The 230,176-nt window shown below is 65.2% G+C and carries 204 protein-coding genes, 6 tRNA genes, 3 rRNA genes, 2 pseudogenes and 1 riboswitch (2 of these 216 running past the window's edge); of the genes and pseudogenes, 54 read left to right on the forward strand and 161 right to left on the reverse strand.

Going from position 1 to position 230,176, the window contains the following annotated elements; all coding sequences use genetic code 11:
• From iolD to iolC, 3 genes are all read right to left on the reverse strand, one after another.
• On the reverse strand, window positions 1-1,154 hold the 5' portion of the coding sequence (iolD, locus tag FOC40_RS08755) for a 3D-(3,5/4)-trihydroxycyclohexane-1,2-dione acylhydrolase (decyclizing) (RefSeq protein WP_003794174.1). Its footprint begins 754 nt before the window's first position; 1,154 of the gene's 1,908 nt are visible here — the first part of the coding sequence; its start codon is at window positions 1,152-1,154; its stop codon lies beyond the left edge, outside the window.
• Between the two features lie 22 nt (window positions 1,155-1,176).
• Window positions 1,177-2,049 (reverse strand): 5-deoxy-glucuronate isomerase, encoded by an 873-nt coding sequence (gene iolB, locus FOC40_RS08760; protein ID WP_039929208.1) that lies wholly within the window; start codon window positions 2,047-2,049, stop codon window positions 1,177-1,179.
• Window positions 2,050-2,122: 73 nt separating this feature from the next.
• The gene (iolC, locus tag FOC40_RS08765; RefSeq protein WP_003794171.1) at window positions 2,123-3,088 is read right to left on the reverse strand and encodes a 5-dehydro-2-deoxygluconokinase; all 966 of its coding nucleotides are present in this window, start codon (window positions 3,086-3,088) and stop codon (window positions 2,123-2,125) included.
• A 190-nt stretch (window positions 3,089-3,278) separates the two neighbouring features.
• Here iolC and FOC40_RS08770 point away from each other — a divergent pair, with 190 nt between their 5' ends.
• From FOC40_RS08770 to iolE, 4 genes are all read left to right on the forward strand, one after another.
• On the forward strand, window positions 3,279-4,046 hold the full coding sequence (locus FOC40_RS08770; RefSeq protein ID WP_003794168.1) for a GntR family transcriptional regulator: 768 nt from the start codon (window positions 3,279-3,281) through the stop codon (window positions 4,044-4,046).
• A 110-nt stretch (window positions 4,047-4,156) separates the two neighbouring features.
• Complete coding sequence (locus FOC40_RS08775) at window positions 4,157-5,233, forward strand: transaldolase family protein (RefSeq protein ID WP_003794167.1); 1,077 nt, start codon at window positions 4,157-4,159, stop codon at window positions 5,231-5,233.
• A gap of 95 nt (window positions 5,234-5,328) precedes the next feature.
• A complete protein-coding gene (gene iolG, locus FOC40_RS08780; RefSeq protein ID WP_003794166.1) occupies window positions 5,329-6,321 on the forward strand; it encodes an inositol 2-dehydrogenase in 993 nt (330 codons plus the stop codon).
• A 131-nt stretch (window positions 6,322-6,452) separates the two neighbouring features.
• A complete protein-coding gene (iolE, locus tag FOC40_RS08785) occupies window positions 6,453-7,379 on the forward strand; it encodes a myo-inosose-2 dehydratase (protein ID WP_003794164.1) in 927 nt (308 codons plus the stop codon).
• Window positions 7,380-7,657: 278 nt separating this feature from the next.
• On the opposite strand, the gene FOC40_RS08790 is transcribed toward iolE, so the two are convergent.
• From FOC40_RS08790 to FOC40_RS08815, 6 genes are all read right to left on the reverse strand, one after another.
• Window positions 7,658-9,046, reverse strand: a complete 1,389-nt coding sequence (locus tag FOC40_RS08790; protein ID WP_003794161.1) for an alpha-L-fucosidase — start codon at window positions 9,044-9,046, stop codon at window positions 7,658-7,660.
• On the reverse strand, window positions 9,043-9,864 hold the full coding sequence (locus FOC40_RS08795) for a carbohydrate ABC transporter permease (protein WP_003794159.1): 822 nt from the start codon (window positions 9,862-9,864) through the stop codon (window positions 9,043-9,045). Before FOC40_RS08795 ends, FOC40_RS08790 begins: the two co-directional genes overlap by 4 nt.
• Window positions 9,857-10,840 carry a carbohydrate ABC transporter permease gene (locus FOC40_RS08800; RefSeq protein WP_003794156.1) on the reverse strand — a complete coding sequence of 328 codons (984 nt, stop codon included), beginning with the start codon at window positions 10,838-10,840 and terminating at the stop codon, window positions 9,857-9,859. Before FOC40_RS08800 ends, FOC40_RS08795 begins: the two co-directional genes overlap by 8 nt.
• A gap of 142 nt (window positions 10,841-10,982) precedes the next feature.
• Entirely contained in the window at window positions 10,983-12,236 is a 1,254-nt protein-coding gene (locus FOC40_RS08805) for an ABC transporter substrate-binding protein (protein ID WP_039929204.1), read from the reverse strand.
• 292 nt (window positions 12,237-12,528) lie between these two features.
• On the reverse strand, window positions 12,529-15,957 hold the full coding sequence (locus FOC40_RS08810) for an ATP-dependent DNA helicase (protein WP_003794151.1): 3,429 nt from the start codon (window positions 15,955-15,957) through the stop codon (window positions 12,529-12,531).
• A 19-nt stretch (window positions 15,958-15,976) separates the two neighbouring features.
• Window positions 15,977-19,162 (reverse strand): UrvD/REP family ATP-dependent DNA helicase, encoded by a 3,186-nt coding sequence (locus tag FOC40_RS08815; RefSeq protein WP_039929201.1) that lies wholly within the window; start codon window positions 19,160-19,162, stop codon window positions 15,977-15,979.
• Window positions 19,163-19,240: 78 nt separating this feature from the next.
• On the opposite strand from FOC40_RS08815, the gene FOC40_RS08820 reads away from it, so the two are divergent.
• Window positions 19,241-19,468 carry a DUF3107 domain-containing protein gene (locus tag FOC40_RS08820; protein WP_003793395.1) on the forward strand — a complete coding sequence of 76 codons (228 nt, stop codon included), beginning with the start codon at window positions 19,241-19,243 and terminating at the stop codon, window positions 19,466-19,468.
• Between the two features lie 85 nt (window positions 19,469-19,553).
• Here the strand turns inward: FOC40_RS08820 and FOC40_RS08825 are convergent, their stop codons facing one another.
• On the reverse strand, window positions 19,554-20,183 hold the full coding sequence (locus FOC40_RS08825) for a ferritin-like fold-containing protein (protein WP_039929199.1): 630 nt from the start codon (window positions 20,181-20,183) through the stop codon (window positions 19,554-19,556).
• 253 nt (window positions 20,184-20,436) lie between these two features.
• On the opposite strand from FOC40_RS08825, the gene FOC40_RS08830 reads away from it, so the two are divergent.
• Complete coding sequence (locus tag FOC40_RS08830) at window positions 20,437-22,182, forward strand: DEAD/DEAH box helicase (RefSeq protein ID WP_155844137.1); 1,746 nt, start codon at window positions 20,437-20,439, stop codon at window positions 22,180-22,182.
• 523 nt (window positions 22,183-22,705) lie between these two features.
• Here the strand turns inward: FOC40_RS08830 and FOC40_RS08835 are convergent.
• The 11 genes and pseudogenes from FOC40_RS08835 to FOC40_RS08885 all read right to left on the reverse strand — a co-directional run bounded on the left by FOC40_RS08835 (window position 22,706) and on the right by FOC40_RS08885 (window position 33,995).
• Entirely contained in the window at window positions 22,706-23,620 is a 915-nt protein-coding gene (locus FOC40_RS08835) for a hypothetical protein (RefSeq protein WP_131240486.1), read from the reverse strand.
• Window positions 23,621-23,660: 40 nt separating this feature from the next.
• Window positions 23,661-24,752, reverse strand: a complete 1,092-nt coding sequence (locus FOC40_RS08840; protein WP_003794137.1) for an ankyrin repeat domain-containing protein — start codon at window positions 24,750-24,752, stop codon at window positions 23,661-23,663.
• A 79-nt stretch (window positions 24,753-24,831) separates the two neighbouring features.
• Window positions 24,832-25,758 carry a helix-turn-helix domain-containing protein gene (locus FOC40_RS08845; protein WP_003794135.1) on the reverse strand — a complete coding sequence of 309 codons (927 nt, stop codon included), beginning with the start codon at window positions 25,756-25,758 and terminating at the stop codon, window positions 24,832-24,834.
• Between the two features lie 202 nt (window positions 25,759-25,960).
• A complete protein-coding gene (locus FOC40_RS08850; RefSeq protein WP_003794133.1) occupies window positions 25,961-26,569 on the reverse strand; it encodes a CPBP family intramembrane glutamic endopeptidase in 609 nt (202 codons plus the stop codon).
• A 43-nt stretch (window positions 26,570-26,612) separates the two neighbouring features.
• The gene (locus FOC40_RS08855; RefSeq protein WP_039929193.1) at window positions 26,613-27,425 is read right to left on the reverse strand and encodes a hypothetical protein; all 813 of its coding nucleotides are present in this window, start codon (window positions 27,423-27,425) and stop codon (window positions 26,613-26,615) included.
• Window positions 27,425-28,152, reverse strand: a pseudogene (locus FOC40_RS08860) (ATP-binding cassette domain-containing protein). Before FOC40_RS08860 ends, FOC40_RS08855 begins: the two are co-directional and overlap by 1 nt.
• On the reverse strand, window positions 28,149-28,535 hold the full coding sequence (locus FOC40_RS08865; protein ID WP_003794129.1) for a GntR family transcriptional regulator: 387 nt from the start codon (window positions 28,533-28,535) through the stop codon (window positions 28,149-28,151). Before FOC40_RS08865 ends, FOC40_RS08860 begins: the two are co-directional and overlap by 4 nt.
• Window positions 28,536-28,706: 171 nt before the next feature.
• Window positions 28,707-31,073 (reverse strand): glycogen/starch/alpha-glucan phosphorylase, encoded by a 2,367-nt coding sequence (locus tag FOC40_RS08870; protein WP_003794127.1) that lies wholly within the window; start codon window positions 31,071-31,073, stop codon window positions 28,707-28,709.
• Window positions 31,074-31,742: 669 nt separating this feature from the next.
• Window positions 31,743-32,318, reverse strand: coding sequence for an LPXTG cell wall anchor domain-containing protein (locus FOC40_RS10800; RefSeq protein ID WP_003794120.1), 576 nt, complete (start codon window positions 32,316-32,318; stop codon window positions 31,743-31,745).
• 202 nt (window positions 32,319-32,520) lie between these two features.
• On the reverse strand, window positions 32,521-33,150 hold the full coding sequence (locus FOC40_RS08880; RefSeq protein WP_003793419.1) for a MarC family protein: 630 nt from the start codon (window positions 33,148-33,150) through the stop codon (window positions 32,521-32,523).
• Window positions 33,147-33,995, reverse strand: a complete 849-nt coding sequence (locus tag FOC40_RS08885; RefSeq protein WP_003794118.1) for a PHP domain-containing protein — start codon at window positions 33,993-33,995, stop codon at window positions 33,147-33,149. The genes FOC40_RS08880 and FOC40_RS08885 overlap by 4 nt, the downstream gene beginning before the upstream one ends.
• Window positions 33,996-34,232: 237 nt before the next feature.
• Here FOC40_RS08885 and FOC40_RS08890 point away from each other — a divergent pair, with 237 nt between their 5' ends.
• From FOC40_RS08890 to FOC40_RS08900, 3 genes are all read left to right on the forward strand, one after another.
• Window positions 34,233-35,693: an amino acid permease gene (locus FOC40_RS08890; RefSeq protein ID WP_003794116.1), complete on the forward strand. Its 1,461-nt coding sequence runs from the start codon at window positions 34,233-34,235 to the stop codon at window positions 35,691-35,693.
• A 13-nt stretch (window positions 35,694-35,706) separates the two neighbouring features.
• Window positions 35,707-36,705, forward strand: coding sequence for an asparaginase (locus FOC40_RS08895; protein ID WP_039929192.1), 999 nt, complete (start codon window positions 35,707-35,709; stop codon window positions 36,703-36,705).
• A gap of 126 nt (window positions 36,706-36,831) precedes the next feature.
• The gene (locus tag FOC40_RS08900; protein WP_003794112.1) at window positions 36,832-38,340 is read left to right on the forward strand and encodes an aminopeptidase P family protein; all 1,509 of its coding nucleotides are present in this window, start codon (window positions 36,832-36,834) and stop codon (window positions 38,338-38,340) included.
• 21 nt (window positions 38,341-38,361) lie between these two features.
• Here the strand turns inward: FOC40_RS08900 and FOC40_RS08905 are convergent, their stop codons facing one another.
• Entirely contained in the window at window positions 38,362-39,102 is a 741-nt protein-coding gene (locus FOC40_RS08905; RefSeq protein WP_003794111.1) for a general stress protein, read from the reverse strand.
• A 100-nt stretch (window positions 39,103-39,202) separates the two neighbouring features.
• Between FOC40_RS08905 and FOC40_RS08910 the strand changes: the two genes are divergently transcribed.
• From FOC40_RS08910 to FOC40_RS08925, 4 genes are all read left to right on the forward strand, one after another.
• Window positions 39,203-40,507, forward strand: a complete 1,305-nt coding sequence (locus FOC40_RS08910) for a magnesium transporter MgtE N-terminal domain-containing protein (protein WP_003794108.1) — start codon at window positions 39,203-39,205, stop codon at window positions 40,505-40,507.
• The gene (locus tag FOC40_RS08915; RefSeq protein WP_003794106.1) at window positions 40,500-41,075 is read left to right on the forward strand and encodes a DUF1003 domain-containing protein; all 576 of its coding nucleotides are present in this window, start codon (window positions 40,500-40,502) and stop codon (window positions 41,073-41,075) included. Before FOC40_RS08910 ends, FOC40_RS08915 begins: the two co-directional genes overlap by 8 nt.
• Window positions 41,076-41,085: 10 nt before the next feature.
• Window positions 41,086-42,216: an Mrp/NBP35 family ATP-binding protein gene (locus FOC40_RS08920; RefSeq protein ID WP_039929190.1), complete on the forward strand. Its 1,131-nt coding sequence runs from the start codon at window positions 41,086-41,088 to the stop codon at window positions 42,214-42,216.
• Between the two features lie 194 nt (window positions 42,217-42,410).
• Entirely contained in the window at window positions 42,411-43,040 is a 630-nt protein-coding gene (locus tag FOC40_RS08925) for an O-methyltransferase (RefSeq protein WP_003793441.1), read from the forward strand.
• 64 nt (window positions 43,041-43,104) lie between these two features.
• Here FOC40_RS08925 and FOC40_RS08930 read toward each other — a convergent pair whose 3' ends face one another.
• From FOC40_RS08930 to dapE, 3 genes are all read right to left on the reverse strand, one after another.
• Entirely contained in the window at window positions 43,105-43,269 is a 165-nt protein-coding gene (locus FOC40_RS08930; RefSeq protein WP_065424519.1) for a DUF3117 domain-containing protein, read from the reverse strand.
• A 191-nt stretch (window positions 43,270-43,460) separates the two neighbouring features.
• The gene (locus FOC40_RS08935; protein WP_034512470.1) at window positions 43,461-44,186 is read right to left on the reverse strand and encodes a TIGR00730 family Rossman fold protein; all 726 of its coding nucleotides are present in this window, start codon (window positions 44,184-44,186) and stop codon (window positions 43,461-43,463) included.
• Between the two features lie 2 nt (window positions 44,187-44,188).
• Window positions 44,189-45,370: a succinyl-diaminopimelate desuccinylase gene (dapE, locus tag FOC40_RS08940; RefSeq protein ID WP_003794101.1), complete on the reverse strand. Its 1,182-nt coding sequence runs from the start codon at window positions 45,368-45,370 to the stop codon at window positions 44,189-44,191.
• A gap of 140 nt (window positions 45,371-45,510) precedes the next feature.
• Between dapE and FOC40_RS08945 the strand changes: the two genes are divergently transcribed.
• Entirely contained in the window at window positions 45,511-46,284 is a 774-nt protein-coding gene (locus FOC40_RS08945) for a hypothetical protein (protein ID WP_003794100.1), read from the forward strand.
• Between the two features lie 59 nt (window positions 46,285-46,343).
• Here FOC40_RS08945 and FOC40_RS08950 read toward each other — a convergent pair whose 3' ends face one another.
• The 6 genes from FOC40_RS08950 to FOC40_RS08975 form a co-directional block, all read right to left on the reverse strand.
• A complete protein-coding gene (locus tag FOC40_RS08950) occupies window positions 46,344-47,525 on the reverse strand; it encodes a BMP family ABC transporter substrate-binding protein (RefSeq protein WP_003794098.1) in 1,182 nt (393 codons plus the stop codon).
• 172 nt (window positions 47,526-47,697) lie between these two features.
• Window positions 47,698-48,816, reverse strand: a complete 1,119-nt coding sequence (locus FOC40_RS08955) for a mannose-1-phosphate guanylyltransferase (protein ID WP_003794096.1) — start codon at window positions 48,814-48,816, stop codon at window positions 47,698-47,700.
• A 79-nt stretch (window positions 48,817-48,895) separates the two neighbouring features.
• Window positions 48,896-49,504, reverse strand: coding sequence for a 50S ribosomal protein L25/general stress protein Ctc (locus FOC40_RS08960; protein ID WP_003794094.1), 609 nt, complete (start codon window positions 49,502-49,504; stop codon window positions 48,896-48,898).
• 167 nt (window positions 49,505-49,671) lie between these two features.
• Complete coding sequence (locus FOC40_RS08965) at window positions 49,672-50,643, reverse strand: ribose-phosphate diphosphokinase (RefSeq protein ID WP_003793457.1); 972 nt, start codon at window positions 50,641-50,643, stop codon at window positions 49,672-49,674.
• A gap of 24 nt (window positions 50,644-50,667) precedes the next feature.
• Window positions 50,668-51,717 carry a bifunctional N-acetylglucosamine-1-phosphate uridyltransferase/glucosamine-1-phosphate acetyltransferase gene (locus FOC40_RS08970; RefSeq protein WP_003794092.1) on the reverse strand — a complete coding sequence of 350 codons (1,050 nt, stop codon included), beginning with the start codon at window positions 51,715-51,717 and terminating at the stop codon, window positions 50,668-50,670.
• Window positions 51,718-51,757: 40 nt separating this feature from the next.
• Window positions 51,758-51,828 (reverse strand) — tRNA-Gln (locus FOC40_RS08975).
• A 111-nt stretch (window positions 51,829-51,939) separates the two neighbouring features.
• On the opposite strand from FOC40_RS08975, the gene FOC40_RS08980 reads away from it, so the two are divergent.
• Window positions 51,940-52,572 (forward strand): TetR/AcrR family transcriptional regulator, encoded by a 633-nt coding sequence (locus FOC40_RS08980; protein WP_003793460.1) that lies wholly within the window; start codon window positions 51,940-51,942, stop codon window positions 52,570-52,572.
• 70 nt (window positions 52,573-52,642) lie between these two features.
• Here FOC40_RS08980 and FOC40_RS08985 read toward each other — a convergent pair whose 3' ends face one another.
• From FOC40_RS08985 to FOC40_RS09065, 18 genes are all read right to left on the reverse strand, one after another.
• Window positions 52,643-52,918: a DUF1540 domain-containing protein gene (locus FOC40_RS08985; protein WP_003793462.1), complete on the reverse strand. Its 276-nt coding sequence runs from the start codon at window positions 52,916-52,918 to the stop codon at window positions 52,643-52,645.
• Between the two features lie 409 nt (window positions 52,919-53,327).
• Window positions 53,328-53,855 (reverse strand): hypothetical protein, encoded by a 528-nt coding sequence (locus tag FOC40_RS08990; protein ID WP_003794089.1) that lies wholly within the window; start codon window positions 53,853-53,855, stop codon window positions 53,328-53,330.
• Window positions 53,856-53,982: 127 nt separating this feature from the next.
• The gene (locus tag FOC40_RS08995) at window positions 53,983-54,501 is read right to left on the reverse strand and encodes a hypothetical protein (protein ID WP_039929183.1); all 519 of its coding nucleotides are present in this window, start codon (window positions 54,499-54,501) and stop codon (window positions 53,983-53,985) included.
• Window positions 54,501-54,953 (reverse strand): glycohydrolase toxin TNT-related protein, encoded by a 453-nt coding sequence (locus FOC40_RS09000; RefSeq protein ID WP_039929182.1) that lies wholly within the window; start codon window positions 54,951-54,953, stop codon window positions 54,501-54,503. The genes FOC40_RS08995 and FOC40_RS09000 overlap by 1 nt, the downstream gene beginning before the upstream one ends.
• A gap of 66 nt (window positions 54,954-55,019) precedes the next feature.
• On the reverse strand, window positions 55,020-55,415 hold the full coding sequence (locus FOC40_RS10740; protein ID WP_231126001.1) for a TNT domain-containing protein: 396 nt from the start codon (window positions 55,413-55,415) through the stop codon (window positions 55,020-55,022).
• Complete coding sequence (locus tag FOC40_RS09005; protein WP_231126002.1) at window positions 55,298-56,806, reverse strand: putative T7SS-secreted protein; 1,509 nt, start codon at window positions 56,804-56,806, stop codon at window positions 55,298-55,300. Before FOC40_RS09005 ends, FOC40_RS10740 begins: the two co-directional genes overlap by 118 nt.
• 1 nt (window position 56,807) lies before the next feature.
• The gene (locus FOC40_RS09010) at window positions 56,808-57,149 is read right to left on the reverse strand and encodes a hypothetical protein (protein ID WP_003794075.1); all 342 of its coding nucleotides are present in this window, start codon (window positions 57,147-57,149) and stop codon (window positions 56,808-56,810) included.
• A gap of 9 nt (window positions 57,150-57,158) precedes the next feature.
• The gene (locus FOC40_RS09015) at window positions 57,159-57,458 is read right to left on the reverse strand and encodes a hypothetical protein (RefSeq protein ID WP_003794073.1); all 300 of its coding nucleotides are present in this window, start codon (window positions 57,456-57,458) and stop codon (window positions 57,159-57,161) included.
• On the reverse strand, window positions 57,455-57,829 hold the full coding sequence (locus FOC40_RS09020) for a hypothetical protein (protein ID WP_231126003.1): 375 nt from the start codon (window positions 57,827-57,829) through the stop codon (window positions 57,455-57,457). The genes FOC40_RS09015 and FOC40_RS09020 overlap by 4 nt, the downstream gene beginning before the upstream one ends.
• Before the next feature lie 37 nt (window positions 57,830-57,866).
• Entirely contained in the window at window positions 57,867-59,801 is a 1,935-nt protein-coding gene (locus tag FOC40_RS09025; protein ID WP_003794070.1) for an ABC-F family ATP-binding cassette domain-containing protein, read from the reverse strand.
• A complete protein-coding gene (locus FOC40_RS09030; RefSeq protein WP_155844138.1) occupies window positions 59,801-60,775 on the reverse strand; it encodes a 4-(cytidine 5'-diphospho)-2-C-methyl-D-erythritol kinase in 975 nt (324 codons plus the stop codon). Before FOC40_RS09030 ends, FOC40_RS09025 begins: the two co-directional genes overlap by 1 nt.
• Before the next feature lie 39 nt (window positions 60,776-60,814).
• Window positions 60,815-61,801, reverse strand: a complete 987-nt coding sequence (rsmA, locus tag FOC40_RS09035) for a 16S rRNA (adenine(1518)-N(6)/adenine(1519)-N(6))-dimethyltransferase RsmA (RefSeq protein ID WP_003794063.1) — start codon at window positions 61,799-61,801, stop codon at window positions 60,815-60,817.
• 64 nt (window positions 61,802-61,865) lie between these two features.
• Window positions 61,866-62,483, reverse strand: a complete 618-nt coding sequence (locus FOC40_RS09040; RefSeq protein ID WP_231126004.1) for a DUF4230 domain-containing protein — start codon at window positions 62,481-62,483, stop codon at window positions 61,866-61,868.
• A gap of 390 nt (window positions 62,484-62,873) precedes the next feature.
• A complete protein-coding gene (locus tag FOC40_RS09045; protein WP_003794059.1) occupies window positions 62,874-64,313 on the reverse strand; it encodes a ubiquitin-like domain-containing protein in 1,440 nt (479 codons plus the stop codon).
• Between the two features lie 96 nt (window positions 64,314-64,409).
• Window positions 64,410-65,570, reverse strand: a complete 1,161-nt coding sequence (locus FOC40_RS09050) for a resuscitation-promoting factor (protein WP_003794057.1) — start codon at window positions 65,568-65,570, stop codon at window positions 64,410-64,412.
• 218 nt (window positions 65,571-65,788) lie between these two features.
• The gene (locus FOC40_RS09055) at window positions 65,789-66,700 is read right to left on the reverse strand and encodes a TatD family hydrolase (RefSeq protein WP_003794055.1); all 912 of its coding nucleotides are present in this window, start codon (window positions 66,698-66,700) and stop codon (window positions 65,789-65,791) included.
• Between the two features lie 39 nt (window positions 66,701-66,739).
• On the reverse strand, window positions 66,740-67,324 hold the full coding sequence (locus FOC40_RS09060; RefSeq protein ID WP_003794053.1) for a DJ-1 family glyoxalase III: 585 nt from the start codon (window positions 67,322-67,324) through the stop codon (window positions 66,740-66,742).
• A 111-nt stretch (window positions 67,325-67,435) separates the two neighbouring features.
• Window positions 67,436-70,834 carry an ATP-binding cassette domain-containing protein gene (locus FOC40_RS09065; RefSeq protein ID WP_003794051.1) on the reverse strand — a complete coding sequence of 1,133 codons (3,399 nt, stop codon included), beginning with the start codon at window positions 70,832-70,834 and terminating at the stop codon, window positions 67,436-67,438.
• 218 nt (window positions 70,835-71,052) lie between these two features.
• Here FOC40_RS09065 and FOC40_RS09070 point away from each other — a divergent pair, with 218 nt between their 5' ends.
• Entirely contained in the window at window positions 71,053-71,625 is a 573-nt protein-coding gene (locus tag FOC40_RS09070) for an N-acetyltransferase (RefSeq protein WP_003794047.1), read from the forward strand.
• Between the two features lie 36 nt (window positions 71,626-71,661).
• Here the strand turns inward: FOC40_RS09070 and FOC40_RS09075 are convergent, their stop codons facing one another.
• Window positions 71,662-73,620 carry a cation:proton antiporter gene (locus FOC40_RS09075; protein WP_003794045.1) on the reverse strand — a complete coding sequence of 653 codons (1,959 nt, stop codon included), beginning with the start codon at window positions 73,618-73,620 and terminating at the stop codon, window positions 71,662-71,664.
• 226 nt (window positions 73,621-73,846) lie between these two features.
• Here FOC40_RS09075 and FOC40_RS09080 point away from each other — a divergent pair, with 226 nt between their 5' ends.
• The gene (locus tag FOC40_RS09080; protein WP_003794043.1) at window positions 73,847-74,440 is read left to right on the forward strand and encodes a protoglobin domain-containing protein; all 594 of its coding nucleotides are present in this window, start codon (window positions 73,847-73,849) and stop codon (window positions 74,438-74,440) included.
• Complete coding sequence (locus FOC40_RS09085) at window positions 74,409-75,014, forward strand: methylated-DNA--[protein]-cysteine S-methyltransferase (RefSeq protein WP_003794042.1); 606 nt, start codon at window positions 74,409-74,411, stop codon at window positions 75,012-75,014. The genes FOC40_RS09080 and FOC40_RS09085 overlap by 32 nt, the downstream gene beginning before the upstream one ends.
• Before the next feature lies 1 nt (window position 75,015).
• Here FOC40_RS09085 and FOC40_RS09090 read toward each other — a convergent pair whose 3' ends face one another.
• Entirely contained in the window at window positions 75,016-76,338 is a 1,323-nt protein-coding gene (locus FOC40_RS09090) for a membrane protein (RefSeq protein ID WP_003794041.1), read from the reverse strand.
• Window positions 76,339-76,491: 153 nt separating this feature from the next.
• Between FOC40_RS09090 and FOC40_RS09095 the strand changes: the two genes are divergently transcribed.
• Window positions 76,492-76,755, forward strand: a complete 264-nt coding sequence (locus tag FOC40_RS09095) for a type II toxin-antitoxin system Phd/YefM family antitoxin (RefSeq protein ID WP_003794039.1) — start codon at window positions 76,492-76,494, stop codon at window positions 76,753-76,755.
• 2 nt (window positions 76,756-76,757) lie between these two features.
• Window positions 76,758-77,015, forward strand: coding sequence for a type II toxin-antitoxin system RelE family toxin (locus FOC40_RS09100; protein ID WP_003794036.1), 258 nt, complete (start codon window positions 76,758-76,760; stop codon window positions 77,013-77,015).
• Window positions 77,016-77,017: 2 nt separating this feature from the next.
• On the opposite strand, the gene FOC40_RS09105 is transcribed toward FOC40_RS09100, so the two are convergent.
• On the reverse strand, window positions 77,018-77,740 hold the full coding sequence (locus tag FOC40_RS09105; RefSeq protein WP_003794033.1) for a nitroreductase: 723 nt from the start codon (window positions 77,738-77,740) through the stop codon (window positions 77,018-77,020).
• Between the two features lie 281 nt (window positions 77,741-78,021).
• On the opposite strand from FOC40_RS09105, the gene FOC40_RS09110 reads away from it, so the two are divergent.
• The 8 genes from FOC40_RS09110 to FOC40_RS09145 all read left to right on the forward strand — a co-directional run bounded on the left by FOC40_RS09110 (window position 78,022) and on the right by FOC40_RS09145 (window position 82,402).
• On the forward strand, window positions 78,022-78,279 hold the full coding sequence (locus tag FOC40_RS09110) for a GlsB/YeaQ/YmgE family stress response membrane protein (protein ID WP_003794029.1): 258 nt from the start codon (window positions 78,022-78,024) through the stop codon (window positions 78,277-78,279).
• Between the two features lie 250 nt (window positions 78,280-78,529).
• A complete protein-coding gene (locus tag FOC40_RS09115) occupies window positions 78,530-79,006 on the forward strand; it encodes an Asp23/Gls24 family envelope stress response protein (RefSeq protein WP_003794027.1) in 477 nt (158 codons plus the stop codon).
• A gap of 212 nt (window positions 79,007-79,218) precedes the next feature.
• Entirely contained in the window at window positions 79,219-79,635 is a 417-nt protein-coding gene (locus FOC40_RS09120; RefSeq protein ID WP_003794025.1) for an Asp23/Gls24 family envelope stress response protein, read from the forward strand.
• Window positions 79,632-80,180: a DUF6286 domain-containing protein gene (locus tag FOC40_RS09125; RefSeq protein ID WP_003794022.1), complete on the forward strand. Its 549-nt coding sequence runs from the start codon at window positions 79,632-79,634 to the stop codon at window positions 80,178-80,180. The genes FOC40_RS09120 and FOC40_RS09125 overlap by 4 nt, the downstream gene beginning before the upstream one ends.
• A gap of 13 nt (window positions 80,181-80,193) precedes the next feature.
• Entirely contained in the window at window positions 80,194-80,847 is a 654-nt protein-coding gene (locus tag FOC40_RS09130) for a hypothetical protein (RefSeq protein WP_003794021.1), read from the forward strand.
• Window positions 80,848-80,911: 64 nt separating this feature from the next.
• Window positions 80,912-81,499 (forward strand): RNA polymerase sigma factor, encoded by a 588-nt coding sequence (locus tag FOC40_RS09135; protein ID WP_003794019.1) that lies wholly within the window; start codon window positions 80,912-80,914, stop codon window positions 81,497-81,499.
• A complete protein-coding gene (locus tag FOC40_RS09140; RefSeq protein WP_003794017.1) occupies window positions 81,499-82,047 on the forward strand; it encodes a hypothetical protein in 549 nt (182 codons plus the stop codon). The genes FOC40_RS09135 and FOC40_RS09140 overlap by 1 nt, the downstream gene beginning before the upstream one ends.
• Complete coding sequence (locus tag FOC40_RS09145; protein WP_003794015.1) at window positions 82,037-82,402, forward strand: hypothetical protein; 366 nt, start codon at window positions 82,037-82,039, stop codon at window positions 82,400-82,402. Before FOC40_RS09140 ends, FOC40_RS09145 begins: the two co-directional genes overlap by 11 nt.
• Before the next feature lie 62 nt (window positions 82,403-82,464).
• Here FOC40_RS09145 and FOC40_RS09150 read toward each other — a convergent pair whose 3' ends face one another.
• Window positions 82,465-83,544, reverse strand: coding sequence for a threonine aldolase family protein (locus FOC40_RS09150; protein WP_003794013.1), 1,080 nt, complete (start codon window positions 83,542-83,544; stop codon window positions 82,465-82,467).
• A gap of 108 nt (window positions 83,545-83,652) precedes the next feature.
• Here FOC40_RS09150 and FOC40_RS09155 point away from each other — a divergent pair, with 108 nt between their 5' ends.
• Window positions 83,653-84,486 (forward strand): class I SAM-dependent methyltransferase, encoded by an 834-nt coding sequence (locus FOC40_RS09155; protein WP_003794011.1) that lies wholly within the window; start codon window positions 83,653-83,655, stop codon window positions 84,484-84,486.
• Window positions 84,487-84,507: 21 nt separating this feature from the next.
• Here the strand turns inward: FOC40_RS09155 and arfB are convergent, their stop codons facing one another.
• The 3 genes from arfB to FOC40_RS09170 are packed head-to-tail and all read right to left on the reverse strand — an operon-like array spanning window position 84,508 to window position 88,010.
• Window positions 84,508-84,948, reverse strand: a complete 441-nt coding sequence (arfB, locus tag FOC40_RS09160) for an alternative ribosome rescue aminoacyl-tRNA hydrolase ArfB (protein WP_003794009.1) — start codon at window positions 84,946-84,948, stop codon at window positions 84,508-84,510.
• Between the two features lie 38 nt (window positions 84,949-84,986).
• Window positions 84,987-85,586 (reverse strand): uracil-DNA glycosylase family protein, encoded by a 600-nt coding sequence (locus FOC40_RS09165; RefSeq protein ID WP_003794008.1) that lies wholly within the window; start codon window positions 85,584-85,586, stop codon window positions 84,987-84,989.
• A gap of 57 nt (window positions 85,587-85,643) precedes the next feature.
• Entirely contained in the window at window positions 85,644-88,010 is a 2,367-nt protein-coding gene (locus tag FOC40_RS09170; RefSeq protein WP_003794006.1) for a hypothetical protein, read from the reverse strand.
• A gap of 384 nt (window positions 88,011-88,394) precedes the next feature.
• Here FOC40_RS09170 and FOC40_RS09175 point away from each other — a divergent pair, with 384 nt between their 5' ends.
• On the forward strand, window positions 88,395-89,375 hold the full coding sequence (locus FOC40_RS09175; RefSeq protein WP_003794003.1) for an alpha/beta hydrolase: 981 nt from the start codon (window positions 88,395-88,397) through the stop codon (window positions 89,373-89,375).
• Between the two features lie 92 nt (window positions 89,376-89,467).
• Here the strand turns inward: FOC40_RS09175 and hemQ are convergent, their stop codons facing one another.
• Window positions 89,468-91,672 (reverse strand): hydrogen peroxide-dependent heme synthase, encoded by a 2,205-nt coding sequence (hemQ, locus tag FOC40_RS09180; RefSeq protein ID WP_003793998.1) that lies wholly within the window; start codon window positions 91,670-91,672, stop codon window positions 89,468-89,470.
• A 203-nt stretch (window positions 91,673-91,875) separates the two neighbouring features.
• On the opposite strand from hemQ, the gene FOC40_RS09185 reads away from it, so the two are divergent.
• Genes FOC40_RS09185 through FOC40_RS09195 form a run of 3 tightly spaced genes read left to right on the forward strand, consistent with a single transcriptional unit; the run spans window position 91,876 to window position 94,286 of the window.
• Window positions 91,876-92,799, forward strand: coding sequence for an ABC transporter ATP-binding protein (locus FOC40_RS09185; protein WP_003793993.1), 924 nt, complete (start codon window positions 91,876-91,878; stop codon window positions 92,797-92,799).
• On the forward strand, window positions 92,786-93,547 hold the full coding sequence (locus FOC40_RS09190; protein ID WP_003793988.1) for an ABC transporter permease: 762 nt from the start codon (window positions 92,786-92,788) through the stop codon (window positions 93,545-93,547). Before FOC40_RS09185 ends, FOC40_RS09190 begins: the two co-directional genes overlap by 14 nt.
• 22 nt (window positions 93,548-93,569) lie before the next feature.
• Window positions 93,570-94,286, forward strand: a complete 717-nt coding sequence (locus tag FOC40_RS09195) for a TetR/AcrR family transcriptional regulator (RefSeq protein WP_003793986.1) — start codon at window positions 93,570-93,572, stop codon at window positions 94,284-94,286.
• On the opposite strand, the gene FOC40_RS09200 is transcribed toward FOC40_RS09195, so the two are convergent.
• Window positions 94,283-95,416, reverse strand: a complete 1,134-nt coding sequence (locus FOC40_RS09200) for a glycosyltransferase (protein WP_003793985.1) — start codon at window positions 95,414-95,416, stop codon at window positions 94,283-94,285. The genes FOC40_RS09195 and FOC40_RS09200 overlap by 4 nt on opposite strands.
• Before the next feature lie 193 nt (window positions 95,417-95,609).
• On the opposite strand from FOC40_RS09200, the gene FOC40_RS09205 reads away from it, so the two are divergent.
• The gene (locus tag FOC40_RS09205) at window positions 95,610-95,771 is read left to right on the forward strand and encodes a hypothetical protein (protein WP_003793983.1); all 162 of its coding nucleotides are present in this window, start codon (window positions 95,610-95,612) and stop codon (window positions 95,769-95,771) included.
• Window positions 95,772-95,972: 201 nt separating this feature from the next.
• Here FOC40_RS09205 and FOC40_RS09210 read toward each other — a convergent pair whose 3' ends face one another.
• On the reverse strand, window positions 95,973-96,959 hold the full coding sequence (locus FOC40_RS09210; RefSeq protein WP_131240481.1) for a hypothetical protein: 987 nt from the start codon (window positions 96,957-96,959) through the stop codon (window positions 95,973-95,975).
• Window positions 96,960-97,083: 124 nt separating this feature from the next.
• Entirely contained in the window at window positions 97,084-98,040 is a 957-nt protein-coding gene (locus FOC40_RS09215; RefSeq protein ID WP_003793979.1) for a Fic family protein, read from the reverse strand.
• Window positions 98,041-98,198: 158 nt separating this feature from the next.
• Between FOC40_RS09215 and relB the strand changes: the two genes are divergently transcribed.
• Both relB and FOC40_RS09225 read left to right on the forward strand, forming a co-directional pair.
• On the forward strand, window positions 98,199-98,405 hold the full coding sequence (gene relB, locus FOC40_RS09220) for a type II toxin-antitoxin system RelB family antitoxin (RefSeq protein ID WP_231126006.1): 207 nt from the start codon (window positions 98,199-98,201) through the stop codon (window positions 98,403-98,405).
• Window positions 98,406-98,672 (forward strand): type II toxin-antitoxin system RelE family toxin, encoded by a 267-nt coding sequence (locus FOC40_RS09225; RefSeq protein ID WP_003793974.1) that lies wholly within the window; start codon window positions 98,406-98,408, stop codon window positions 98,670-98,672. It begins immediately after the preceding gene.
• Window positions 98,673-98,709: 37 nt separating this feature from the next.
• Here FOC40_RS09225 and FOC40_RS09230 read toward each other — a convergent pair whose 3' ends face one another.
• From FOC40_RS09230 to FOC40_RS09245, 4 genes are all read right to left on the reverse strand, one after another.
• Window positions 98,710-99,369: a DUF421 domain-containing protein gene (locus tag FOC40_RS09230; RefSeq protein ID WP_003793972.1), complete on the reverse strand. Its 660-nt coding sequence runs from the start codon at window positions 99,367-99,369 to the stop codon at window positions 98,710-98,712.
• 1 nt (window position 99,370) lies between these two features.
• Window positions 99,371-99,694 carry a DUF3290 family protein gene (locus tag FOC40_RS09235; protein ID WP_003793969.1) on the reverse strand — a complete coding sequence of 108 codons (324 nt, stop codon included), beginning with the start codon at window positions 99,692-99,694 and terminating at the stop codon, window positions 99,371-99,373.
• A 283-nt stretch (window positions 99,695-99,977) separates the two neighbouring features.
• Complete coding sequence (locus FOC40_RS09240) at window positions 99,978-100,433, reverse strand: hypothetical protein (RefSeq protein WP_003793966.1); 456 nt, start codon at window positions 100,431-100,433, stop codon at window positions 99,978-99,980.
• Entirely contained in the window at window positions 100,430-101,020 is a 591-nt protein-coding gene (locus FOC40_RS09245; RefSeq protein WP_039929167.1) for a TetR/AcrR family transcriptional regulator, read from the reverse strand. The genes FOC40_RS09240 and FOC40_RS09245 overlap by 4 nt, the downstream gene beginning before the upstream one ends.
• Before the next feature lie 260 nt (window positions 101,021-101,280).
• On the opposite strand from FOC40_RS09245, the gene FOC40_RS09250 reads away from it, so the two are divergent.
• Window positions 101,281-102,129 (forward strand): aldo/keto reductase, encoded by an 849-nt coding sequence (locus FOC40_RS09250; protein WP_003793962.1) that lies wholly within the window; start codon window positions 101,281-101,283, stop codon window positions 102,127-102,129.
• Window positions 102,130-102,296: 167 nt separating this feature from the next.
• Entirely contained in the window at window positions 102,297-102,842 is a 546-nt protein-coding gene (locus FOC40_RS09255; RefSeq protein ID WP_003793960.1) for a hypothetical protein, read from the forward strand.
• Here FOC40_RS09255 and FOC40_RS09260 read toward each other — a convergent pair.
• Together FOC40_RS09260 and FOC40_RS09265 are read right to left on the reverse strand one after the other, a co-directional pair.
• Window positions 102,839-103,708: a DUF2262 domain-containing protein gene (locus tag FOC40_RS09260; protein WP_003793958.1), complete on the reverse strand. Its 870-nt coding sequence runs from the start codon at window positions 103,706-103,708 to the stop codon at window positions 102,839-102,841. The two genes, FOC40_RS09255 and FOC40_RS09260, sit on opposite strands and share 4 nt — an antisense overlap.
• Before the next feature lie 122 nt (window positions 103,709-103,830).
• Window positions 103,831-104,043, reverse strand: coding sequence for a type II toxin-antitoxin system Phd/YefM family antitoxin (locus FOC40_RS09265; protein ID WP_003793956.1), 213 nt, complete (start codon window positions 104,041-104,043; stop codon window positions 103,831-103,833).
• Between the two features lie 28 nt (window positions 104,044-104,071).
• Here FOC40_RS09265 and FOC40_RS09270 point away from each other — a divergent pair, with 28 nt between their 5' ends.
• Window positions 104,072-104,311 (forward strand): type II toxin-antitoxin system RelB/DinJ family antitoxin, encoded by a 240-nt coding sequence (locus tag FOC40_RS09270; protein WP_003793952.1) that lies wholly within the window; start codon window positions 104,072-104,074, stop codon window positions 104,309-104,311.
• Window positions 104,312-104,344: 33 nt separating this feature from the next.
• Here FOC40_RS09270 and FOC40_RS09275 read toward each other — a convergent pair whose 3' ends face one another.
• The 12 genes from FOC40_RS09275 to FOC40_RS09330 form a co-directional block, all read right to left on the reverse strand.
• The gene (locus FOC40_RS09275) at window positions 104,345-104,998 is read right to left on the reverse strand and encodes an EcsC family protein (RefSeq protein WP_039929503.1); all 654 of its coding nucleotides are present in this window, start codon (window positions 104,996-104,998) and stop codon (window positions 104,345-104,347) included.
• A 218-nt stretch (window positions 104,999-105,216) separates the two neighbouring features.
• Window positions 105,217-106,773 carry a glutamine-hydrolyzing GMP synthase gene (guaA, locus tag FOC40_RS09280; protein ID WP_003793947.1) on the reverse strand — a complete coding sequence of 519 codons (1,557 nt, stop codon included), beginning with the start codon at window positions 106,771-106,773 and terminating at the stop codon, window positions 105,217-105,219.
• Between the two features lie 151 nt (window positions 106,774-106,924).
• Window positions 106,925-107,509 (reverse strand): biotin transporter BioY, encoded by a 585-nt coding sequence (locus tag FOC40_RS09285; protein ID WP_003793946.1) that lies wholly within the window; start codon window positions 107,507-107,509, stop codon window positions 106,925-106,927.
• Between the two features lie 148 nt (window positions 107,510-107,657).
• Window positions 107,658-109,499, reverse strand: coding sequence for a bifunctional phosphoribosylaminoimidazolecarboxamide formyltransferase/IMP cyclohydrolase (gene purH / locus FOC40_RS09290; protein ID WP_003793943.1), 1,842 nt, complete (start codon window positions 109,497-109,499; stop codon window positions 107,658-107,660).
• A 23-nt stretch (window positions 109,500-109,522) separates the two neighbouring features.
• Window positions 109,523-109,607, reverse strand: a riboswitch (ZMP/ZTP riboswitch).
• Between the two features lie 3 nt (window positions 109,608-109,610).
• The gene (locus tag FOC40_RS10805; RefSeq protein WP_003793941.1) at window positions 109,611-109,739 is read right to left on the reverse strand and encodes a hypothetical protein; all 129 of its coding nucleotides are present in this window, start codon (window positions 109,737-109,739) and stop codon (window positions 109,611-109,613) included.
• On the reverse strand, window positions 109,714-111,129 hold the full coding sequence (locus FOC40_RS09300; protein WP_231126007.1) for a DUF6350 family protein: 1,416 nt from the start codon (window positions 111,127-111,129) through the stop codon (window positions 109,714-109,716). Before FOC40_RS09300 ends, FOC40_RS10805 begins: the two co-directional genes overlap by 26 nt.
• 73 nt (window positions 111,130-111,202) lie before the next feature.
• Window positions 111,203-112,123, reverse strand: coding sequence for a succinate--CoA ligase subunit alpha (sucD, locus tag FOC40_RS09305; protein ID WP_003793935.1), 921 nt, complete (start codon window positions 112,121-112,123; stop codon window positions 111,203-111,205).
• A 26-nt stretch (window positions 112,124-112,149) separates the two neighbouring features.
• Entirely contained in the window at window positions 112,150-113,337 is a 1,188-nt protein-coding gene (gene sucC, locus FOC40_RS09310; protein ID WP_003793933.1) for an ADP-forming succinate--CoA ligase subunit beta, read from the reverse strand.
• A gap of 1,353 nt (window positions 113,338-114,690) precedes the next feature.
• Window positions 114,691-117,525: a UvrD-helicase domain-containing protein gene (locus FOC40_RS09315; RefSeq protein ID WP_003793929.1), complete on the reverse strand. Its 2,835-nt coding sequence runs from the start codon at window positions 117,523-117,525 to the stop codon at window positions 114,691-114,693.
• Window positions 117,526-117,662: 137 nt separating this feature from the next.
• Complete coding sequence (locus FOC40_RS09320) at window positions 117,663-119,153, reverse strand: DUF1846 domain-containing protein (RefSeq protein WP_003793928.1); 1,491 nt, start codon at window positions 119,151-119,153, stop codon at window positions 117,663-117,665.
• 132 nt (window positions 119,154-119,285) lie between these two features.
• Window positions 119,286-119,936, reverse strand: coding sequence for a LuxR C-terminal-related transcriptional regulator (locus FOC40_RS09325; protein ID WP_003793926.1), 651 nt, complete (start codon window positions 119,934-119,936; stop codon window positions 119,286-119,288).
• Entirely contained in the window at window positions 119,933-121,123 is a 1,191-nt protein-coding gene (locus tag FOC40_RS09330) for an ATP-binding protein (protein ID WP_003793925.1), read from the reverse strand. Before FOC40_RS09330 ends, FOC40_RS09325 begins: the two co-directional genes overlap by 4 nt.
• Before the next feature lie 256 nt (window positions 121,124-121,379).
• On the opposite strand from FOC40_RS09330, the gene FOC40_RS09335 reads away from it, so the two are divergent.
• Together FOC40_RS09335 and FOC40_RS09340 are read left to right on the forward strand one after the other, a co-directional pair.
• Entirely contained in the window at window positions 121,380-123,086 is a 1,707-nt protein-coding gene (locus FOC40_RS09335) for a PspC domain-containing protein (RefSeq protein ID WP_196773350.1), read from the forward strand.
• Between the two features lie 15 nt (window positions 123,087-123,101).
• Window positions 123,102-123,809, forward strand: coding sequence for a hypothetical protein (locus FOC40_RS09340; protein WP_003793919.1), 708 nt, complete (start codon window positions 123,102-123,104; stop codon window positions 123,807-123,809).
• A gap of 89 nt (window positions 123,810-123,898) precedes the next feature.
• Here the strand turns inward: FOC40_RS09340 and ptsP are convergent, their stop codons facing one another.
• Both ptsP and FOC40_RS09350 read right to left on the reverse strand, forming a co-directional pair.
• Window positions 123,899-125,581, reverse strand: a complete 1,683-nt coding sequence (ptsP, locus tag FOC40_RS09345) for a phosphoenolpyruvate--protein phosphotransferase (RefSeq protein ID WP_003793917.1) — start codon at window positions 125,579-125,581, stop codon at window positions 123,899-123,901.
• Between the two features lie 4 nt (window positions 125,582-125,585).
• Window positions 125,586-125,852: an HPr family phosphocarrier protein gene (locus FOC40_RS09350; RefSeq protein ID WP_003793915.1), complete on the reverse strand. Its 267-nt coding sequence runs from the start codon at window positions 125,850-125,852 to the stop codon at window positions 125,586-125,588.
• A gap of 285 nt (window positions 125,853-126,137) precedes the next feature.
• On the opposite strand from FOC40_RS09350, the gene FOC40_RS09355 reads away from it, so the two are divergent.
• Window positions 126,138-127,163, forward strand: coding sequence for a LacI family DNA-binding transcriptional regulator (locus FOC40_RS09355; RefSeq protein ID WP_196773351.1), 1,026 nt, complete (start codon window positions 126,138-126,140; stop codon window positions 127,161-127,163).
• 519 nt (window positions 127,164-127,682) lie between these two features.
• Here FOC40_RS09355 and FOC40_RS09360 read toward each other — a convergent pair.
• The 3 genes from FOC40_RS09360 to metG all read right to left on the reverse strand — a co-directional run bounded on the left by FOC40_RS09360 (window position 127,683) and on the right by metG (window position 133,335).
• Window positions 127,683-129,692: a sucrose-specific PTS transporter subunit IIBC gene (locus FOC40_RS09360; RefSeq protein WP_155844141.1), complete on the reverse strand. Its 2,010-nt coding sequence runs from the start codon at window positions 129,690-129,692 to the stop codon at window positions 127,683-127,685.
• A gap of 212 nt (window positions 129,693-129,904) precedes the next feature.
• Window positions 129,905-131,371 (reverse strand): glycoside hydrolase family 32 protein, encoded by a 1,467-nt coding sequence (locus tag FOC40_RS09365; protein WP_003793906.1) that lies wholly within the window; start codon window positions 131,369-131,371, stop codon window positions 129,905-129,907.
• Between the two features lie 122 nt (window positions 131,372-131,493).
• Complete coding sequence (metG, locus tag FOC40_RS09370) at window positions 131,494-133,335, reverse strand: methionine--tRNA ligase (RefSeq protein WP_039929156.1); 1,842 nt, start codon at window positions 133,333-133,335, stop codon at window positions 131,494-131,496.
• A 131-nt stretch (window positions 133,336-133,466) separates the two neighbouring features.
• Here metG and FOC40_RS09375 point away from each other — a divergent pair, with 131 nt between their 5' ends.
• Window positions 133,467-134,024 (forward strand): isochorismatase family protein, encoded by a 558-nt coding sequence (locus FOC40_RS09375; protein WP_003793899.1) that lies wholly within the window; start codon window positions 133,467-133,469, stop codon window positions 134,022-134,024.
• 18 nt (window positions 134,025-134,042) lie between these two features.
• Here FOC40_RS09375 and rsmI read toward each other — a convergent pair whose 3' ends face one another.
• The 5 genes from rsmI to FOC40_RS09400 are packed head-to-tail and all read right to left on the reverse strand — an operon-like array spanning window position 134,043 to window position 138,554.
• A complete protein-coding gene (gene rsmI / locus FOC40_RS09380) occupies window positions 134,043-134,954 on the reverse strand; it encodes a 16S rRNA (cytidine(1402)-2'-O)-methyltransferase (protein WP_003793898.1) in 912 nt (303 codons plus the stop codon).
• A 12-nt stretch (window positions 134,955-134,966) separates the two neighbouring features.
• A complete protein-coding gene (locus tag FOC40_RS09385; protein ID WP_003793896.1) occupies window positions 134,967-135,824 on the reverse strand; it encodes a metal ABC transporter permease in 858 nt (285 codons plus the stop codon).
• The gene (locus FOC40_RS09390) at window positions 135,821-136,699 is read right to left on the reverse strand and encodes a metal ABC transporter permease (RefSeq protein ID WP_003793894.1); all 879 of its coding nucleotides are present in this window, start codon (window positions 136,697-136,699) and stop codon (window positions 135,821-135,823) included. The genes FOC40_RS09385 and FOC40_RS09390 overlap by 4 nt, the downstream gene beginning before the upstream one ends.
• Window positions 136,696-137,412 (reverse strand): metal ABC transporter ATP-binding protein, encoded by a 717-nt coding sequence (locus FOC40_RS09395; protein WP_003793891.1) that lies wholly within the window; start codon window positions 137,410-137,412, stop codon window positions 136,696-136,698. Before FOC40_RS09395 ends, FOC40_RS09390 begins: the two co-directional genes overlap by 4 nt.
• Window positions 137,412-138,554, reverse strand: a complete 1,143-nt coding sequence (locus FOC40_RS09400) for a metal ABC transporter substrate-binding protein (protein WP_039929151.1) — start codon at window positions 138,552-138,554, stop codon at window positions 137,412-137,414. The genes FOC40_RS09395 and FOC40_RS09400 overlap by 1 nt, the downstream gene beginning before the upstream one ends.
• A 152-nt stretch (window positions 138,555-138,706) precedes the next feature.
• Here FOC40_RS09400 and FOC40_RS09405 point away from each other — a divergent pair, with 152 nt between their 5' ends.
• Complete coding sequence (locus FOC40_RS09405) at window positions 138,707-140,452, forward strand: dolichyl-phosphate-mannose--protein mannosyltransferase (RefSeq protein WP_003793887.1); 1,746 nt, start codon at window positions 138,707-138,709, stop codon at window positions 140,450-140,452.
• A gap of 175 nt (window positions 140,453-140,627) precedes the next feature.
• Here the strand turns inward: FOC40_RS09405 and FOC40_RS09410 are convergent, their stop codons facing one another.
• From FOC40_RS09410 to FOC40_RS09425, 4 genes are all read right to left on the reverse strand, one after another.
• A complete protein-coding gene (locus FOC40_RS09410) occupies window positions 140,628-141,152 on the reverse strand; it encodes an NADPH-dependent FMN reductase (RefSeq protein ID WP_003793884.1) in 525 nt (174 codons plus the stop codon).
• A gap of 222 nt (window positions 141,153-141,374) precedes the next feature.
• A 5S ribosomal RNA gene (gene rrf, locus FOC40_RS09415) occupies window positions 141,375-141,492 on the reverse strand.
• 124 nt (window positions 141,493-141,616) lie between these two features.
• Window positions 141,617-144,740 (reverse strand): 23S ribosomal RNA (locus tag FOC40_RS09420).
• Between the two features lie 326 nt (window positions 144,741-145,066).
• A 16S ribosomal RNA gene (locus FOC40_RS09425) occupies window positions 145,067-146,605 on the reverse strand.
• Together the 16S, 23S and 5S rRNA genes form the textbook arrangement of a ribosomal RNA operon.
• 593 nt (window positions 146,606-147,198) lie before the next feature.
• Between FOC40_RS09425 and FOC40_RS09430 the strand changes: the two genes are divergently transcribed.
• The gene (locus tag FOC40_RS09430; protein ID WP_039929147.1) at window positions 147,199-148,665 is read left to right on the forward strand and encodes an alanine/glycine:cation symporter family protein; all 1,467 of its coding nucleotides are present in this window, start codon (window positions 147,199-147,201) and stop codon (window positions 148,663-148,665) included.
• A 95-nt stretch (window positions 148,666-148,760) separates the two neighbouring features.
• Here the strand turns inward: FOC40_RS09430 and FOC40_RS09435 are convergent, their stop codons facing one another.
• From FOC40_RS09435 to FOC40_RS09585, 31 genes are all read right to left on the reverse strand, one after another.
• A complete protein-coding gene (locus FOC40_RS09435) occupies window positions 148,761-149,573 on the reverse strand; it encodes a hypothetical protein (protein ID WP_003793877.1) in 813 nt (270 codons plus the stop codon).
• Between the two features lie 182 nt (window positions 149,574-149,755).
• The gene (locus tag FOC40_RS09440) at window positions 149,756-151,357 is read right to left on the reverse strand and encodes an alcohol dehydrogenase catalytic domain-containing protein (protein ID WP_003793875.1); all 1,602 of its coding nucleotides are present in this window, start codon (window positions 151,355-151,357) and stop codon (window positions 149,756-149,758) included.
• 99 nt (window positions 151,358-151,456) lie between these two features.
• Window positions 151,457-152,479: an SDR family NAD(P)-dependent oxidoreductase gene (locus tag FOC40_RS09445; RefSeq protein ID WP_003793873.1), complete on the reverse strand. Its 1,023-nt coding sequence runs from the start codon at window positions 152,477-152,479 to the stop codon at window positions 151,457-151,459.
• A gap of 27 nt (window positions 152,480-152,506) precedes the next feature.
• Window positions 152,507-153,826: a PHP domain-containing protein gene (locus FOC40_RS09450; protein WP_003793871.1), complete on the reverse strand. Its 1,320-nt coding sequence runs from the start codon at window positions 153,824-153,826 to the stop codon at window positions 152,507-152,509.
• Between the two features lie 159 nt (window positions 153,827-153,985).
• Window positions 153,986-156,439 (reverse strand): alpha-ketoacid dehydrogenase subunit alpha/beta, encoded by a 2,454-nt coding sequence (locus tag FOC40_RS09455; RefSeq protein WP_003793869.1) that lies wholly within the window; start codon window positions 156,437-156,439, stop codon window positions 153,986-153,988.
• Window positions 156,440-156,472: 33 nt separating this feature from the next.
• Complete coding sequence (gene lpdA, locus FOC40_RS09460; protein WP_003793867.1) at window positions 156,473-157,840, reverse strand: dihydrolipoyl dehydrogenase; 1,368 nt, start codon at window positions 157,838-157,840, stop codon at window positions 156,473-156,475.
• A 16-nt stretch (window positions 157,841-157,856) separates the two neighbouring features.
• Window positions 157,857-159,203, reverse strand: coding sequence for a dihydrolipoamide acetyltransferase family protein (locus FOC40_RS09465; protein WP_155844142.1), 1,347 nt, complete (start codon window positions 159,201-159,203; stop codon window positions 157,857-157,859).
• A 10-nt stretch (window positions 159,204-159,213) separates the two neighbouring features.
• Complete coding sequence (locus FOC40_RS09470; RefSeq protein WP_039929145.1) at window positions 159,214-159,963, reverse strand: DeoR/GlpR family DNA-binding transcription regulator; 750 nt, start codon at window positions 159,961-159,963, stop codon at window positions 159,214-159,216.
• Window positions 159,964-160,295: 332 nt separating this feature from the next.
• Window positions 160,296-160,727, reverse strand: a complete 432-nt coding sequence (locus FOC40_RS09475) for an RbsD/FucU family protein (protein ID WP_034467793.1) — start codon at window positions 160,725-160,727, stop codon at window positions 160,296-160,298.
• A gap of 13 nt (window positions 160,728-160,740) precedes the next feature.
• Window positions 160,741-161,736 carry a LacI family DNA-binding transcriptional regulator gene (locus FOC40_RS09480; RefSeq protein WP_003793859.1) on the reverse strand — a complete coding sequence of 332 codons (996 nt, stop codon included), beginning with the start codon at window positions 161,734-161,736 and terminating at the stop codon, window positions 160,741-160,743.
• Window positions 161,711-163,120 carry a rhamnulokinase gene (locus tag FOC40_RS09485; protein WP_003793858.1) on the reverse strand — a complete coding sequence of 470 codons (1,410 nt, stop codon included), beginning with the start codon at window positions 163,118-163,120 and terminating at the stop codon, window positions 161,711-161,713. The genes FOC40_RS09480 and FOC40_RS09485 overlap by 26 nt, the downstream gene beginning before the upstream one ends.
• A gap of 170 nt (window positions 163,121-163,290) precedes the next feature.
• Entirely contained in the window at window positions 163,291-165,054 is a 1,764-nt protein-coding gene (locus tag FOC40_RS09490; protein ID WP_003793852.1) for an L-fucose isomerase, read from the reverse strand.
• Between the two features lie 189 nt (window positions 165,055-165,243).
• Window positions 165,244-166,302, reverse strand: coding sequence for an ABC transporter substrate-binding protein (locus tag FOC40_RS09495; RefSeq protein ID WP_003793851.1), 1,059 nt, complete (start codon window positions 166,300-166,302; stop codon window positions 165,244-165,246).
• A 93-nt stretch (window positions 166,303-166,395) separates the two neighbouring features.
• On the reverse strand, window positions 166,396-167,409 hold the full coding sequence (locus tag FOC40_RS09500) for an ABC transporter permease (protein ID WP_003792298.1): 1,014 nt from the start codon (window positions 167,407-167,409) through the stop codon (window positions 166,396-166,398).
• Window positions 167,406-168,923, reverse strand: coding sequence for a sugar ABC transporter ATP-binding protein (locus FOC40_RS09505; RefSeq protein WP_003793848.1), 1,518 nt, complete (start codon window positions 168,921-168,923; stop codon window positions 167,406-167,408). The genes FOC40_RS09500 and FOC40_RS09505 overlap by 4 nt, the downstream gene beginning before the upstream one ends.
• Before the next feature lie 189 nt (window positions 168,924-169,112).
• Window positions 169,113-169,469 carry an MGMT family protein gene (locus tag FOC40_RS09510; RefSeq protein WP_039929143.1) on the reverse strand — a complete coding sequence of 119 codons (357 nt, stop codon included), beginning with the start codon at window positions 169,467-169,469 and terminating at the stop codon, window positions 169,113-169,115.
• Between the two features lie 37 nt (window positions 169,470-169,506).
• A complete protein-coding gene (locus FOC40_RS09515; RefSeq protein WP_003793844.1) occupies window positions 169,507-170,688 on the reverse strand; it encodes a hypothetical protein in 1,182 nt (393 codons plus the stop codon).
• 58 nt (window positions 170,689-170,746) lie between these two features.
• Window positions 170,747-170,818 (reverse strand) — tRNA-Asn (locus FOC40_RS09520).
• 222 nt (window positions 170,819-171,040) lie between these two features.
• Window positions 171,041-171,835, reverse strand: a complete 795-nt coding sequence (locus tag FOC40_RS09525; RefSeq protein ID WP_003793841.1) for a MerR family transcriptional regulator — start codon at window positions 171,833-171,835, stop codon at window positions 171,041-171,043.
• Between the two features lie 142 nt (window positions 171,836-171,977).
• Complete coding sequence (gene rplL, locus FOC40_RS09530; protein ID WP_003792291.1) at window positions 171,978-172,358, reverse strand: 50S ribosomal protein L7/L12; 381 nt, start codon at window positions 172,356-172,358, stop codon at window positions 171,978-171,980.
• Window positions 172,359-172,450: 92 nt separating this feature from the next.
• A complete protein-coding gene (gene rplJ, locus FOC40_RS09535; RefSeq protein WP_039929141.1) occupies window positions 172,451-172,972 on the reverse strand; it encodes a 50S ribosomal protein L10 in 522 nt (173 codons plus the stop codon).
• Window positions 172,973-173,244: 272 nt separating this feature from the next.
• Window positions 173,245-175,008, reverse strand: a complete 1,764-nt coding sequence (locus FOC40_RS09540) for an ABC transporter ATP-binding protein (RefSeq protein ID WP_003793838.1) — start codon at window positions 175,006-175,008, stop codon at window positions 173,245-173,247.
• Window position 175,009: 1 nt separating this feature from the next.
• Window positions 175,010-176,830 (reverse strand): ABC transporter ATP-binding protein, encoded by a 1,821-nt coding sequence (locus tag FOC40_RS09545; protein WP_003793836.1) that lies wholly within the window; start codon window positions 176,828-176,830, stop codon window positions 175,010-175,012.
• Window positions 176,827-178,284 (reverse strand): ABC transporter ATP-binding protein, encoded by a 1,458-nt coding sequence (locus FOC40_RS09550; protein WP_003793832.1) that lies wholly within the window; start codon window positions 178,282-178,284, stop codon window positions 176,827-176,829. The genes FOC40_RS09545 and FOC40_RS09550 overlap by 4 nt, the downstream gene beginning before the upstream one ends.
• On the reverse strand, window positions 178,281-179,057 hold the full coding sequence (locus FOC40_RS09555; RefSeq protein ID WP_003793830.1) for an energy-coupling factor transporter transmembrane component T: 777 nt from the start codon (window positions 179,055-179,057) through the stop codon (window positions 178,281-178,283). The genes FOC40_RS09550 and FOC40_RS09555 overlap by 4 nt, the downstream gene beginning before the upstream one ends.
• Window positions 179,050-179,649 carry an MptD family putative ECF transporter S component gene (locus tag FOC40_RS09560; protein WP_003793827.1) on the reverse strand — a complete coding sequence of 200 codons (600 nt, stop codon included), beginning with the start codon at window positions 179,647-179,649 and terminating at the stop codon, window positions 179,050-179,052. The genes FOC40_RS09555 and FOC40_RS09560 overlap by 8 nt, the downstream gene beginning before the upstream one ends.
• A gap of 194 nt (window positions 179,650-179,843) precedes the next feature.
• Window positions 179,844-180,551 carry a 50S ribosomal protein L1 gene (gene rplA, locus FOC40_RS09565; RefSeq protein ID WP_003792282.1) on the reverse strand — a complete coding sequence of 236 codons (708 nt, stop codon included), beginning with the start codon at window positions 180,549-180,551 and terminating at the stop codon, window positions 179,844-179,846.
• 69 nt (window positions 180,552-180,620) lie between these two features.
• A complete protein-coding gene (gene rplK / locus FOC40_RS09570) occupies window positions 180,621-181,052 on the reverse strand; it encodes a 50S ribosomal protein L11 (RefSeq protein ID WP_003792281.1) in 432 nt (143 codons plus the stop codon).
• A 161-nt stretch (window positions 181,053-181,213) separates the two neighbouring features.
• Window positions 181,214-181,984 (reverse strand): transcription termination/antitermination protein NusG, encoded by a 771-nt coding sequence (gene nusG, locus FOC40_RS09575; RefSeq protein WP_003793825.1) that lies wholly within the window; start codon window positions 181,982-181,984, stop codon window positions 181,214-181,216.
• A gap of 77 nt (window positions 181,985-182,061) precedes the next feature.
• Complete coding sequence (gene secE / locus FOC40_RS09580; protein ID WP_003793823.1) at window positions 182,062-182,358, reverse strand: preprotein translocase subunit SecE; 297 nt, start codon at window positions 182,356-182,358, stop codon at window positions 182,062-182,064.
• Window positions 182,359-182,393: 35 nt separating this feature from the next.
• Window positions 182,394-182,466: transfer RNA gene (locus FOC40_RS09585), tRNA-Trp, on the reverse strand.
• 181 nt (window positions 182,467-182,647) lie between these two features.
• Here FOC40_RS09585 and FOC40_RS09590 point away from each other — a divergent pair.
• From FOC40_RS09590 to FOC40_RS09600, 3 genes are read left to right on the forward strand one after another with little or no spacing between them, the layout of a single operon-like run.
• Window positions 182,648-183,853 carry a pyridoxal phosphate-dependent aminotransferase gene (locus tag FOC40_RS09590; RefSeq protein WP_039929138.1) on the forward strand — a complete coding sequence of 402 codons (1,206 nt, stop codon included), beginning with the start codon at window positions 182,648-182,650 and terminating at the stop codon, window positions 183,851-183,853.
• Complete coding sequence (locus FOC40_RS09595) at window positions 183,853-184,662, forward strand: alpha/beta hydrolase (RefSeq protein WP_003793819.1); 810 nt, start codon at window positions 183,853-183,855, stop codon at window positions 184,660-184,662. Before FOC40_RS09590 ends, FOC40_RS09595 begins: the two co-directional genes overlap by 1 nt.
• Window positions 184,663-184,665: 3 nt before the next feature.
• The gene (locus FOC40_RS09600) at window positions 184,666-185,748 is read left to right on the forward strand and encodes an adenosine deaminase (RefSeq protein ID WP_003793817.1); all 1,083 of its coding nucleotides are present in this window, start codon (window positions 184,666-184,668) and stop codon (window positions 185,746-185,748) included.
• 264 nt (window positions 185,749-186,012) lie between these two features.
• Here the strand turns inward: FOC40_RS09600 and FOC40_RS09605 are convergent.
• A pseudogene (locus tag FOC40_RS09605) lies at window positions 186,013-186,192 on the reverse strand (UDP-N-acetylmuramate dehydrogenase); the annotation flags it as partial.
• Window positions 186,193-186,255: 63 nt separating this feature from the next.
• Here FOC40_RS09605 and FOC40_RS09610 point away from each other — a divergent pair.
• Window positions 186,256-186,726: a helix-turn-helix domain-containing protein gene (locus FOC40_RS09610; RefSeq protein ID WP_003793814.1), complete on the forward strand. Its 471-nt coding sequence runs from the start codon at window positions 186,256-186,258 to the stop codon at window positions 186,724-186,726.
• Entirely contained in the window at window positions 186,723-187,118 is a 396-nt protein-coding gene (locus FOC40_RS09615) for a hypothetical protein (protein WP_003793812.1), read from the forward strand. The genes FOC40_RS09610 and FOC40_RS09615 overlap by 4 nt, the downstream gene beginning before the upstream one ends.
• A gap of 234 nt (window positions 187,119-187,352) precedes the next feature.
• Here FOC40_RS09615 and FOC40_RS09620 read toward each other — a convergent pair whose 3' ends face one another.
• The 11 genes from FOC40_RS09620 to FOC40_RS09670 all read right to left on the reverse strand — a co-directional run bounded on the left by FOC40_RS09620 (window position 187,353) and on the right by FOC40_RS09670 (window position 200,328).
• Complete coding sequence (locus FOC40_RS09620; protein WP_003793811.1) at window positions 187,353-188,588, reverse strand: hypothetical protein; 1,236 nt, start codon at window positions 188,586-188,588, stop codon at window positions 187,353-187,355.
• Window positions 188,589-188,599: 11 nt separating this feature from the next.
• Window positions 188,600-189,688, reverse strand: coding sequence for a UDP-N-acetylmuramate dehydrogenase (locus FOC40_RS09625; RefSeq protein ID WP_003793809.1), 1,089 nt, complete (start codon window positions 189,686-189,688; stop codon window positions 188,600-188,602).
• Between the two features lie 56 nt (window positions 189,689-189,744).
• Entirely contained in the window at window positions 189,745-190,734 is a 990-nt protein-coding gene (locus FOC40_RS09630; RefSeq protein ID WP_003793806.1) for an NADP-dependent oxidoreductase, read from the reverse strand.
• 119 nt (window positions 190,735-190,853) lie between these two features.
• A complete protein-coding gene (locus tag FOC40_RS09635) occupies window positions 190,854-192,095 on the reverse strand; it encodes an MFS transporter (protein WP_003793804.1) in 1,242 nt (413 codons plus the stop codon).
• A gap of 92 nt (window positions 192,096-192,187) precedes the next feature.
• Complete coding sequence (locus FOC40_RS09640; protein WP_003792266.1) at window positions 192,188-192,862, reverse strand: N-acetylmannosamine-6-phosphate 2-epimerase; 675 nt, start codon at window positions 192,860-192,862, stop codon at window positions 192,188-192,190.
• A gap of 9 nt (window positions 192,863-192,871) precedes the next feature.
• On the reverse strand, window positions 192,872-193,792 hold the full coding sequence (locus FOC40_RS09645; protein ID WP_003793801.1) for an ROK family protein: 921 nt from the start codon (window positions 193,790-193,792) through the stop codon (window positions 192,872-192,874).
• 107 nt (window positions 193,793-193,899) lie between these two features.
• A complete protein-coding gene (locus FOC40_RS09650) occupies window positions 193,900-194,817 on the reverse strand; it encodes a dihydrodipicolinate synthase family protein (protein ID WP_003793799.1) in 918 nt (305 codons plus the stop codon).
• Window positions 194,818-194,819: 2 nt separating this feature from the next.
• Complete coding sequence (locus tag FOC40_RS09655) at window positions 194,820-195,638, reverse strand: ABC transporter ATP-binding protein (protein ID WP_003793796.1); 819 nt, start codon at window positions 195,636-195,638, stop codon at window positions 194,820-194,822.
• Entirely contained in the window at window positions 195,635-197,683 is a 2,049-nt protein-coding gene (locus FOC40_RS09660; protein ID WP_003793794.1) for a dipeptide/oligopeptide/nickel ABC transporter permease/ATP-binding protein, read from the reverse strand. The genes FOC40_RS09655 and FOC40_RS09660 overlap by 4 nt, the downstream gene beginning before the upstream one ends.
• A 3-nt stretch (window positions 197,684-197,686) precedes the next feature.
• Window positions 197,687-198,640 (reverse strand): ABC transporter permease, encoded by a 954-nt coding sequence (locus tag FOC40_RS09665; RefSeq protein WP_034464742.1) that lies wholly within the window; start codon window positions 198,638-198,640, stop codon window positions 197,687-197,689.
• 116 nt (window positions 198,641-198,756) lie between these two features.
• Window positions 198,757-200,328, reverse strand: coding sequence for an ABC transporter substrate-binding protein (locus tag FOC40_RS09670; RefSeq protein WP_039929130.1), 1,572 nt, complete (start codon window positions 200,326-200,328; stop codon window positions 198,757-198,759).
• A 172-nt stretch (window positions 200,329-200,500) separates the two neighbouring features.
• Here FOC40_RS09670 and FOC40_RS09675 point away from each other — a divergent pair, with 172 nt between their 5' ends.
• From FOC40_RS09675 to FOC40_RS09685, 3 genes are all read left to right on the forward strand, one after another.
• On the forward strand, window positions 200,501-201,160 hold the full coding sequence (locus FOC40_RS09675; protein WP_081445499.1) for a FadR/GntR family transcriptional regulator: 660 nt from the start codon (window positions 200,501-200,503) through the stop codon (window positions 201,158-201,160).
• Window positions 201,161-201,251: 91 nt separating this feature from the next.
• On the forward strand, window positions 201,252-201,764 hold the full coding sequence (locus FOC40_RS09680) for a helix-turn-helix domain-containing protein (protein ID WP_003793785.1): 513 nt from the start codon (window positions 201,252-201,254) through the stop codon (window positions 201,762-201,764).
• 32 nt (window positions 201,765-201,796) lie between these two features.
• On the forward strand, window positions 201,797-202,624 hold the full coding sequence (locus FOC40_RS09685; protein WP_231125988.1) for an IS3 family transposase: 828 nt from the start codon (window positions 201,797-201,799) through the stop codon (window positions 202,622-202,624).
• A 71-nt stretch (window positions 202,625-202,695) separates the two neighbouring features.
• Here FOC40_RS09685 and FOC40_RS09690 read toward each other — a convergent pair whose 3' ends face one another.
• From FOC40_RS09690 to FOC40_RS09710, 5 genes are all read right to left on the reverse strand, one after another.
• Window positions 202,696-203,712, reverse strand: a complete 1,017-nt coding sequence (locus FOC40_RS09690) for a sialidase family protein (RefSeq protein WP_004565607.1) — start codon at window positions 203,710-203,712, stop codon at window positions 202,696-202,698.
• 83 nt (window positions 203,713-203,795) lie between these two features.
• A complete protein-coding gene (gene rpmG / locus FOC40_RS09695; RefSeq protein ID WP_003792256.1) occupies window positions 203,796-203,966 on the reverse strand; it encodes a 50S ribosomal protein L33 in 171 nt (56 codons plus the stop codon).
• A 54-nt stretch (window positions 203,967-204,020) separates the two neighbouring features.
• A tRNA-Met gene (locus FOC40_RS09700) sits at window positions 204,021-204,097 on the reverse strand.
• 27 nt (window positions 204,098-204,124) lie between these two features.
• A tRNA-Thr gene (locus FOC40_RS09705) sits at window positions 204,125-204,197 on the reverse strand.
• A 91-nt stretch (window positions 204,198-204,288) separates the two neighbouring features.
• Window positions 204,289-204,373: transfer RNA gene (locus FOC40_RS09710), tRNA-Tyr, on the reverse strand.
• Between the two features lie 98 nt (window positions 204,374-204,471).
• Between FOC40_RS09710 and FOC40_RS09715 the strand changes: the two genes are divergently transcribed.
• The gene (locus FOC40_RS09715) at window positions 204,472-204,975 is read left to right on the forward strand and encodes a YajQ family cyclic di-GMP-binding protein (protein ID WP_004565606.1); all 504 of its coding nucleotides are present in this window, start codon (window positions 204,472-204,474) and stop codon (window positions 204,973-204,975) included.
• Between the two features lie 65 nt (window positions 204,976-205,040).
• On the opposite strand, the gene htpX is transcribed toward FOC40_RS09715, so the two are convergent.
• From htpX to FOC40_RS09820, 21 genes are all read right to left on the reverse strand, one after another.
• Window positions 205,041-205,919: a zinc metalloprotease HtpX gene (htpX, locus tag FOC40_RS09720; RefSeq protein ID WP_004565605.1), complete on the reverse strand. Its 879-nt coding sequence runs from the start codon at window positions 205,917-205,919 to the stop codon at window positions 205,041-205,043.
• Window positions 205,920-206,099: 180 nt separating this feature from the next.
• On the reverse strand, window positions 206,100-207,611 hold the full coding sequence (locus tag FOC40_RS09725) for an FAD-dependent oxidoreductase (protein WP_004565603.1): 1,512 nt from the start codon (window positions 207,609-207,611) through the stop codon (window positions 206,100-206,102).
• Window positions 207,612-207,793: 182 nt separating this feature from the next.
• Window positions 207,794-208,807 carry a polyprenyl synthetase family protein gene (locus FOC40_RS09730; protein WP_004565602.1) on the reverse strand — a complete coding sequence of 338 codons (1,014 nt, stop codon included), beginning with the start codon at window positions 208,805-208,807 and terminating at the stop codon, window positions 207,794-207,796.
• Window positions 208,804-210,357 carry an NADH-quinone oxidoreductase subunit NuoN gene (gene nuoN, locus FOC40_RS09735; RefSeq protein WP_004565601.1) on the reverse strand — a complete coding sequence of 518 codons (1,554 nt, stop codon included), beginning with the start codon at window positions 210,355-210,357 and terminating at the stop codon, window positions 208,804-208,806. Before nuoN ends, FOC40_RS09730 begins: the two co-directional genes overlap by 4 nt.
• An 11-nt stretch (window positions 210,358-210,368) precedes the next feature.
• On the reverse strand, window positions 210,369-211,916 hold the full coding sequence (locus FOC40_RS09740) for a complex I subunit 4 family protein (protein ID WP_004565600.1): 1,548 nt from the start codon (window positions 211,914-211,916) through the stop codon (window positions 210,369-210,371).
• Window positions 211,917-211,941: 25 nt separating this feature from the next.
• Complete coding sequence (gene nuoL, locus FOC40_RS09745; RefSeq protein WP_004565599.1) at window positions 211,942-213,918, reverse strand: NADH-quinone oxidoreductase subunit L; 1,977 nt, start codon at window positions 213,916-213,918, stop codon at window positions 211,942-211,944.
• Between the two features lie 15 nt (window positions 213,919-213,933).
• Window positions 213,934-214,233 (reverse strand): NADH-quinone oxidoreductase subunit NuoK, encoded by a 300-nt coding sequence (nuoK, locus tag FOC40_RS09750; protein ID WP_003792247.1) that lies wholly within the window; start codon window positions 214,231-214,233, stop codon window positions 213,934-213,936.
• Window positions 214,230-215,207, reverse strand: a complete 978-nt coding sequence (locus FOC40_RS09755) for an NADH-quinone oxidoreductase subunit J (RefSeq protein WP_004565598.1) — start codon at window positions 215,205-215,207, stop codon at window positions 214,230-214,232. Before FOC40_RS09755 ends, nuoK begins: the two co-directional genes overlap by 4 nt.
• A complete protein-coding gene (gene nuoI / locus FOC40_RS09760) occupies window positions 215,207-215,857 on the reverse strand; it encodes an NADH-quinone oxidoreductase subunit NuoI (protein ID WP_004565597.1) in 651 nt (216 codons plus the stop codon). The genes FOC40_RS09755 and nuoI overlap by 1 nt, the downstream gene beginning before the upstream one ends.
• Entirely contained in the window at window positions 215,850-217,178 is a 1,329-nt protein-coding gene (nuoH, locus tag FOC40_RS09765) for an NADH-quinone oxidoreductase subunit NuoH (RefSeq protein ID WP_004565596.1), read from the reverse strand. The genes nuoI and nuoH overlap by 8 nt, the downstream gene beginning before the upstream one ends.
• Window positions 217,175-219,736: an NADH-quinone oxidoreductase subunit G gene (locus FOC40_RS09770; RefSeq protein WP_155844143.1), complete on the reverse strand. Its 2,562-nt coding sequence runs from the start codon at window positions 219,734-219,736 to the stop codon at window positions 217,175-217,177. The genes nuoH and FOC40_RS09770 overlap by 4 nt, the downstream gene beginning before the upstream one ends.
• Window positions 219,733-221,037, reverse strand: coding sequence for an NADH-quinone oxidoreductase subunit NuoF (gene nuoF, locus FOC40_RS09775; protein ID WP_004565593.1), 1,305 nt, complete (start codon window positions 221,035-221,037; stop codon window positions 219,733-219,735). The genes FOC40_RS09770 and nuoF overlap by 4 nt, the downstream gene beginning before the upstream one ends.
• A complete protein-coding gene (nuoE, locus tag FOC40_RS09780; protein ID WP_004565592.1) occupies window positions 221,034-221,744 on the reverse strand; it encodes an NADH-quinone oxidoreductase subunit NuoE in 711 nt (236 codons plus the stop codon). Before nuoE ends, nuoF begins: the two co-directional genes overlap by 4 nt.
• Window positions 221,741-223,087 carry an NADH-quinone oxidoreductase subunit D gene (locus tag FOC40_RS09785; RefSeq protein WP_004565591.1) on the reverse strand — a complete coding sequence of 449 codons (1,347 nt, stop codon included), beginning with the start codon at window positions 223,085-223,087 and terminating at the stop codon, window positions 221,741-221,743. Before FOC40_RS09785 ends, nuoE begins: the two co-directional genes overlap by 4 nt.
• Window positions 223,087-223,824: an NADH-quinone oxidoreductase subunit C gene (locus FOC40_RS09790; protein WP_004565590.1), complete on the reverse strand. Its 738-nt coding sequence runs from the start codon at window positions 223,822-223,824 to the stop codon at window positions 223,087-223,089. Before FOC40_RS09790 ends, FOC40_RS09785 begins: the two co-directional genes overlap by 1 nt.
• Window positions 223,821-224,375 (reverse strand): NADH-quinone oxidoreductase subunit B, encoded by a 555-nt coding sequence (locus FOC40_RS09795; protein ID WP_003792236.1) that lies wholly within the window; start codon window positions 224,373-224,375, stop codon window positions 223,821-223,823. The genes FOC40_RS09790 and FOC40_RS09795 overlap by 4 nt, the downstream gene beginning before the upstream one ends.
• Window positions 224,376-224,397: 22 nt before the next feature.
• Entirely contained in the window at window positions 224,398-224,757 is a 360-nt protein-coding gene (locus FOC40_RS09800) for an NADH-quinone oxidoreductase subunit A (RefSeq protein WP_003792234.1), read from the reverse strand.
• A gap of 28 nt (window positions 224,758-224,785) precedes the next feature.
• Window positions 224,786-226,054, reverse strand: a complete 1,269-nt coding sequence (locus tag FOC40_RS09805) for a geranylgeranyl reductase family protein (protein WP_004565589.1) — start codon at window positions 226,052-226,054, stop codon at window positions 224,786-224,788.
• Between the two features lie 317 nt (window positions 226,055-226,371).
• On the reverse strand, window positions 226,372-227,868 hold the full coding sequence (locus FOC40_RS09810) for a glycoside hydrolase family 36 protein (protein WP_004565587.1): 1,497 nt from the start codon (window positions 227,866-227,868) through the stop codon (window positions 226,372-226,374).
• 109 nt (window positions 227,869-227,977) lie between these two features.
• Window positions 227,978-229,336 (reverse strand): ABC transporter substrate-binding protein, encoded by a 1,359-nt coding sequence (locus FOC40_RS09815; RefSeq protein ID WP_003792229.1) that lies wholly within the window; start codon window positions 229,334-229,336, stop codon window positions 227,978-227,980.
• Window positions 229,337-229,369: 33 nt separating this feature from the next.
• On the reverse strand, window positions 229,370-230,176 hold the 3' portion of the coding sequence (locus tag FOC40_RS09820; protein ID WP_003792228.1) for a carbohydrate ABC transporter permease. It continues 72 nt past the right edge of the window; the window shows 807 of its 879 coding nt (coding positions 73-879); the start codon falls outside the window, past its right edge; the stop codon is at window positions 229,370-229,372.

Genomic DNA, 230,176 nt, shown 5'->3' on the forward strand with positions numbered 1-230,176 from the left:
GCGGCGATCTCGGCGGTGTAGGACTCGTCGACGCGGTAGTCGGCCAGGTCCTCGGTCAGAGCGACGAGGGCCTCGCGGGCGTCGGCCACGACCATCTCGGCGCTCTGCTTGGCGGCGTCGAAAGGCGTGATGTTGATGTTGACGAAGGAGACGTCGGGGTTCTTGAACTGCGTCTTCGAGGCCGTCGTGAAGTCGGAGTAGCGCGTGCCCACGCCGATGATCAGGTCGGCCTTGTCTGCGAGGTGGTTGCCCGAGTCGCCGCCGGTTGAACCGACGCCACCCACGGAGCACGGGTGATCGCAGTTGATGGCGCCCTTACCGGCCTGCGTATCCGCCACCGGGATACCGGTCGCAGCAGCGAACGTGCGCAGCTCCTCCGAGGCCTCGGAGTAGATGGTGCCGCCGCCGGCGATGATGAGGGGACGCTTGGCGGCGCGAATCTTGGCGACCGCGCGCTCGAGGGCGGCGCGCTCGACGGGAGGACGGCGCACGTGCCACACGCGCTTGGCGAAGAACTCGACCGGCCAGTCGTAGGCCTCGGCCTGAACGTCCTGAGGCAGGGCGATCGTGACGGCGCCGGTCTCGGACGGGTCGGTCAGGACGCGCATGCCGGCCAGCAGCGAGGGAATCAGCTGCTCGGGGCGGTTGATACGGTCGAAGAAGCGCGACACGGGACGGAACGCGTCGTTGACGGTGACGTCCAGCGAGGTCGGGTCTTCGAGCTGCTGGAGGACCGGGTCCGGGATGCGGGTCGCGAACTGGTCGGAGGGGAAGATGAGGACGGGCAGGCGGTTGGTCGTCGCCAGGGCTGCACCCGTGACCATGTTGAGCGAGCCGGGGCCGATCGACGCGGTCGTCATCCAGGTCTGCAGACGGTTCGTGGTCTTGGCGAAGGCCGCGGCGGCGTGGATCGCGCCCTGCTCGTTGCGAGGCATGATGTAGGGCATCGGATTCTCGCCCTCGGCCGGCGCGATCTCGTTCTGCAGGATGGCCTGACCGATGCCGGCGACGTTACCGTGTCCGAAGATACCGAAGGCGCCCGCGATGAGGCGGCGCTCGACGCCGTCGCGCTCGGTGTACTGATTGGACAGGAAGCGAATGATTGCCTGTGCAACCGTCAGGCGCACGGTTCCCTTGTAGGCTTCGTTGCTCATGGGTGATCCTTTCGGGGCTGTCTTACTTGTTCATCGGGAGACGGGGGTCCACTTCCTGGTTTTCCCAGGTCGCGCGGATCCAGTGGTGGGCCGGGTCGTCGGGGGCAAGCCACACAAGGTCCTCGTTCGGGCCGGCCATGACGTTCAGGTAGTACATGTCGTAGCCGGGGGCTGCGACGCAGGGGCCGTGGTAGCCGTGGGGCACGAGGGCGACGTCACCGTCGTGGACCTCGCAGCACAGGTCGATCGGGCGGCCGGGGCTGCCGTAGGTGCGGTGCAGGCCGAATCCCTTGGAGCCCTCGGGTCCGTCCTCGATCTCGAAGTAGTAGATCTCTTCGAGCTCGCGCTCGTCCTCGGAGTCCTGCTCGTGCTTGTGGGCCGGGTAGGAGGACCAGTTACCGCCGGGAGTGATGACCTCGCAGGCCAGCAGGTGCGAGGTGGTGACACCTTCGACGGCAAGGGAGTAGTTGTTGACCTGGCGCGAGCAGTCGCCGGCGCCGCGCAGGTCGACGCGGACCTGGCTCTTGGGGTAGTAGGCGGCGGGGATGTCGCGGCTGGCGATCGCGGAGGGGAACGCGAAGCGTCCACCGTCGGCCGAGGTGATGGTCAGGCTCTTGCCTCGCCCCACGTACAGGTAGTCGGTGACGCCGGAGAAGACACCGCGACGGCCCTCGAGCTCATAGGTCTGCCCGTCGACCTCGACGGTCGCGCCGCCGGCGAGGGGCAGGACGAGGAGCTCGGCCTCACCGGTCTCGACGACCTGGGAGGCGCCGGCCTCAAGGACCAGGACGCGCAGGCCCGAGAAGGCCCAACCGGCGCGCTGGGGGTCAATGTCGACGGTGAAATTGCCGTGGCCGGAGGAACCGGCGGGAACGTAGATATCGGGAAGAGTCATCGTAGTCTCCTGAACGTTGGGCATCGGTGCCGCTGGATGAAAAGGGGGACGAGGCTGGGGCGGGTCGGGTGGGTTACGGGAGGACCCCCGTTTCGACGAAGGTGCTCAACTGCTCGAGGGTGGGCATGGCGGTCGAGCATTCGATGTGCAAGCACACGTAGGCTCCCGCGGCCGAGGCGTAACGGATCGTGCGCTCGAGGTCCCACCCTTCGACGAGGCCGTGAATGAGCGCGCCTCCGAAGGCATCGCCCGCGCCGAGCCCGTTGACGACGTCCACGTCCCAGGCATCGACCCACACGCGCTCATCGGCGGTCTTGGCGAGGGTACCCTTGGGCCCCTGCTTGACGATCGCGAGTCGAACGCCGCGCTCGAGGAGGGCGTCAGCAGCACCTTCAGGATCGGAGACGCCGACGGCCATCTCGCATTCCTGACGGTTGCCGACGGCGACGTCCACGCGGGACAGGACGGCTGCGACGCGCGAACGCGCCTGGGCCATACCGCTCCAGAGGTTGGAGCGGTAGTCGAGGTCGAGGATCGTCACGCCACTGGAGCGGTCGCGGTGATCGAGGGCGCGTAGGTGCAGGCCGAAGGACGAGTCGCGCGACAGGCCGGTCACGGTAAACCAGAAGATTCCGGCGCGCTCGACGGCGTCCCAATCCACCTGGTCCTCCCCCAGCTCCAGGTCCGGGGCGCTGGGTTCACGGTAAAAGTAGAGCGGGAAGGAGTCCGGCGGGAAAAGCTCGGCAAAGGTCACGGGCGTGTGGAAGTCGCGCACGGTGACGACATGATCGGAGGAGACGCCGAGGCGCTCCAGCTCCCGGGTCACGAAACGGCCGAAGGGGTCATCCCCCACGCCGGTGATGACGCCGGCACGGTGTCCGAGTCGGGCGGCGGCGACGGCGACGTTCGTCGGGCTGCCGCCGAGGAACTTTCCAAAGGTCTCGACATCTTCGAGGTGGGCGCCAACTTGGAGAGGAAAAATGTCAATGCCGGAACGACCCATTGTTAGAATGTCGACATAGCGGCGCTCGAGAGACATGGCGTCTCCTTCCTCTCCATTGGGGTGGCCCGTAAACCTTTCGTTCCAAGGATGCACTATCAACAGGCAATCGTCAAACTTTGTCTATACAATATGCAACAGCGCGTCACTCTCACCCTTTACATCAACGCTGATACTATGTAACCCTAAATATTTTGCACAACTGTCGCGCCACACACGAAGGTTTGACATGTCCAAAGCATCGCCCACCTCGGGGAACACCCCCTACGTTCCAGACATCACGCTGGATCGCTCCTCCCCCGTGCCGCTGTACTTCCAGATTTCAGAACCCATCGCACAGCTCATCAACTCCGGCGCCCTGCCTGCGGACACGCGCCTGGAGGATGAACTGTCGATGGCTGCGCGACTGCACGTCTCCCGCCCCACGGCACGACAGGCGCTCCAGCGCCTCGTTGACCGCGGCCTCCTGACGCGCCGCCGCGGCGTCGGTACGATCGTGTCCCCGCGCCACGTTCACCGCCCCATGGAGCTCACCTCCCTCATGCGCGACCTCGTCAACGCCGGCCACAAGGTCCACACGACGATCCAGCGCTACGAGGCACGCCCGGCCAACGCTCAGGAAGCCGACGTCCTCAAGATCACCGAGGGAACACTCATCGTCCACATTGAGCGCACGCGTTTTGCCAACGACGAGCCAATCGCCGTGCTTACCAACTTCATCCCGACGGACATCGCGCCGACCATGCAGGAGCTCGAGTCCGCCTCCCTCTACGACCTGATGCGCGAGCGCGGGGTCACCCTGGCCTCGGCCCGCCAGGTGATCGGCGCTCGCAGCGCGACAACAAAGGAAGCCAAGCTCCTGTCCGAGCACCGCGGCGCCGCGCTGCTGACGACGCAGCGCACGACATACGACCCCTCGGGACGCATTGTCGAGTACGGCAACCATATCTACCGCGCATCGCGATACTCCTTCGAGACTAGCCTTTTCGCTCAGTGACAAGATATTGACACTTTGTCCTAACAAACTGTTGACAGGCGTAGGCGCTTGCCGTAGACTTATCCCCGACGGAGAAAGTCGAAAGCAATCACAAAGGAGTGCTTCCCGCCATGTCCATCGAGTACACCCCCGGCCCCCTTCTGGACGCCGCGCGTAACACCCCCACCGCCCTGTGGAACGATTCGTCGGATCCCAGCGAGCTAGCGCAGTCGCTCTCCTTCGGCGGCGTTGGTGCTACCTGCAACCCGACCATCGCCTACACCTGCATCAACCAGCGTCGCGACGTGTGGCTGCCCCGCATCGCGGAGCTCGCCAAGGAAATGCCCGACGCCACCGAGTCTGAGATCGGCTGGCAGGTCGTGCGCGAGCTGTCCCTCGAGGCCGCCAAGCTCCTCGAGCCCATTTTCGAGGCCGAGAACGGCCGCAACGGTCGTCTCTCGATGCAGACGGACCCGCGCCTGGCTCGCTCCGCCAAGGCCCTGGCCGACCAGGCCGAGGAGTTCCACAACCTCGCTAAGAACATCATCGTGAAGATCCCCGCCACCTCGGTGGGTGTCGAGGCCATCGAAGAGGCCACCTACCGCGGCGTCTCCGTCAACGTGACGGTCTCCTTCTCCGTCGCACAGGCCGTCACCACGGGCGAGGCCATCGAGCGCGGCCTCAAGCGCCGCGAGGCCGAGGGCAAGGACACCTCCCAGATGGGCCCGGTCGTCACCCTCATGGTGGGCCGCCTCGACGACTGGATCAAGGAGGTCGCCAAGCGCGATCGCCTGTTCATCGATCCGGGCCACCTCGAGTGGTGCGGCGTGGCCGCCTTCAAGCGCGCCTACCAGGAGTTCCAGAAGCGCGGCCTGCGCGCCCGCATGCTCTCCGCCGCGTTCCGTAACGTCATGCACTGGTCCGAGTTCGTCGGTGGCGACGTCGTCGTCTCCCCGCCGTTCCAGTGGGCCAAGCTCATCAACGACTCGGACTACAAGGTGGAAGAGCGCATGGACATCCCCGTGCGCGAGGACATCATGAAGACCCTGCTCTCGATCCCCGAGTTCGTCCGTGCCTACGAGCCCGACGGCATGACCCCGGAGGAGTTCGACACCTTCGGTGGCACCGTGCAGACGCTGCGCGGCTTCCTGCAGGCAGACGCTGACCTCGACGCACTGGTGCGCGACGTCATTATGCCCGCTCCGTGATCCCTCTGGCTGGCCCCGCACACCACGTGCGGGGTCACCAAACGTCACGGTTTTCTGCTGTTTAGCACACCCCTCTCACCTAGAAAGAAGCAAAGATGCTCAACATTGCCGTTATCGGCGCCGGCCGCATCGGCCACGTCCACGCCAAGACCATCGCCGCCCACCCCGGCGCCACCCTCGCCCTCGTTGCCGATCCTTTCGGTGACGCCGCGCAGAAGCTGGCCGAGGTCTACGGCGCCCGCCACACGACCGACGTGGACTCCGTCTTCACCGACGAAGGCGTCGACGCCGTCGTCATCGGCTCGCCCACGCCGCTGCATATCCCCCACCTGCTCGCCGTCGCCAAGGCCGGCAAGGCCGTGCTGTGCGAGAAGCCGATCGCGCTGGACATGAAGGACGTCGAGGCCGCTCGCGACGAGCTGGGCGCTGTGTCCGTGCCCGTCATGTTCGGCTTCAACCGCCGCTTCGATCCCTCCTTTGCCGCGGTTCACGCTCAGCTCGAAGAGGGCACAATCGGCGACCTGGAGAACCTGCTCATCATCTCGCGCGACCCCTCCGCTCCCCCGGCTGAGTACGTGAAGGTCTCCGGCGGCATCTTCCGCGACATGACCATCCACGACTTCGACATGGCCCGCTTCTTCCTGGGCGACATCATCGAGGTGCACGCCTTCGGCCAGAACTTCAACGAGGAGATCAGGGAAGCCGGCGACTTCGACGCCGCCGTGGTCACCCTGAAGAACGCCGCCGGCGTCGTCGCCACCATCGTCAACAACCGCAAGTGCTCGGCCGGCTACGACCAGCGCCTGGAAGCCCAGGGTTCGACGGGCACGCTCAACGCGGACAACATCCGCGCCACCACCGTGCGCCTGTCCAACGCCGAGGTCACGGATGCGGCCGAGCCGTACCTGGACTTCTTCCTGCAGCGCTACGCGGACGCCTACCGCCTTGAGCTGACCGCCTTTATCGACGCGGTTGTCACGGGTACCAAGCCCACGCCGTCCATCGACGATGCGATCGAGGCTCTGCGCCTGGCCGAGGCCGCCACGGAGTCGGCAAAGACCGGCAAGCCCGTGTCGCTCGCCTGGTAGCGTCTCGAAAGTCCCGGCGGGGTTCCCCCGCCGGGAGTCGCTTTGTCTAGACAATTCAACGGGATTGAGTAGAATAGTGACACCGGCATAACTCGCCGTTGCTTACAACCGCGACTCATAGGAGAGCTGCAATGACTCACGTCTACGATCCCGCAACCGCGATCAACGACCCCAATGGCATCACCTGGGGCATGCACCCGATTGCGTGGCGTAACGACGACATTCCCGAGGTCGGCGAATGGAACACCATTGACATCATGTTCGACGACCTGGCCGAGGCCGGCTTTGCTGGCACCGAGGTCGCCGGCTGGTACCCCTCGAAGGAAGAGACGAAGGAAAAGGCCGACGCCGCTGGCCTGAAGATCGTTGCCCAGTGGTTCTCCAGCTTCATCGTCCGCGACGGCGTCGAGGCCGTCATCCCAGACTTCCGCACCACCTGCGAGTACCTGCAGTTCCTCGGCGCCACCCGCGTCGTCGTCTCCGAGCAGACCGGCTCGGTGCAGGGCATCCGCGACATCTGCATCTTCGAGAACAAGCCCGTTCTCAAGAACGAGGAGTGGCCGGTCCTGGCCGAGGGCCTGAACAAGCTCGGCGAGATCGCCCACGAGTACGGCCTTGACCTGGTCTACCACCACCACCTGGGCACCGTCGTCCAGACCAAGGATGAGACGCTGCGCATGCTCGAACTGACCGATCCGGAGAAGGTCTCCCTGCTCTTCGACACGGGCCACGCGTTCGTGGGCGACGGCGACGTCATGGGCCTGCTGCGTGGCGCAATCGACCGCATCAAGCACGTGCACTTCAAGGACGTGCGCCCCGCCAAGATGGAAGAGTCTCGCCAGGCCAAGCGCTCTTTCCTCGACTCCTTCCTCGCCGGCATGTTCACGGTTCCCGGCGACGGCGCCATCGATTTCACCGAGCCCTACGCCTTCCTCGTTGAGCACGGCTACAAGGGCTGGATCCTCGTTGAAGCCGAGCAGGATCCGAAGATCGCCCCTCCGCTCGAGTACGCGCACATCGCGCGTGACTACGTGTTGGGCACGCTGCTGGGTCAGTGAGCAGCTTCGCGCGGTTCCTCAACTTCCCGCGCGAATCATATGGGGGTGGAAGCGACTCGTTCGCTTCCACCCCCATTGCTCTCCAGCGCCGTGGCACGCAACATTCTGCGTGTGACGTGATCCTTGCGTGCGCGTGGGCGGGGCGCCGCCTGGCCGCCCACATTCCGCTGCGTGTCTTCGAACCCCTCGTCGTCGCGACGACAATCGTTGCGACGGTGCCGCTGCTCGTATAAAAAGTTGTCGGCGCGAGCCTGAAGGCCCGCGCCGACAACCTCGTCTCACGCCCGTGGGGCTGTGATGACCAGCGGCAAAGCATCGCCGCGGGCATCGGTCGGAGGCTGTTCCCCCGCCTGCAAGGTCAGACTCTGCCCATCCCACGAGCACGCCGCGCCCGGCGTCAGAATCGTGGAACGCGAGTAGTCGAATCCGCTCGGCAGACCCGACACCTGCGTGACGGATGCATTCGCCACCACTGCGACGTGGTCCTCGTGAACGAGGAGGCGGACCCAGGCCTCGTCTCCTGCAGACTGCGCGGTCACGGCCTCGAAGTCCTTGGCCGACAGCGCACGCACGCCGCGCAGCTCCTCCCCATACAGGTCATTCCAGGCGCCCATGCCCTCGAGGCACTCACGCTGCTCGCGCGGGATCGTGCCGTCGGCACGCGGACCCACGTTGAGCAGGAGGCGCCCGCCGCGCGCAACCACATCCACCAGGTGACGGACGGCCGCCGCACCACTGAGGTACTGATGCTCGCCCTCTGCTCGGTTGTAGCCGAAGGATAGGCCGACACCTCGGCAGTTCTCCCACGGCTTGCCGCTCGTCTCGGAGTCGCCCATGTGCTGGTATTCGCTGGTCAGGTAATCCGCGTGAACACCGCCGTAGCGGTCATTCGTCACGCCCTCGGGGCGCGCCGCGTAGAAGTACTCGAAGAGCGTCCCCAGGCCATAGGGGCCGAAGTTCTTGCCCTCGTCCGGCCAGTCGATGTCATTCCAGATGACGTCGGGTGCGTAGCGGTCGATCAGGTCGCGCACGTGCACGAAGCAGTAGCGCGCGTAGTCGGCGTCCTTCGGGCGGCACAGGTCCTTGCAGTCGTCCTCAGAGAGGATGGGACGCGCGGGCCGGTAGTGCCAGTCCAGACCACCGGAGTAGTACAGGCCGACCCGCAGGCCCTCGTCGCGCGCGGCGTCCGCGAAGCCGGCCACGAGGTCGGTGCACGGGCCTCGGCGCACGGTGTTACGCGTGCCCGTCTCAGGGGCATCCCACAGGGTGACGCCGTCATGGTGCTTGGTCGTGAGCACCGCGTAGCCGGCACCCGCACGGTGGAAGAGGCGCATCCACTCAGCCGGATCCCACGCGTCGGGATCCCACGCATCCAAGAACACGTCGTACGAGGCCGACCCGTACAGGTCCTTGTGGCGCTGGGCGGCAGGCGAACCCGGAATACGAATCGTATTGAAGTACCACTCCGCGTAGGAGTTGTGGGTGAACCATGCCTCCCAGTCCTCCTCAACGCCCAGCTCCCCGTGATCCTCGGCCCACGCTGGGACCGAGTAGGGGCCCCAGTGGACGAAGATGCCCAGCGGGGCGTCCTCGAACCACTGCGGGGTCGGGCGTGCCAGGGAACTCCAGCGCTCGGTGTCCGTCATCGTTTCGCTCATGTTCGTCATCGTCCTCCGAAGGCGCCCAGGGTAACGCCCTTTTCCAGCTGCTTCTGCAGGAACACGACCAGCAGGATCGACGGGATCGTCGTCATCGTCACCGCGGCCATCAGCGGGCCCCAGTCGGTGCCACGCTCACCCGAGAACATCTGCAGGCCCAGCGGGATCGTTGCCAGCGACGAATCGTTGACCACGATGAGGGGCCACAGGAACGCGGACCAGTAGTCGATAAACGCGAACACGCCAACCACCGTGATCGGAGCCTTGAGCAAGGGCAGCAGGATCTTCGTCAGGATCTTCCAGTCGCTGCAGCCGTCAATACGAGCCGCCTCCTCGAACTCGAGGGGCAGGGACATGAGGAACTGACGGATCAGGAACGCGCCGAAAGCGCCGAACGCGAAGGGCACGATAAGGGCAAAGTAGGAGTTCACCAGGCCCATGCGCTGCATACCGATGTACAGCGGGATCACGAGGACTTCCTGGGGCAGGACGAGCGTCCCCAGGAACAGCATGAACAGGTGATCGCGACCCTTGAAGCGCAGACGCGCGAACGCGTAGGCGGACAGAACCGACACGACGACCACGAGGGCGGCGCCTGCCAGCGAAACGATGAAGGAGTTGAGGACAACTCGGCCAAACGGAATAGAGTTAAGAGCAGACGGATAGTTATCCCAGGCGATTCGACTGCCCGTCGGACTCAGGCTAAAGACCTCTGTCGTGGGCTTGAGCGAGGTCGCGACCATCCACGCGAAGGGGAAGAGGAAAGCGACCGCGATCAGGCCCAGGAGGACGACCGAAATCGTCGTTGATACGCGCTTGTTATGCATCGTAATTCACCCACTTCTTCTGGCCAGCGAACTGCAGGGCCGTCACCGTCATGACAATCACGAAGAGCACCCACGCCATCGCGGACGCGTACCCGAGCTTGTCGAAAGAGAAACCGTTGCGGTACAGGGCCAGCACGATCGTGTTGGTCGCCTCACCTGGGCCGCCCAGCGTCAGGAAGTAGGGCTGAGCGAAGACCTTGAAGGCGCCGATGATCGTCATGACCGTGCAGAAGAAGACAGTCGGGGAGATCATCGGGAAGACGACCTTGAAGAAGCGCTGAACGCCGTTGCAGCCGTCGATCGTCGCGGCCTCGAGCACCGAGGTGTTCAGGCCATTGAGGCCTGCCGTGAGCACGACGATGTTGTAGCCCAGCCCCTGCCACAGGCTCATCATGAGCAGCGAGCCCATCGCGAGAGCCGGGTGGTTCAGGAAGGGGATGTGCTCGATCCCGAAGACGGCCAGGGCCGAGTTGACCACGCCGTTGTCGGAGAGCATGAGGCGCCAGATCAGCGCGTTACCGACCATCGGCGTGACAACCGGGATGAAGAAGATGACGCGCAGGACGCGGCTGAGCCACTCGGGAACGCGCTGGAGCCAGTAGCTCAGGCCGATCGAGATCACCAGGTTCAGCGCCGTGTAGCAGGCGGCGAACACGACGGTGTTGCGCATGACCGTCCAGAACGCCGGGTCCTCGCCGCTGAGCATGCGCCGGTAGTTTTCCACTCCGATGAAGCGGCCGCCTCCGAAGATCGACCAGTCATAGAAGGAGATCACGAGCGACGCGATCAGGGGCAGGACGATGAAGAGAAGGAAGCCCATCATTCCGGGCGACAAGTAGACGAGGGCGCGCAGGCCATCGCCCCGCCGGCCCTCAGCGCGCGCGGAGTTTTTGCCGCGCTTGGAGGTCTTCGCCTCCCCCGCACCCGCCGCGCCCGAGGGCGCCTCGCGGCCGGGTTTCACAGTGTCAACGCTCATAAGCTATGCACACCTTTCCGTCGAATGTCAGTGGGTTCCACAGTCCCGCTCACACCATCGTTAGCGCTAACGGAAAGAAACCCACGAAACGAGGCCGGGGAACCGAGAAGGTCGCCCCGGCCTCGTTCATGGTGAGCTGGGATCAGCCAGCGGAGTTCTGCAGATCGGAGAGGATATCCTGAGCGGTCTTGGTGCCGCGGAAGCCCTCAGGCGAGTACTGCTGGAAGGACGTGTTGATCTGGTTCCACGTCGTGGTCGTCACCAGCGGGGTGCCATTCTCGAGGAGAACGCGAACAGCCTCGGCGCTATCCGCGGGCTTGTTGGCAGCCCACTTGTCCATCGCGGACTCGACGGAGGGGACGGTGCCCTGCTTGTCGGCGACCGTGCCGATGACCTCGGGAGTCACGAGCTCCTTCAGAACGTTGAAGGCCGCCTGCTTGTCCGGGCAGGACTTCGCAATGCCGAAGCCGGAACCCTGGATGACCGCACGGGGCTGCCCCGTGGGGGTCGGGATAACGGCGACGCCGAGCTTATCGCCCAGCTCCTTCTCGAAGGAGCCGTACATCCACGGGCCATCCACGATCATCGCGGCGGTACCGGAGGTGAAGGCTGTCTGGGCCGGGCCGTCGTTGTCGGCGGCGTTCGGGGCAACTGCGACCTGCTCCTTGTGGACCAGGTCGAAGGCGAACTGGACGCCCTCGACGAACTTGGGATCCGTCAGGGTGTTCTTGCCGTCCGCTGAAACCTGGCCGCCAAAGGCGATGCCGAAGTCGCCGGGGGCGTTGCCCAGGAGGAGCGGCTTAACGGCGATGCCGTACTTGCCGTCACCCGTGAGAGCCTTGGCGTCCTTGAGGAACTGCTCGGTCGTGTAGGAGGTTGAAGGGGCCTCAAGGCCGGCCTTCTCGAACATCTCACGGTTGTAGTACAGGACGTCGGGCTCGGCGTCGTAGGGCAGAGCCAGAACCTTGCCGTCAACCGTCATGCCCTGCATCATCGCAGCGTTGTAGTCGGAGGCCTTGATGCCGGCGGCTTCCATGTAAGAGTCGAGAGGCTCAAGCAGGCCGGACAGCTCCTGCGCACGGGCGGCCTGCGTGGTGAGGATGCAGGGCGCGTCCGAGGCGACCATGCGGGTCTTGACCTTGGTCCAGTAGTCGTTGAAGGCCGGGCCGTCGAAGGTCAGGGTGAAGTTGGGGTCCTTCTCCTTGGCCGCGTCAACGAAGGACTGCCACTGGGCGCGGTCGTTGTCGGTGGAGACCCAGGTGTACATCTGGTGGACCTGGTCCGAGCTAGCACCACCGCCAGAGCTGGTGCTTCCCGAGCCGCACGCACCTGCGAGCAGGGCGAAGGCCGAGGCGGTCGCACCGAGTGCGAGGTACTTGGAGATAGTGGGGCGCACGCTGCGCTCCTTCCTTGTCAGGGGCACCGGGGTTCCAGTCAACGCATTGCCTCTCTGTAACGCGTGTCCGGGAACGTTCCCGAAAGTGCCGTCTCTCGTCATTGAAATTGACAGGACAACTGTACCAGCCTCTGAGCAGGGCACACAAGGGAGAATTTTGCATTCGTCACATCCAGCGATTAATTCTGACGACCCTGTGAAGGCTTTTAATGACGTGGGCGACAGGCTTTTCAACCGTTTTCATCAAACTCTTGTCAGCCTGTCACCCATCCAGTTTGATTAAAGAGGGATTTTAAAGATCCAAAACATCACGCAGCGCCTCGTCCAGGGATGCGGTGCCCTCCCCCAGCATGGCCTCGAGGCTCTCGAGCGTGTGGTGCGAGGGGCCCGCCAGGAATGCGACCATCGCCCCCACCTTGGAGGCGTCCACGCCCATACGGGCCGCCCACGCGCGCTGGTACAGGCGCAGCTGAGTCACGAAGTACGCGACCTTATCCGGCTTGGTCGCGGCGCTCACCGGGCGTCCACTCTTCCAGTCGACGACCAGGTAGCGGGGACCATCGCCGCGCACGCGCTCGAACACGGCATCGATACGGCCCTGGACGGACACGCCGCCCACCTGAACTGAGAAGGCCTCCTCGATCGCGACGGCCCGGTAGTCCGACAGCTCGTTCGCGACAAAGGCACGGAAGTTGGTGCGCAGCCGCTCCAGGCGCTCGCGCTCACCGTCCGTCAATAGGGCCTCGTCCGCCGCGTCGTCACCGCCTGCCAGCGTAGCGTCCTCACCCGCGCTCACCTCGTTGCCCGCGGTGATCTCCGAAGCCGGATCCGCGCTCGCGAGGTGAAGCTCGCGCTCCACCCACGCGTGAAACACCGTGCCCAGCGCGGAGAACGAGCTGGGGCGAGCAGGCATGGGTCGGCGCATATCTCGCGCGAACTCATCCGCGTCCTGCAGGAGCGCCGACACGGACGTCGCGGGTACGCGCTCGGCCCACAGGTCCACGACCGGCGTCTCAAGCCCCAGGTGATACTCCTCGATGAGTGCGACCGTATCGCGCACCGCTGGGTCATCCCCCAACTGCGCCAAGGCCTCGTACACATCCTGATCCTGCGCCAGGTCGCGAATCTGCGCCCCGACGGCCTGCGCGGCCGCGGCGACCCTCTGGCGCGAGGGGCCGGGTTCCTCCGGGAAGGACACCGACGCCGTACCGGCCGCGCTGTCGACGATGTCCTCGTCGCCGGGCTCCGGCGCGATCAGGCATACTCCGGCACCGGACACCGATTCGATCCCCAGGCTGCGCCAATCGCCCCTGGCCCACACGCCGCGGTCTCCCACGCGCACGAGCGTGTCGTCGACCAGGTCCGGCGCATCACCGAACAGCTGCGCGCGCGCCTCCATCAGGTAGCGGGAGGGCTGCCTCGTGGTCGAACCCGTCCGATAGATCCACGAGCCCACGAGGAGCTGGATGCTCCGAGCGCGCGTCATCGCCACGTATGCCAGGCGGCGCTCCTCGCGCTCTGCGTGCACTCCCAGGGAGCGCCCGTAGTGCCCCTTCACCCACTTCGAGTACGCGGCCGAGGGCTTGGCCTCGCCCTCTACGTCCAGCAAGAACGGCGGCAGATCCGCGCGGTCCCCGCGCAGCGGGTGCGGCAACGCGCTGGCATCCGTCAACCAGGCAGTAGCGATCGGCGGCTCATCCAGCCACGACACAGTCTTGCGCTTGTCGTGCGACGGGAAGATGCCGTCACTCAACCCGAAGACGACGACGCAATCCCACTCGAGGCCCTTGGAGGCGTGGACCGTCATGATCAGCACGGCGCGCGGGTCGGGCTCCCCCAGGGGTGCCTCGAGCCCGTCCTCGCGCTCGTCGGCCATGCGCAGGTATGCCAGGAACGAGCCGAGGGAGGCCCCCGGCGTATCCTTCTCGTAGGCCGCCGTCACCGCGATGAACTCGTCGAGGGCCGCGCGCCCGCCCATCGACAGCGGATCGGCGATCACGTCGTCCAACGTGCCCATGATGAGGATCGCCCGCTCGACTTGCTCGGTGACCGAGCGCCCCACGCCCTCGCGAACCTGCCGCAGGCGCTCGCCCAGCAGCCGCACGCGGCGCACCGCCTCCTCGCTGATCGCCGGCCGCCCCTCGGCCGCCCACCCCGGCTCCGGCGGAGAATCCACCGCATCCACAAGGACCGCCTGGTGGGGGTTTGTCCCCTCCGAGCGGGCGAGGACACGCGACCAGTCGCCCAGCGCCATCAGGTCGGTGGCCCCCAGGTCGATACCAGCCAGCAGGCGCGCCAGCCACGGGGAGGCCTCGACGTCATAAGCCAGTTCCAGCGCGGCGCGCACGTCCTGCACGGCGGGCTGGTCGAGCAGACCGCCGAGCCCCACGATCTCCGTCGGGATACCCGCGTCACGCAGGGCAGCATCCACGTACGCGAAGTCCTTGCGGCGCCTGCACAGCACCGCGACCGTGCGCCGCTTGCCGCCCTCGCTCGCCTGGGAGCGCACGCTGCGGGCGAAGTCGACCACGGTACCCAGCGCGGCCTCGTAGTCGGGGGCGTAGGCGACGTCGACATGCCCGGGCCCCGCTCCGTCTCGCGCGACCAGGACGGGCGACTGGGCCTTGAGGTGCTCTTTGCCCTCCTGGTACGCGGCGACCTCGCGCAGGGGCGCGGCCACGCGATTCGCTGCGTCCAGGATCGCCTGGTCGTTGCGCCAGGCGGTGGACAGGGTGAGCGTCTGGCTCTCCTGTGCCTCCCCCGTCTGGAATCGATCCAGGAAGGACTCCAGCGACGAGGCCGAGGCTCCCCTCCAGCCGTAAATGGCCTGATTCGGGTCGCCCACCGCGGTGACAGCGTGGTCGCCGAACAGCATGGACAGCATGTCCATCTGGATCACCGACGTGTCCTGAAACTCGTCGAGGAGGACCGCGCGGAACTCCTCGCGCAGCGACTCGCGAACCGCCGGGGCCTCGCGCACGATGCGCGTGGCCAGGACGAGCTGGTCGGAAAAGTCCAGCACGCCCATGTCGCGCTTGCGCTTCTGATACTCCGCGATGGGGTCGAGGAAGGCGATGCGGCGGCGGTTCGCCCGCAGCAGGCGCCGTGCGTCGTCGTTCGTCTCGCCGACCTGTTCGAGCTCGCGCCCAAAGCTCACGAGGGCCTCGCGGGCGCTCTCCACCGTGTAGCCGTGCTCGGCGATCTCGCCTGCCAGGTGCAGGATCTGTCCGACTGCACCCAGGGGCGTGAGATCCTCGTCGAGGTCGGTGGGCCACGCCTCGACAATCTGCAGCATGAGGTCCAGAGCCCCGGCCTCGGAGAGCATCGAGAAATCGGGGTCGATGCCGATACGCATCCCGTGCTCGGACACGATGCGTTCGGCGAAGGAGTTGTAGGTGAGGGACACGGGGTCCTCGTCGAGGCGCTCGCGCAGCTGCGGCATCTCGCGTGAGAGAAGCCGGATGCGTTCGCGCAGGCGCTCCCCCAGCTCGCCAGCTGCCTTGCGCGTGAAGGTGAGGCCCAGGATCGAGGACGGGCTCAGGTCGGGGTGGTTGGCGAGGAGCCACAGCACACGCATCGACATGGTCTCGGTCTTACCCGACCCCGCGCCTGCCACGACGAGGAGCGGGCGTCGCGGGGCCTCGATGACGCGCACCTGCTCGGGCGTCGGGGTCTTCGTCGCGTCGACGATCGCCTGAATCTGCAGGGCACTCAGAGCCATTGCACTGTCCTTTCCCACGTCACTCCACCACCTTGCGGCCGCGCTCGCGCGCCGGGCACAGCCGGTCGAATGAGCAGTATCGGCAGACCTCCTGCGAGGGCCTCGCCTCGAAGTACGGGCCACGGGCACTGAGTGCCACCTCGCGCACCGACTCGCGCCACCGCTCCAGCTCCTCGCCCTGGAGCGCAGGCTGATCGTAGATCTGCGGCTTGGAGCCGCCCAGCAGCGCGATGCGAGCCCCCGCGACCTTTTCGCCCGAGGCGAGCATGGCCATCTGGTAGGCGGCCAGCTGCGGGTTTTCTGCGACGCTGGCCTTCGTGTAACCGCTCTTACCGGTCTTCAGGTCAGTGACGCGAACGCCCTCGTCGACCTGCTCGAGTCGGTCCATCCGGCCCCGGATGGTCACGCCCTCGACCTCGGCCGATACCGTCTGTTCCACCGTTACCTCACCGGGTACGCCGACGACGTAGGAGGCCAGGTTGTTCACGATCTCGCGCGCGTGGCGGTCGGCGACGCGACCAGCCCACGTGTCCAGGTTGTAGCCCAGCTCCTCGATACGCGCCTCCAGTGCCTCGGTGAGCTCCTCGGGGGTTCCGTGCGGATGCTCCTCGGCGACCGCGTGGACGAGGGTGCCGAGGCTGGCGGCCGCGTTCGACGGTGCATCGGCTCCGATCGTGGTGAGGAACCACCGCAGCGGGCATGCCAGCGCGCGTTCGAATTGCGACGGCGACAGGACGATCTGCCCGCGGTAGTCCTGCGCGCTGGTCGGCGTACCACCCGCGCCCAGCCACCGGTGCGGCTGCGCGGAAGCAATCCCCTCGCGAGCCATGAGGGCCAGGAGGGTGGCCGCGAGCTGGGCGTCAGCCGGCTCGTCGGAGTTGGCCGCACGCGCCCGCAGGTCCGCGATGTGCCCGGACAGGGACAGCGGCGCCTCGACCGGATCCACCGGGACGATGTCGTTCTCTCGATGGGTGCCAGCCAGGTACGCCACCAGGTCGAAAAACACTGAGGGCGCCGCGTCCTCCGAGCGCACCGCGCCGGCGTGCACGATGCTGCGAGAGCGCGTCACAGCCGCGACGAAGAGGCGATACTCATCATCCAGCACCGCGCGACGCGCTGCTCTCGTCGAGTCGATGAGCTCCTCGCGCCCATCCTCTCCCACAGCGACACGGCCCGCGCCCACGTCCGCGAGGAGGTCAGCGCGCAGAATCCGGTCGCGCAGGCGCAGGTTCGGCCAGGCCCCGTCCTGCAGGCCCGCGAGGACGACGACCTGCCAGTGGCGACCCATCGCCTGCGCGGGGGTGAGGACCTCGACGCCGCCCGGGCGCACGCCCACGCGCGAAATCGTGTCGATGGGGACCGAGCCGGCCAGCAGCTCCGATGCGAAGCCCACGGCGGAGCCGGCGGGGTTGCGCTGCTCCCACACGTCGGCCACGCGCAGGAGTGCCACGACGGCGTCCAGCTGATCGTCGTACCAGCCCGACGAGTCATCCGACGCGATGGCCCGCGAGCGCCACTCGCTGGCCACCCCGGATGCCTCCCAGAGGGACCACAGGCGTTCCTGTGGGCGCACACTGCCGCTCATCCCCAGCTCCCACAGGCGCGCGGCGGTCTCGAGGGGCCGCGCGAGCATTGCAGCTGCTCGGGCGCGCTTGCCGCCCGCCTGCTCAGCCTGCTCGATGGCAGGCCGCCACGTCTGCGGGTCACTGACGAGGTCGGCAGCCGTCAGCGGGATCGGCGCGGATTCGCCGCCCGCTTCCTCGGCGGCCTGGGCGCGCGCGGCGTTCAGGCGACGCAGCAGACGGTGGATGGCGAGGGCATCGGCGCGCACGAGGGGCGAGGGCAGGAGGCGCTCGGCGAGTTCGCGGCGCTGGGCCACGTCCGTGTCGCTCGTCCCCGTCGGCATGGTCACCAGGTCCAGGAGCAGGCGCGTCGTCGGCTGGGTCGCGAAGTCGAAGGCACGTCCGCCGCCCGCGACGGGCACGCCTCCGCGCGCGAGGTAGCGGCTGGTTTCGGCAACCATCGAGGAGCTGCGCACGATAACGACCTGATCCGAAAAGTCGATGCCGTCGTGCAGGTGGTGGGACCTGAGGGCTCGCGCGATGAGGGCCCCCATCTGCGAGGGCGTGGCGCCCAAGTGGGTGACCAAAGCGCCCTTCGGAGCGTCGTCCGCGACGCCGGCCTCGCGCCGGGCGGGCGAGCCGGACTGTGCGATGCGCGCGCATGCCTGGCGCGCCAGCTCACGCACGGCACGGGACATGTCGTAGACCTGGCCGAGCTCCGCGATCTCGACACCAAGAGCACTGGCAAGCCTGCGGTCCAGGTGCGGCTCGCCGCCGCGATACCCAGCCACGGCCACGTCGGAATCCGAGAAGGCAACGATCCGGGCACCCGCGTCGCGACAGGCTCGCAGCAGCCTCAGCGTCGAGGGCGTGCAATCCTGCAGGTCATCAACGATCACCACATCGGGCACGGGACACGGCGCCTGTACACCGCGCTTCGGCGCATCCTGCTCCCACGCGGCTATCAGATCGGCCGCGAGCGCCTGGATACGCGACAGGTCCACGCGCAGCGTGCGCGGATACTCCGGGGAACGCTCGGGCCCCTCCTCCAGCGCAGCAACAATCGCGCCCGCGCCCTGCCACTCCGGACGACCGAACCGGGCCCCGGCCTCGGACAGGGAGGACGCGTCCATCCCGGCCTCGCCCGCGCGGGCCACCAGGTTGCGCAACTCCCCGCGGAAGGCCGGCATCGCGCGCATCTGCGGTCCAATGTCCTCGGGCCACGGTGCATCCACCGACTCCAGGGCCTCGGCGAGCATCTGGTCCTGGGCCGCGCCCGTCACCAGCTCCACACCCTCCAAGGGCACGTCGCGCTGGGTGCGCCACGTAGCCACCACCTGATAGGCGAAAGAGGCAGGGGTACGCACCGGGCGCACCGCATCCGGGCCAAGCGCCTGCGCGCGCGGGGTCAGCACGTCGGCACGCGTGCGATCGGGAGCGAGAATCAGCGCGGAGCGGCCCTGGGCGGCCGCCTCCTCGAACACGGCCAGGGCACACGTCGAGCGGCCCGAGGACGGGGCGCCGCGCGCAATCACGTCGCCCGAGCACGCCGCGTCCACGACCGCACGCTGGTTTGCGTTCAGCTCCGGCAGACGCCACCAATCGGCGTTGCGGCTACGCAACCTGACCTTGATTTCGCTCATAACGCAATACTCCCAGACCCCACCCGCATCTGCGGCACATATGATGGCCATGACGATATTTACCAGCAAGGAGTCAACATGGAGATCTTCATCGGCATCCGCGACAACACGCGCCAGCTCGCCCTCGACGTCGACATGACCGAAAACGAACTCATGGCGAAGGTCAACGAGGCCCTCATCTCCGCCCACGGCGTCCTCGACATCACGGACACGAAGGGCCAGCGCACCCTCGTACCCGCACACGCCCTCGGCTACGTGCAGATCGCCAACAAGACCGAACGCCGCGTCGGTTTCGCAATCCACTGATTCGCGCCCAGACGAACGAGGCCGGGGAACCCGAGCGGTTGCGATACCGCCCGAGGAACCCCGGTCTCGTCTATACCCTGTGGCCTCAGGCCTTCAGGTGAATGTCCTTCATGCGCTCCCCGTGGCGCTTGATCACGTACTCCGTGATCTCATCGACGGTCTCCGGGGACGCAGCCAGCGACGGGTAGGTGAACAGCGTCGCGCGCACCAGGCCGAGGGCCTCGCCCGCCACGCGGCGCCCCCACAGGGACAGGCGCGCAGACAGTTGCTCGTCAGCCTCGATCTGCGGGCCCAGGTGCGCGCGCACCCAGTGCCCCTGCTCGAAGGGCCACACGTCCTCGATGCCCTCGAACAGGCCGTGCACCTTCGCGACGCGGATCAGCATGTCGCCCAGCATGCCACGGGTAATGAACGTCTTGACAGCTCGCTCCGCGAACGTCGTCGGACGCGTGCGCGCATCCAGGTCGTCGTACGCTCCCGAGAACGCGTTACCGGCCGCCAGCAGATCAAAGCCGCGGTGCGCACTCCACACCTCGAGCTGCTGATAAAGCTTGAAGCACTGCGCGGCCATGCGCGCATGCTCCACGTGGGCCTCGAACGTAGGGGCCTGCTCACCGTCCTTCGCCAGGCGCGTCATGAACGCAAGCGACGAATAGGCGAGAATACCAAGGACTTCGGCGTCGTCGGCGGGGACGGAATCAAACTCGTGTGCCATGACTCCAGCATAGTGCCTGACAAGCTCCACGGCCCGGCGCATGATTCCTACTCCTGTGCTTTTGGTAGCCGTCTCTGTGACCAGCCCCTCCCCCGCGAACTCCTCACACACCATTACACTGAAAGGTGACCACCGGAAGACCGGTCGCATTCTTGAGACAAAACACCTACGCGCGGACGAGAATCCCTGCGCCAGATAATGCGCGATCGGCACCGACCCCAACCCCGGAACAGCCCGGGAGACAAGGTAGATCGTGACCAACACGAGCACTGAGGCAACTGTGCCCACCACCGACGTTGACACCACCGAGAAGGCCACCCCGGCCTCGTCCGTCGAATACTCCGCAGGCGTCGTCCGCCTCGGCAACATCAAGCCCGCAGCCCCCGAGGTCGAAGAGGCCACCCCGGACATTTCCGGCAAGGGCGAGGACCTCGACGAGAAGTCCTTCGCGGACTTCGGCGTCACCGACCCGATCGTCGACGCCCTCGAAGACAAGGGCATCACGCATCCCTTCCCGATCCAGGCCCTGACGCTTGGCCCCGCGCTGGAGCGCCACGACATCATCGGCCAGGCCAAGACCGGCACCGGCAAGACCCTCGGCTTCGGCATCCCCGTCCTCGAGGATGTCATCGCGCCCGACGAAGAGGGCTACGAGGACCTCCTCAACCCGAACAAGCCGCAGGCGCTCATCATCCTGCCGACCCGCGAGCTCACCAAGCAGGTCGCCCAGGACCTGCGCGAGGCCGCCAAGTACCTGTCGACCCGCATCGTCGAAATCTACGGCGGCGTCGCCTTCGAGCCCCAGATCGAGGCTCTCGAGCGTGGCGCCGACATCGTCGTGGGCACGCCCGGCCGCCTCATCGACCTGCTGCGTAAGGGCCACCTGCACCTGTCCGGCGTCGAGACCGTCGTCCTCGACGAGGCCGACGAGATGCTCGACCTGGGCTTCCTGCCCGACGTCGAAACGCTGCTCAGCCGCGTCCCCGAGAACCGCCACACCATGCTGTTCTCCGCGACCATGCCCGGCCCCGTCGTTGCCCTCGCCCGCCGCTTCATGGTCCAGCCGACCCACATCCGCGCGCAGGATCCCGACGACCAGAACCAGACCGTCAACACGGTCAAGCAGGTCATCTACCGCGTTCACGCCATGAACAAGGTCGAGGTCGTCGCCCGTATCCTCCAGGCGGAGGGTCGCGGCCGGACCGTCATCTTCTGCCGCACCAAGCGCACGGCTGCCCGCCTGGGCGAGGACCTGACCGCCCGCGGTTTCGCGGTCGGCTCGCTGCACGGCGACCTGGGGCAGGGCGCGCGCGAGCAGGCTCTGCGCGCCTTCCGTAACGGCAAGGTCGACGTCCTGGTCGCCACCGACGTCGCTGCGCGAGGCATCGACGTCGACGACGTCACGCACGTCATCAACTACCAGTGCCCCGAAGACGAGAAGATCTACATCCACCGCATCGGTCGCACGGGCCGCGCGGGCAACTCGGGCACGGCCGTCACCTTCGTTGACTGGGACGATACGCCGCGCTGGTCGCTCATCTCCAAGGCCCTGGGCCTGGGTGTGCCGGATCCGCTCGAGACCTACCACACCTCCCCCCACCTGTTCACCGACCTGGATATCCCGGAGGGCACGACCGGTCGTCTGCCGCGCGCCAAGCGCACGCGCGCCGGCCTGGACGCCGAGGTGTTGGAGGACCTGGGCGGTTCGTCTCCTCGCCGCGAGGGCCGAGGCCGTGGCTCGCGCGGCGGGTCCCGAGGCGCCTCTCGGGGTGGCCGTGGGCGTTCGGCGCGTTCGGGCGGCACTTCGGATTCAGCGCGCGGCTCTCGGTCGCGCGGGTCCCAGGACGGGGATCGCACGCTGAACGCCGGTAAGGGGGGTCGATCGGATCGCGGCACGCGTGGCCGTGGCCGCGGCGAGCACTCGCAGCATCCGGGTGAGGCGTCTGAGGGCGCGCCCCGCGCCCGCAAGCGCATCCGCCGCCGCAAGGGCGCCGAGTGAGGCTGTCAGCGTCGCACTGATACGACGTGAGGAGGGGGTCCGAGCCGAAAGGCTTGGGCCCTCCCCTGTTGTTTATTGTTCTCCGGCGCATCCCTGCTGTGGCGTTTACGCACGTAGCTCCGGCTCACGCACACGGGTGCGGTGAGCTCTGGACTCGTTACTCACTGCACTAGTTACGTGGCACTGCACCCGTTCCGTCGCACTACACCCGATACGTCGCACTACACCCGATCCGTCGCGGCGCACCCGATCCGAAGGGGTGTAATGCCTACGGATCTGGTGTAACGCCTCATCGACAACAAGCATGATTGCGGATAACCTTGCCAGCACCGACCACGCCGGCGTCCAACAGGCCCTGGCCAGGCAGCGCTGCACCACTTAGGGAGCATTACACCAGTTAGGGAGCATTACACCACCTCCGAGCTGGTGTAATACCGCACTAAGTGGTGTAACACCACTTAGCAACAAGTATCGGCGTGGATATATGCCACGACTCTCCAGTCGAAACGTGAGGCAACGCAGTTCAGCGGCGGTTGAAGAGACGGTTCACAACCGAGAAACACGCGCCGGCGACGAGGCCACCAACAGCAGCACTCATCAGCCGCGTGGATAGAGCAACACCACTTAAACCGGTGGAAGAGCCTGCCAATGCACTCTTGTCAAACGATTCCTTTTCTGCGCAAAAAGCGACGGGATGATCACAATAATGTGGAACATCATCAGAATGCATTACGCATTCAAATTCATTTTCTCCAGTAATTCTGCGTATAGAAGTACGAATAGACGGAGAAAAGACCCCAAAAACGAACATTGCAGCTAGAGCCGCCGCATAGGCAATAGCCATTTCAAACAGCATGACACTACCGAGCTCACCATTACCACATTGCACCTCGTAGCAGTGAGCACGAAGCAGCGAATAGGAATCAAGCATTTTCGGAAGCAGGATTCCCACAATAATAAGAACGCCACCGTGAAGCATATTCATTTCAGGACGTCGAGCTTCATTAGAAATCAAAGCGATTTGAAACCCTGCCCCTACCACAAAAAGCGCCCACATAAAGAACGCTTCATATACCGACGCAACTCCAGAAGTAGGTACTCCAATGAAAAACGCAAGCCCCTCACCACCAAGCACATCAAACACAGAGCGAAATATTGTCACAAGTATGGCAAATGTCAGCAATTGCATAGTCACACAAAGACGTCGTTTCCCCTGGCGAATCGACAATCCGAAGAAAACGCAAGCCACACTGAGAACAATAGAAATCACATACATCACCACGCAGGCTTCAGCAATTTCCCCATCAGCACGATGTGCGATATCAGTGAGAGTTTTATGAAAAAACACTGCGATAACGAAGAACGAGGAACACCATAACACTCCATACATCACTGCAACTCGCCGTTGACGCAGCCACCCAAGAATTCGTTTACCCATTCGCCCAGTGTACCGCCGCGAGCTTTACACCTAGCCCCGCTCACCGCCCCACGTCTGGCAGATCCGTCTCCACAAGAACGGGGTTCAAGCGCACCCACACCACCGCCAGCTCCGTGATGTCGTCGACGGCCTGGCGGGACATCGAACGGGACTTGAGGGAGGCGACGGCGGCCTCGGCCCGAGCGACAGAGTCGGGCGGCATCGGCAGGCCTGAACGCACGACACTGAGATACTGGTCCAGCAGCTTCCCAAAAGAGCGATCCCAGTTGATGCCACCGTTGTCATACACCTCGTGGCCGACGCGCCCCGCAATGCGGATGACCTCGCCTTGCAGCGTCTGACACTGGCCACTGTCGGGCACAAGCAGATCCCACAACTCCCCATACTGACGCAGTGCAGGCACGGACGGATCCAGCTCCAGCCGTTCCCCCACTCCAGGCGCGCGCTGCGCCTCCCGCTGTTCCACCCCGAACAGCGCGCACAGCTCCGACAACGCAGAGGAGGCCTCGTCGAACGTCGCCTGAGAAATCGTTTCCGGCAGACCGTGCGTGATGAACGTGCAGCGCATCCGGTCCATGGCTCGCAGCGCGATGGGCACACGCTCGCCGACGGGTGCCCCAACAGAAAGGAGCAACCGAATCACCGCGAGCGCGCGCGGCGTGTCCAGGAAGTTGTGCCAGGCCACCACGTTCTCCACAAGCGTCGCCTTCCCGTAGACCCGCGAGTCGGCAACAACCAGCGGATCCGCGCCCCACGACATCATCCGTGACACGTCGGCAACGGGGAAACGCTCGACGACGTCAAACAACGCCGTCTGGTCGGAGGTATCGCGCGCATTGATGTCGCCTCCGCGAGCGATCAGCATCGGAATCTGGTCGAGGCATCGCGACCGAACGCGCGCGTGGATCGGGGTACGTTCGTACCGGTCACGGGAGTTGATGTCCTCGCCTCGCGCGAGCAGGAAGTCGGTGATTTCCTCGGAGGCCGGGAAGTGCATGAGCCTCGGCTCGTAGGCGGATCCCCGCAGGTACGCGCCGATCTCGCAACGCTCGACCGCGCGCACGACGGCCTCAACGTCCCCGGACGCGATGATCTGCTCGATGTCCGCGGGCAGGGTCTTGCGCAGGCGCATGCCTACTCTCCTCTCTGAGTTCCTGGGGCCAGTCTAACCCCGCCCCTACTCCCCCTCAGCGCCCGACGCCCCGCGTCGCTCACTCCTCTTCCACCGCAGACAAGCCGCTCATCGCGCGCTCGGTGAGAACCCGCTCGACGACGCCCGGCAGGCGCGTCGGCACTTCGCGGCGGCGCAGCGCGAGGAGGCGCACGCGCGTCCACGGGGAGACACGCACGCTCTCTGGCCAGCGCGTCGACACGTACTGGACCGCATCCGTGACCTCCAGGCGCCGCGTCGAGTTGCCCACGCGCACCCACAACTCGGCCTCCCCCTTGCCCTTCGGTCCCCTCAGGTACACGGGGTGGGGCGAGGGCGGGATGGTCACCCGGCACACCTCCTGGCGCTCGTATCCCTCCTGTGGGTCCGAGGCCTCGGCGAAGTCGAGCCTGGGGAGCACGGCGGCGTTGGTCCCCATTCGCTGCCCCCACATGTCTCGGATCCACAGCTCGAAACGGTCGGAGTCGGGCGTCTTGAGGGTCGAGTAGTCGGGCCCCATGCCGATGAGCCGACCATCGTCGTCGACGCCGATCAGCAGGGTGCCGCCACCGGAGTTCATGAAGGCGGCGACGGTCTTGGCGATCACGGTCTCCATCGCGTCGTCACGCTTGCCCGTGCGCATGTTCCAGCGGGCGCTCGACTTGAATTCGAGGGAGTCGGATTCGTCGTGCTTGGCAACCTCGGAGATGGGGTCGAGGCCGGGGCGCGGGTGCAGGTAGGCGGCGATCAGGGAAACAACGATGACGACGACGAGGGCAACCAGCGCGGCGACGCCGATCATCCCAGGTTTCCACAGGTCACCGGAGTCGAAGATCCAACCGGCGATCACCAAGCCACCCCACAGGCCGGCTAGGCCGGTCAGAGTTGCTGACGCGGTGGACATCGTCATGCGATTCTTCAGGACCCGGCGCACTACGACACCGATCAGCCACGCGATGAGGACCAAGACCTGCTGGATGAACACCATCCAGATCAGGTCCGGGCTCGCCGGGACGAATGAGCCGTTCGTTGGTTCCACGGGTGTCCTTTCGGGTTTCGACGTTTATCACTCCTAAGACATCATAGGAAACTGAACGAATCCTCAAAGCCCGGCGCACGTTCCCTCGAAGCCGCCCGCGCGCGCAGCGAAGCCCCGGCCAGCGCAGTTCAACCGCTGGCCGGGACCACGCTCACCCCATGAGGTTGAACGCCGCCGCGGTTCCGACGAGCAGGTTCGCACTCGCGTGGAGCGCCCAGCCGGGCAGGATCGATCCCCCGGCCCCCTCCTCGTTGAGCCAACCGACGATCCATCCGCTGGCCCCCGTCAGGATCCCGATGGCGAGGAGCCAGATCGGGTCCGCGAAGGAGGCGAACATCGCGACATGCAGGATACCGAAGGCGATGGCCTGAGCGGCGTTGCCGGGGGCGAAACCCCACCTGGCGATGACCCGCTTGCCGAGGAAGCCCCGGAAGAATAACTCCTCGGCGAGGGAGGTCTGCACGATCGCGAAGAGCAGGACCGGGACGAGGCCGCCGAGGCCTCGCCCGGCGAAACGCGCGGCAGGCACGTCCCCCGACAGGGATTGGAGCAGCGCGGTTGAGGCCGCCCCGATCACCACCCACGCGAGGATGGCTACGCCGAGTCTCGCCCTTCTCCCGTCCCAGGTCGGCCGACGTAGACCGATCCAGGAGGCAAAGCCAACGCTGTGTCTGGCGGTGAATGCCCACCACGCGAAGGGGATCACGAGGAACAGGCCGAGCTGGACGAAGGCGCTGATCGCTGACGATAACAGGAACATTGAAACCTCCTATGCTTGGCTCGCACACGCGCGAGGACGGGCGCTAGCGCAGGGACGTGTGTTTCTCGATGGAACGAGAGGCCCAGATCGCCATGACGATGGCGAAGAGCGGACCGAGAATGAAGGAGCCTAGTCCGAGGACTTCGGGTGGCGTGTCATCCGTCATCGAGATGAAGGAGGTCCACATGATGTCGGCGCCGAACTGCCCGGTCCGCAGGTTGATGGACAGCGGGAGGAAGAGCGTACCGACGACCCCAATCACCTGGTTGACAAAGTAGAGGATGATGAAGCCGATCATCGGCGCCCCGAAGCCCATGTGATTGAAGCGACCCTCGGCCCCGATCGTCATGACTGCACAGGTCTGGACCACCACAGCCAGCGTCGAGATCACCTGGGCAACGGCCAGGGCGATGAGCATCGAGGTGGGGAAGACCGCGAGGACACCACGGATGTCCGCCGTGTACTGCGCGAGGCTCATACCCTTGCGGGAGGCGTCTTCGGCGGCGGTGGCGACGATGCCTCCAGCGGCGAAGGCCAGGCCGACGAGGGATTCGAGGCAGATCCTGGTGATCTTCGCCCACAAAATCGAGGATCCCGAGACCGGCAGGCTCATCATGAAGTACCCGCGCTGGCCGTAGAGGGTCTTCCAGTAGTCGATCATTCCGGCGATGAGGAAGCCTGCGGGAATCCCGCAGCACAGGATGTAGGTGATCCTCAACGCGGAGTCGCTCAACACGGGGATGTTCAGCGCGACGACCACGAGGGACAGGACGATGGCCGCGACGATGATCTCGAGGACGCGTGTGACGGCACGAGCCCTGGAGCGGATTTCGTATGAGAGTAGTGTCCCGAACATCAGCGGTACTCCTTCCGGAAGATTGCGTCGAGGGAGTCTCCCCGCGTGGCTCGCAGGTCGTCGGCGTCACCCGCAGGAAGACTCTGCCCTCTTTCATAAAGAGCGCGTAGTCGACGAAGTGTTCGATGTCGGAGATGAGGTGGGTGGACATGATAAGCAGCGACGAGGCATTGAACTCGCGCAGGATCCCCTCGAGCATGACGTCGCGGGTTGCCGGGTCAACTCCGCTGATGGGCTCGTCGAGGAGGTAGACGCGGGCTTGCCGGGCCATGATGAGGGCGATCTGGAGCTTCTCCCCCATGCCCTTGCTCATGTCGCTCAGGGGTCGCGTGGTGGGCAGGCCGTAGAAGTCAACCATGGCGGCGGCCTTGTCGGCGTCGAAGTCGGCGAAGAACCGGGAGTATTCCGTGACGGCCGTGCGCGCGTTCCATTCCGGGTTGAGGAAGTCCGCGTCGGGAAGGTAGGAGACGATGGACTTGGAGACCGGGCCGGGGTGGTGCCCGTCGATGGTGACGCTTCCCTCGTAGTCGGAGAGGACCCCGGCGAGGATCTTGAGCAGCGTGGTCTTACCGCATCCGTTGGGTCCCATGAGGCCGACGATGTGGCCCGCCTCCAGGGTGAGGGTGAAGTCCTGCAGGGCGGCGACGCTGCGATAACGCTTGGTGAGGCCTTCGATGTGAACGAGGCCGGGAGACGCCTGCGCGGCGCCCGGGGGTTGGGTGGTCATGAGGGGATGCCTCCTGTGTGCTCTGAATCCGTGTCCCACCGCTCGTCGAGGAGACGATGCGCGTCCTCCTTCTCGACACCGAGGGCGCGGCAGGCGCGTATGTAGGTGCTCGCCGCTGCCCGCGCGTCGTCTCCGCGCAGGGTGCGCAGGGCGGCGTCGTCGGTGGCGACGAAACGCCCGGCGGTTCGCTTGGGGATCGTGAGCCCTTCCTCATCGAGGGCGGTGAGGGCTCGTTGGACGGTATTGGGGTTCGTTCCGGCCTCGATGGCGAGGTCTCGGACGGAGGGGATCTTCTCTCCCGGCTTCCACGTCCCGTTGGTGATGCGGGATCGGAAGGAGTCGGCGAGCTGGATCCAGATGGGGCGGGTGTCATCGATGCGCATCGATGCATCCCTCCTGTCTCTCTGTATTAATACACTAATACAATGACACAGATTCAGAATTGTGTCAACCCACTAATACAGTTGGGTCGCGTGTCAATACCGATGCGCGCTCCCGAAACACAGGAAGGGCCCGGAACCTTGCGGTTCCAGGCCCTTCCCTACGCAAATACGTCAGGCGATCGGCTCACCCTCGATGTGCCACACCTCGCGAGCGTAGTCGGAGATCGTGCGGTCCGAGGAGAAGCGGCCGGAGCGGGAGATGTTCGCCCACACGCGAGCGTTCCAGGCCTTCTGGTCGCGGTAATCGGCGGCCATACGGTCCTTGGTCTCGCGATAGGAAGCAAAGTCACCCAGCACGTAGTACACGTCGGCGGGGTCGTAGCCGCCCTCGAGGATCGAGTGGCGGATGTCGTGGAACCAACCGGAGTTGGAGTCGTCGAGCGTGCCGTCGGTCAGGGCGTCGATGACGCGCTTGAGGCCGGGGACGTTCTCGTAGTGCCAACGGGGGTCGTAGTGGCGACGCAGCTCGGGCAGCTCATCGTCGGTCGCACCGAAGATGTAGGCGTTCTCGTCGCCCACGGCCTCGAGAATCTCAACGTTCGCGCCGTCCAGGGTGCCCAGGGTGAGGGCGCCGTTCATCATGAACTTCATGTTGGACGTACCCGAGGCCTCCTTGCCGGCCATCGAGATCTGCTCGGACACATCCGCGGCGGGGATGATGTGCTCGGCGGGCGAGACATTGTAGTTGTGGACGAAGACAACCTTGATGCGCCCGTTGATATCCGCGTCGTTGTTCACCAGCTCAGCGATAGCGTTGATGAGCTTGATGATCGCCTTGGCGCGGATGTAGCCGGGAGCGGCCTTCGCGCCGAAAATGAAGACGCGGTTGGGTGTGTCCAGCGTCGGGTCGTCCTTCATACGGAAGTACAGGTCCAGGACGTAGAAGGCATTGAGCAGCTGACGCTTGTACTCATGCAGGCGCTTGATCTGGACATCAAAAATCGCATCGGGGTCAATCTCGACGCCCTCGCGCTCCTTGACCCACGCCGCGAAGTCGACCTTGTTGGCGCGCTTGATCTCGCCCAGGCGCTCAAGCACCTCGTCAGTGCCGGCCTCGGTGAACTTGGAGAGTTCCGTGAGGTCACGAACCCACGCGTCGGAGCCGGTCACCTCGTCGAGGAGGGCGGCCAGGCGCGGGTTGCACTGCTTGAGCCAGCGGCGCGGGGTCACGCCGTTGGTCTTGTTGTTGAAACGCTCCGGCCAGATCGCGTACCACTCCTTGAGGGTGTCGCGCTTGATGATCTCCGTGTGGAGGGCGGCGACACCGTTGATGGAGTAGGAGCCGTAGCAGGCGATCCAGGCCATGCGCACGGTGTTGCCGGCGACGGGGGCCATGTAGTCGATCGTTGCCTGGTCGAGGCCACGCTCAGCCATGTCGATGCGGAAGCGGCGGTCGATCTCGCGGACGATCTCGGCGATGCGCGGGAACAGGCGGTCGAAGATGTGGATGTCCCAGGTCTCCAGGGCTTCGGCGAGAACCGTGTGGTTCGTGTAGGCGAAGGTCTTGGAGACGACCTTCCAGGCCTCTTCCCAGCCGAGGCCATGCTCGTCCATGAGGATGCGCATGAGCTCGGGGATGGCGAGGACCGGGTGGGTGTCGTTGAGCTGGACGGCGTTGAACTCGGCGAAGCCGTTGAGGTCGGTGCCGTGGTGACGCACGTAGTTGGCGACGATTTCCTGAAGGGAGGCGGAGCAGAAGAAGTACTGCTGGCGCACGCGCAGGACCTTGCCCTCGAACGTGGTGTCGTTGGGGTACAGGACTCGGGAGATGTCCATAGTGCGCTCACGGTCGACGATGGCGTCGGTGAAGCGCTGAGAGTTGAAGGCGTCGTAGTCGAATTCCTCGATCGGCTCAGCCTTCCACAGGCGCAGGGTGCCCACGTTCTTGGTGCCGTAGCCGGTGATCGCGATGTCGTACGGGACGGCGCGAACGGTCAGGTCAGCGTAGGAGACGATGCGTGCGCGCTCTTCGCGGCGAATGACGAAGGGATATCCCTCTTCCATCCACGGGTCCGGGTGCTCGGTCTGGAAGCCGTTGTCGAAGAGCTGCTTGAACAGGCCGTAGCGGTACAGGATGCCGTAGCCGCGCACGGGCAGGTCGAGGGTCGCGCAGGAGTCGAGGAAGCAGGCGGCGAGGCGACCGAGGCCACCGTTACCGAGGGCAGCATCGGGTTCCTCTTCGAGGACCTGGCCGAGGTCGAGGCCGTAAGCGGCGAGGGCTTCGCGAGCCTGCTCAACGAGGCCGAGGTTCGACAGGTTGTTGAGCAGGGCTCGGCCCATGAGGAACTCGGCGGAGAAGTAGTGTTCCTGACGACCCTTGGCGTAACGCTCCGTGGTGGCGGCCCAGTTATCGGCGATCTGATCGACGATTGCGGCGGACAGGCCCTGCCACACCTCCATCAGGGTCGAATCTTCAACGGGGCGTCCAGAGGTCGCGCGCACATGAGAGGGCAGCGACTGCGTCAGATCCAGCGTCATACGATTTCCTTTTTTGTAACTGCGCCGTGCCCGCCGCGGGGGCGAGCGCCCCAGGGTGGGGCTGGCCTCAATTCTAGAGGGTAGCGATTAACCACCACGATTCCATGCGCTGACACGGGTCTGGGAGAAACCCCACCCCCAGCCACGTGACGGAGTACACCCGCCACATTGACTCTAAGACTAAAGACCCAGGTTGTCACCAACAAACACCAGCGAAAATAACCCCACCTGCACCGTCTCTCCCCACAATCCAACATGTCGCCGACCCAAACGTGAGACACGGTCAGCGCCCCACACATTTAGGTTTACATATAACTAACAACGGCTAACCCAACAGGTTTCTGGCGACAGCTCGTCCCCCGCAAGGTGCGCCCCTGCGGGGGGCACGCTCCGCAGGGGCGCATAACAGGAAAGTGGCACCCCTCGATGGAGCGGTGCCACTTCCCATCACCGGTTCATCATGAGGGCTCAATTCATGGTGACTTTCGGTAGTTCCATTATGCATGTGATGCACGCATCATTTCAAGGCGAACCGATGACTTTTCGGCGCAAATACGCGGTTTTTAACTGCACGTTCGTGCACAACTATCGCGTGATCTGCGCAAACTAGACAAAAAGCGGGCCCACTCGGATCGAGCGGGCCCGCTTTATTTGTCAGGCGAAGATGCCTCAGTGGCGCTTGCGAGCAACCACGAGGGTCACGCCACCGGCCAGCGCGATAACGCCAGCGCCAGCGGCGATCGAAGCGACGGAGCCGGTGTTGGCCAGCGTCGGGTTCGAGGCGGCGGGGGTGCCGACCGGGGCGTTCGTGTTACGGATACCGCCACGAGCAGAGACGGGGGCCGGGCCGTTGCCGGTGGAGATCTGGCCGCGGGTGGTCACGCCGGTGGTGCCGACGGGGCCCGAAGCGGCGCCAGCGCCACCCTGATCGGCGGCGGGAGCCTGGTCGGCAGCAGGGGTCGAGGGCTCAGGCTGGCTCGGCTGCGGGTCCTGGCTCGGCTCCGGATCCGGCGTGCTCGGAGGCTGGGGCATGCCCGAGGGCTGGGGATCAGGCTGCGGGGCATCGTTGTTGTCCGCGCCGTTGCCGGGGGCCGGATCGGCGCTCGGAGCGACGGAGGGAACCGGAGCCGGGTTCGCGGACTGATCCGGCGCGGGAGTCTCGGAGGCGAAAGCAACGCCGGCCGAAGCGGCGATCAGGCCGAGGGCCGCGGTCGCGGAAAGCAGAGACGAGGTCGTCTTCTTCATTGGTTTCTCCTGGAACAATTGTGGTGAGGGATGAATGCGTGACCCTGACCATAGCAGGCCGTGTCGCGTCACGGCGTTCTCACCCACCCTACAACACTTCCTGACCAATATGCACAGATTTCCGAAACTCACCCGTCGGCGAGTCGCACGCCACTTTTGCACGGCCGATTGAACGGTGATATTCCGGGGGATAACGCCCAGGTCAGGAGAGCTTCGCAGTCGCAATGAACTGGAAAATGCCCTCCATGATGAGTTGTGTCGCAATGGCGGCCAGCAGCAGGCCGGAAATCTTTGTCAGCAGCATGATGCCACCGGGCCCCAGGAGCCGGGACAGCATCAGGGAGAAACGCATCGTTAGCCACATGACGACGTGCGCCAGTATCACAGCGACGATAACTGCGATCCACGAGCCCACGTTCGTGCCGGCCTGTCCGACGGCCACCATGACAGCGACGATCGAGCCGGGGCCCGCCAAGAGCGGAGTACCCAGCGGCACGAGCGCGACGTTCACGCCCTCGTCCCCCGTGTCTGGTGTCGATGAGTCGGTGCCCATGAGGAGCTCCATGGCGACCAGGAAGAGCAGGACGCCGCCGGAGAGCTGAAGGGCCTCCATCGAAATGTGCAGGAAGCGCAGGATCTGCCCGCCCAGGATCGCGAAGGTCAGGATGACGCCGAAGGACACGGATGTCGCCTGGATAGCGGCCCTGCGCTGCTTGACCTGAGAGTATCGCGAGGTCAGCCCCAGGAAGATCGGCACGGTGCCGACCGGGTCCATAATGACCGTCAGCGTCGCGAAGGCGGTCGCAAAAAGAGTGACGTCGAACAGGCTCACGGCTCGACCACCTCGATGGTGCCCTGCGCGATGACCTCGGCGATCACCTGCGGGTCCGTCGTGTTTTCGCCGATACGGTTCGGCTTGCCCGTCCCGTGGTAGTCGGAGGAGCCGAACATCGCCAGACCCATCTCGCGGGCCATGCGCTCGACGTCGGCGCGATCCTCAGGCGCGTGGTCGCGGTGGTCGCGCTCGATGCCGAAGAGTCCCGCCTCCGCCATGTCGGCGATGACGGCCTCGGGCAGCAGGCGCTGGCGCTTGCGAGCACGGGGGTGGGCCAAGACCGGCACTCCCCCGGCCTTCCGCACGCAGCGCACGGCCTCGACCGGGTCGGGCGCCCAGTAGTGCACGTAGTAGGGGCCCGACGGGTGCAGGGCCTGAACGAAGGCAGCGCTGCGATCGGGGAAGGCACCGGCGGCGACAAGCGCATCGGCGATGTGCGGGCGCCCCACGGGGCCGCCCTCGGGCGCGAAGGCGAGCACGTCGTCCAACGTGATCGGGTAGTCGGCGGACAGGTTCTCGACCATGCGCGCGACGCGCGTCTCGCGGTCCTCGCGCGTGCGTCGGAAATTATCGACGAGGCCGGGGCTGGCCGGGTCGAAGAGGTACGCCAGGAGGTGCACGGTGATCCCCGAGGACGAGCACGACATCTCAGCGCCCCGGATGAGGCTCACGCCGGTGTCCGCGACAGCGGCCGCGGCCTCGTCCCATCCGATCGTCGTGTCGTGGTCCGTCAGCGCGATGGTGTCCAGCCCGGCCTGCGCGGCGATAGCCAGGAGCTGCGCGGGCGTATCCGTCCCGTCTGAATACGCGCTATGAGTGTGGGGGTCAATTCGCTTCACCATTTGAGATTACCCCATTAGTCCCATCACACAACCGCGCGGGCGAACAACACCCGCGAGCGCCAGGAGGTCTCTCCAATGACCCGGTTTTGGCTTGTCTCGACCGCATTTTCTGCACGTTCTCCCGTTTCGAAGCCGCCGTTTTGACCACCGTCCCACCTGCAGCGACGATCCGTCGACTATAGGAAACTGACAGTAAGCGGCCATTTGGCCTCCCTCAACACCGATTGGAGTACACGCGTGTCTGACAAGGATCAGACCCAGGTGTCCACCGCGACCGACGCAGGAGACGCCGGGTACAACAAGGCTTTGAAAAACCGACACATCCAGATGATCGCCATCGGCGGCTCGATCGGCACCGGCCTGTTCCTGGGTGCCGGCGGCCGCCTGGCTCAGGGCGGCCCCGCGCTGGCCTTCGCCTACGCGGTGTGTGGCGCCTTCGCGTTCCTGATGGTCCGGGCCCTCGGCGAGCTCGCCGTACGCCGTCCATCCTCGGGCGCATTCGTGTCCTACGCCCGCGAGTTTCTGGGCGAGAAGGGCGCGTTCGTCACCGGCTGGTTCTTCTTCCTGGACTGGGCGGTCACGGTCATGGCCGATATCACCGCGGTGGCGCTGTACATGCACTACTGGTCGATGTTCGAGTCCGTCCCGCAGTGGGTCATCGCCCTCGTCGCGCTCGCCCTGGTCTTCGTCCTCAACATGATGAGCGTCAAGGCCTTCGGCGAGGCAGAGTTCTGGTTCGCGATGATCAAGGTCGCGACGATCCTCATCTTCATGGGCGTGGCGATCTGGGCGATCATCACTCAGGCTCACGTCGGCGAGTACACCGCGGGCCTCCACAACATCTCCGAGTCCGGTGGTTGGTTCCCTGAGGGCCTGGCCCCCGTCTTCGCGCTCACGCTGGGCGTCGTCTTCGCCTTTGGCGGCACCGAGATGGTGGGCGTCGCGGCGGGCGAGGCCAAGGACGCCGCGACGATCCTGCCCAAGGCCATCAACTCGATGGTCGTGCGTATCTTCTTCTTCTACGTCGGTTCTGTCGTTCTCTTCGCCCTGGCGCTGCCCTACAACGCATACTCCTCGAATGAGTCACCCTTCACGACGTTCTTCTCCGGCCTGGGCGTGCCCCACGCGGGCGACATTATCCAGGTCGTCGTCCTGACCGCCGCCCTCTCCTCGCTCAACGCCGGCCTGTACGCGACCGGCCGCACGCTGCGCTCGATGGCGCTCGTGGGCGAGGGCCCGCGCTACGCCGCTCGCCTCAACAAGAACCACGTCCCCTACGGCGGCATCATCATCACCGCGTCGCTCGGCCTGCTGGGCGTCCTGCTCAACGCCTTCGTTCCGGAGAACGCCTTCAACATCGTCATGGACCTCGCGGGTATCGGCATCGCCGGCACCTGGGCAATGATCCTCATCTCGCACCTGGCGTTCCTGCGCAAGGTCAAGCGCGGCGAGGAACAGCGCCCCGAGTTCCGCATGCCCGGCGCCCCCTACACCAACTACCTGGCGCTGCTCTTCTTCGCGGTCGTCGTGGCTTCGAACGTGACCTCCGAGTCGGGCCGTTGGACCCTCGCGCTCTTCGCCGTGGTCGTCGTCCTCATGGTCGCCGGCTGGTACTACGTGCGCGGGCGCGTCGGCAACCTGACCGACGAGGCCGCCGCCTCGCTGCAGGGCGAGGAAACCCTGGTGGCGGGCGACTGAGAAAGGACGAACAGTGCGTCTTCACGTCACGTATGCCGGTGGCACCATCGGCATGGTCGACTCCCCCGAGGGTCTGCGCCCCGGCGCTGACCTTCAGGGATGGTTCGGCTCACAGCTGGAGGGCATCGAGCTGGCCTCGAACATCACGATGTCGACGCTGGACCCGCTCATTGACTCCTCGGAGGCCACCCCCGAGGACTGGCAGGCCATCATCAACGACATCAACGCGCATGCGGACGAGGCCGACGCCTTCCTGGTCCTGCACGGCACGGACACGATGGCTTACTCGGCCGCGGCCCTGTCCTACGCTTTGGCGAGCATGGGCAAGCCGGTCGTCCTGACCGGGTCTCAGTACCCGCTTGGCGTCGTCGGCTCGGATGCGTCCGCGAACGTCACGGGCGCCCTGCGCGCTGCAATTTCGCATCGCGCCCGAGGCGTCATGCTGTTCTTCGGGCACAAGCTCCTGGCCGGCAACCGCGCCACCAAAACCTCGTCGTGGGCGTTCCGTGGATTCGAGTCGCCCTCCGTGTCCCCCATGGCGCGCACGGGCGCACCGTGGCGCTGGTACGAGGCGCCGAGCGCGGGCACCGGCTGGCAGGATCCCAGCCCATACACGCGCCAGGATGTCGCCGTCATCGACGTGGTGCCCGGTATGAGCGCCGCGCGGCTGCGCGCCATGACGACGCCCCACCCGGATGCGGTCATCCTGCGCACCTTCGGTGTGGGTAACATCCCCGCCTCCGAGCCCGGCCTCGTGGATGTCCTGGCCGAGCTCACGCAGGCCGAGGTGCCGATCATCGTCGCCTCCCAGTGCTACCAGTCCGAGGTCATGCTCGGCCACTATGAGGCCGGCAACGCCCTGGCCCAGCTGGGCGCGATCGGCGCGCACGACATGACGCTCGAGGCCCTCTACGCCAAGACCGTCTTCCTGCTCTCGCAGGGCAAGCGCGGCGCGGACTTCAAGCGCTGGATGGACCTGTCCATCGCGGGAGAGCTCACCCTCCAGGACTGAGCCTCTTGCACCCGACACAGCCCCGGCCTCGTTCCCAGCGCAGCGCGCGCCACCTGGGAGACGAGGCCGGGGTTTGTCATGTCTTTCGCGCCCGTGAGCGCACAACGCGTGCGTAGAATAGCACCCATGAGTGAAGAAGCTACCCAGTCCATGTCCGATCGCGGGGATAACCGCTCCCGCCAACCTCAGTCCTCCGCGTTCCGCGACTTTATCGGCTCCGGTTGGGGACCTCGTCCCACCGAGCTTCCCGCGCGCGAGCGCGTCGCCGATTTCCTGAATGACCGCACCCTCAAGGCCGGTGCCCCGTTTCCGGGCGAGCGCCTCGTCGTCCCCGCGGGCCCCTACAAGGTCCGCTCGAACGACTGCGACTATCGTTTCCGCGCGCACTCCGCCTTCGCGCATCTGTCGGGCCTCGGCGGCGAGAAGGAACCTGACACGGTCCTGGTGCTCGAGCCGAACGACGATGGCACCCACACTCCCCTGCTCTTCTTCAAGCCTCGCGCCTCGCGTTCCTCCAAGGAGTTTTACGCGGACGCCCGCTACGGCGAGTTTTGGGTCGGCGCACGCCCCTCGCTCGAGGAGCTAAGCGCACAGACCGGACTGGAGACACGCCACATCGACACGCTGCGCGACGCACTGGCGAAGGACGCCGGGACCGTGCAGCTGCGCATCGTGCGCGGCGTCGACGCCAACGTCGAGGCGATGGTGAACGAGGTGCGTTCCCAGGCCGGGCTGCCCGCAGGCGAGGAGGCCCGCGAAGACGACGAACGTCTCGAGGAACGCCTGTCTGAGATCCGCCTGACTAAGGATGCGTTCGAGCTCGAGGAGATGGTGCGAGCCGTCGAGGTGACCAAGGCCGGTTTCGAGGACATCATCCGTATCCTGCCGCGCGCTGTCGGCCACCGCCGTGGCGAGCGCGTCATTGAGGGCGCATTCCGAGCGGTCGCCCGCGAAGAAGGCAACGGCGAGGGCTACGAAACCATCGCGGCCTCGGGCAACCACGCGAATACCCTGCACTGGATCGACAACGATGGGGAGGTGTGCGAAGGCGACCTGGTGCTCGTCGACGCCGGCGTCGAGGTCGATTCCCTCTACACCGCCGACATCACGCGCACCCTGCCCGTCAACGGTCGCTTCACCGAGGTCCAGGCACGCGTCTACCAGGCCGTCCTCGACGCCTGCGAGGCCGCCCTTGCCCGCGCCAACGAGCCGGGCTGCCGCTTCAAGGACGTGCATGACGCGGCCATGCGCGTCATCGCCACGCGCCTGCACGAGTGGGGCATCCTGCCCGTCACCCCGGAAGAGTCCCTCGCCCCCGAGGGCCAGCAACACCGCCGTTGGATGCCACACGGCACCAGCCACCACCTGGGCCTGGACGTGCACGACTGTGCGAAGGCGCGAGACGAGCTCTACAAGGGTGCGCTACTCGAGCCGGGCATGGTCTTCACGATCGAGCCCGGCCTGTACTTCCGCGCCGACGACCTGCTCATCCCCGAGGAGTACCGCGGGATCGGCGTGCGCATCGAGGACGACGTCGTCGTGAACGCCGACGGCACCGTCACGCGCATCTCCGAGGACATCCCGCGCACGATCGCCGACGTCGAGGAGTGGATCGCCCGCGTGCAGTCCCGCTGAAATGCGGGCGCAGAGCTGAGGTTAGGCCTCGGTCTGGTCCTCTTCGGGGGACGAGGTCGCGGCGTCCTCATGTGCGGACGCCGCGCTCTCGGGGCTGTTCGTCATAGGGGCCGAGGCATCGGGCGCGCTCACGGGGACGTCGGTCCGGGCGGACGTGGCCTCGGGCGTCTGGCGGCCACCGGGCACCTCCCCGTCCTTGGTCGCCGCACCAAAGCGGGGGCGTCCGTCGGGGAAGAAACCGACGGAATCCTTCTGCGGGCGCGCCTGCTCCGTACGCGGGCGCACGACGCGCGCGCGGTTGCCGGGGGTGCGCTGCAGGATCTGGTAGGCGCGGTCTATGTCGGCCGAGGCCAGGACCGCGTAGCGCTGCGCGACAACCTGCTGGGAGGACACGAGGTCGCGGCTGCGTCCGCGAATGATGAAGGACAGAGCGGACAGAGCCATGCCGATCAGGGCGCCGACGATGATGCCGCCAGCGACCCACGTTCCCGTGCCACCCGCGCTCTGGCCAGCGGACATGAGCATGCCACCCAGGGCTCCCCACAGGCCGCCGCTGGAGGCACCCGAGAGGGAGGCGCGGGCGATCGTCAGGCGTCCTTTGACACGCTCGACGAGGTGCAGGTCGGAGCCAACAATCGTGATCGCGGAAACATCGAAGCCGGCATCCGACAGGAAGTCGACGCCCGCACGCGCCTGCGCGTAGGTCTCGTACGAGGCGACCTCGGTGCCCGTGGGCATCTGCGGGTCCATCACGACAGCCATTTCTTCTCCTTCGTCCCGGCCTCGGTGGCATGGAACGCATTGTTCATGCGGCGACCGGCTCATCAGTACGCATCTGTGGTCACCAGCCTAAGATGGAAGAGTGAGCATCGCATCTATTGAACTAGGCACCAAGGGCCGCCGCGTCTACATCGGAAAGCTCGCTGGCACCGGCGTTTTCGACCCTTTGGGCGACCAAGTCGGCAAGATCCACGATGTCGTTGTCATCTTTCGGCTGAAATCCGAAGCCAACGTCATCGGCTTCGTCGTCGAGGTCGGCCCGCGTAAGCGTGTCTTCCTGCCGCTCACCCGAGTGACCTCGATCGAGGCCGGCTCGGTCATCACGACGGGCCTGCTCAACATTCGTTCGTTCACGCAGCGTCCCATCGAGACGCTCGTGCTCTCCGAGCTCTTCGACCGCGTCGTCACCATGAACGACGGCTCGGGCCAGGTGCGTATCCTCGACGTCGCGATGCGTCAGCGCCGTCCGAAGGACTGGGTGATCTCCACGCTGCACGTCCAGCGCGTGCGCACGTCCGCCCTCGGTTTCACGCGCAGCGGCGAGACCCTCACGGTCGACGTGTCCGAGGTGTCGGGTCTGCTCAAGACCGACTCGAACCAGGCGGCGACCGCGCTGCTGCAGTACACGGAGGACATGCGCCCCGCCGACCTGGCGGACTTCATGCACACGCTCCCCCAGGACCGCAAGATGGCGGTCGCCATGCAGCTGACGGACGCGCGCCTCGCCGACGTGCTTGAGGAGCTGGGAGACGATGACCGCGTCGCTATCGTCTCCGGCCTTGAGGCTGCCCGCGCCGCCGACGTCCTCGACGTCATGCAGCCCGACGACGCCGCCGACCTGGTCGCCGAGCTCCCCGATGCCCAAGCCCAGTCCCTCCTCGCCCTCATGGAACCCGAGGAAGCAGAGGACGTTCGTCGCCTCATGACCTACGACGAGTCGACCGCGGGTTCGCTCATGACCACCGAGCCCGTCATTTTCGGCCCCAATGCGACCGTCGCGCAGATGCTCGCGGCCGTGCGACGCGAGGACATCCCGGCCTCGATCGCGACCGTCGCTTTCATCGCACGCCCGCCTCAGGAGACACCGACCGGCCAGTACCTGGGCATGGTCCACATCCAGCGTGCGCTGCGCGAGCCCCCACAGACCCTGCTCGGCACGATCCTGGACCGCGACATCGAGTCTGTGGAGCCCAACGCCCACATCGCCACCGTGACGCGTCTGCTCGCAACCTACAACCTGACGGTCCTCCCGGTTGTCGACGAGGACGGGCACCTGCACGGTGCCGTCTCGGTCGATGACGTCCTCGACGAGCTGCTGCCCGAGGACTGGCGAGACTTCGACGACGACGTGACCGACCGCATGATGGCAAGGAGCATCGATGGCTGATCGCCTGGATAACCCGATCGACAAGCGTCGGTGGTTCTTCCGCCGCTCGTCGGGCAGCGGCGACGGCTTCGGCCGCTTCGCCGAGGCCACCGCCCGTTTCATGGGCTCCCCCAAGTTCGTCCTCTACATGACGATCTTCGTCGTCGCGTGGATCTCCGCCAACCTCCTGCTCGCTCGGATCAACGCAAACGCCGCCTGGGATGCCTACCCCTTTATCCTCCTCAACCTCGCATTCTCCACCCAGGCCTCGTACTCGGCCCCGCTGATTATGCTCGCGCAGAACCGCCAGGATGCCCGCGACCGCGTCGTGGCCGAGCAGGACCGTCTTCGCGCGGAGCGTAACCTCGCCGACACCGAGTATCTCGCCCGCGAGATCGCAGGCCTGCGCCTGGCGCTCCAGGACGTCGCCACGCGCGACTTCGTGCGCTCCGAGCTGCGCGACATGCTGGAGGACCTGCGTGCGGAGATCGCCGCGGACGCGACCAACGCCTCGTCGAACGAGGCGGAGCCTGAGCCCGAGGCAGACGGTGCCTTTCGTCCCCTAGAAGATGGGCACACCGGCCAGTAGAGTGGAGTCCATGCCAGTCACGCTTGATTCCGTCATGGAGGCTCTCGGCCAGGTCATCGACCCCGAGATCCGCCGCCCCATCACCGACCTCAACATGGTGACCCCCGACCTGGTCACGATCGACGGCTCCTCCGTCGCCGTCAAGGTCCTGCTCACCACCGCCGGATGCCCCCTGCGCACCCAGATCACCAAGGACGTCACCGAGCGCGTGAGCGCCGTCGAAGGCGTCGAAAACGTCTCCGTCGAGATGGGCGTCATGGACGTGGCGCAGAAGAAGGCGCTGCGCGAGAAGCTCAACGGCGGTCGCCCCGAGCGCGAGATCCCCTTCTCTCGCCCCGACTCCCTCACGCGCGTCATCGCCGTCACCTCGGGTAAGGGCGGCGTCGGCAAGTCCTCCGTGACCGCGAACCTGGCCGCCGCGCTGGCCGCGCAGGGCCTCAAGGTCGGCGTCATGGACGCGGACATCTACGGCTTCTCGATCCCGCGCATGCTCGGCGTGGACCACGACCCGCAGGTCATCGACGGCATGATGATCCCGCCCGTGGGCGCCGGCGGCGTCAAGGTCATCTCGATCGGCATGTTCGTGCCCGACGGCCAGGCCGTCATCTGGCGCGGCCCCATGCTCCACCGCGCCCTCCAGCAGTTCCTCGCGGACGTGTTCTGGGGCGACCTGGACGTCCTGCTCATCGACATGCCTCCGGGCACGGGCGACGTCGCGATCTCAATCGCGCAGCTGCTGCCCAACTCGGAGATCCTCGTCGTGACGACCCCGCAGGTCGCGGCCGCCGAGGTCGCCGAGCGCGCCGGTTCCATCGCCTCGCAGACGAACCAGAAGGTCATCGGTGTCGTCGAAAACATGTCCTTCCTGCCCCAGCCCGACGGCTCGCGCCTGGAGATCTTCGGCGCGGGAGGCGGCGAGTCCGTCTCGCAGCGCCTGACCGCGCAGCTGGGCTACTCCGTGCCGCTGCTAGCCCAGGTGCCCCTCGACATCGCGCTGCGTGAGGGCAGCGACCGTGGCGAGCCCGTCGCCGTCGCCTCGGGCCCTGCCGCTGAGGAGCTCACGGCCCTCGCCAAGCAGCTCTCGTCGGTGAACCGCGGCCTGGCGGGCCGCCCCCTCGGGGTCTCCCCCATCCAGCACTGAGCCACGCGGCTTCGCCCCGGCCTCGTCCCCATCGACGAGGCCGGGGTTTCGTATGCTTGCCAGGTGAAGTTTTCGCGTATTTTCGGAGCGCCAGCGCGCCCTTGCGCATCCTCGCCTGTACCCTGATGCCTGGGGAGGCATCAACGCGCAGGCGTACCTCACCCAGGCGATCAAACACGAGTGAGGATACGGCGATGGCGGACAAGGCCCAGACGTGGGTGTACACCGAGGACTACGTGGCGGAAAGCGACGCGCTGACCGCCGCACGCGCCGTCGCTACCGAAATGGGCGCTTCCCCCGTATCCGCTGGCACCGGCGCAGCCCTGCGCATGCTGGCGGCCGTCTCCGGCGCCCGCGCGGTCCTGGAAGTGGGCACGGGCGCGGGTGTGTCCGGCCTGTGGCTGCTGGACGGCATGGCTGCCGACGGCGTCCTCACGACGATCGACTCCGAGTCTGAACTCCTGGGCCACGCGCGCCGCAACTTCGCTGCTGCAGGTCTGTCCTCGCATCGCACGCGCCTCATCGCCGGGCGCGCTCTCGACGTGCTGCCGCGCATGGCTGCTCGCGGCTACGACATGGTCGTCCTGGACGGCGACCTGGAGGAAACCCCTCAGTACCTCGATCACGCGGTGCGTATCCTGCGCCCCGGCGGAACGATCGCTTTCGTGCACGCCCTGTGGCGCGACCAGGTGGCCGACCCCGCGCGCCGCGACGCGCACACCGTGGTCGCCCGCGAGGTGGTCAACTACCTGCGCGACTCCGATGAGTTCGTGCCCACGCTACTGCCCGTCGGTGACGGCCTGGCGGTCGCCGTGAAGCGCTGAGCTGCCCCATTCATAGACAAGCGGCGGAACAGGAGATCCTGTTCCGCCGCTTCGTCTCTATCTGTCAGATGGCCGCTCCGAGAGCTTCGGCGAGTTCCGCCGCCTCCTGCGCGTTCAGCTCAATAACGAGCCGACCGCCCCCTTCGCTGGGAATTCGCATGACGATACCGCGCCCTTCGGCGCTGACTTCGAGGGGTCCATCCCCCGTGCGAGGCTTCATTGCTGCCATGAGAGTACTCCTTCTCAGAGTTATGCCCGCGCCTCCTCAGGCGGGGTAACATACCTATTTTATCGAATAAGCGCCATTTTTCCTTAACACATCGCAAAGAGTAATCAAGAAAAATAAGCCAATCGATTAATTAGGTCAGTAATAAGTGGAGTTTGATAGAACATAGCACCCGCATAAAGGCTGCAAAACTACTAGGCACCCGTCGCTAGACGCACGGCCTCCTCCGGGTCATCGACGACGCGGAGCAGGTCCACGTCGCCGGGCGAGATCATCCCCGCATCGACCATCGAGGAACGGATCCAATCGACCAGGCCCGACCAGTAGTCGGTCCCCACGAGGACCACCGGGAAGGAACGGATCTTCCCCGTCTGCACGAGGGTCGCGGACTCGAAGAGCTCATCCATGGTCCCAAAACCCCCGGGCATCACGATGAAACCCCGCGAGTACTTGACGAACATGGTCTTACGAGCGAAGAAGTAGCGGAAGTTAACGCCCAGGTTCACCCACTGGTTCAAGCCCTGCTCGTGGGGCAGCTCGATCCCCAGGCCGATCGACGTTCCGCCGGCCTCCCATGCGCCGCGGTTCGCCGCTTCCATCATGCCGGGGCCGCCGCCCGTGATGACGGCGTAGCCGCGATCCACGAGGAGCTCGCCGATGCGCTGGGCGCACTCGTAGAGGGGCTCGTCGGGGCGGGTGCGAGCGGAACCGAACACCGAGATGGCGGGGCCGACTTCCGCGAGGGCCTCGAAGCCCTCGACGAACTCGGACTGGATGCGTAGGACCCGCCACGGGTCCTCGTGCTTCCAGTCCGCGCTCTGGTCGGACTGGAGCAGCGATGCGTCCGAGGTCATGCGCGGGATCTGGTCGCCTCGCAGGACGATGGATCCGCGGCGGTAGGTGTGCGTCGGCTTGGTCATGGTCATGCCTCCCTGTGTGGTGCAGGCGTCGGTGCCGGCTGCGCGAGCACGAACGCTCGCAGCGTGTCGTGCACCTTCACGATATCGGATACGGGCGTATGTTCGTCGCGCGTGTGCGCCAGTAGCGGGTCACCGGGGCCGAAGTTCATGGCGGGCACGCCGACCTGGGTGAAGCGCGCGACGTCGGTCCAGCCGACCTTTGCACTCAGCTGCAGCTCCTCACCCCGCGAGGCCGCGACCTGGCGGGCGACCGACAGGAAGCGCTGGGCGACGTCAGAGTCCGCTCCCGGCCTGGCCCCTTCGCACAGGTCATCGACCTCGATCGTGGCGCCCGTGCCCTCGAAGAACCCGCGCACCCACTCCAGGGCATCGTCCGCGCGCGTGGAGGGAGCGAAGCGGTAGTTGACGGTCATCGACGCAGCCTCGGGAATTACGTTGTTGGCGATACCGCCCGCGACGCGTACGACCGAGAGGGATTCGCGGAAATCAAGGCCATCGACGGTAACGACAGGGTTTCCGTAGGTGGCGATACGCTCGATGACGGGAGCCATCGCGTGGATCGCGTTGACGCCCATCCACGCGCGCGCCGAGTGCGAGGCGCGCCCCGAGAAGTGCGCAATGACGCGCAGCGTGCCGTTGCAGCCGCCTTCCACGTGGGCGGCGGTGGGCTCGCCCAACAGCGCCAGGTCGCCGACCAGCCACTCGGGGTGGTTGCGCTGGACGCGCCCCAGGCCGTTCAGGTGGGAGGCGACCTCCTCGTGATCGTAGAAGACCCAGGTGACGTCGGCGTTCAGCGCAGCCTCGTCACTGGAACGGAGGACAGCGCCAGCCTCGCACGCGAGCGCGAGCGCCGCCGCGCAGCCTCCCAGCATGTCGACCGACCCACGACCCCACAGGACCGTTGCCCCGTCGCGCTCCTCGAAGCGACCGGGGACATTGTCGGCGATGGGGACGGTGTCGAGATGCCCGGCGAGAATCACGCGCTGGTCGAGGCCGAGACAAGTCCGCACGCACACGGCGTCACCGTCGCGCAGGATCTCCAGGGATGGGACCGATCCGAATCCGGCATCGAGCAGGGCCGCCTCGACGGCGTCAGCCAGGGGCCCTTCGTCTCCCGACACCGAGGGAATGTCGATCATTTGGCGCGTGAGCTCGACCGGGTCCGTCAGGTTCGTCAGCTGCATGGTTCCTCCTTCATGGATGCCTCCAGGATAGCCGTGCACTCCCCCCACCTGCGTCCCTCCGCCGCTCCCCAGGAGCGAGCCCCGGCCTCCTTCCTGATACCCGTTTTTGCTCGAACCACCCAAGGTGTTACCCTCAGCACATGACACGCTGTGCTAACCCGTTGCTGTTTGCGGGTATCGCTTCTTTCCTGTCCGCGCGAACCGGGGGTCGTTTTCGCCTGATCATCGGCTACGAAACCTCTGAGAATCAGGACGCTGCGCGCGACGGCGCTGCGGTCATCGAAGCGTCCGGCGGGCACGCCCTACTCATGCCGCGTGCGCTCCCCGCTCCCCTGACGGCGTTTTCGGTGCGCATGGTGATGGCAGACGGCGCCGTGTACGTGCGCGCGTCGGGTGAGGCCCTCATCTACCTGGGTGGGCGCGCAATCGATCGCTCGCACGAGGGCGCTCTGGCCCCCGATGCTGAGCTGGCCCTCATCGACGAGGCCGTGGCCGCGTGCGGGGACGGCTCGTCCCTCCCCCGTTCGCTGGAAGGCTGGGAGTCGGTGGGCGACGGAATGGTCGGCGCGTACGTGGACCGCTGCACCTCGCGCATCGCCTCCCTGGAGCCTTCCGGCGCACGCGGGACCTCCGTGTCGATCGACGAGGCCTCGGGGCTCCTGGCGACTCTCCTGGACCACCTGGGCGTGCCGGTCGTCAAGGAGGGCACTGATCTCTCCCTCAGCGTTTCCTCGGATGGGCGTACCCTGAGCACCTCGGTGCCCGAGGAGCGGGTCCGCAGCGCGCTGGAGGATGCGCTGAGCACCTCTCCCGCCGTGCCCACCGACCCGGGCCTGTACTGCGTGGACCCGGCCTTCGTACTCGACGCGGACGCGCTGTGCGCGGGCGCGGCGCTGGCAGTGCTAGGAGTCTGAGACCGAACAGTTGTGCCCCGGGGACACGTCCCCGGGGCACTACCGTCTATACCGTCAGCTCACACGTCGAAGGGTGTGGAGATGACCATGCCGCCCGTCTCGATCTGGCCGACCATGTCGGACAGGCCCAGCTTGAGCTCGGAGGACAGCATCGGCGTGTAGGCGCCGAAGCCCGTGAGGATCACGCCGCCCGAGGCCAGGGACACCGGGACGACGGATGCCTTCTCACCCGCGGAGGCCTGGGCGATGAGGGTATCCATCGCGGCCTTGTAATCCACGACGACGCCCGTCAGCACGGGAGCGCCGATGGCGGAGCGGACCTCGTCGGCAATCTGGATGTAGCTGAACGCGTCCGCGAATGACTGCGTGTCCACCTGTTGCGTCACCGTCGCGCCGGACTGGCCGGACATCGGTGCGGTCTCGGCCGACTGGGCCTCGTCACGAGTCAGGCCCTTCAGGTCGTTCTTCGTCAGGCCCGACCACACAAGGCGCACGGTCGGGTTGGCGGCCTCGGCGACAGCGCGCACGGCGCCCTCGTTCGCCTCACCGGCGAAGGGGGCGATGATGTCGGCGCCTTGAGAGATCGCGTCGGCGGTCGCCGTGCGCACCTCGTTGGCGCTGCCCGCGTACGTGCCGTCGCTCGTCACGGGGTTCCAGCCGAGCACCGTGATCGACGTGCCATTGGCCAGGTTGTAGGCGTCCACGCCCTGGGAGAACGCGGACATCTGCGAGCTGGTGACGTTGTCACGCTCTCCGCCGATGACGACGAGCGTGCCCGTGGTCGTCATACCCGCGGAGGCGTAGCCGGCCAGGTAGGCGGCCTGCGAGGCGTCCACGTCGACGACCGAGCCGTTCTTCAGAGAGGTCGCGGCACCCTTGGAGTCAACGAAGGAGGCGCCCACGAGGGCAAAGCGAACCTTCGGGTTGGAACGTGCGGCCTCGGAGATCGAGGCGGCCATGGTCGAGTCCGCGCCCACGATCAGCGTGCAGCCGGAGGTCACGAGCGAGGCCGGCGCCTCCTGCCCGCTGGCCGACTCGAAAGCGACAGACGCGTCGTTCGCGGCGCTCGCGAGAGCGGTCGCGACGGGGTCCGTGGCGGCGTCGCCGTGGGCTCCGGAGATGGCGGCGCAAACTTTCGCGGAGGCTGCGGGGGTGGCGGCGGGCGTGGTCGAGCAAGCTCCAAGGGCCAAGGAGGCCGCGGTCGCGGTGGTTGCGAGGGCGGCGATGGTCCGCTTGTTCACGTGTGATGCCTTTCGTAGGGGCTTCTTGCTGCCCAACACGCTACCAGCCCCGCGCCCCTGCGCGGCGGGCGGGGCGGCGCACCTCACCCGAGAGCGAACAGGGCGCGGCGAGGCCAGATCCCCTCGCGGGAGCGCCACGAGGGGATACGCCAGGCCGCGCGTCGGCGAGGCGTCAGAGCAGGTCGGAGCGGCCCCGGTCAGCGAGCTGGTCGACGACGGCCTTGACGGACTGCGCGCGGTCGCGGCGCGTCACGAGGATCGCGTCGGGGGTCAGAGCGACAGCCACATCGGGCACGCCGACGAGCGCGACGAGGGGCCCCTCGCCATCCTGCGTGAGGGAACCAAAGACCGCCGCCCCTTCGGATTCGACGCGCAGCGCCTCGCCCAGGTTGCCCGCCTCCGCGACAATGCCGGTGAGGGCCTCGAAGTCGCCGAGATCCGTCCAACCCAGCTCGGCGTCTGCGGGCACGACCGCCACTCCTCCGTCGGCGGCCACCGGCTCGGCGATCGCGTGGTCGATGGCGATCTTCGTCAGGTGCGGCCAGTTATCCGCCAGCACCTCATCGAACTCGGGGGTGCCCCACGCGCGCGCGATAGTCTCCAGGCGTGCGTGCATGTCGGGCAGCAGGCGGGCCAGATGGGCGGCAAGCACGCCCGCCGACACGATGAACATACCCGCGTTCCACAGGTAGCCCGCCGCCACGTAGCGGGCAGCCGTGTCGGCATCCGGCTTCTCCACGAACTCGGCGACCCGGCGAGCGCCGCGCACAGCGTCGGCTTCCCCGGCCTCGTCAGAGAGGGCCGGACCAGGTGCGATGTACCCGTAGGCGGTCGACGCCTCTGTGGGTGTCAGGCCGATCGTCACGACGTAGCCCTCGCGGGCGGCGCCGATCGCCGTCTCGACGGCGCTGCGCAGCAGCTCGGGGCGGGCGATCAGGTGGTCGGCCGCGAAGGACCCGACGATCGCGTCATCCCCGAAGCGCTCGCGCACGACGTATGCGGCCAGGCCGATCGCGGCCATCGAATCGCGGCCCGACGGCTCGATGAGAAGCGTGCGATTATCCGACGAGGCGAACTCAGGCAGCTGGGCGAGCACGCCGTCGCGGTGAGCCTGGCCGGTCACGATGGTCACCGACGAGGCCGACTCCTCCAGGCGGTCCACCGTGCCCTGCAGGAGGGTACGGCCCGTGCCCGCCAGGTCGAGGAGGAACTTGGGGCGGCGGCGGCGCGACAGCGGCCACAGGCGGGTGCCAGCACCGCCGGCGGGGATGATCACGTGGAGGTCACTCATGCCCCCAAGTATCGCAGATACGACGAGGGGGCGAGGCATCAGCCTCGCCCCCTCGTGGAAAGCGTGCGTTACGCGAGCGTCACTCGGCGTCGCCCTCTGCGTCGCCCTCTGCGGCGGCCTCTTCGGTGGCTTCCTCAGCCTCTTCAGGGGCGGCTTCCTGAACGGCGACGATGACCGTCTCGGGATCGAGCTCGACCTCAACGCCGGCGGGCAGCAACAGGTCGGAGACGTGCACGGCGGAGCCGGCCTCAACGCCCTCAATGGAAACCTCGAGGCTCTCGGGGATGGAGGTGGCGGGGGCCTTCACCAGGATGGTGAACTCCTCGACGGAGTGGACGGTGCCGGGGGCGGATTCGCCAACGACGACGACGGGGACCTCAACGTCGACCTTCTCGCCGGCCTTGACGGCCAGGAAGTCGGCGTGCAGGATGTGGCGGCGCACGGGGTGAACCTGAACGTCCTTGACGAGGGCCAGCTGGGTCTTGCCCTCGATCTTCAGCTCAACGAGCGCGTTCTTGGTGCCGCGAACGATGAGGAAGAGGTCGTGGCCGGGAACGTCCAGGTGACGGGGCTCGGCGCCGTGGCCGTAGAGGACCGTGGGGACCTTGCCAGCGCGGCGGGCGCGGCGGGCAGCACCCTTACCAAACTCGGAACGCTCTTCGGCAAGCAGGACGGGGTTGTCGCTCATGTGTCTTTCCTTCGTTTCTCGGGTCCGGCGTCGGTGTCGGCAGAGTGAAGGAAACGCGTGGCATTTCAATTCAAGCCCTGTCGATAACGGCAGATACGGATCCGCCCTCGCCGGAGCAACCCCAATAGGTTACCTCACGGCGAGGGCGGATGTGAAGCGGGAGGCGCTCAGTTAAAGAGCGATGTGACCGAACCGTCTTCGAAGACCTCTTGGATCGCGCGAGCCAGGAGCGGCGCGATGGAGAGGACGGTGAGCTGCTCGAAGCGCTTCTCAGCGGGGATCGGCAGCGTGTCGGTGACGACAACCTCGGCGGCGCCGGACTCGGAGAGACGCTTCGCGGCGGGGTCGGAGAGGATACCGTGGGTGGCCACGACGATGACCTTCTTGGCACCGGCATTGTTGAGGACGTTGATCGCCTCGGTGATCGTGCCGGCTGTGTCGATCATGTCGTCCACCAGGACGCACTCCTTGCCGGCGACCTCGCCGACGACGCGGTTTGCGACGGCGACGTTGGGGCGGGTGGTGTCGCGGGTCTTGTGGACGAAGGCCAGGGGCGCGCCGCCCAGCTTCTTCGACCACTTCTCGGCGACGCGGATGCGGCCGGCGTCGGGAGAGACGATGGCGGTGTTGGTCAGGTCGACGCGACCGCGCACGTAGTCCACGAGGACCGGCATGGCGAAGAGGTGGTCGACCGGGCCGTCGAAGAAGCCCTGTTCCTGCGAGGCGTGCAGGTCGACGCTCATGATGCGGTCGGCACCGGCTGCCCGGTACAGGTCAGCCATGAGGCGCGCGGAGATCGGCTCGCGCCCCTGGTGCTTCTTGTCCTGGCGCGAGTACGGGTAGAAGGGAGCAACCACGGTGATGCGCTTAGCGGAAGCGCGCTTGGCAGCGTCAATCATGATGAGCTGCTCCATGATCCACTTGTTGATGTCGCCCTCGATGGACTGCAGGACGAACACGTCGGCGCCGCGAACGGACTCGTTGAAGCGCACGTAAATCTCGCCGGAGGCGAAGTCGTAGGCCGTCACCGGCGAGACCCCACATCCGATTTCCTCGCCCACGGCGTGAGCCAGGTCCATGTGAGCTCGTCCAGAAACGAGGACGAGATTCTTCTCTCCGGTGGTCACCAGTCCGCTCATGCGGTTGTCTCTCCTTGTGTTGGATCAGGCGCGAGGCGCCGCGATCAATGTGCCGATGGTGCTGTATGGCGTGACCATCGTATCGGCTGCGACGCAGCCCTGACCGATCCACGCGGTGGGAACCACACTGCGGTCCCCGATTTCCGCATCAATCAGTGTGGCGCTAGGACCGATTTCACAGCCGGTCCCAACGGTGGTTGTCCCCCGCAGACAGGTGCCGGGGTAGATGGTGGTGTCGGCGCCAATCGTCACATCAACGTCGATCCAGGTGGAGGCCGGGTCGACGATCGTCACTCCGGCACGCATGTGGGTCTCGCAGATTCGGCGGTTCATCTCGGCGCCGAGTTCGGCCAGCTGGACGCGGTCGTTCGCACCCGCGCTTTGCCAGTGGTCGGTGAGCTCAAGGGCGCCTGCGGTGCGCCCGGCGGGGGCCGCTGCCGCGAGGACGTCGGTCAGGTAGACCTCGCCCTGATCATTGTCGGTGCCCAGGGAAGCCAGGGAGGTGCGCAGGAAGTCCGCGTCGAAGGCGTAGATGCCCGCGTTGATCTCGTTAATCGCGACCTGCTCGGGGGTGGCGTCGCGCTGCTCGACGATCGCGGTGACTGTGCCCGAGGCGTCGCGGATGATGCGTCCGTAGCCGGTGGGATCCTCGACGCGCGAGGTCAGGACGGTGACCGCGTGGCCCGCGCCCTCGTGGGTGGCGACCAGATCGGCCAGGGTGTCCGTAGACAGGAGGGGGACGTCGCCGTAGGTGACGACGATGGTGCCGGAGACGGGCTCGACGGCCTTATCGAGGGCCTCGAGGCCGCACTGGACGGCGCGGCCGGTGCCGGGAATCTCGTCCTGGTCGGCGATGATGGCGCTGGGCAGCACGCGTTCAATCTCGGCGGCGACGACGTCGCGCTGGTGACGCACGACGGCGACCAGGTACTCGGGGTCGAGGCCGTGGGCGGCGCGCAGGGCGTGTCCGATCATGGACAGGCCAGACAGGGGGTGAACGACCTTCGGGAGAGCCGATTTCATGCGCGTTCCCTGGCCTGCGGCCAGGACGATGACGGCGGCGGGGCGAGACATGTTCCTCCTCGGGGGTCTGCGGTCCCATCGGGACCGGTCGCTCCGCCCCTAGGATTCGAACCTAGACTAAAGGCACCAAAAACCTCTGTGCTGCCGTTACACCAAGGCGGAATGCGTCCACTGTGATGATACCCGCACCCCTCGCGCGCTTTCAAACGCGACCCCGCGCTCACTGCCCGGTCTGAGCGAAGTCCGACCCACGCCTCGTGTGATACTGGGGGCATGGCTGAGAAGAGGACACGAATGAGCGGCTTCGCGCGCCGCGAGCAGCTGGTGGCCGTGGGGCGTTCCCTGTTCGCCGAAAAGGGCTTCGGCGCGACCAGCGTCGAGGAGATCGCCGCCCGGGCGAAGGTCTCCAAGCCCGTGGTCTACGAGCACTTCGGGGGCAAGGAAGGCCTGTACGCCGTCGTCGTCGACCGCGAGGTGCAGGCCCTCATCTCTTCCCTGCAATCGTCCCTGGAGTCCTCCGAGCGCCCGCGCCTCATCCTGGAGAACGCAACCCTGGGCCTGCTCGACTACATCGAGCGCAACACGGACGGCTTCCGCGTGCTCGTGCGCGACGCCCCCTCGGATCGCACGGCGGGCTCGTTCTCCTCGGTCATGGGCGACGTGGCGACCAGAGTCGAGCACATCATCGCCGAGCAGTTCAAGCGCTCGGACTTCGACACCACCTGGTCTCCCCTGTACGCGCAGATGCTCGTCGGCCTCATCGCGCAGGTCGGCCAGTGGTGGCTGGACGACCGCCGCATGAAGAAGGACGAGGTCGCCGCCCACGTCGTCAACCTCATCTGGAACGGCCAGCGCGGCCTGCGCCCCCACCCCACGCTGCGGGTGCGTTCGGGCGAGGGACGCTAGTTTTTCGTTCTCAACACACGACGAGGCCGTGGCGGGTATTCCCAGCCACGGCCTCGTTAATGAGTGAGACTCAGCGCGCCTCGAAGGAGAGGCAGTCAGCGGTGCCCGCACCGACCGAGATGGCGGCGGCGGTGCACTCGAGTGCGGAGTTGTGGACGCAGTCGGCCTTCTGGCAGGCGCCGACGAAGGTCTCGGACTTGGCGAGGCCGCCCTTGACGGTCAGCGGGATGAAGGTCGTGCAGGAGGTCGAGTAGCCGACGGTGATAGCGGCGGCTCCGCAGCTCTTCTCCTTGTTGTAGGAGCAGTCGGTGACGGAGCAGTCGAGGATGCGGGGCATATCTGCCATTGGAGTGTCCTTTTCAACGTGGACCCGTGGGTCCTCTTTGTAGCCGGTCGCGACCGGGTTGGCCGCGCTGTTGACTCCAGTGATACGCCTTTTCGCAACATATCCAAAACGTAGCGAGTTTTCGTTGCAATTCCAAGGGTGCTCGCGCGCCTTTCGGGGGTTATTTTCGCATTCATACCATCACTAATTACGTAAATAAATGCGGCATTTATTTTGCGTAATTCGGGTAGGTGAGCCTGCGCTACGCGGGTGTGGCACGCCTACCCTGATCGACTCTCACGCACGGAATCGCCCGCGCCACCGAGTGGCAGCGCGGGCGCTTATGGGTCAGAGCCGGCACGTAAGAAGCACTCACGTCACGGACCGGACTCGGCGCTCTACCAGCGGCACCGCACCGGGGCATTCACCGTCATCTCAGGTAGGGATACCCCAACCACTGACGAAGCAGAGGACCGCCGTCGGGCAGCATGTACGCATTGAGCAGCTCGGAGGGAGACACGTCGTAGAGCCATGCAAGGGCCACACAGTAAGACGGAGCCCCCGCCTCGAAATCGAGACGCTCGCCGTGAGGACCATCCAGTCGGTCGTAACGAGCAGCCGCCTCCTTATGCAAAGACCACCCTTCCGGGAGCTCCTCAACTTTTGTCGGAACGCCCAACGCCGGGAACCCCAAACTATGGCGCAAGATCGAGACCGTGTAGTTGACCATCACCTTCTGTGTCAACTCGACCGAGGGTGATGCAATAATGCCGCCCTTTACCACTTTTCCACGTTCTTCTTCGTCGAAGCAGTATTGCCCATCCTCCAACCACAGGAGCATTCCCGATCCAAACCCCGCATCGATCGACAGGCCGGTGTGTCCCCGCTTGAAGCCGTTGTACACCTCAAGCCCGGTGTGCCGGTTCATGACCGCCGCGTACTCGTCCAGGAAGGCCATCGGATCGTTCCTATCCCTGGAGGTACCCCTCCAGAAGATCCATCCCAACCCGTTCAGCACTGTCTTCCTCCTTTCGAGCCGAAACTACACATTTTCTCACCCGCACCCCATGTCGACATGAACAACGTCAGGAAAGCCACTGACGCAGGAGAGGGCCCCCTGATGGATCCATATATCCGGCAAGTAGCTCATCAAAATCGATTTGCATCACCTGGGAGAGTTGATTGAGTTCCGGATGCACCGGGAAGATTGTGCGCATCTCCATCGGAATATATGCGCCGTCAAGGGTTAGGCGACCGGTGATTGGGGTGAGCTGTTCGAAACCCCACTGGGGCGCGACACTTTCGAGCGCCGCAGGGACATCGATTCGCGGCCACCGGCGACGCCAGCGCGCTTTTTCACCGATGCGCATGATCGCCCAATTCAACATGATCTCACCATAGTCGCTAATCATGGTCGGAACACGCGATTCTAAATACTCGCTCTCACCATAGAACGCTTGAGGGCAACGCGAATTCTTCGTATCCCAAATATGCTGCCAGCTACGCCCAGCATCCCACGTAAGTGCTACACCACCACCATTATAGACGGATGGGATCGCCCCACTTTCACGAGCGAAATCAATAAGATCTTCTGTAACGGACATTAGTCATTTCCTTTTGCTTCGAGAATTCCAAGCTGTAGACATTCATTCACAGTAAGCGGATAATCACCAAGCATGAATTGCACCTGTCGCGCTCCCCCAGGCATCGAGAATTGCGGGACATTAATTCCTGTTCGAATGGAGAAACCGGTCGGCAACGCCACAATCCGATACTGATAGTACGGATCATTCATGGCAAAAATATCGAGCGACCGCTCTTCCAACGAAAAGGGACTCCCATTTTCAGGTAGTTGCCATAGATACTTCCCATTCGGCAGTCCGAGCCGATCCACGTAGGGACCAAATGTCTTCGTATAGGCAAGAAAGCTCGTGTAGGCCTTCACAGTGCTTCTATCCATCCGCGCGAGCACTGTCGGCCCATCCGGCACCCACTTCAAGACTCCCGAATTCGGGAAGTCAGGCGAATGAACGTCTGGTATTTCATCAATCTCCATGTTTCATCTCCTTACTGGAATCATAAACTAACTAGCAAAACGGACATATCACCAACACTGCACTGACTATATTGAGGGAAGACCAACAGGCACTTTCTTGCCTTTGAGAATCCCTTCTTGAAGAAGTCGGTTAACGCTTACAGGTTTACCGTCATCCCCGAGCACCTGCAGCTGCGTCGCCCCACCTGGCTGTTGCCCCCAGCCAGCGACCTTTCCAGACTTAATTGTCCACCCTTCCGGCAATTGCTCGCCAGTGAACTCGTACTGATAGTAGTAGTCGTTAACAGAAGAGGGTTGCAGAGATCGTTCTTCGAAAGAAGCAGGCGTCCCACCTTCAATAGCTCCTAAATAGTTACCCGCCGGATGCCCGATACGGTCAACATCTCCACCAAAATCACGGACGTAATCCTCAACTGACGAATAGATCGTTGGATCACCAGCATAGCCGTCGTTGGGGGCCAATCAACCTTCCATTTTTGCAACCACGTGTGCGGATCAATTCCCCAATGACCATGCTGATCCTGCCACTCCTTATAGGTATACGAAGTACCATCCGGTCGCTCACCGAGGATCAGCTCACGCTGCTTCGCTAAGTTCGCTCCCTTATAGCCATCCACGAGACCCTCTGTTGGCGGCGCTTGCCCACCTGTCTGATATTTCGTCAAGGGCACCCTTGACGCCAGGTCTTCCGCGCTATCCGGGACTGACCGCAGATGGAACGCACGCTTAGCCTTCCAGTGATCAGCGAGATCCTCCATGCCGTGCGTGCGCAGATAGTCATCCAGATGCGAAGACAAGCGCCCAGTCATTCCTCCCGCACCGAAATCCATATGTGCGGCACCTTTAAGCGCCAGCGTGCCGAGATTGACTCCCATGTCCCGCAGCATCATGCCTTCACCAATGACGGGTAAGGATTCAAGCACTGCAGCAGCCCTCGCTGCATTTCCACCGCCAGCGGTGAGCGCAGCAAGAACTGCAGCCGGAACAAGTTCACCGAGTGCGGCACCGGGATCGTCTTTCCATCCTTCAGCATTGATCAACGCGTCCCACATTTTCTTGGCGAAACCTACCGGGTCTGCAATGATCGCGTCACGTAGGACAAGCAGGTCCTCAAACGAGATCTTATTCTGATTCTGCTTCGCTTGCAGTTCATCCCAGGTGATCCACCCCAGCATGTACCGTCCATAGTCACGCATCCCCTCAAGAGCTAATCCATACTGCATGGAGAGTAGGCCCCATACGCCATCAAAGATGCCCGCTCCCATGCGTTTCATGAAATGAACGGGGGCCCACGACGGATCCGGAGAACGGTTAGCCTGCTCATAGAGAATCTGAGAAAGAGTTTCACCGGCAGCATCCGTATCGCTCACTGCTGCTTCGAAGTCGGCGACCGCCTGCGCTTGCTTCGCCTGACCAGGTCTCGTATCCCGTTCTGGATGATACGACAGATCTACCTCAGGCATTCCGAATATACCGATCTTCGGGTGTTCGGCTGCCCACTTCTGTTCCGCGAGAGCCGCTTCAACGGCGGCGATCCCCTCTTCGTACGCGACTTTAGCTTCAGAAGCACGCGTTTGAGCTTGCTCGAGCGCCGACGCGTAGGCTTCCCAGGCATCTGCGGCACGGCCGAAAGTCGCTGAGGCGCACCACCATTTTTCCGGCTGTAGCTTGAAATGTTCATGAAAACGCTCAGCTGCACGCCCACTCCAGCCAGACACTGAAATCTCTTGCAATGACCACGCGATTCTCTCAAAATCGGACGCACGATCACGCATGACAGCAATCCGCCCACGGATGGCAGCAGGATCGCCCTTGATCTCAAATGTCGGAGCACCTTTATGTGTCACACTCACGCTAAATCCCCTTCACCAGTGGTTCTGTGGAGATAGCAGCCGCTGCATCACGAGCGCGGGTCATTGCCTCATCACAAGCAGCCATATAGTCAGCGTAGATCCCGGTAACCTTGCCCAGCCGACCAGCTGCTTCGGAAATAACTCGAAGCATCCCGTTCAGCCCCTGATCCCACTTGGTATTAAAGCTATCCAGTCCCCCTACCACGACAGGATCAGCAACCATTCCAGAGTTGGGCGTATAGTCTGCAACATCATAGGTTTTATTGCGTTCTTGCAGTTCACTGAGCTTTGTAACCGTTGTGGCTAATGCCTCGAGATCAACTTCAAAATCATGACTTGTCATCACAACCCCTTAATCAACGGCAGCGAATGCAAGAGTTTCAGCGTTAACACCAGCCTTGCGTATTTCTTCAAATGCTTGTTTCAGAGAATCTAAGGCAGCAGCCAGTTCCTCCGCACGATCGTTAAGGCGCTGCGCACACTCCTTTTGCGCCTGCCGAGCCTCAGAACTATCCGTCCATTCAGCGAGTCCAGCCTCCACAAGATCTGACATCTCTGTACTACGCTCGCGTAACTTCGAGGATGCTCGATCGATGTCGTCCATTACATAGTTCGCTGCCGCCTCATAAAACACAAGGTCATGACCACTCATTGCCCACTCCCAAATGCCCCGGCGTCAATAATTCCTTCAGTCGCTTGCTCTTCCGCCGCGATGAGTGCTTCATCGACAGAGATCAGCGCCTGCGCATAACGATCCTGGTCCCCAACGTGCGGTGAGCCTGCTTCGCCCCATGCCGTCAGCGCTTCACCCAAAATCGACACATACGTTCCATTCACATGAGAAAGCTGCCCGGTAATATCTGCCTCGAGCGTATCTGCAATGTCGGCAAGTTCGGTTTCGAAGTCAACCACATAACCCGCAGCCTTCGTTTGTGCACCAACGACAAGTCCGAAGCCAGGTCCACTCATTGCCCGCTCCTCCTTCATCGGATAGAGAGCGGCGAACACCACTCGTTCAACCACTTGTTCAGTTGAACATCGTATTTAATCACAATACGTTTTACTCGAGCAAATCCGCCGCCTCGAGCCAGGCCTCCTCCAGCTCGTCCATCTCGGACAGGACGTCCTGGTGGGCCGCGGAGACCTTCGTCAGCTCGGACACCGCCGCAGGGTCCGTGGCCACCTGGATCGACAGCTTCTCCATCTTCGCCTCCAGGTTCGAGGCCTCGGCCCGCAGGCGCTCCAGCTTGCGTTCGATGCGGGCCACTTCCTTCTTGGCCGCACGCCGCGCCGCAGCGTCACTCACGCCGCCGCGAGCGCTCCCCTGCCCCGCACTGTCCTCGCCCGAGGAGGCGTCCGCGGAGGGTGCGACGGGGCGGGAGGCGGAGCCGGCCTCGTCGGCGCGAGAGGACGAACCAAACGCCCCGAGGTCGCCGGAGGCCCGCATCTGAAGGTACTGTTCGACGCCGCCGGGCAGGGCGCGGACCTGTCCGTCGCCGAGGAGGGCGACCTGGTGATCGGTGACGCGCTCGAGAAGGTAGCGGTCGTGTGAGACGACGACGAGGGTCCCCGGGAAGGTATCGAGCAGATCCTCCATGGACGCCAGGGTGTCCGTGTCGAGGTCGTTCGTGGGCTCGTCGAGGAGCAGGACGTTGGGCTGGCTCATGAGCAGGCGCATGAGCTGGAGGCGGCGGCGCTCGCCGCCCGAGATCTCGCTGATGCGCGTGTAGGCGCGGGCGCGCGTGAATCCCATGCGCTCCGTCATCTGCGAGGCGCTGACTTCCTTGCCGTCCACGACGACGGTCTGGGCGACGTCGGCGACGGCCTCGACGACGCGCATGTCCACCAGCGCGTCGAGCTCGTGCGTGTCCTGGGAGAGGGTGGCGACCTGGACGGTCTTGCCGCGCTTGACGCGCCCCGAGGTGGGTTCAAGGTCGCCGCGCAGCAGGTTGAGGATCGTCGTCTTGCCCGCGCCGTTGACGCCGACGATGCCGACGCGCTCGGCGGGGGCCAGGCGCCAGGTGACGCCCTCGAGGATGTCCAGGCGCGATCCGTCGGGGCGCGTGAAAGACACGGAGACGTCCTCGAGATCGATGACGTCCTTGCCCAGGCGCGCAGTCGCCATCTTCACCAGCTCGACGGTGTCGCGCGGGGGCGGCACGTCGGCGATGAGGGCCTCGGCGGCGGCGATGTGGAACTTGGGCTTGGAGGTGCGGGCGGGCGCCCCGCGGCGCAGCCACGCGAGCTCCTTGGTGAGCAGGTTGGCGCGCTTGGCGGCGGCCACGTCCGCCTGGCGCAGTCGCTCGGCGCGGGCAAGGGTGTAGGCGGCGTAGGAGCCGTCGTAGATCTCGACGCGGCCGGCGATCTGCGGGCGGTCGCCCCCCGGATCGACGCCGGGAACAACCTCCCAGATGTGCTCGCACACGGCGTCGAGGAACCAGCGGTCGTGGGTGACGGCCAGGAGCGCGCCGGACGCACCGGGGCGGGCGAAGCGGGCGTTGAGGTGCGTGGCCAGCCATGCCACGCCCTCGACGTCAAGGTGGTTGGTGGGTTCGTCCAGGCACACGATGTCGGCACTGGCCGCGAGGACTCGGGCCAGGGCGACGCGGCGGCGCTGCCCGCCGGACAGCGTGCCGACGAGGGCGGCGGGGTTGATGTCGGCGATGAGGCCTGCATGGATGTCACGCACGGCCGGGTCGGAGGCCCACTCGTACTCCTCCATGCCGGGATGAACGGCCTGGATCACGGTGTCCTCGGGGTTGAGCGTGTCCGCCTGGCTGAGGACGGCGACACGCACACCGTCGCGACGGGTCACCACTCCCCCGTCGGGCTCCTGCGTACCGGCGACGATGCGCAGGAGCGTGGACTTTCCGGCACCGTTGGGGCCGAGGATACCGACGCGGCTGCCGTCGTCGAGGCCGACCGTGACCCCTTCGAGGAGCTTGCGCGATCCGGCGAGGGCTCCGACATTTTGGGTTCCAAGCAGGTGTGCCATCAGATGGCCTCCGTCGATTCAATGCGGGCGCCGCAGGCTGGCCCGTGGGTGGGGGTCGCGCGCGCGACCGTGGGCGCGCCGCTGAGGGTGGCTGCGAGGGCATGGGCATGCTCGGCGTCGCGCGCGAGGGCTGCAACGGTCGGGCCGGACCCGGACAGGGTGACGGCCAGGGCTCCCGCATCCTTCGCGGCACCGATAGTCTCGGCCACCTCGGGGCGCAGGCGCAGGGCGGGTGCCTGCAGGTCATTGACGAGGCAGTGGCGCAGTTCCACGGGTTCCCCGCACAGGGCGGCGACCTCCTCGGGCGTGGGTTCGGCGAGGGCAGGTGCGCTCGCCACATCGACTCGATCGAACTCACGGAACACCTCGTGGGTGGACAGTCCCTGGTGGGACAGGAGCATGACCCAGTGGTGGTGGCCCTCCTTGTCCCCTTCGCGCAGGACGCTCATGTGGTCCCCGCGCCCGGTTCCCAGCGCGATGCCGCCCGCCAGGCAGGCGGGGACGTCGGCGCCCAGCGAGCGGCCGATCGCCTGCAGTTGCTCGGCGCCCAGGCCCAGCTCCCACAGCTCATTGCAGGCCACCAGGGCGGCGGCCGCGTCGGCTGACCCGCCGGCCATGCCACCGGCGACGGGAACCCGCTTGTCGACGCGGATGCTCAGGCCAGCGGCGGTGGACGCCCAGGGGCCCGCGGCGGCGAGGCGCTGGAGAACACGCGCGGCGCGCACGGCCAGATGGGTCTGCGGGTCCACGTCCGCCATGGCGCGGGTCGTGGCCTCGTCGATGCTGCCGTCGGGCAGGTACGCGATCGTCTCGACGCGTACGCCGGGCGTCTTGGAGGTGCGCACGGTGACGGTTTCGCGCAGGTTCAGGGCCTCGAAGACCGTGACGAGGGGGTGGTAGCCGTCTGGCGTGGGCGCGCCGACGCGCAGGGTCAGGTTGACTTTTCCGGGCGCACTGGCGCGCACTTCACGCATAGCGTTCCTTCTTCCTGCCGATTGTCTGACCGGCGGCCCTCAGCGGGCCGCGGTCGACGCCGCGAGGGTGCCGTTCGCGCGGGCCTCGATGACGGCGCGTCCCAGCTCGACGAACTCGTCGATCGAGAGGGTCTCGCCGCGGCGCGTCGGGTCAATGCCGGCGGCCGACAGGAGGGCCTCGGAGGCCTCGGGGCCGCCCACCCAGTTCTTGAGGGCCGCACGCAGGGTCTTGCGGCGCTGGCCGAAGGCCACGTCGGTGACCTCGAAGGTGGCGCGACGCAGCTCGTCGTCGCCGCGCGGGGTCTCCAGACGTGTGAGGCGCACGAGGGCGCTATCCACGCCGGGCACGGGCCAGAACACGGAGCGGCCGATCGTCCCGGCGCGCTCAACCGAGCCATACCAGGAGGCCTTCACGGAGGGCACGCCGTAGGTGCGCGATCCGGGGCCGGCGGCCAGGCGGTCCGCGACCTCAGCCTGGACCATGACGACGACGCCCTGGACGGAGGGGAAGGCCTCAAGCATGTTGAGCAGAACCGGCACGGCCACGTTGTACGGCAGGTTCGCGACGAGCTTCGTGGGGGCGGGCCAGTCCACGCCGAAGTCATCGATGCCGCTGATTTCCGTGGCGTCCATGGTGACAACGTGCAAGCGGTCGGCGGCCTCGCTCATGCGGGCGCGCACGGTCTGCGGCAGGGCTGCGGCCAGGGTCGGATCAATCTCGACGGCACGCACGCGCGCACCGACTTCCAGGAGCGCGAGCGTCAGGGAACCGAGGCCGGGGCCGACCTCGACGACCTCGTCACCCGCTTCGACGCCACCGGCTGCGACGATCTTGCGCACCGTGCCCGCGTCGTGCACGAAGTTCTGGCCGAGCACCTTGGTGGGGCGAATACCGAGCGCCTCGGAGATGGCCTTGACTTCAAGGGGACCGAGCAGGCCCGTCTCGGAGGGGACGGCTCCCTCGGGCAGGGTCGGGTCGAGGCGGCGGCGCGTGTCGCGCTGGTTGCGTTGGGAGGATCGGCTCACGCTGGCAAGTCTAGTGCACGGGGCCGACGAGGCCGGGGCTGGGGGCACTGTGAGGCTCGAAGCGTCACGGGGCGGGGGCGGGCGGTAGGACGACGCGCACCTCGTACTTGCTGGCCTGCTCACCCAGAACGGCGTTGACCTGCTTCTTCACGACGTCTTCCAAACGCCCCTGCGCCTTGTCAAGCAGACCCTTGGAGACAGCCTCGTCTGCTGCAGCAGCTTCCCGATCCGCCAGGAAGGTGGTGACCTCTCCGACCTCGATCTGGTTAACGATGGAGAAAGACTGGTCGTAGGTCTCGACCGAGGCAGGGTCGATGGACGCGGAGAGAATTTCGACGGCAGGCACGGTCACCGTCACGACGTGCCCCGTTTCGTCCACCTCGACCTGAATCCGGCTGACGTCGGCCACTCCGGCCTTCACTTCTCCCGAATAGGTGATGAGGTAATGGGCGCTCGTGCCCGGCACTTCCATGCCGAACACCTTAGTTCCCTGCTCAGAGTATTTCCCCACCTGGGTGAAGTTGTAGGACTCAGTGGCGAGTTCACCAATGTCCGCGAAAGAGTTTTTCACAAGAGTCGTGTCAACGGTAACGACTGGTTCGCCACCCTGGTCCCCGGACCCGACGCCGAATACCGGGGCAGCCTTCATGCCACCGGCGAATCCTACACCTGCGATCACCACAGACGCAGCCAACTTAGCAACGGTGGAAAAACCCATGACGACCTCACTGACCCAACCGCAATGAATATTAGGTAACCCTCATGGGGATTGTACGGTAAGCGTCAAGTTGCCACAACCCCTACACCACGCGGATAGGTTAGCCGCATCGGGATAGGTTAGCGGCATCCGGATAGGTTAGCCGCATCGGGATAGGTTAATAAGCTATCCAGATGTTCGTTACCTATCCGGATGTTCGTTACCTATCCGGATGAGCGCACGCTGAGAGCCGCCTCCACACCAGCGCGCTCACGAGCACTGCCTCCACACCAGCGCGCCTCCACCCGTGCACCGACAAAAGGGCCGGGCCTGACAACCCTCGTTGTCAGGCCCGGCCCTCAGTAGCTCTCAGGCTTAGTACCAGCCCACGGCGCTGGAGTGTGCCCAGGCGGAGCAGGGCGTGCCGTAGCGGCCCTTGATGTAGCCGATACCCCAGTTGATCTGGGTGATCGGGTTGGTACGCCAGTCAGCACCGGCCGAGGCCATCTTGGAGCCCGGCAGCGACTGCGGGATGCCGTACGCACCCGACGAGGCGTTCTCAGCGTAGGGGTTCCACTGCGACTCGCGGTTCCACAGGAGGACCAGGCACTGGTACTCGCTGTCTCCCCAGCCCTGGGCTGCGACGAGGGGCTTGGCCAGCGAACGCGGGTCCTCGCCGGAGTAGGTGGTGGGGACGGCGCCGGCGGCGGCAGCGGCAGCGGCGGCGGCAGCAGCCGTGGCGGAGTCAGTGTTCTTCGTGTCAGCTGCGATAGCGGCGATCTCTTCCTTCGTGGAGATCGTGCCGAGCTTCGCGCGGTAGCGCACGGAGGTCGTGCCGTCCGCCTCGACCTTCTCCTCGAGGGTGGCCTTCGGGTCGATGCCTGCGGCGACGAGGGCGGCCGGAGTGGCCTCCTTCGTCCCCTCGCTGCGCACCTGGGTGACGGGCTGAGAGGTGGAGTGCTCGGTGATCGGCACGGTGGTCAGGACCTCTTCGCCCTTCTTCTCCTGCCACACGGTCCACGTGGTGACGCCGTTGACGCCGACCGTCGTCACCTGGGATTCGCCGACGAAGAGGTCGGAGTTGGTCGTCGTCGTCTCACTGAAGGGGATCTCGACGGTCTCGGTGGCCTCACCGCGGGTCACGCGGCTGACGTTGATCGACAGCTCGCCGGCCTCGCCCGTCGTGACGTTCACGCGGTCGAGGGGGTGCACGGAGACGCCGGAGGCCTTGAGGATCGCGCGGGCATCCTGCCCGGGACGTGCGGCGACCTCGCGCGTGGTGCCATCCACCGTGACGACGACGTTGCGAGCGCGCGACACGAGCGGGGTAAGCTCGTCACGTGAGGAGGAACGGTCTGCGGCGAGGCTGACGGTCGAGCCCAGCGGAGCGGCGTCCGCGAGGATCGCATCGGCCGACGAGGCAGTGGTCCAGAGGGTACGGGTCTGACCGTCGACGGCCACCGTGTACGGCTTGGAGGTGCGCACGATGATCGTGTCGCCGTCGCGCACGGCCTCGCCAGTGCCGGGCTGAACGAGGTCGTTGCTGCCAACGCTCACGCCCGCGGCATGCAGCGCGTCGCCGACGGTGTTACCCCAGGAGGTCACGGGGCGCGAGACGCCGTTAACCTCGAGCATGACGGATGTGTGCGAGGAGGCGACACCGACGCCTGCGACGCCGAGGACACCCGCCGAGGCGAGGGCGGCGACGCTCAGGACGATGCGCGGGGAAGGCGCGAAGGAACGCACGTGGGCGCCCAGGACGTGCAGGGCGCTTGCGGCGGACGCACTCAGGGAGGTGCTCAGGTGGTGGTTCACGATTCTCCAGTTACTCGCTATCGATACTGCCGGTCAGCTTAACGTGCAAGCACGCGGGCGCGCCAGGGTCCGGCCGCGCCCGCGTGCAATGTCACGTCAGACGAGGCCCAGCTTGTAGGCGCAGCCCCACTGGCCCCAACCGGAGCGCTGCTGGAGCATGCGCGCACGCATGGTCTGTTCTTCCACGGAGGCATCAGAGGGCAGGCCGGAGCCGCCCACGGAACGCCACGTCGGCAGAGAGAATTGGTACATGCCGTAGTAGCCGTTGCCCGTGTTGATCGACGGGTTGCCGCCGGACTCGCACTGGGCGATGGCCGCCCAGATCGCAGCGTCGTCGCCGGAGACGGCGGCGGGAGCAGACGCAGACGAACCAGACGAGGAGGCACCCGAAGAATCGGACGAGGTGGACGAGCTGGACGACGTATCCTCGGCCTTCTTCGCCTTCGTGCCCTTGGAGACGATGCGCTTGGTGGGCTCGGTGCGGGTCGCGGACAGGACGGCGGAGACGGTGACGTCGCCGTCGATGGTCTCCTGGTAGGTCTCGGTCACCTCGGAGCCGGCCACACCTTCCTGCACGGTCTTCTCGGTCCCCTCTTCGGCCTCGGCGTCCTCACGCTCTTCGATCTCGTACGGGATCTCGGTCGTGGAAGAGACGGTGCCACGCACGACGCGTGCGACGCGCAGGGTGGCCTCGCCGCCGTTGTGCTCGAGGGTGACGCGATCGATCGGACCGGCGCTGACGCCGGCCTTCTCGAGGATCGCGGTCGTGCCTTCGTCGGAGGAGACGACGACGTCCGTCGTGGTGCCGTCGGCGACGACGTGGACGGTCTGGCCGGCCTCGGCGATGGGCATCTCGGCGCGGGTGTAGGAGCGGTCGGCCGCCATGGACACGGCGGAGGCCGGCAGGGCAGAGAGCACGCCGGAAATCGACGAGGCAGTGGACCATGCAGTGGTCTGGTTGCCGTCGACCGTCACGTCGTACTCGGTCGCGGTGCGCACGACGACGGTGTCACCGCTCGCGACGGTCTGGTTGGAGGCGGGGGCGACGAGGTCGTGGTCGCCGACGGTCACGCCCGCGCTGTGCAGAGCATCGCCGGCAGTCGTGAAGAAGCCTGAGACATCGCGGGTCACGCCGTCAACTTCGACGGTGACGTGGCGATAGGAGGTGCCAATGGCAGTGGCCGCGGTGCCGGCCACGACAAGGGCCGTCGCGGCTGCGACAGAAATGACGGTTGTACGAGAGGGCTGAAAGCTCACGTGTCTCCAGACTTTGTAGGTTCCGTTTCAGGGCCGCGCCGACGCATCCCCGCGGACTGCGGGCGCATCAGACGGGCAGGCCAATTCGGACTGACACACCCACCGTAACCAATTTGTTACCTTCGCGCGACCACTTTGACGCAATTCACCAGTCAGAGAACGCGCGTGGGAAGGTCGTGCGAGGCCGATAACCCGCACTCGTCACAGGAGAGATGCCCTCACCAGGTGCCGTAGACCGCCTCGGTGTTCGCCCGCAGCTGGTCGCACGCCGCCGCCTCGCTGACACCCCACTGATCCGCAATGAAACGCACGGTGTGCGCCATGACGTAGGAGGCGTTGGGGCAGCCGCGCCACGGCACCGGCGTCAGGTACGGGGCGTCCGTCTCAACCAGGACCAGCTCGCGCGGAAGGACCGCGAGCGCGGCGCGCAGGTCGGAGTTCGCGGGATATGTGATGGGGCCGGCGAAGGAGGCGTACCATCCGCGCTCGGCGAGGCGCTGCGCCATCGCCGCATCCCCCGAGTAGCAATGGAAGACGATGCGCTGGTCCTCGCTCGCACGCTCGTCAAGAATCGCGAGGGTGTCCTCATGGGCGTCGCGGTCGTGGATCTGCAGGGGCAGGCCGGCGCGCTGCGTCATGTCGATGTGCGCGCGGAAGGATTCCTTCTGCGCCTCGCGGCCCGGGTCGGCCGTGCGGAAATAATCCAGGCCGCTCTCCCCCACCGCGACGACCATCGGATCGTCCAGCCGAGCCTCGACGGCAGCCAGGGCCTCGTCAAGGGGCACGTGGTAGTCGCGCACGACGGGGACCAGACCGTCAGGCGAGGGGTCCGCACAGCCCGCGTGCAGGGCCGCGTCGTTGGGGTGGATCGCGATCGCGACGCGCACGCCCTCGTGAGCACGCGCCAGCTCGATCATCGGATCGAAGTCGGGCAGCTCGCAGGCGCTCGAGATCATCCGGGTGACCCCGACCTCGCGGGCGCGGTCCAGCTGCTCCTCAAGGCTGAGCGCCACGCCCTCGCGCCGGGGGATCTCGCCGACGTGGGTGGGCAGGTGCGTGTGGTTGTCCACCACGGGTGCCGCCAGGGGCACGGGCGCGTCGGGCCAGGGACGAGGCTTACGCGGGCTCATGCGGAGAGAGGGTCCTTTCGGGGTGCGAAGCAGGGCGCGTCAGCGAGCGAGCACGACGCCGCGGGCGACCTCGTCGACGACGTCGTCACCGAGGAGGAGGCGAACGATTTCGAGGCCAAGCTCCAGGGAGGTGCCGGCGCCGCGGCTGGTGATGATCTGCTCGTCGATGACGACCGGGTTCTCGTGGACGATCGCGCCGCCCTCGGCGATGGCCTTGACGAACGCGGGGTTCGCGGTCGCGTGGCGGCCGTCGAGGACGCCCAGCTCGGACAGGATCGAGGGGGCCGCGCAGATCGCTGCGATGGGCTGGGCGGCGTCGGAGCGGCGCAGCACCTCGGCCTGGATCGCGGGCGTGCCCTTCAGGCCCAGGGTGCCGGGCATGCCGCCGGGCAGGAAGAGGACGGTGTAGGTGGACAGGTCCACGTCCTCGAGCATGAGGTCGGCGACGACGCGGATGCTGTGCGAGCTGGTCACGTGGCGGGCGTCGGTCACGGAGATCAGGTCGGAGCGCACGCCGGCTCGGTACAGGACGTCGGCGACGGCCAGGGCCTCGACCTCTTCGAAGCCGTCGGCCAGCATGATGGCGACGGTGGCGTCGGTGGCAAGCTTGTCGGGAGTGGGCATGATTCCTCTTTCGTCGCGGCTACTGAAACGAGCGTTACGTCCAGGTTAGCGCAGCCGCACGTGCCCCGTGGACGCGCCACGGTCTCGTCCCGCGGGACGAGACCGTGTGCGTCACTCGGAGCGCAGGGCCTCGACCGGGTCCTGGCGCGAGGCGCGCGAGGCCGGGATGACGCCCGCGATGACGGTCAGACCGACGGATACCGCGATGAGTGTGAGGGCCGTGAGCGGCGAGAGCTGGGCAATGTTCTCCACGTTGAACGAGGAGTACGCGATAGCATTCGCAACCGCACACAGTCCGTAGGTAACGCCCACGCCGATCAGACCCGCCAAGAGGCCCTCGATGACGGTCTCGGCGTTGAACACGCGGGACACGTCGCCCTTCGAGGCACCGATCGAGCGCAGGATACCGATCTCCTTGCGCCGCTCGAGCACCGAGATGTAGGTGATGATCGAAATCATGATCGACGAGACCACCAGCGAGATCGACACGAAGGCAATGAGCAGCCAGGAGATGATGTCGACGATCTTGGTCACCGAGCTCATGAGCGCGCCCATGACGTCGGAGTAGGTGACGACCTTGTCGGTCGCGCCCGCCGCCTTGTTGTCGGCGTTGTAGGCGTCGAGGGCGGCCTTCACCTTGTCCTTGTCCGCGAAGGACTTGGGGTAGATGGAGATGTTCGACGGGGAGGCGATATCCGCCCATCCCAGGTTCCTCAGGTTCGTCTCGAGAGTCGGCACGTTCGTAGAGAACATGGTCGCCATGAGCGCGGCGAGGGACTTCTCGTCCACGTTGGATTGGAAGGCCTCGGCGAAGGCCTGCGGATCCATTGAGAAGGCGCTGGACATGTTGGTGGCGAACTGCTCCATGGTGGAACCGATCTGGTTGCCGATCGCGGTCGACAGCTGCGTCATCATCGAGGTCATCGCGTTCGTCATGGCTTCCTGCATGACCTGGCCGATGACGGCACTCACACCCTGCGTGAGAGTGGTCCCCAGCTGGGCGGCGATCTGCGTGGAGATCGCGTTCATGACCTGAGTGGAGATGTCGGTGCCGATCTGAGCCAGGGCCGGGTCCTCACCGAGGGCCTTCGTCAGGTTGGCGGCGAGCTTGTCAGAGTCGACGACCTGGTCGGAGGAGACGGCCGCTCGCAGCTGCTCGAGCACCTCGGGCTGAGAGAAATAGGCCGAGGCCAGGGTCGCGAAGTCGGTCGTTCCGCCCGCCTCGATCTGCTCGCGGGCGTAGTCCTGGAACCCCTGGGCGATCTGGGATGCCTGGGCGCTCAGGTAGTCTGCCGCGCCGTCCTTGACGGCACCGTCGGCCAGGGCCGAGCGGATGATCGTCTGGAAGTCGACGTTAGCCAGCTGCGGCAGGTCTTTGCTCAGCTCTCCGAAGTCAAGGCCGGACAGGTCGAAGGCCATGCCCGACTGGGCACCAGACTGCGCGCTCAGAGCCGACAGGTCGATGGTCGATAGGTCCAGGCCCGACATATCGAGGTTGGAGAAGTCAAGGCCGGACAGGTCGAGGCCGGAGAAGTCCAGGCCAGACAGGTCCATCTGCATCTTGTTGGGGTCGATCTGGAAGGCGGCGGAGAGCTTGGACTCGTCCACGGTGAACAGGGAGGACATGTCGAAGCCGCCGGACTGGCTCTTCTGGTTGTCCGCCAGCTCTTTGAAAGTCTTGCCGGTGAAGACGTCAACGTCGGGCTTGGCGCGCTGGGCCTTGACGATCGGACTGGCTGCCGCCTCCTCGACGATTCTGTAGGTCAGGGCGGGCGTGTAGGCGATGCCCTGACGCAGGGCGCCGCCCTTGTCGGAGTTGGGCTTGACGATGCCGGAGATCGTCAGCTGCTGGCCGCCGTCCACGAGCTTCTTCATGTAGTCCGTGTCGGAGGAACGGTCCGTCCACACCTTGTAGGTGTCGTCCCACGTGTACTTGTCGAACGCGTTGACACGGCGGAAGGTCGTGCCCAGGATCGCGGAGTAGTCGTAGGTGGCGGTACTCGCCCCCGACTGCGCCCCGGACTGGCTCTTGCCCCCGAGCGCGCCCTGGTAGTAGCTGCGCATCAGGTCATCGAATTCCTTGTGGTCTTTGAGACCCAGGGTGTATTCGAAGAGGTTGGGGATGTTGCCGTCCTCATCGAGGACCAGGACGACCTGGTTCGCGCCGCTCGGCCAGGAGCCGGCGACGACGTCGTACGCGGAGGTGTACAGCGAGGTCGTGGCGGGCATCTGGTAGAAGGCGTTCGTCTGCATCATCGACCCGAAGGCGCCCGCGCCGAAACCGGCTTCCATCTGCTTCATGGACTGGTCGGGGCTAACCTGCACGATCTCTTTGGACGTGTCGGTTTGGTAGATCTGCGGGACGATGTCGTAATCATACTCGATCGCGTTGACCATCGTGTCGATGCCGCCGCCGTTGTTGTCCAGGTAGGTCTTGAGTGAGGCCAGGTCGTTCGTCTTCGCGTCACGGATCGTGTCGGCGAAGGTGCGCAGCTTGGAGACGCCGACCTTGCCGTCGGGCGCGGGCTGGGAGTCTTTGGAGTCCGAGGCCGACACGGACAGCGCGGCGGTCATGTCGATGCCGCTCTTTTGGATCGTCAGCGGGTACGCGCCCAGCGTCTCCTCTTCCGTCTTGGCGATGTAGGCGTTGGTGCCGTTGGCCAGCGCGAGGATCGCGGCGATGCCGATGATGCCGATGGACCCCGCGAAGGAGGTCATGAGGGTGCGGCCCTTCTTCGTCATCAGGTTGTTGGCCGACAGGGACAGGGCCGTCAGGAAGCCCATCGAGGTGCGACGTGCGGGCTTGGCTTCACGCCGGTCTTCGGCGGTGGGTACGAAGGGATCGGAGTCGGCGACGATGCAGCCGTCGGCCAGCTCGACGATGCGGGTCGCGTACTGGTGGGCCAGATCGGGGTTGTGCGTGACCATAATGACGAGGCGGTCGCGGGCCACGTCGCGCAGCAGGTCCATGACCTGGACGCTCGTCTTGGAGTCGAGGGCGCCGGTGGGCTCGTCGGCCAGCAGGATCTCGGGGTCGTTGATGAGGGCACGCGCGATGGCGACGCGCTGCATCTGGCCGCCCGACATCTGCGAGGGCTTCTTGTGGACGTGCTCCTTCAGGCCGACCCGTTCGAGGGCATCGAGGGCGCGCTTGCGACGCTCGGAGCGCGAGACGCCCGACAGGGTCAGGGCCAGCTCGACGTTCGCCAGCACGGTCTGGTGGGGAATCAGGTTGTAGGCCTGGAAGACGAAGCCGATGCGGTTGTTGCGATAGGCGTCCCAGTCGCGGGCCTTGTAGTCCTTCGTCGAAATACCGTCGATGACGAGGTCGCCACTCTGGAAGCGGTCAAGGCCACCAATGACGTTGAGCATCGTCGTCTTGCCGGAACCTGACTGGCCCAGTACGGCCACAAACTCGTTGTCGCGGAACGCCACGGAGACTTTGTTGAGCGCCACCTGCACGAGGTTGGCGGTCTGATAGGCCTTGACGATCTCCTTGAGCTCTAGCACGCTTCATCCTCACATCTGCTGCTGATTCCACATACAAGTCTAGGTGATCGGCCATCGCCCAAGACCGCCGCTGTTCACTGACTGATCCCTGATCGTCCCCCGACAAGCCCCTGAAGTCGTATCTGCCACGTCACATCGCGGTCCCCGAAACCCAGCCCAGGCCACATTCAACGAAGGACCTGCAGGGGCACGCGAGACCGAGCGGCTAGACTGACCCCATGACCGACCTCACCCAGATTCCCGTGCCCAACGAAGGGCCGATCACTGACAAAGTCAAGGAAATCTACGAGCGTTCCTTCCCGCCCGAGGAGCAGATCCCCCTTCCCGAGCTGCTGACAAGCACCCAGCTGGACGAGGTCTCCTTCCTCGCGTGGATCGATCCGTCCCTGTCCGCAGGCGAGGACGGGGCTGGCAACATGGTCGCCCTGACCTTCTCCTTCGTCTTCCCCGACCTGTTCTATCTGGGTTTCCTCGCGGTGGACGGGCGCACGCGCAGCGCGGGCTACGGCTCGCGCATCCTCACCCACTTCCGCGAGCGCTACGGCGACGTGCCACAGCTGCTCGAGATCGAGCCGGTGGTGCGCGAGGCCGGGAACTACCAGCAGCGCGTTCGCCGCTTGGCGTTCTACGAGCGCAACGGTTTCACGGTGACGAACATGCTCACGCACGAGGCCGACCAGACCTACCGGGTCCTGGCGCGCAACGGGATCGTGAGCCCGCAGCGCCTGGAGGAGGCGCTCAACTCGGTCACGGACGACCCGGCGTACGCGTCACGAGTGACGACGGACTGACGCGCTAACCTCGCTCGGCTGACGCCGCAGCGATGATCAGTTGTCGACGCCGCGGCTGGAGACCAGCAGGATCTCCTCGTTGTCGAGTCGGGCGAGGGCACCTTCCAGGGCCGCCGAGGAGAAGATGCCCTCGTCGCGGGCCTGCAGGAGGGCATCACGCTGAGCGTGGATCGCCTCCAGAGCAAGTTCACGGATCTGGTCGCGCGTGAAGGAACGCTCAACCTCTTCCTCGCTCATATCGACGGTGCCGTGGCCATCGTCGTCGTCGCCATCGGACTCAACGTCACGGGTGGCAGCGGTCTCGAGGTCGTCGTCTGCACATTCGGGACACAGCCCATCACGCGTCGCCCCCTCCTGAGCGGCGGCATCCTGAAGGATGTCCATGAGGACGCGGTCAGCGGCGTGCGCAGTCCGCGTTTGCTCCCCCGTGGCCTCGTCAGTAAGGGCATGTCCCAGCCGGGAGAGTGTGCGCGAGACACCCGCGGAGAGCAGGGTCTTGCCGTCAACCTCGTGGATCGCCTGCGCGAGGGCCGTATCCACCAGCGCGGAGCCCATCACCTTCAGGAGCCTTGCGCGCTCCTCCTCGGAAATATCTCCCGTTGCCATCTGCGGTTTCACGAGACGAATCAGCGCCGGCAGGGTCAGGCCCTGGATGACGAGAGCACCGGCCGCGATGAACAGCGCGATCGAGAGCAGGAGCGCACGCATCGGGGCGTGCGTCGAGATTGTTTGCGCGGCGGCCAGGGTGATGGCACCACGCATACCGGCCCACACGATGACGCTGCCCTCGCGCGGACCCAGCGGTTCGTTCTCGAAGTAATCCAGGTCGGATCCGCGCATGGCGTTGCGGCGCGCGCGACGCTTGAGGCGGCGACGGTAGTGATTAAGTGCGTTCGCCCAGTGCTCCGGGCTCAGGTTGCGCGCTTCGAGCATGTCGGCGTCGACCTCGCAGGCCTCGTTCATGCGCTTTTCGAAGCGTTCGATACGCGTGCTCTCAACCTCGTAGCGACGCTTGCGGTGGGTGCGGCGGTGATCCAGCCAAGCGAGCATGACCGCGATGAAGACGGCTCGAATGACCATGATGAGCGCGCCGAGGGTGACGGCAAGGAATGCCGCGAAGGCCAGGCCTCCGGAGAACGCGGCGGTCTCCTCGACGATACCGAAGGCCTGCAGGCCCATCGCTAGGAAAATCCCGCTCTCCAGGACGAGGGTCATGGTCTGCCAGTTCTGCTGGGAGAAACGCCTGTTCGCCGCGGAAATCGTGGCGGCGCGGCGGCGTGAGACGACCAGGCCGGCGACGACGGCGGCGACCAGGCCGGAGCCTCCCAGGTGCTCGGCCGGGATCGAGGCGATAAAGGGCATCGCAAAGGAGAAGACCGTGTCGGCCGAGGGCTCCTTGATGTGGGCGCGCACACGCACGCCGACCTCGCCGACGACCCAGCCAATCGCAGCTGCGATACCGAGCGCAAGAGCGACCTTACCGATGAGCAGGCCCGGGTTGAGGGCGTGTTCGTCTGCGGCCAGGCCGGCGTTCATCGCGGCGGACAAGAGGACGAGCGAGGTCGCGTCGTTGAAGAGGCCCTCACCTTCAAGCACCGTAATGATGCGGTGGGAGACACCGGAGCGTTTCGCGATCGACACGGCGACGGCGTCGGTTGGGGACAGGACCGCGCCCAGGGCGACGCCCCACGGCAGGGAGATCGCGGGCACCAGCCAGTTAATGACGAATCCGACCGCGAAGGCCGAGAGGAAGACGAGGGGGATCGCGAGCATCGCGACGGCCTGCATCTCGCGGCGAAAGTCCATCGTCGGCATGCGCACGGCGGCGGAGAAGAGAAGCGGGGGGAGAACCATCTCCAGGATGATGTGTGGCTCGACTTCGATGGCCGCCACCTGGGGCAGGAAACCGATCGCCAGTCCAACCGCCAGGAGGATCAGGGGGGATGCCACGCGCACCTTGGGTGCGACGAATTGGCACGCCACGATGATGAGCATTCCGGACAGGGCGATGAGAAGGGGATCCACGGGTCAATTGTATTGCGAGCAACCCCGCCAGCGTCGTTGCCATCTCACTACAGCGGCTACGCGTGCCGCGAACTCACGCGGAACACCACACCCCACCTGCCTGGCCTCTCCACCAGCCCCGGATGTCAAACAGATGCACACGAGCAGAGCACGTTCTACAATTGACGCATAGGTTCATAGGTTCAAGGAGGTTCTCATGACCGCTTACGACCACTCGTCGGGGTACACCTACGGCACCGATGCTGTCCCCACGTCTCCGCTCACACTCGAGGATCTACGCCAGATCGAGGCCGCCGCACACGTCCAGCCCGGTGATGCCGAGCTGCTCGCACGAGCAGAACCCATCCTGGCGCCACACGCCATGGAAATGGTCGACACGTGGCGCGGGATTCTGGCTCAACAAACGTATCTGGCGGCACATTCCGCGCACCCGGACGGGCAGCCGAACCCCAAGTACGCGCAGGCCTCGAAGCCGCGCTTCGCCCAGTGGATCATCGACATGTGCACACGCGAGCGGGACCAGGCGTGGTTGGACTACCAGTACCTGATCGGCGCACGGCACATGTCCGCAGCGAAGAACGCGGCGGATGGGGCGGACTCGACGCCATTCGTGCCCCTGCGCTACGTGCTCGCCTTCATCGCGCCCACTGTGGAGGTCGGGCACCGTCTCCTTGCGGAGGGCTTCGAAGGCGAAGAACTGAGCGCCGTCCGCGACGCCTGGACTCGCGCTGTCACTGTCGCCGTGACAGTGTGGGCGTATGCCTACCGAGATCACCCCGAGCAGTTCTGATCCGACGCTCGCCACCTACGACTCCCCCATCGGTCGCCTCACACTAGCCGCGCGGGACGGTTCGCTCGTCGGTGTGTGGGTGGCCGGGCAGCGCTTCTTCGGTCGCCTCTATGGCATCAACGAGGTCGTAGCGCCCTCCTCGGTCGATCTGACCTCGCCTGATTCCCGGGGCAGCGTCCACGCCGAGGCCGGGTGGGACGAGGCCGACGCGCGCGTGCTTCGAGCGGCAGCATCATGGTTGGATGACTACTTCGCGGGCGAGGCCCCCTCCCCCGCGGCCGTCCGTCTCGCGCCTGCGGGCACGGACTTTCAAAAGCGTGTGTGGGAGGAGATGGCCACTATCCCCTACGGCGCGACGCGCACATACGGGCAGATCGTCAATCAGCTGCGGGGCGCAGGCATCCCCGCATCAGCCCAGGCGGTCGGCGGCGCCGTGGGGCGTAATCCCCTGCTGCTCATCCTCCCCTGCCACCGAGTCGTGGCCGCCAGCGGCCCGGGCGGATACGCGGCCGGAGAGCACGCGAAGGCCTGGCTGCTTGCGCACGAGGCGGCCACGGCCTCGTCGGTGAGCTGACTCAGCCGTTCGACCGATCGGCCTCGAGCGCTTCCTCGATCAGGGCCTCGTCGACCGGCAGCGCCGCGCGAGCGTAAGCGGCGGCATCATCCTGAGTGTCGGCAATCTGCTCGGCGATCGATCCAGCGTCCCGCCTCAGTTCCACGCCGTTGACGATGGAGGCGCGGGCGAGGGTGCGTGCCTGGGCGCGGTGCTCGTCCGTGTACTCCAGGTCGTCGGCGTGCTTGCGCACGAGCAGGCGAATGAGCTTGCGACGCAGGTTCTCCTCGCGCAGGACGGAGGAGCGCTCGCGCAGCCAGCCGACCGCGAGGACGACGAGGAGGGCGACACCCAGCCAGCCGATGATCGGGTACATGCCGCCGATCAGCTTCTTGAAGCCCATGAGCGAGGCCGCGTAGCCCACGGCGACGACGCCGACGAGGACGATGCGCATGCGCCCCGTCGAGCCGCCCGAGAAGCGGCGCGCCGTCGAGTAGAAGAGCGAAAAAACCGTGTTGTAGATGAGCGCGAAAATGATGAGCGTGTAGACGAAGGCAAAGGCCGGGTGGATCGAGCGCGCGATCTCGAGGGCGGGAACGTTCACGTCCCAGACGCGATCCATGTTCAGGTATAGGCACAGGGCGTCCGCGCCGATGACGAGCGCGATGATGGTGCCGCCGACGCGACCAGCGCGGCGGGCCTCGCCGATGCGCAGCACCGAGCCACCGAGCACAAAGGCCATGGCAATGCCGTTGACGACGCACAGCGCGAAGTAGTTGATAGTGGAGAGCCACAGGTTAGGCAGGGCGGGAGTGACCTTGGTGGCGGCGGCGTTGAGTTCGGCGACGCCCGGGTGCGGGGTGGCCAGCGAATAGACGGTGAGGATCGTGATGGCTACGATGATCATGGGCGTGAAGACGCCGATCACCTTCATGATCCGGTCGAAGTCCAGGAAGGCCGTGAGAACGACCAGAACCGCGCACAGGGCGCTGCCCGCCCACGCGGGTAGACCGAACTGCTGCTCGAGGTTCGCGCCCGCACCCGCGAGCATCACGAAGCCCATCGCAAAGCCCGAGAAGACGAGCACGACGTCGATGACGCGACGCAGCGCAGGGTGGGTGATGCGTTCGAAGACCTCGTCATGGTGGCCGGATCGGTAGTAGGAGCCCAGCTGGAGCGCGACGACGCCGAAGACGACGTTGAGGACACCCAGGACCGCGATGCCGATCAGGCCCTTCGCGCCAAAGGAGAGGAAGTACTGGAGCAGGTCCTGGCCGGATGCCAGGCCCGCGCCGATGATGACTCCCACGTAGGCGAAGGCGACAGAGAGGTACTTCTTGGACATAGGGTTCTTCCGGTTGCGAACGTTTCACGAGGCCGAGGCCTCTTGTCCACCGTAGATGCTTCGTGTGGGGATGGGAACGCCCATGGGGGATTGTTCACGCTCAGTAGGGCTCATTCAAACACAAACGTGTACACAATGTACTAAAATGCCACTATGAACACACTTGCTACGACGCTGTCGACTCGCGAGCTGCGCGCAAACCTCTCCGACATCCTCGGGCGAGCCTCCTACGGCGGCGAACGTATCGGAGTGACGAAGAACGGCCGCCTCACGGCGATCGTGATCGGCGTCGATGACCTGTTGGCCTTGGAAGAACTCGAGGATGCACGCGATCTCGCGGCCTTCCGCGAGGCGGTACGCAACGACGACGGGCAGCGCGTCAGCCTGGCCGACCTGCGCGCTGAACTCGACGCGTGACGATGTACCGCGTCGAATTCACATCGGCGGCGGCGCGCAAGGTACGCAAGCTGGACCGCCCGGTGCGCGCCCGCCTGCTGGACGCCATCGAATTGCTCGCCCACTCCCCTCGCCCCGATGGAGTCAAGAAACTCACGAGCACGGAGAATGCGTGGCGCATCCGCGTCGGCGACTACCGGATCATCTACTCAATCGAAGATGACGTCCTCGTCATGACCGTCGTGCGCGTCGCACACCGCCGCGAGATCTACCGCTCGTAGCATCACTTGCCATCGAGGAGCTGGATCGGCGGACGCGGGGCCTTCATCGCGTTGATCGGCGCCTCAGGATCCGCGTAACCGAGCGTGAAACCAGTGATGAAACGATAGTGCTCGGGAATCTCGAACTCGGCGTCCACGGGCTCGCGCCAGGTGGCCAGGATGCCGACCGGGCAGGAGTCCACTCCGCGAGACTTCGCCGAGAGGAACAGGGTCTGGAGCATGAGGCCGGCGTCCATCGCGCTCCACGGGAGCATGTCCTCGTGGACGAACACGAAGCCCATGACGGGCGCGTCGAAGGCCACGACGTTGCGGCGATTGACCCGGTTGCGCCCCTCGATGTCGCCGCGCTCGACGCCGTAGATCCCGTAGAGGAGCTTCGCGACCTCGATCTGGGCGGGGCGCAGCTCGTCCGGGTAGCGCTTGCGCACCGGGTAGTCGCCGTCGGGGACTGGGATCTCCACGGTCGGATCCTCTGCCTTGCACGCATGGGCCTCGATCTCCTCGTCGAAGAGGCGTCCGTAGTGTTCGCGCAGGCGCTGGGCGCGCTCGCCGGTGGCCAGGGCCAGGCGGAACGCGCGGGTGTTGGACCAGCTGGGCGCGGTCGTCGCGTCCTTCAGGATCGCCTCCAGGACGCGGGCGGGAACCTCGCGGTTCGTAAAGGCGCGCGTGGAGTGGCGCGAAGCGGTCAGGGCGGAAAAATCGTTCATCTCTTCGTTGAGTGTCATACTCTGAGGCTACCCCTGTGATTCCGCCGAACATTGGGACAATCCACCAACTGGACGCGACTATCGGACAAAAGCCATTGATGACCGCGGTTTCGGCACTCAGTACAACACCCCGAGTGTATGTAACGCACAACACAGCATCTCGTCGTGACGTCATCAACCATCGTGACATCTAACAAGTAGCGTGCAGCCAGCCTCACCGCCGGCATCACGCTGCCACACGTCCCAACGTCCGACCTGAAACACACTGACATCGTCGGACCCTCACGAAGGAATACATCATGCTGTCACTAATCGGAATGGTCATCACCGGCGCCGTCCTCGGCGCACTTGCACGACTCATCATGCGGGGTGAACAGAGCATCTCCATCCTGTGGACCATCATCCTCGGCGCGGTAGGCGCGCTCATCGGAGGCACGATCGCCAGCTTCTTTGGCGTTGCCGACACCAGCGGCATCGACTGGATCAGGTGGGCCCTGTCCCTCGTTGCCGCCATCGGCGCGATCTCGGTCTACCTCAAGCTCGCCGGTCGCAAGTGAACAGCACTCACTGACGTACCCCCGAATAGCAATGCCACCAACCTAGTGGCATACGCCGCATAAGAATGTCGTGAGGTTTTCATAACCTGAGGCGTCTTCTTCATAGCGCGGCAATCATGACGGGCAGCACGACAAGTCAATCCGGCTACGCACTGGCCGACCAAGGAGCCACCACGGCACCTGACTCACCACTTGCTGATCCGCGCACAACCCCGTCCAATCATCTCTCGAACAAACGAAAGAGGCTCACATGAGCAAGAACGCCATCCCCCAGACCGGCCAGCAGCGCGAGCGCAACGAGAACGTCGAAGAGGAAAAGACCCTGCGCGGTCCCCTCCAGACCGAGCACGGCGTGACGACAATCGACGAGAACGTGGTCGCCAAGATCGCCGGAATGGCCACTCGCGAGGTGCCCGGTGTCTACGACATGGGCAACGCCGTTCGCCGCGCCTTCAGCGCTGTCACCGACCGCATCCCCAACGCCCAGACCAACGTCGCCGGCGGCGTGAGCGTGCAGAAGGGTGAGACCCAGGCTGTCATCGAGATCACCATCGTCATCGAGTACGGCGTCTCGATCGTTGAGGTCTCCAACGCGATTCGTCGCAATGTCATCGAGCAGCTTGAGGGCACCACCGGCCTTGAGGTCGTCGAGGTCAACATCAACGTCACCGACGTCCACCTTCCTGACGAAGACGCTGACGATTCCGAACCTGCCGACCTCAAGTGATTCACCCCGACGCTCTGATCTGAGGAATATCTTATGAAGACAACGCACCTGGCCCTCCTCACGGGCCTGTTCCTAGGTACCATTCTTGCCTTCGGCTCTTTCGCCGACTTCGTTCTGGTCGCCCTCTGCGGTCTAGTCGGATGGGGAGTAGGCCTTTGTCTGGAGGGCCGGGTCGATGTCCGAAGCCTCCTGGATCGGCGAAAGAAGTGACGATGGCGACCGCGACCCAGCGCGCAATCGCGCAGCCGGGACCCCCCGAGGACTCTCACCCGTCCTGGGAGGACCGCGGCACCACGACCATTCCCTCCCGAGTCGTCTCCCGGATCGCTGCCGAAGCAGCCTACGAAACTGCGAACGTTGGCTCGAACGCAGGTGGACTCCTGGGAATCGGCGCGCGCCACAACTTCCATTCACGACCCGAAGCGACGTGTGACATCTACGGTCAGGTGGCCGTCATCCACCTGAACCTGGGCCTGACCTTTCCCGCGCCACTATCCTCCATTGTTGAGGATCTGCGCGCACACGTATGCCGTCGAGTTGAAACACTCACTGGACTGACCGTCAGCAAAATGACGATCGAGATCTCCTGGCTCCATCCGAGCAGCCACGTTAGGAAGAGCCTGACATGAGAACACCAGTTCCCTCACTGATCCGCCTCCCCTCCCGCACCATCCCGAGCATCATCCTCGCGCTGCTGCTCCTCACGGCCGGAGGGCTGGGCGCATGGATCACAGGACACAGGATCATCACCGGAAGTTGGCCGACACCCGCAGCCACTGCTCTATCCGCTATCGGCTCGGCCCCTGTCGGCTCCCCCGCAGCTCTTGCGGTCGCCCTCCTTGTCGCGGTCTTCGGACTCTCGATGATCCTGTCGGCACTGTGGCCGGGACTTCCCGGGCGCCTCGAGATCCTTCCGGATGATCTTCCCGGACAGACCGCGGCGAAGCGCCGCGACCTGGCGGACCTCATTCGCTCTCAGGTTGAGCAAGTTGACGGCGTCCACTCCGTCGCCGTGACCATTCGCCGCTCCCGCGTCGATGTCCTGGTCCTCAGCGTCCTGGATAACCTCGCCCCGGTGCAGGATGCCGCCCGTCAACAGACCAATGAGGCGCTGGCTTTGCTCGCACCCGTCGGCATTTCACGCAGCCGCGTGCGCGTCCAGCAGACGCGATGAAGGAGAAACCAACATGCGTTCAGTTTCTGGTGCTTTCAACCGGATCATCTTAGCCACCTTCGGTCTCGCTCTCGTCGCAGCGGCGTCATGGCTTGTGGCCTCGGGCCTCGGTGCTGGCCGCTACTGGCCAGCCACCGACCGTTACCTGGTCTCCGCTCAGGATTCTGTCAGCAGCATCATCGCGCCTCTCACGCATTCGAATTTGCTAATCCCGATCGGTGCACTGCTGTCGTTGTTCGCGATCATCGCGGGAGCATTCGTGCTCATTAAGCAGATTCCTCGCAAGGCTGCCGCTTCTCCCCTGAGAATCACGGGTTCCCAAGGCTCACTAGTGGCCTCCCTGGCTCCCGATGTCCTCTCCCAGGCGCTTTCTGAGAGGGCACAGGAGATACCCGGCGTCGAACAGTGCTCAGTCTGGGTGGCAGGGTCCCACAAGAACCTGTGGGTTCAGGCAGACATCACTGTCTCTCGAGACAGTGCGGTCGAATGGGCTGTGTCTGCGCTCAGGAATCGACTCAACGAGGACATCGCAACGTCCCTCGGTGCTGCTCCTCGACAGATCGACGTCCTGATGAATCTGAACAGTCCAGCACGTTCACATAGCCGATCAGAAGCCGTGACAGGACAAGGCGCCCCCGTCATTGACGGGACGATCGTTGACGCCTAAGGCACAGGGCGAGGCACTATCAATGCCTCGCCCTGGACGACCTTATTCACGGTACGATGGCATCATGACCACCTCGTCCGGCGCGTCCCACGACGACCGTTGTCTCGTCCTGCGCGCTCAAGACGGAGACATCGGCGCTTTTGAGAAACTCGTCAATCGATATCAGGGCCGATTGTTCCGATCGGCCTACATGATCGTACGCAACCGCCAGGACAGCGAAGACATCGTCCAAGAGACACTCATTCAAGCCTGGCGGAGCATTCACCTGGTCCGCGAGCCAGCCGCTTTCCGAGGATGGCTCTTGCGGATTTGCACGAACAAGGCCACCAGCCTGATGCGTAAACAGCGACGCCGATCGACCGACCCTTACGACGCTGAAAGCCTCGAGACCGCGAGTAACACTGCGCAGGCCTCTGCGAACAATAGCGCCGATCCAGCTGACTCCAGCGAAGTGAACGCACAGATCAAAGCGCTGGCCGACATCTTAGCTTCTGTGCCTGCGAACCTGCGTATCGTCTGGGTACTGAGAGAAATTGACGAGATGACGTACGAGGAGATAGGCCAAACCCTCAACCTGACCGTTCCGACCGTTCGAGGGAGGCTGGCACGCGCCCGCTCTCTCGTCATGCGCAAGATGAAGGAGTGGTCCTGATGCGTGGCGCGAAAAAGCTATCCAACAACGTCCGGAACTCAGCGGCGTCGGCACGTTCTCTCGTTCATTCCCACGAGCAAGACGATGCAAACACCCAGAAGTACTTGCAGGTGATCGCATCTCTACACAAGGAATGGGATGAATTGGAGGCGCAGGGCAGCTCATCAGTGATGCCCCGTCGCTCCCTCATGGACGCCATTGCAGCCGAAACCCGACACGGATCCCAGGTGGAGATGCCGGAAACGGATCTCGGCCCCTACAGCATGTCCGAGTTTTCATTGCGGGCACTGATTCGAAAGACCATCGATGCCGTGCCCGGCGCACGGGCATTGCGTTCATCTATGACGCACGCCCCCACCAGCAAGGAGCACCGAGGCCTCGGAGTTCCTGAGACCATCTCCTGCCGGATCTCCGCGCACATCAGCGTCGACAACCTGCCGCTTCTCGCTCAGCAGGTCCGTGATGCCCTCCGGGCAGCTTGTCGTGAAAACCTGGGGGTCTCGCCCATTGTCAACATTCACATTGAGGATCTCCACGATGACGACTAGCCCCTCAGCGGCCGAGCTGGTCCACCTCGTTACTGCTATTCCCGGGGTTCGAGGAATCGAGCCGGGACTCGCCAGCACGTTAAAAGTGATTGGTAAACGCATGCAGCAGCAGGAGTCTCAGCAGGACCGTTTCGGCATCATCATTGAAGAAGGTACAAACAGGGCTATCGTCGAGGTCGGCCTCGACGAGTCTCGGCCTGTCAAAGAGATCGTGCGTGACATCCAAGAAACCGTGATCCGCTCCCTCACCGAGCCGGACGCACGGGACAATGAGGCTGTGAGCGACGAAGACTCCGAACACGTCGACAACCCTCCGGGGCACCGGGTCACAGTGCGGGTCCAGTCGCTTCTCTAGGCTCTCACCTCGGCGAAACGCACTGACGCACGGCTTGTGACCTGACGATCGGAGACGATGCCCTACCGCGCCAGCGCCTCCTCGAAGGCCACAACGTCCTCCTCGGGAGTGGCCCAGGACGTGCCGATGCGCGCCAGGTATCGGCCGTCAGGCAGCGTCTCCCAAATACCGTATCGGACCTTGCGCGACAGCCTCTCGTGCCCGGCCTGGTCGAGGGCCACGAAGGTCAGGTTGGTGGGCGAATCCATGGTGACGACGTAGCCGGCGCGCTTGAGCGCCCCTCGGATGCGCGCGGTCGCCTTGACGGCGGGCTCGCCGATCGTCAGGTAGAGACCGTCCTCGAAGAGCGCCTCGAACTGGACGCCGAGGAGACGCCCCTTGGCCAGCAGCGCCCCGTGCTGCTTCATCTGCGTGACGAACTGGCGGATCGAGCCCCGGGTCGGAATGACGACCGCCTCGCCGAAGAGTGCCCCGCACTTGGTGCCGCCGATGTAGAACACGTCGGTGAGCCTCGCCAGGTCGGCCAGCGTCACGTCGTTGGCCGGGGAAGCCAGCGCGTAGGCCAGGCGGGCGCCGTCCACGAAGAGCTTCAGGTCGCGTTCGCGGCACACGCGCGAGAGCTCCTCCAGTTCGCGGCACGTGTAGAGCGTTCCGTACTCGGTGGGCTGGGAAATGTAGACGAGGGCGGGGGCGATCATGTGGTCGCGCGCGCCGTCACCCTCCCACGCCGAACAGATGCGCTCGACATCGGCTGCGTTGATCTTTCCGTCGACGGCCGGAGTGTCGAGGATCTTGTGGCCGCCGCGCTCGACGATGCCGGCCTCGTGCATGTTGATGTGGCCGGTATTGGGGGCGATGACGCCCTGCCAGGGCAGGAGGATCGCGTCGATGACGGTCGCGTTCGTCTGCGTGCCGCCCACCAGGAAGTACACGTCGGCGTCGGGGGTGGCGCAGGCGTCGCGGATCAGTTCGCGGGCGCGCTCGCAGTGCTCGTCGGTGCCATAGCCGGCGGACTGTTCCATGTTGGTGGCGACGAGGGCGTCGAGCACCCTGGTGTGCGCGCCCTCCTGGTAGTCGCTAGAGAAGTTCGGCAGCGCGTGGGAAGAATTCACGCAGATATTATTCCACGCGGAGGCCAACATGGTTGCCGATACACTATGGGTTTTGCTGCCCTGCTGGCACCGGGCCTATCCTGGCAGGGGTGGGCCAAGCGCCCAACCTCAACGAGGACCACACGGGGAATAGGAAACATGGCGACACGAAGCAACGCCCGGGAAGAATCGATCAATCGCGACTCACAGGCCTATTGGAACAAGCGGGCCGCGACGTTCACACGCAACGCGACCAGCGACTACGAGAATTGGCTCTTGGGCCACCTGTCTCTCGATGAGGCGGACACGGTTCTCGACATGGGGTGCGCGACGGGCACGCTCGCCGTTCCCCTCGCCCGCGCGGGGCACCGCGTCCACGGCTGCGACTTCGCCGAGGCCATGCTCGCGATCCTCGACGAGCGCGCGGCAGCAGAGAACCTACCGATCACCTCCCACCTGCTCGCGTGGGAGGACGATTGGGAGGAGGCGGGCCTCGGGCATAACAGCGTAGATGTCGCCTTCGCGTCACGCTCCCTCATGAGTGGAAACGTTTTCTCCGCAGTACGCAAGCTCGACGCGGCTGCCCGCTCGCGGGCGGCGGTCGTCGTGCCCGACAGCCTGCTCCCCTCCCGCGACCCGCGTCTGCTCACCTACCTGGGGCGCTCGGCGAGGCACCCGCGCGTCGTCCGCGAGATAATCCGCGCACTCGCATCCCTGGGACGTATCCCGATTTTCGCGACCACACGAACCTTCCGCCCGATGAGGTTTTCTTCCTTCGACGAGGCCCGCTCGGACCTTCGTCGCCTGGCCGGCCCCGAGCCTTTCACCGCGCGCGAGCAGCGGCTTTTCGACGCCTACGCGACCCAGCATCTCACGCGCAAGGTCGTTCAGTCCCCCACCGGCGAGGACCGGCAGATGTGGGTTCTCGACTACCCGCTGCCGGTCACCTGGGTGTTCATCGGGTGGCGCACCGACGGGCACGCGTGGGCGTAGGCAGCCCCGGCCTCGTTCTCCTTAGTCCGCGTCAGGGCGGCGCCTGCGTGCTTTGACCTCTGAGCGCCTCTTCTTGTCAGCGAGGCGGCGCAGCTTCGACCCCCGCGTTGGCTTCGTGGCCCGCCTCGGGACGGGCGGGACGAGGGCCAAACGCAGAACTTCGGCGAGGCGCTCGCGCGCGGCGGCGCGGTTGCGACGCTGGGAGCGATGCTCGGCCGCGGTAATCGTGAGGAGCGTTCCCGTCAGGCGATCCCCGAGAACAGACAGGGCACGCTCGCGCTGCTTGTCATTCAGCGCGACTGTCGCAGCAAGATCCAGGCTGAGCTGCACGCGCGAATCCGCCGTATTGACGCCCTGGCCGCCCGGGCCCGAGGCGTGGGAGAAGCGTTCGACCAACTCCCCCGCGGGCACGACGAGGCCACGCGGGCAGCCGGGCCCAGCGGGAATGCACAGATCGTCCATGCGTTCCAGTGTGCACCACGCGCCGCACCCCAGCCTCGTCAGGCGAGCAGAGAGGCGACGCGCGCTTTCAGGTCAGGCAGCACGTCGGCGGCGAACCAGGGGTTCTTCTTCATCCACATCTGATTGCGCGGCGAGGGATGCACCAGCGGGAAATACGTGGGCAGGTAGCGCTTGTAGTCGCGCACAACCTCGGTGAGCGAGGCCGAAGACTTCAGACCGAGGTAGCGCCTGGTGGCGTACGCGCCGACGAGGATCGTCATCTCCAGCTTCGGCATGAGTTCGAGCAGGCGCGGGTGCCACGTGTCGGCGAAGTCCTTGCGCGGAGGCAGGTCGCCGCTCTTTCCCGTACCCGGGAAGTAGAAGTCCATGGGGACGATCGCGAGCTTCCCGGACTCATAGAAGGTGTCCCTATCGACGCCCATCCAGTCGCGCAGGCGGTCGCCGCTGCGGTCGTTCCACACGACGCCAGTCTCTTCGGCGACGCGCCCGGGTGCCTGACCGACGATCATGATGCGACACTCGGGTCCCGCGTAGAACAGCGGCCCCACGCCTCGCTTCGTGTACGAGGCGTTGGCCGGGTCTGCGGCGATCTCCTCGGCGATTGCGCGGACAGCTGGGTCGATGATCTCGGGTGTCATACCCCTAGGGTATGCCCGCCCCACGAGCGCGCGGCCCCCGGCGACTGGCAGGTCACACTAGTCCGACTCTGGAACGCGGGCGATATCGGTGCTCCCACTCGGCGCGAGGTCACCGCGCTCGACAGCAGCCTCACGGGCTTTCTGTTCAAGTTTGCCCAGCTCGTCGACGGTGTAGCGGAGGTGAGAAACGCCTTCATTCAGGCTTTGCCTCAGTTTCTTCTCGTCTTTTTCCTTCGCGCCCTTCAGAGCATCAATCGTGCGCTTGTCCGCGTCAATCGCTCGTTCCAAGCGCGCCTTCGAATCCTCGATAGCCCTCAGTGCCTGCGCCGGGCTTTCCTCAAGAAGCACCGAACACTGGGCGAGCCACTCGATACACCCCTGCTTCACTCGTTCTGCGTAGTCCTTGCTGAACGCCCCCACCAGGGCCGCTCCACTCGACGCTGCCGTCAGGCCAAGAACCGCGCCTCCTCCCGTGATTATCGCGGTTCCACCCGCCATACCGAGGCCTCCCGCAGCAAGGGAACCACCGCCTACCCACGCGAGGCTCGCACTGGTCAGCGCAGCACCGCTCAGTCCAACCACGGCCTCGCCGGCTAGGACGGTCGCGATCGCGGGAGCTGCCACGGCCGCCACCCCACCCGTGGCAACGGTTGCAGCCACAGCCGCAGCACCGCGCACCGCCCACTTCGTGTAGGTACCTGAGAGCCACCGGTCGTAGGACGCACGCGCACTCTTCAGCCGCTTGAGCGTCTCCGAATCGATAACATCCTGGTCGGAGGTGAAGACATCGGTGAGCCACGTCTGGGAGAGGGAGAGTTTCTTTTCCGTGGCGTAGGGGCGGTACGCGAGCAATTGCTGGGCAATGGCCAGGCGAACGAGTTCCCCATCCTCCCCTGCGCACGCCGCCTCCAACTCGCGGTAAGCATCGGCGGCGTCAAGGAAGTACTCCCCCTGGCTCCCATCGTGTGCGATTCGCTGCCTGCGCACCCAAGCGCCGATCAGCACTTCTTTGCGCTCACGCTGTTTGTCGTTCTTCTCGCGGCGACAGTCGTCCTCGAGCCACAGCATGCGTAGCGACTCGACGACACGCTGAACCTCCTCACCCATGGGCGCATGCACGGCCACATCCGTGCCCATCTTGCTCGCCTGACACCGCTCCCACCACTGTTCGACATCCTCGTAGATGTAGGACCTGTCGGCCCATAGGGCGAAAGCAAAACGTCCGATCCCGACATAGTTGAGGCGCATGAAGAAAAGCGGGACTGCTCCCACCTCGCCACTCGCAGCCCCCGCGACCGCCGCACGCACAGCTGCGATAGAGGTATTGATGACCACGAAGGCACCGGAGGCAACCGTCAGCATACGCGTCAGCGCCCGGCTATTGAGGGGCAGGAATCGTGAGGGATTAATGCGTCCCAAGTCCTTGACGCTAGACACATCAGCGCGTCTGAGTTCATCGATGAAGCGCGTGATCGTGTAGAAGCCGCGGACAATACACTCGTTGGCGAGGACGGCGGGAACCTGCGTGAGGATCTGACTCGCCAGGCCAACCTCAGTCCGCAGATCGAAGCGCAGGGGGTTTCCATCCTGGTCCTTCAGGAGCGTACCGTTGAATGCCTTCGACACCCACTGCGAGAAGGTGGCGACCTTGTCCTCGTGCGCAATAGTCATGTCCCGGAAGAATGGCAGGGCCGAGGCCTCCTTGAGGAAGGAGAGAATCGGGCCAGGAATACCCGTGCCCGCGCCGGGGGTCGAGCTCGAGCCCGCCATGTCGCTGATGAGGTGGAGCACCCAGTTGAGGGTGCCGTAGAGGAACTTTTCCTCGACATTCCTGCCGAATAGCCTTCCATCCTTCAGAGCCTCGGCAGGCAAGTCAAAGATCGCGAAGCTCCCATCCGTCGTGGTTCCAAACCCTTTGCCGGTGAATTGCATGAGGATGGAGCACACGAGCCCCACGGGCGAGGCGTGATGCGAGAAATCGCGGAGGTGATGCTGGAGGCCACCGCCAAAGACATCGGTGAGTTTGTCTCCCGCGAATGGGAAGATCTGCTCCAAAAAGCGGATAGCGTCTGCGATGCTCGGATTCTCTTTCTTGAGTCCAACGCGTTGAGCCGCCCCGATAACGATTTTCTCGATTTTCTCGGCCCCGAACTTGCGCGCGTCCGCCAGGTTGAAGTCCTTTTGCCACAGGACACTGAGTGCTCCCATGAGAGTGCCGCTGGCTGCGGCAAAAACGTAATCTCTGGCTTGTGCGGGCGAGGTGTTGGGATCAAATTCGAACGCTTCGACCTCGTCCGCCTCGCCGGCCTCACTCAGGCTGACCTCATACGTCCCCTCGACTCGAACGTCCGTCAGCTGAGGAAGGGGGGTTTCAGAAAACACCAGGCGCTCGTTGTCGCCACGACGGATCAGGTCCCGGGTCATGTTTGCTCCCATGCAACTCGCGATAGATACCGGGAGACTATCACGGTAACCATCCGCACGTATCGACTCTCACTCAGCACTTCCCTACTCCTCCCCACTCTGCCCCCAAAATTTCGCACGTAATTCCCCGAGTTCCCATTTCACCAAGCCCCCAGAAACCCCGGAATTCCAACGATCACATTTGAAATCTATAAGGATCGGGGAGGGAATTACGTGCGGAATTGGAGGGAGAACGCAGTACAGAACCGGCCACGCCAACGAGTAGCAGCAGAGACACCACTTAGTAGCAACAGACACACCGATTGGTAGCGGCGGCCCAACCGGGCATACAGTGGAAGACATGAGGACAACCAGGTCGAGGCGAGGGCAGTGACAACACGATTCATGCGCCGTTCCAACAGGATAGGCATTATCGCTGCGTCGGTTGCGATCACGCTCTCCCTATTTGGCCTCGCGGGCCTGACATCGGCGGCCCTCCATCGAACCGGTCACGGCCAGAAGGACCCCGCCCCCGTCTCTTACGAGGAGGACGGCACGACCTCCGCGCTCGCCGTCCGGGCACTAGAGGGGTCGATCCAACAGATCACTTACGAGCAGGCCTACGAGGGCGTGACCTACGAGAAGGAGGCCCTCGTCTACGTGCCCGCGTCCTACACGCCGGGGGTTCCAGCGAACATCGTCTATCTGACGCACGGATGGTGGGGAACGGCCGACGGCCTGGCCGGGGGAGTGGCCCCCGTGGTCGATCAGCTGACCTCCGCAGGGTCGATCGCTCCCACGATCGTCGTATTCGCGACCTACTATCCGGATCGGTCGTTCGCGACCGAGGACTACGAGGACGACTACGCACTCAATCGCTTCTTCGCGACAACCGAGATCGACACGCTGATCAAGGCGGTCGAGTCTCGCTACACGACGTTCGCGCGTGGGGACACCTCGGACGAGTCGTTGCGCGCCTCACGCAGGCACCGCGCGTTCGGCGGTTTCTCGATGGGCTCGACGACCACGTGGGACGTGTTTGCCCTGCGCCCGCAGTACTTCTACGGCTACATACCGATGGCGGGCGAGTCGTGGATCGGGCGCGAGACAGACGCCGACACCGACCAGATCGCTCAGCTGATTGCCGCGGGGGCCGAGCGCGCGCACTACGGTCCGCAGGACTTCCGGATTCTCGCTTCGGTCGGGTCGGACGATCCCGCGCTGTGGGACATGATGCCCCAGCTGACGCAGCTGCAATCCGACTATCCCGACCTGATGACAGACGCGAGCCTGCAGCTGTGGATCGACGAGGGAGAAAACCACTCCATGACCTCGGTCCGCAACCAGGTCGCGCACGACCTGCCGCTCCTTTTCCCGCCCGCGTAGGGGATTCTCCCCGTTCACTGACAGAGTCAGCCCCGGCCTCGTTCCTTTTCTCAGGGACGAGGCCGGGGCTGACAGACAGATAAGCGAGACCCTTATGCGCGGGGCTGGCGCTCCGCCCACTCACCGAGGCTCACGCGCGGACCCGTGAAGAACGGGGTGTCCTCGCGCACGTAGAGGCGCGCCTCGGTGTAGCGCTGGGCATGCATGACGCCCTCCAGGCGGTCCAGGCTGTCGGCTTCGAACGCGAGCACCCACTCGTAGTCGGAGAAGCCGAAGGCCGACAGGGTCGAGCCCTTGACGTCCGGGTAGTGCGCGAAGCCGTTGCGGCCGTGTTCGGCCATGATGCGGGCGCGCTCTTCGGGGGCTTTCAGGTACCAGTCGTAGGAGCGCACGAAGGGGTAGACCATCGCCCAGTCGCGGGGTGCGACGCCGCCGAAGCAGGCGGGAATGTGGCGCTTGTTGAACTCGGCTGGGGTGTGCAGGCCCATGCAGGACCACACCGGATCCAGGAACTTGCCCAGCGCTGACGCGCGCAAGCGGTGGTAGGCATCCTGCAGGACCTCCGGGTCGTCGTCAAGCCACCACACCATCAGGTCGGCCTCGGCGCGGAAGCCGGACACGTCGTAGAAGCCGCGGATCTCCGCACCCGCACCCTTCACATAGTCCAGGGATTCGGCGACGATGCGGCCGCGCTCACCGTCGCCGGCGGGCAGGGACTCACCGAGTGCGAACACGGAGTAGAGGGCGTAGTGCTGCTTGTTGTTGACCTCGTCGAAGTCGACGTCCGTCGCATCGCGCGGGTCGGTGACGCGGGCGTGAGCGGCGTGCGAGTGGGGCGTCGCCTCGGTACCCGCGTGGCGGGCCTGGTGGCGTGCGGCGTGCTCACCGACGCGATCCGGCACTCCCGCGGGATGTCCCGGGTTTTCCGGGTTCTGCTCGGGCGGCACGACGGCGTGGGGATGCGGGGTAGACATGGAGTCCTCCTGAGTTGTAGCTGGTTGAACGGCGGCTCGGGCGGGCGCGCCGGAAGAATGAGGGGCGGCGCCGGGGTGGGCGCTCCCGGCGGCAGGTCCGAGGTGGCCGGGGCGCGCCGGGGAGAGGCAGCAGTCGCTCGGACAGACGGTATGGAAGGGGCCGGTGCCCGTCACGGTGACGGGCACGGGATTCTCGCCTCGCGCCTGAGCAGCGCGTTCTTCGAGGACGTCGACCAGGGAGGACACAAAGGCCGGATCCGTCGCGACGGTGTCTGCACGCTCGTAGGGGATCCCCAGGCGTGCGGCGGTCTCCTTCGCCTCGGTGTCGAGGTCGTAGACGACCTCCATGTGGTCGCAGATGAACCCGATGGGGACGACCACGACGCCGGTCAGCGGGCTTGCGTCGCCGGCGATCTCCTCGAGGAAATCGTTGATATCGGGCTCGAGCCAGCGGGCCTGCGGGGGTCCCGACCGCGAGCAATACACGAGGTCGTAGCCCAGATCCACGCGCCCGAGGACGCGCCGCAGCTCGGGCATGATCGCCCCAATGAGGGCGTGATGCTGGGCGACGTAGCTGATTTCGGTTGCGGGGGTTCCCGCTTCCGAGGAGGCCACGCTCCCCTGCTCGTCGACGCGACCGCCCGAGGCCGCCACGGCCTCGTCGTTCGAAGCGCGGAACGGGAAGGGCGAGGACCCCGCCTCCATGCTCACGGGGATGGAGTGGGTGACGAAGATCAGGCGAATCCCGGAGGTATCGGCACCGCGCGCCGCGAGGGCCTCCCATGCACGCTGGACCGACGCGATCTGCGCGCTCGCCATGCCGGGGGTCGAGTAGTAGGGGCGGACCTTGTCCAGGATGATGTCTGCGTTGCGATTGTCGGCGCTGTCCTCGGCGCCCAGTTCGATCGTCCCCCACTTGTCGCGCAGGGCCTCCGCGGCCTCGGCGAGGTCTTCGCGGTACTGGCGACACCCCGAGTACGAGGCGTAGGCGGAGGTGGGCAGGACAAGGATGCGCCGGGCACCCGCCTGGGCGAGCTCATCGAGGCCTTCGGCGACGAACGGGTGCCAGTTGCGGTTTCCCCACCCGACGGGAATGTCGTGCCCACGCCTGGCGAGTTCCGCGGACAGGTCGGCGATCAGGCGCTGGTTGCAGGCATTAATGGGAGAGACCCCACCGAAGCGCTTGTAGTGGGCGGCGACCTGGAGCAGCCGCTCATCAGGGATTCCGCGACCGCGCGTCGCGTTGCGCATGAACGGCAGGACGTCCTCCTCGCCGTTCGGGCCACCGTAGGACAGCAGCATGATTGCGTCGTAGGTATCCATACCTGGCACTTCAGTCCTCCTTCAGGCCTCGCGCAGACAGTGTAGGGCCGCTCCCCTTCCCACTGCAGCGACAGATTGTCAGAAAAACGCAGCAAATCAGCAGTTTTCCCCTGCGAGCAACGCCACCTTGCACACAAAAGTTAACATCGTTAACCTTATCTACGACACATAAGTTAACAGCGTTAACCGATGGGAGAGTCACCGTGTCACATCCACACGCTCTGGGCCTGGAGGCCCAGGGAATCCGCAAGAGCTACGGCACTCACGAGGTACTGCGCGGAGTCGATCTGCGCGTCGAACCCGGGCAGATCCTCGGCCTGCTCGGACAAAACGGGGCGGGCAAGTCCACGCTCATCACAATCCTGTGCGGCCTGCGCCGCACCGACTCCGGAAGTATCAGCATCTGCGGCCACCGCCCCGCATCCACCGAGGCCGCACGATCAATCGGGTACGCGCCCCAGGAGCTCGGCATCTACCCGGACCTGAGCGTCGCCCAGAATCTGGCAGCCTTCGGCGAGCTACACGGGCTTGGCCGACGCGAGGCCGCCTCCCGCGCGGGCGAGGTCATGGACCTCCTCGGCCTCACAGAGAAACAAGGCCAGCGCGCCTCGCACCTGTCGGGCGGACAGCAGCGCAGGCTCCACGCGGGCATGGCGATCATGCACCACCCGCGCCTGGTCTTTATGGACGAGCCGACCGTCGGCGCGGACGTGGAGGCGCGCAGCCAAATCCTGCGCGCGGTCCGCCAGCTCTCCGACGAGGGTGCGGCCGTCGTCTACACCTCGCACTACCTGGCGGAATTCGAGGAGCTCGGCTCCGACATCGCGATCCTGAACGAGGGACGTATCGTCGCGAGTGGCACCCTCGAAGAGATTATTTCCAGCCACGGGCGCGCCGAGGTCACGCTCGAGTTCGACCGCCCCGTCGCCTCGTTCGACGGATGGAACGCCGACGGGAGACTCCTCCGGCATATCGGGGACGAGGCCGACCCGGGTTCGCGGATCGGCGAAGCCCTGGCCTCGCCCACCCTTCAAGGCGCACGACTGACGGACGTGCGCATCAGGCAGGCGAGCCTGCACAACGCGTATCTGCAGATCATCAAGGAGAGTGACCATGTCACAGCTTAAGCAACTCGGGGCTATGACCCGCCTGAACATCCGCCTGCAGCTCACCGACCCGGCGCCCACGCTCATCCTGACGATGATCCCCCTCGTCTTGATTCCCTTCATGATGCCGGCGTTCAAGTCGATGCTCCTGGCCGACGGCTACGCGGGCGTCACGGGCGCTGAGCAGGCGGTTCCGTCGATCGCGATCCTCTTCTCGTTCCTGGCCGTGCAGAACATCATCAGCTCGTTCTTCAACGAGCGTTCGTGGGGCACGTGGGAGCGCCTCGAGGCCTCCCCCACCTCACGCGCGACCATCCTGACGGGCAAGGCGCTGGTCGCTTTCCTCATGCAGACCGTCCAAATAGCGATTGTCCTCGCGCTCGGCGCTCTCATCTTCGGGTATCGACCGACCGGTTCTCTCGTCGCACTCACCGCGATTCTCCTCAGTTTCTCCGCGGTTCTATCGGCGCTCGGCGTTGCGCTCGCGCTGTGGTCGCACAGCCACGACGTGGCCCTGTCACTGTCGAACATCATCGGCATGCTGGCGGCGGGCATCGGCGGGTCTTTCTCCACGGTCTCCTCGTTCCCCGATTGGGCGCAGCACGCCGCGCGCCTGTCCCCCGCCTACTGGGCGATCACCGCTATTCACGAGGTGAGCCTGGACGGGGCGAGCCTTGCCGACGTCGGGGCGCAGATCGGCGTCCTGTGGGGTTTCTTCGCGGTGATCGCGGGGCTGGCACTGGTACAGTTCCGTTATCACAGGGAGTAGTAACAACCGAAGCGGAGAGTCCATGCCTCAGTCGAAGCAGCGTGCGCTGTCTCGCGACATCATCTTGTCGACCGCGCTCGACCTGGTTGACGAGGAGGGACTCTCCGCTTTATCTCTGCGGTCCTTGGGAAAGCGCCTCGGCGTCTCCCAGGCCGCCTTTTATCGTCATTTTCCCGACAAGGCGGCGCTCCTCGAAGGCATCTCGGAGCAGGTCTGGCGCCTCACCTTCAAGGCGTTCCTGGCCCGCGTAGATGCCGGGACGGTCAACGCGGAATCGACGCCCACGCCCGAGGCATCGGCACCGACCGACGGCACCCCCACCTCGCCCCTGCTGACCTACATGCGCGCCTACGCGCACTGCCTGGCATCAACACTGCGCTCCCACCCGGGCGCGGTCATGCTGCTACTCACGCACCCGATGTCGACGCCCGAGCAGCTTTCGCTCCTGGCGCGCGTGTTCGTGACGCTCGCCCGGCGCGGTTTCACGCCGAACGCGGACATGCTGGGACTGGTCAACGCGGTGTCGATCTACACGACGGCATTCGTCGCCGCCGAGGTCGTTCCGCCCGTGGGCGGCTCCCCCGAGCAGCCCGCCGACCTGTCGGCCGCGAGCGACGCACTCGACCCCGAGGATGCGCAGGCACTGCGCCCGCTCATCGAGGATCTCCTGGACGGCCGCTACGACTTCAACGCACAGTTTGAGCGGGGCTTGGAGGCGATCCTGCGCGGCTGGGCCTAGCTGATCAGTTTTTCTACCTCTCGCACGATGCGCGTACCGCCGCCGAGCGAGCACAGCTCCGCGCGCGCCCCTCGGATTCCCAAGGTCAGGGCCGGTTCATCGACGAGTCGGCGGGCGGCGCGTGCGATGAGCGCTGGCTGGGAAGCGCGCACGGTCAGGCCGCAGCGTGCGTTTTCCACGGCCTCGGCGTTGAATTGGCGCTCAAAGACGCGCCCCGGGACGATAACCTGGGGAACTTCGTAGGACAGAGCGTCCATCATCGAGTTTTGCCCGCCGTGGTGCACGAAGACACGGGCGCGTGGCAGGAGATCGGCGAAGTCGAAGCGGGGCGCGCAGGACACCGTGTGGCCGCCTGTAACCTGGGTGGCCTCGGGCACTCCCGCGACGTAGACGTCGCATCCGAGGGCCCGGGCGAGCTCTCGTCCGGCGCGCACGGCGACGCTTGCGGGGACGCTGCCCGCGCCGAGGTAGACGAGGGCGCAATCGCGAGGCGTCGCTGTCAGGGCGGGTGGCTCGTCCAGGAACCCGCAGTAGACGGCCCACTCCCCCGCCCACGGTTCCAGGGTCGGGCAGCTCGGAATGAAGCGGCGTCGCATTCCCTCAAGGATCGTCAGGGACGAGGCCGGGGCAGGCATTCCCATCTCGCGCAGCAGGCGTCGAATTCCCGCGGATTTACGAGGGTTGGAGGCGTAGGAGGCGGTCGTCGGCTGCGAGGCGCTGCCCACGCATGGGATTCCCTCGGCGCGGGCGGCGATGCCGGCGGCGAGGCTAAATTCGGAGTAGACGACGTCGGGGCGCGCGGTGCGCATGTGGGTGCGAAGCGCGTCGACGGCCGCGCGCGTGTAGCGCTCATCGAGGGCTCCGGTCAGCCAGAGGACCTCCTCGAAGCTATGCACGGGCTTGCGGCCCATGAGGCCGAGGCGCGAGGCCACGGGGAAGGTGTGGCGGGCGATGGCCTCGGGAAGGCCGAGAGGTGAGGGCACCGGAATCTCGAGCGTCGGAGCGATGGGATCGGTGCAGTTGCCGTCGTCTCCCCACGCGAGCGTAACCTCGTGGCCACCATCCCGGAAGGCGCGGGCGACGCGTTGCGCGCGCGACCACGGCCCGCCCATCCGCGAGCGGGCGACCATGGGAACGACGAAAACCTTCACGATTCAAGGGTACGACACTTACAACATCCCCACGCCGGCCTCGTTCTGCCTCTCATGCATGAGGCCGGGGCTGAGTTTCGGGGCCAACTCACCGACGCATCGTGGCTAAGCTAGAGCACAACCGCTCGTACTCCCGCAGCGCACCCATGCACCGACGCAAGGAAGGGCCACCATGAACACCGACAAGGTCAGGGTCGTGGAGCATTTCGGCACCGACCACACCCAAGCCTGCGAGCTGCGCGGCATCCCCACGGAACGCCTGCACGCCATGCCCTTCGTCATGAACATCATCAAGGTAACCCCACGCACTTCGACTACGTATACAGCACGTTGAGAGAGCAAGGTTTCACCCCGCGCCAGCATTTGCAGCTGCCTAAAGCTCCTTCAACACGTGGTCATGGGTATCCCACACCTATACAACAATTCACCAACTGCACCCGAACACTTTATAGTCAAAGTGATTGAGACCAAAACACGCCGAATCCCAACAAGCTTGAAATGCATACATGCACACGCAACACCAAATTCTCCTACACTAAATCAGTCCACACGCCCTTAATATATTTAGTTCAGTAAAGTACGCATTGAGAAGACGCTCATTATCAGAGCTTGCGCCGAGATCATAGGCCAGATACCCGAAAGAACGCAGCATAGAAACAACCTTAACGCTCGTCACACCATTCTCCGAAAAAACGAAGAACACCGACGACTCAACATCACCAGGCCAACAATCCAGATAAGCCTGCACTATCGACTTAATTTGATCGTCACATCCTTTAGCTCTCACCTGCCTAATTTCGCCCCTCTGAAGGCAACGCCCGTCCACACGAGAACTAACTACACCCATTAAAGAAGAAACAAACCGAGACTGGCGCATAAGAAACGGTTCATACCCCAAACGCACGGTCCCATCAAGAAACACCATTTTACTTTCAGGCTGAATGAGATCAGCCATTGAAGACAACGGGACACGCTCCTGCTGAATATCTTCTCTCAATGAGTTCGCAACCCGTCTCCTCCAAATTCCACAGCATAGATACACCAGATACATGACAACAACAAAAACAAGGAACAACACCGAAAAAAGACACCCCATGAGAAACAAGTAACCCCATACGTCACCAGAGCCCCACCCTCTACTCCACTCCCATAAACACAAGCAAACTGCATACAGAAAAACAAAAGCAATGAACACGCACCCCAGAAGATCCAACCTCCCCATCGTTCCCCCATATTTCTTTCTTGAGTAGGTCCTCACAATTGAACTGACAATATCCTCAGCCAGTTCTTTCTTTAGTACACGCACGGTGCAAGCTTCATCAATCAGAAGATCTGTATTCTCAATTACGTCGAGATATCGCTCCATTGTCGATAGTTCCGACCCCCTCAAGATGTGATTCTTTCGAATTACATCTGACCGAGACTTCCATACACGACGAAGGTAACCCAACACCGGCACGAGTGATACAACGCCCGCAATCAGCCCAACCAAAGTACCTGCTGACTCAATTTGATCCCACATGATCCAACACACCTTTCCATCATCGCATATTTGCAAAAATTTTCATCATTCAACTTACATGCGATACGATTTAGCTAAAACAGATCGAACCGCTTTCTAAGCTAGCCCCGATACTATGAATTAATCAATTCTCCACCTTCCACTCGCCGGACCGAGGACTCCCCTGACGCTCGAGCACGCCTTCTTCCTTGAGCTGCGCGACGATGCGCTCAGCGCTTCGCTTTGAGCAGCCGAGGTGCTGCGCAAGCTGGGCGACGGTTGACCGCGTGTTGTCACGGAAGAAAGCGAGCACGCGGGCGCGCTCCGCGTCCGCTGCACTCTCTGGCCGCGCGTACGGAAGTATGGCCTCCCTGATTGCTTCGAGCATGAACTCCACGAAGCTTTCACACGAACCGGTCGCACCAGAACGCGCCAAGGCCTCGTAATAATCCGCCTGCCGCCTCCTGATCGCGGATTCAACGGGCAGCCAGGCCAGAACCGGACGCCACCGGGAGAGGAGCAAGGTCTGCCAGAGCCTCCCCGTCCGGCCATTCCCATCAGAGAAGGGATGGCAAAACTCGAACTCGAAGTGGAAGACACACGAGGCGAGCAGCGGGTGCATGCGTGTTGTGCGCAGCCACTCGAAGAGGCCGCCCATGACCTCGGGGACGTACGCAGCAGGAGTTCCAGCATGGATCAGGGTATCTCCATTGAAGACGCCGACATTGCCGGAGCGAAAGCGCCCTGCGTCGGGGACGAGGCCGTCCATCATCACGCGGTGGACTCGCAGCAATTCCTCCGCAGAGTAGGGGTCAAGGCTGGGAATGAGGTCGTAGGCTGCGCGCGCGTTCTCTACTTCGAGGATGTCACGCCGGTCGCCGAGCACTGGTTTTCCGTCGATAATCGCGCTCACCGCATGTTTATCGAGCTTGTTCCCTTCGATAACAAGCGAGGAATAGATCGTCTGAATCCGCAGCTCCCTACGCAGCGTGGGACTGGTAGACAGTGGGGCTTGAGGCGAGAGGGTACCGACGAGTTCCGCGATCTCTATACAGAGCGCGTCGATTACGTCGCTGCGCTTGAACGATGGTTCGTAAGCCATAAGCCCTCCTATTACCGCCAAATTATACCGCCACTGGCGGTAATCAAGGAGCAGTACCCGCAATCAGCACCACCCACTAGGCCCAACACCATTGCACATTGACACCAGGAAGAACTAGAATACGTTGTATTCACCACCGGGAGGTCACCATGCCCACCATGACCATGCGCCTTGACGAAACGGACGCCGAAGTCGTGCGCAAGTACGCCGAATTTGAAGGAAAAACGATCTCCGACTTCGTTCGAGATGCCGTCTTCGAGAAGATCGAGGACCAGCAGGACCTTGCAACTCTGCGCGAAGCAGTCGCAGCAGACACCGGCGTTCGGTACACCCACGAGCAGGTACTCGCAGAGCTGGGCCTGTAAATGTCCTACCACGTCGAGTACAGCGACACAGCCCTCAAGCAACTGAAGAAAATGGACCGATTCGACGCGCGACTCATTACGTCATGGATCGGCAAAAACCTCGAGGGCTGCTCGGACCCCCGCATCCACGGCAAAGGCCTCACAGCCAACCGATCAGGCGAGTGGCGCTACCGCATCGGCAACTACCGCGCCCTGTGCATCATCGAGGACGACCGCCTCATCATCGAAGTGTTTTCCGTCGGACACCGCCGACACGTCTACCAGTGATCAGGAGGCCTCGGCAATTGACGAGGCCTCCTCGACGTTAGCTCTTCACACTCGTTGTCTTTGGGTACGGGATCACCTCAAGGTGCCCAGAGACAAGCTCGCCCAGGAACACCTGCTTGACCGAGGAGTACCCCAACTTCTTGAGTTCCTCCTTGACCCAGGCTTTGTCCTTGCCAGCAAGAAGGAGACCATCAGGGACGAGCTGACCATCGGTCACGAGCGGCAGAAGCGAGCGCTTAGAACCATCACCGCGCACGCGAATCGTCAAAGACCCGTTGGTTTCCATGATCGCTGCAGCGACATCACCCACGCTGGCAATCTTCTGCTCACGCAGGCTCCTGCTCAGTCCCTCCGCGGTCATTCCCACCTTCGCGCAGCGCGCAATATCCACTTCACCATCACGAACGATCAGCTCGGGCTGACAGGCCGCAAGCTTCTTAAAGGTTTTACTGGTATCGATGAGGATCTTCGTCGCGATAACAACGAGCGACCAGATCAAGATGATGACGAGAAACTGCAAGACGGAAATCGACGAGTTGTAGATAACACCGCCGATGATGCCGCCCAGCACGTAGTTCTGCACCTGATTGAGAGGCGTGTTCAGCGAGAAGTCACGCTTTCCCAAGATGTTGATCTGGAGCAGCATCGTGAGGATACCGAGCGCGAACTTGATAGCGGTCAGCGTGTAGAAGTCCATGTCAGTGCTCCCCGTTCACGTAGACGCCATGGTCGATGATGTGGGTGCGCTCAAGAGTGAAGGAATTGTTGTCATTATTGAGATGGACGGTGTAGTCCTCCTCGTTAAAGCGCACGATCATCCCGTCCTGCAGGGACGTCTTATTCACCATGACGTCACGCACCTGGACACCATGATCGATGGCGATACCCTCCATGAAGCCCACGAGCAGCTGCGCCTGCGACTGCTGATCACTGACCTTCAGGTATTGCTCGGTCTGGATTCCCAGCAGGACGAGCGAAAACACAAGAAGTCCAATGCCCACGTCACGCCAGCGGGTTTTCACCCGGTTATGCAGATACAGGGCGCTAAAAGCGAGAGCCACAACGACAAGACGATGATCGCAGCTAGACGCCGTGTCGCGTCCAAACTCTGGTGCGACACAATGTAGTCGAGGGTATAGAAGTTCATGCGCTATCCATGGTGTGCAGGTCACTCAAACAGGGTCACACTAGCACTGCAGCCAACATGGACAGCGCAGCACTCACAGCGGACACACGAAGCAGCAGCACTGGGGGCGCAACGGCCTCGTCCATTGACGAGGCCGTGGCCGGGAAAGCGCATCGGGTTCAGTTGGTCCCATGGAACGCCCAGGCGCGACCGCGCACGCCGCGCGCGATGTAGCTGGCGCCTGCGAGGCTCAGGGCGAGGCCGAGGCCGGTGTAGAAGAAGGCGATGAACCAGTCAGGGACGAGTCCTGCGGCGCGCAGTCCGATGCCGAGGGACATCATGATCGCCATCATGAGGTAGCTCTTGCGGTCGAAGAAGCGCACCACGTGATGACGCTCGCCCTCCAGGTCGGCGATGCGCTGAGTGTTCTTCTTGACGAGCTTGGAAAACATCGGATGGAATGCGCAGAAGATGGCGACCGCGCCGCCCACGAGCGCAACGAGGACAATTGCGGTGAGGCCGCGCACGTCGATGGCCGCGCGCACGCCGAGGACCGCGACGTTTAGGCCTGCGAGCAGCCAGACGATGCCGGCGACGGCGATCAGGGGCTGCTTCTTGATGCGGAATCGACTCATTTCTTAGCGTCCTTTTCTTCTGTGGTGTCGTCATACAGGGAGGCGTCGAGGAGGGCGAACAGCGTCTCACATTCGTCGCCCTCCATGAGGGAGGCGAAGACGGCGCGCAGCACGTAGCGACACAGGGCCTCGGCACTCATGGGGCCGACGAGCCGGGAACGATCCACGGCCTCGTCCGCGTCGAGGACGCGCGCGAGTCCGCGCTCTATGTGGGCGAGCATGGGGGCGCGCACGGCCTCGAGGGCTTCCTGTTCGCCGCTGGGTAGGCGGCGCATCTCAGCGAACCAGTCGACGCTCATGTCGGCGTGCGCAGCACATAGGGCCTCGCGGAATCGCCGCACGTAGGAGGTGAAGCGCTCGCCGGGGCGCACGGCGCACAGTTCGTCGGAGAGGTTCTCCTCGAAGAAGCGGGTGAGCACGGTGGCCGTCAGGTCCGCCTTGGTCGGGAAGTAGCCGTATACCGAGCCGATGGCGATACCGCACGCGGTGGCAACCTTGCGCACGGAGAGCGCGGAGATGCCGTCACGCGAGGCGATGGCGTAGGCCTGGCTGACCAGTTTGCCCGGGTCGATCACTTGTTTGGGCACGACTTCCTGCTGTTTTGCTACCTGCAACAATCCATAATGAACAGTGTTCAGTATAGGGTTGTCCGGGCACGCGACAACGGCAGCAACCAGGGATCGCGTCACTTGTGCGCCAACTCGCGATATGTCACACGTCTACATACGCCCACCACAGCACACAGCTCCTCGCGTTAGGCATACGCTGATAGTCAGCAGAGTCCGCGCAGTTCAGCAACCACATTGCCCTCCCACCGCACACCGCTCACGAGAACATAGGAGCTCACATGGACCACATCACCCTGAACAACGGTATCACAATCCCCCAGGTCGGCCTCGGCACCTACCTGCTCGAGCCCGATGATGCCCAGTCGGCGGTCACCTACGCACTCGACAACGACTACACGCTGATCGACACGGCGAACGTCTACGTCAACGAGCGCGCCGTCGGCCGCGGAATGCGCGGATCCTCGAAGGGCCGCGAGGAGATCTTCCTCGAGACGAAGCTCTGGCCGTCGTTCTTCGAACGTGCCAGCGCCGTTGACGAGACGCTCGAGCGTCTGGGCACGGACTACATCGACCTGATGATCCTGCACCAGCCCGCCGGCGACACGGTCGCGGGGTACCGCATCCTGGAGAAGGCACACAAGGAAGGCAAGATTCGCGCGATCGGCCTGTCGAACTTCGACGTGGCCCAGACGCAGCGCATCCTCGACGAGTGCGAGGTTGTCCCCACGATCAACCAGGTCGAGTGCCACCCCTACTTCCCGCAGACCGAACTCAAGGCGCTCCTGGCAGAGCACAACATTGCACTGCAGGCGTGGTACCCGCTGGGTGGGCGCGGCAACGATTCGATCATGACTGAACCCCTTGTCCAAGGCCTCGCCGAGAAGTACGGCAAGTCCCCCGCCCAGGTGCTGCTGCGCTGGCATATTCAGCAGGGACACATCGTCATTCCGGGATCGAAGACGCCGTCGCACATCGCTCAGAACATCAACCTGTTCGATTTCGCGCTGACCGACGAGGACATGGCCCAGATCGATTCCCTTGACAAGGGGAAGCCGTTCTTCGAGCACAACGACGAGGTCCTGTCTGGCTTCCTCGCGTACGTGCCCGACGTGGAGGGCCAGAAGTAGTCGCATTCCCTGCGCACCCAAGCGCGGCGCAGGATTGCGTCGTTTGATTCCCTAGTGGACTACGCGCGCACGATGAGGTCTACCCCGATTGGCGGGGTAGGCCTCGCTCCACGACAGCGATGTTATAGTCATTGCCAGTCAACGAAGTCCGATAAGGAAATCCCCGCATGGCCAGGTTCGCACGCATCGCCGCACCCCTCCTCGTTGTCACTGTGGTCTATGCGGGGTGCTTCGACCAAGCCCTGCCCAAGCAACCTCTTTTCCCGATCGGCGCATGGATCGGTGCGCTGCTGATCACAATCTATTTCAGTGCCCTCACGGTGCTCCATTCGCAAGACAAGGTTGCTCCACGCGTACTCGCTTTCTGGGGTCTCGTCGTCAAGCTTGCTCTCCTCCCCATCTTCCTCATCACACTCATTCTCACGATCGGAGTTCCACTAGATAGCTCCAACGGCAACATAGGCGGTTTACTCCTGGTCTTTTTTATCCTCCCTCTGGACGCGGGAGTCTACTGCTTGATGCTCGTGTCATCCTTCCATGGGTTTGCCGTAACAAAACGCCTACTGGCCGAACAGACAATCCCATCAGCAACAGTGAAAAGACTCAGAAAGATACATGCTGTTCCCATCGCAGACTTTGCTGCAGCCATCTGGCTCTATGCGCTCCTGCGTCGACTCGATCGCACTGCCGCCGCCTGCTCTCAGGACACTTAACCCGCCATCACCGCTGACGAGACCCCATCCTCCAGGGTTCCATACACCACGACGCAGTGCCCGAAGAACATGTCGTCGTCATCGAAGTAGGCAGAGAACGAGCCGTCCGGATCCATCGCGATGCTCGTGAGTTCGATCCTCTGAGCGAAGCTCTCTTCGGTGATCTCGGGGACGTCCTCGTCGGCGGATTCGCGCCACTCGCACGCGAGCTCCGTCAGCTCCCGCGCGGCGAACGCTTGCATGTCGCGATCCCACCGATCCTGATCGGCCACCATCTGTTTCATGGCGGCCACGGCAGCGGTCCAGGTGTCTTCGCTGGACGAATCAACCTCCAGCGAGATGTCGATGTCCTCATCCCGCCACGAGATGACTCCCTCGAACGTGTCGTAGTCCTTGTCGAGAGTGAGCTCTCCGAGCACCTCGTCAGTCACCACGACCGGCCTGCGATAGTCGGCCAGCACCTCTTTCAAGGCGGGGCACGGGGCATCTTCTTCCAGGACCTCGACAATCAGGAACTCGTTCTGCGAGGAGGCGCTCATGCCCTCGGGGAGCTCTTGCGGGATCTTCTTGCGCGCCGCGACGCGATAGATCTCCTCGTCACGGAATCGGCCCAAGACGTTGCCAGCGGCATTGTCCTTATCGTTCACGGGGTAGACCAGCCGACCATCATCCGCACACAGGGCGCCGGTCTCATAGTACACGTACGCCAGATAGGAGTGCGCGGCCTCCCAGAAGCCGTTCCTTTTCGCCGCCCCACTGCTTCCGGCGACCAGAACGAAAATCTCCCGCGCCTCTTCCTCGAAGGTATGCTCCCATTCCTCCTGTGTCATATTGTTTTGCACGCGCATATATTCGAGCAGATCCACGTGTCATCCTCCTTGATCCAGGGCTGCCGCTTCGCCACGACGAACCCTACCCTGCGCGAGGCTTGACGACCGACTCAGAGGCGAACGAGCCCCGGCCTCATCCCGGGAAAACACGACAGCGGTCACTTCGCAAGCTCTTCAAACACGTCCGCGTAGGCATCCATGAAGTCAACAGCGACATCGACAGCGCCCTCAGACTGCTGTGCAGGCTGAATGACGACCCATGGCCTGTTGTTCTTGAGGATCGTGACAGGCTTCCCCGTCCTGTTCACCTCTGCTGTCACCCGCGAAAAGTTATTCTTCGCCTCGGCGAGCCCCATAGTCAGTGTCGACATACTACCCCTTTCACGACTAGCCACAATTATGGCCAGAATCTGGCCTCAGATCAAAGCCAGCGCCGCAGCCGTCTATGCGCGCTGGGGAATTAGCCTCTCCGACGCGATCAACATCTTCCTCGCCAAGTCGATTGAGATTGGCGGCCTCCCCTTCGACATGCACCCCGAGACTCCCACGTTTGATGGACTCGAGCGCTACGCCTATCGCCCCACTCTGGACGCGAATGGAGTCGCACGACTCCCTGGAGACTGGGATGACGGCGAATAGAAACAGCAACACAGGGCGCACCGCCCTGAAGGCTCACGCAATAAACTCCGCGATCGCCCTCTTACCGATCACTCTCGTCGATGCCACGTCCATTCCCCCACCAATGACAGCCCTAACGAGAGGCACACACTTTCCGAGGTTCACGACACCCTTTTCGCCAAACTTAGTGATAAAGCGAAAACCGATACGCTGATTAATCTTTGTCAAAACAGCGCCCGGAATCTTCTTAATCACTGCCCGCGTCACCTGCTCACCAGCTTTGACGCAGCCTTCCTTCAGCAGATCAGCGATGGACGTGCCTGTCAAGCAAACAAACACAAGAGTCTTCACCTGATCCGACCTGACATCGTAGCCACCCATCGCGGCGATCGCTGCAATCATACGCATCTGCACATAGAAAACGCTGCTCAGATTCGCAGAGATCGTCACAGGAAGGGTGATAAGGCCCCCGAAACCCGTGATAAAACCAGAGGTTCCGCACTTGACGACCTGCGCACGCACGAGTGCAGCCGCAGCCTCCTCAACAGTCTCATACTTCGACAGGTAGTCTTCGACCAGGTCATCGACCGAGCCGCTCACCATGGGAATCCCATTCAATGCGGACGAATACAGCTTGTCGAGTGCTTCTTGCCTTTTCTTCGCAAGCACCGACTCTTCCTGTTCATCAACCGAAGACTGCTTTTCCACAGCCAAGCCTTTCCATAACTCTCTGACAGTGCGGCAGAATGCCCCGCCACCCATAGCACTAAACTGCACCAACATCGGGGTTACTCAGTTACCAAATACCTTACCATCACGCTCCCCCCACCCCCTCCATTTGCGAACCTCAACAGACACCGGCCTCGTCCGACAAAACAGGGACGAGGCCGGGGCTATCAGTCTGCGAGCTCAGCTCGGTATGAGCGTCACTCCCACTCGATGGTGGCCGGGGGCTTGGAGGTCACATCGAGGACAACGCGGTTGACCTCGGGCACCGAGTTGGTGATGCGCGTGGAGATACGGGCCAGGACGTCGTAGGGCAGGCGCGTCCAGTCGGCCGTCATCGCATCCTCGGAGGAGACGGGACGCAGCACGATCGGGTGACCGTAGGTGCGGCCGTCACCCTGGACGCCCACGGAACGAACGTCGGCGAGCAGGACGACCGGGCACTGCCAGATCTCCTGATCCAGGCCGGCCGCCGTGAGCTCCTCGCGGGCGATCAGGTCGGCGGCCCGCAGGATGTCCAGGCGCTCGCGCGTGACCTCGCCGATGATACGGATGCCGAGGCCGGGACCCGGGAACGGCTGACGGTTCACCAGGTAGTCAGGCAGGCCAAGTTCACGGCCAACCGCGCGTACCTCGTCCTTGAAGAGGGTGCGCAGGGGTTCAACCAGCTCGAAGGTCATGTCCTCGGGCAGGCCACCCACGTTGTGGTGGCTCTTAATGTTGGCCGCGCCCTCGCCGCCGCCGGACTCGACGACGTCGGGGTACAGGGTGCCCTGGACGAGGAACTTCACCTCGCCACCTGCGGCGCCCACCTCCTCGATGACCTGCTTCTGGGCGGCCTCGAAGGAGCGGATGAACTCGCGGCCGATGATCTTGCGCTTCGCCTCGGGCTCGGTGACGCCAGCCAGGGCGGACAGGAAGCGCTCGGACTCGTCGCACGTGATGACGCGGATGCCCATGCCGCGCGCGTAGTCGTTCTCCACCTGCTCGCGCTCGCCCGCGCGCAGCAGGCCGTGATCGATGAAGAAGCAGGTCAGCTGATCGCCGACGGCCCTGTGCACGAGCGCCGCGGCGACGGAGGAATCCACGCCGCCGGACAGGGCGCAGATGACCTGCGCGTCGCCGACCTGCTCGCGGATCTTCGCAACCTGCTCGTCCACGATGGAACCGGCGGTCCACGTCGGCTCCAGGCCGGCCCCCTCGTAGAGGAAGTTCTTCAGTGCGTCCTGGCCGAACTGGGAGTGCCCCACCTCGGGGTGCCACTGCAGGCCGTAGAGGCGACGCTCACGCGACTCGAAGGCCGCAACTGGGGTCTCGGTGGTGGAGGCGGTAACGGTGAAGCCCTCGGGCGCACCCTGGACGGCGTCGCCGTGGCTCATCCACACGATCTGGTCGTCGGGGGTGCCGCCGAACAAGCAGGAGTCACCGGCCACGGTTGCCTCAGTGTGTCCATACTCGCGGGTGCCCGTGCGGCCGACGGTGCCACCCAGGGCGTGTGCCATGGTCTGGAAGCCATAGCAGATGCCCAGCACGGGCACGCCGGCCTCGAAGATCGCAGGATCGACGGAGGGAGCACCCTCCTCGTACACGGAGGACGGGCCGCCGGACAGGATGATGGCGGCGGGCTCCTTGGCGAGCATGTCCGCCACGCTCATGGTGTGGGGGACGATCTCGGAGTAGACGTTAGCCTCACGTACGCGGCGCGCGATCAGCTGGGCGTACTGAGCGCCGAAGTCGACGACGAGGACGGGATGCATGTCAGAAGCGTTCACCCTGCCAATGGTACCCGCGCGCGCCCCGCCCCGTCGTGCTCCATTACGCATGTCACCACTGCGGACGCCGGATACGGCGACGGCCCCGCCCCCGGGTGGGGACGAGGCCGACTCGCGTTGCGCTCGAGCGCGCGCCTCAGCGGAAGATGGAGCGCAGCACCGGGAAGGTGCCGGTGGCCACGGCAGCCTTGACCAGGTCGCCGATGATGAAGGGCACGAAGCCCTTCATCAGACCCTGTTCGAGGGTCATGTGCGCGAAGGGGATCATCCAGGCCAGGCCAAGGATGTACACGGAGAACAGAGACACGACGGCGGTCGGCGCCATGGTGACAATGCGACGGTCGGCACCGCGCTGGGCGGCCGCTCCGGCGATCGCGGCGACGAGGAGGTAGCCGAGGATGTAGCCGAAGGAGGCGAAGGCCCAGCCGACGTTCGTGCCGGTGAAGACCGGGACACCCGCAATGCCGAGGAGGACGTACGCAGCGACCGAGACGAGGCCTCGGCGCGCGCCGAGGGTCGTGCCAACCGAGAGGGCACCCAGCGTGCCGAGCGAGACGGGCACGGGCGTGAAGGGCAGCGGGATCGAGATGCGGGCGAGGACGATCATGGCGATCGTGCCAGCCGCCACCAGGGCGATCTCGCGGGCGATCGTGCCACCGAGGCGATCGGCGAGAACACGGTTCTCACGCGCGGCGACGGGGGAAGCGGTCAGGGTGGTCATACGACACCTTTCAACAGGGCTAACAGCCTTTCATTCAACAATTGAACAATATGCTGAACACCACTCCCCTGTCAAGCACACGGGCGCAGATCTCAGGGGGCGAACGCCACACCGGCGCTCGCCCCCTGGAGCCCATGAACGGGAATGATCAGTGCGCGAAGTGGCGCGTGCCCGTCAGGTACATCGTGATACCCGCAGCGTTCGCCGCATCAATCGACTCCTGGTCACGCACCGAGCCGCCGGGCTGAACGACGGCCTTCACGCCCGCATCGATGAGCACCTGCAGGCCATCGGCGAAGGGGAAGAACGCATCCGACGCGGCGACCGCGCCAATGGAACGCTGCTCGGGAGCATCACCCACGACCTCGGAGGCGCGAGCACCGCCCGCGCTGTCCACGTTGGACGCCGCCGCGTCACCCGTCGAGCGCGAGCCCAGCGTATTCGCACGCTCAACCGCCAGCTTGCAGGAGTCCACGCGGTTCACCTGGCCCATGCCAACACCCACCGAGGCGCCGTCCTTGACCAGCAGGATCGCGTTCGAGCGCACCGCGCGCACCGTGCGCCACGCGAACTCCAGGTCCGCCAGCGTCGCCTCGTCGGCGGGAGCACCTGCCGCAAGCGTCCAGTTCTCCGGGGAATCGCCGGGCGCGTCAATATCATCGCGCTCCTGGACCAGCAAGCCGCCGCTGATCTGCTTGAACTCGTACGAGCCGCGAGCCGGGGGCTCAACCTGCAGAACGCGCAGGTTCTTCTTCGCACTCAGCACCTCGAGCGCACCCTCCTCGTAATCGGGGGCCAGCACAACCTCGGTGAAGATCGGGACGATCTGGCGGGCCAGCTCCACGCTCACCGGGCGGTTCACGGCGATCACACCGCCGAACGCCGACACGGGGTCGCAGGCGTGCGCGAGGCGGTGCGCCTCGGCCACGTCGTCAGCCACCGCAATGCCGCAGGGGTTCGCGTGCTTGATGATCGCGACGCAGGGGCGCTCGTGATCGTAGGCGGCGCGCAGGGCGGCGTCACCGTCCGTGTAGTTGTTGTAGCTCATGGCCTTGCCGTGCAGCTGGCGCGCATTCGCAATACCCGGGGCCCAGGCCTCGTCGTCGGCCTCCTCGTCCTCGAAGGACTCGTCGATCTCACGGTAGACGGCCGCACCCTGGTGCGGGTTCTCGCCGTAGCGCAGCGACTCCACGCGCTCGAACGCATCCGCGACGAACACGGGCATGCCCGAGGCCTGCCCCTCCTCCTCGGGGGCCTCCACCACGTAGTCTTCCTCGGTCTGGTAGCCCAGCGACTCCAGGAACGCAGCGTCGGAGGCGTCCAGGTGAGTCTCGGCGGCATCGTCGAGGGTCTCGCGCACGTCCTCGAGGTCCAGCTCGTCAGCCAGCCAGCCGGCGATCGCCAGGTCGTAGGTCGCCGTATGGGCGAAGGCCTCGGCGGCCAGCACGCGACGCTGCTCGAGGGTGAAGCCCTCCCCCGCCACGGCCTCGGCCACATCCGCGTAATGCTCCGGAGAGGTCACGACCGCGACCGACGGATGATTCTTCGCGGCGGCTCGCACCATGGAAGGGCCACCGATGTCAATCTGCTCGACACACTCGTCGAAGGACGCGCCCGACGCAACCGTGTCCTGGAAGGGGTACAGGTTGCACACGACCAGGTCAAACGCCTGGATACCGAGCTGCGCGATCTGCTCGCGGTGCGCGGCCTTACGCTGATCGGCCAGGATGCCGGAATGGATGAAGGGGTGCAGGGTCTTCACTCGGCCCTCGAGCACCTCGGGGAAACCGGTCACGTCGTCGACCGGGGTCACAGCCACGCCAGCGGCCGCGATGCGGGCAGCCGTGGAGCCGGTGGAGACGATCTCCACGCCGGCCTCGCCAAGGGCGCGAGCAAGGTCCTCCAAGCCCGTCTTGTCATACACGGAGATCAGGGCCCGCTTGATGGGGCGCACGTCGATGGGTTCCAGGTTGTCCAGGGAGACGGACATAGTTCCTCCAGGTTGAGACCAAACCCAGGCGCCCAGGCGGGCGACGCCTCGCGGGAAATGCGGCCGCTCCCCGGTGGTCATCCACCCTCGCCAGTCGCGGCGTCTCCCAGTCTAGTTCAGGCCCTCGCGCCGCGTCGCCTTCGTCTCGGGGTCTTCCGCGTCACCTTCGGCCTCGACCGCTTCGCTGTCCGCGGCGTCATCGGCGGCGGTTTCGCTAGTCTCCTCGTGCGTCTCGGCCACTTCTCCCCCCATCGGCCACCGCTTCGAGATCCTCAGCCCCGGCCTCGTCGGCGCTTGCTTCCGTGTCGCCCACCTCAGCGGGGTCGGAAGCCTCAGCCCAGGCCTCGTCCGTCGTCGACGCAGTGCCTCCCACGCGGGACGCACGCTCGGCGGCGCGGCGGCGCAGGGCCTCGCCCTCGTTGCGCACGCGACCGGCACCCTCGCCGAGGAGGGCGCGCGTCGTCGGGTGGGTCGCCAGGGCGATGATCAGCGCGGGCAGGGCGATCTCGAGCACGAGGGCGAGCGTCGCCCACCCCACGCGCGGGCCCATCGATGCGAGGCGCACGGAGCCCATGCTCATCGTCGCGCTCCACATCCACAGGGCCGTCACCGACGCGGTGATCAACGAGGCCAGGAACCCCTGAGCGGTCTGGTGCAGTAGGTGCTCACGACGGAACGAACGAGCCGCGACGACACCGAGGCCGATACCCAGCGCGATCGGCGCGAGGAGCACCCACATGCCGGGAGCGGTCTGCGGGACGGCACCCAACAGCGGAATCGGCGGGATCGGCCCGGAGCCGACAACCGTCGGCGAATGCAACGAATCCGTCGCCGTCAAGAAGCCCGCGCCCGACCACCAGGAGGCCACCCACGCCATGATCGTCGGCGCAAACAGCGCCTGCCCGCCGACGATGAACGACGTATCCGCGGCCGATGACGCACCCAGGAGCTCCAGAATGCCCGCCATACGGCTCCACCCCGCGACGAGCGCAATGACCGAGGCGACGAACGAGGCGGCCGCGAGGACCACCACAGACAGGCCACCCAGCTTCAGGCCACCCGAAATCCAGTGCTGCATCGACGGCGCCTCATGGTCGCGCGAATAGCCCGAGGCGACGAACCACACCGAGCCGATCAGCGGGATCAACACGCCGCCGATCGTGCCCGTCCACCAATGCGAATGAATACCGGAAGCCCCCGCCAGGAGCCACGAAGTCAGCAGGAAGCCAGGGACGGCAAACAGCGCGGCACTGCGCGGATAACCCGCCGTCGTGCGTAGCAGAATCCGCACCAACACGACCAGCAGGGCACCCATCAGCGTCGGGATCGCGCGATAGTGCACGTCACCCACGACCGACGTGCCGCCAATGACGGCGGCCCACAGGTCCCCGCCCAGGCCGAGCGCGTCGCGCGGCGTCGTGCCATTCATCCACGAGTTCGATCGCAGCGTCAGGTAGGCGATCATCGTGAACACCGTGATCAGACCCCAGCCCGCGAAGGCCGCCTCAACTCCCGCGAGCACACCGCGCGCCCACCCCTGCGGGACAGCCACACGGATCGTCGCTCGATCCGCCACGTACGTGGTCGTGGTTCGCCGGGGACTGGGTACTTCTCTGATGCGCTCGCTCACAGGCCCATAGTGTCAGAATCGGCCCGGGGCCGCGACGCTGCGCGCCGACCCCGGGCCGATTTGCGCTGTGACGTTAGCGCGAGAGGATCTCGCGCGCGATCTGCGCCGTCTGCGAAGGAGTGCGCCCCACGCGCACGCCCACGGCCTCGAGCGCCTCCGCCTTCGCGGCAGCCGTGCCGGACGAGCCGGATACGATCGCACCGGCGTGCCCCATGGTCTTGCCCTCGGGGGCCGTGAAGCCCGCGATGTAGGCGACGACGGGCTTCGTCATGTTCTCCTGGATCCAGGCGGCCGCACGCTCCTCGGCGTCACCGCCGATCTCACCAATCATGATGACGAGGTCCGTGTCGGGGTCCGCCTCAAAAGCTGCCAGCGCGTCGATGTGGGTGGTGCCCACGACCGGGTCGCCGCCGATACCCAGGCACGTCGTGAAGCCGAAATCGCGCAGCTCGTACATGAGCTGGTAGGTCAGCGTGCCCGACTTCGAGACAAGGCCGAGGCGTCCCGGTCCCGTGATGTCCGCCGGAGTGATACCCAGGTTCGCCTGTCCGGGCGAGATGATGCCGGGGCAATTCGGGCCGATCAGGCGCACGCCCGCCGCGAGCGCGCGCTCGACGACGATCGTGGAATCCTGGACGGGGATGCCCTCGGTGATGAGGACGATCGTTTCGATGCCCGCGTCGATGGCCTCGAGGGCGGCTCCCTTCGCGAAGGCCGGGGGCACGAAGATGACGGAGGCGTTCGCGCCGGTGGCCTCGCGGGCTTCGGCAACCGTGCCGAAGACGGGGACCTCAACCTGGCCGTCGGTCACCTTGTCGACGCCCGGGCCGTAGCCCTGCACGTCAAAGGTGACGGTCGTGCCGGCCTTGCGCGGGTTCGTGCCGCCCACGATGGCCGTGCCGGCACTCAGCATGCGCTGGGTGTGCTTGCGGCCCTCGGCGCCAGTCATGCCCTGGACGATGACCCGGGTGTCAGAGTTGACGAAGATAGTCATGGTGTTCTCCTGCGATTCTCGGGTCGTTACTTCGACGAGGCCTGGGCTGCGAGCTCAGCTGCACGCCGGGCCGCGCCGTCCATTGTTTCTTCCATGTGGACGAGCGGGTGCGCAGCCTCGGCAAGAATCGCGCGGCCCTCCTCGACCTTGTTGCCGTCAAGGCGCACGACGAGGGGCTTCGAGGCCGCGTCGCCCAGCGTCTCGAGCGCACCGATGATGCCTCGGGCGACCTGGTCGCAGGCGGTGATGCCACCGAAGACGTTGACGAACACGGAGCGAACCTGCTCGTCGCCGAGGATGATGTCCAGGCCCTTCGCCATGACCTCGGCCGAGGCGCCGCCGCCGATGTCGAGGAAGTTCGCGGGCTTCATGCCGCCGAACTCCTCGCCGGCCATCGCAACCACATCGAGCGTCGACATGACCAGGCCCGCACCGTTACCGATAATGCCGACCTGGCCCTCCAGACGCACGTAGTTGAGCCCGGCTGCCTTCGCGGCGGCCTCGCGCGGATCCTGCGCGGCCACATCCACCAGCTCAGCGTGGCCGGGGTGACGGAATCGGGCGTTGTCGTCGAGGGTAACCTTGCCGTCAACCGCCCACACGGAGCCGTCGGGGCTGGACACCAGCGGGTTGACCTCGACCAGAGTCGCGTCCTCATCGCGGTAGACGGTCCACAGGGTTTCGAGGACGGGGGCAATGGCCTCGGCCGTGGCCTCGTCAAACCCGGCTTCCTTCGCGATGCGACGGGCAACCTCGGCGTTGATGCCGACGGCGGGATCGAGGGGGACGCGCGCGAGAGCCTCGGGGCGCTCCTTCGCGAGGGTCTCAATGTCCATGCCGCCTTCGCGCGAGCACATCGCCAGGTGGCGGCGGTTCGAGCGGTCCAGCAGGATCGAGAAGTAGTATTCGGCGGCAATGTCCGCGCCGGACGCGATCATGACCTTCTTGACGATGTGGCCCTTGATGTCGAGGCCGAGGATCGCCTCGGCCTTCTCGTAGGCCTCGTCGGCGGTGTGGGCAAGCTTGACACCGCCGGCCTTGCCACGGCCGCCGGTCTTCACCTGCGCCTTGACGACCAGCAGCGACGCACCGTCCGCCAGGAGCTCGCGCGCACCCTCGCGCGCCTCTTCGGGGGTTGACGCCAGGCGGTAGTCGAGCACGGGCACGCCGTGCTCCTTGAACATCTGCCGGGCCTGGTACTCGTAGAGATCCACCTTATTCCCTCCGTTGAACGTGGTGTGGTCAGCGCAATAATTCTAACGTGCGACCGGCGTCAACGCGCCATTTCCTCCCATTATCAAGGCTTGTCACAACCTTGACCGGAGAGCCACTTCCCTTTGTCAACGCTTTGCGTTGCGGGGTCAGTTGCAGGGGGCGGTGGGACGCGCAGGGCGTCGTAGCACCAGCGGCGCACCGCTTTCCCCCGCTACGCAGCTGTACGACACGAGCCACAGGTCCTTCAATCTCGGCGAGCATGGACGTAGCTCCCACATCCGTGAGGCCCAGTGCGTGGCGAATCGACACACTTTGTCGCGCACGTTAACCCACCTGGTGGAGCGTGGGCGGCAGCGCCCAGCCGCCACTAGGTGGGTTTAGCTGTGCATTGAAGAGTTAACACTGCCAGTAGATGGGCCCAGCAGCCGGGACCAAGGAGAGCATGACACCGTGCAGCACCGCATCAATCAGCCAACGCACTGACGCCCGCAGATTCCGCCAAAGTGCAGACCCATTGCGCCAAAACAGCCTGTTTTAGGCGTTTTTTACTCAATGGGTCTGCAGTTTCGCGGCCACACCGCCACCAATCGGGGAATTACACTACATGAGGGTCTGACACACCGGCGACACGCTGCCAGGAGGCTTCATGTCGTGCAAAACCCCCACCACCACGCGGCAAGCAAGCCGGCGGGCTGGCACACACCACCAAACTGGATAGGAAACAACAATCTGAATAGGTTGTTGCGTTCTGGATAGGTTAATAAGCTATCCAGAAGCACCGTTCCTATCCAGAACAGAGCTTCCTATCCAGAACACGCACACCATAGGAGAGCGTCGGAGGACCTGGCTGCGGAGCCCGTGGGCGAACGACGTTACAAACGTCGTCAAACCGGAGCGATTTGAAATCCCTTGCGAGGCCTGCTGTTACAAACGTCGTCAATCTGCGTCCAAAAACCACTATTTTCAGCGAAAAAGCCGTTGGATTGACGACGTTTGTAACAACACGCAAAAGATCGGCCAGAAATCGCAGCGCGCGAGGCCCCTGCGATGCCCACAGGCGGCACCACAGCGGCCAGGCACCGCTGGCGTGGAGGGCACCGGAGGGACCGGAGGGCACGGGCGGGCTTCGAGGCGGGGCCTGGCTGCGGTGCCGGTGGGCGGCGGTAGGGCCTGGCCGGGCTTCGAGACGACGCGCCGAGCCGAAGGCTCGCGGCGCGGACGGCTCGCGGGCTGGCCGCCGGCCGCCCGCGGGTGCATCAAGCAGCCCAGCCCACGAGACAGGCCACATGGCGTCCGGAACACCCGCGGGGCCACAAGCAAACCGAGCAGTGCTGGGCATTAGCCGGGATACGCTACGAAATCTTCTTCATCGGAGCCATGCGCACGAGCAGGCGCTTCTCGCCCAGGCCGAAGCGGATGCGGGCCACGGTGCGCGGTCCCTCGCCTTCGATGCCGGTGACGGTGCCGGCCCCCAGGGTTGCGTGCTTGATGCGGTCGCCGACCTTGAGGGAGAGCACCGGCTTATCCTCGGCAGGCTTGGCCGCAGGAGCAACCCCCATGCGCGTCACCTTGCGTACGCCGGCGGGCTGGGCGGAGGCGCCGCCACGGCCGGAGCCAAAGGCGCCCGTGTCGGTGTCGCCCCACGGGTCGCGTCCCTCGGAGCGACGGGAGCGCCCATAGGAACCCGAGCCGTACGATCCGGACCCGTAGGAACCGCCGTACGGCGCTCGCATCCGCTCCCCCGACGTGGCCGCACGGCGCACGTCGAGGAGCTCGGCGGGGATGTCGTCGAGGAACCGCGAGGGCGGCATCTCCTGCGGAGTCCCCCAGGCGCTGCGTACGGCCGCGCGCGTCAGGTACAGGTGTTCGCGCGCACGCGTAATCGCAACGTATGCCAGTCGGCGTTCCTCCTCCAGCTCGCTCTCGTCACCGAGGCTGCGCTGGTGCGGGAAAGTGCCGTCCTCCATGCCGGTGACGAACACGACCGGGAATTCGAGGCCCTTCGCGGTGTGCACGGTCATGAGGGTGACCTGCCCACCGCGCTCGCCCTCCGCGGGAACCTGGTCCGAGTCGGCCACGAGGGCGACGCGCTCAAGGAAGTCCGCGAGGGTTCCGCCGGGAGCCTCGGCTGCGAAGGCACCCGCGACCGAGTGCAGTTCCGCCAGGTTTTCCACGCGCGAGGCGTCCTGCGGGTCCTCGCTGCGGCGCAGCTCAGCCAGGTAGCCGGTACGATCCAGGACCTCTTCGAGGATGTCGGCCTGCGATGCACCCCGCGCCTCCGCGGCACGCAGCGTCTCGATGAGTCCCCAGAATGCAGCCGCCGACTTCGCGGCGCGCGGGGTGATCCCGAGGACCTCGGGAGCCGTCTCAGGAGCACTCTCGACAGGGGACGAGGCCGGGGCCGCAGCCGCGCTCTCGACAGTAGTCGCGCTCTCATCAGCGCCATCGCGAGCACCAGGATTCTCCCCCGCCGCTCCATCCGAGGAAACGGGAGCCGAAGAATCAGCCGATGCCTCGTCCGGGGACGTGGAACGAGCGAGCGCATCGACGTCGATCCCCTCGCCCTCACCCGCGGGGCAGCCGGCGCGCAGCCACAGGTGGCGCAGCGCCGCGCCAAACGAGATGCCGTAGTGGGCGGCGTGCGCGGCGATCGCCTCTTCGGCCTTCGCGCCGATGCCGCGCTTGGGGACGTTGAGGACGCGGCGGGCCGCGACAGTGTCGTCGGGGTTGGAGATGACCTGCAGGTACGCCAAGGCGTCCTTGATTTCGCGGCGCTCGTAGAAGCGGGTGCCGCCGACGACGCGGTACGGGATGCCCTGGCGCACGAGGAGTTCCTCCAGCGCGCGGGACTGCGCATTCGTGCGGTAGAAGACCGCGATGTCACCCCATTCGACGCCGGAGTCCGCGAGGCGGTCGATCTCGCCGACGACGAAGCGGGCCTCGTCGTGCTCGGAATCGGCGGCGTCCAACGTAATGAGCGCACCATCGCCCGAGGCCGTCCACAGGTTTTTCGCGCGGCGCCCCGTGTTGCGGGCGATGACCGCGTTCGCGGCCGACAGGATGTTCTGCGTGGAGCGGTAGTTCTGCTCGAGCAGGATCGTGCGCGCGCCCGTAAAGTCGCGCTCAAACTCCTCGATGTTGCGAATCGTGGCGCCACGGAAGGCGTAAATCGACTGGTCGGAGTCACCCACGACCGTCAGCTCGGCGGGCTCCACGCCATCCTTTCCATCCCCCACGAGGGCGCGCACGAGGACGTACTGCGCGTGGTTCGTGTCCTGGTACTCGTCCACGAGGATGTGGCGGAAGCGCCGGTGGTAGTGCTCGGCGATCAGCGGGTTCTCGTGCAGCAGGTCGACCGTGCGCATGATGAGGTCGTCGAAGTCCAGCGCGTTCGATGCGCGCATGCGCTTGTCATACTCGACGTAGGCGTCCGCGACGATGCGCGAGACCGGGTCCTTGCCCGCCGTCTCCGCGTAGCGCGCCGGGCCGATCAGCTCGTTCTTCGCGTCCGAAATGCGCGCCGCCACCATCTTTGGGGTGAAGCGCTTGATGTCGACGTCCATGGCCTTGAGGACCATCTGGATGAGGCGCTGGGAGTCCTGGGCGTCGTAGATCGTGAAGGACGAGGACAGCCCCGCCGCCTCGTGCTTGTAGCGCAGCAGGCGCACGCACGCCGAGTGGAAGGTCGACACCCACATGCGGCGCGCATCGTCGCCCACGAGGGCGCCTGCGCGCTCGCGCATCTCGGCCGCCGCCTTGTTCGTGAAGGTGATCGCCAGGATCTCCCCAGCCCGCGCGCGGCCCGTGGCCAGCAGGTATGCGATGCGGTGCGTGAGCACGCGCGTCTTACCGGAGCCTGCGCCAGCCAGGATCAGCAGCGGCGAGCCCGCGTGAGTGACGGCCTCGCGCTGACGATCGTTGAGGCCACGCGTCAGCGACTCGGGGTCCACGCCCGGGCGCGCGGGAGGCTCCCAGCGGGACGAAAAAGCACCCGAGGACGCGGAAGGCTCCCACGCCGACGGCGCACCCGATGCCCCACCCGGCACGGCGATCTCCGGCCACGCGTCGGAACCCAAGGCGTCCTCCACATCAAAGGCGGGCACCTCCGGCGGCACGTAGTCGTCCTGGGAACCCCTGTCGGGGCCGATCAGGAAACCAAGGTCAGGCAAAGAAGTCGAGTCACTCATCGCCTCCAAGGGTAAACCGCCCCACCCTCACCTGCGACCCCCGCCCCGGGTGGCGCCAACCACGAAAGGCGGCACACAACGAGGCCGGGGCCTCCCCGCGCTGATAAGCGATGGAAACCCCGGCCTCGTCGAAGCGATTACTTCTTGCGGTACAGCGACTTCGTCGCGTACACCGGCTCCGTCGTCACCTGGATGCCCAGCGAGCGGAAGATGCCCTCGTCGACGGGCCCCAGGATGACCGACTCGTGCACGTCGCAGCCGCGCAACGAGCTCAGCTTGTCCAGGGCGCGGCGCGCGTTGTCGTCGCCGTTGGCGCTGACCGCGAGCGCGATGAGGACCTCGTCGGTGTGCAGGCGCGGGTTGCGAGAACCCAGGTCGCGGGTCTTGAGGCGCTGGATCGGCTCGATCGACTGCGGGGCCAGGAGCTGGACCTCGTCCGGCAGGCCGGCGAGCTTCTTGAGGGCGTTGAGGAGCATCGCCGAGGAGCAGCCCAGCAGCGCCGACGTCTTGCCCGTGACGATCTGGCCGTCGGGCAGCTCGATCGCGGCCGCCGGCTCGCCCGTGGCCTCGGCCAGCTCGAGGGCCGGACGCACGACCGGGCGGTCCATGCGGCCCACGCCCACGCGGCTCATCAGCAGGGAGATGCGCGCCGACTGCACGGGCTCGCTCATCTCCTTCTTCTCGGTCACGAGGGCCTTGTAGTAGCGGCGGATGATCTCCTGGCGCGAGGCTTCCTTGCAGGCCTCGTCGTCGACGATGCAGTGGCCCGCCATGTTCACGCCCATGTCCGTGGGGCTCTTGTATGGGGAGGATCCGAGGATCTTCTCGAAGAGGCGGTTCAGGACCGGGAAGATTTCGACGTCACGGTTGTAGTTGACCGTCTTGATCCCGTACGCCTCCAGGTGGAAGGGATCAATCATGTTGACGTCGTCGAGGTCGGCGGTGGCCGCCTCGTAGGCGATGTTGACCGGGTGATCCAGCGGAATGTTCCAGATCGGGAAGGTCTCCCACTTCGCGTACCCCGACTCGATCCCGCGCTTGTGGTCGTGGTACAGCTGTGACAGGCAGGTCGCCATCTTGCCGGAGCCCGGTCCAGGCGCCGTCACAACGACGAGGTTGCGACTGGTCTCCACGTACTCGTTGGCGCCGTAGCCCTCGTCCGAGACAATGCGCTCGACGTCCGAGGGGTAGCCGGGGATCGGGAAGTGACGGTAGACGCGGATGCCGAGCTTCTCGAAGCGTTCCTTCACCTCGGCGGCCGCCTTGTTGTCGTCCGTCCACTGCGTAATGACGACGGAACCGACGTACAGGCCGCGCTCACGGAACTCGTCGATCTGGCGCAGAACCTCGTCGTCGTAGGTTGTTCCCATGTCTGCGCGGACCTTGCGGCGCGCGAAATCCTTGGCATTAACGGCGACGATAATCTCGACTTCGTCGGCCAGTTCGCGCAGCATACGCACCTTGTTATCGGGCGTAAAACCGGGCAGAACACGCGACGCGTGCATGTCGTCGATCAGCTTGCCACCGAACTCCAAATACAGCTTTCCGCCGAATTCGCTTCGTCGCTGGGCAATGTGTCGAGACTGCATCTCGACGTACTGATCACTATCAAAACCGATGCGGTGCATGCATCCTCCGAGGTCGCGGAAATAAAGGGGCCGTCCGTGCGGGGCGGTCAGGCGCTGTCACGCTCTCGGGATTCCATTGTAGGCACGGATGGGCCGCGCGCTCCGGATGGGGCGCTCGAAAGGGGTCCGACCTCACACGATGTGTCGTTGCATCGCCCAGCGCGTCAGCTCGTTACGGTTGGAGAGCTGGAGCTTGCGCAGGACCGAACTCACGTGGGTTTCGACGGTCTTGATGGAGATGAACAGGTCGTGGGCGACTTCCTTGTACGTATAGCCGCGGGCGATGAGGCGCATGACCTCCTGCTCGCGGGCGGACAGCAGGTCCAGCTCAGTGTCGGTTATGGACACCTCGCCGGTCCCAAAGGCGTCGAGTACGAAGCCGGCCAGGCGCGGGCTGAAGGCGGCGTCCCCGGCGGCGACGCGGCCGATGGCCTCGACGAGGTCGGGGGTGGCAATCGACTTCGTGACGTATCCGCGTGCGCCCGCTCGGATGACCTGGACGACGTCCTCGGCAGCGTCCGAGACGGACAGGGCCAGGAAATGCAGTCCCTCGATGTCACGGCAGGTGCTAGCGACCTCAGCGCCACCTCCACCATTTCCGCCGGGCAGGTGCACGTCGAGGAGGGCCACGTCCGGGGTGAGCGCGCGGCAGGCCGCGATGGCGCCCTCGACGTCGGAGGCGTCGCCGACGACCTCCAGGTCGGCCCCGGAGTTTTCGAGCTCGGCGCGCACGCCTGCCCGAACCATTGGGTGGTCGTCGATGACGAGGATGCGGATGGTCACTGGGTCCTCCCGTTGGGCGCTGTTTCTTCCAGGATATCCGAGCGCGGCACGCTCAGAGCAACTTCGGTTCCGCGGGCGAGACGTCTAATCGTGGCGTTTCCCCCGGTCCTGCGCATGCGCCCGACGATGGAGTCGCGCACGCCGTGTCGATCGGCAGCGATCGAGGCAGGGTCAAAGCCCTCGCCGCTGTCTTTGATGAAGGCCTCCACGGCCTGGGGGCGCACTTCGACGTAGACGGAGACGGGCGGGGCGCCGTGGCGCACGGCGTTTTGGCAGGCCTCCGCGAGGGCCGCGACGAGCGCGAGTTCGCCGGGGCCCGGGCGCATGTCGCCGACGACGACCACGCTGATGGGCACGCCGTGGCGACTCTCGACGCCCACGACCGCCTCGGTGACGGCAGCGTCGAGGGAGTCGGCGGCCTGCACATGGCCCGTGTAGAGCCAGGCGCGCAGCTCGCGCTCCTCAGTGAGGGCGATGGCTCGCACGCGGGCGGGGTCCTCGGCAGATGCGCGGATAAGAGTGAGAGCCTGGAGCACGGAGTCATGCAGGTGGGCGGCGATGTCGGCGCGCTCGGATTCGCGCACGCGCTGCGCCTGGGCCTGGGACAGGTCTTTCGTCGTGCGCACCCACATGGGGACGAGTGCGAAGAGCACGCCCGCGACCAGAGCAGCACCAATGAGGCCGCCGCGCAGCAGAATAATCGGCGGGTTGTCGCGCGAAGCCACCATGACGACGCCAAGGCTGAGCAGCACGATACCGCCGAAGACAGCACCGACGAAGCGCAACGACCGCCAGGAACTCACGTTGCGACTCTGACTCCACACGAGCGAGATACCGGAACCGATCGTGATGATCGAGCCCATGTCCCGCCAGTCAAGCGTGTTCGTCGCGTTCAGGATGGTGCCTGCGATCGCGGCAACGATCAGAGCCACGCCGACAACAATCATGCGGTTGCGTGACACCTGGCTGGCGCGTTCCTCGCGCAGTCGGACGAGGCCGGGGCTGAGTGTCCCGTTGTCGGTTCGCTCGGGATTATCTTCGGGGATGCTCACCCACAGCCACAGGTAGACACCGATACCGATGCCCACGACGCTCAGGCAGGCGACGACGATGCGCACGAGCGCGACCGACACTCCCAGGTGAACGGCGAGACCGGAGCACACGCCGCCCATCCAGGGGGCCGGCATGTCCGGGCTCGCGACTATCGCACGCACGAGCGGAGGCCTGGCCGGCGGGGCCGGAATGGGCGGCGTCCAGCCCGGGTGCGGGGATTGTTCGGGTCTGCTCACAATCCCATTGTGGCATGTGCCGGGGGCATTCTCCGGGCTACCCCCAGAACAATCAGGGGCGGTTCAGGGGGTCCCCTACTTTCGGGACGACCCGTCATTTTGGTTGAGTAGTGGTATCGATCCACGCCGTGTGGATCCCATCGAGAGGAAGTGCATGATGAGTTGGCCGAACGGTACAACAGACCCCGGTGCCCAGTACCAGCAGCGCCCGCCCCGCAACAGCTTCTTTGACGCGGTCCGAGGCTCGGGCTGGTACCGCGCTCAGAATCGCACGATCGCCGGCGTATGCTCGGGCATCGCTGCTCGCCAGGGCTGGGATCTGTCGCTCGTGCGCGTCCTCATGGTGGTCGCCACGCTCTGTATGCCCGTCGTGGCGATCGCCTACGGTCTTGCCTGGCTTCTCCTCCCCGAGGCCGCCGACGGTCGCATTCATGCCGAAGAAATGCTCGAGGGGCGATTCGACGTCGCGGTTATCGGAGGCGTGTTCATGGTTCTCGCCGGTCTGTCGTCGGCACTGTCGTCAATCGGAATTGTCAACGGCGTGGGCCTCGGCTGGTTCCAGCTGCTCGCGTTGGCGGCTGCGATGACAGCCATCGTCGTGGTCATCGTGAGCATAGCGCGCTCCGCTTCTCAGGGCGGCCCGCATCGCCACGGCGCGGTACCCCCGTACGGAACGCCGCAGCACGGTGCCCCCCAGTACGGCAACCCGCAGTACGGTACACGCCAGCAGCAGGCGTCAGCGGCGGGAGCCTCCGTCCCTTTTGGGCACAGCGCCCCGGGTGCTAAGGACACGGGCTCTACCATGCCGCAGCAGCAGAACGCCCAGGCCCCCGAGGGTTTCCCCGCCTACGGCGTCCCCGCAGGCAGCGCAGCTAGCGCGGGCACCCCACGCCCTGATGGCGCCACCTCCGCCGCCCAGGGCACGAACGCCGGGCCGCGCCCGGCCGCCGCTCGCCCCACCCAGCCCCACGCCGGCTGGACGACTCCGCCCAGCGCGCCCAGGCCTCGTCAGTGGACCCCGCGCCCAATGCCGACTCATCGCCCGCGCACCGTCTCCAGTCGCGCAAACCTGGCGATCACGGGCCTGCTGATCCTGGTGGCGGCCGCCGTTCTCGCCGGCATCTACATGGTCGATAAGGGACCCGCGATCCCCTTCATCGCCGCGCAGACCGCGGAACAGACGATCACTCGTATCATCTCGATTGGCGGCGGCGTATGCCTGATCATCGTGGGCCTGTCCCTGGCGATTGCCGCCCTGCGCGATCGCAGCGCCGGCTGGCTCACCGCCCTGTCCATCATCGGCCTCATCTTCGCGATCCCCACGGCTGCGATCGGCACTGAGGGCGCGCAAAGGGTCAACCAGCATATCAACACGACCGTGGGCAATATCGGCAAGCAGACGATGCTTGACTGGAGGGTTGACAAGGTCAGCGGAGGCAACCCAACGGGGTCGACCACGCTCGACCTGACCGGCGCTCCCGTCGGCACATCCAAGACGATCACGGTCGACTGGCAGGCGTGGAGCCGACTCACCATTCAGATGGCCGAGGGCCAGCCCGTACAGATCGTCTGCCAGTCCAGCATCGGCACTCTGTCCACCAATATGGAGGGCAACGGCTGGGCCGCGTCCCTGAATAACTGCTCCGGCGTGACGGTCACCTCCCCCACCTGGGGAAAGTCATCCCTCGGCGGCATCACGATCCTCATCACCGACGAAGCGGACATCGACACGCTGACGATCGTACAGTCCCCCGACTCCTCGGGCACCTGGGGATCCGCGCCGGCACCAACCTCCTCGGTGACTCCGAGCGCAACGCCCACCCCGTCCACTACCCCCACCGGCTCCCAGTCGGGTAACTGAGGAAGGACCACGACTATGACCACCTCAAACGACGACCAGACCACCCAGCTGCCCGAATGGGACGAGACAACGCCACTGCCAACGGCTTCCACCACCACCAGCGGCCAGGATGCAACCGCCGAGATGCCAGCCTCCTCGCCAGACCTCACCTCGGACCCGCTAGCGATCTTCCGCGAGGCCTCGACAACGCAGATGCCTGCCGACCCCTTTCGGGCAGACGCTGGCACTGAGAGCCAGGCGGGCACATCGGGCGCTCAGGGCTCACAGGCGCAGGCCGGTGCTCCCGCTGGCTCTGTAGGCACGGGCGGACGCACCGCCTTCGATCCGGCCTCCACGGGTGAGTCGACTCCTCGGGGCGACGAGGCCGGGGCTGCCCCCGGCACTCAGGCGAGGGCGGGCGCTACCCCCGCCCCGGGTACCCAGACGTGGAGCGCTCAGCACACCCTGGGCACTACCTACCCACTGCCCGAGGCCCCCAGCAGGGGCGTGCGCGTTGGTTCCTTCGTGTGGGCTCTCTTGGTGTGCATGGTGGGCGCTTTCCTCATTGCCGAGGTCTACATCACGAACCTCAATCTGCCGGTCCTCGGCATCAGCGCAGTCGCGCTCCTCGGCATCATTCTGATCTTCACTGCTCTCTTCTCGAGTCGCACCAAGAAAAATCCGAAGCAGGGCGCCGGCCCTCAGGCCGCCCCCAACCCGGCAGACGCAATTCGCAGGGGCTGACGCGGCCACGTACAACGCACATGAACGGGGTGGGTCCGGGAACCAATTGGTTCCCGGACCCACCCCGTTCATGTGCCAGAGGCGTCGAATCAGAGTAGATCCAGCATCGCCGGAGCCACCAGCTTGAGGACGTTGTCACGGCCTTCCTTCGCGCTGGGGGCATCGACCGCGTAGGCGGCCATCTGCTGGCAGGTCGCCAGGTCGTGCATGCGCAGGGCGGCGCGCACGGCGTTGACCTTCGAAGGAGCCATCGACAGGGAGGCGACACCCAGGCCCGTGAGGACCAGGGCCAGCAGCGGATCGCCGCCGGCCTCGCCACACACGCCGATCGGCTTGCCCGTCGCACGACCGCCGTTGCAGGCGTGGCGGATCATCTCGAGGACCGCGGGCTGCCACGGATCCAGGAGAGACGCCAGGTTACCGTCCAGGCGATCGGCAGCCATCGTGTACTGCGTCAGATCGTTCGTGCCGATGGAGGCGAAGTCCACGATCGACAGGAGCTGCTCGGCGCGCAGGGCGGCCGCGGGCACCTCAATCATGATGCCGACCTTCGGCAGGCCGTAGCCGCGCGCCTTGTCGGCGAACCACTTGGCCTCAGCGGCGGTCGACACCATGGGCGCCATGACCCACAGTTCCGCGTCCGTCGCCTTGTGGGCAGCGGCCAGAGCCTGCAGCTGTGTGTCGATTAGATCCTCTCGCACCTGGCACAGGCGCAGGCCGCGCACACCCAGGGCGGGGTTCTCCTCGGCACCCAGATCCGCGAAGCTCAGCGGCTTGTCGGCGCCCGCATCGAGGGTACGAACCACCACGCGACGCGACCCGAAGGACTGCAGGACCTTCGTGTAAGTGTCGGTCTGCTCCTCCAGCGTCGGAGCCTCCGAACGCTCCAGGAATAGGAACTCCGTGCGGAACAGGCCCGAGCCCTCGAGATCAAACTTCGAAGCCTTCATCGCATCGTCAACCGTGCCGATGTTGGCTAGGAGCTTGACGCGGTAGCCGTCGTAGGTCGCACCCTCGCCGGTCGAACCGGCCAGGGCGAGCGCGCGGCGGCGCGAGCGCTCCTTGAGCAGGTGCACCTCGTCATCGGTGGGGGCGACGATGACCTCGCCGACGCCACCGTCGAGGGCCAGCATCGTGCCTTCCTCGACAGTCGTGATGCCCTCGGCCTTGACGATCGCCGGGATACCCAGCTGTGCAGCCAGGATCGCCGTATGCGACGTAGGGCCGCCGACCTCGGTAATGATGCCGAGAACGGTCTCAGGGTTCAGGGTTGCGGTCTCAGCGGGTGCCAGGTCGCGCGCCACGAGGACGACGGGGCCATCAAACGCCGGCACGCCGGGCTCGGGCAGGCCACGCAGCTCGCAGATCGCGCGGTCACGCACGTCGTACAGGTCGGTCGCACGCTCGGCCATGTAGCCGCCCAGGCTGCGCAGCATCTGCGCGTAGTCCTCGACGGCGTCATGGACGGCCTGGGTGACACCGAGGCCCTTCTTCAGCTTCTTATCGACGGCCTTGGCCAGGCCACGGTCACCCGCGAGCTGGGCGGTGGCCTTGAGGATCGCCTTCGTCTCCTCCGGCGCGTTCGCAGCGCGGTCGCTCAGGCGAGCGGAAACGGCTGCGAGCGCCTCACGGACACGCGCGCCGTCGGCGGCAGCGTCGACGCTGCCCGGCTCCGTCGTGTCGACGCCGGGGGCAGGCTGGACGATCGCGGCGGGAGCTGCAGCGGTACCGGCGGAGACGCCGATGCCGTGCAGGACGTCGTGCGTCGCCATCAGCTCACTCCTGGTCGAGGTCGCGCGAGAGCAGCTCGACGAGCGAGTCGAGGACCGCGCCCGCGGAATCATCCTCGGTGGACAGGGTGACGACGTCGCCATGCTTGGCGCCCAGGGTCATGATTTCGAGGAGCGACGCGGCGTCGGCCTCCTCTCCATCGAAAGCGATGGTGACCTCGACGCCGGAGTCGTCAACGGCCTCGGCGAGGACGGAAGCGGGACGTGCGTGGAGACCAACGGAGGAACCAATTGCAACGGTGCGGGAAATCATGGTCGTTCCTTTCAAATGCGGGTATGTCCATCGTGAGACACAGGTGCCCGTACGGCCCATGGTAACGGGCTTAGATACCCACGCAAAACCCGATATCACAGACAGTGACATGGGATACATCACCCTTATAAATGCCGAAAAACCATAGATTTGACGCGACTCGCTCACCCCATGACGACACCCACGCACACCAACCACCCCAGGCCTCGCCGATATGACGATCGACCGCCTCCCACCCCACCAACTACAATGGAGAAGTACCGAGGGAAGGAAAGGAGAGCGCGCATGAGTTCACGCGAACCCACGCTGGCCGACGTCGCCGAGCTGGCCGGAGTGAGCCTGACGACCGTATCTCGCGTGCTCAACAACCGCGGCTACCTCTCGGAGAAGACAAAGAAGAACGTCGCCGACGCGATCGAGACGCTCGGCTACCGCCCGAACTCGCTGGCTCGCGCCCTGCACGGCAAGCGCACGCAGACGGTTGGCCTCATCGTTCCCGCCGTGTCCCTGCCCTTCTTCGGCGAGCTGGCCGTCGAGGTCGAGAATGCCCTCGCCGACGCCGGCTACCGCATCCTCATTTGTAATTCCATGGGTCGGGCGGACCGCGAGCGCGAGTACCTCTCGCTGCTCGTCGGCAATCGCGTGGACGGGATCATTTCGGGCGCCCACAACGAGGGCCTGAGCGAGTACGACACGATCCGCATGCCCCTGGTAACGATCGACCGCGAGCTGAGCCCATCCATCCCGAACGTGCGTTGTGCAAACAAAGAGGCGGGCGCCATGGCGACGCGCGCGCTTATCGAGGGCGGCTGCCGCCATCCCCTGCTGCTTACCTCCCGTTCGGGTCCGCGCAATCTGCGCGAGGCCGGCTACCGCGCCGAGATCGAGCGCGCTGGCCTGACCCCTCGCGTGGTCACCGTGCCGTTCGATACGCCCACGCCACAGCGTTTCGCGATGGTGCGCGACGCCCTGGACGAGGCCCGCGCCGCTGCTCCCGTCGACGGGGTTTTCGCGACCGACGATCTGGCGGCTGCTGAGGTCCTCGAGTGGGCACGCACGCGCAACCTATCGGTCCCCACTGACCTGCCTATCATCGGCTTTGACGGCACGGAGACGATGCGCCGAGCCCTCCCCCACTTGGCGACGATCCGCCAGCCCATTGAGGAGATCGCCCGGGCTGCGGTGTCGATCCTCCTCGATCAGATCGAGGGCAAGGCTCCGCGTTCTTCGTCCGACGAGGCCGGGGCTCCACACGCTCAGACAGTCGAGTTCTCGGGCACGCTGATCCAGGGGCGCTCGATCAACGCCTGAGCGCATATCACGCGGCGGGACTGTGACCGCTCGCACTGCCCCGGCTTATTTTCTTAACCCCTAGGAACCACGGATGCGCACGCGGATAGGTTATCCCCATGTTCACCCCTATCTACATGTTCGGTTCGTATTGAGGAGCCCCTCACCTATCCGCGAGCGCGCGTCACCAATCACATCGCGCCGGTGCGCACGCTAACCCGATAGGTGATGCCTGAGCCCTTCAATGCGCACGTTAACCCGCTAAGTGGAGCGTGGGCACCCCTGCCCGCGCTCCACTAGTAGGGCCCAGGTGCGCATTAGCGGGTTAACACGAGCACCTAAAGGGCCCAGGTGCCGGCACCTCCGTTGGCACAAGGCCCCACTGCTCAATCGGTGCATCACAAACAACCCTCATTGCGATTGCCGACTGTATCGCCGACAGCCAGTTCCCACTGGCGGGGGGCACGACAGACGGGTGGGCGGCACCAGCGCACTGCTGGTGCCGCCCACCCGTGACGTCAGGAATGACTCCCGATGAGCTCAGGCCTCCTTGGGGGCCACCTCAAGCAGCGCGTCGCCGCGCTGGATCTCGCCGCTGGCGACCGGGGTGACCGCGCCGAGCTTCTTCTTGTTCGTGACGACGACGGGCGTGATGGTGTCGTAGCCGGCCTCGCGGATCACGTCGAGGTCGACCTCGGCGAGCACGTCGCCGCGGCGCACGACGTCACCCTTGGCGACGCGGGGCGTGAAGCCCTTGCCGTCCAGCTTGACGGTGTCCATGCCGACGTGGATGAGGACCTGGACGCCGGAGGCGGACTTGAGGCCGTAGGCGTGGCCGGTCGGGAAGGCGACGGTCACGGTGCCATCGAAGGGGGCCACGACGAGGCCGTCGGCAGGCTCGATGCCGATGCCGGGGCCAAGCATGCCCTTGGCGAAGGACTCGTCCTTGACCTGCTCGAGCGGAACCACGGTGCCCGCGAGAGGCGAGGCGACGGAGAGATCAGCCAGCGCCTCGTCACTGAAGGACGGGGCAGGGGTGGCAACCGGGGCGGCCGCGGGAGCCGGAGCGGCGGGGGTGGCCACGGCGGCGGCCACGGGAGCGGCAGCCTTGGCGGCGGGCGCGCGGCCCTCCATGTCGGCCTTGCCGCGCGTCATGGCGTAGGCGAAGGTGAAGCCGAAGGACAGAACGAAGACGAGGACCTCAAGGGCCAGGTACGCGGGGATCGACTTGGGGATGATCGACACGAAGCCGACGAAGCCTGCGGCGCCGAGAGCCTGACCGCGCACGTTCAGCAGGGCGACACCCGCGGAGCCGATGGCAGCAGCAGCCATGGCGCAGAAGAAGGGCCAGCGCAGGCGCAGGTTGACACCGAAGATGGCGGGCTCGGTGATGCCAAAGACGGCGGAGGCGCCACCGGCGCCGGCCAGGCCTTTGAGCTTGGCGTCGCGGGTCTTGAAGAAGATGGCCAGGGCGGCCGCGCCCTGTGCGACGTTCGCCATAGAGGCAACGGGGAAGATGAAGTCACCGACGCCGCCGTTGACGGGCAGCAGCGGGATTTCGATGGCGGGGAAGGACTGGTGCAGGCCGGTCACAACGATCGGGCTGTAGACGAGGCCGAAGAGAAGACCACCGAAGACGCCGAGGGTCGAGTAGGTCCAGTTAATGCCCCAGGTCAGGTACTCGGCGGCCACGCGGGTGACCGGGCCGATGATCGTGAAGGCCAGGAAGCCAGTGACCAGCATCGTGATGAGCGGGGTGAGCAGGAAGTCTGCGGTGCCCTTGAGGACCTTGTGCAGGCTCTTCTCGATGAGGCACATAACGTAGGTGACAGCCAGGGTGGGGATGACCTGCGCCTGGTAGCCGATCTTGGCGACATCCATGCCGAAGATGTGCCAGTACTCGACCGAAGCCTCACCGGCGAGCGCCGCGCCCGTGTTCCAGGCGTTGAGCAGGTCGGAGGAAACCATGGCCGCGCCGATCGCAGCGCCAAGGTAGACGTTGCCGCCGAAACGCTTAGCGGCGGAGAAGCCGACGAGGACCGGCAGCGAGGCGAAGGCCGCGGAGGAAACCATGTTGATGAGGGCCGCGTAGTCCGCGATGCCCGGGTACATCTGGGTCAGCGACTGCTCGCTGAAGAGGCCCTCAGCGGTCATGACGTTGTTGATGGCCATCATCAGACCGCCGGCGACCAGCGCCGGGAGGATCGGGACGAAGATGTCGGCGATCATCTTGATGAAGCGCGAGAAGAGGTTGCCGCCCTTTTCGGCTTCTTCCTTGGCCTCATCCTTGGAGACCTCGCGCACGCCGTGGTTTGCGACCATCTTGGCGTAGACCTGGTCAACATCGCCGGGACCGACGATGATCTGGAACATGCCGCCGGCGGCGAATGTGCCCTTCAGATCTTCGTTGTCATCGAGGGCCTGCTGGTTGATCTTGGACTCGTCCGCGATCACCAGGCGGAGACGGGTTGCGCAGTGTGCTGCTGCGCTGATGTTGGATGCGCCGCCGACTGCTTCGACGACCTCTCCTGCCACCTTGGCGTGATCCATTGCCGACCACATTCCTTTCTCAAAACCCCACGCGCAACGCCATTGTTACGCCGCGCTGGGCAGTGTGTAGCAATCGTTTGACATACTACGGGTGACAGAATCCTCAACGCAAGGTGCGTCGGGCATCTTCTCAGGTCAGAGAATGAGAGACCGCCCACATACGACGAGGCCGTGGCCACTGTGAGCAGCCACGGCCTCGCAGGCGGGTCGCTTTAGTCGGCGCGCGCGGCGCCCACGAGCGTCACGGAGGCGGCGCCCACAAGCGTCACTCCTGAGCCCTCGCCCTTCAGGAAGCTACGGGTCGTGAAGACGCGCGAGCCGTCGCCCAGGTAGATCTCGGTGATCGATCGGTCGTGAAGGATTTCCACGCGCGAGGCCTCCCCCGGCTCCAGGGTGACGACGCGGCGGCCACCGTGGGGGTAGCGCGTACCCGTCAGGTCGACGGTCAGGCGCCCCTCTTCAAGAGTGATCGCCAGGCCAGAATCTGAGCCAATACCCACGGACAGGGCTCCCTCGTAGGAGGCATCGAAGGCAAGCCTCCACGAGCGTGACCCAGCGAGCTCCACAACGCGCGCCCCGGCCTCGTCCCCGGGAGCACCCTCAAGTGTGGCGGGCACCAGGGGCAGTCCCGGCAGGTACGGGCGAGCGATAACGCGGCCGCCGCGCAGGGTGAGGGCGCGCGGCGCGGTGAAGCAGTGCACCCAGCCGCCGGTCTCGATGGAGGGCTGGTCGTCCTCGCCCGCGTTGCCCGCCCACCCGAAGAGGAGGGTCGGTGCCCCCGGGTCCGAGGACGCGGATCGCGCCATGATCTGGGGAGCGTAGAACTCGGTGCCACGGTCGAGCTCCTCGAAGGAGCCATCGGCACTGCGGAACTCGGTGCCCACGAGCTCGCCGACGATAGCGACGCACGGGAAGACGTTCTCGAATCCCTCGCGCTCGGGTGAGATGCCCTGCGGGCAGAAAACCAACACATCGTGGGCCTCACCCGAATCCTCGTCGACGAGGCGCACCAGGTTGGGGCACTCCCACATGTAGCCGAACGTGTCGAAGGCACCACCGGCGTCGGGGAAGGTCATCTCACCCTCGCACTCCCACGCACGTAGGTCAGTCGAGCGGTAGAGCAGGGCCGCGCCTGTGAGGTTCTCGCGCTGGACGCCGAGCAGCATCCGGTAGGTGCCATCCGCGTCGCGCCAGACCTGCGGGTCGCGGAAGTGCGCCGTGTAGCCCTCGGGCTGGCGGCCGATGATCGGGGGTACCTGCTTGTCGAAGTGGACCATGTCAGCCGTGGTGACGACGCACTGGGTGGCCTCGCGCTCCCCCGTCTCGGGGTCCTTGTAGTTGCCGGTGTACCACAGCTCTTCATGGTCGCCGACCTCGATGGCCGTGCCCGAGTAGGCGCCGTTGGCATCCTGATGGGTGTCGGGCAGAATCGCGGGGGCGTGGTACTCCCAGTGGGTCAGGTCGCGGGAGGTGGCGTGGCCCCAGTAGACGAGGCGACGCGGGTGCTCGGGGGTGTACTGGAAGAAGGCGTGGTAGGTCCCGTCGATCTCAATGAGGCCGTTCGGGTCGTTCAGTCGGCCCACCGGGGGTGCGACGTGAAAGAGCGGGTAGTCGGGATCTTGCGGGGCGCGCGACGAGGCCTCGGCAGCGAGGGCGGACGCGAGAAAATCTTCGGCCATGACCTCACGGTAACACCCCGGGACAGACGAGCGCGCGGGCGGGACAGATCCGTCCCGCCCGCGCGCTGTCAAACGTACGTCACACTCATCACGAGTGGCGTCATGCCAGGGAAAACCCTAGATCAGGCGCCCGTCACATCATCGGGGTGAGCGTCCGCGTAGCGGGCAAGCTCCTCCTCGACAATGGACTCATCCAGCTTCACGAACACCGGCGTGGGCTTGGCGATCGGGGTACCGACCGTGATCGGGTGACGTTCCCAGGTCGGCACGTTCGTGTAGTCACCCGTGATGATCGGGTAGCCGTCACGGCCCTCGAAGTCAGCGGGCAGGACCTGCGGGTCAAGCTCCTCGACGTCCTCGATGTAGGGCATCGGCGCGATCTCGCCTGCACCGCCCATGACGCGGTCGATGTCGTTGGCCGCGTGGGGCAGGAACGGGGAGAGCATGAGGTTGAGGTCCGTGACCGCCTGGGCCAGGGTCCACAGGACCGTCGCGAGACGCTGCTGCTGCTCGGGCGCCTTGAGCTTGAAGGGCTCGGTGTCGGTCACGTACTTGTTGGCCTCGCCGACCAGGCGCATGGCCTCGGACAGCGCCGCCTTCTGGCGGTGGTGGCGAATCAGGTTGCCGACGGTCTCAAACCCGGCCTCGACGGCATCCAGGAGGGCGCGGTCGATGTCCTCGAGCTCACCGGGGGTGGGGATCTCGCCGAACTTCTTGGCGATCATGGACGCGGTGCGGTTGACCAGGTTGCCCCAGCCGGCAACGAGCTCGCCGTTGGTGCGGCGCACGAACTCAGCCCACGTGAAGTCAGAGTCCGAGGTCTCGGGGCCGGCGGCGCTGATGAAGTAGCGCAGGGCGTCGGCCTGGTAGCGCGAGAGGAAATCACGCACGTAGATGACGATGCCGTGCGAGGAGGAGAACTTCTTGCCCTCCATCGTGAGGAACTCAGAGGACACGACCTCGGTGGGCAGGTTGAGAACGCCCAGGTCACCGGGGGCGCCACCCTTCGCGCCCTGGCCGTTGTAACCGAGCAGCTCGGCGGGCCAGATCTGCGAGTGGAAGACGATGTTGTCCTTGCCCATGAAGTAGTAGGTCAGGGCCTCGGGGTCGTTCCACCACTTGCGCCACGCCTCGGGGTCGCCGGTGCGGCGCGCCCACTCGATGGAGGCGCTCAGGTAGCCGATGACGGCGTCGAACCACACGTACAGACGCTTGGTCGGCTGGTCTTCCCAGCCGGGGACCGGGATGCCCCAGTCGATGTCGCGCGTCATGGCGCGGGGGCGGATGTCCTCGAGGAAGTTCTGGGAGAACTTGATGACGTTGGGACGCCAGGTGCCGGACTTCTCGCGCTCGTCGAGCCAGGCGGACAGGGCATCGGCCAGGGCGGGCAGGTCGAGGAAGTAGTGGGTGGACTCCACGAAGTTGGGGGTTTCGCCGTTGATGCGCGAGTGCGGGTTGATGAGCTCGGTCGGGTCCATCTGGTTGCCGCAGTTGTCGCACTGGTCGCCGCGCGCTCCTTCGGCGCCGCAGATCGGACAGGTGCCCTCGATGTAGCGGTCGGGCAGGGTGCGGCCGGTGGACGGGGAGATGGCGGCGCGCGTGACCTTCTCGATCATGTAGCCGTTGTCGCGCACGGTGGCGAACATGTCCTGGACGACGCGGTAGTGGTTGCCGGCGGTCGTGCGGGTGAAGAGGTCGTAAGACAGGCCGAGCGCCACGAGGTCCTCGACGATGAGGCGGTTGTTCTGGTCTGCGAGTTCGCGGGCGCTCACCCCGGCGCCGTCGGCGGCCACCAGGATGGGGGTGCCGTGTTCATCGGTGCCGGACACCATGAGGACGTCGTGGCCGGCCATTCGCATGTACCGGGAGAAAACGTCGGAGGGGACACCGAATCCCGCAACGTGGCCAATATGACGGGGGCCGTTGGCGTATGGCCATGCGACGGCGGACAGAATGCGACTCATAGCCCCTAAGAATACTGCCTGGTAGTCATAAACGGGGAACTGGCCGCAGACCGACGTATCGAGACAGCTCTACCGCGGGCGCCGACCCGGGTGATACGCTTGAGAAAATACTGAATTATCAGGGAGGTTTCATGCCCCGCGCTCTCATTATCGTCGACGTTCAGCCCACGTTCTGCGAAGGGGGTGCCCTGCCGGTGACGGGCGGCAACGCCATCGCCGAGGCCGTGGCCGCCTACGTGGACGCCCACCGCGACGAGTACCAGCTGATCGTCACCACGCAGGATTGGCACATCGATCCGGGCCCGCACTTCTCCGAGACGCCGGACTTCGTGGATACCTGGCCCCCGCACGGCGTCGCGGGCACGGCCGAGGCCGAGCTGCACCCGGCGCTCGCCCACGTGAACGCGGACGTGACGATCAAGAAGGGCCAGTACAAGGCCGCCTACTCTGGCTTCGAAGGCACGACCGAGGACGGAAAGACGCTGGAGCAGGTCCTGCGCGATGCCGACATCGCGGACGTGGATGTCGTGGGCCTCGCCGAGTCGCACTGCGTGGCCTGCACGGCGGTCGACGCCGCCCGCGCGGACTTCAAGACGCGCGTGCTGCGTGAGCTGACCGCGCCCGTCACCGAGGAGCTGGGGGCCCAGGCCCGTCAGTGGATGACGTCGGAGCACGTCGAGATCGTCTGAGGCTTCCCGGCCTCGTTCTTATCGCGCGGCGAGGGCGGCCTTGTAGAGGTCGTTCTTGCGCGCGCCCGTCGCCGCGGCCACTTCGGCTGCGGCGTCCTTGAGGCGCATACCTTCCGCCGCGAGCGCGAGGACGGCACCAACGTGGTCTTCAGCGCGCGCGCTTCGCGTGTATCCGGCGACAACGATCGTCACCTCGCCGAGGACGTCGTCGGCCCCCTCAGCAAGCTGCCCGAGCACGCCTCGACGCACCTCCTCGTAGTCCTTCGTGAGCTCACGGCACAGCGCGGCGGCGCGGTCGGCGCCGAAAACCTCGGCCATGCGCGTCAGCGTGGCAGCCGCGCGACGGGGCGACTCGAAGAAGATGAGCGTGTGCGGGTCGGTGGCCAGGTCCTGCAGGTAGCGCGTGACCTCCCCGTCCTTGCGCGGCAGGAAACCCTCGAAGGCGAAGCGGTCGGAGGGCAGGCCGGACAGGGCGAGGGCGACGAGCGGCGCGGAGGGGCCGGGCAGGACGGACAGGGGCACGCCCGCGTCGATGGCGGCGCGCGCCAGGCGGAAACCCGGGTCGGAGACGGTGGGCATGCCCGCGTCGGAGACGAAGACGACGCGCGCCCCTCCCCTAGCGGCCTCGACGATTCCCGCGGCTTTTTCGGCCTCGTTGTGGTCGTGCAGGGCGACGAGGCGACCGCCCAGCTTGATGCCCAGGCGCGAGGCCAGGGCGAGCGCACGGCGCGTGTCCTCGGCGGCGACGATGTCCGCCCCTTCGAGCGCGGCGACGACGCGGGGCGAGGCGTCACGCACGTCCCCGATCGGAGTGGCTGCGAGCAGGATCGTTCCCGCTGCCTGCCGGTAGGCTTCGGGCGCGCGCCCCTCCTGAGGCGTCAATGCCGAGCCGGGCTCGGGGGCGTTGGTCGTATCGGTCGCCGTTTCCATGCCCGTATCGTCTCACTCGCCGCCTGCACGCGCACGACGCTTCCGTCCCGAGCCGGCCAGCCAGTGGGGAAGGCGCGAGGCCAGGACACATGCGGCACACAGGAGCGCGATGGTTCCGCCGGCGCTGAGGCGCGCGGGGACGGCGATCGCCAGGCCGGCGATGCCCAGGAGCGCGCCGAGCAGCGGGGTGCCGATGAGGAAAGCGCGCGAGCTGCGTACGAGGGGCGCGAGGGCAGCGGCTGGCGCGGCGATGAGGGCGATGGACAGGATCGTGCCGACCGCGGGGATTGCCACGGTCACCGACGCAAGGGTGAGCCCGAGGATGATGAGTTCGTGTCGCCCGGCCCGAGCGGCTGCCGCCGGGTTGGCGGGGTCGAAACAGTGGGCGATCAGGTGACGCCCGCCCAGCGCCACGACGACGAGCGCGACCAAGAGAACAGCGCCCGCCCAGGCGACGTCCGCCGGCGAGACGGTCATGACGGAACCGGTGAGGAAGGAATTGACCGCGAGGGGCAGGGGCTTGAACCAGGTCGCTAAGAAGTATCCGGAGGCAAATCCCGCAGTCAGCACGATACCCGCGGCACCCTGGCTGGAGACGCCGGGGATCCTCGCGAGCCAGCGCATGAGGGCGACGAGCGGGATGGTGCCGAGGAACGCGCCGACGAAAAGCGAGGTCGACATGCCCGAGTGCCCCAGGCCATAGGCTGCGGCGATGACAACGCCGAGAACCGCGCCCGGGAACGTGCCGTGCGTGACCGATTCGGCGAAGAAGATGCGCCGGTCCAGGTAGGCGAAGGCTCCGACGAGGCCGCCGAGGGCTCCGATGATCGTCACGTGGAGCACTGGGTACAGGAGGAGATTGGCAATCACTGTTGTTCCCCTCCCCCGGCTGCGCTCGTTTCACGAGCTGTTTCACGCGCGGCCGGCCTCGGACGCACGCGGCGGGCGCGGATCTCACGGAGCACGCAGGCACCTGCGAAGCAGACGAGGACCCCCAAGGCCACGCAGGCCTGCGGGGAGAGCGAACGCGGCGCACGCAGGAGGGAGGCACCGAAACCGGCCCATCCACCGACGAGCGCGCAGGTGCCCGCCAGGAGCACCATCGACCGAGGCCCTGCGGCGAGGAGGCGACCGAAGGCACCGGGCACGATGAGGTACCCGACGACGAGGAGGACGCCGACCGCCGTCGACGCTGCAACCACGATCGCGCCGAGCGCCGCATTGAAAGCGATATCAATCCAGGTGACCGGGATTCCGCTCACGCGGGAAGCCTCGCGGTCGAAGGCCACAGCAACCTGCGCGCGCCAGGTGAGCGCGAGCAGGGCGGCGGCGAGCACGAGCACCACAGCGCTCGCCCCCATGCGCGAGAGGGTGATATCCAACAGCCGTCCGAACATCAGGGATTCGAGCTGACCAGACATGTCCCCGATGCGCAGGGAGATCACGATGCCGAGGGAAAAGAAGGCGGTCAGCAGGACGGCGGTCATGGCCTCGGAGTGACGGGGCTTACGCGAGGCTACGGTCAACGCTGCCGCCACGAGGGCCGCGCACACTGCTCCTCCCGGGATGATGGCGTCGCGCCCGCCGAGCGCCATGCCGACGACGATTCCGGGAAAGACGCCGTGGACCATCGTCTCGGCGCTGAACTCAGCGCGACGCAGGTTCACGAGCGTCGAGGCCGGTCCCGCTGCGATGGCAAGCAGGCCGAGGACGATAATCGGGCGCAGCAGGTAGGGGGCGATCATGACAGGGATGCAATCGCCTCGTCGGCGCTCGCCCCGTAGGCGCGCGCCAGGATGTTGGGTGCCAGGACCTCGTCTGTGAGACCCAGAGCAACGAGGCGGGAGGCGAGCACGCAGGCACGCGAGCACACGTCGCGCGCGAGGGACAGGTCGTGCGTGGATACGATCACGCCTATGCCGTCGGCCGTCAGATCGGCAATGAGGCCCGTGATGATGTCTCGGCTGGGCGCGTCGAGACCGTTAAAGGGTTCGTCCATCATGACCAGATCGGGGCGCGCGACGAGGGCACGCGCGACGAGGACCCGCTGGCGCTGTCCGCCGCTGAGCGTCCCGAAGCGGTGTGAGGCCCGGTCTGCCAGGTTGACGCGATCAAGGGAGGCACCCACCCGCGCGCGCATGTCGGCGGTGATGCGCCTACCCCAGCCGGCCTCGGCGACCAGCCCCATGGTGACGACCTCGGCGGCGCTGACGGGGAAGGTGAGGTCCAGGTCTGCGCTCTGGGGCACGAGGCCGATGCGCTCGGCCTCGACCTCGACGCTGCCGGACAGGAGCGAGCAACCGCCGGCGATGCCGCGCATGAGGGTGGTCTTGCCGCCACCGTTGGGACCGACAAGGGCGAGGGCCTGGCCCCCGAACACGTCGAGGGTCAGGCCGGTCAGCGCCGGGGCATGCCCATACCCCAACGCCGCGTCCCGGAAGGAGACGAGTCGTGCCATCACTGGTCCTTCAGGCGCTCGGGCAGGTCCGGCACGGTGCCGCCCCACGCCTGCGTCACGGCACGCACGTTGTGGACAATCGAGCCGACGTAGGTGGCTCCCTCGGACCCGTCGGGGCCCAGCGAATCGCCGTACATGGCATCCTCGCCCACGATGGGGGTCACGCCAGCCGCGCGGGCGATCGCCTCGATGGACTTGGAGTTGTTGGAGTTTTCCGCAAAGAGCGCAACCGCGCCGGATTCCTTGACGGCCGCGACGGCCTTGGCGATGTGGTCGGCGGTGGCGTCCTGCTGCTCGTTGAAGTCGGACAGGGCGGCGCCGATGAAGCGGATCCCGTAGTCCCTCGAGAAGTAGCCGAAGGCGTCGTGGGAGGTAAAGAGCACGCGCTGTCCCGCAGGGACGGTCTCAATGGCCTCGGCGGTCCACTGATCGAGAGCGTCAATGTCCTCCAGGTACGAGGCCGTGGCCGCGTTGATCGACGATGCTGCCTCCGGCACCGCGGCCGCGAGGCCTGCTCCGAGGTTGGCAACCTGGACGTGGGCACCCTTTGGCGAGGTCCACACGTGCGGATCGAAGCGGAACTCGGGTTCCTCCCCCGCTTCCTCGGGCGGGAACGGCCACGGAGCAACGTCCACGCGTTCGCTTCCGCGATCAATCGTGTAGGCGCCCTGTTCGTCGGCGGCGCCCGGGTTGTCAATGTCGGCGGCGGTGAGGACACCGGAGGTCACGACCATGCGCCCCTTGAAGCCCGAGGAGACGACAGCATCGTCGAGGAAGTGTTCGAGGTCGACGCCGGAGACAGCCATGACATCGGCCTCTGAGAGCGCCTTGGTCTGGGCGGGGGTCATCTCATGTTCGTGAGCGGAGGCATTGGGGGCGAGCAGGCACGTGAGGCTCATGGTGAGAGCGGCGCCGTCAGGGGTGGCACCCACGTGGCTGTTCTTTCCGGCAGCGTCGGTCTTATCAAGGGATATATCGGCGGACCTCGCCGCGATCTGGGTGACGTAGTCGCAGATCTGGGTGGTCGTGGCGACGACCGCGAGGCCGTGTGACGACGAAGAGGGAGAGCAGGCGGCCAGCGAGGCGATCGCCATGGTCAGCCCCGAAGCAGCTGCTAAGCCGCGCCTAATCAAAGAAAACATTATGACTCCTAATATGTTTTCGGGTACGCGAAAATTATAGGTGGAGGAGAGAATAATTCTCAAGATGAGCCCCCTGCACATTCTCCCTTCGGTTGCGAGCAAACGTGCGGCGCATCCCTTTCAGTGCGACACGGCCGCTAGACTCGGATGCGATGGATACCGCGAACGCACACAACGACACGATCGACAAGACCGAGAACCTCCTCGAGCAGGAGGCGACAGGCGACGAGATCGCCAGCAAGCTCCCCGAGCACGAGCCGGCAACCGATGACGAGGCCCCCGCGCAGCCCGCCGAGGCCTCGTCCACTCCCCCAACCAACGGATGGACACAGCGCCTGTCGACGCCCGCAGCGGGGTGGGTAGCGACAGCGATTGCGACGCTCATCGCCACTCTCATTCGACTGCCAGGACTGGGGAACGTTCGCACTCTCATCTTCGACGAGACCTACTACGTGAAGGACGCCTGGTCACTCCTCACCCTCGGATATGAGGGAACGTGGGCGAAGGATGTCGACACCGCGTTCGCCAATGGGGACACCTCCGGATTGTCCGCGGTGGGCGGCTATCCCGTTCATCCGCCGACGGGCAAGTGGCTGATCGCGATGGGCATGAAGTTCTTCGGCCAGGCAGATCCAGTGGGATGGCGCATCGCGGCGGCGATCTGCGGGGTTATCACCGTATTCCTCCTGTGCCGCCTCGCGCAAAACCTGTTCCACTCCCCCGCCATCACCCTCCTCGCAGGCCTGTTCCTGGCGACGGATGGCATGGCGATTGTCATGAGCCGCACGTCCATCCTCGACGGATTCCTCGCGATGTTTGTGCTGGCAGCATTCCTGTGCGTCGTAAAGGATCAGCACATGGCGCAGCCCAAGCTTTCGGCCAAGCTGGCGACATGGGATGGACTGGGCGAGCCGAGGCAGGGGTGGCACTCCGCCTGGGCACACCTGACACTGCGTGATCGCCGCCCCTTCGCAATCGGCCCCAATGCGGGAAACCGCCCGTGGCTCTTCGCAGCCGGCATCTGCGCCGGTCTCGCCTGCTCCGTCAAGTGGTCCGGCATTTACGTGCTCGCCTTCCTCGGGCTGTTCGTCGCACTGCGCGAGGTAACGTGCCGCTGGCGAGCGGGACATCCGACGCCGATCCGCGGAGCACTCCTCGCAGACGTGTGGTGGGCGTTCGTCCTCATGGTTCCGACCGCGATTCTCACATACGTAGCATCCTGGTTCGGCTGGTTCACACACTCCGCCGCACACGGACACGGCCGTTCCGGCATCGCTGGATTCGCCGGACAGCTGGCCGACCTGTGGCTCTACCACAAGGAGATGTGGACGTTCCACAACGGACTGAACACGCCCCACAAGTATCAGTCCAGCCCGTTCACGTGGCTCGCTCAGGTGCGCGCGACATCCTTTTACTGGAACAACGGCGAGGCCATGATGGGCTGTCGATCAGGCAAGTGCGCGAGTGACGTCGTCGCCCTCGGCAATCCCCTCCTGTGGTGGGTGGGCATCGGCGCCCTGCTACTCGTCCTTGTCGCCACGTTCTACTACCGCAATTGGCGTGTGGGCATCATTGCCCTCGGCTACATCGCACTATATGTTCCATGGCTCGCTTATGCGCATCGCACGATCTTTGTTTTCTACACCGTCGCATTTGCGCCTTTCGTCGCCTTGGCGGTCGCGTGGATGATCGGGCTCCTCGCGGGATGGGCGACCATTGACGGCTCAGCCGAACCCGCGCCAGCCACTCGCCGGACTCAGATCACCGGGTGGGCGTTTGCCGCGCTCGTGACGATCGCGATCCTCGGCTGCGCCATCTACTTCATGCCCCTGTGGCGCGGGGACGTCATCGACTACGACTTCTGGCGCGCCCACATGTGGCTGCAGAGCTGGATCTAATTATCCGTAGAGACACCGACAGATAAGGGTGTGGCCCGGCAGATACCTGCCGGGCCACACCCTTTCATCCTGAACGCCACCCTATTTCGGCCACGCATTCAACCACTCATGCCAGAGCGCAACGCCAACAAACCGACGCCGCGTAACACCGTGAGAAGCCGCTCAGGAGGCCTTCTCAGGCGAGCGATGCGAGGAGCGCACGGATCTGAGCGTTCAGCTCGTCGGAGGGCTGGAAAACGCCGTCACGGAAGTCAGAACCAAGGTTGATGCCAACCTGCTGCTCACGAACCTCAGCCCCAAGGATCGAGACAATCTCACGCAGGTGCTCGAGGGGCTTGACAGCGCCGTGCCACGAGTAACCGACGAGACCAACGGCCTTCTCCTTCAGCGTGGCCGGGGGCAGGTAGTCGATCGCGTTCTTCAGGGCTGCCGGGACCGAGTGGTTGTACTCTGGGGTCACAAAAATGACGGCGTCATTCGCCTCGATGTTCGTGCGCAGGCGAACAGCCTCGGGCAGCTCGGGGGCCTGCATCGACGGGGGCATCTCCTCAGCAAAGAGCGGCAGCTGATAGTCACGCAGATCGAAGAAAACGGTCTGCACGCCGTCAACCTGACGCGCCTGCTCTTCGATCCAGCGAACGACCTGCTCGCCCGCGCGGACGGGGCGAACAGAACCAAGAATGATGGCAACGGAAGTCATGACATTTCCTTTCGAAGGCTTGTTGAAACATCAACTACTATAGCTCACCACGAAGCTTGACACAAGGAAGATCGCTGTCGTTTAAGACACAAGTGACATGGTGCAGCAGCGCTACGATTCCTCTGGTTAGTGTGCACACGCGACGGGCGGAGGGGGTGTCGGGACGGGGGCGACGAAGAAGCGGCCGGAGACTTTATGTCTCCGGCCGCTTCCGTTGGTGTGTTGTGGCGGTGTCCTACTCTCCCACAACCTGTCGGTTGCAGTACCATTGGCGCTGCCGGGCTTAGCTTCCAGGTTCGGAATGGGTGCTGGGCGTTTCCCCGGTGCTATGACCACCACAAGTGTTGGTGTTCAACACGCTCCCCCGTAGTGTTGTGGCGGGGGGTGTGGGTTGATCGTGGTTTGTATAGTGGTTGCGGCTGTTGTGCTGGTGTTTCTTGTTCACCCCAACGGTGTGTTGGGTTGTTGTTTAGTGTTGGCCCATTAGTACCAGTCGGCTCGCGAGCACATTGCTGTGCTTCCACCTCTGGCCTATCAACCCGCTAGTCTGGCGGGGGCCTCTCACCCCACGGGGGGGGCGTGGAAATCTCATCTTGAAGCAGGCTTCCCGCTTAGATGCTTTCAGCGGTTATCCCTTCCGAACGTAGCCAACCAGCCATGCACCTGGCGGTACAACTGGCACACCAGAGGTTCGTCCATCCCGGTCCTCTCGTACTAGGGACGGCCCTTCTCAAATTTCCTGCGCGCACAGAGGATAGGGACCGAACTGTCTCACGACGTTCTGAACCCAGCTCGCGTACCGCTTTAATGGGCGAACAGCCCAACCCTTGGGACCAACTCCAGCCCCAGGATGCGACGAGCCGACATCGAGGTGCCAAACCATGCCGTCGATATGGACTCTTGGGCAAGATCAGCCTGTTATCCCCGGGGTACCTTTTATCCGTTGAGCGACCACGCACCCACGTGCCATGGCCGGATCACTAGTTCCTGCTTTCGCACCTGCTCGACCCGTCGGTCTCACAGTCAAGCTCCCTTGTACACTTGCACTCGCCACCTGATTACCAACCAGGCTGAGGGAACCTTTGAGCGCCTCCGTTACATTTTAGGAGGCAACCGCCCCAGTTAAACTACCCACCAGGCACTGTCCCCAACCCGGATCACGGGCCAAGGTTGAGGTGACCGCTTGAACCAGAATGGTATTTCAACGACGACTCCACCACCGCTGGCGCGGCAGCTTCACAGTCTCCCACCTATCCTACACAAGTCCAAGCGAACACCAATACCAAGCTATAGTAAAGGTCCCGGGGTCTTTCCGTCCTTCTGCGCGAAACGAGCATCTTTACTCGTACTGCAATTTCACCGAGTTCGCGGTTGAGACAGCGGAGAAGTCGTTACGCCATTCGTGCAGGTCGGAACTTACCCGACAAGGAATTTCGCTACCTTAGGATGGTTATAGTTACCACCGCCGTTTACTGGGGCTTAAATTCACCGCTTCACACCCCAAGGGGGGTGTTGACAGTTCCTCTTAACCTTCCAGCACCGGGCAGGCGTCAGTGCGTATACATCGCCTTACGGCTTCGCACGCACCTGTGTTTTTGATAAACAGTCGCTTCTCCCTATTCTCTGCGACCCCACAACCCCACCACCACGCAAGACGGAGGGAAGTCACGGGGTCCTCCTTATCCCGAAGTTACGGAGGAATTTTGCCGAGTTCCTTAACCACGATTCACTCGAACGCCTCGGTATACTCTACCTGACCACCTGAGTCGGTTTAGGGTACGGGCGCGTCATGCCCTCACGTCGAGGCTTTTCTCGGCAGCTTAGGATCACCACAAGTCCACACACGCGTGTGTCCCTCATCAGTTCTCACCCACATGCCCCCGGATTTGCCTGGGAGGCGGGCCACAACCTTAAATACGCACAACCATCGGCGCACTGCAGCTACCTGTCTGCGTCACCCCTGTTAACACGCTTGCCTACAATCACCGGGGCCCCAAGACCCACACACACCACGCGACCCGAAGGTCATGTGGCGGCGTGAGCAAATTGGTTAGCACAACGACTTCAGCATGGGCGGTCATAACGCGGTACCAGAATATCAACTGGTTGTCCATCGACTACGCCTGTCGGCCTCGCCTTAGGACCCGACTAACCCAGGGCGGATAAACCTAGCCCTGGAACCCTTAGTCAATCGGCGCTGCGGATTCTCACCGCAGATTCGTTACTCATGCCTGCATTCTCACTCCCACACAATCCACCAGAAGTTCCCTCCAGGCTTCACCTCGTGCAGGACGCTCCCCTACCCAACAACACACCGACAACCAGTTCCTGGTGCCAGCCATGCGTGTTGTTGCCACAGCTTCGGCGGTACGCTTGAGCCCCGCTACATTGTCGGCGCAGAACCACTTGACCAGTGAGCTATTACGCACTCTTTCAAGGATGGCTGCTTCTAAGCCAACCTCCTGGTTGTCACCGCGACTCCACATCCTTTCCCACTTAGCATACGCTTAGGGGCCTTAGCTGATGATCTGGGCTGTTTCCCTCTCGACTACGAAGCTTATCCCCCGCAGTCTCACTGCCGCGCTACACCTAATGGCATTCGGAGTTTGGCTGACGTCAGTAACCCACAGGGCCCATCGGCCATCCAGTAGCTCTACCTCCACCAGGGACCACGCGACGCTGCACCTAAATGCATTTCGGGGAGAACCAGCTATCACGGAGTTTGATTGGCCTTTCACCCCTACCCACAGTTCATCCCCCAGGTTTTCAACCCTGGTGGGTTCGGTCCTCCACACAGTCTTACCTCTGCTTCAACCTGACCATGGGTAGATCACCCCGCTTCGGGTCTAGAACACGCGACACACGCCATATTTCAGACTCGCTTTCGCTACGCATACCCCACACGGGTTAAGCACGCCACGTATCACTAACTCGCAGGCTCATTCTTCAAAAGGCACGCCATCACCCCTCAAGGCTCTGACGGCTTACAGGCACCCGGTTTCAGGTACTATTTCACTCCCCTCCCGGGGTACTTTTCACCATTCCCTCACGGTACTATGCACTATCGGTCATCAAGTAGTATTTAGGCTTACCAAGTGGTCTTGGCAGATTCACACGAGATTTCACGAGTCCCGCGCTACTCGGGTACCACACCCACACCACACGCCACCGGTCCGTTTACACGACTATCACGCTCTACGGTCAGACTTCCCAGACTGTTCAACTCCCAACAACAAGTGATGCGATCCCCCGGCAGAAAGATCCAATATGGCCCCACAACACCAAACACGCAACGGCCGCCGCCTCTGGCACGCATCTGGTTTAGCCTCCTCCGCTTTCGCTCGCCACTACTCACGGAATATCTTTTCCTGCGGGTACTGAGATGTTTCACTTCCCCGCGTTCCCCCCACCACCCTATACACGTTCAGATGATGGTAACCCAGCACAACCCAGGTTAGGTTCCCCCATTCGGACACCCTCGGATAATAACGCTCGCTCGCCAGCTCCCCGAGGCATATCGCAGGCCGCAACGTCCTTCATCAGCTCTTGATGCCAAGGCATCCACCGAATGCCCAATAAAACTAAACAAAACACAAAAAACAGTACAGAACAAATATGCTCGCAACCACTATACAAATCACAAACAACCCACCACACACACCCACACCAACACCAACAGGCTGGCCGGCTGCGCAGGCAACCACCACAACAAGTGGCGGACGCTCACACGGTGTTGAACGTGAACCCGACAGTGTGCTCGAATGCCATAAAACTTTTATGCCCAACCCACAATCACGCACCCACACCCACCACCCACATCAGGTGGCATACACATGCAGGCACAAGAAAACAACACAACACACCAACCACAAGGCCACCATGCTGCATTGTTCCCCACAAAATGGGCTCCCTAGAAAGGAGGTGATCCAGCCGCACCTTCCGGTACGGCTACCTTGTTACGACTTCGTCCCAATCGCCAATCCCACCTTCGACCACTCCCCCACACAAAGCGGTTAGGCCATGGGCTTCGGGTGTTACCAACTTTCGTGACGTGACGGGCGGTGTGTACAAGGCCCGAGAACGTATTCACCGCAGCGTTGCTGATCTGCGATTACTAGCGACTCCACCTTCATGGGGTCGAGTTGCAGACCCCAATCCGAACTGAGACTGGCTTTAAGGGATTCGCTCCACCTCACGATTTCGCAACCCTCTGTACCAACCATTGTAGCATGCGTGAAGCCCAAGACATAAGGGGCATGATGATTTGACGTCATCCCCACCTTCCTCCGAGTTAACCCCGGCAGTCCCCCACGAGTCCCCACCATCACGTGCTGGCAACATAGGGCAAGGGTTGCGCTCGTTGCGGGACTTAACCCAACATCTCACGACACGAGCTGACGACAACCATGCACCACCTGCACACGACCAACTAAATGCCACCACATCTCTGCAGTGCCGCCGTGCATGTCAAGCCTTGGTAAGGTTCTTCGCGTTGCATCGAATTAATCCGCATGCTCCGCCGCTTGTGCGGGCCCCCGTCAATTCCTTTGAGTTTTAGCCTTGCGGCCGTACTCCCCAGGCGGGGCACTTAAAGCGTTAGCTACGGCGCAGAAACCACGGGTGGCCCCCACACCTAGTGCCCAACGTTTACAGCGTGGACTACCAGGGTATCTAATCCTGTTCGCTCCCCACGCTTTCGCTCCTCAGCGTCAGTAACGGCCCAGAGACCCGCCTTCGCCACCGGTGTTCTTCCTGATATCTGCGCATTCCACCGCTACACCAGGAGTTCCAGTCTCCCCTACCGCACTCAAGTCAGCCCGTACCCACCGCACGCCCCCAGTTAAGCCAGAGGATTTCACGGCAGACGCGACCAACCGCCTACAAGCCCTTTACGCCCAATAATTCCGGACAACGCTCGCGCCCTACGTATTACCGCGGCTGCTGGCACGTAGTTAGCCGGCGCTTCTTTACCCACTACCCTCACCACAACCAATGTTGCGGCTTGACCATGAGCGAAAGAGGTTTACAACCCGAAGGCCTCCATCCCTCACGCGGCGTCGCTGCATCAGGCTTTCGCCCATTGTGCAATATTCCCCACTGCTGCCTCCCGTAGGAGTCTGGGCCGTATCTCAGTCCCAATGTGACCGGTCACCCTCTCAGGCCGGCTACCCGTCAAAGCCTTGGTAGGCCATCACCCCACCAACAAGCTGATAGGCCGCGAGCCCATCCCCCACCAGAACAAACCTTTCCACCAACCCCCATGCGAAGACCAGTGAATATCCAGTATTAGCACCCGTTTCCGGGCGTTATCCCAAAGAAGGGGGCAGGTTACTCACGTGTTACTCACCCGTTCGCCACTCATCCACCCAGCAAGCTAGGCTTCAGCGTTCGACTTGCATGTGTTAAGCACGCCGCCAGCGTTCGTCCTGAGCCAGGATCAAACTCTCCGAACAAAAACAAAAACGTTAAAGCCCAGAAAAACCAACCAACCAAACAAAGCCAGCCAGCAATCCCAACCAAAAACACTCAAAAACAAAAAACAGGCATAAAAACAAACAAACAAACACACTATCGAGTTCACAAACAACACCCACACGATCAAGCGCACGCGACTGTATCGCATGCTTTCGAAAGGCGTTTCGCGCCATGTTTCCGCGACTCGAGCTTCTCGCTTCGTTCGCTGCCGTTCGGCGCAACAAGGAAAACAATACGCAGGTTGCTCGACATCGTCAAATCGTACGTACCGAACACCCCTTCATCCACTTTTTCGCAGAATGTAGCCGAAATGGCCAGAGGACGAGGGTGAATCCAGCCCAGAATCGCGCAATTTCATGTCCCAGACCACATGATTTGAACGAAAGTGTGCTCCAGCGCTCTCTGCAGAGGCTCCCAATCCGCAATCGTGCAGGCTCCAGGAACTCACAAGCTGGACTTATGGCAGAAACCATCACAGTTCTTAGCGAAGTTTTTACTATCCATTGACCCTAGCGCTATACTTGCCGCCATCAGTGCGGTTTTACCGCATCCGACAATGCTAGGAAACACCATGAACGGCACCCTGCGTCCGGCCTTCGATCTCGCCGGCACCCTGGATACGATCTCGGGCTTCATGTACACGTACCTGCTCGTCGCCCTTCTCATTGGCGTCGGCCTGTACTTCTTCGTCCGAACGCGCGCGCTGCCTCTGCGGCTCTTCAAGGAAGCGATCCGCGTCGTGACCGAGCCTCCGCACGAGGAAGGCGAGGTTTCCTCGTTCCGCGCTCTGATGGTCTCCACGGCCTCGCGCGTGGGCGTCGGCAACATTGCCGGTGTGGCGACAGCGGTGACGCTCGGCGGCGCCGGCTCCGTGTTCTGGATGTGGGTCATCGCGACGCTCGGTGGCGCATCCGCGTTCATCGAGTCGACGCTCGCGCAGATCTACAAGAAGCAGGGGCCCCACCACTCCTACGGTGGCCCCGCGTACTACATTCAAACGGCACTGAAGCAGAACTGGCTGGCCGCTCTTTTTGCCGTCGTCTTGATCCTCACGTACATGGGCGGTTTCAACCTGCTCGCCTCCTTCAACGTTGCTGACGCTTTCACCCAGTACAGCTGGGCCAACGAGTGGACTCCCTGGATCATCGGTGCCATTCTCGCGGTTCTCATGGCCGCCTCCATCTTCGGTGGCACGCGCCGCCTGACCGACGTGACGGGCTTCCTGGTTCCGGTGATGGCGATCATTTACCTGGGCGTCGGCCTGGTTGTCGTCGCACTCAACTACCAGAACATCCCCGCGATGTTCTCCGCGATCTTCGCCGGCGCTTTCGACTTCCCGGCCATCTTCGGTGGTTTCGCCGGCTCGGCGATGATGTACGGCATCAAGCGTGGCCTCTACTCGAACGAGGCCGGTGTCGGCTCCGCTCCGAACGCCGCGGCCTCCGCCTCCGTGTCTCACCCCGCCAAGCAGGGCCTCGTCCAGATGCTCTCCGTCTTCATCGACACCATGGTGATCTGTACTCTCACCGCGTTTGTGGTTCTCTCCTCGGGCGTCGGTGAGGACGGCGGCGTGACGGGCGCTCCCCTCGTGAAGGATGCGATGGCAACGGTTCTCGGCCAGCCTGTCGCACAGGTATTCGTCTCGGTCGCCCTGTTCCTCTTCGCGTTCACGACGCTGGTGGGCAACTTCTACTACGCCGAGGTGAATTTCCGCTTCCTGCTGCGCAACGTGCACATGAAGCACTGGATGCTCACCGTGTTCCGCGCTGTCGCTGCGCTGCTCGTCTTCGCGGGCGCTCTCCTCAAGTTCGAGGTCGCGTGGAACCTGGGTGACATCCTGATGGGCCTCATGGCGCTCATCAACCTGCCCGTCATCGTCATCCTCGGCAACCAGGCCATCCGCTGCGCCACCGACTATGTCGCCCAGCGCAAGGCCGGCCTCGAGCCTTCCTTCAAGGCCTCCTCGATCGGCCTGAACCCCGACGAGCTGGACTTCTGGAAGGACGACGCTCCCGCCGCCGAGAAGACCAACGCGTAAGGGACCTCTCCCCCAGCAAACTTGCCCCGGCCTCGTCCCTCTTTAGAAGGACGAGGCCGGGGCTTCGTTATGTGCGACGGCGCGGCGGTCGGTTGCTACGACGGTGCGTGAGCGAAGCGCGTTCGGATCTGCACTCCCCCGGTGTGCCCGCATGCGGACAGGGCTCGAGCCACCGCGTCGGCAGCCCACCCGAGCATCTCAGGGCCCCCGTGCGGGGCGCGCAGAGTGGCGGCGGCCCCAAAGGCGAACGCAGAGGACGACTCCACGGCGAGCCCCATCTGCACGGCCGATGCCAAGGCCTCGGTAAAGCCCGAGGGGGACAGGGCCTGTCCCTTGTAGCGCGGGCGCGCCTCGAGGTGAATGAGCGGCCCTTCGGCGAGCAGGCAGGCGTCCAGCGAGCCGATCGGCAGGCTCCCGTCCTCCCACGGCCAGTTCGCGGTGGAGCGCGCGTAGTCGGGTGGCAGATCAACCTCGAAGACGCACTCGTCAACTCTCACATCGGCGACGAGCTCGAGCGTGGCCACGGAGGCAATCACAGATGCCACGAAGTGGATGTGCCTGCCCACGTCACCGAGCCACGTGTCGACAATCGCGTGGCACATCGCCGGGGTGGCGACCGCCGGGGAGAGCTGCCCTGCCGCGCGGGACTCCCCCGGCCCGTCCGCTCCCCCACGCCGGGGTGGCGCGTGGACGTCGCCCACGAAAAAGTCGAAGGCGTAGAGGCCGTGGTGGAAGCGGATGTCGTCGTAGTCGATGAATCCCAGCCCCGTGCCAATGAGCACGGACAGGAAGGCATCGTAGAGGCACTCGCTGTCCTGCGCAAAGAGGTCCGCCGCGTGCGGCGTGCGCGGGTCCAGCTGGCCGACCATCCACACCTGCAACGCCACGTAGCCTTCGTCTCTTGTCACCGGCGCACGAGAACCGTGATCCACCAGCGATCGCCAACAACGCATGTCCCCTCCCGCGACTCGCGTCTTCCTAGCATACTCCTTCGGCCGGGAATCAGAGCAGCCCCGCACGCTTCGCAGGCGCAGGAAGCCCCGGCCTCGTCAAAACAGACGAGGCCGGGGCGAAGGGCGAGGCGGAGCGCTCAGCGGGTGGCGAGCAGCGCCTCCTCGGCCTCCTTGGTCCACAGGCCGGCGGCGTCAAGCTTCGCGGCAACCGTCGGCAGCTTCTCGGCCAGCTCGGACACGGGGGTCAGGCTCAGGTCGTGCATCATCGGGAAGACCATGATCTTGCCGCCCGAGGTACGGTCCATCACCGCGTTGATGGCGTCGCCGAAGCCCGCCATGCCGGTGATCGCCCACAGGGAGATCGTGGTGTCAATGATGCCAGCCTCGATCTTGCGCAGGACCGTGCGCATGTCGGAGACGTCCGAGCCGGAGGTGCCCAGCATGAAGATCTGACGCTCGATGATGCCCTGCAGGTCGAAGTCGCCGAACGTGCCGGCCGGGATGCCCGCGAACGCGTTCAGGATGCCGCCCTCAGCCAGCAGGTCGACGGCCTGGGAGACCAGCGCCGGGACGGGCACGAGGCACGTCGCGTAGGTGTAGCCGTACTCCAGGGGCGTCGAGGAGGTGTTGACGATGTCGAGCGGCACGCCGTTCTTCTCCGCGGTCGGGCCAACAACCTTCGTCAGGTTCTCCAGACGCTCGTCCGACAGGTCAGTGCCCACGACGCTGAGGCCGGGAACACCCGAGGTGACGGCGCGCATCGTGTGCATGACACCCATCGGGCCGGCGGCGCCGACGAAGACGCAACGGTCATTCTCGCGCAGATCGCCGTTGGCGGGGATCCAGGCGTAGCCCTCGCGCGGGTCCGAACCGGTCGTGCCGCAGAAGCGGGTGAAGTCGTAGTGGACGCGGCCGATGTCCAGGGACACCTTGCGCGAGATCTTCTCGCCACCCAGGACGACACACATGGTGCCGCGGGTGCCGATCAGGAGCGCGGCCTTCTCGATTGCGTCGGCGTCAGCACCGAAGAACACGATGTCGTCGAACTCGCCTTCGACGCCCTCGATGGCGTCGGCGGCAACGCGCACGACCTCGGCGGGCTTGTGCTCGGCGGTCAGAGCGTCGATGTCGCCCTCGCCGACGACCAGCAGGCGGCCACCGTCGGCGACGTGGTTACGCTCAGCCCAGGCGTAGGAGCCCTCGACGGTCGCCCACGGCTCGATGAGGCCGACGGCTGCGGCCGACGGGCCCTCCGATACGTGGATGAGGAACTCTTCGCCGTCCGGGGACACAACGCAGCGCTCGTCGACGACGACGTACTCCTCGAGGGCGCCGTCGAAGTTGTAGCCGAAAGCGCCGTTCGACTTGGCGGTGCGCAGGTGCTTCCAGTCGGCCTGGACCAGCAGGCGATCGCCAACCTTGAAGTGCGTAACCTCCTCGCCGACCTGCACGACGCGCACGACGGGCTCGTGGCCGGGCGTCACGGCCTCCTGGTTCGGGTGGTAGGACGGAATGTCCTTGAGAGCATCCAGGTCGATGCCCGCCACCACGTCCGACTTGCGCGGGTGGCCATCAAACTGGTGGAGCAGCTTCGTATCAGAGAAGCAAATGCCGCAGGCTTCGACCTCGAGCATGATCTGCGTCGGGCCAACGGGGTCAACGGGCTTCGCCGGGTTAACGACGAACTCTTCCTTGCCGACGATCTGAATCGCGTACTGGGTGGAGGGAATCTGGGTCATGACTGACTCTTTCACTGGAAAACTACTGGACGTGGGAAGAAAGGACGAGGCCGGGGAGCTGGCGAGAAACCCGCTGGGATCCCCGGCCTCGTGACACTGTCAGGAGAGCATCACCTGGCCGCCCGTGACGGGCACGGCCTGGCCGGTCTCGTATTCCTGCTCAACGATGTAGAAGATCGCGCGCAGAACGTCGATGCCCTGGGCGCCGCGGCGCATGGGGACCTTCGCCTCGTAGAACTCCTTGACGTCGGCAACCGTCTTGGCTCCGGGGACCTTGCCGGAGTTCAGGTACTGGACGAAGAGGCCGCGATCCGGGTCGGACCAGAGCGGGCCGTCGTAGAAGTTGCCGGGGCAGATCGCGTTGACCTTCACGCCGTGAGCAACCATCTCGAGGGCGAAGGACTGGACCAGGCCGATGCCGCCGAACTTCGAACCCGCGTAGGCGGCGTTCTTGTTCGAGCCGACCAGGCCGGACTTGGAGTTGATCTGGATGATGTCGGTCAGCCACTCGGGGGCGGTCGAGTGCTGGCGGGCCAGGAGCTGGCCCAGGTGCTTGGTGACCAGGAAGAAGGCCACGTAGTTGATGTCGGTGGACAGGCGGAACGCGGAGGCGTCCTGCTCGAGGACGGAGCCGGCGCGCACGATGCCCGCGTTGGAGACGACCAGGTCGAGGCCGCCGGTGACGCGCTCGATCTCGGAGGCCATCGCGGCGACGGACTCCTCGTCGGCAACGTTGACCGTGATCGGGTGGGCGACGCCTTCGCCGCCGAGCTCGGCTGCCTTTGCTGCGGCGCCCTCACCGTTCAGGTCAGCGACGTACACGAAGCACCCGGCGTCCACCAGGCCGCGCGCGATCTCCGCGCCGAATCCCTGGGCTCCACCCGTCACGAGGGCGACGCGGCCGTTGATGGCGCGCTCACCCGTGGCGGTGGCGCGAACCTCGAAAGTCTCCTCGCCGGCGCGCACGACGACGGGGAGCTCCGTCTCCTTCAGGGAACAGGGGCACACCTCGGTGAGCGGGCCGTCGAAGGTGACGGTCGGCTCCGCCGAGCTGGGGGCCACGATGACCGGGCGTCCGAGGGCCTTCAGGAAGAGGCCGCGTACCTCGGGGGCGTTACTCATGATGTCTCTCTTTCTCGACGATGATCGTCAGTTAATCGATGTGGCTCGGGCGGCAACAGCGGCGGCGTCCTCGCCGTCGGCAATCGCGCGACCCAGGGGCGCGTACTCGCTGATGCGCTCGGCAAGCGCCTCGGGGGTCAGGCGACCCGTGCGGCCCAGCAGGTGCAGGGAGGGGTCCACGGAGGACAGAGCCTCGTGCGCGACGAGGGCCCAGGTAGCCTCGTTGAGGTCCGCGAACTCGGGGCGGCGCAGCTCCTCGCAGGTGAAGCGCTGGCGCGGCTGGTTGATGTCCACGCCCGAGATCTCGAGCATGCCGTGGGCGGCCGCCAGCGCGTGGATGCGCTCCAGCTGCTCGGGGGTGTTGCGCGGGGGCATGTAGGTGACGGCGCGCAGGCCGATAGACTCCATGTACTCGAAGAGCTCGTCGAGGAAGTCATCCTCGAACTTCTCGGCCTTCTTGTCGCCCGTCGGCGAGGCAGACACGTCGCCCAGGTAGGCGTAGGTGGCGATCGCGCCGACCGAGTCGGCGAAGGCGACGACCTCGGCCGCGCTGGGCAGCTCATCGGTGGGCTGGATGTAGATGCGATCCAGGTAGTTGGCCTTGAGGACGCCCAGAAGGTCGTACATGAGGTGCGGGTTGTCCGCGTCGGAGAGCACGCGGGCGAGGGACTCGGGGACCTCGACACCCATCGAGTCCAGGCCCTGGACCAGGGCGGGACCACGGCCGAAACCACGGATGAGGGCCGAGGCCATCGCGGCCAGCAGGTGACGCTCGGTGATCCCACCGCCATTGGCGTACTGGGAGATGCCGACCATGTCCGCCTGCGGGTCGAAGGGCTCCAGGCCCAGGTCGGTGAGGATCTTGTTGGCGCTCTCGGCCATGGCGAGAGTGCGCTCAAGGCGGGCGGCGCGCTTGGGGGCAAGCCACTGCGCGACCTTCTCGCGGGCCGGGGCGGGCACGCCCTGGACCGTCATGTAGGCGACGCCCTCGGAATCGGGGTTGTTGAGCTTGCGCTGCGCGAGCGGCGTGCCTTCGCCGAAGCGGGCGCGGATCTCAAAGCCGGTGACGGAACCCATGCCCAGGATGCGGGTCGCCTCGCTCATCTCAGCGGCGGCGCCGATCGAGTCGTGGTCGACCGATCCGACGACGCGCAGGCCGTTGCGGCGCGCCAGCAGGGCGGCGTGCGTGGGCGTGTAGGGGCTGAACGAGAAGCACGTGTGAATGTGGTTATTCGATTCGGGCACCCAGCTGGGAAAGTGCTCGTCGGCCACGCCGGCGCGCAGCGCCTCGATGCGCTGGGCCGGGGTTGCTGCCGGGTCGTTGGTGATGTCCATGGGTTCTGCCATCTCTTCGTTGGGTGGAGAAAAACGGTATTGAAACAAGTATGTTGGCGAGGCCGGGGCACGGTGAGGAGGAGTGTAGCCCCGGCCTCGCGGGCTCGCGTCAGGGAATGCGAGCCAGGGACGGGGGCGGGCCGGAAAGGGGAACGGCCCGCCCCCAGCGCCTCAGAGTCCCGCGCGGTTCAGGCGCGCGATCTCAGCCTCGGTCGCGTGCTTCGTGGTGGGCACGTGGCCGGGCAGCGGGAGGACACGCTCGTGAATCGCATCGAGGATCCAGGAGACCTGCGGGAAGAAGTACGACTCCATCTCGGGTCCGGGCGTGATGCCGTTGCGCGAGGCCACGACGGCGATCGGCGCGTCGAGCGCGTCGAAGGCCAGGGTCTGCACGTTGGCGGCGACCGTGTTGAGGAAGGAGCCACGCTCGACGGCGTCCGAGGTGAGGACCAGGCGACCGGTCTTCTTCACGGAGGCGATGAGCTTGTCGTAGTTGAGCGGGGCGACGAAGCGCAGGTCGATGACCTCGGCGCTCAGGCCATACTTCTCAGCCAGGACGTCAGCGGCCTCGAGAGCCTTGTACACGGTCGCGCCGTAGGCAGCGATCGTGATGTCGGTGCCCTCGCGGCGGATCGCCGGCTCGCCCTCTTCGGTCTCGTAGTAGCCCTCGGGCACGCCGCCGGGCTCGAAGTCCTCGCCCTTGTCGTAAAGCTTCTGGCTCTCGAGGAACACGACCGGGTCGGTGCCGGCGAGTGCCAGGTTGAGCATGCCCTTGGCGTCGGTCGGGGTGGTCGGGAAGTAGACCTTCAGGCCCGGGATGTGAGCGACGAGCGCGCTCCAGTCCTGGGAGTGCTGAGCGCCGTACTTCGCGCCCACGGACACGCGCAGGACGAGGGGCATCTTGAGCAGGCCGGCGCTCATGGACTGCCACTTGGCCATCTGGTTGAAGACCTCGTCACCGGAACGGCCCAGGAAGTCGCAGTACATGAGCTCGACGACCGCGCGGCCACCGGCCATCGCGTATCCGACACCAGCGCCCACGATCGAGGCCTCGGCGATGGGCGAGTTGAACAGGCGACGGTAGGGCAGGGCCTCAGTCAGGCCGCGGTAGACGGCGAAAGCTCCACCCCAGTCGCGGTTCTCCTCGCCCCATGCGGCCATCGTCGGATCGGTCTTGAAACGGTGCAGCATGGCCTCGAACAGGCCGTCACGGAACTGGTACATGCGCATCTTGGAGACGGGCTTGCCGTTCTCATCGACGGAGGTGCGCACCTTCTTGGCCAGCGCCTTCACGCGCGGGTTGTCCTCGAGGTCGATCTCGGGGGTCGCGTCGTCGAAGGCCTCGACCTTCTCGTTGGAGAACATGACGGAGTCGATGTAGCCGTCGGCAACGCGCGGGGTGGTCTCGTCGTCGATCGAGAGCTTGAGGACCTTGACGAGCTTCTCGGTCAGCGAGGCCGTGTAGCCGTCGATCTCGTCCTGCGTGGTCAGGCCGTTGGAGATCAGCAGGTTGCTGTACTCCTTGATGCAGTCCACCTGCTCCCACAGCTCGACCTCTTCCTTCGTGCGGTACGAGGAGGCATCCGACGGCGAGTGGCCGGAGAAGCGGTAGGTGATGGTGTCCATGAGGACGGGGCCGCGGCCCTCCTCGAGGATCTTCTTCTTGCGGGTGGTCGCATCCGCGACGGCCAGCGGGTTGAGGCCGTCGACACGCTCGGCGTGCATGGCCTCGGGGTTGAGGGCCGCGCCCACGCGGGCGAGGATCTCGTAACCCATGGTCTCGCCGAAGGTCTGACCGCCCATGCCGTAGAAGTTGTTGAAGAAGTTGAACAGGATCGGCGGGTTGCCACCGTCCTCCTCGCGCCACAGCGAGCGGAACTGGTCCATGGACGCGAAGTTCATGGCCTCCCACACGGGGCCACAGGCCAGGGCGGCGTCACCGACGTTGGAGATGACGATGCCGGGCTTGCGGTTGATGCGCTTGAAGAGGGCCGCGCCGTTCGCGACGGGGGCGGAGCCGCCGACGATCGCGTTGTTCGGGTAGGAGCCGAAGGGCAGGAAGAAGGTGTGCATCGAGCCGCCCAGGCCGCGGTTGAAGCCGGACTTACGGGCGAAGATCTCGGCGAGGGCGCCGAAGAGGATGAAGTTCTCGGTGAGGTCCTTCGTGTCCTTGTAGTCGATCTTCTCGGCGTAGGACAGGGTCTCGCCGCCGAGGAAGTCCTTCATGATGCCCTCAAGCTGGCTCTCGTCCATCTGGTGCATGGCCGAGTAGCACTTGGCGAGGATTTCGCCGTGCGAGCGGTGGGAACCAAAGATGAAGTCATCGGGCGACAGCACGTAGCTCTGGCCGACGTAGGCGCTCTCCTGGCCGATGCCGAGGTGGGCGGGGCCGGGGTGGTTGTACTCGACGCCTTCCCAGGCGCCGGTCTTCTTGATGGAGTCCAGCATCGACTCGAAGGTGCGCACGACGATCATGTCGTGGAGCATCTGGACCATGCCCTTTTCGCCGTAGCGGGCGATCTCGGTGTCACGGTCGAAGGTGTACTGGTTGACGGGGACCTCGGGGAACTTCACGTACCCGGGGCGACGCACCTCATTGGGGTCGATGATAAGAGACTGAGTCATTATTCTACTCTTCCTTGACGTAGGGGATGTTCGTTAGAGCTTGACGGCCCACGCGGCTTCACGGATCACCTCGGAGACCGTGGGGTGCGGGAAGACGACCTGGCGCAGGTCCTCGACGGTCAGTTCCATCTCGAGGACGGCCTGAGCGCCCCAGATCATCTCGGCGGCGTACGCGCCCAGCACGTGGATGCCCAGCACCTGGTGGGTCGTGGGATCAACGAGGATCTTCGCCTCGCCCGGTGCCTTGAAGCCGTTCTCCGCGATGAAGCGGCCGGACATGAGGGCGGGAACCTTGGCGACGAGGACATCGCGGCCCTCACGCTTGGCGGCGGACTCGGTCAGACCGACGCCGGCGGCCTCGGGGATCGAGAAGACGGCCCACGGAACGGTGTGCCAGCGCATGACCTCGCCGCGTTTCTTGGCGGCAGGATCCAGGATGTTCGCCGAGGCGATCTCCGCCATGCGGTAGGCTGCGTGCGCCAGGAGGGAACGTCCGGTGACGTCACCGATGGCCCACACGTTGGGCAGGTTGGTGCGCATCGTGTCGTCGACGACGACGCCGCGGTTGATCTCCAGTCCAGCCTCTTGCGCGCCCCAGCCCTCCGTCGCGGGACGGCGGCCGACGGCCATGAGGACGACGTCGGCCTCGACGCTCAGCTTCTCCTCGCCCTTGGAGTAGTGGACGGTACCACCGTCGAGGGACTCGACGCGGCAGCCCAGCTCGAAGGTCACGTCCTTCATGGCGGCGCGGGCCTTGGCGGCCAGGTCGTCGTCCATGAAGGGAAGGATCTCGGGGGCCATCTCGATGACGGTCACCTGGGAGCCGAGGGTGGAGTACAGGGAGGCGAACTCGACGCCGATGACGCCGCCGCCGATGATTGCGAGGCGGGCCGGAACCTCGGGCAGCGAGAGGATGCCCGTGGAGTCGACCAGCGCCGGGTTGTCCTGGGTGCCGGGCAGCGGGGGCATGGCCGGCACGGAGCCCGTGGCGATGATGACGTGATCCGAGGTGTAGGTCGTACCCTCGACGGTCACGCGACCGGGGGCGTCGAGGTGGCCTCGTCCGTTGATGACGGTGACCCCCGCCTTACGCTCTGTGGCGGCGACGCCTGCGACCAGGCCCTTCACGACCTGGTCCTTCCAGGCCTGCATCTGCGTCCAGTTGACGGCCACGCCCTGAGCGTCCACGCCGAACTGGCTGGCTTCCTTGGCGTGCAGGTAGTTCTTCGCGCCGTTGAGCAGGGTCTTGGTGGGGATGCAGCCCACGTTCAGGCAGGTGCCGCCCAGGTACTGCTCCTCCACGAGAGCGACCTTCTTGCCCGCGTGTCCGAGGCGCTCGGCAGCCAGGTAGCCGCCGGGGCCCGCACCGAGGACGATGACGTCAAAATGCGTGTCACTCATGAGTATTCCTCTTTTCTCAGGCCAGGACCGTCACGTCGATGTTTTCGATGGCGGCGACCAGGTCGCGCAGGAAGCGAGCGCCGTCCGCACCGTCGATCACCTGGTGGTCGATCGTCAGCGACAGGTTGAGGCGCTGCTCCACGCCGATCGAGCCGTCTGCGGCCACGGTCGGGCGCGGGGTAATCGCGCCGACGCCCAGGATGGCCGTCTGGGGCAGGTTGATGACGGGGGTGAAGGTCTCGATACCGAAGGAACCGATGTTGGAGACCGTGAAGGTGCCGCCGCTCAAGAAGTCGGGCGACAGGGAGCCGTCGATCGCGCCGCCGGCGAGGCGCTTGGCCTCGTCGGAGAACGCCTTGAGGCCCAGTGCCTGCGCGGAGCGGATGACGGGGACGAGGAGGCCGCGCGGGGTGTCGCACGCGAAGCCGAGGTGGACCTGCTCGAACTCGGTGAGGACGCCGTCCTCGAGGTGAGCGTTGAACACGGGGTACTTGAGCAGGGTGCGCGACACCGCGAAGCAGACCAGGTCGTTGAGCGTGATCTTGTTCAGGCCCAGGGCCTCGTCGGCGTTCTTGACCTTCTTGCGCATCGCGAGGATGCCGGCGGCGTTGGCCGTCGTGTTGAGGGTCAGCTGCGCGGTGGAGGTCAGGGACTCCATCATGCGCTTGGCGACGACCTTGCGCACGCCCTTGAGCGGGGCGGAGGTCGAGGCGCCGGGGAAGTCGGCGGCAGCGGCGGCGGGAGCCGCGACAGCGGTGGCCGGGGCAGCCTCTGCGGTACGGCCAGCGTCGGCGACGGACACGCGCCCACCGATGCCGGTGCCTTCGGCTGCGCTCACGCCGGCGGCGCGCGCGGCGGAGGTCAGGACGGGGCCGGCGGCGATCGCAGCGGCGACGTCACGCTCGATGACGCGGCCGTGGGGGCCGGAGCCCTCGGTGATGGCCGAGGCGTCGACGCCGTTCGACGCGGCGAGGGCGCGGGCGCGCGGGGAGACGGCGCCGGTGGCGCGCTCGGTCGCGAAGGCGGGGGCGCCAGCCTCGGGGGCAGCGGCGACTTGCTCGGCGGGAGCGTCGGCTTCGGCGGGGGCAGCGTCGCCACCGGGAACGAGGCCGGAGATGTCCTCTCCGGGCTCACCGACGATGATGAGCGGATCCTTCACGGGGACCTCGTCGCCTTCCTCCCACAGGAGCTTCAGGACGGTACCCTCGGCGGTCGAGGGCACCTCCATGGTCGACTTGTCGGTCTCGATGGACGCGAGCGTCTGGTCGACGGAGACGGTGTCGCCTTCTGCGATCATCCACTCGACGATGATGCATGACTCAACAGAGTTGCCCAGCTGGGGCATCACCACGATGGTGGCCATGTAATTCCTCCTAGACGATGCGCAGCTTCGTGCGCTCGGCCAATTCCTTGATGGATTCTTCGGGGATCTCATCGTCGGTGATGATTCCGGTGACCTCGTCGATCCCCATGAAGCTGACAAAGCCGGCTTCCTCATACTTGGAGGAGTCAGCGAGCAGCCACGTCTCTTGTGCGCGGGTACGCATAATGGAGCCGACCTGTCCACCTTCTACAAGCTGGGTGGTCAGACCCCGATCAACGCTGAACCCGTCGGTCCCAAGGAACGCGACGCGTGCGTTGAAGTCATTGATGGCGCGCTCGGCGACCGGCCCCACGAGGGACTCGGACTCGGCGCGGAAGTGCCCACCCGTCAGCGTGATGTTGAGGTTCGGGTTGGAGCGGGCGTTCGCGAAGACCAGCACGGAGTTGGTGAGAACCTGAACCCCGCGCTTGCCGGCGAGGTACTTGACGATGAGGGCGCAGGTGGTGCCGGCCTCGATCATGATGCGATCGTCGTCGTGGATCATGTCGGCGGCGGCGCGAGCGATGCGCTCCTTGATCTCAACACGATCGTTCTGGCGCAGGTGAATGTTGCGGAAGGTGGTGGGACGCGCTCCTCCGTGCGTGCGCACGAGGTAGCCCTGCTCGTCGAGAGACTTGAGCGATGCGCGCACGGTGACGGGCGAAACTCCCAGATCGGAGGCAAGCTGCGCGACGCTCACCTCACCCTCCCGGGCGAGGCGATCCAGGATGTAGTTCGTGCGTTCTTCTGCACGTCCCATGGGGCACCTCTTCACAGAATCAGCGACATTCTTTGTCGCTTTCTCTTTCGTTAAGAAAAGAATAGTCACTAAAACGAAAGTATGCAACATCACGAGAAGGGGATTCACACAGGTGCACACAGGGCGCACAAACGTTCAGGACAACGCCGTCCATTTTTCATTATTCAAAGATATTGCAGGGATAAACGCGCTGGTGGGCAGCTCTTACGAGCCACCCACCAGCTATGAAACTGTCTTCTCTACCCCGGAGTCACCATTCAGTTGAAACGAAAACGAAACGAAAGTGTTCGTCACCGATGCAACAAGGCACGCCCTGGGGCGGCAAACGGGTTTTACTCCCCGGGCTGGCGCACGCCGACCGTCAGGAGCAGGTTGCCGTACAGGCGCTGCTCGCCCGTCGCAACGATGATGCCGACGTTCTCGTCACGCGCGGCATCGTAGAAGTCCCAGCGGGAAATCTCGCCGAACTCCACACCGGGCAGAGCTGCGCGGAACTCGTCGTGGATCGGGATCTCCACCGGATCGGCGTCGGGGGCGGGGGTCATGATCTCTGCGCGCTCGATCGGAATCGTGCGCTTGAGGACGTCAAGGACCTGGCTGACATCCAGGAGACCCGGTGCAAGGTTGAGCGAAATGAGTTCGCAGCGCGGGTTCACACCCGTCGTGTGCGGGTAGTTCGCATCCGCCAGCAGAATCTTCGAGCCGTGGCCGGCGGCCGCGAGCGCGCGCAGGAACTGCGGGTGCGTCATAGGTCCATAGAGCATGAACGTGCCTTTCTTACAGGTGTGAACTGGCCCGGATGACCAGCTCGGGGTCGAGGACGATGTCCTGTGAGGGACCGCCGCCCATGAGCGAACGCACGAGGCGCACGGCCGTGCGTCCCAGGCGGTCGAAGGGCTGGTGGATGGTCGTGAGTGGAGGTGCGTAGGAGTCCGCGCCGTCGATGTCGTCGAAGCCGACGACTCTCACGTCGCGAGGGACCACTCCCCCGCGCTCGTAGATGTAGCGCATGGCGCCCAGGGCCAGCTGGTCGTTCGCGGTCTGTACGCCCTGGGGCAGACGACCGGCCGCTCGCATGACGTCGTAGCCGTCACGCGAGTCCCACGAGTCGGGCTCGAGCACGACGGGCTCGATGTCGTAGGACGCACACGCCTGCTCGTAGCCGATGCGCCGCATCTGCGCGTCCGACCAGCCGGCGGGACCCGAGATGTGGACGACGTCGGTGAGCCCCTGGGCGAGAAGATGCTCGGTCGCCAGGCGCGCACCTCGCACGTTGTCGACCGCGACGGTGGAGATGCCGTCGAGCCCCTTTTCGCTCGTCAGGACGAGGACGGTTGGGAAACGCTTGCCCGCCTCGATTGCTACGTCGATCGTCGGGTCCTGACCACCCAGGATGATGACTCCGTCGACGTCGAAGGGAGCGAAGTCGTTGCGCAGCTGCCCATCCGGGCCGTAGGCGTAGGACAGGGACACGTGATATCCGGCCTGCGACGAGGCGTTGAGGATCGACAGCAGCACACGCCCATGTCCGTGGAACATGGGGGCGGCCAGGACGACCTGCAGGACGTTGGTGCGCTTGGCCGCGAGCGCTCGCGCCGCGTAGTTGGGCACGTAGCCCAGTTCCTCGACAAGCTTCGCAATGCGCGCGCGCGTCTTTTCCGACACCTCAGGATCCCCGCGCACGACGCGCGAGACCGTGTTGGTCGAGACGCCTGCGCGCCGCGCGATGTCGGCGAGCGAGACCTTCTTAGCTGCGGGTCGGGACGTGGACATGGGTTGCTGCACTGGCTGCGATGACGGTGGCGCGATCTTCCTCGGCGAGAGCACCGATGGTTTCGAGCTGGGCGAGGAGGGAACCGAATGTCGATGCCTCAATGGGGCCTCGCACGACGGTCACTCCCGAGATCTGGGCGGTCAGGTCGCACAGGAGGCGGTTGCGTGCGCCGCCACCCACGAGGTTGAGCTGGTCGGGAGCCTTCCCCGTGGCCTCGGTCAGCTCGCCGATCGCACGGGCGTACCGGCGGGCGAAGGACTCGATGATGACGCGCACGTAGCCGGCCATGGAGTCGGGACGTGCCGCGCCCTGGGCGTCCAGGGCCTCGTCGATCTTGCGCTGCATGTCGCCGGGGGTGGCGAAGGCTTCCTCGTCGGGATCGAAAACGCCGGAGGCGGCGGGCAGTTCGCGAGCCTGGGCAACCAGCTCGTCGGTGTCGGTGGGCGTGCCCTCGCGCTCCCACTGGCGCTGAATCTCCTGAAGGATCCACATGCCGGTGATGTTGAAGAGCGGGCGCACTCCCCCGTCGGTGCGACCCTCGTTCGTGATACCCAGGTCGAAGGCGGCGTCGCTCATGAGGGGCTCATCCTCAATCGCGCCGAGGACGGACCAGGAGCCGCAGGACAGGAAGTAGGCGCGCTTGCCTTCCTCGATGGGCAGGCCGTGGACAGCGCACGCGGAGTCGTGGGCACCGCCGCGCACGACGGTGAGGGTTTCAAGACCGGGGACCGTGCAGGGGCCGACGACGGTGCGGTCGGCGGCGAGGTCCCCGAACCAGCCGCGCGGGATACCGAGACGGTTGAAAACCTCGTCATTGAAGTCGCCGCCGCCCGGGGTGAGCAGGCCGGAGGTCGAGACGATCGTACGCGACCAGCCGACGACGCCGGTGAGGCGGTACGCAAAGTAGTCGGGCAGGAAGAGGGCGGCAGCGACGCACTGCGCGTCGGCGGGGTTTTCCTGCAGGTAGGCGAACAGCTGGTTCGCCGTGTTGATGGTGGCCGGCTGGTTGCCGGTCAGGTCGAAGAACTCGCGGTCGCCGATGCGATCACGGAAAGCGTCAAGGGTGCGGGAGGTGCGCTCGTCGCGGTAGGCAATAACGTCACCAACGAGCTCACCGTTCTCGTCGAGGGGAGCCCAGTCCACGCCCCATGTGTCAATGGAGACCGCGCGGGCGTCCGGGAACTGTTCGAGGGCCTTCTTCAGGCCGGTAATCGTCTCGGCCTCCATCGTTGCCACATCCCACGTGAGGGTGCCGTCTTCGCGGCGGCGGGCCTCGTGCTTGAAACGGTGGATATCGGTCACGTCCAGGCGGCCGTCGTGCAGCGTTCCGGCGAGCACTCGGCCGGACGCGGATCCAAGGTCAACAGCAAGTACGGTGGTCATTGAAGGTCTCCTCCAGATACGCCCTGGGTCGGCGTGTCCCGTCGTTGGGTTCTCGTGCATCTTTCCTCATCGGCGAGGCCGGGGCCGGATCCCGGTGGTGGTGCCCCGCGTGGGGGCGAGCCCGGTCGGGCTCGGGGAGAGAGGACACCCAAGCCCGACCGGTGGTTGTATCAGCGGTACATCGGACCGAAGGTCTCGCAGGCACGGAAGTCCGCGGCTTCGAGGGACTCGGTGCCGAACAGCGACCACGCCTTGGGACGGAACACGCGCTCCGCGGGGACGTTGTGCATGTTGACCGGGATGCGCAGCATCGACGCCAGCGTGATGAGCTGACCGCCGATGTGGCCGTAGGAGATCGCACCGTGGTTGGCGCCCCATGCGTTCATGACGTCGTAGACGCTCTTGAAGGCGCCCTCACCCGTCAGGTTCGGGACGAACCAGGTGGTGGGCCATTCGATGTTGGTGCGCTCTTCGATGGTGAAGGCAACCTCGTCGGGCAGCTCGACCGTGTAGCCCTCGGCGATCTGCATGACCGGTCCGAGGCCGCGCACCAGGTTGATGCGGCACATCGTCACGGGCATCTCGCCGGAGGTACGGAAGTGGGTCGAGAAGCCGCCGCCACGGAAGTAGCCGGTCGAGGCCGGGTGGAACGTCGTGGCCGCGAGCGTGGCCTCGCGGTCTTCCTCGGTGACCTCGTACCAGGGCTTGATGACATTCTCGCCATCACGAACAGCCTTACCGGCGCCGTCCAGCGTAGTCGAGCCGGAGTTACGCAGGTCGAGCAGACCAGCGGCCGCGCGGCCCTCGGGCTTCCAACCGGTGGCCTTCTCGATGGACTCGGGGCTCCAGTAGGTACGCACGTCGGAGAAGATCTGCGGCGTGTTGGTCAGCAGGTAGCCGAACAGCATCGAGGCGCCGTTGAGCGAGTCGTTCTCGGTGGCCACGACGGAGGGCTGGCGGATGCCGGTCCAGTCGAAGTTCGTGTTGAGGATGGTCTCCAGAACGTCGCCGTTGGGGAAGTGGTCGGTCCACTGGCGCTGGCCCTGGAAGCCTGCCACGATGGCACCGTGGCCGCCGGCCTCTTCCTCGAAGCCCAGCTCAGCCAGGCGGGGGTTGCCGTGCATGAGGTCACGGGCGATGATCGTCATCTTGGTGACGAACTTCCACCAGTCCTCGTGCTTCTCGGGGTACTGCCACTCCGGCGGGTTCCAGTCCTTGCCCTGCTTGAAGTTCTCGCGGATCCACTGGTAGGCCTGCTCGTACTCTTCGGGGTCGTAGATGCCCTCTTCGATGCGGCGGGTGAACTCGCTCATGTCGATGTACTCGTTGCGCATGCCGAGGTAGGAGCCGAAGAAGTCGGGGTCGACGACGGAGCCGGCGATACCCATGGAGACGGAGCCCATGGACAGGTAGGCCTCACCCTTCATCTGCGCGACGGCCAGGCCGGCGGTCGCGTAGTCGAGGAGGCGGGTGCGCACGTCCTCGGGGATGGAGGTGTCGTCTGCGTCCTGCACGTGCTCACCGTAGATGCCGAAGGCGGGGATGCCGATCTGGGCGTGGCCGGCCAGGGCGGCGGCGAGGTACACGGCGCCGGGGCGCTCGGTGCCGTTGAAGCCCCAGATGGCGTGCGGCATCGCGGGGTCCATGTCGGTGGTCTCGGTGCCGTAGCACCAGCAGGGGGTGACCGTCAGGGTCAGGCCGACGTTGTTCGCGCGGAACTTGGCGGCGCAGGCCTGGGCCTCGTGGACGCGGCCGATCGTGGTGTCAGCGATGACGACCTCGACAGGGCTGCCGTCCGGGTAGCGCAGGTTGGAGGTGAAAAGCTCGGCGACGGACTTCGCCATGTTCATGGTCTGCTCTTCGAGCGCCTCACGAACGCCCTTGCGGCGACCGTCAATAGTGGGGCGGATTCCGATGCGGGGGTGGTTTGTCATTATTCCTTCATCCCTCTTGAAGACGTCGATGTCGGAGCGCGGGGGCGCTCGCCCCCTCGGATCCTTCGAATGGAAAAGTGCCGGGTCCGCGGGTCTCGCCCCACCGAAGTGGAGCGGGACCCGCGGCGGGCCACCGGTTCAGTTTGTCACTTCCCCAGCCCCGGCCTCGTGCCCGATGGAGCTATCGGCTCACTCGTAGAGGTTCGCCTTGATCTCAGCGTTGTCGATGTTGGTCTTGTCGTACCAGGCGAAGCCCGAGTCGATGACCTTGGGCAGCTCAGCGCCGTTGAGCGCTGCGACCGCGGCCTTGACCGTGTAGTAGCCGATCTTCACGGGCGACTGGGTCACGGCGCCGGCCTCGGTGCCGGCCTTGATGGCGTCGATCTGGGTCTTTCCCGAGTCGAAACCGACGACGGTGACGTCCTTGCCGGACTCAGCGACACCCTGGACGATGCCGGAGGCAGCGGCCTCGTTGGAGCCGTACATGCCGACGATGTCGGAGTTGGCCTGGATGATAGACAGCGAGGTGTCGGCGGCCTTGGTGACCTCACCGGCGATCTGCTCGTCGAGGAGCTTCAGGTCGGCGGGAGCGTTGGCCTTGAAGTACTCCTTGAAGCCCTCGCAACGCTGCTTGCCCGTGGTGGAGGTCGAGTCGTGGCAGACCATGCCGACCGAGCCCTTCTTGTCCTTGAGCAGCTCGATCATGTGCTTGGCGGCCTCGGCGGCGGCGGCCTTGTTGTCCGTCTGAACAGTGGTGACGGGGATGTCGGACTCAACACCGGAGTCGAAGGCGACGACCGGGATGCCCTTGCCGTGGATCTCGGTGAGCAGGTCGGCGGCAGCCTTGGAGTCAAGAGCGGCAAAGCCGATGGCGGCCGGGCCGGAGTCCAGAGCGGACTTCAGCTGGTCGGTCTGCTCAGTGACCTTGGTCTCGTCCTGCGGGCCGACGAAGTTCACCTTGTAGCCCAGCTCCTCGCCAGCCTGCTCGGCGCCTTCCTTGACGGCCTGCCAGAAGCGGTGCTGGAAGCCCTTGGAGACCAGGTAGATGGTCTTGGTGCCATCGCCCTTGACCGCAGCCTTCTCCCAATCCTGGGCGTTGCCGGAGGTGTCAACCTTGGCGGAGCCGGAGGACGCGCTGGGCTTGGCGTCGGAAGAGGAGGAGGAATCCGTCGAGGTCGTGCAGGCAGCAAGGCCCAGGGCCATGGAGCCGACGGCGGCGGCGGCGAAGATACGTCCGATGGGGCGCATTGGTTTTCCTTTCGTGGGGTGGCGGGGTCATTCCCGCCCTTGGTGTGTGTGAACCGACGTCGGTCCACGATGGGTGAATTGAATGGGTAAGAATCAGGCTGCGTTTTCGCGGATGCGACGCAGGTTGTCGATAACGACCGCAAGGAGCAGGACGATACCGGTGACGACGAACTGCCATTCGGCGGCGATACCCATCATCGTGAGGCCCTTCTTCAGGGTCTCCATGAGGATCGCGCCGACCAGGGCGCCGGGGATCGAGGCGCGGCCACCCGACAGGGAGGTACCGCCGATGACGGCCGCGGCGATGACGTTGAGCTCCATGCCCACACCCTCAGCAGGCTGGACGAGGCCGTTACGAGCCGAGTACAGGATCGCGCCGATAGCCATGAACGCACCCGCGACCACGTAGATGATGATCTTCCACAGGCGGACGTTGACGCCGGACAGGCGCGTGGCCTCTTCGTTGGAGCCGATCGCGAGGGCGTAGCGCCCCAGCAGGGTCTTGTTCATGAGGAAGGTTGCCAGGACCGTGAGGACCACGAAGATGATGACAGCGTTGGCAACGTAAGGGATGGGCGTGCCCGAGGCAATGAACTTGTAGCCGGGGTTGGCGATGGAGATCGAGGCCTTGTCGGAGATGATCAGGGCGAGGCCTCGGGCGACCATCATCATGGCGAGTGTTGCGATGAAGGGCGGCAGGCCCAGGATCGAGACGTTCAGGCCGTTGACCAGGCCGATCGCCATGCCGACCAGCAGCGTCAGCACGAGGCCGAGGCCGAGCGGCAGGTTCATCTTGTCGCCCGCCAGGAAAACGCCGGCCATAACCGCCACGAGGCTCAGGCCCGTACCGACGGAGAGGTCGATGCCCGAAGTGGCGATCACGAATGTGGCGCCGAGCGCCATGACGCCCGTGTAGGCCGACTGAAGGACGATGCCCAGATAGACCTCACGATTCACGAACGCGAAGTTGGGCACTGCAAAGCTAAAGAATGCCAGAACAACCAGCAGCGCCAGCGTCACGAGCAGCAGCTGCATGTTGTTCTTCATGAAGGTCTTGAAACGCGACGGCGCCTCCAGGCCCTTGTTATCGACGACGGCGGTGCTCACGCGTGTACTCCGTTCGCTTCCTCCTGGCCGACGGTGGCCAGTTCCATGATGTTTTCTTGGGTGGCTTCCTCGTTGTCGAGGGTGCCGATGATGCGGCCATGGGCCATGACGGCGATGCGGTTCGCCAGACGCAGGACCTCGGGCAGCTCCGAGGAGATCACGATGATCGCCTTGCCCTGCTTCGCCAGGTCCTCGAGCAGCGTGTAGATCTCGTCCTTCGCGCCCACGTCAATACCGCGCGTCGGCTCGTCGAAGATCAGGACATCGGTGTCACGCTCCAGCCACTTGGCCACGACGACCTTCTGCTGGTTGCCGCCCGAGAGGCTACGGACCTCGACGTCGACGCTGGGGGTGCGCGTACGCAGTTTCTTCACGTAGTCCTTGGCAACCTCGCGCAGCTTCTTGGTAGCAACGACCGATCCTCTCGTGAAGTGCTCCATGGCAGCCATGCCAGTGTTGAAGGACAGGTCCTTGTCGAGGAGCAGGCCGTACTGCTTGCGGTCCTCGGACAGGTAGCCGATGCCGTTCTTCACGGCGTCGTTCGCGCCCTTGATGCTGACCTTCTTGCCGTGGACGTAGATGTCGCCCGAGGTGTGGGGGTCAGCGCCGAACAGCGCGCGGGCGACCTCGGTGCGGCCGGCGCCGACCAGGCCCGCGAAGCCGAAGATTTCGCCCTTCTTGACCTCGAAGGACACGTCGTGGACGACCTTGACGGTCGAGAGGTGCTCGACGCGCAGGATGGCCTCGTCGGAGAGCGGCTTGGTGGTGGGGCGAGCGTCCGCAGGGACCTCGCGACCGACCATCATCTTGACGACCTCGCTCATGGGGGTGGTGGCCGTGTCCACCGTGCCGATGTACTTGCCATCGCGCAGGACCGAGATGCGGTTGGTGAGCTCGGTGAGCTCGGGCATGCGGTGCGTGATGAAGATCAGGCCGGTCGTCGGGCACACGAAGTCGCGCACCAGCTCGAACAGGGACTCCGTCTCGGTCGTGGTCAGAGGAGCCGTGGGCTCATCCATGACCAGGATCTTCGAGTCGAAGGACAGCGCACGCGCAATTTCCACCATCTGCAGACGCGCGACCGGCAGGTCACGGCAGTGGGCGGTGGGATCGATGTCCATGTTGAGGCGCTCGAACAGCTCGCGCGCATCACGAACCATCTTGCGGTCGTCGACGTATCCAAACTTGGACGTGCCGGGTCGACCGATGTACAGGTTCTGGGCGACGGTCAGGTCAGGAACGATGTTGAGTTCCTGATGGATGATCGACAGGCCGAGGTCACGCGCGTGCTCCGGCGACTGAATGTCGACCTTCTCTCCCTGCAGCCAGATCTCGCCGCCCGGGTCGGACTTGTGGATACCGGTGAGCACCTTCATGAGCGTGGACTTGCCCGCCCCGTTCTCACCGCAGAGACCCAAGACTTCACCGGGTCGAAGGTCGAGGTCCACGTCGGACAGCGCCTTCACACCGGGGAACGTCTTTGAGATCCCCTTTAGCTCTAGTAAGTTCGTCACTTCTCACCCCTTGGGTACCAGTAACTTCTCTGTTTCTGGAGTTTGCTCCCCCGGCTTCGTTAACGCTAACGGTCACTGTTCCGAGGAATCGCCCTCTTCGGCGTCTTCTTAAGAGTAGAGCATCACAGTGATCTGCGCGAGCTAAATTCACTCACGCGTAACCAAATCGTAATCGAATCTCGAGGGGGTTCAGTCTGACAATTCCGCATTATTCTGCACGTTTTCAATGATGGGGCGCGCGACAGCGTTCAGCCAGTCCTGCTCCACCACACACTCTTTGATCAACACTTTTCCGCGTGTTGGATCGTGAGGAATCCCCTCTCGTTCCCACTCGGATAATCCCTCACCCCGCACAGTTGTTGGAAAAGTTCCGTGAACGCTCACGACACGCCACCACGGGACCCCACCGCCCCAGTCGTGCATAATCCGCCCGACGACGCGCGGACCGGTACCAACCGCACGGGCGATCATGCCGTACGTAGCCACACGCCCCTCGGGGATTTCCTCCACGACCCGCAGGACAGCCTCAACAAGTTCTTCCCCCACCGTTCGCACCTCCTCATCTGCACACAGCAATGAACAGTCACAGCTCGACCATCTTCTCCACGGCCCACAGCACCTCGCGAGGATCGATCGGCACCACGGCGAGGTCCGTGTCAGCCAGCGGCTCGGGTTCGCGGTCGGGCGACTCGACGGACTGCGACTTCCCAACCTTCTGGTCGTCACTGGCGGATGCAACCGCTTCCTCCGCCACACTACGCCTTCTTCTCAGGCTACGGCGCCTGCTCGGGCGGCCACGGCCTCGTCGAGAAGCCCGAGCACCCTCCCCACCATCCGCACCCATCGAGGGCGCCGCATCATCCCCAGGGGGCACCCACCGCTCATCGGAGGACTCCTGCGAGAATGCATCACCCACCTGGTAGGTCACGCCGGAACAATCTAGAACACGTAAGTGGGCACAGGGCTCCTTCCACGCGCTCTCGGCACGGAAGGCGACGAAGGCAAAGGCATGGAAGTCCACAGCATTCAAGGCATCGGCAACGGTCGACCCCTCGGGAGCCACGCAGGAGATGTCGCGCATCGCGCGGAAGGTATTCCACAGGGGCTTGGCTCCCAGCTCCATGGTCTCGGCTGGCAGCCAACGCAGGCCGTCCACTTTGCCCGTGCGCGGGCCGAGGCGCGTGAAGCCTCGGACAAAGCCGACGACCTCGCTGGGGAGGATCTCATCGACCTTGACGACGCGGGTACGGTGCAGCTCAACGAGCGCACGGTCCTTGGTCAGCCACACGCGCATGAGACGAGGCTTCTGAGCGGCCTTCGAGTGCAGGGCCCACACGTCGAGGCGCATCGTCGCCCACGAGGTCGGGGCCAGCTCACGCCTCGGTTGGACAGCGTCGACGGGGGCGTCCAGCATCGCCAGGTATCTGCGCTTATCGACCGTGACCTTGCCGAGCTGACTGGCATGGAAGCGCCGGGGAAAGGAAGCTCCCTGTTCCGGGCTGCCCCAGATGCTCGCGGCCGTCACGAGACGGTCAGCGTCACCTCTCCTCCGCGGTTGATCCAGCCACTCCCGCCAACGCTCCCCGAAAGCCGCGTAGTGCTCTCGCATGCGCTTCTCACGATCGGCTGCGCTCTCCCTGGGGGCGACGGGTCCGCGCTTCTTTTTGCGGGGCTTCCTCATGATCTTGACGACCGCCTGGACGATCGTGGTAGCAACAAAGGCGATGATCAGAATGTGGTAGGCGTGATCAGCGATCGCCTGCATGTGTCACTCCTCCCCGATCAACAAAAAGCCCCGAGTTCATGAGAACTCGGGGCATCTGCTCCTGCGACTGGATTCGAACCAGTAACCGTCCGATTAACAGTCGGATGCTCTGCCGTTGAGCTACGCAGGATTGCGACAAGAGAAGATAGTAGCAGAGGCGGCGCGAAACTGGCAAGCCGGATACAGCTCCGCCGATATGCTGCGCATCACGCGGGAGGACGGCTGCGGCTGCGCCCCTAGGAGGCACGCACTTCTCCGTGCTGCTCAGGCTTGTGCGGATAGTCGAAGCGCCGGACCCGCAGCCCTCACTCGAGGCTGCGGGTCCGGCGCTCTCAGAGCGGGAGGCTCCGCATCAACGCCACTGCGGGTCGTCCGTATCGACGCCGCGCGCAACTGCGACGTGCTCGATTGCGTCCGCGAGCCACTGAGCAAAGCCCTCCTGCTGAGAGTCGTAGTGGGAGCGGAAGCTTTCATCGCACAGGTAGGCACGAGAAATGAGGTAGTGCTTCGCTGGGCTCACGGGGAAGTACTCGCTCAGCGCCTCCCGGTGTGCATCAACGAGCTCGGCGGCCCTGTCGCTGCCGGTGGCCACGCGTGCGCGAATGGCATCGATCATGTCCGATTCGATCCTGCGGATTCGCTCGGTGCTCGCCTGCCAGTCGCCCGCCTGCCACGAGGCGGTGCGGCGGTGCCACTCTTTCCAGTCATCGGTCTCGCCGTAGCATTCCTCGGCTCGCGCCTGGTGGGCCGCAAAGTCGGCGTCCCCCAGAATCTCCCCGATCTGTTCGACGGTCAGCGCGTTGTCGTTCATTGCATCCTCCAGGAGTATGTCGAGTGCTTCGATCATCTTGTCCGTCTCTTGACGGTGAGCGATGAGCCTTTCTCGTTGCCGCTTCAGGTGGGAGATCCCCGACTCGCCAGAATCGAGAAGAGCCTTGATGTCCGTCAGTCTCATCCCAGTCGCCCGGTAGATGATGATCCTTTGGACGCGGGCACAATCCTCGGCTGAGTAGAGCCGGTAGTTCGACCAGCTTCGCTCGGCGGGAGCGAGGAGGCCCCGGGCCTCCCAGTGATGCAGCGTTCGCACCGTCAAGGAGAATCGCTCGGCGACCTCGCCGACGGTGTGGAAAGTGTTGTCATCGCTCATGGAAATGATTCTGAAGCCTCACGTCGGGTCATGGTCAAGTCGGGCACATGCCCGCAAGCACTCAGCCCCGCCCCGCGGATGCGGGACGGGGCTTGCTCACCCAAACGAGGGGTGAAAGTCTGAACGATTCAGACGGGGAAAGTCACTTAAGGGTGACCTTGCCGCCGGCCTCTTCGATCTCAGCCTTGGCCTTCTCGGCGTCTTCCTTCTTCGCGGCGGGGAAGATGGTGGAGGGCGCGGAGTCAACCAGGTCCTTGGCTTCCTTGAGGCCCAGGCCGGCCAGGTTCTTGACGACCTTGACGACGGCGATCTTCTTGTCACCGGCGGACTCGAGGACGACCTCGAACTCGTCCTTCTCTTCGGCGGCGGGGGCGTCGGCGGCCGGGGCGGCAACGGCGACGGCTGCGGGGGCAGCGGCCTCAACGTCGAAGGTCTCCTCGAAGAGCTTCACGAAGTCAGAGAGCTCGATGAGGGTCATTTCCTTGAAAGCTGCGATGAGCTCGTCATTGGAGAGCTTAGCCATGAGTGGCATCCTTCCTAATTGGCCTGCACGAGTGCAGATTGTTGGGTAGTTTCACGCAGCCGGGGTGGCGGCGTGAAACATGGCCTGTCTCGTCAGGCCGCCTCGCTCTGCTTTTCGCGCAGAGCATCGATGGTGCGCACTGCCTTGACGGGCAGAGCGTTGAATGCGAACGCCGCCTGACCAATCTTGGCCTTGAGGACGCCTGCGGCCTTGGCCAGCAGGACCTCGCGGGACTCGAGATCGGCAAGCTTCTTGACAGCCTCGGCGCTCAGCTGAGCGCCGTCCATCGCGCCGGACTTCAGCACGAGGGCGGGGTTGTCCTTAGCAAAATCACGCAGGGTCTTGGCAGCCTCAACAGGCTCGCCGGAGACGAAAGCGATGGCCGTGGGACCCTTGAGGTCCTCAGCCAGGAAGTCGAGACCGACCTCCTTGGCCGCCAGGCGCGCCAGCGTGTTCTTTGCCACGGCGTAGGTCGCGTTCTCGCCCAGGCCGCGACGCAGCTGCTTCAGCTGGCCGACGGTCAGGCCGCGGTACTCGGTCAGCAGGACAGCGTCGGCTGCGCGGAAACGCTCCACGAGCTCGGCAACTGCTGCCACCTTGTCGGACTTCGCCATGGTCCTCCTTCCAGATACGTGACCGTAGGTAAGAAAAAACCCGACACGCAGGATCGTGTCGGGCATACGCTCGATTGCAGCACAGGGCTGCTCACTCACCTGCGTTGGATTTTCTTCCACTAGTGTGGACACCAACGGTCTTCGGCGAGGATCAGCTTAACAGGCCCAGCTAGGGCTTGCAAGCAACGGGGCGAGCATCACAGACGAGGCCGGGGCCGGCCGCGCGCACAGTCCGCCTCTGGGCAGATGCGCAAGCTTGGCCCCGCCACCAGTCAGACAAGCCTCCATCCCGCTGCCCGAGAGCGAGCGTCCCAGAATGCCCGGTATTGGCCATCCAGCTGGGTGTAGAGCTGCTCGTGCGTGCCGATCTGTGCGACGCGTCCAGTCTCGCTGAGGACAACAATTTGGTCGGCCGCGGTGATCGTGTCGAGCTTGTGCGCGATGACGATGAGGGACGCGTCGCGCCTCAGGGCTGCCATGGCGTCGGTGACGCGGGATTCGTTCTCGGGGTCGAGGGCGCTCGTGGCCTCGTCGAAGAGGACGATGGGCGCGGCTTTCAGGAGTGCGCGAGCGATGGAGACACGCTGGCGTTCGCCGCCTGACAGGGCTCGGCCGGCCTCGCCGACGGGGGTCTCCCAGCCGAGGGGCAGACGTTCAACGATCTCGTCGACTCCGCTCAGACGTGCCGCTTCCTCAATGTCAGCCCGGGTCGCGTCGGGGTTACCGACGCGCACGTTAACCTCGAGGGTGTCGTCGAAGAGGTAGACGTCCTGGAAGACAAGGGACAGCTGTGCCATGAGGTCGGCAGTGTCCCAGTCCCGAACATCCCCATCGCCAACGAGCACACGTCCGGCGTCCACATCGTAGAAGCGTGCGATGAGGCGCGCGATGGTGGTCTTGCCGCACCCCGAGGGGCCGACGATCGCCGTCATCGTTCCGGGTTCCACGCGGAAGGACACGCCTTGCAGGACCGGATGGTCGGCCTCGTAGGAGAAGGACACGCCCTCAAGGGCGACGGACGCGCCCGACGAGGCCGGGGCCTCGTCCCCGCATCGCCCGCCGTTGTGCGTGGGCAGTTCGGGGGCGGAAAGAATGTCGTGGCTGAGGTCTAGGACGGGGCGCCGGGTCTCGAAGGCGGAGCCGAGCGCCCCAATATCGACGAGGATCTGCGTAAAGCGCAGCAGCAGGCCGATGGAGACGACCGCCTCCACCGGGCCGACGGTCCCGGCGACCGACAGCCAGCCAATCGCGCAGATGAGCGTCACGACGACCGTCTGAGCAGCCATGCCGTTGACGATCTGGCCAACCGTCTCCCTCATGAGTGAGCGTCGCGCGGCCACTCCGTATGCGTCCTCTGCTCGCATGAGGGGCTCGTAGGAGGAGGAGCGTCCACACGCGCGCAGGGCGCCCTGCTTGGTCGCGTATTCAACGATGCGGTGGGACAGCTCGCGAGCGGGAGGCTCTTTCAGGGACGCCCCGGACTGCAGGCATCGGCGCGCCACCCACACTCCCCCGCCGATGACCGGGATCGCCGCCAAGCACACCAGTCCGAGTACCGGCGAAAACACGGTGATGCCGACGAGCATCGTCACCGAGGTGACGATCGCGGCGATGAGAGGCGAGTACATGTGCGCGAAGATCTCGCCCAGGACCATGAGCTCGCGCGAGACGAGGCGGGATGTCTTTCCGGCCGTGTCCGCGCGGAAGGAGCCGAGCGGCAGGGACGCCACCTTGTCGCCGATCGCACGGTGCATGTTCGACAGGAAGTCGAAGGCCACCGAGTAGGAGCGGATGGCGAGCAGGTACTCAACGATGAACGAGGTACCGGCACACACCCCCAGCACAACGAGCCAGGCACCCAGCCTCATGCCCCACGCGGGATTCCCCGAGGTCAGGGCGATGGAGACAGGAATGAAAGCGACGAGGGAGACGCCGCGCACCGCGCCGACGATGCAGGACAGGACGCTCGCCTGGGCGAAGTCGGCTCGCCCCTGTTCGGAGAGGGGTTCGCGTAGCCGGGAGATGAGGCCGTACATGTCAGTGTCCTTTCGCGGGCGCGCTCATGCGCCGCATGTACGGGTGGTCGGCGAGCTCGTCGGGCGTGCCCACCGCGATGATGCGGCCCGCGTCGAGGATGGCTATTTGGTCGACGCCGGCGATGGATGCTGCGCGGTGCGCGATGACCAGGACTGTCTTTCCCTGCACGAGGCGGGTCAGCGCCGCCTGGATATCGGCTTCGGCCTCCGGGTCGGTGAAGGCAGTGGCCTCGTCGAGAACGAGGATGGGGGCGTCGACGAGGAGAGCCCGTGCGATCGCAATTCGTTGCGCCTGGCCACCCGAGGGGTGGGCGTCCTCCCCGATGACGGAGCCGAGGCCTCGGGGCAGGGAACGCAGGTAGTCGTCGATGCGCGCGGCCCCGGCAGCCGCCCACACCGCTTCGTCGCTGGCGCCCGGGACTCCCAGCGCGATGTTGTCGCGCACGGAGATGTCGAGGAGTTGCGGATCCTGGAGGACGAAGGAGACGTGCCGGTAGAGAGCATCGGGGGCGATGTCGCGAGCGTCGACCCCGCCGATACGCACGCTCCCCTGGTCCGGGTCAGCGAAGCGCGCGACCAGCGTCGCGAGCGTTGACTTTCCCGAGCCGGAGGACCCCACGAGGGCGGTCACCGAACCCTCGGGGATGGTCAGACTGACGTCGTCCAGCGCGAGGGTTGCCCCGTAGGAGAAGGACACGCCATCAATCTCGATGTCAGCTCCCCCCGGCACTGAACTCCCCTCGGCAGGCAACGGGGCGACCGAAAGTAGGTCCACGATGCGCAGCGCGGCGGCCCCGGCGATCTGGTAGGCCCAGGTCGTCGTACCCAGCACCTCGATAGCCGCCGGGATGACGAGGGCGATGAGCGCGCAGGTGATCACCTGGACCGGGCTCACGATGCCCGAGGCCGCGAGCGCGGACCCTCCCGCCGTCGAGACGAGCAAGATCAGGGAGGGCGATACGGTCGCCTGCCCGAGCGCAGAGCCTTTCAGCAGGGGGCCGCACCAGTCGACGTAGAAGCGAGAGAAGTCCTCGGCGGCCCGGGTGAATCGCTCGTGCGAGCGCCCCACGGTCCCAAACGCCTTGACGACGCTGATGCCGGAGACGAACTCGACCATCGTGGACGAGACCCGCGTCAGGTGTCGATCCATCTCGGCGGTCTTTTCCCCCATGCCGCGCATCATCCACGCGTTGAGGAGTCCGTAGACGGGGAGCGTGGCGATCGACAGGAGTCCGAGTCGCCAGTCGACGACGAAAGCGTAGATGAGCAGGGACAGCGGTGCGCTGACGGCGGCCGCGGATTCGACGGGAGCGTGCGCAATGACCGTGTGCACGTCGTGCGTGTCGTCCTGGATCGCCTTGCGCACGGCCCCCGAGTTCGTGGATGTGAACCAGGCGAGGGGCGCTGCGGCGAGCACACTCACCATGCGGGAGCGCACGATGTGCCCGAAACGCACGTCCGCGAAGTGAGTGACGGTCAGCGCGATGAAGTAGATGCCGTATCGGAGGCCGAACGCACCGGTCAGCCACATGAGCAGCGTCATCACCTCGGCGCGATCAGGCGAGGCACCCGAGCGGGCTGCCTCCAGCAGCACCTCCCCAAGCTGGACGAGGATGACGTAGGGGGCGACCGCGAGCGCACCGTAGATGAGCCCGAGCACCCGGGAGAGCATCATGGATCCACGGATGGGAGCGGTCAGTTCCTTGAAGGCGCGCTGGCCCGCTAGGTGCGCCGCACGCGGGTCGCCAGCAGCGATCTTGTCGGCGTGCGGATCGCTCGGGGACGAGGCAGTGGTGTCCTCGCGCTCGTCAGTGTCGGTCATTGGTGGTCTCCTTCGAGGGCGCACAAGGCACCCGTCGGCGTGAGTGTGATGAGTCGATCCGCGCAGGCCGAGGCGAATTCGCCGTCGTGGGTAACGACGATGACGGCCGCGCCTTCGTCGGCAATGCGGCGCAGGGTCGACGTGATGGAGGTGAGGTGTCGCGCGTCGACCCCTGACGTGGGTTCGTCAAGAATGACGATGCGATGCCCGGTGGCACGCGCGGCTGCGATGACGAGGCGTTGTTTTTGGCCCCCCGACAGGCTCAGCGGGTGCCGATCCCCCAGGTGTGCGAGGTCGAAGTCGCCCAGGAGCTTGTCCGCATCCTCGCCGCTCGCCTCCGAGGCTCCGATCGTGAGTTCACCCGCAAGCGTGTCGGAGAAAAGCTGCCGTCCGGTGTCCTGCATGACGAGCGCGCACGCGGCTCGGCGCTGCCGACGATTGGTCGCCCGCCCGTCCAGGGTGATCGTCCCGGATCCGGGAGCGGCCAGCCCACACAAAACGCGCACGAGGGTCGTTTTCCCAACGCCGTTCATTCCCGCGATGCAGGTGATCTGTCCTGCCGGGAAGTCCGCGTTCAACCCGTCGAACACGGGGGTGTTCCCGTAGGAGAAGCTCAGATCCCGGCAGGACAGGCGCACTCCCCCTTCATGGGAGGCCTCCTTGTCGGAGTTCCGCGAGGGCACCCATGCCTCGGGCGGGCCAGGATCCACGAGGGTACGCAGTCCGAGCGACTGCCGATGCGCGTCATCCATCGCGTAGAACTCCTCACCACTCCACGCGCGCGTGACCTCTCCGCCCTCCATGAGGAGAACCTGGTCGGCGAGCCCCCGCAGGAAGCGGAGGCGGTGCTCGACGACAACGATCGTCATCCCCTGCTCTTTGAGGATCGCGAGTGCGCGCCGCACGTCGGCGATGGCATCGGGGTCCAAGTTCGAGGTTGGCTCGTCGGCGAGGAGAACCGGCGCCCCGGAGGCAAGCGCGCAGGCGAGTGCAACCTTTTGGAGCTGCCCGCCCGACAGGCTCGACAGCTTCCTGTCCATCAGGTGCGAGATGCCCATGAGCTCGGCGGCACGCGTGCTGTCCTCGATCAAGGCCTCGCGATCGCGGCCGTAGTTCTCGCCGCAGAACGCAAGCTCCTCGGAGACGGTGTCACAAAAGAACTGTGTGCGCGGATTCTGGAAGACTGACGAGCACAGGTGACCGACCTCGGTCAGGGGGACCTCGGCGAGGTCGCGCCCATCAATCCGCACCACACCATCCAGCTCTCCCGGGGTCATCTGTGGGACGAGGCCGGTGAGCGCCCGCATGAGCGTCGACTTTCCGCAGCCGGAGGAGCCGCACACGAGCGTGAGGGTGCCCGACCGGACGGACACGTCGACCCCGCGCAGGGCCTCGACGCGGTCCCCAGTCAGCTCGCTCACGTAGGAGAACGACAGGGATTCAACGTCAATCATGGGAGTACTCCGAGGTACGCGCCGACCTCGATGGCGACGACGCCAGCGATGCACGCGAGTGCGAGCGCATCCCAGGCGGTGGCGCGCAGCCGCGTCAGCGATGTGGGGCGCGTCGGGCCGCCGAGGCCTCGAATGACGCTCGAGGCAGCCAGGTCGTCGGCCACGCGCGCGATAGAGGACAGCAGGGGAACCAGAAAGCGCTCGGCGATCACGAGGGGGTGACGGAGAACTCCGCGCACCCCGAGGTCGACGCCACGCATCTCCATCGCCTCACGGATGGCCACCGCCTCTGAGCCCACCGTCGGAATCACGCGGAAAGCAACGGCGAGAGCGTCGACGAATACGCGCGGCAGGTGAACCGCGCGTAGCGCCGCTTTCATCTGACCGATTCTCGTCGTGCGGTACACGTAGAGCGCCAGGCCGAAGCCCGCGAAGAAGCGCGCAAACCAGAACGCAATCGCGCTGCACGTGCCGATCAGGAGAACGAGGCCACGCGGCGAGCCCACACTCTCAAGCCACGCAACGAGGAAAGGCGACCCAAGACTGCACACATCGCAGACGAGGCACCCAAGCCCCGTGCGCACCGCCGCCCGACCGCCGGCCTCCCACGCGAGCGCGACCACCGCAAGCAGTTGGACCGCAAGGAGCGTGGACGTGGGGCTCGCACGCATGACGAGCGCGTTGAGGACGAGGAGGGCTAGAAGTTTCGTTCGCGGATCAAGCTTGCTCGTCGCCTCGCCTGGGGCAGCCTCGGCGAGCGAGATCTCAGGCAAAGCCGGCCTTCGCGAAGTGCTTGCGCAGCAGGAAGCGTCCGATGAGTCCACCGATGCACGCAACGATCATCGCGACGACGACCCACACACTGATGACTGCGGGACTGAAGAGGGCTCGCATGCTATCCGCGTAGTCCTGGCCCATCTGGGACGCGACGTCCTCGTAATAGGGGTCGGGAGCAAAGAAAATCGGAGCGAGCGGACCGATCATCCACAGGGAGAACAGCATGTATGCCGCAATGTTTCGAGGGGCACTGACGTAACCGCCACCGTTGGCGATGAGATCACCCAGGAAGCCGAGGATCAGGGCAACCGGAATGGTCACCCACGCGTGCCCGGTCACCACCATGAGGAAGGCAACGATGCCTCCCATGATCGTGAGGGTGCCGAACATGCGCGAACGCACCAGCATCAGCATGACGACCGATCCGTTGAGCAGCAGCCCGACGATCCAGCCAACGAACATGAACGCCGGGCCGAAAAAGCCCAGCATCCCCGAGCACCACATGAGGACGAAGTAAACGGCGGTAAACGCACCAATCGTGACGGCCGAGCGCGCCTTCGTGACACCCGAACCCGCAACCTGAGACATTATCGCGACCCTTCATGAACATAGGTTTATAGAAGTGAATTAAGGTTACCCTATTCCACACCTATATTATGTGACCTACGTCCCTTACTTTGTTCGGGATGTCACCAGCTGATCCCACAAACACTCCCCAGACAAAGCGGGGCCCCGCGCAGCAGTGCTGCGCGGGGCCCGGATGCTTGATCAGCGAGCGACGCTCACTTCTCGATGAGATCCTTGACCTTGGTGACATCCAGCGGGATGCCGGGGCCCATCGTCGTGGCGACGGCGCCCTTGAGCAGGTAGCGGCCCTTCGAGGAGGTCGGCTTGAGACGCAGCACCTCGTCCAGGACGGCGGCGTAGTTCTCGGTCAGCTGCTCGGCGGTGAAGGAGGCCTTGCCGACGATAAACGCCAGGTTGGCGTGCTTGTCGACGCGGAACTCGATGCGACCACCCTTGATCTCCTTGACGGCCTTCGCGACGTCCATGGTCACGGTGCCCGTCTTGGGGTTCGGCATGAGGCCACGGGGGCCGAGGACGCGGCCGAGGCGGCCAACCTTACCCATGAGGTCGGGGGTAGCAACGGCGACATCGAAGTCGGTGTAGCCCTTGGCAACCTTCTCGATGAGCTCGTCGCCGCCGACCTCGTCGGCGCCTGCGTCGATCGCTTCCTGAGCGCGCGGACCAACGGCGAAGACCAAGACCCGGGCGGTCTTGCCGGTGCCGTGCGGCAGGGAAACGGTGCCACGGACCATCTGGTCCGCCTGGCGGGGGTCGACACCCAGTCGGAAGACGACCTCAACGGTCGAGTCGAACTTGGTGACGGTGGTCTCCTTGGCCAGCTTCATGGCCTCGAAGGGTGTGTACAGCACGTCCGCGTGGACCTTCTCGGCCGCTGCGCGGTAGCTCTTGGAGCGCTTGGTCATTCTGCTTCTTCTCCTTGCAGTCGTGGGTGTCGGGCAGCGCCTGCCCTACCACGGGGGGGTTGGTTGAGGTCAGCCCTCGACGTTGATGCCCATAGAGCGGGCGGTGCCGGCGATGATCTTGGCAGCAGCCTCGACATCGTTGGCGTTGAGGTCAGCCATCTTGGACTGGCCGATTTCGCGAGCCTGATCCATCGTGATCGAACCAACCTTGACGGTGTTGGGGGTGCCGGAACCCTTCTGGATGCCAGCAGCCTTCTTGATGAGCTCAGCGGCGGGCGGCGTCTTGAGGACGAACGTGAAGGAACGATCCTCGTAGACGGTGATCTCAACGGGGATGATGTTTCCACGCTGCGACTCGGTGGCCGCGTTGTAAGCCTTGGTGAACTCAACAATGTTCACGCCGTGCTGGCCCAGAGCGGGGCCGACGGGCGGTGCGGGGGTAGCGGCGCCGGCTGCGATCTGAAGCTTGATCAGGCCGGTGACCTTCTTCTTCGGTGCCATGAATGCGGGTCTTTCTTCTGAAGTTCTGGCCGACGGGTGCCGGTCAGGGCGGAGCGTTTGGCGTCAGCTCACTGGGTTTCAGTGGGCATAGTGCGCCCTACGCACACAAAAGTGAATCATAACGCGATTCCGGGCTTGATCCCAAGTCCGGGTGTGTGATGTCACTGCTCGAGCTTCTCCACCTGGTCGAAGCCGAGCTCGAGCGGCGTCTCGCGCTCGAAGATGGTGACGAGGACCTTGAGCTTCTGAGCCTCGGGCATGATCTCGGAGATCGTGGCCGACATGGTCTCGAAAGGTCCGTCGGTGACGGTGACGATCTCACCGACCTCGAACTGAGTCTGAACGGCCTGGACGGGGGCGGGCTGATCCTTGGCAGCCTCGGCAGCCTCCTCGAGGACGTTGGGCGTCAGGAGCATGACGACCTCGTCGATCGAGAGCGGCACGGGGTTGTGCTGGTCGCCCACGAAGCCGGTGACGGCGGGGGTTTCCTTGACGACACGGTACGAGGCCTCGTTGAAGTCCATGCAGACGATCGCGTAGCCGGGGATGCGCACGTGGCGCACGCGCTTCTTCGCGTTGCCGCGATACTCCATGACATACTCATCCGGAACCTCGACGGCGAAGATGTAGTCTTCCATGTTCTGCGTGGTGATGCGCTGCTCGAGGTTAGCCTTCACCTTGCGCTCGTGGCCGGAGTAGGTGTGGATGACGTACCAGTCGCCGGGGGACATGTAGAGCTTGCGGCGCAGCTTGGCGATCGCTTCCTCTTCGACCGAGGCCGGGGCCTCTTCCTCGGACACGGTGTCCTCGGTGGCGACCTCCTCGGTCACCTCCTCAACAGCATCCCGAGCCGGAGCCTCAACGGTCTCCTGCTCAACGGTTTCCTGGGCGGCCTCGAGGACCTGGTCCTCGGTGTACTGTTCGTCGCTCACGACGTTTCCCTCCTGCGAGTGGGGCCGGACCGTAGAAGAAACCCGCCTGCAGTGTCCTGCGGGCGGGTTCGTCGGTCTCAGCCGAAGATCAATGCGCTTAGTTTACCGAATCCGAAGTCGAGTAGGCCAGCGAAAAGCATGATTGCGGCGACAAACACAACGACGACGAGGAAGTAGGTCCAGGTCTCGGATCCCGTGGGGTAGGTAACCTTCTTCATTTCGTCAATGACTTGCTTGAAGAAGAGCCAGATGCCACCGAAAAATCCAGGACGCTTCGTCTGCTCCTTGGTGGCGGCGCTACGCTTGCGGGTAGCTTCTTCCTTAGTGCGATCTCGGCGCGAGGATTCAGCGTCCGAGGCAACACGATCGGCCATGGGAATCCTCCTACGAAAATGATCAGCCTAATCCGCAGGGCAGGCGGGACTCGAACCCACAACCGCCGGTTTTGGAGACCGGTGCGCTACCAATTGCGCCACTGCCCTACGCAGGAAAACCTGCCTGACGAACATTAGTGGATAAGGCGGCGCTTTGTCCAACCGAGATGCGCGTCGGCGGGTCGCATGCCGCGTGATACCAGCCCCGACCTCGTAAATGAGAGGTAGCCCACGCACGCATCGCGTGCGCTCTCCGCCACACGCGCGCGCGACGTGGGACCATGGAGGGGTGACCAATACTCCTCGCACCCGTGTCTCTGATCGTTTCAACGCCATCACCCCGTCCGCGACCCTGGCCGTGGACGCGAAGGCCAAGGCTCTCAAGGCCGCCGGCCGCCCGGTGATCGGATTCGGCGCCGGCGAACCCGACTTCGCCACGCCCGACTACATTGTCGAGGCCGCCGTCAAGGCCGCGCGCAACCCCGCGATGCACCGCTACACGCCCGCCGCCGGCCTGCCCGCGCTGCGCGAGGCCATCGCGGAAAAGACCCTGCGTGACTCCGGCTACGAGGTCTCTCCCGCCGACATCGTCGTGACCAACGGCGGCAAGCAGGCCGTCTTCCAGGCTTTCGCCGCGCTGCTGGGCCCCGGCGACGAGGCGATTCTGCCAACCCCGTACTGGACCACGTACCCCGAGGTCGTCAAGCTCGCCGGCGCAACCCCCGTTGAGGTGTTCGCAGGCGCCGACCAGGACTACAAGGTGACCGTCGAGCAGCTCGAGGCCGCGCGCACCGAGCGCACGAAGGTCCTCCTCATGTGCTCGCCGTCCAACCCGACGGGCAGCGTCTACACGCCCGAGGAGCTGACCGCGATCGGCCAGTGGGCCCTCGAGCACGGCATCTGGGTCATCTCGGATGAGATTTACGAGCACCTGCTGTACGAGGATGCGCAGACCGCGCACATCGTCAAGCTGGTGCCCGAGCTGGCCGACCAGGCCGTCATCCTCAACGGCGTGGCAAAGACCTACGCGATGACCGGCTGGCGAGTGGGCTGGATGATCGGCCCCTCCGACGTCATTAAGGCTGCGCTGTCCTTCCAGTCGCACCTGACCTCCAACGTCAACAACGTCGCCCAGGAGGCCGCACGCGCCGCCGTGTCCGGTTCCCTGGATGCGGTGAACGAGATGCGCGTCGCCTTCGACCGTCGCCGCCGCCTCATCGTCGACATGCTGCGCCAGATCGACGGTTTCGACGTTCCCACCCCCAAGGGAGCGTTCTACGCGTACCCCTCCGTCGAGCGCCTGCTGGGTCGCGAGATCCGAGGCCGCGTGGCCAACACGTCGGGCGAGCTCGCCGACCTGATCCTCGACGAGGTCGAGGTCGCGGCGGTTCCGGGCGAGGCCTTCGGTCCCTCCGGCTTCCTGCGCTTCTCTTACGCTCTGGCCGACGATGACCTCGTCGAAGGCATCACCCGCGTGCAGGAGCTCTTCGCCTGATGCACGTCTCGTTCGAACGGACAGCGCAGGAGGCCCCCCTCGGGACGGTCCTCCTCGCCCACGGGTACGCGGAACACAGCGGGCGCTACGCCCACCTGCGCTCCGCGCTCACCCGCGCCGGTTACGACGTCGCCTACTACGACCACGCGGGCCACGGGACCTCTGAGGGTCCCCGCGCCCGCGTGGACGTGGGCGCGCTGATCCGCGACTTCGGTGACGCGCGCCGGGCGACCCTCGCACACGCGCGCACGCCGGACCTGTTCCTGTTCGGGCACTCGATGGGCGGGCTCATCGCTGCGGCCTCGACCATCCTCGATCCGACGCGGCTACGCGGCACGGTCCTGTCCGCGCCCGCGCTGCGCCCACTCCCCCACGTCTCCCCGTCCCAGGCGCGCAGGCTGCTACCGATCGCCCGGCTGCGCCCCGGCCTCGTCGTGGCGAAGGGCGCGTCCGACATGGAGGTCTCTCCCCTGTCGCGCGACCCGCAGGTCCAGCGCGACTTCGACGCGGACCCGCTCACCTACAAGGGCGGCGTGCCGATCCTAACGGGCGCGACCATGATCATTCAGGGCGACGAGGTCCTCAAGCGGGCGGCGCGCCTGCGCACCCCGACGCTCGTCATGCACGGCTCGCACGACCTGATGGCGGACCTGCGCGGTTCGCGCGAGCTCGTGCGCGGGGCACGCGCGGCGCACCCGGACGCCGACATCCACCTGCGCATCATCGACGGCGCCTACCACGAGCTCCTCAACGAGCCCGAGGGCCCCGGCCTGATCCGCGACATCATCATCTGGCTCGGGGAGCACTAGGCCGTGGAAGCGCCCGCTGTCCCTAACCTGACGGCCCCGCGCCCCACCCCACCGGGCAGGCGTGACCTCGCGACCCTCCCCAAGGCCCACCTCCACCTGCACTTCACGGGGGCCATGCGGCCCACGACCATGATCGACATGGCGCGCACGCAGGGCGTGCGACTGCCTCCTCACCTGCTGCACATCGACGCGGCCTCCATGCCGGCCGACGGGCGCGGCTGGTTCCGTTTCCAGCGCGCCTACGATTCCGCGCGTCACCTCGTGCGCTCCGAGGCTGCGATGCGCCGCCTCATCCGCGAGGCCGCCGAGGACGACGCCGCCGAGGGCTCGGTGCGCATGGAGATCCAGGCCGACCCCACGTCCTACGCGCCCTACGTCGGGGGTATCACCCCGGCCCTGGAGATCATCATCGACGAGGCCCGAGCGGCCTCGCGCGATACCGGCGTCGACATCGGGGTGATCGTCGCGGCGTCGCGCATGAAGCACCCGTTGGACGCGCGCACGCTCGCGCGCCTGGCCGCGTCGTTTGCTGGGGATGGCCCCGGCGACGTCGTGGGTTTCGGCCTGTCCAACGACGAGCGCGTGGGCTCCACGGCGTCGTTTGCCCCCGCGTTCCGCATCGCGCGCCGCGCCGGGCTCGTAGGTGTTCCGCACGGCGGCGAGCTCCTGGGCCCGTCCTCCGTGCGCGAGGTTGTGTCCGCTTTGGCACCGGCGCGCATCGGGCACGGCGTGCGTACCAGCGAAGATCCGGCGCTCCTGCACGCCGTCATCGACGAGGGCATCGCCCTGGAGGTGTGTCCCACGTCGAATGTACACCTGGGCGTCTACACGGACTTTTCGCAGGTGCCGTTGCCGACGCTGCTCTCGGCGGGGGCTACCGTCGCGCTGGCGGCCGACGACCCGCTGCTGTTCCGTTCGCGCCTGGTCGCCCAGTACGAGGTCGCTCGCGACGTGTTCGGCCTGTCCGACGAGGACTTGGCGTCTCTGGCGCGCTCGTCGATCGACGCATCGCTGGCCTCGCCCTCACGCAAGGCGGCCTGGAAGGCCGACATCGACGCGTGGCTCGCGGCCGATCCCGTGGCGTAGGTGCGCGTCGCTCGTCACAACGCTGCACGCACGCTTCCTTTGAGTGCGGCGGCACGCGGATAGGTTACGCGCACGCGGATAGGTAGTGGACACGCGGATAGGTTATTAAGCTATCCGCAAGCGAATAACCTATCCGCATCGTGACAACCTATCCACTTAGCGGCAACTTAGAAAGCAGCGAACACAGTCGGTAGCTGACAGTACCCACGTGAACGCCGCTACCCGGCCAGCGACAGGCGCCGCAAACAACGACCAGGTGACCCGCTACCAGGCGATGCCAACCGTGACCGGCTCGGGCACCAGCGTCACACCAAATGCCTCTAAGACACGCTCACGCACGGTGCGGGCCAGGGCCTCGATGTCGACGCTCGTCGCGCCGCCGCGGTTCGTCAGGGCCAGCACGTGCTTGGTGAACAAGAACGCGCGCGGCGGGTCCCCGGCCTCGCACCTGGGCCTACACACGACGACCACTTCACCAATAGTGCACGCGTGCACTATCATGGAGACATGAGCCGGTTTCATCGTGACGACGCGCCGTCCCTCGTGCGTGCTGCACGTCAGGACGCGTCCCTCACACAGGCCGAGCTGGCGGGGATGACCGGGATGAGCCAGTCGACCCTCGCGCAGATCGAGTCCGGCAAGCGCGCAGTTTCCTCCGAGCTGCTCGAACGCATCCTCCGCACCGCCGACTACCGTCCCTCCGTGCCGCTCGCCCGCTACGCGTCCTTGATCACCACCTACGCCCAGGAACGAGGCCTCGGCACCCTCCGCGTCTTCGGCTCGGTCGCCCGGGGCACGGACGGATTCGAGTCGGACATCGACCTGATTGGCACGCCCACCCGCGAGCTATCACTGTTCGAGTTGGCGGACATTGCCTCGTTCGCAAGCGAGCTCACCGGCTTCCCGACGGAGGTTCACGCGGATACACACGTGCCCGAAGCACTGCGAACTGCCGTTGACGAGGCCGTGGCACTATGAGTGACCCTGCTCCCTTCGTCCCTCGGCCGCGAGTGGCACGCAGACATGCGCCCAGTTTCGACGCTGAGAACTTCCTGCGCGAACTCGACGTCATCGCCCACCGCGTGAAGCGAGTTACCGTTGTCCCCGTCGAGACCTTCAGTGCCGACTGCCCGGAGTACGACTCCGCCTGCATGGTGATCATCCGGCTGGCCGCGTTCCTGGAACGCGAAGAGTACGCACCCTACATGGACGCCCTGACCTCACCCGAGAAGCGCGCCCTGCGCACGGCCCGCAACATCGCGGCGCACTCGGGGTACCAGAGCATGGACGACCAGCTCCTGTGGACGGCCGTCACCCGCAACGTGCCCGACATGATCGAGCGCCTGCGCGCCGCAGCCTCACGCGGATAGGTTACGAAGATACGGATAGACCAGCACACTATCCACAAACGACTGGCCGCTCCACGAAAGCGCATACGGCAACCGTTATACAAGCTGGCCCTGCGAGCACGGGCTTCAAAACAGCAGACACATTATAAGTTCCGAATTGACCACTAAGAGACCAATCAACAATCAGAGACATCCCAACATCAACAGCCCCGATCAAACAAACACATAACACTAAGAATTGAGAACGAACGGCAATTAGGTGATTGAAATATCACGCTCCACATCCCCTCCCCAAGCATGCTTAAACGTAAGAACAACCCGCCACACAACAAAAAGAAGCAAAACGATAACCACCGTCCAAAAATAGACCGCATCAACATTAGTTAAAAGCGCACCCACAGATGGATCACATTTCTTCACAACAGCAAAGTAGCGCTCACATTCCCACGAAAGACACTCATTATAGAGCAGCTTCGCAGTCTCCACATCATCACACGAGTCCACACCCTCAATTGAATGCGATTCGAGATATCGATACAACAAGATGCTCGGACGCAACTTACAAACGCGATAAAACAAACCCAAATCGAGGATCACAAAGAACGCTGCAGGAGATATTGAATTGTAGAGAACATTACGCGAATCAATTAGGCTAAACAATCCCAAAAAACAACCTATAACCAACCCTCCAAGAGCCCCCACACTTGCAGCATCAAATAACAATGATAAAGAAAAGGTGGCATGATTGCTAGAATTCAACACTTTGTCAACAATTAGAAAAAGCGCAGGAAGTACCAACACGAGACAACTCGCCAGCGCAGCCCCATACCCAGACCAATCCACAACACATTGAAGCGACTTACCAAACCGGATAGGAGAAAGCAGAATGCGAAGCCACCGGAGAGCAGCCAAAAGAACAAGAACCATTAAGTAACTGAAAGTAATTATGGCAGCCGAAAACAGGAGCGAATATCGAAAAGTCCAAACTGGAAGACGTAAATACTCTTCTTCACTGAAGAAAAAAACTCGAGTTATCGCAAAGAAGATAAGAGCAACTATTGAAGCAACTATAGCTAGCCCAATCTGAAGAGGTCCCGGCGACACAGGCTCACCGATGCGCACATCTTTCCAGCTACCTTTAGGAACTAAGGCTTCTATAATTGGCTTCACAGTTTCATTAACGCACAATAATCGACTTCTGCGATACTGTTGCGGATCCAGCCGAAATTCTTGATAGGCATTCTTGAGTCGACTACCTAGCCGCACAAGGACTAGATACACTATGGCCTCAGCCATCCAGAACCAGATCAGAGCGGCGCCGGATTTTAAAGGAACATAGCTAGAACTGACTAATGACAGAACGAATGCGGCGCATAGTGCGATTCGAAGCAGTTTGAGGCGGGATACACTACTTTTCTTCAGCTTCCAATAGATACCGACTACCACCGATGCGCCACATACGCCAATCAAGATCGGCACATAGTTCCACATAGTCAATCCCGCTACCAGGTGATGCCGACTGTGACCGGCTCGGGCACCAGGATCACGCCGAACGCATCGAAGACCCGCTCGCGCACGGCGCGGGCCAGGGCCTCGATGTCGGCGCCCGTCGCGCCGCCGCGGTTCGTCAGGGCCAGCACGTGCTTGGTGGACAGGGACGCGCGCGGCGGGTCCCCGGCCTCGGGCAGGTGGAAACCCTTGCCACAGCCCGCGTGATCGATGAGCCAGGCGGCGCTCGTCTTGAAGAGACCCTCACCCGCGCTAAAGCGAGGCGCGTCCTCGGGCAGCGAGGCGGCCACGGCCTCGGGCAGGATCGGGTTCGTGAAGAAGGAACCAGCACTCCACGTGTCGTGATCCTCCGCATCCAGGACCATGCCCTTGCCGCGGCGCAGATCCAGGACGGTGGAGCGGACCAGGGACGCATCGGCGCGCTCCCCGGCCTCGACGCCGAGGCGTCGCGCCAGCTCAGCGTACATGACGGGGGCGCTCAGGGGCGAGCGCACGAGGCGGAAGTCCACGGACAGGACCACCCAGCGGCCGGTCGGCCCCCAGGGGCGGTCGCCCAGGCCGGGCTCGCCGACGCTGCGCTTGATCGCCGAGGAGCGGTAGGCGAAACCGAGGTCGGAGGGAAGCAGGCGCACGACGATGCCCGTCAGGCGGTCGTAGGCCTCGACGCTCTCGATGGTTTCGGAGACCTCGTGGCCGTAGGCGCCCACGTTCTGCACCGGGGAGGCACCGACGGTCCCGGGGATGCCGGAGAGCGCCTCGAGGCCGCAGAGCCCCTCAGACAACGTCCAGGAGACGAAAGCGTCCCAGACCGTGCCTGCGCCGGCACGCACGACGACCGAGCCGGCAGGGTCCTCGTGGATGATGGAGGCGACCTCATCGAAAGGCTGCACATCGACGACAGTGCCCTCGAAGGGGGCGTCTGACGCCAGGAGGTTCGACCCGCCGCCGACAACGAGGAGCGGTCCTCCGGCGGCATCGGCCGCGGCGACGGCGTCCACCAGTGCGTCGGTCGTAGAAACGCGCACGTGCTCGGCGATGGGGCCGCCCACGCGCAGGGTCGTCAGATCAGCAAGGGTCGTCATGCCCCTAAGCCTAGTCGCACGGTGCACGTTCGGCCTAACCCCGGGGCGCGACGGAGTCAGTCCATCGTGATGACGATCTTGCCGCGCACGTGGCCGCTCATCAGCTCGCTGTAGGCGGCGCGCACCTGCTCCAGCTCGAACGGATAGGTACCCGCAATGGTCAGGCTCACCGTCCCGCGGTCGATGAGGTCCGCGACCGTTGCGATGTCGGCGATCTTCCCGTCCCGCCCACCGGTAAAGCGCGCGCGACGCAGGGCTATCGCGGGAGTTGGAACGAGAGTGCCCACGCGCTCTCCCGGGACGCCGAGGCGGTGGGCCAGCGACGCGTAGCCACCGAAGCAGTCGATGAAGGCAGTGACGGGTGAGGGCACCGCGCCCTTGATGCGTTGCTCGATGCCTTCGCCGTAGGAGACGGGAATCGCGCCGAGAGAACGCAGGTAGTCGGCGTTCGAGGGACCGGCGACACCGATGACGGTCGCACCGCGGGCGAGAGCCAGCTGCGTGACGAGGCCTCCCACTCCTCCGGCGGCCGCAGCGACCACGATGACGTCACCCGCGTCGGCCTTCACGCTGCGCATGGCGCCCATCGCGGTCTGCGCGGCAACGCCCAGCCCTCCGGCGACGTCGAAGCTCAAGGAGGCGGGCTTGGACACGACGTTGTCGGCGGAAATAACGAGTTGGGTCGCAAGCGAACCATATTCGCGCACCTGCCAGGGGGCGGCGCGCAGGAGACCGATGACCTCGTCGCCCACCGCCACATTGGTCGCGCCCGGGCCCACGGCCGCCACGACGCCCGCAAAATCCTGTCCTACGCCCCATAGCGGCCGCTCCTTGCCGCGAGCGAACCAACGGCCGGGGTGAACGATCGTGCGGAGGACCTCGAGGGGCCTCGTCAATCCACCGAAGAGCTTGTAGTCAACAGGGTTGATGCCGGCGGCTCGCACGGTGACGAGCACCTGTCCCTCTCCAGGCGCGGGGAGTGACACTGAGCCTTCCTCGAGGACCTCGACGCCTCCAAAACGGCGGTATCCGATGATTCGCGCCATAATACCCCTTCTTCCATCGCAGCGAGACAGAGCGCCACGTCACAAGCGTGCTCGTACACCAGGATACGCCTGCGCTGTCGCGGACGGAAGGTTCAAGGACAAGCCCGAGAAGCCGCCTTCTAGTCGCCGAAGGCGAGGTCCGTGCGCTTCGTCCCGCGGCGGTCGGGCACCTGCCCGGCGAGCACGATCGCGAGGAGGACCGGCAGGGCCACGAAGGCCAGCGCACGGTGGTAGCCGATGTGGTCGGCGATAAGGCCGAGGAGCGGCGGGCCGATGAGGGCCGCGCCGTAGTTCACGGTCGAGAGCACCGAGACGCGCGCGGGCGTCATCACGGGGTCGACGGACAGCGCCGAAATGCCCAGCGGGAAGCCGAGGGCCGACCCGATGCCCCACAGCGCGATGCCCGCGACCGCGAACAGGTGGTGCGGCGCGAAGGCCACGAGCAGCAGGCCGACGACCGCGCCGGAGAAGGTGATCCGCAGCAGCATGGGTGATCCCAGGCAGGCCTCGAGACGCGGGGACGCGAAACGCACGACCGTCATCATGAGCAGGAAGAACGCGAAAGCAGCGGAGGCCGCTGCCGTCGAGTATCCGTAGCCGTCGACCATGGACAGGTTGAGCCAGTCGTTCGCCGCGCCCTCCATGAGGCCCGCGCTCATGACCATGAGGGCGATGAGCACGGTCTGCTTCTCGCGCCAGGCGACGCGCGTGAGGCCCTTCGCCTTGTTCGACGCGGCCTCTCCCCCGTCGCCCTTGTCCTGAGCGGGCGCGAGGGCCGCGACCTCCTCCTTCGTCAGGTAGAAGCCGACGGCAGTGCCGCAGGCGAGAAGCTCGAGCGCGGCCAGGCCGAAGAGGTGGGCGCCGAGGGGCATGCCCATCTGGGAGGCGAGCGCGCCGAGGAGGGCGCCACCGAGCATGCCGACCGCGTACATCGCCTGGATGATGGGAACGACGGTGCGGCGCACGGCGGCTTGCACGAGGCCGGCCTCGATATTCATGGTCGCGCCCCACAGGCCGTTACCGGCGGCCAGGAGCACGAGGCCAAGAGTAGCCAGCGGGATCGACACGTTGAGCGCGCCCACCCCCGCGCAGACGATGCCGAGAGCCCAGATGAGCACGCCGATGCGACCCGAGGCCCGCGCGCCGATCTTCGTCACGATCGGGCCGGAGGTCGGCAGGGTGAGCAGAGAGCCGAGGGAGGCGATGAGCAGCATCGTGCCGATCGTCGCAGGAGTCAGCCCGAGGTCATCGCGCACGTCGGGCAGGCGCGAGAGCCACGCGGATGTGCCAAAACCGAGGCACACGTAGACGATGCCGGTAGCGCGAAGGGCGGCGTGAGCGCGAGAGTACGGGACAGACATGCTGGGTAATATACGCGCATTCCCGGGAGAAAAACGAAGTGCGCGGGCGGGTGTTGGTCACCCGCCCGCGCGCTGTCGCAACAGCGACAGGATCAGCCTTCCACGGCCGCCTTGAACCACGTCGTGATCGACGTGGGGTGCGTGATGGCGGTGCCGACGATGACGGCGAAGGCGCCCGCCTCCATGGCGGCGGCGGCCTGCTCGGGCGTGTGGACGCGTCCCTCGCAGATCACGGGGACGTCCGGGAACGCCGCGACGACCTCGCGCAGCAGCTCCAGGTCGGGGCCGTCGGTCTTCACGCGGTCGCCCGTGTAGCCCGCCAGGGTCGTGGACACGATGTCTACGCCGGCGTCGACGGCGCGCTGGGCGTCCTCGAAGGAGCCGCAGTCAGCCATAACGAGGGTGCCGTCCTCGCGCAGGGCCGCAACGGTCTCGGCGAAGCTCAGGCCGTCGAGGCGCGGGCGACCCGTCGCGTCCAGGGCGACGATGTCGGAGCCGGCCATGACGCAGGCGCGGGCGTGGCGCAGCGAGGGGGTGATGTACACACCCTCGTGGCCTTCCTTCCACAGGCCGATCACGGGCACGTCCACGCGGCCCTTGATCGCGGAAATGTCGGACAGGCCCTGGCAGCGGATGGCAGCGGCGCCACCGATCTCGGCGGCGCGGGCGATCTGCGCCATCGTCTCGGGGTGGCGCATGGGCTCGCCCGGGTACGCCTGGACGGAGACGATGAGCTTGCCCTTCAGGTTTGCAATGAGCGGGTGCATGGTGAACTCCTATGCGTGCAGGAAGAAGGAAACGGCTCCGAGCAGCGGCGCGTCGCCACCGAGGGAACCAACGAGGATGGGGGTGTCGGCGACGGGCGTCATCGCGGAGGCCGCGAAGCCTTCGCGCAGGGCGTCCCACCAGATGTCCCCGGAGCGGGTCATGGACCCGGACAGGATGACGACGGCCGGGTCCACGCAGTTGACCAACGAGGCCGTGGCCTCGCCGAGCGCGAACGCGGAGCGGGAGAAGCAAGCGGCAGCCAGGGCGTTGCCGGACTGCGCAAGCTCCTGCAGGGCGCGCCCACCGTCGACTTCGGGGTCGGACTCACTGCGCAGCGAGTCGTACCAGGCCGTGATGCCCGAGCCGGAGCAGAAGGACTCGATGTGGCCCTTGCGTCCGCACGAGCACGTCATGTCGGGGGCGAAGTGGTGGTGGATGTGGCCCACGTGTCCGGCGATGCCGCGCGACCCGAAGGAGACCTGGTGGTCTTCGACGAGGGCACCACCGATGCCGGTGCCGACGGCGATCGATAGGACGGTGCGGTAGGGCTGGCCGGCGCCGAGCGTGGCCTCGCCCAGGCCGTGCGCGTGCACGTCGTTGAGGACGCGCACCTTCAGGCCGGTTGCCTCCTGAAGCAGAACACCCAGGGGTGTGCCTCCCCAACCGGGCATCGTGCCCGTGGCGGAGACGATATCGCCGGTCGACGGGTCGACGACGCCGGCGCTGGCGACCGCGACACCCGCGACCTGCGGGTGAGAAGCGACCAGGGACGAAGCGAGGTCGCAGATGCGAGCAGCCACGTCCACTCCGCCGCGCATCGCGTCGGTGGGGATCGATCCACGCTGGGTGACCTCGTAGGTGTCACCGGCCTCGACGATGCCCCACCCGACCTTGGTGCCACCGATGTCGAGGGCAAGGAGCGTAGTCATGAGGATCCTTACGAAAAGTCAGGGGTATAAGAAAATCGACGAGGCCGGGGCGCGCGCCCGAAGGCGCGCAATATGCGGAACGGAACTGCCCCGGCCTCGTCGACGTATCAGGAGAGCAGGTCAACCGCGCGCAGCACGGACGCGACATGCTCCATGTTGTCGCCCTCGATGGCGGCAACCGGGCGTGGCATCTCAGGCGAATCGAAGACGCCGAGCAGGTGCAGGGCGGCCTTGAAGGCGCCGACGCCCGCACCGAAGCCCTGCACGCCCTTCACCTGGACGATGCGCATGAGCTCCGCGAGGCGGTCCTGCTCGGTGCGCACGGCCTCCCAGTCGCGACGCTCGTAGGCCTGCCACTGGCGCACGTAGCCCTCGGGGTCCACGTTGGCCAGGCCGGGCACGGAGCCGTCCGCGCCGGACATGTAGGCGCCGTCAACAACGACCTCGTGGCCGGTGAGCAGCTGCATCGGGTGGCCGGCGGCCTCGTTCGCCAGGCACAGCCAGCGGAACGCGACGTCGTCGCCGGAGGAGTCCTTGACGCCGTCGATGATACCGTCGCGGCCCAGGCGCATGAGCAGGTCGGGCGACAGCTTCGTGTGCACGCACACGGGGATGTCGTAGGCCCACAGCTCGAGGCTGGTGTTCTCCTTGAGGAGGCGGAAGTGGCGCTCAACCTCGGTCTCACCGCCGAGGGCGTAGAACGGGGCGGTCGCGACGACGCCGGTGGCGCCACCGATCTCTTCCACGGCCTTGATGTTCTCGATGACGCGCTCAGTCTCGGTGTCGATGACGCCGACCAGGAGCGGGATGCGGCCGTCGACGATGCGCACGGCTTCGCGCTGGATCTGGGCGCGGCGCTCGGCGGTCGAGAAGGCGACCTCACCGGTGGAGCCGGACACAAACAGGCCGTCGAGGCCGGCCTCGATCAGGCGGTTGATGTGACGCTCAAGCGAGGGGACGTCAAGCTCGCCGTCCTTGAGCGGAATGGCCAGGGGCGGCACGACGCCGCGGATCTTCGAAGACATAATTACTTCTCTCCTTCGAGGTTGGGATGCAAGAGCGAGGGCGCAGCGCCCAGGAGCTTGCGGGTGTAGGGGTCCTCCGGGTCGGACAACAGCTGTGCGGCCGGCCCTTCTTCGACGACCTTGCCGCCGTTCATCACGGCGATCCGGTCAGACACGTAGCGCACGGTCTGGATGTCGTGCGAGATGAAGACCATCGCCAGGCCCAGTTCCTTCTTGAGGTCCGTGAGCAGGTTCAGGATCTGTGCTCGCACCGACACGTCGAGTGCGGAGGTGGGCTCGTCTGCGATGATCGCATCCGGGCCGATGGACAGGGCTCGGGCGATGGCCACGCGCTGGCGCTGGCCACCCGAGAGCTGTCCGGGAAGCGCGTCGAGCGCGCTCGAGGGAAGGCCAACGAGCGAGATCAGTTCGCGCACGCGCTTGGCTCGCGAGGCCTCGTCGCCGATGCCGTGCACGCGCAGCGGGTCAGCGAGCTGATCCTGGACGTGCATACGGGGGTTCAGGGCCGTCGCGGGGTCCTGGAAGACCACGGAGACGACGCGACCGATCTCCCGGCGGGCGGCGGCGCTACGCTTCGTGACCTCCTTGCCGTTGAAGAACACCTGGCCGGCGGTCGGCATCTGCAGGCCACACATGACGTTCGCGGTCGTGGACTTGCCACAGCCGGACTCACCGACGATGCCGAGCGTCTGTCCGCGCTCGATGCGCATGTTGACGCCACGCACCGCGTAGACCTTGTTGGGCTTGAACAGGGAGCCAGTACGCGAGGTGAAGGTCACCTCGACGTCCTTCAGTTCGATGATCGGGGTGTTGTCGCTCATCGCGTTTCCTCCTGACCGTTCATTTCCTGCGCGAAGCCATCAGCCTCGTCGCGGGGCGGCAGAGCCGCGTACACGTGCTCGGGACCGACCTCGGTGAGGACCGGGCGGATGTCCAGTCCGTAATCGGGGTGCGAGGACCGCGGTGCGAAGCGGTCGCCCACGGGGAAGTCGCGAGGCGAGGGCACCGTGCCGGGGACCTGGTGGAGTCGGCCGGAGCCGGACTCGATCGAGAGGACGGCGCCCAGCAGGCCGCGCGTGTACTCGTGGGTCGGGTGCGTGAGCAGTTCCTTGGTGGGGGCCTGCTCGATGACCTGGCCGGCGTACATGACGGTGATGTGGTGTGCCACCTCGGCGACGAGCGCCAGGTCGTGGGACACGAAGATCATGGCGAAGCCGAGCTTCTCGCGCAGCTCGTTGAGCAGTGCGATGACCTGCTTCTGGACGGTCACGTCCAGAGCGGTGGTCGGCTCGTCCGCGATGATGAGCTTCGGGTCGCGGGTCAGGGCCATGGCGATGAGAACACGCTGACGCTGGCCGCCCGAGAGCTCGTGCGGGTAGGACTCGAGGGTGCGCTTGGGATCCAGGCCCACGAGCTCAAGGAGCTCCTCGGCGCTGCGGGTACCACCGCGGCTGGTCAGCTGCTTCATCTGAGCCTTGATCAGCATGGCGGGGTTCAGGGACGACAGGGCGTCCTGGTAGATCATGGCCATCTCGTGACCGAGCAGCGCGCGGCGCTCCTCGGCCGACTTCTCGAGCAGGTTCTCACCCTGGTAGAGGATTTCGCCCGTGATCTGCGCCTTGGGGTCGATGAGGCCCATGATGGTCAGGGCCGTGATCGACTTGCCGCAGCCGGACTCGCCCACGAGGCCCATCGTCTCGCCGGGGCGGACCTTGAAGGACACGTGGTCGACGACGTTGACGTCGCCGTGACGCTCGAACTTGATGCACAGGTCGTTAACCTCAAGCAGCGGGGTCTTCTCCAGGTGCGCCTCGAAGCGGTCGGTGCGCTTGCCTTCGACGGACTCAAGGTCGTCGAGGCGGGCCTGCAGGGACTCGGCCTGCTCGGCGTAGGCGCGGCGCGGGTCGAGGAGGAGCTTGTCGGCCTCGCGGTCGGTATCCTTGTCGACCTGAGCGACTGCCGCAGACGCGGGAGCCGCCACCATGGCGTCGGTGATGCCCTCAGACAGAATGTTGAGGCACAGGACCGTGATCATGATGAACAGGCCCGGGAAGAACGCGGTCCACCACTTGCCCAGCAGAACCGACAGGTTCGACGAGGCCTCGGACAGGACGTTGCCCCACGTGGCTACGGTGGTCGCCTGGAGGCCCGAACCGATGAAGGTCAGGGAGGCCTCGAGGATGATCGCGTCGGCGACGAGGACGGTCGCGAACACGAGCACCGGGGCGGCCGTGTTGCGCATGACGTGCTTGGTGAGGATCCACGGAGCGCGGGCGCCGGAGACGATCACCGCGCGGACGTAGTCCTCACCGTAGGCGGCCATGACGTTCGCGCGAACGATGCGCGACAGCTGCGGGATGTAGACGAATGCGATCGAGCAGATGATAACGATGACCAGGCCGAAGGTGTTGCCGGACTTGGACAGCGTGCGCCCAAAGACCAGGACGGAGACAGCCGCCATGGCGATGCCGGGCACCGCCATCACGATGTCCATGACGCGCATGATCGCTTCGGAGAAGGACTTGCGCACGACCGCTGCGATCGAGCCGATGATCGCGCCGAAGAAGAGGGCGATCAGGGTCGAGCACAGACCGATCATCAGCGAGTAACGTCCGCCGAACAGGACGCGAGCGAAGATGTCACGGCCGACGTGGTCGGTTCCGAACAGGTGCTCACCGGAAGGGGCGCTCCACTTGTCGAAGATGTCATCGGGACCGTAGGGAGAAACCTGGGGCGCCAGGATCGAGACGAGGACGATGAGGACAAGGAGGCCCATCGCGATCTTCGATCCGGTGGACATCGCACTGATGCGCGAGAAACGTGCGCCCTTCGCGGTGACCTTGCCGAGCTTTTCTTTCTGATTCATGCCTCACACCGACCTAATACGCGGATTGATGAGCAGGTAGAGCATGTCAACGATGATGTTGACGACGATGAACGCGATCGCGACGACGAGCGCGCCACCCTGCACCAGGGTGACCCAGTTTTCCTGGATGCCCTTGAGCAGGACCGCCTTACCCATTCCATCGATGGAGAAGATAATTTCGATGACGACCGCGCCACCCATCAGGTAGCCGATGCGCAGGCCGAGGACGGTCACGGGGGTGATGAGCGCGTTACGCAGCACGTTGCGGGCCACGACGATGCGCTTGGGGATGCCGGCGCCGACCGCGGTGCGGACGTAGTCGCGATCCAGTTCCTCAACCATTGAGGTACGCACGACTCGCGTCATCTGACCGATCACGGGAACTGCCAGGGCGATAGCCGGAAGGAGCATCCGCAGGAACCAGCCGCTCGGATCTTCGCTGAACGCGGGCAGAGGGCCGGAGACCGGAAGCTTCTGAACAAATCCGAGGACCAGCAGCGCTGCCAGCCAGAAGGACGGAGTGCCGATGCCGATGACCGAGAACACGCGGATGACCTGGTCGGGCCAGCGATCGCGGTACAGAGCGGCGAGAACACCGAGGGGGAAGGCGATGATGACGGCGAAGAACAAGCCGAGGAAGGTGAGCTGCAGGGTGATCGGAAGAGCCTGAGCAACCAGATCGGTCACGTGGTTGGACGTGCCAACGCCGTAGGTGCCGAGGTCGCCGTGGAGCATGTTCCACAGGTAGTGACCGTACTGAACGAAGAAGGGGTCGTTGAGACCGTGCTGCACACGGTACTCTTCGAGAGCTTCGGGGGTCGCGGTCTCACCCAGTGCCGAGTAGGCCGGGTCAATGGGAGACAGCGACATGATGAAGAAGACGAGGAAGGACACGCCGACCACCATGATCGGCAGGGCCACCAAACGTCGTCCGATGAGTCGCAGAAGGTTATTCACTGCTAGACCTCCATTTCAACGGATTTTGGCAATAAGAAAGGAGGGGTGGCGCCCAACTGTGGCGTCCGCCTCAGGGTGGGGCTCCACCCCTCCTTTCTTCGTGGTCCCTAGGGGACTTACTTAGCGCTCACACCGAGCAGCTGCAGGCCGGTGGAGGAGATCGGCTGGAATCCTTCCACCTTCTGGGGGTTGGAACCGGTGATCATGTTGCGGAACACGAGCGGGAAGATCACGGTCTTCTCAGCGAGCAGATCCTGAGCCTCGCCCCACTTGGCCTTGGCGGCGTCACCGTCGAGCTGAACGGCCTCGTCCATGATGGACTGCAGCTTGTTGAAGGACTCGGGGTCCGAGGCCTGCCAGCCGTCGCGCTTCTTGGTCCAGACGTTGTCGCCGTTCCACCACGAGATGATGATGCCGGGGTCGGTGCCGAAGACCGAGGGGTCGCCGGGGGCCAGGACGATGTCGTAGGTGGGGTTGTCAACGTCGGTGACGTTGGCGTAGAGGTCAGACGAAGCCATCTGAGTGTGGTTGACCTTCAGACCCAGGGCCTCCAGGTCGGACTTGATCTGGGGAACCAGCGAGAGGACCCACGGGTGGTCCGTCGACACCAGGTTCACCTCGAGGCCGGAGACGCCAGCGTCGCTCAGGAGCTTGGCGGCGGCGTCCTTGTCGTAGGACAGATCGGTCGAGGGCTTCTTGTAGGCGGGGTTCGCCTCGGGCAGGAAGGAGGTCGCTTCAACGGCCTGGCCCTCGAGCGAGGAGCTGATCAGCTTCTGCTTATCGACGGCCTTGACGATTGCGCGGCGAACCTCGGGCTTGTCGAAGGGAGCCTTCTGCGTGTTGAACATCAGGAAGGGGTTGCCGTAGCCGGGCTTGGACTCAACGTTCCAGCCAGCGCCCTTGAGCTGATCCTGCGCGGAGGCGGGAACGGCTTCCATGATGTCGACGGTGCCACCGATGGCGGCGGCGAGGCGGGCGGAGTCATCCTTGAGGGACTGCCACTTGAGGGTGGCGACCTTCGCGGGCTCGTTGCCGGTGTAGTTCTCGTTCGGAACAGCGGTGATCTCGGTCGCCGTGATGTTCTCGTACTTGTAGGGGCCGGTGCCGATCGGCTTCGCCTTGAGCGAGTCTTCGTCCATCGACGCGGGGACAACGCGGACGTTAACGAAACGCTCCTTCAGGTTGGCGAAGGGGTGCTTGAGCTTGATCGTGATGGTGTTGTCGTCCTTGGCTTCGACGGAGTCGACGAAGGTGAAGAACTGACGGTAGATCGACTTCTCGGAGGTCGCGCGCTCGTAGGAGGCCACGAAGTCGGCGGCAGTCACGGGGGTGCCGTCGGAGAACTTCGCGCCGTCGCGCAGCTTCACCTCGTACTCGGTGTCGGAGATCTTCTCCGGGTCACCGGCGGCCAGCGCGGGACTGACCGAGTAGTCGGCCATGTTGAAACGGTACAGGCCCTCGAGGACCTGCCAGTTCGCACCCATGCCGAGAGCCGAGGTGGTGATCGGGCCGTAATCGGTGGTTTCGTAGGCGACACCGGCGGTGATCGTACCCTTCGGTCCGTCGGAGGCCTTCGAGCCGCCGTCGGTCGACGTGGTGGTGGAAGATCCGCCGCCGCACGCGGTCAGGATCATGGCGGCAGCTGCGGTCAGTGCAGCGCCGGTTGCGAAGTGTTTGCGCATTCGCATGTTCTCGCTCCTCATCTTCGAGAATTGGGACGTGCGGTTCTGTTGTTCCGCTCGCTATACTAACTCTATGTTGTCTGACAAATTAGCGCAAGCGATATCACCACAATCGCCCCCAGAAACCAGCCATAACCGACCCGTACCGACACAGATTGACTCACGATCCTCGGTAACGATGGATGCGATCAAGTCCTATATTCTGCGACATGGATTACATCCGGGCGATCGCCTCCCGACAGAATCGGCATTATGTGCCGACCTTGGCGTTTCGCGCTCGTCCGTGCGAGAAGCTCTCCGACGTCTCCAGGCCCTCGATATCGTGACGGTCCGTCAGGGTTCGGGGTCTTACGTCGGCGAGATGTCGATGCAGCCGCTCGTCGAAACCCTCGTCCTGCGCGCCGCCCTCGACGAGATCAACGGCGCACAGTCCCTGCACGCGATCATCGACACGCGCCGGGCCCTCGACCTCGGGATCGCGGTCCCACTCACCCGGGCCATGAAGGGCACGACGAACCCGCACCTGTGGGAACTCGTCGAGGCGATGACCGAATACGCACACTCGGGTTCGACCTACCTGGAGCAGGACATCGCGTTCCATTCCGGCCTCCTCGCCTACGTCGAGAACGAACTCATGCACCAGCTGGTCGCCGCCATGTGGCTCGTCCATCAGAGCGTGACTCCTCAGCTGGCCGCAGCGTCGCGCCAGGAAATGGAAGACACCGCCGAGGCCCACGCAGCTATCCTGCGAGCCTGCGAGGCCGGCGACCTCGAGGCATACACCGCCGCCGTCGAGGCGCACTACGCCCCGCTCCTCGCGATCATCGAAGGTCGCTAGAGCGCACAGAAAAACCCGGAGCGTTGTGGGGGTGAACTGCCTCCCGTTTCTTGGACATCGAAATTGAAGTCCGGGGAATGGGAGGCTTTTCATGTCTGTGGATCTGCGGTTGAGGCATGATCGTTTGCTTCGGGAGCAGGCGGTGTCGATGTTTGAGAGGGGTTGTGGCTATGCTTTGACCGCCGGGAGGCTTGGTGTGTGTGCCGAGACTGTGAGAGAGTGGCAGAAGACATACCGCGCAATTGGGAGGAGCGGACTTTTGGCCATGGGAGTGAAGTACGCCAGATACGACTATGAGACCAAGGTCGCCGCAGCGAGGGCCGTGGTAGACGGCGGGATGAGTAAGCCTGAGGCGATGGTGCGCTTCGGTATTGCGAGCGCGACACCGTTGAAGCAGTGGTGCAGGCTGTACCGCGAGGGCGGCGCGCAGGCCCTTAAGCCTAAGCCCAAGGGCAGGCCGAAGGGGTCGGTGCGGGCGGTGCCACCAACGCGTGAGGAGGAACTCCAAGAGCGCGTGCGTAAGCTTGAGGCGCAGGTGGCGTACCTAAAAAAATCGATTGCCCTGAAGGCGCAGAGGCGCTCCCAAACCGGGACAAAGCCCTAGTGGTTGCCGAGCTTTCAGGGCATGGACACAGGGTGTGTGATCTCCTCGAGGTGGCAGGCCTTGCCAGGTCGAGCTACTACTACGCGCTGACTCACCCCCAGCAGCCAACCAGAGCGCAGCTACGTCCCAAGGTCGCCCAGATCTTTTCACGCACCCCCAACGGGTGCGGTCACAGGCAGATAGCCATGTGCCTGCGCGCTGAGGAAGGGGAGCGCATCGCCGACAAGACGGTCTTGAAGATGATGCGCGAGATGGGTCTGCGCTGCGGCATACGCCGCGAGAGGGCCTACCACAGGTACAACTCCTACAAGGGGGACGTGGGACACAGCTTCGACAACATCATCGGCCGCGACTTCAAGGCCGATGGCCCCTGGCAGAAACTGGGTACCGACGTCACCGAGTTCAAGCTCTCCTTCGGCAAGGCCTACCTCGCTCCGGTCTACGACTTTGCCAGCAAAGAGATCGTCGCGCACTCCATTTCGATGTGCCCCAACCTCGCCCAGCAACAAGAGATGCTCCAGATACTCATGGACGCCAAACCAGCAGGGGCCGAACCGATCTTGCACTCGGACATGGGATGGCAATACCAGCACGAAACCTACATCAGCACGCTCGCCGATAACGGTTTCATCCAGAGCATGTCACGCAAAGGCAACTGCATCGACAATGGCGCCACCGAGCAGGTCTTCGGACACCTCAAGGACGAATTCTTCCGCGGCCAGGACTGGCAGACCTTCGAGAGCTTCAAAGCCGACCTCGACGCCTACATCACGCACTGGAACACAACAAGACGCCAAGTAAAGCTCAAGGGCCTGACCCCGGCAGAATACCGGGATCAGGCCCTACAGGAAGCCGCATAACGGCTACCATTTAAAGCGTCCAAGTTTCGGGGCGCAGTTCAGGGCACGCGCACCGGGTTTTCTGTATCCACTTAGCGACGAACGGTAGCCTCCCACAGGCCGCGGTCGCGCTCGAAGACCACCACAGCCTCGTCCCCATCGACCGTCGCGTCGCTATACCCGAAGGCGCCTTCCCCGAAAGTAGCGACCACCTCGGCGTACACCTCGCCCTCCCACGGGGGCGTCAGGCGCACGATCTCACCGCAGGCTCGCGTATCCATCCTCCCGGGGTGTACGAAGAGCGCACCGATCATGCGCGCGTTACAGCCCGGGTCATCGAGCTCCCATAGGCGCCCACCGGCCCACGTGCGCCCGTCTCCCCACGCGAGGAAGCGCGCACCCGAGCCTCGCCCTTCGAAGCCCTGGAGACGACAGTTCGCAACGAGGCGACCGTCCCACACACTCAGCGTCGTCTCGTCGAGGAGCACTCCCCCGTCGCCAACAAGCGGGTCCGCCGCACCGACGAGGCGACCCGCGCGGGCGTACGCGACGCGCACGTGCGTCTCATCCCCCACGCGCACGACGTAGGGCAGAGCCACAGCCCCGTCAAGCGCGACCGTGCCGCCAGACGTCGCAAACAGCGCGTCGGCGCCCGTGAGCTCATAGAGCTCGTCCGTCATGTCCACATAGGCAAAGTCTTCTGGGCCACTCCCCCACGCCCACCAGGCGCGCAGTCGCTCGCCACCCGCACGCGAGTCCATGTAGCCCACGCGCCCATCCGTCGACGCGAACGCCAGATGCATGAGCCCGTCGCCGTCCACGCCGACACACGCATCCGAAGAGACGGGCGGGCCGCCGGCGGGAAGCGGGTGCGACTCACTCCACCGTCCCGAGCCCTCGCGTTCCATCCACAGGATACGGTTCGGATTCGGTAGATCCGAGGCCATCGTCAGCCCGTTGAAGTCAGATCCCGTGCCCGAGGCCGGGGCCGGCCGCTCGTCAAAGAAGAGGACGGTGCGCTCGTCCGCGAGCGTCACGAGGCCGGGGATGCGCGCCTCGCCCGCACCCTTCGGAGCGACGATGCAACAGAAGTCGACAGAGTCAGTCATATATGCAGGATAATCGAGACGCCCGCCCAGATACAAAGAACCCCGGGGAACCAGTGGTCCTCGGGGCTTTGAGACGGAAGCCGTCAGCGGGTCTCGCGGTGCGCCGTCGACTTGTGGCAGCGCGGGCAGTACTTCGCCAGCTCGAGACGATCCGGCGTGTTACGACGGTTCTTCTTGGTGATGTAGTTGCGCTCCTTGCACTCCGAGCAGGCCAGAGTGATCTTGGGGCGAACGTCCTGGGACTTGCTTGCCACGGTTGTTTCCCTCGCTTAGTTTCGTCGCTCACGCGACCTGTCGGATCAAAGAATTGGTAGCGGGGGCGGGGCTCGAACCCGCGACCTCACGATTATGAGTCGTGCGCTCTGACCAGCTGAGCTACCCCGCCGCCGGAAGCGGACGAATCCGCAACCGGAGCCCCGAAAGGGAATCGAACCCTTGACCTTCTCCTTACCATGGAGACGCTCTGCCTACTGAGCTATCGGGGCAACGCCGGAAAGCGTATCACATCTCCGACCGCCGAAGCAATCCCGGAGCCTGAGAATGACATCACAGGCGTTACTCACTGGGACCAGCGAGTGGTGGCAGGTGAGGGATTCGAACCCCCGAAGCACGAAGCGTCTGATTTACAGTCAGATCCATTTGGCCGCTTTGGTAACCTGCCGTGCGCCGCTCTCGCGGTGCCGTGAAAGAATAGCATTAAAATGATCCCGAGCGCCAATCGGAACAACGATTGGCTAAATTCCAACGAAAGGTGCACCCATGGCAGACTCCTCCTTCGACGTTGTCTCCAAGCTCGACCGTCAGGAGGTCGACAACGCCGTCAACCAGACCGCCAAGGAGATCGCCAACCGCTACGACTTCCGTGGCGTCGACGCCGCCATCACCCTCAGCGGCGACACGATCGCAATGGAGGCGAACTCCGCCTCCCGCGTCATGGCAATCCTCGATGTCCTCCAGTCCAAGCTGATCCGTCGCGGCCTATCCCTCAAGGTCCTGGACTACAAGGACCGCGAACCCAAGGCATCCGGCAAGCTCTTCAAGCTCACCTGTCCCCTCAAGGAAGGCATTCCCCAGGACACCGCCAAGAAGATCTCCAAGCTCATCCGTGAGGAAGGCCCCAAAGGCGTCAAGGCACAGATCCAGGGTGACGAACTTCGCGTTTCTTCGAAGTCACGCGACGACCTACAGGCCGTCATCGCTCTCCTGAAGGGCCCCAAGGGCGAGGAGCTGGACGTCGCCCTCCAGTTCGTGAACTACCGCTGAGCAAAGCGTCATACGGTGGCGGGCGGCCGGTTGATTCCGGCCGCCCGCCACCGCGTTAACAAGGCTTAATAGCCCGCAATCTTCTCCAGTCGCGCAATGCGCTGCTCCATCGGCGGGTGCGTTGAAAACAGGCGCATAACAGACTGCCCGCGGAAGGGGTTCGCGATCATCATCGCGGCCACGTTGCGCGTGCGCGGGGTGTCTTCCATCGGACGCCGGTCCGTTGCCATCTCCAGCTTGCGCAGCGCCGACGCCAGAGCCAGCGGATCCTGCGTCAACATCGCGCCATCCTCGTCAGCATCGAACTCACGCGTACGCGACAGCGAGAACTGGATGAGCATCGACGCAAAAGGCGCAAGCAAGCTGAGAACGAGCATGCCCACAAACCCCATGCCGCCGCTACCATCACGTCCATTACGACCACCAAAGAACATGAAAAACTGCGCGACCGACGCGATGACGCCGCCCATCGCCGCAGCAACGGACGTCGTCAGAATGTCGCGGTTATAAACATGCATCAGCTCGTGCCCCAGCACTCCGCGCAGCTCACGCTCATTGAGAATAGCCAGGATGCCCTCCGTGCAGCACACCGCCGCATTGTTCGGGTTACGCCCCGTCGCAAAGGCATTCGGCGTCAGCGACGGCGCCACCCAGATCGACGGCATCGGCTGCTGTGCGCGCGCCGCCAGCTCACGAACGATCGCGTACAGCTGCGGGTACTGCACCTCGCTCACCCGGTATGCACCCATAGAACGGAGCGCGATCGTCGCAGAATTCCAATACGAATAAGCCGTCTGGACGAGCCCAATGCCCGCGAACACAAACAACCACACGGCACGCCCCGTACCTGCGGCGATCATCGCACCAATAGCGAGCAACAGCGCCCACATGCCTCCCAGCAGGAGCGTCGTCTTCAGACCGTTGTGATAGTTGCGGTGCACCATACAGGCGATCCTATGGGGATTACCTGAGAAGCTGCTGAGAACCAGCCGAAGCTCCAATGGGAAATAACCATCTGCGCTCCACGCCACCAGGCGCACCAAGATCCGCCACAGCCCCGCTCCCCCACACAACGAGGCCGCGACCGGACAACCCGGCCACGGCCTCGCAACGATCAGGGACGCTCAGTTGCGGCGGCCTGGACCCGTGTAGTCATCGAAGCGCTCAGGGGCGCTCGGCACGCCCATTTCGCCCATCTCGCCGATAAGATCCGTTGCCTTCGGATCCACCTGTGCGCCGCGCGAAATATCCGTCATGGCGCGACGCGAGACGACCTTGATGCGCTCGCGCGTGCCGCGGCCGCCCGGAAGCTCGCCGTAGTCCTCGCCCAGAGCCTGCTCGTAGGCGTCCAGGAGTTCCCAGCCCTCCCACGTCGTGAACTCGACGCCACGGGACTCCAGGAGCGCCACCATGGCCTCATGGCCCACCTCGGCGGTGTTCGCGTGCAGACGGCCCTGTGAGGCGTCCTCCACGAGGTGGGAGATCGTCTGCTGGGCGTCCGACTTGGTTGAACCGATGAGGCCGACGGGGCCTCGCTTGATCCAACCGGTCGCGTACACGCCCGGGATCACGGGGGCGGACTCGTCCTTCGTAGTGTCACCCTCGATGACGCGTCCCTCAACGTTCGGCACGACGCCGGCGCGCTCGTCGAAGGGCAGGCCCGGGATCGGCGACGAGTAGTAACCCACCGCGCGGTACACGGCCTGCACGGGCCACGTCGTGATGACGCCCGTACCCGACACGCTGCCGTCGCCGTTCAGGGCGGTGCGCTCGGTGCGCAGAGCCTTCACGTGGCCGTTCTCGTCCGCGACGATCTCGACCGGGGCCTGGAACAGGTGAATGTGGATGCGACGCGAGGCCGTGTGCTCCTCCGGGTCCGCCATCGCGTAGCTCGTCAGGGTCTTGACGACCTGACGCTGCTGGTTCGACGCGCGCAGCGCCTCCTCCGAGCCCTCGTCGAAGTCGAAGTCCTCTTCCGAGACGATGACGTCTACGTCCGGCACCTTGCCCAGCTCGCGCAGCTCCAGCGGCGTGAACTTCACCTGGGCCGGGCCACGGCGACCGAACACGTGCACGTCGGTGATCGGATTCTCAGCAAGGGCCTCGGCCACGTTGGCCGGCACCTCCGTCTTGAGCATATCCTCGGCGTGCTTGGCCAGGACGCGAGCCACGTCCAGCGCCACGTTGCCGACGCCCAGGACGGCAACCTCGCGGGCCTTCAGCGGCCACGTGCGCGGGTAGTCCGGGTTGCCGTCGTACCAGGAGACAAAGTCTGCGGCGCCGTAGGACTCGGGCAGGTCCACGCCCGGAATGTCGAGCGGGTGATCGCGGTCCGCGCCCGTCGCAATGATGATCGCGTCGTAGTGGTCACGCAGGTCGTCGATCGTCACGTCACGGCCGACCTCGACGTTTCCGAGCAGGCGGATGTCGCCGCGCTGCAGGATCTTGTACAGCGCCACAATGATCTGCTTGATTCGCGGGTGATCCGGAGCGACGCCGTAGCGCACGAGACCGTAGGGCGCGGGAAGACGCTCAAACAGGTCGATGTTCACCTCGAGCCCCGACTTGGACAGAATGTCCGACGCGTAAATGCCAGCGGGACCAGCGCCGATGACGGCGACGTTGAGCGGTGCCAACCGATTTCTCCTTCTTCGTGACCGCGCGCGTGTGCGCGCACCTGGGCACTAAGTCTAGCGCCCGTTGCCAAGGGCAACCTTAGCTGAGATCCCTCACACACCTCAAGGGTCCCGGGCATACGACGAGACCGGGGCCAGCGACGCAATCACGCCCAGCCGAGCCCCGGCCTCGTTATCGACAATCAGACCAGGCGATCCACCATGAGGTTCGCAAACGCCTCCAGCGCGGTCTTCGCCTCGCCCTTGGGCAGCGGCGCCAGCGCGGCGACCGCGTCGTTCGCCCACGTGCGCGCGAGCTCGCGCGTCTCCTCAAGGACGTCGTGGCTGCGCAGCTGCTCGACGACCGAAGCCAGCGCCTCGTCCGAGGACAGGTCACCCGTCAGCTCGCGCAGGATGCGCGCGCCGGCCTCGTCGATCGTGCCTGCCGCCTCGCGGCGACGCAGAAGGAGGACGGGCAGCGTGTCCACGCCCTCGCGTAGATCGGTGCCGGGCGTCTTGCCGGACTGCTCGCCCGAAGACGCCAGGTCGAGCACGTCGTCAGCGATCTGGAAGGCCACGCCCACCTTCTCACCAAAGTCGCTCACCACGTCCGCCATCAGCTGGCCGGCACCCGACAGGAGCGCGCCGAAGGACGCGGCCGTGGACACGAGCGATCCCGTCTTATCCGCCAGGACCTGCAGGTAGAAGTCCACGCGATCGGCGCCGTCCGTCGGACCGAAGGTCTCGTTGAGCTGGCCCTCGCACAGACGCTCGAACGTGCGCGCGTGGTGCGCGACCATCTCGGGGCCCAGCGAGGCCACCAGCAGCGACGCACGAGCGAACAGGATGTCACCCGCCAGAATCGCGCGGTTATTGCCCCACAGGTGCTGAGCCGAGGGCACCCCGCGACGCGTGGGCGCCGAATCCATGACGTCGTCGTGGTACAGGGACGCCAGGTGCGTCAGCTCGACCGCCGTCGCAGCAGTGATAACTTGCTCGTCGAGTCCGCGCTCGGGCTCACCCAGCTGCGCACACACGAGGGTGAGCAGCGGACGCATGCGCTTGCCGCCCGCGACCGCGAGATGACGAGTCAGCTCGTCCGTCAGGTCACGAGACGAGGAAACGGCGTCGAGGAGACGACGCTCGACGACCTCGAGCCCCGGGGTAATACGGGACTCGAGGTCGGGAACATGAAGATCGGGTGTTTGAGCGCTCACGGGATCAGTATGACGATCTTTTCGAGCAGACTCAACACGGGACCGGGGAAGACGCCCAGGGCGAGCGTCCCAATCGCGCACACGGCGATCACCAGAGCGGACAGGCCCTCCGACTTCACCACGACGGACTCTTCACTAGGCTCAGTGAAGAACATCAGGCGCACGAGGCGGAAGTAGTAGAACGCGGTGATCGCCGAGGCCACGAGGCCCACGATCGCGAGCCAGCCGATGCCGCCCTTGATCGCGTCGGAGAAAACCACGAACTTCCCAATGAAACCACCCGTCAGCGGGATACCCGCGAACGACAGCAGGAAGACCAGCATGGCACCCGCGATCCACGGGTTGGTGCGGCCGATACCCGCCCACTTGCGCAGGCTCGTCGCCTCGCCCAGGACGTTGCCGTCCGCGTCGCGGCCGCGCACCAGCGTGACCACGCCAAAGGCGCCGACCGTCGCCAGGCCGTAACCGAGCGTGTAGAACAACACATGGCCCGTGCCGCCCTTCTGGATCGCAAGAATCCCCATCAGGATGAAGCCCACGTGGGAGATCGACGAGTAGGCCAGCATGCGCTTGACGTCATCCTGCACGAGGCCGGCGAAGGTACCGACGAGGATCGTCAGGACCGCGATGGCCGCGAAGATGTACAGGAAGTCCCAGTGCAGGTAGGCGGCGGCGACCGTGTAGAAGCGGATCATCGCAGCGAAGGCCGCGATCTTCACGGCGGCGGCCATGAAGCCCGTCACCGGGGTCGGGGCGCCCGTGTAGACGTCGGGGGTCCACGCGTGGAAGGGGGCAGCGCCCACCTTGAACAGCAGGCCCACCATCACGCAGAACACGCCCACGAGGACCATCCACTCCATGTTCGTGTGAGTGGAGATGGCCTCGGCCAGCGCAGAGATGCGCAGAGAGTTGGAGAAGCCGAAGAGGAAGGCGGAGCCCATCAGCAGGAAGCCCGAGGAGAAGGCGCCGAGCACGAAGTACTTGAGAGCCGACTCGTAGGACAGCTGGCGACGACGGCGGGCCGTGGCAGCCATGATGTACAGGGGCAGCGACATCACCTCAAGGGCCACGAACAGCGTCACGAAGTTATCCGCGGCGGGGAAGATCATCATGCCGCCCAGCGAGAACAGGGTCAGCGGGAAGATCTCGGAACGCTGGTAGCCCTTGCGCTCCGACAGCTCCTCGGCGGCCGAGTCCGGACGATCCGACGGCTGGCCGGCGAACGCGCCGTCACCGACGGAGGTGCGGTCGGCCATCACGAGGACGGCGAAGAAGCCGATGATGGCGAGTGCCGACTGAGCGGCAATCGTCAGCGGATCCTCCATGTACTCCCCCAGCGTCACCGGGGTCTCCAGGACGGGGACCCAGCGCAGGGCGAGCATGACGCACGCGCCGGCGGTCGCCAGGATCGACAGGGCGATCACGAGGGGGCGACGAGCCTTCGCGGGGGCGAAGGCCTCGACGAGGACGCCGAGGACCGCGCCGCCCAGCACGATGAGGATGGGCGCGAGGCTCACCCAGTGAACCTCGGGGGCCTGGAAGTTAGCCATGGGTAGAACGTTCACTGTGCGCTCCCTTCAGCGGCGGCCGGGACCTGCGAGTTGGTCAGGTCGAGGTCTGAAGCAACCGGGGTCAGGGCGCTCACGAGAGGCGCCGACCAGATACCAAGGATGAGCATCGCGGCCACGAGCGGCACCATGACGCCGCGTTCACGCGTCGCCAGGTCAGCCAGCTCCTCCTTGCCCTTGCCCGGCGCGCCGGTGAAGACACGCTGGTAGGGCATGAGCACGTAGAGGGCGGCGATGACGACGCCGAGAACCGCGAAGAGCGCCAGCGGACCGCTGAGCGACCAGGTGCCCATGAGCACGAGGTACTCGGGGACGAAGCCGGACAGGCCGGGCAGCGCGATGGACGCGAGGCCGGACACGAGCCACAGGCCCGCGAGGACCGGCGTCACGCGCTGCATGCCCACGTACTCGCGCATGTCCTGCGTGCCACCGCGGCGCGACAGCCATCCGGAGAGCAGGAACATCGCGGCGATCGAGACACCGTGGGCGACCATGTAGAACATGGCTCCAACGAGGGCGATCTGCGAGCCGATAAAAATGCCCAGGACCATAAAGCCAAAGTGCGACACCGAGGTGTAGGACACGAGGCGCATGATGTCGTTCTGACCGTTCGCCGCCAGGCCGCCCCACAGGATGGAGATGACGGCGAGCACGCACATGACCCACTTCGCGGAGACGGCCGCGCCGGGGGTCAGCTGCAGGCACAGGGCGATCATGCCGAAGGTGCCGATCTTGTCCAGGACGCCGACGAGCAGCACCGAGGTGCCGGGGCGGGCGACGGCGGCCGTGTCGGGCAGCCACGTGTGCACCGGGACCATGGGAGCCTTGATCGCGAAGGCGACCATGAAGGTCACGAAGACGACCATCTGAATGGCGAGCGGGGCGCTCGGCAGGATGTGAGCGAGCGTATCGATACGGAAGAACGTCGACACGTCCTGCAACGCCTGCGAACCCTTCGCCCACAGGTAGAGGATGCCACCGAGCATCACCAGTCCACCGAACAGCGAGTACAGCAGGAACTTCATGGCGGCCTTGTGACGCGCGGCCTCGTCACCGACGCCGTAGCGTCCGATCATGAGGTAGAGCGGCACGAGCATCGCCTCGAAGGCGAAGTAGAAGACCGTCAGATCGTAGGCCGCGAAGATGACGACCATGAACGCCTGGAGGGCCAGGACGAGCGCCGGGTAGGCGCCGCGGTCCGCGGCATCGTCCTCGTCCCAACCCGCAATCAGCACGAGCGGCACGAGGCCGATCGCCAGGAGGATCATGACGAGGCCCAGCGCGGTGACGCCGAGGGACCAGGTGATGCCGATCTGGGGGATCCACAGGTGGGACTCGTACACCTGGTACGAGGCCGGGGCGGACCAGTCGAACACGGAGGCGGCCACGTACACGCCGAGCGCGAGTTCGACGAGGGAGACCACCAGGACGACGACGCGCCCGGCGGCGCGCCTCAGGGGCGGGACGAAGCCGAGGAGGGCCGCGCCCGCAGCCGGAACGGCCACGAGGACGGACAGCCACGGGAAGTTAGCAGCAATCATTGCACTTTCCATTGTCGTGTACCCCTTACAGCCTGAATCCGAGGACGATGGCCAGGGCGAGGATGACGCCACCCAGGATGTAGGCGGCGTACGTGCGCACGAGGCCGTTCTGGGTGATGCCGACGATGCGTCCGAGCAGCTGCGAGCCGGCGCCGAGGCCGTTCAGTGCACCGTCGATGGCGCTCGCATCGCCGACGGTCGCGACGGTGACGAGGCCCTTGGCGGGCATCATGAACAGGGTCTCGTTGACGGTGTCCTGGTAGAGGTCGCGGCGTGCGGCCTCGGTCAGGGCGTTGCCTGCGGGGACGGAGGTGGGAACCTCGTCGCGTCCGTACTTCATCCACGCGACAGCCGCGCCGAGGATGACGAGGGCGAGGGTGGCTCCCTGAATGACGTACTCGTTAAGGACGGGGTCGCCGTGCGTGACGTAACCGATCGAGGGGACCAGCCACTCGGTGAAGATGTTCCCCACGGAGAGGGCGCCACCGAGGGCGACCGCGCCGATGGCGAGGATGATCATCGGGATCGTCATGAGGGGGCCGGACTCGTGCGGGTGCACGGGCGCGCCCTCGGCCTCGGTGGTCCAGCGGGCCTTGCCGTGGAACGTCATGAAGAAGAGGCGCGACATGTAGAACGCGGTGATGCCCGCACCGATCATCGCGATGGGACCGTAGACCCAGCCAGCCCACAGAGCAGTGTTACCGCCGAAGCTGTCGGCGCTGAAGGCGGCCTCGATGATCTTGTCCTTCGACCAGTAGCCGGAGAACGGAGGAACGCCGAGGATGGCGAGCCAACCCATCATGAACGTCAGCCACGTGACCTTCATGGCGCCGCGCAGGGCGCCGAAGCGACGCATGTTCACCTGGTCGCCCATGCCGTGCATGACGGAACCGGCACCGAGGAACATGAGGGCCTTGAAGAAGCCGTGGGTGAAGAGGTGGAAGATCGAGAACGCCCAGCCGATGGGGCCCAGGCCCGCACCCAGCATCATGTAGCCGATCTGGCTCATGGTGGAGGCGGCGAGGACCTTCTTCATGTCGTCCTTCGCGCAACCGACGATCGCGCCGAAGAGGAGCGTGATCGCGCCGATGATGGCGACGGCGGTCGCCGCGATGGGGGCGGCCATGAAGACATCGCCGGAACGGACGATCAGGTAGACGCCGGCGGTGACCATCGTGGCCGCGTGAATGAGCGCGGAGACGGGGGTCGGGCCAGCCATGGCGTCGCCCAGCCACGCCTGCAGCGGGAACTGAGCGGACTTACCACAGGCGGCAACGAGCAGGAAGATGCCGATGACGGTCGCAGACGCCGTGGGGATCGAGCCGACCATGGCGGAGACCTCGGAGAAGGACACCGAGTGGAAGGACGCAACCATCGCCATCATGGCGATCAGCATGCCCATGTCACCGACACGGTTCATAACGAACGCCTTCTTGGCTGCGACCGCGTATGCGGGCACGTGGTTCCAGAAGCCGATCAACAGATACGACGCCAGGCCCACGCCTTCCCAACCGGCGAAGAGGCCGGCGTAGGAGTCCGCAAGCACCAGGGTCAGCATCGCCGCGATGAAGAAGTTCAGGTAGGCGAAGAAACGGCGGCGGGCCGCGTCGTGCTCCATGTAGGCAATCGCGTACACGTGGATGAGCGAACCGACGAAGGTCACCAGGATGACGAACGTGATCGACAGCGGGTCCACGAGGAGACCGAAGTCGACGGTGAAGTCACCGGCGGGGATCCAGGTGAACAGCGTCTGGCCGAAGCGGCGCGCCTCCACGGGGGCGTTCCACATCTGGGCGGCGATCAGCGCGCCGACCACGAAGGTGGACCAGGAGGCGAGGGTTGCCAGCAGGTGGCCCCACTTGTCCGAGGCGCGGCCCAGCAGCAGGAGCAGGCCTGCGCTGGCCAGCGGGATGAGAATGAGCAGCCACGCGTAGGCAGCGGCTCCGGTGGGCGCGACCGTATCGTAGACGGTGAGAGTCTGCGGGGAAATGAAGGTGGTCATGAGTTACGTCCTCCTTCAGTTCTTCAGCAGATTGAGATCGTCCATACTCGTGGTCGAGCGCGAACGATAGATGGACACGATGATCGATAGGCCGACGACAACTTCGGCGGCCGCGACGACCATGACAAAGAACGCCATGATCTCGCCGTCAACGTTGGAGTTAATGCGCGCAAACGTCACGAGGACGAGGTTCGCGGCGTTGAGCATCATTTCGACGCCCATGAGCGCGATGACCGCGCTGCGGCGCACGAGGACCGTGGTCGCACCGATGGCGAACAGCACACCCGCAAGGATGAGGTACCAGGCGAGGCTCACTTGCTCTCCTCCTTCTTCTCAATGGGGGTGGTGGTGCGCGCCTTGCGGGCCCGGGGCTGAGCCAGACCGGTGGGCGCGTCCGCGCCGGGCATGCCGAAGGCGCTGGAGCGGGGGACGTCGGGCGTGCGCCCGATGGTGTAGGGCGACTCGTCGATCGCGTCGGTCGCCGCGGTCTCGGTGCGCGCGAGGGCGAGCTGCTCGGAGACCTCCGGGGTGACCTCGCCGATCGTGCGGGTGAGGCCACGCACGCGCAGGACTCGTGGCACCGACTCCTCGACCGGGCCGAGGGTCTCGCCGGAGACGGCGGGCACGTCGGCCGCGTTCGACTGGGCGTAGACACCGGGGGCGGGCAGCTGGCCGATGCGAGCGCCCTTCTCGGCGAACGCGCGCATCTTGTTGCGGGCCGTCTCGAACTGGTCGGCCTTCGGGGTGAGGCGATCAGAGTGGGTCAGCAGCATCGCGCCGACGGCGGCCGTGATCAGCAGGCCGCCGGCAAGCTCCATGCTCAGCCAGTGCTCCTGGAACAGCGTGATCGCCAGGTCGGTGATCGGCTGGTTGGAGTAGGGGTCAACCTCAACGGGCTTGTGCGGGGCGGGCACAGCCTTGAGGATCGCAGTCGTGACGATGACGATCAGGCCGAGGCCACCGAGCACCGCCGCGACGATCGCGCCCCGGCTCTGGCGGGCGTAGTCGTCGGAGGTGCCGATGCCGATCAGCATGATGACGAAGAGGAACAGCATCATGATCGCGCCGGTGTACACGACGATCTGCGCGACGCCCAGGAAGGGGGCGCTATTCGCGATGTACAGGACTGCCAGGCCGAGCATGACGCCGACCATGCAGATGACCGAGTGCGCGGCCTTCTTGAAGAAGAGGACACCCAGAGCGCAGGCGACCATGAGGATGGCCGTGCATGCGAAGAGGATGATCTCCCCCGTTGACCCCATCATGGGCCAACCGTTGGACAGGTTCATCAGTGTGCCTCCTCGGCGACTCGTACCGTCTTGAGGGAGGGGTCGTCGGGGCGGCGGCTCGCGACCCAGTCAACCTGGGCGGCGGTGGGGCCGGTGACTTCCCCGCGGTAGTAGTCGATGTCGTTCTTACCCTCGACCATGGGGTGGGGCGCTGCGAGCATGCCATCGGAGAGCGGGACCAGGAGGTCTTCCTTCTCGTAGATGTCGTCCTCCCGGGTGTACTTGGCGATTTCGAAGTCGTTCGTCATCGTCAGGGCGCGCGTGGGGCACGCCTCAATGCACATGCCGCAGAAGATGCAGCGCAGGTAGTTGATCTGGTAGACGCGGCCGTAACGCTCGCCCGCAGAATACTGCTCCTCGGGCGTGTTCGAGGCGGCCTCGACGAAGATCGCGTCGGCGGGGCACGCCCAGGCGCACAGCTCGCAGCCGACGCACTTTTCCAGGCCGTCGTCGTAGCGGTTGAGCTGGTGACGACCGTGGAAGCGGGGCATGACGCGCGCGGGTTCGCGCGGGTACTGCTCGGTGACGGTGGGCCGGAAGAAGGAAGCCATGGTGACTCCATAGCCGGCCATGGGCGCGACGAACTGGGCGAACGCACCCTTGGGGTCATGCTCGAAGAGCATTTCCTCGTCGGTGGTCTTCTCACTCATCGGTGGACTCCTTCGGGCTGTCGATTGCCGCGGCCGGGGCCAGCTCGCCCTCAATGGTGGCGAGGCCTCGCGGCGAGGCAACGGGGGTCTGTCCGGGCAGCGGCGGAACGGGGAATCCGTCCTCGAAGCCGGTGTATTCGCGCTCGGAGGCGGGGATCTCCTCGGGCTCGGACTTGTCGGTGAGCCAGATGATCGCGAGGGCAATCAGGAAGAGGACGCCGACGCCACCGAAGAGGACGTGGTTGGGCAGCTGCACGAACTGGGTGATGCCACGCACCAGGGCGACGAGCACGAGCCAACCCAGGGCGATGGGCATAAGGCGCTTCCAGCCGAGGTTCATGAACTGGTCGTAGCGGAAGCGCAACAGCGTGGCGCGCGTCCAGATCATCAGGAACATGAAGAACCAGATCTTGAGGAAGAACCAGAGCATGCCCCACCAGCCGGAGTTGAGGAACTCAACGTGGGACAGCGGCCACGGGGCGTGCCATCCGCCGAAGAACATCGTGGTGGCCACGGCCGAGACGTTGAGCATATTGACGTACTCGGACAGGTAGTACCAGCCGAACTTCATCGACGAGTACTCGGTCATGTGACCGGCGACGATCTCGCCTTCGGCCTCGGGAAGGTCGAAGGGAAGACGGTTGACTTCACCGACGGCGCTGATGCAGTAGATGACGAACGCAGGGAACAGGGTGAATGCCCACCAGAACTGCCCCTGGGCTGCGACGATCTGCGAGGTGGACATGGAGCCCGACATGAGGAACACACTCACGAGGGACAGGCCCATGGCCAGTTCGTAGGAGATGACCTGCGCGGAGGAACGCACGGCGCCGTACAGCGGCAGGGTCGAGCGAGTCGACCAGCCACCCAGGACGATGCCGTACAGGCCCAGCGACGCGATCGCCAGGATGTACAGGGAGGCGACGGGCATGTCGGCCAGCTGCAGCGGCGTGGAGTGGCCGAAGATCTTCACGTTCGGGCCCATCGGGATAACCGCGTAGACGCTGAACGCAGCGAACGCCGCGATCGCGGGGGCCAGGAAGTACAGGAACCTCTCAGCCCGACGGGTCCACATATCCTCCTTGAAAAGGAGCTTGCCTGCGTCGGCGAACGCCTGGAACAGGCCGAGGGGGCCCGCGACGTTCGGGCCGGGACGCGTCTGCATGCGGCCGAGGCCTCGGCGCTCGACCCACAGGGCGAGCAGCACGTTGGCGATCAGGAACACGATGATGAACACAGCCTTGATGAGGCTGAGCCACCAGGTTTCCTGGCTAAAGTCCGCGGCGGTGTACTCCGGGACTGCGAAGGGTGCGAGTGTCATCGTGCCACCTCCTGCGTGGCGCGCAGGGTTGCGACGGTGCCGGCACCGCCGAGGTTTTCGTGAATAACGGAGCCGGTCGAACACTCGGGAACCCACGCGACGGAGTCGGGCAGGTCCGCGATCGCGGCCGGGAGGGTGATCGTTCCGCGCTCGGTTTCGAGCGTCGCGTCGGCGCCGGGGGCAATGCCAGCGGCGGCCAGCGTCGCGGCCGAGGCCAGAAGGACGGGGCGGCGGGCCGAACCGGCCAGCCACGGGGCGCCATCCTGGAGACGACCAGCGTCGATCATCGGCTTGTGGGAGGCCAGAACAACCTGACCCTTACCGGCTGCAGCGGGAGCCTGCGCCGACACCGACGTGAACTCCTGCGGGGCGCCGTCCCACTCCATGAGGGGGTTGACTTCCTCGTAGAGGTCGGCCAGGGCGGTGATGCCCAGGTCGAGGTCGAATTCCTCGGTGAGGCGCACGAGCACGTCGCGGTCCGTGAGGGACGTCGCCGAGCGGGCCTGGCCGAAGGGGCGCAGGCGGCCCTCCCAGTTAATGTAGGTGCCGTTCTTCTCGACCGCGGGAGCGACCGGCAGGACGACGTCCGCGCGGTCGGTGATCTCCGAGGCGCGAACCTCAAGCGACACGAGGAAGGGAACCTCTTCGAGGGCTTCGCGCACGGCGGCGGGCTCGTCGAAGTCGCGGACGTCAACGCCGCCGACGACCAGAGCCTGGAGCTCACCGGAGGCAGCGGCCTCGATCATCTGCTCGGCGTCGAGGCCACGGCCGGGAAGCTCGCCCCAACCCAGGGACTGCGCGCCGGCCTCGTCAAGGCCACGGCCGAAGGGAAGCAGACCCGGAAGGAGGCCCGCCTCGATGGCGGCGCGGTCACCCGCGCGGCGCGGGACCCACGCGAGGCGGGCGCCCGTGCGCTCGGCAAGAGCGACGACGGAGGAGAGCAGGCCGGGGGTCTGCGCGGCGCGCTCGCCCACGAGGATGATGCCGCCCGACAGCGCCTCGGCCACGTCGGCGTAGGCACCGCCTGCCGCGATCGCGTCCACGACGCCCGGCTCGGAGCCGGGGGCGGCGTGCAGGAGGCGAGCCTTCATCTTGCGCGAACCCGCGGAGGTGAAGGGCGCGACGGTCGCGACCTTCAGGCCCGACTTACGCGTGGCCTTACGCAGGCGCAGGAACATGGCGCCACACTCGTCCTCGGGCTCGAGGGCGACCAGCAGCACCTGGCCGGCGCTCTCCAGGTCCGCGTACGTGGTCTCGAGGCCGGAGCCCGCCACGTAGGAGGCCAGGAAGGAACGCTCTTCTTCGCTGGAGCGACGCGAACGGAAGTCGATCGAGTCGGAGCCCACGACGGTGCGCGCGAACTTCGACCATGCCCAGGCATCCTCGAAGGTGAGGTGGCCGCCGGGCAGGAAGCCCACGGACGAACCCGCCTGCTCGAGGCCCGCACGGACGCGGTCAAGCGCGTCGGACCACGAGGTGGGAACCAGCTTGCCGTCCTCGCGCACGAGCGGGGTGGTCAGGCGATCGACCTTGTCCCATTCGAAGGCGAAGCGATCCTTGTCGGTGATCCACTCTTCGTTGACCTCGGGGTCGTTGCCGCTCATGCGACGCACGACCTCACCGCGGCGCACGTCCTGGCGGATCGCGGAGCCCGACGCGTCGTGCTCTGTCACGGACGCCGTCGACACGAGATCGAAGGGACGCGCGCGGAAGCGGTAGGACGCTGCGGTCAGGGCACCGACCGGGCAGATCTGGATGATGTTGCCCGAGAAGTAGGACGCGAAGGCTCGGCCCGACACGTCGCGCTCGGCGACGGAAACCTCACCCTCGTTGATCGAACCGACGATCGCATCCGTGCCGTACGGGGACGACAGGGACGAGGTCGAGGCCTCCTTGGCCTTCGGATCGAAGAAGTCGAGCGTGGTCGAGTCGAAGCCGCCGACCTGCTCGCCCATGAAGTAGTGGTGCTCCGTGGGGGCGGTGCCGCCGCCACGACCCTGCAGGTCCATGAACACATCGCCCGAGATCTCCTTGCCGAAGCGCACGCAGCGCTGGCACAGGATGCAGCGCTCGCGATCCAGCAGGATCTGAGAGGTCAGGCGCAGCGGCTTCTTGAACGTGCGCTTGGCGTCGGTGAAGCGGGACTTGCCGCGACCCTCCGTCAGTGCCTGGTTCTGCAGGGGGCACTCGCCGCCCTTGTCACAGACCGGGCAGTCCAGCGGGTGGTTGATGAGCAGGAACTCCATGACGCCGCGCTGAGCGCGGTCGATCACCTCGGAGGTGTGCTGGGTCTTGACGACCATGCCCGGGGTGACGGTCTGCGCACACGAGGGCTGGGGCTTGGGCATGAAGCGCAGCTCGCCCGTGTTGCGGTCGGGCATGCCGACCTCCACGAGGCACTGGCGGCATGCGGCCACCGGGGCCAGCAGCGGGTGGTCACAGAAACGCGGGATCCGGATGCCGGCCTGCTCGGCCGCGCGGATCACGAGCGTGCCCTGGGGGACAGAAACCTGAACGTCGTCGATGGTGACGTCGATCATGTTGGGTGCGTCGCTCATCGGCCACCTCCTCGCGCGTAGTTAGCGGACACCTCGTAGGGGAAAAGCTCGCGGGCGGGTGTGGTGAGGCCGGCCTCGAACTCGTCGCGGAAGCGCTTGATGCCCGACATGATCGGGGTTGCTGCGGCGTCGCCGAGCGGGCAGAAGCTACGGCCCGCGATGTTGTGTGCGATCTCGTCGAGCAGGTCGACGTCGCCGGGGCGGCCCTCGCCTCGCTCGAGACGCAGCATGATTTGCTTCATCCAGTAGGTGCCTTCGCGACAGGGCGTGCACTTACCGCAGGACTCGTGCTGGTAGAACTCGGACCAGCGGGTGATGACGCGGACGACCGAGACAGTCTCGTCGAACACCTGAAGGGCACGCGTACCCAGCATCGAACCGGCCGCACCCACGGACTCGTAGTCGAGGAGCGTGTCCAGCTCGTCTTCGGTGAAGATCGGGGTGGAGGAGCCGCCGGGGGTCCAGAACTTCAGCTTGTGGCCGTCGCGGATGCCGCCCGCCATCTCGATGAGTTCGCGCATCGTGATACCGAAGGGAGCCTCGAACTGGCCGGGGTTGTTCACGTGACCCGACACGGAGAAGATGCCGTGGCCCTTGGACTTTTCGGTGCCCATCGAGGCGAACCACTTGGGCGAGTTGCGGAAGATACCCGCCACCTGAGCGATGGTCTCGACGTTGTTGACGACCGTGGGACGGGCGTACAGACCGGCGACCGCGGGGAACGGGGGCTTGAGGCGCGGGTGGCCTCGGCGTCCCTCGAGGGAGTCCAGCAGAGCCGTCTCCTCACCGCAGATGTAGGCGCCGGCGCCCGCGTGAGCGGTGATGCGCAGGTCGCCGAGCACGCCGGCCTCGGTCGCCTCGCGCACGGCCTCCAGCAGGCGGCGGTACACGTGGGTGACCTCGCCGCGCAGGTAGACGAACGCGTGGTCGCAGCCGATGGCGCGCGACGTGATCGCGATGCCCTCAATGAGGACGTGCGGGTTGCCCATGATGAGCGGGATGTCCTTGCAGGTGCCCGGCTCGGACTCGTCGGCATTCACCACGAGGTAGCGGGGGCCACCGTCGGCCGGGGGCAGGAAGGACCACTTGAGGCCGGACGGGAAGCCTGCGCCACCACGGCCTCGCAGACCGGAGTCCTTGACGGCCTGCACGATGTCGGCGGGCTCCATGGTGCGGGCCTTTTCGAGGCCCTGGTAGCCTCCGCGGCTCCGGTAGGAGTCCAGCGTCCAGGAACGCTCCTCTCCCCACCCGTTGGTGAGGATCGGGGTCAGCGGTCCGGGCGCAACGTATGCGGTGCTCACTTCGCATCTTCTCCCTTCGTGTCAGTGGCCTCGTCGGCGACCTCGACGGCAACCGGCTCAGTCCAGCCGTTCGCTGCGGCGATCTCGCGGCCCAGCAGGGTGGCGCGACCCGCGGAAGGGCCTTCGTTCTCGTGGCCGTCCAGGAAGCCGGCCAGGACGCGCTCGTTCTCCTTGAACGTGGGGGCCACGATGGGGCCGCGCGTCGGGTGGATATCGCGGCCGGCCTGGATATCATCGATCATCGCCAGCGCCGACTCGGGGCTCTGGTTGTCGAAGAATTCCCAGTTGACCATGACGACGGGCGCGTAATCGCACGCCGCGTTGCACTCGATGCGCTCGAGCGTGATCTTGCCGTCTTCGCTGGTCTCGTCGCTTCCGACGCCGACCTTCTCGGAGACCTTTTCCCAGATCTCGTCGCCGCCCATGACGGCGCACAGCGCGTTCGTACACACGCCCACCAGGTACTCACCGGTGGGGTGACGCTTGTACTGCGTGTAGAAGGTCGCGACGGCGCTGATCTCTGCGCGGGGCAGGTCCAGCGTGGCCGAGATGAAGTCGATGCCGTCCGGGCTGACGTAGCCGTCGACGGACTGGATCAGGTGCAGCATCGGCAGCAGCGCAGAGCGCGAGTGACCGTCCGGGTAGCGGGCGATGATCTGCGCGGCATCCGCCTGCAGGCGTGCCAGGGTGTCGGGTGTGTAGCTCATCGGTCAACGCCTCCGAGAACGGGGTCGATAGCGGCCAGTGCGACGACCACGTCAGCCAGCTGGCCGCCCTCGGTCATCATGGCCAGCGCTTGCAGGTTGGCGTAGGAGGGGTCGCGGAAGTGCGCACGGAACGGGCGCGTGCCACCGTCGGAGACGAGGTGAACGCCCAGGATGCCCTTCGCGTGCTCGACGGTCTGGTAGACCTGGCCGGCGGGCACGTGGAAGCCCTCCGTGACGAGCTTGAAGTGGTGGATGAGGGACTCCATGGACTCCCCCATGATTTCGCGGACGTGCTCGGCCGAGTTGCCCTGGCCGTCGGTGCCGACCGCCAGGCGCGCGGGCCAGGCGATTTCGGGGTCGGCGACCATGGTGGGCGCGCCCTCGCACTGGTCCAGCTTGGCGAGAACCTGCCAGATGATGCGCATCGACTCGTAGCACTCGTCGAAGCGAATCATCGTGCGGTTGTAGACGTCCGACTTGTCGCGGGTGGGAACGTCAAACTCGAAGTTCTCGTAGCCGCAGTAGGGCTGGCTCTTGCGCAGGTCCAGGGGCAGGCCGGCGGCGCGCACGCCGGGGCCGGTGGTGCCGAGGGCCATGAGACCGCTCAGCGGCATGACGGCCACGTCGCACAGACGCTTCTTGAAGATCGGGTTCTCCACGAGGATGTCCTGGAGCTCGCCGATGTCCTTGCGGGCGCGGCGCAGGCGGTCGCGGATGTAGTCCGCGGTGCCCTCGCCGATGTCCTGCACGACGCCGCCGGGGCGGATGTACTCGTGGTTCATGCGCAGGCCGGTGATGCGCTCGAAGATGCGCAGGATTTCCTCGCGGGCGCGGAAGCCGATCGTCATGATCGTCGTGGCGCCCATTTCGTTACCGGTCGAACCGATGGCGACCAGGTGCGAGGCGATGCGGCACAGCTCCATCATGAGGATGCGGATCAGGGAGGCGCGCTCGGGAATGTCCTCTTCGATGCCGAGGAGCTTCTCGACGCCGAGGCAGTACGCGGCCTCCTGGAAGAAGGGAGCGACGTAGTCCATGCGCGTGCAGTATGCGACGCCCTGGGCCCACGTGCGGTACTCCATGTTCTTCTCGATGCCGGTGTGCAGGTAGCCGGTGTCGACGCGGGTCTCGCGGACCTTCTCGCCGTCGAGCTCGAGGATCAGACGCAGAACGCCGTGGGTCGCGGGGTGAACCGGACCCAGGTTGACGACGATGCGCTCGGAGGTGATGGCCTCGATCTCGTGCAGGACGTCGTCCCAGTCGCCGCCCTGGGTGAGGACCTCGGGGATGTCCTCGATGGGCAGGTCGGTCGCGCCGGCGGGCGCGTGGAAGGCGGTGGTCATCAGTTCACACTCCTACGAACGTCGGCGGAGGCAGTGACGGCTCCCTTGAATTCGACGGGGATGCCGCCCAGCGGGTAGTCCTTGCGCTGGGGGTGTCCGACCCAGTCGTCGGGCATCGCGGTGCGCGTGAGCGAGGGGTGCCCGGTGAAGACGATGCCGATGAGATCCCAGGTCTCGCGCTCCTGCCAGTCGTTTCCGGGGTAGACGGAGACGATGGAGGGGATGCGGGGGTCCTCGTCGGGGCACGTGACCTCGAGGCGGATCATGCGGTTGTGCGTGATCGAGTACAGGGGGTAGATGGCGTGCAGCTCGCGCCCCTTGTCGAGGGGGTAGTGCGCGCCGTTGGTCCCCAGGCACATTTCGAAGCGCAGGTCCGCGTCGTCGCGCAGGTACTTGGCGACGCGCGCGATGTGCTCGCGGGCGATGAAGATGCCGAGCTGTCCGCGGTCGACGGTCACCTTTTCGATGACGTCGGCGACGTCGAGGCCATCGGCGGCGATGAGCTCTTCGAGGACGTCAACGACCTGGTCGAACCAGCCGCCGTAGGGGCGGGAGGCCTCGCCGGGCAGGAAGGAGTCGGAGACCAGTCCGGAGAAGCCGGAGGTGGAGGAGTCGGTGCCCGCGCCGAAGAGGCCCTCGCGGTGGGCGATGGGCTCGGGGAGGGCGAAACCGCGCTGCGACGAGGCCTGGGTGACCTCGGCGGGCGTGTTGTCCTCGGGGATGGAAAGGTCACTCATGCGAGGAGTCCCTTCATCTGGTGGGTGGGGGTCGCCTCGAGGGCGGCCTGCTCGGCGCGGCGCGCGATCTCGCGGCGGTGGACGCCGAGGGGTTCCTTGCCGATCTGCTCACGCAGGACGAGGACCGCGTGGATGAGGGCCTCGGGGCGGGGCGGGCAGCCGGGCAGGTAGACGTCGACGGGGACGATGTGGTCGCAGCCCTGGACGACGGCGTAGTTGTTGAAGACGCCGCCGGAGGACGCGCACGCACCCATGGAGATGACCCACTTGGGTTCGGGCATCGAGTCGTAGACGCGGCGGATGATGGGCGCCATCTTGTGCGACACACGGCCAGACACGATCATCATGTCGGCGTGACGCGGCGAGGCACGGAATACCTCGAGGCCGAAGCGCGCCATGTCGAAACGGGGGGTACCGGCGGCCATCATCTCGATGGCGCAGCACGCCAGACCCATGGTGACGGGCCACTGGCTGTACTTGCGTGCGAGCCCGAGGACTTTTTCTACGCTGGTGAGCGCGATACCCGCGGGCAAGGATTCTTCAAGTCCCACTTGTCTTTTCCTTACTTATATCTCAGTAGTCCAGGCCGCCGCGTCGCCATTCGTAGGCGTAGGGGACGCAGAGGGTGACCAGGAAGCTCATCATGACGACCAGTCCGAACAGGCCCAGCTGGTTGAAGCTGACGGCCCACGGGTACATGAACACAACTTCGATGTCGAAGATGATGAACGTCATGGCGACCAGGTAGTAGCGCACCGGGAAGCGACCCTCGGTGAGGTGAGCGCTGGTCGGCTGGATACCGCACTCGTAGTTGTCGGCCTTGGTCTTGGACTTCTTGGTGGGGCCCAGGATCGCGGAGGCGACCAGGCCTCCGAAGGCTAGTACGAGGGCAGCTGCCGACATGATGAGCAGCGGCACGTAGGGATTCGTCATCGTTCCTCCCGGTTATCGGTGGTGGTGGTCATGCGGGGCGCACCACCTTGGTCAGCATTGTGATGAGTTGGTCGTCGAAGTCGCCCCCGGTCCTCTCGTACCCGTCCGACAGGAGTTTGTGGACGAGCGTCATGAGGCGCGGAATGGGCAGCCCGACGTTCGTGCAGGTGCGCATGACTGTCGGGTTTTCGATGAGCGCGACGAAGATGCGGCCCAGCTGGTAGTAGCCGCCGTATTCGTCGCGAAGCATGTGCGGGTACTCGCTCATGGCGCGGTCGATGCCGGCGCGGTGGGAGCGGGACAGGGCCTGCGCGATGCACGAGGCCGCGTAGCGTCCGGCCTTCATGGCCGGGGCGATGCCTTCGCCGTTGTAGGGGGAGACCATGCCGCCGGCGTCGCCCACGAGGACGAGGCCCTGGGTGTAGTGAGGCTTGCGGTTGAAGCTCATGGGCAGGGCGGCGGAGCGAAGCTGACCAATCTGGTTCTCAGGGGTAAAGCCCCATTCTTCGGGCAGGTTCGCGGTCCAGGTCTTGAAGACCTCGCGGTAGGGCAGGTTGGTGGCGCCGGCGCGCGAGGCGACGGAGCCGAGGCCGACGTTGACGATGCCGTCGCCCATGGGGAAGATCCAGCCGTAGCCGGGCAGCAGGTCGGAGGCGCCGGGGGTGCCGCTCCACAGTTCGAGGTGGGATTCCATCCATTCCTCGTCGCCGCGGGGGCTGTGGAAGTAGGCGCGTGCGGCCACGCCCATGGGGCGGTTCATCTTCTTTTCGAGGCCGAGGCTGGTGGCCAGTCGGGCGGCCACTCCCCCGGCGTCGACGGTGATGGAGGCGCGCACCGAGGTGGTGGTGGCGCTCTTGCCGCGCCCGCTCTTGGCCTGCACGCCGACGACGCGGCCGGAGCCGTCCTGAATGGCGCCGATGACGGTGACGCCCTCGTAGAGGCGGGCCCCGGCTTCGACGGCGCGCCGGGCGAGCGCGTGGTCGAGGTCCATGCGGGCGCGGGTCATGCCGTAGCCGGGCAGGGACTTCTGATCGGGCCAATCCATGTGAACGGTGTGGCCGCCGCCGATGACGGTCAGGCCGCGGTTTCGCATCCAGCCGGTGGTGTCCACGCCCATGGCGATGAGCTCGTGGACGGCGGCCGGGGTGAGCCCGTCGCCGCAGATTTTGTCGCGCGGGAACGGGCTTTTCTCCAGGAGGACGACATCGAGACCTGCTCTGGCCAGGTGGTAGGCGGTGGAGGACCCGCCAGGGCCTGCGCCGACGACGACAACGTCAGCGCTCATGTCGCTAGGCATGGTGGATGCCACGGCATTCCTCCGTCATGTGGTGCGCGGGTGCATCCGCGCGAGTGTGCAAGGTGGATGAAGTGTGCACATCACTTCATTCCGCACGCAACCCTAGCCAGGTAACCCTCAGTCGGCGACCGAGCGTACTTTTTCCCACCGTTTCAACGAACGAGGCCGGGACCAGGCTCGCCCACAGCACCCATTTGCGCAACGAATCTCTGTCGTAAATGGTGGCTCCGGCCTCGTCGATGAGGCGACACCACACAGCGAAAGGCGCCAGGACCGACCAGCCCTGGCGCCACACGCATAAGACTCCTACTGCCCGACTACGACACCGGGTAGCAGTGTTCGGGTTCTTCGAGGCCGGGGGCGAAGTCCACATCCCGCCCATCGAGGCGGAAACGCGTGCGCCCAACGACCTCGACGGTCTCGCGTCGAGCGAGCCACTGGGCCACCTCGGAGCGCTCCTGCTCTGTCAGCCACTCGAGCGGGTCGGAGGAGGACTTGAAGCCGGCGACCGCGGCGACATCCTGCAGCCAGGAGATTTCCCGATCTCCCAGCAGGTTCTTCATGTGCCGGAAGAAGACAACGTCGGGATCGCAGTCGATGAGGGGACGCAGCCACAGGCGAGCGACGGACGTCATGAAGGCGTTGCGCGCTTCAGCATCGGAGCGGTCCTCCGTCGCGTAGTTTTTCCAGATCGGCGCCACGTCGCAGCCGACGCGGATGCCGTCATAGATGCCGATCGAGGGGATGATGAGTGCGCCCGAACCGAGCAGGTAGACGTCATCCCCCAGAGCCTCTCGCAACAGTCGCGAACCGATGACGTAGGCGTCATCTCCCGTCACATCGGCCTCGTAGCGCACGCCGTCGATGGCGGCGGCGTTAACAAAATCGGCCTTCACGTAGCCGATGCCCGCGTCGACGAGGGATCGCGCGAGGTCACGCAGGTATTCCTGAGCGAGCGGGTGAGTCGTGTCAAGTGCGTAGTAGGGGCCTCCCCAGTTGTAGCCGGCGATGGCGAGCTCCCCCGAGGGGGCGTGCACGAAGGCTTCGGGATGCTCGGTGAGGAAGGGCGTGCCCGGCCGCGCGATGAAGGGGGCCACCCACACGCCCGGGGTCACCCCGAGCGCGGCGATGTCCGAGGCGCGCGCACCCAGGTCCTCGCCGAACTTCTCGTTGGCGCGCCAGTCGCCCACGCCCTTCTGCCAGCCGTCGTCGATCTGCAGCGTGTCGAAGCCCAGCTGCGCGAGCCCAGGCAGCTGGCCCAACAGGACGTCCCATGAGACCTTTTCGTAGTAGGAGTACCACGAGCACCACACCCGGGGAGCGCGCCCGGGAGTGCGAGCACGATCGCTCAGGAAACGCACGTAGGCGTCGAAGATCGAGGCTTCGCTCCCCCACGCGAGGAGCCAGAGGGCGGGGCGACTCTCATCGAACGCGGCCAGATGATCCTCGTCGGCGCGCACGCGGGGGTGGCCACCCTCGAGGGCTCCGACGAGGACGCCGCTGCCGTCCACCTCGTCGACGACGGAGCCCATCCAGGACCCGTGGTGGCGGACCGTATCGTCGGCCGCCGGATCGTCTGCGGTCGCCCGACGCTCGTCGGTGGGGATGCGCAGCGGGGGACCCGCTAGGTCGTTCCATCCGGAGGGCGACCAGGAGTTGTGCCCGCTGCGGTAGAACTGGCCATCCGCGCAGCCGTGGAGGACCGCTAGGCGCGAGGAGCGGATGAGAGCGTACCCCTCCCCTCTCTCGACGAGCGTCGCATCGGGGGATGCGCACGCAACTCCGGTGGGCAGAGGAATGGTGAGTCGATCCATGGGAGGCTCCTGGGAACACGGCGATTCGCCGATGCGGGCAGTGGTGAGGGGGTGGGAGGGAAAATGCTCGGGCCCGGCGCGCGTCGCTCGCACGCCGGGCCGCTCGCGATTACTTGAGCAGGGCGTTGGCCTTGTCGTTGGCTTCCTGCAGGGTCGAGGCGGGGTCTGCTCCGGTGGCGATCGCCTGGATCGCGTCCTGGATGAGGGCGTTCACCTCGTCACCGTGCGCGAAGACGGGCACCGGGAAGGTTTCCTTGTTGTCCACGACGGTCGTGAATGCGCTGTTGTCCTGGCCCTGAGCCTCGCGAGCCTTGAGGGCCGCTTCGGTGGCCTTGGTGACGGCCGGGAAGATGACACCGGACTCGCCGACCTTCATCTGGCACTGCTCGGAGGCCATGTAAGCGATCCACTGGAAGGACTCCTCGGGGTGCTTAGTTCCGCTCCAAACGACGTCGTGCAGGCCGTTCATCGCGGAGCGGCGACCGGCGGGGCCGGTGGGAAGCGGCGCGTAGGCGAACTTCTTCTTGGCGTCGGGGCCGAGGTAGACGGAGGTCGTGAAGGAACCGACGATCGTCGAGGCGGCGTTACCGTTGTTCATCACGGCGTCGGTACCCAGGGACGAGGTCTTGTCGAACTTGGGCGCGTAGCCCTTGTCAATCAGGCCCTTGATCCACGCGACCGTGTCCACGAGGGACTTGTCGCCGAAGTTGAACTTCGTGGGGTTGACGGAACGGTCGCCGTAGGTGAAGCCGTTCGCGGCCGCGAGCTCACCCCAGCCGTTCTGGCCGATTGCTCCGTCGGACCACTCGGGGTGGTAGCCGTAGCGCACGACGTTGTTCTTATCGAACTCGGGGTCGAGGCCGTTGTGGCCGTTGGCGTCCAGGGTCGTCTTCGCGATGAACTGCTCGAAGGTGCCACCGTCCGTGGGGTTCCACGTCAGGGCCGCCATGTCCTCCTTGGTGTAGCCGGCCTCGGCTGCGACCTCCGTGTCGTAGAGCAGGCCCATCGTGTCCCAGTCCTTGGGCAGGCCGTAGCGCTTGCCCTCGTACTTGGACAGGTCAGCCAGTCCGGGCTGGTAGATCGAGTCATCGATTCCAGCCTTGTTGGCCGCTTCGGTGATGTCCATGATCTGGCCCGAGTCGATGAACTGCAGCATGCGGGTGGAGTGATCGACGAAGGTGTCGGGCGCGTTCGAGGCGGCGAGCTGGGTGGTGAGGGTATCCCAGTACTGGCCCCACGCAGTCTGGGTGATCTTCACCGTAATGTTGGGGTTGGCGGCATGGAAGTCGTCGGCACACTGCTGGTAGAGCGGAGCCTGGCGGTCATCCCACAGCCAGTAGTTGATGGTGACGCCGCTGTCTGCGGAGGATTCACCACCACCGGTTGCAGCGGTGTTCGCGTTGCAGGCGGCCAGGGGCAGCGCCATCGCTGCGGAGAGGAAAACGCCAAGGGCGACTCGTGTCTTCATGGTTGTTCTTTCGGTTGGGCACCCGAAGGTGCATTACTTGATTCCGGAGAAGTTCAGGGACTCAACGAGCTTGCGTCCCATGAGGATGAGGAGGATGAGGACGGGAATGACGGAGAGGGTGGACCCCGCCATCAGGCCCGTCCAGTCGGGAGCACGGTTGGGAGACTGCTGCTGGAAGATCCCGAGTGCGACGGTGAGCAGCTGGGCCCCCTCGCGCCCCGTGAGCAGCGGCCAGAGGAAGTCTTTCCACATGCCGATGATGGTGATGAGGGTCATCGTCATGACGGGGCCTGCCGACATTGGGATGGTGATCTTGAAGAAGCGGGAGACGGGTCCCAGACCGTCGATCATGGCGGCCTCTTCGACTTCACGCGGCAGGGAGAGGAAGAACTGGCGCAGGAAGAAGATGGAGAAGGGGGCCATGAAGAGAGCGGGGAGCATCATGCCCTGCATGGTGTTGAGCCAGCCGAGCTGCTTGATGAGCACGTAGTTGGGCAGCAGGGAGAAGATGCCGGGCACCATAAGCGCGCCAATGACGCACCCGAAGAGCAGGTTCTTACCGGGGAAGCGCAGACGCGCGAAGGCGTAGGCCGCACACGCGGCGAAGAAGGTCTGGATGATCGCGATGCCTCCCGCGTAGATGAGGGAGTTGGTCGTCGCGATCGCAAAGTTGATCGTCGCCCCGCTGCCGCCGGCCGCCTGAGCTTCTTCGACGGAGACGAGGCCGAGGATGCGCTTGAAGTTGATGAGCGTGGGGTGCGAGGGCCACAGCTGCGTCGATTCGGCGATGAGGTCGGCTTGGGGAGTCATGGCCGTGCGGATCATCCAGTAGAACGGGAA

It is taken from the genome of Schaalia odontolytica, assembly GCF_009730335.1.
GTDB lineage: Bacteria > Actinomycetota > Actinomycetes > Actinomycetales > Actinomycetaceae > Pauljensenia > Pauljensenia dentiphila.

What these genes read in the sequence shown, in the direction of transcription:
- FOC40_RS09550 (WP_003793832.1), bottom strand. Translation starts at nt 178,284, where the DNA reads ATGATTGACGTTGAATCCCTGTCGTTCTCCTACGTGAGCGAGCTGACT.
- FOC40_RS08815 (WP_039929201.1), bottom strand. Translation starts at nt 19,162, where the DNA reads ATGAGCGAAATCAAGGTCAGGTTGCGTAGCCGCAACGCCGATTGGTGG.
- FOC40_RS09085 (WP_003794042.1), top strand. Translation starts at nt 74,409, where the DNA reads ATGCCTACCGAGATCACCCCGAGCAGTTCTGATCCGACGCTCGCCACC.
- nuoE (WP_004565592.1), bottom strand. Translation starts at nt 221,744, where the DNA reads ATGAGCTACACACCCGACACCCTGGCACGCCTGCAGGCGGATGCCGCG.
- FOC40_RS08980 (WP_003793460.1), top strand. Translation starts at nt 51,940, where the DNA reads ATGGCTGAGAAGAGGACACGAATGAGCGGCTTCGCGCGCCGCGAGCAG.
- FOC40_RS09515 (WP_003793844.1), bottom strand. Translation starts at nt 170,688, where the DNA reads ATGCAGGCGATCGCTGATCACGCCTACCACATTCTGATCATCGCCTTT.
- FOC40_RS09485 (WP_003793858.1), bottom strand. Translation starts at nt 163,120, where the DNA reads ATGACCACCGTACTTGCTGTTGACCTTGGATCCGCGTCCGGCCGAGTG.
- FOC40_RS09000 (WP_039929182.1), bottom strand. Translation starts at nt 54,953, where the DNA reads ATGGAGATTGATGAAATACCAGACGTTCATTCGCCTGACTTCCCGAAT.
- rplL (WP_003792291.1), bottom strand. Translation starts at nt 172,358, where the DNA reads ATGGCTAAGCTCTCCAATGACGAGCTCATCGCAGCTTTCAAGGAAATG.
- FOC40_RS09405 (WP_003793887.1), top strand. Translation starts at nt 138,707, where the DNA reads ATGGATACCGCGAACGCACACAACGACACGATCGACAAGACCGAGAAC.
- rplA (WP_003792282.1), bottom strand. Translation starts at nt 180,551, where the DNA reads ATGACCAAGCGCTCCAAGAGCTACCGCGCAGCGGCCGAGAAGGTCCAC.
- FOC40_RS09105 (WP_003794033.1), bottom strand. Translation starts at nt 77,740, where the DNA reads ATGACACTCAACGAAGAGATGAACGATTTTTCCGCCCTGACCGCTTCG.
- FOC40_RS09645 (WP_003793801.1), bottom strand. Translation starts at nt 193,792, where the DNA reads ATGACTACGCTCCTTGCCCTCGACATCGGTGGCACCAAGGTCGGGTGG.
- FOC40_RS08930 (WP_065424519.1), bottom strand. Translation starts at nt 43,269, where the DNA reads ATGGCAGCAATGAAGCCTCGCACGGGGGATGGACCCCTCGAAGTCAGC.
- FOC40_RS08905 (WP_003794111.1), bottom strand. Translation starts at nt 39,102, where the DNA reads ATGGCTGTCGTGATGGACCCGCAGATGCCCACGGGCACCGAGGTCGCC.
- FOC40_RS09625 (WP_003793809.1), bottom strand. Translation starts at nt 189,688, where the DNA reads ATGACGACCCTTGCTGATCTGACGACCCTGCGCGTGGGCGGCCCCATC.
- FOC40_RS09250 (WP_003793962.1), top strand. Translation starts at nt 101,281, where the DNA reads ATGGACCACATCACCCTGAACAACGGTATCACAATCCCCCAGGTCGGC.
- FOC40_RS08835 (WP_131240486.1), bottom strand. Translation starts at nt 23,620, where the DNA reads ATGGGTAAACGAATTCTTGGGTGGCTGCGTCAACGGCGAGTTGCAGTG.
- FOC40_RS09115 (WP_003794027.1), top strand. Translation starts at nt 78,530, where the DNA reads ATGAGCAAGAACGCCATCCCCCAGACCGGCCAGCAGCGCGAGCGCAAC.
- FOC40_RS09495 (WP_003793851.1), bottom strand. Translation starts at nt 166,302, where the DNA reads ATGCGCCCCATCGGACGTATCTTCGCCGCCGCCGCCGTCGGCTCCATG.
- sucD (WP_003793935.1), bottom strand. Translation starts at nt 112,123, where the DNA reads ATGACTATCTTCGTCAACTCTGACACCCGGGTCATCGTCCAGGGCATG.
- FOC40_RS09375 (WP_003793899.1), top strand. Translation starts at nt 133,467, where the DNA reads ATGCCCCGCGCTCTCATTATCGTCGACGTTCAGCCCACGTTCTGCGAA.
- FOC40_RS09595 (WP_003793819.1), top strand. Translation starts at nt 183,853, where the DNA reads ATGCACGTCTCGTTCGAACGGACAGCGCAGGAGGCCCCCCTCGGGACG.
- FOC40_RS09145 (WP_003794015.1), top strand. Translation starts at nt 82,037, where the DNA reads ATGACGACTAGCCCCTCAGCGGCCGAGCTGGTCCACCTCGTTACTGCT.
- guaA (WP_003793947.1), bottom strand. Translation starts at nt 106,773, where the DNA reads ATGCATCCCGTCCTCGTCGTCGACTTCGGCGCTCAGTACGCCCAGCTG.
- FOC40_RS09090 (WP_003794041.1), bottom strand. Translation starts at nt 76,338, where the DNA reads ATGTCCAAGAAGTACCTCTCTGTCGCCTTCGCCTACGTGGGAGTCATC.
- FOC40_RS08915 (WP_003794106.1), top strand. Translation starts at nt 40,500, where the DNA reads ATGGCTGATCGCCTGGATAACCCGATCGACAAGCGTCGGTGGTTCTTC.
- FOC40_RS09690 (WP_004565607.1), bottom strand. Translation starts at nt 203,712, where the DNA reads ATGACTGACTCTGTCGACTTCTGTTGCATCGTCGCTCCGAAGGGTGCG.
- FOC40_RS08935 (WP_034512470.1), bottom strand. Translation starts at nt 44,186, where the DNA reads ATGACCAAGCCGACGCACACCTACCGCCGCGGATCCATCGTCCTGCGA.
- FOC40_RS09755 (WP_004565598.1), bottom strand. Translation starts at nt 215,207, where the DNA reads ATGAACCTGTCCAACGGTTGGCCCATGATGGGGTCAACGGGGGAGATC.
- FOC40_RS08770 (WP_003794168.1), top strand. Translation starts at nt 3,279, where the DNA reads ATGTCCAAAGCATCGCCCACCTCGGGGAACACCCCCTACGTTCCAGAC.
- FOC40_RS08885 (WP_003794118.1), bottom strand. Translation starts at nt 33,995, where the DNA reads ATGGTGAAGCGAATTGACCCCCACACTCATAGCGCGTATTCAGACGGG.
- FOC40_RS08845 (WP_003794135.1), bottom strand. Translation starts at nt 25,758, where the DNA reads ATGGTGTTCATCCAGCAGGTCTTGGTCCTCATCGCGTGGCTGATCGGT.
- FOC40_RS09080 (WP_003794043.1), top strand. Translation starts at nt 73,847, where the DNA reads ATGACCGCTTACGACCACTCGTCGGGGTACACCTACGGCACCGATGCT.
- FOC40_RS08810 (WP_003794151.1), bottom strand. Translation starts at nt 15,957, where the DNA reads ATGGCTCTGAGTGCCCTGCAGATTCAGGCGATCGTCGACGCGACGAAG.
- FOC40_RS09450 (WP_003793871.1), bottom strand. Translation starts at nt 153,826, where the DNA reads ATGGCAGAACCCATGGACATCACCAACGACCCGGCAGCAACCCCGGCC.
- hemQ (WP_003793998.1), bottom strand. Translation starts at nt 91,672, where the DNA reads ATGGATACCTACGACGCAATCATGCTGCTGTCCTACGGTGGCCCGAAC.
- FOC40_RS08995 (WP_039929183.1), bottom strand. Translation starts at nt 54,501, where the DNA reads ATGTCCGTTACAGAAGATCTTATTGATTTCGCTCGTGAAAGTGGGGCG.
- FOC40_RS09635 (WP_003793804.1), bottom strand. Translation starts at nt 192,095, where the DNA reads ATGTCTGTCCCGTACTCTCGCGCTCACGCCGCCCTTCGCGCTACCGGC.
- FOC40_RS09255 (WP_003793960.1), top strand. Translation starts at nt 102,297, where the DNA reads ATGGCCAGGTTCGCACGCATCGCCGCACCCCTCCTCGTTGTCACTGTG.
- FOC40_RS09630 (WP_003793806.1), bottom strand. Translation starts at nt 190,734, where the DNA reads ATGGCGCGAATCATCGGATACCGCCGTTTTGGAGGCGTCGAGGTCCTC.
- FOC40_RS09210 (WP_131240481.1), bottom strand. Translation starts at nt 96,959, where the DNA reads ATGTGGGATCAAATTGAGTCAGCAGGTACTTTGGTTGGGCTGATTGCG.
- FOC40_RS09320 (WP_003793928.1), bottom strand. Translation starts at nt 119,153, where the DNA reads ATGCACCGCATCGGTTTTGATAGTGATCAGTACGTCGAGATGCAGTCT.
- metG (WP_039929156.1), bottom strand. Translation starts at nt 133,335, where the DNA reads ATGAGTCGCATTCTGTCCGCCGTCGCATGGCCATACGCCAACGGCCCC.
- FOC40_RS09030 (WP_155844138.1), bottom strand. Translation starts at nt 60,775, where the DNA reads ATGCGTGAAGTGCGCGCCAGTGCGCCCGGAAAAGTCAACCTGACCCTG.
- FOC40_RS09120 (WP_003794025.1), top strand. Translation starts at nt 79,219, where the DNA reads ATGGCGACCGCGACCCAGCGCGCAATCGCGCAGCCGGGACCCCCCGAG.
- FOC40_RS09815 (WP_003792229.1), bottom strand. Translation starts at nt 229,336, where the DNA reads ATGAAGACACGAGTCGCCCTTGGCGTTTTCCTCTCCGCAGCGATGGCG.
- FOC40_RS09015 (WP_003794073.1), bottom strand. Translation starts at nt 57,458, where the DNA reads ATGAGTGGTCATGACCTTGTGTTTTATGAGGCGGCAGCGAACTATGTA.
- FOC40_RS09680 (WP_003793785.1), top strand. Translation starts at nt 201,252, where the DNA reads ATGTCTGTGGATCTGCGGTTGAGGCATGATCGTTTGCTTCGGGAGCAG.
- FOC40_RS08955 (WP_003794096.1), bottom strand. Translation starts at nt 48,816, where the DNA reads ATGAGTGACCTCCACGTGATCATCCCCGCCGGCGGTGCTGGCACCCGC.
- FOC40_RS08990 (WP_003794089.1), bottom strand. Translation starts at nt 53,855, where the DNA reads ATGGCCTTCCTGGACGAGTACGCGGCGGTCATGAACCGGCACACCGGG.
- FOC40_RS08840 (WP_003794137.1), bottom strand. Translation starts at nt 24,752, where the DNA reads ATGCGCCTGCGCAAGACCCTGCCCGCGGACATCGAGCAGATCATCGCG.
- FOC40_RS09455 (WP_003793869.1), bottom strand. Translation starts at nt 156,439, where the DNA reads ATGACTCAGTCTCTTATCATCGACCCCAATGAGGTGCGTCGCCCCGGG.
- FOC40_RS09475 (WP_034467793.1), bottom strand. Translation starts at nt 160,727, where the DNA reads ATGCTCTATGGACCTATGACGCACCCGCAGTTCCTGCGCGCGCTCGCG.
- arfB (WP_003794009.1), bottom strand. Translation starts at nt 84,948, where the DNA reads ATGGACGATCTGTGCATTCCCGCTGGGCCCGGCTGCCCGCGTGGCCTC.
- FOC40_RS10800 (WP_003794120.1), bottom strand. Translation starts at nt 32,318, where the DNA reads ATGAAGAAGACGACCTCGTCTCTGCTTTCCGCGACCGCGGCCCTCGGC.
- FOC40_RS08945 (WP_003794100.1), top strand. Translation starts at nt 45,511, where the DNA reads ATGACACGCTGTGCTAACCCGTTGCTGTTTGCGGGTATCGCTTCTTTC.
- purH (WP_003793943.1), bottom strand. Translation starts at nt 109,499, where the DNA reads ATGTCCGTCTCCCTGGACAACCTGGAACCCATCGACGTGCGCCCCATC.
- FOC40_RS09465 (WP_155844142.1), bottom strand. Translation starts at nt 159,203, where the DNA reads ATGGCCACCATCGTGGTGATGCCCCAGCTGGGCAACTCTGTTGAGTCA.
- FOC40_RS09140 (WP_003794017.1), top strand. Translation starts at nt 81,499, where the DNA reads ATGCGTGGCGCGAAAAAGCTATCCAACAACGTCCGGAACTCAGCGGCG.
- FOC40_RS09070 (WP_003794047.1), top strand. Translation starts at nt 71,053, where the DNA reads ATGACCGACCTCACCCAGATTCCCGTGCCCAACGAAGGGCCGATCACT.
- FOC40_RS09560 (WP_003793827.1), bottom strand. Translation starts at nt 179,649, where the DNA reads ATGTCTCAGGTTGCGGGTTCGGGTGTCACGAAGGCGCGCTCGGCCGTC.
- FOC40_RS08820 (WP_003793395.1), top strand. Translation starts at nt 19,241, where the DNA reads ATGGAGATCTTCATCGGCATCCGCGACAACACGCGCCAGCTCGCCCTC.
- FOC40_RS09075 (WP_003794045.1), bottom strand. Translation starts at nt 73,620, where the DNA reads ATGCTCATCATCGTGGCGTGCCAATTCGTCGCACCCAAGGTGCGCGTG.
- FOC40_RS09270 (WP_003793952.1), top strand. Translation starts at nt 104,072, where the DNA reads ATGGCCAGAATCTGGCCTCAGATCAAAGCCAGCGCCGCAGCCGTCTAT.
- FOC40_RS08825 (WP_039929199.1), bottom strand. Translation starts at nt 20,183, where the DNA reads ATGGCACACGAGTTTGATTCCGTCCCCGCCGACGACGCCGAAGTCCTT.
- FOC40_RS08960 (WP_003794094.1), bottom strand. Translation starts at nt 49,504, where the DNA reads ATGAGCGACAACCCCGTCCTGCTTGCCGAAGAGCGTTCCGAGTTTGGT.
- FOC40_RS09540 (WP_003793838.1), bottom strand. Translation starts at nt 175,008, where the DNA reads ATGTACGGCCTCATCTCCCGGCTACGCGAACCCCTCTCCGAACAGGGG.
- FOC40_RS09400 (WP_039929151.1), bottom strand. Translation starts at nt 138,554, where the DNA reads ATGTTTTCTTTGATTAGGCGCGGCTTAGCAGCTGCTTCGGGGCTGACC.
- iolC (WP_003794171.1), bottom strand. Translation starts at nt 3,088, where the DNA reads ATGTCTCTCGAGCGCCGCTATGTCGACATTCTAACAATGGGTCGTTCC.
- FOC40_RS09445 (WP_003793873.1), bottom strand. Translation starts at nt 152,479, where the DNA reads ATGAGTAACGCCCCCGAGGTACGCGGCCTCTTCCTGAAGGCCCTCGGA.
- FOC40_RS09740 (WP_004565600.1), bottom strand. Translation starts at nt 211,916, where the DNA reads ATGATTGCTGCTAACTTCCCGTGGCTGTCCGTCCTCGTGGCCGTTCCG.
- FOC40_RS09135 (WP_003794019.1), top strand. Translation starts at nt 80,912, where the DNA reads ATGACCACCTCGTCCGGCGCGTCCCACGACGACCGTTGTCTCGTCCTG.
- FOC40_RS09205 (WP_003793983.1), top strand. Translation starts at nt 95,610, where the DNA reads ATGAACACCGACAAGGTCAGGGTCGTGGAGCATTTCGGCACCGACCAC.
- nuoH (WP_004565596.1), bottom strand. Translation starts at nt 217,178, where the DNA reads ATGACACTCGCACCCTTCGCAGTCCCGGAGTACACCGCCGCGGACTTT.
- FOC40_RS09390 (WP_003793894.1), bottom strand. Translation starts at nt 136,699, where the DNA reads ATGATCGCCCCCTACCTGCTGCGCCCGATTATCGTCCTCGGCCTGCTT.
- FOC40_RS09170 (WP_003794006.1), bottom strand. Translation starts at nt 88,010, where the DNA reads ATGACCCGGGACCTGATCCGTCGTGGCGACAACGAGCGCCTGGTGTTT.
- FOC40_RS09165 (WP_003794008.1), bottom strand. Translation starts at nt 85,586, where the DNA reads ATGACACCCGAGATCATCGACCCAGCTGTCCGCGCAATCGCCGAGGAG.
- FOC40_RS09010 (WP_003794075.1), bottom strand. Translation starts at nt 57,149, where the DNA reads ATGACAAGTCATGATTTTGAAGTTGATCTCGAGGCATTAGCCACAACG.
- rplK (WP_003792281.1), bottom strand. Translation starts at nt 181,052, where the DNA reads ATGGCACCGAAGAAGAAGGTCACCGGCCTGATCAAGCTTCAGATCGCA.
- FOC40_RS09130 (WP_003794021.1), top strand. Translation starts at nt 80,194, where the DNA reads ATGCGTTCAGTTTCTGGTGCTTTCAACCGGATCATCTTAGCCACCTTC.
- FOC40_RS08925 (WP_003793441.1), top strand. Translation starts at nt 42,411, where the DNA reads ATGGCGGACAAGGCCCAGACGTGGGTGTACACCGAGGACTACGTGGCG.
- FOC40_RS09155 (WP_003794011.1), top strand. Translation starts at nt 83,653, where the DNA reads ATGGCGACACGAAGCAACGCCCGGGAAGAATCGATCAATCGCGACTCA.
- FOC40_RS09525 (WP_003793841.1), bottom strand. Translation starts at nt 171,835, where the DNA reads ATGAGCGATGACAACACTTTCCACACCGTCGGCGAGGTCGCCGAGCGA.
- FOC40_RS08900 (WP_003794112.1), top strand. Translation starts at nt 36,832, where the DNA reads ATGAGTGAAGAAGCTACCCAGTCCATGTCCGATCGCGGGGATAACCGC.
- FOC40_RS09610 (WP_003793814.1), top strand. Translation starts at nt 186,256, where the DNA reads ATGAGCCGGTTTCATCGTGACGACGCGCCGTCCCTCGTGCGTGCTGCA.
- FOC40_RS09055 (WP_003794055.1), bottom strand. Translation starts at nt 66,700, where the DNA reads ATGAGCCCGCGTAAGCCTCGTCCCTGGCCCGACGCGCCCGTGCCCCTG.
- FOC40_RS09175 (WP_003794003.1), top strand. Translation starts at nt 88,395, where the DNA reads ATGCGCCGTTCCAACAGGATAGGCATTATCGCTGCGTCGGTTGCGATC.
- FOC40_RS09190 (WP_003793988.1), top strand. Translation starts at nt 92,786, where the DNA reads ATGTCACAGCTTAAGCAACTCGGGGCTATGACCCGCCTGAACATCCGC.
- FOC40_RS09675 (WP_081445499.1), top strand. Translation starts at nt 200,501, where the DNA reads ATGGATGCGATCAAGTCCTATATTCTGCGACATGGATTACATCCGGGC.
- FOC40_RS08920 (WP_039929190.1), top strand. Translation starts at nt 41,086, where the DNA reads ATGCCAGTCACGCTTGATTCCGTCATGGAGGCTCTCGGCCAGGTCATC.
- FOC40_RS09230 (WP_003793972.1), bottom strand. Translation starts at nt 99,369, where the DNA reads ATGGACTTCTACACGCTGACCGCTATCAAGTTCGCGCTCGGTATCCTC.
- FOC40_RS08795 (WP_003794159.1), bottom strand. Translation starts at nt 9,864, where the DNA reads ATGCATAACAAGCGCGTATCAACGACGATTTCGGTCGTCCTCCTGGGC.
- FOC40_RS09365 (WP_003793906.1), bottom strand. Translation starts at nt 131,371, where the DNA reads ATGGCCGAAGATTTTCTCGCGTCCGCCCTCGCTGCCGAGGCCTCGTCG.
- FOC40_RS08775 (WP_003794167.1), top strand. Translation starts at nt 4,157, where the DNA reads ATGTCCATCGAGTACACCCCCGGCCCCCTTCTGGACGCCGCGCGTAAC.
- FOC40_RS09195 (WP_003793986.1), top strand. Translation starts at nt 93,570, where the DNA reads ATGCCTCAGTCGAAGCAGCGTGCGCTGTCTCGCGACATCATCTTGTCG.
- iolB (WP_039929208.1), bottom strand. Translation starts at nt 2,049, where the DNA reads ATGACTCTTCCCGATATCTACGTTCCCGCCGGTTCCTCCGGCCACGGC.
- FOC40_RS09715 (WP_004565606.1), top strand. Translation starts at nt 204,472, where the DNA reads ATGGCAGACTCCTCCTTCGACGTTGTCTCCAAGCTCGACCGTCAGGAG.
- FOC40_RS09025 (WP_003794070.1), bottom strand. Translation starts at nt 59,801, where the DNA reads ATGGCACACCTGCTTGGAACCCAAAATGTCGGAGCCCTCGCCGGATCG.
- FOC40_RS08800 (WP_003794156.1), bottom strand. Translation starts at nt 10,840, where the DNA reads ATGAGCGTTGACACTGTGAAACCCGGCCGCGAGGCGCCCTCGGGCGCG.
- FOC40_RS09440 (WP_003793875.1), bottom strand. Translation starts at nt 151,357, where the DNA reads ATGACCCAGATTCCCTCCACCCAGTACGCGATTCAGATCGTCGGCAAG.
- secE (WP_003793823.1), bottom strand. Translation starts at nt 182,358, where the DNA reads ATGGCCGATCGTGTTGCCTCGGACGCTGAATCCTCGCGCCGAGATCGC.
- FOC40_RS09225 (WP_003793974.1), top strand. Translation starts at nt 98,406, where the DNA reads ATGTCCTACCACGTCGAGTACAGCGACACAGCCCTCAAGCAACTGAAG.
- FOC40_RS09215 (WP_003793979.1), bottom strand. Translation starts at nt 98,040, where the DNA reads ATGGCTTACGAACCATCGTTCAAGCGCAGCGACGTAATCGACGCGCTC.
- nuoI (WP_004565597.1), bottom strand. Translation starts at nt 215,857, where the DNA reads ATGAGTGAGAAGACCACCGACGAGGAAATGCTCTTCGAGCATGACCCC.
- dapE (WP_003794101.1), bottom strand. Translation starts at nt 45,370, where the DNA reads ATGCAGCTGACGAACCTGACGGACCCGGTCGAGCTCACGCGCCAAATG.
- FOC40_RS09770 (WP_155844143.1), bottom strand. Translation starts at nt 219,736, where the DNA reads ATGAGCGACGCACCCAACATGATCGACGTCACCATCGACGACGTTCAG.
- FOC40_RS08865 (WP_003794129.1), bottom strand. Translation starts at nt 28,535, where the DNA reads ATGCGCATCGATGACACCCGCCCCATCTGGATCCAGCTCGCCGACTCC.
- FOC40_RS09660 (WP_003793794.1), bottom strand. Translation starts at nt 197,683, where the DNA reads ATGAATCAGAAAGAAAAGCTCGGCAAGGTCACCGCGAAGGGCGCACGT.
- FOC40_RS09110 (WP_003794029.1), top strand. Translation starts at nt 78,022, where the DNA reads ATGCTGTCACTAATCGGAATGGTCATCACCGGCGCCGTCCTCGGCGCA.
- FOC40_RS08970 (WP_003794092.1), bottom strand. Translation starts at nt 51,717, where the DNA reads ATGTCTCGCCCCGCCGCCGTCATCGTCCTGGCCGCAGGCCAGGGAACG.
- FOC40_RS09100 (WP_003794036.1), top strand. Translation starts at nt 76,758, where the DNA reads ATGTACCGCGTCGAATTCACATCGGCGGCGGCGCGCAAGGTACGCAAG.
- FOC40_RS09355 (WP_196773351.1), top strand. Translation starts at nt 126,138, where the DNA reads ATGAGTTCACGCGAACCCACGCTGGCCGACGTCGCCGAGCTGGCCGGA.
- FOC40_RS09805 (WP_004565589.1), bottom strand. Translation starts at nt 226,054, where the DNA reads ATGCCTAGCGACATGAGCGCTGACGTTGTCGTCGTCGGCGCAGGCCCT.
- FOC40_RS09490 (WP_003793852.1), bottom strand. Translation starts at nt 165,054, where the DNA reads ATGACAAACCACCCCCGCATCGGAATCCGCCCCACTATTGACGGTCGC.
- FOC40_RS09655 (WP_003793796.1), bottom strand. Translation starts at nt 195,638, where the DNA reads ATGAGCGACAACACCCCGATCATCGAACTGAAGGACGTCGAGGTGACC.
- FOC40_RS09620 (WP_003793811.1), bottom strand. Translation starts at nt 188,588, where the DNA reads ATGTGGAACTATGTGCCGATCTTGATTGGCGTATGTGGCGCATCGGTG.
- ptsP (WP_003793917.1), bottom strand. Translation starts at nt 125,581, where the DNA reads ATGGCGACGCACGACGTCCTGCACGGCATCGGCGTCTCCGCCGGTACC.
- FOC40_RS09125 (WP_003794022.1), top strand. Translation starts at nt 79,632, where the DNA reads ATGAGAACACCAGTTCCCTCACTGATCCGCCTCCCCTCCCGCACCATC.
- rplJ (WP_039929141.1), bottom strand. Translation starts at nt 172,972, where the DNA reads ATGGCGAAGTCCGACAAGGTGGCAGCAGTTGCCGAGCTCGTGGAGCGT.
- FOC40_RS08790 (WP_003794161.1), bottom strand. Translation starts at nt 9,046, where the DNA reads ATGACGAACATGAGCGAAACGATGACGGACACCGAGCGCTGGAGTTCC.
- FOC40_RS08850 (WP_003794133.1), bottom strand. Translation starts at nt 26,569, where the DNA reads ATGTTCCTGTTATCGTCAGCGATCAGCGCCTTCGTCCAGCTCGGCCTG.
- rsmI (WP_003793898.1), bottom strand. Translation starts at nt 134,954, where the DNA reads ATGGAAACGGCGACCGATACGACCAACGCCCCCGAGCCCGGCTCGGCA.
- FOC40_RS09670 (WP_039929130.1), bottom strand. Translation starts at nt 200,328, where the DNA reads ATGCGAATGCGCAAACACTTCGCAACCGGCGCTGCACTGACCGCAGCT.
- FOC40_RS09395 (WP_003793891.1), bottom strand. Translation starts at nt 137,412, where the DNA reads ATGGCACGACTCGTCTCCTTCCGGGACGCGGCGTTGGGGTATGGGCAT.
- FOC40_RS09150 (WP_003794013.1), bottom strand. Translation starts at nt 83,544, where the DNA reads ATGTTGGCCTCCGCGTGGAATAATATCTGCGTGAATTCTTCCCACGCG.
- FOC40_RS09650 (WP_003793799.1), bottom strand. Translation starts at nt 194,817, where the DNA reads ATGTCTTCGAAGATCCGCGGCGTCGTGCCGCCCCTGGCCATTCCGCTC.
- FOC40_RS09200 (WP_003793985.1), bottom strand. Translation starts at nt 95,416, where the DNA reads ATGGTCGCCCGCTCGCGGATGGGCGGGCCGTGGTCGCGCGCGCAACGC.
- FOC40_RS09615 (WP_003793812.1), top strand. Translation starts at nt 186,723, where the DNA reads ATGAGTGACCCTGCTCCCTTCGTCCCTCGGCCGCGAGTGGCACGCAGA.
- FOC40_RS09640 (WP_003792266.1), bottom strand. Translation starts at nt 192,862, where the DNA reads ATGCACCCGCTCATTGCAAACCTGAAGGGCAAGCTCATCGTCTCCGTC.
- FOC40_RS08855 (WP_039929193.1), bottom strand. Translation starts at nt 27,425, where the DNA reads ATGTTCGGGACACTACTCTCATACGAAATCCGCTCCAGGGCTCGTGCC.
- FOC40_RS09800 (WP_003792234.1), bottom strand. Translation starts at nt 224,757, where the DNA reads ATGACGAATCCCTACGTGCCGCTGCTCATCATGTCGGCAGCTGCCCTC.
- FOC40_RS09095 (WP_003794039.1), top strand. Translation starts at nt 76,492, where the DNA reads ATGAACACACTTGCTACGACGCTGTCGACTCGCGAGCTGCGCGCAAAC.
- FOC40_RS09810 (WP_004565587.1), bottom strand. Translation starts at nt 227,868, where the DNA reads ATGGATCGACTCACCATTCCTCTGCCCACCGGAGTTGCGTGCGCATCC.
- FOC40_RS09315 (WP_003793929.1), bottom strand. Translation starts at nt 117,525, where the DNA reads ATGAGTGACTCGACTTCTTTGCCTGACCTTGGTTTCCTGATCGGCCCC.
- FOC40_RS09785 (WP_004565591.1), bottom strand. Translation starts at nt 223,087, where the DNA reads ATGACCACCGCCTTCCACGCGCCCGCCGGCGCGACCGACCTGCCCATC.
- FOC40_RS09335 (WP_196773350.1), top strand. Translation starts at nt 121,380, where the DNA reads ATGATGAGTTGGCCGAACGGTACAACAGACCCCGGTGCCCAGTACCAG.
- lpdA (WP_003793867.1), bottom strand. Translation starts at nt 157,840, where the DNA reads ATGAGTGACACGCATTTTGACGTCATCGTCCTCGGTGCGGGCCCCGGC.
- FOC40_RS09330 (WP_003793925.1), bottom strand. Translation starts at nt 121,123, where the DNA reads ATGCCGGCCCCCTGGATGGGCGGCGTGTGCTCCGGTCTCGCCGTTCAC.
- FOC40_RS08965 (WP_003793457.1), bottom strand. Translation starts at nt 50,643, where the DNA reads ATGAGCGGACTGGTGACCACCGGAGAGAAGAATCTCGTCCTCGTTTCT.
- FOC40_RS09360 (WP_155844141.1), bottom strand. Translation starts at nt 129,692, where the DNA reads ATGGATCACGCCAAGGTGGCAGGAGAGGTCGTCGAAGCAGTCGGCGGC.
- FOC40_RS09545 (WP_003793836.1), bottom strand. Translation starts at nt 176,830, where the DNA reads ATGACCGACACTGACGAGCGCGAGGACACCACTGCCTCGTCCCCGAGC.
- FOC40_RS09240 (WP_003793966.1), bottom strand. Translation starts at nt 100,433, where the DNA reads ATGAGTCGATTCCGCATCAAGAAGCAGCCCCTGATCGCCGTCGCCGGC.
- FOC40_RS09430 (WP_039929147.1), top strand. Translation starts at nt 147,199, where the DNA reads ATGAACGGCACCCTGCGTCCGGCCTTCGATCTCGCCGGCACCCTGGAT.
- FOC40_RS09285 (WP_003793946.1), bottom strand. Translation starts at nt 107,509, where the DNA reads ATGACCACCCTGACCGCTTCCCCCGTCGCCGCGCGTGAGAACCGTGTT.
- FOC40_RS08870 (WP_003794127.1), bottom strand. Translation starts at nt 31,073, where the DNA reads ATGACGCTGGATCTGACGCAGTCGCTGCCCTCTCATGTGCGCGCGACC.
- FOC40_RS09265 (WP_003793956.1), bottom strand. Translation starts at nt 104,043, where the DNA reads ATGTCGACACTGACTATGGGGCTCGCCGAGGCGAAGAATAACTTTTCG.
- FOC40_RS09480 (WP_003793859.1), bottom strand. Translation starts at nt 161,736, where the DNA reads ATGTCCACGTCCCGACCCGCAGCTAAGAAGGTCTCGCTCGCCGACATC.
- FOC40_RS09060 (WP_003794053.1), bottom strand. Translation starts at nt 67,324, where the DNA reads ATGCCCACTCCCGACAAGCTTGCCACCGACGCCACCGTCGCCATCATG.
- htpX (WP_004565605.1), bottom strand. Translation starts at nt 205,919, where the DNA reads ATGGTGCACCGCAACTATCACAACGGTCTGAAGACGACGCTCCTGCTG.
- relB (WP_231126006.1), top strand. Translation starts at nt 98,199, where the DNA reads ATGACCATGCGCCTTGACGAAACGGACGCCGAAGTCGTGCGCAAGTAC.
- nuoL (WP_004565599.1), bottom strand. Translation starts at nt 213,918, where the DNA reads ATGACCACCTTCATTTCCCCGCAGACTCTCACCGTCTACGATACGGTC.
- nuoN (WP_004565601.1), bottom strand. Translation starts at nt 210,357, where the DNA reads ATGGCTAACTTCCAGGCCCCCGAGGTTCACTGGGTGAGCCTCGCGCCC.
- iolE (WP_003794164.1), top strand. Translation starts at nt 6,453, where the DNA reads ATGACTCACGTCTACGATCCCGCAACCGCGATCAACGACCCCAATGGC.
- FOC40_RS09790 (WP_004565590.1), bottom strand. Translation starts at nt 223,824, where the DNA reads ATGAGTGACCTTTCCATCCCCGAGGACAACACGCCCGCCGAGGTCACC.
- FOC40_RS09470 (WP_039929145.1), bottom strand. Translation starts at nt 159,963, where the DNA reads ATGGGACGTGCAGAAGAACGCACGAACTACATCCTGGATCGCCTCGCC.
- FOC40_RS09340 (WP_003793919.1), top strand. Translation starts at nt 123,102, where the DNA reads ATGACCACCTCAAACGACGACCAGACCACCCAGCTGCCCGAATGGGAC.
- FOC40_RS08985 (WP_003793462.1), bottom strand. Translation starts at nt 52,918, where the DNA reads ATGGCAGATATGCCCCGCATCCTCGACTGCTCCGTCACCGACTGCTCC.
- FOC40_RS09410 (WP_003793884.1), bottom strand. Translation starts at nt 141,152, where the DNA reads ATGACTTCCGTTGCCATCATTCTTGGTTCTGTTCGCCCCGTCCGCGCG.
- FOC40_RS09350 (WP_003793915.1), bottom strand. Translation starts at nt 125,852, where the DNA reads ATGATTTCCCGCACCGTTGCAATTGGTTCCTCCGTTGGTCTCCACGCA.
- iolG (WP_003794166.1), top strand. Translation starts at nt 5,329, where the DNA reads ATGCTCAACATTGCCGTTATCGGCGCCGGCCGCATCGGCCACGTCCAC.